This is a genomic window from Anaeromyxobacter oryzae (assembly GCF_023169945.1).
Classification (GTDB): Bacteria; Myxococcota; Myxococcia; order Myxococcales; family Anaeromyxobacteraceae; genus Anaeromyxobacter; species Anaeromyxobacter oryzae.
The window spans coordinates 5,554,456-5,777,368 of record NZ_AP025591.1 but is presented as its reverse complement, the minus strand read 5'-3'; the positions used below and the strand labels follow the sequence as shown (position 1 = coordinate 5,777,368).

The following is a 222,913-nucleotide window of genomic DNA, read 5'->3' as shown; positions in this document are numbered from 1 at the left end:
TCCGGCGTCGGGTAGTCCGGGACCGACATCTTCTCGGTGCGGTAGATGCCGCCGGGCCGCCACCACGCCCCGAGCAGCGCGGTGAGGATGGCCTGGGCGCGGGCGCGCTGCGTGTCGGCCTCGCCGTACCACGCGGTGTGACGGCCGGGGTGGACCGCGACCGCCGGCATCGCATTCACCATCAGGCGATAGGCGTCGACGATCCTGGCCGCGGGGACGCCAGCCCGCTCCGCCGCCCACTCCGGCGTGAACGGCGCGACGTGCGCGGCGAGCGCGTCGAGCCCGACGGTGTGGGCCTTCACGAACGCGGCGTCGTAGGTGCGCTCCTTCACGAGCAGGTGGAGCCACGCCAGGATCACGGCCGTGTCGTACCCGGGCCGGATCGGCAGCCAGACGTCGGCCTTGGACGCGACCGTGGAGAGGCGCGGGTCGAGGACCACGAGCGACGCGCCGCGCGCGCGCGCCTTCACGAATTCCTGCACCTGCGAGTTGTGCGCGTTCTCCCCGAGGTGCGAGCCGAAGAGCACCATGCACCGCGTGCGCTCGAGGTCGATGGGCTCGGGCGAGACGATCTTCTCGCCGAACGTGAGCTTGTAGCCGACGTTCCGCGCGCCCTTGCACTGTGCGTACGACGGTCCCGCGTAGTTCGGGGAGCCGTAGGCGACGAGCATCTGCCGGAGCAGGGGGCCGCCCGAGCCGTGGTAGAAGAGCGCCAGCGCCTCGGCGCCGTAGCGCGCCTTGATCCGCGAGAACCCGTCCGCGATCACGCCGTACGCCTCGCTCCACCCGGCGCGCCGGAACTTCCCCTCCCCGCGGCTCCCCGTCCGGATCATCGGGTACTTCAGCCGGTCCTCGTCGACGACGAAGCCCGCGCCCGCCTGGCCTCGGCCGCAGAGCTTCCCGTTCGCGTTCGGGTAGGCGGGGTGTCCCTTCAGCGCGAGGACGCGGTTCTTCCGGGCGCGGGCGACGACGCCGCAGTTCCAGAAGCACAGCTCGCAGTAGGTCGGCACCTCGCGATCCGGTGCGAGGCCGTCCTTCGCCTGCGCGAGCCCGAACGCCTCGGCGCGCTCCGGCGCCGCCGCCGCGCCGGCCGCGGCGCCCGCGGCCGCGAGCTTCAGGAACCCGCGCCGCGCGATCTTCACCCCGTCGTTCGCCATCGAAGCTCCCGGACCGTTCGCCGGCGATCGCGCCGGCCGTGCCGGTGGAGCCGCGAGCCCGCGCGGCGGTTCGAGAATTCGCGAAGCGGATCGCGGGCCTGTGGCGACGCGCACCGGTTGCGCGACGAGGCCGTCCGGAGGAGATCACGGACCGCGAGTCATATAGCGACATCTCTAGATTGGAATCGCGGCACGCGCGCGAAGGCGGACCGGATCGGTCCGGCTCGGCGCTCGCAACCGTTGCGCCCGGCGCCGCGAAAAGATCGCGTCGGGCCGCCGCCCCGGCTATGGCGTCGCGCCTGGACCTCCGTTCAGCCAGGCCCCGCCGTCGAGCCGGCGCGCTCGGCGCGCTCGGCGCTGGCGGTGAGCCTGCCGGTTCCTGGAGGAGCGGTTCGCCCGGGCGCTCGAGCCCTTCGCGGCCATCGCCTGCTCTGGCGGGCGATGAGCTCGCGCCGTTCGTGGATGGTGACCCCGCCGCACCCCCCTTCCCGAGCGGGTGACAAGCGGCCCGGCCCGCAGCTACAGGAAGCCGGTGGTGCAGCCACGGGCGACGACACGACCGGCCCCCCCGGTGGTTCCAGACGGGAGCCGCCGCCGGTCGGCGGCTCCCTCCCGCTGGTGGCGTCACCTCCCCTGGTCGGCTCCGCGGATCGTGATCGCGTACGCGGTCGTGGCGGTCCTCTGGATCGCCTTCTCCGATCACGCCCTCTCGCTGCTCGTGCCGGACCCCGTGCGCCGGGACGAGCTGCAGACCGTGAAGGGGGCGGCCTTCGTGGTGATCACCTCGATCCTGATCTACGAGCTGATCCGCCGGAGCGAGGCCGGCCTGCGCACGCGGACGGCCGAGCTCCGCGCCACCGTGGACAGCATCGCGGACGGCGTGCTCGTCGTGGACGCACGGCTGCACGTCGTCGAGGCGAACCGTGCGATCGTGGAGCTGCTCGGGGTCGGCGCCAAGGACGAGCTGCTCGGGCCGCTGCAGGAGTGGGGGCGGCGGTTCGAGCTCCGCGACGTCGAGGGACGCATGATCCCGTTCGAGCGGTACGCCGCCCGGCGCGCCGTCGCGGGCGAGAGGGTCTCCGCGTACGACGCGAGGCTCCGGCGCGCGGACGGCCTCGAGGTCTTCGCCAGCGTCTCCGCCGCGCCGGTGGAGGGGACGGGGCTCGCCGTCGTGGTCCTCCGCGACATCTCCGCCGCCCGCCGGCTGGACGAGGTCCGCGACGAGTTCCTCGAGACCGCGGCGCACGAGCTGAAGACGCCGCTCGCCGTGATCAAGGCGTACGCCCAGCTCGTGCAGAAGCGCGATCCGGCGGACAGCCAGCCGCTGGTCGCGATCCAGCGCCAGGTCGACCGGCTCGATCGCCTCGTGCAGCACCTCCTCGACACCTCGCGGCTGCGGCTCGAGGTCGAGGGCCGGCGCGAGCGGCTCGATCTCGGCGCGCTCGCCAGCGACGTGGTCGAGCGCATCCGGCACGGCGCGCCCCGCCACACCATCACGGTCGAGGCGCCGGCGCCGGCGCCGGTGGAGGCCGACGCCCAGCGGCTCGCGCGCGTCGTCGCGGGGCTCGTGGACAACGCGGTCCGGTTCTCTCCCGACGGCGGCCCCGTCGCCGTGCGGGTCGAGGCCCGAGCCGGCGAGGCGGTGCTGTCCGTGACCGACCGCGGCGTCGGGATCCCCCCGGAGCGCCAGGCCCGGGTGTTCGAGCGCTACTACCACGCCCACGCCGAGCGCCCCGACGACACGGCGGGCCTCGGGCTCGGGCTCGAGGTGAGCCGCGTCATCGTGGAGCGGCACGGCGGGCGGATGGCGTTCGAGAGCGCCCCGGGCCGGGGGTCGACCTTCTTCCTCGTGTTGCCGCTCGCGGCGGAGGCCCGCGCGTGAACGCTCCCGTCCTGGTGGTCGAGGACGACCCCGACCTCCTCGCCCTGCTCGAGATGGTCGTCGCGGACGCCGGCCACCGCGTCCGCACCGCCTCGAACGGCCTCGAGGCGCTGGCCCGCGTGGCGGAGGAGCGCCCGGGCGTCATCCTCCTCGACATGCGGATGCCGGTCATGAACGGGTGGGAGTTCGCGCGCGAGCTCCGGGCGCGCCACGGCCGATGCTGCGCGATCGTCGTCCTGACCGCGGCGGAGAACGCCCAGCAGCGCGCCGCCGAGATCGGCGCCGACGGCTGGCTCGCGAAGCCGTTCGACCTCGACGACGTGCTGGCAGCGATCGCGCACCACCTCGCGGACCGCGACGGCGGCGCCCCCGCCGCGCACTGACGGTGCCGGAGCGCCGTCCCGACCCGCACGCCGCGGAGCGCCGGCGCCGGTGCGCCGCTACGACGTCCGGTCGTCGATCCAGCGCTCGACGCGCGGGGGCTCGTACCGGTCGAACGCGTCGAGGAGCGCCCCGAAGTCCGGCGCCACGTGGATGACGCGGCGATGCTCCGAGCGCACGAAGCCCTCGGCCACCGCGTGATCCAGGAACGCGATGAGGGGCGCGTAGTAGCCCTCGACGTCGAGGAGCCCGCACGGCTTGGCGTGCAGCCCGAGCTGCGCCCAGGTGAGGATCTCGGCGAGCTCCTCGAGCGTGCCGAGGCCGCCCGGCAGCGCGACGAACGCGTCGGCCAGCTCGGCCATCCGCGCCTTGCGCTCGTGCATCGAGCCGACCACGTGCAGGCTCGTGAGCCGGTCGTGCGCGAGCTCGCGGAGCTGCAGCGCGCGGGGGATGACGCCGATGACCTCGCCGCCCGCCTCGAGCGCGCCGTCCGCCACCGCGCCCATGAGACCGACGGAGCCGCCGCCGTACACGAGCCCGAGCCCCCGCCCCGCGAGCGCCTGCCCGGCGCGGCGGGCGGCATCGAGGTGGACGGGGTTTCGGCCGGGGCTCGCCCCGCAGAAGACGCAGACCCTCTTCATGGCGCCGAGAGCCTAAGGCATGCTCCGCGGCCGGCGAAGCGGAATCCGGATGGGCCGTCGCCGGGGTGGAAGCTCCGACGCAGCGTGTGGGCGAATGGCCGTGGAGGCAAGAGCCGTCGTGCGCCCCGGGCGCGTCTCCCGCGCCGGGGCGCTGTGGAGGAGCGTCATCGGCAAGAAGGCGCTGATGGCGGTGACGGGCGCGATCCTGTTCCTGTACGTCTTCTTCCACCTGCTCGGGAACCTGCAGATCTTCACCGGGCCGGAGCAGATCAACCGCTACGCCGCCCTCCTGCGCGTCTCCCCGCAGCTCCTCTGGACCGCCCGCGTGATCCTGCTCGTGGCGGTCTGCGTGCACGCGGTGGCGGGCGCGCAGCTCTTCCTGCTCGCGCGGGAGGCTCGCCCGGTGGCGTACCAGGACTTCCGGCCGATCGTCTCCTCGACCGCATCCCGCACCATGATCTGGAGCGGGCTCCTGATCCTGGCGTTCGTCGTCTACCACGTCCTCGATCTCACGGTCGGCGTGGTGAACCCGAGCTTCCAGGAAGGCGACGTCTACCACAACGTGCTCGCGACCTTCGGGCGCGCCGTGGGCGTGATCGCCTACGTGGTCGCGATGGTCGCCCTCGGGTTCCATCTCTGGCACGGGCTCTGGTCGATGTTCCAGTCCCTCGGCTTCGCCAACCGCCGAGCCGCGCCCACCATCCAGCGGTTCGCCGTGACGATGGCGGTCATCCTCACGCTCGGCTTCTCCGCGATCCCGATGGCGGTGCTCGTCGGGATCCTACGGCCCTGACATGGCCCTCGACGCCCGGATCCCCGAAGGCCCCATCGAGAAGAAGTGGGAGCGGCGGAAGTACGAGATGAAGCTCGTGAACCCCGCGAACAAGCGGAGGCACCGGCTCATCGTGGTCGGCACCGGCCTCGCGGGCGGCGCAGCCGCAGCGTCGCTCGGCGAGCTCGGGTACGAGGTGCTCTCGTTCTGCTTCCAGGACAGCCCGCGGCGCGCCCACTCCATCGCCGCGCAGGGCGGCATCAACGCGGCGAAGAACTACCAGAACGACGGCGACTCGGTGCTCCGCCTGTTCTACGACACGGTCAAGGGCGGCGACTTCCGGTCTCGCGAGGCGAACGTCTACCGGCTCGCCGAGCTGTCGGTGAACATCATCGACCAGTGCGCCGCGCAGGGCGTGCCGTTCGCCCGCGAGTACGGCGGCGAGCTCGCGAACCGGTCCTTCGGCGGCGCGCTCGTCTCGCGGACGTTCTACGCCCGCGGCCAGACCGGGCAGCAGCTCCTGCTCGGCGCGTACCAGGCCCTCCAGCGGCAGGTGGCGGCCGGCACCGTGAGGCAGTTCCCGCGCACCGAGATGCTCGAGCTCGTCGTCGTCGACGGGCGCGCCCGCGGCATCGTGGTGCGGGATCTCGTGACCGGCCGGATCTCGTCCTACGCCGCGGACGCGGTGGTCCTCTGCACCGGCGGCTACGGGAACGTGTTCTACCTCTCGACCAACGCCCGCGGCTGCAACTGCACCGCGATCTGGCGCGCCTACCGGAAGGGCGCGTACTTCGCGAACCCCTGCTACACGCAGATCCACCCGACGTGCATCCCGCGGTCCGGCGAGTACCAGTCGAAGCTCACGCTCATGAGCGAGTCGCTCCGGAACGACGGCCGCGTCTGGGTCCCGAAGCGCAAGGGCGACGCGCGGTCCCCGGACCAGATCCCGGACGCCGAGCGCGACTACTACCTCGAGCGGATCTACCCGACCTACGGCAACCTCGCCCCGCGCGACATCGCCTCGCGCGCCGCGAAGAACGTCTGCGACGAGGGACGGGGGGTCGGACCGGGCGGGCTCGGCGTGTACCTCGACTTCCGCGACGCCTTCGCCCGGCTCGGCCGGAAGGTCCTCGACGAGCGGTACGGGAACCTCTTCGAGATGTACGAGCGGATCACCGGTGACGATCCGCACGACGTGCCGATGCGGATCTACCCCGCCGTCCACTACACGATGGGCGGGCTCTGGGTGGACTACGACCTCATGACCACGATCCCCGGCCTGTTCGTCGGGGGCGAGGCGAACTTCTCCGACCACGGGGCGAACCGCCTCGGCGCGAGCGCGCTCATGCAGGGCCTCGCCGACGGCTACTTCATCCTCCCCTACACGGTGGGCGACTACATCGCCCACGGCGGCCTCGCGAAGGTCGACACGAGCCACGCGGCCTTCCGGGACGCGGAGCGCGAGGTCGCGGCGCGCACGGACCGGTTCCTCTCGATCCGCGGGACGAAGCCCGTCGATCACTTCCACCGCGAGCTCGGGGCCCTGCTCTGGAACGACTGCGGGATGGCCAGGACCAAGGCGAGCCTGGAGCACGCGCTCCGGGAGATCCCGCCCATCCGCGAGGCGTTCTACCGAGATCTCCGCGTCACGGGCTCCGGCGAGGAGCTCAACAACGAGCTCGAGCGCGCCGGGCGTGTCGCCGACTACTTCGAGCTCGCGGAGCTCCTGTGCTTCGACGCGCTCCACCGGAACGAGTCCGCCGGCGGCCACTTCCGCGTCGAGTACCAGACGCCCGACGGCGAGGCGCGGCGGAACGACGACGAGTTCGCCTACGTGGCGGCGTGGGAGTGGAAGGGGCCGGACACCGCGCCGGCGCTCCACAAGGAGCCGCTCGAGTTCCAGTACGTCCCGCTGCAGCAGCGCAGCTACAAGTGACGGAGGCGTCGTGCGCATCGTCCTCGAGATCTGGCGGCAGCGGGGCGCGCGCGAAGGCGGGCGGTTCGTCCGGTACGAGGTGCCGGACGTGAACGAGCACATGTCGTTCCTCGAGATGCTCGACGTGCTGAACGGCCGGCTCGTCGAGAAGGGCGAGGACCCGGTGGCGTTCGACTCCGACTGCCGCGAGGGCATCTGCGGCACGTGCGGGTTCCTCGTGAACGGCGAGGCGCACGGGCCGCTGCGCAACGCGACCATCTGTCAGACGCACATGCGCCACTTCTCCGACGGCGACACGCTGCGCCTCGAGCCGTGGCGCGCCGCCGCCTTCCCGGTCATCAAGGACCTGGTCGTCGACCGGAGCGCCCTCGACCGGATCATCGCGGCGGGCGGGTACGTCTCGGTGCGCGCGGGCAGCGCTCCGGAGGCGAACGCGATCCTCGTCCCGAAGACGGAGGCGGACCGGGCGATGGAGGCCGCGGCGTGCATCGGCTGCGGCGCCTGCGTCGCGGCGTGCCCGAACGCGTCGGCCGCCCTCTTCACCGGCGCCAAGATCTCCCACCTCGGCACCCTCCCCCAGGGCCAGCCGGAGCGCCCGCTCCGCGTCCTCTCCATGACCACGCAGGCCCGCGAGGAGCGCTTCGGCCACTGCACCACCATCGGCGAGTGTGCCGCCGTCTGCCCGGCCGGCATCCAGCTCGAGGTGATCGCGCGGATGAACCGGGACTTCATCAAGGCGACGCTCGGCTACCGCGAGGACGCCGAGCCCGTCGCGGTCGTCCCCCGGACCTCCGCCCTGCGGGGCCACGAGGCCGAGCCCGGCCGCGGCCAGGACCGCTCCGTCCGCCCCGACCAGCCGGCGCAGCCGAACCGCACGGGGTCGTAGGGCGGATCAGGCGAGCTCGGGCTCGTACAGCACCGGCTGGACGGCCCGCGCCTCGCTGGGGAACCACGGGTCCCACGGGAAGCGCCCGTCGGCGTCCGCCCAGACGCACTGCAGCGCCGGGAACCGCGCGCCGTCGTGGTACCACAGCGCGTAGCCGAGCCACGCCGGGTAGACCCGCGGCGGGATGGTCCGGAACGCGGCGACGCGACCGTCGGCGATGTCCTCCGCCACGTCTCCGTGCTGGAACCGCTCGCCCGCGCGCACGCGCCCCGCGATCCGGTCCACCGTCTCCGCGAGCGCCTCGCGCGAGAGGCCGAGCACCGCGATCTCCGGGTGATCGAAGCCGTGGAACAGGCCGACGGAGAAGGCGTGCCCGGGCCGGTCCGGGCGCGCCTCGTAGACCAGCGTGTGCCAGCCGCGCTCGGCGACGTCGGCGAGGAGGCGGAGGTCGGGCGTCTCGAGCGCCTCGCCGGGCCGCGGCGGGAACCGCGGATCGAGCCCCGGCCACCGGCGCGAAGGGCGCCGCGGGAAGAGCACCGGGCCGGCCTCGGTGTGCCACCGGGCGGCCACGTTTCGCCGCTCCAGCACGGACCCGCGCGGGTGGAGCACGATCTCGACGGCCGTCGGGTCGCGGCGGACGAGCTCCTCGAGCGGGACCGCGCGGACGTCTCCGGGATCGTGCTCCCGCATGCCGCAGCGGAACCGCCACTCGGGCGCCTCCGGATCTTCCCCACGCGCCGCACGCAGGATCGGCGCGCAGCCCTCGGCCACGTGCCGGCAGCACTCCGCGAGGAGCGGCTCCATACCCGGAGAGCAGAGCACGGTCGGAGCGGGTTGTCACCGGCCCGGGCCGGGGGGCCGGCCTCCAGGGGCCCGGGCGAACGGAAGAGGACCTCACGCGGCGCCGTAGACGATGCGCGGCGCCCGGGTGGCGGTGAGGTCGCGGTACAGGGCGTCGTAGCTGAGGCGCATCTGGTCGAGGCTGAACTCGCGCTCCACGATCTTCCGCCCGCGCTCGCCCATCCTGCGGCGCAGGGCGGGGTCCCGGAGGACGTCGAGGATGCGCCGCGCGAGCGCCGCGGGCGCGCCGGGCGGGACGAGGTAGCCGGAGTGGCCGTCGCGGACCATCTCCGGCGAGCCGCCGACCGCGGTCGCGACGACCGGCAGCCGCATCGCCATCGCCTCGAGGATGGCGTTCGAGATGCCCTCCGCGTAGCTCGCGGAGACGCTCAGCGCGGCGCGGGCGAGGATCGCGGGCCCGTCGCGTCGATGGCCGAGGAAGTGGCAGCGGGCCGCGATCCCGAGCTGCCGCGCCTGGCGCTCGAGCGCCGGGCGCCTCAAGCCGTCGCCGACGAGCACCAGGTGAGCGTCCGGCCGCTCGCGCAGCACCTCGTGCATGGCGACGAGGAGGTCGCCCTGCCCCTTCACCGGGTGGTGCATGTTGGCGATGCAGACGATCCCGCCGGGATCCGGCGGCGGCGCGTCGGGAGGCTCCGTCGCGATGCGGTCGAGCTCCTCCAGATCGACCCCGTTCCGCACCACCACGACGCGGTCCGGCTCGACGCCCTCGCGGATGCAGAGGTCGCGGATGCACACGGCGTTCACGAGGACCCGGTCGGCCCGGCGCGACGCGGCGGCGAGCAGCGGCCGGCGGTAGCCGACGAGGTGGTGTCCGAGGTCGACGCGGGTCACGACGACGGGGACGGCGGCGAGCCTCGCGACGATCGTCCCGAGGACGTTCGTGTAGACGTCCTGCGCGTGGACCAGCGCGATCCTCTCCGACTGGACGAACCGGACGATGCGCGCGAGCTGCCAGGCCGTGTTCGGACGGAGCATCCGGTTGCCCACGTCGAAGACGACCGGGCGGACCCCGGCGGCGGCCAGGTCGGGCAGGTGCTCGCCGTCCATGTGCAGGACCGCGACGATGGGCTCGTACCGGGCGCGGTCCACGGTGCGGACGTGCAGGACCGTCTGGCGCTCCTGTCCGCCCAGCCGGAAGCGGTTCTGGAAGATCAGCACCTTCACCGGCGCGCTCATCGCCGCGCTCCTCCGGCGACGCGCGGCGCGGTCACGAAGGCTCCTCCGCGGCGGCGGCGCGGACGCGCGCGATGCGGATCACCGCCGCCGCGCAGGCGAAGAGGACGTACAGGAACCACGACAGCGAGTAGCCGTTCACCATCTCGCAGAGCAGGTACCCCGCGAGCGCGGCGAAGATCGCCCGCGCCTCCGCGCCGACCAGGCCGTCGCGGCCGGCGCGCCACGAGCGCCAGAGCAGCCACGCGCAGAACGTCGCGAACAGCGCGAAGGCCATGACGCCCAGCTCGCCGACGATCTCGAGGAGGATGTTGTGCGCCACGTACCGGTGGCCGCCCGCCTCGAGCGGCGCGTACGGACCCCACGCGTCGATGAAGGCGCCCGCCCCGACGCCCGCGAGCGGCCGATCCTCGACGACGCGCCCCAGCACCATCCAGGCGTGCCGCCGCCCCGCCACCGACGCGTCCTCCTCGTACGCGGCGATGGTCCGGGACCGCGCCCAGAACGTGCTCGGGGCGAGGACCGCGAGGCCGACCGCGATGGTCACGGCGACCAGGGCGCCGCGCAGCGCCACGCCGCGGCCGCGGAGCAGGAACAGCAGCCCCGCGAGGGCCGCAGCGACCGAGCCGGACCGTGAGTGCGTGAGGACGATCGCGGTGATCTGCGCCACGACGATCCCCGCGAAGAGGAGCCGGTGCGCGCGGCGGCGGGCCGTGAACGCCCCGTACATCGCGAACGGCAGGACCGCGACGAGGCTCATCGCGAGCCGGTTCGGGTCACCGTACAGGCCGCGCCAGTGGGTCCGGAAGCCCTCCACGAGGTGGTCGTCCGTCTTCCAGATCCACACGCCGCCCAGCGCCGGCCCGAGCGAGGCGAGCGCAGCGACCAGCATGAAGCGACGGAGCCGCGCGCGCGTGTCGAGCCCGTTCTGCACCGACACGAAGACGATCGCCATCTTCATGCCCTCGACCGCCGCGTGCGCCGTGTCGGCGCGCGAGAGCGTCCACGCGAGCGAGAGCGGGATGAACGAGAGGTAGGCGAGGAGCGCGAGCGACCCCGGGCCGCCGATCCGGATCCGCTCGCCGGAGGTCACCCGGTGGAGGAGCACCGCCCCGGCCGCGACGCCCATCGAGACGAAGCCGAGGCGGAGCCGCTCGAAGACCGGCCACCAGTACATCGGGTTCGAGTACAGGAGCGCGACGAACGCCACCGCCGCGCCGTACGCGAGATCGCGCCACCGCCCGCTGGCCCGCGCCAGGGCCGCGTCGCGCGCGACGAGCGTGTCGTCGAGGGCCGCCGCCGATGCTTCCATCCCGCCTCCGCCGCCGCTTCGCGGTTCCCGTTCGCCGTGAGCCTGTCGAAGGGCGCCCCCGCTCGTGGCTCGACAGGCTCACCACGAGCCGCTCCTGCCGTCAGACCGTCGCGACCCGCTGCGCGGGCGCCCTGCGCACCTCGACGGCCGCGACGTGCGCCCTGATCTCGTCGACCTTCGCCTCCCACCCCTCGCCACGCACGAGCGCCGAGCGAGCCGCGTCCGGACCGCCGGACCGGAGCGCCTTCCCGACCTCCGCCACGAATTCCTCCGCGGTGCGCGTCACGGTGCAACCGGGGATCTGCCGCAGCTCCGGCAGGTCGGTGCAGACGTTCGGCAGGCCCGCGGCGACGTACTCCCTCGCCTTGAGCGGGTTCGCCGCGAGCGCGAGCTCGTTCCGCCGGAACGGCGTGAGCGCGACGTCGAACCCGCGGCACCACGCGGGCAGCTCCGCGTACGGGCGGCGCCCGAGGAGGAAGACGTTCGCCGCGCCGTCCAGCGCGCGGAGGTCGGTGATGACCTTCCCGAGGAGCACGACCGAGGCGTGCGGGTAGGCGTCCGCGACGCGCCGGACGAGCTCGAGGTCGATCCAGTCCGCCAGGAGCCCGAAGAACCCGATGACCGGCCGCGGGAGCCGCGCCAGCGGCTCGGGGATCCGGAGGCCGGGATCGAGGGCGCGCGCGAAGTGGGCGTGGTCGACGCCGTGGCGGACCAGCACGGTGTGCGGGTTCACCTCGCGCTTCGCCGCGAGGAGCTTCTCCGAGGACGCGATCACGAGGTCGGCGCGCCGGAGCAGCCGCCGCTCGAGCTCCGCCACGTGGCTCGACGCGTCGCTGAACGCCGAGAACTCGTCGACCACGTGATAGACGACGAGCGACTCCCCGAGGGTTCCGGCCACCGCCGCCGCGCTCGGGAGGAAGCTCCAGGAGATCGGATCCCGCATCCCGAGCCGGCGCATCGCGTTCAGCACCTGCAGCCGGAGGAGGTGGCGGTTGGCCGCCCGGGCGAGCTCGCTGCCGTACGCGGGGACGTAGAGCGGCGGCAGGACGTGCAGGTTCGGCTCGGGCTGGAACGTGCCGCGCGCCACGTCCTTGAGCTTCTTCCAGACCCGCGCGGCGTCGGACGCCGTCGCCCGCGGCCCGCGGTTCCCGATGGAGTTCACCCACAGCACGCGGTTCTCCCGGGAGAGGATCCGCATGATGTGGGTCTTGGACAGGGGGTCCCCGTCCCAGTCGTTGGAGAAGCAGACGATGTCCCGCCCCTGGAGCGCCCGCACGGCCACAAGGTGGGTGCGGCGCCGGCGCTCCGGCCACCGTCCGGTGGGGGCGGGGCGCCGCCGGCGGCCGCGCCCCGCTCGCCCCCATCAGCTCGCGGCCTGGGCGTCCGCCCCGTCCGGCCCGGCCCCGCGCGGCGCGCCGTCGTCGCCGACGCCCTCGTCCCCGAGGGCGTCGGCCCGCTCGCCCGGGACGGAGTGCGCGAGCCCGAGCGCCGTGAAGACGCCCTCGAGGTTGCACGTGGCGAGCGCCGGGCTGTAGCCGCGCGGCCCGGCCGTCGTGTTCTCCCAGACCATCTTGCGCCGCAGCGTGAGCGGGTCGCCGCCGCGGACGTTCTCGCAGTCCTCGGTCGTCAGAGCCGCCTGGAAGCCGAGCTCGCCCACGGCGCGGCGGACCGCCGGCGTGTGAAAGCCGTTCGGGTACGCGAAGAACCTCGGCGGGCGCCCCACGCGGTCCGCGATGTCGTCACGGCAGCCGGCGATCTCGCGGCGCGCCCCGGCGAGCGAGAGGTTCGGCAGCACGGCGTGCCACACCGTGTGGCCGCCGATCTCGAACCCCGCCGCCGCGAGCGCCCGGACCTCGTCCCAGTCCATGATCCGGGTCGCCGGCGGCAGGTCGGCGTCGCCGAGCCCCACCCGCGCCGAGAGCGCGTCGGCGACGACGACCAGATCGGCATGGCGCAGGCGGGAGATGAGCCGGTCGAGCGTCGCGGCCGGGCCGCGCTCGGCGCACGCGGAGAGGAGGGCCTGGGCGCCGCGCTCGAGCCCCGCGCGATCGGGCGGGATCCCGCGGTCCTGCAGCTCGGTCAGGCACGCGAAGATGCGGTCGTGCGGGAGCCGGCGCCCGGTCCCGACATAGCCCGTGGAGAGGAACGCGGCCGCCGGGATCCCGAGCTTCTCGATGATGGGGAGCGCGACGCCGTGCACGTCGGCGTAGCCGTCGTCGAAGGTGATCGCCACGGCGTCCTTGCGCGACGGGGCGCCCGGCGGCTCGGAGAGGATCCGGCACGCGTCGGAGAGCGACACGAGCTCCCGCGTCCGCGCCAGCTGCTCGAGCTGGAGCTTCAGCGTCGAGGTGGAGATGAGGAGTGACGCGAGCCCCTCCTCCGCGTCGGCGCGGTAGTCGTGCGTCACGCGGTGGTACGAGACCACCAGCACCCGCGCGCCGCCCGCCTCCCGCCGGCGCAGCGCCCCGAGGACGCGCGGCGCACCGCACGCCGTGAGCGCCCGCGCCAGCATCACCTTCAGCGCCCGCCGCGCGATCCAGCGGGGGCTCCCGTCCGCGCGCTCCGGCATCCGCGGCTACGCCCTCCCCTCTGCGGCGGCGGGCGCCGCTGCGCCGGCCTCGAGACCCCGCCGCGCGCGCTGGAGCGCCGCCCAGGCGCGCTCCGGCGCGAGGGCGCGCGCGGCGCCCCGCGCCGCCCGCCACGCGCCGTCCGCCGCGACCGCCGCGCTCGCGCGGAAGGAGGGCGCCCGGACCCGCACCGCGCAGAGCTCCCGCCGATCCGCGGACCAGTCGAGCTTGTACGGCTCCTCGCCCCGGAGGAAGTCGTAGTACCTGAGCCCGCGGGCGTAGGCGTCCTCGATGGTGCGGCCGACGAGGACCATCCCCGGGCTCCGGACCGACCACTCCGGATCGTAGCCCGACTGGTAGTAGTGGAAGGTGCCCCCCGCCTCGACCCCGTACACCGCCGCGATGGACCGGTCGCCCACGAGCAGGCGGTACAGCCGCAGCCAGCCGCGCGCGGCGAGGCGCGGGACGGCGTCCCGGTGGAAGTCCTCCACCGATCCCGGCGGGATGCCGTAGCTCCCGCCCTCCGCGGCCCAGCGCAGCCGGTGGAGGCGGAGGAAGTCCTCGAGCGCGGGGCCGGCCTCGTCCGGCGCGGCGGCGACCTCGATCCGGAACCCCGGCTGCTTCGCGAGCCAGCGGACGCGGCGGCCGTAGGTCTCGCGGCGGCGCATCCTCCGCACGTGCGCCTCGAACGTGCCGCGCACCGCGAACCCCGGGCACGCGAACCGGCGCCGCGCCTCGACGTCGACGCCGCCGGGCGCGAGCACCTGCCGGAGCACCGCCGCCGTGGGCGAGCCGAACGGGAGGTCCTCGAGGTCGAGCAGGTCCCACCCGCCGGCGGCGAGCGCGCCCGCGATGGCGGCGCGCGCGGCGGAGCCCGCGCCGGCGCGCGCCAGCAGATCGAGCCCGTCCGCGCCGGTGATCCCGTTGCCGAGGAGCTGCCAGCGGCGGACGCCGGGGAGCGCCGGCCGTGACGCGAGGAGCAGCAGGCCCTCGAGGCGGCCCGCCCCGTCGCGCGCCTCGAGGATCCAGAGCGCGCGCCTTCCGCCGAAGCGGCGCCACCACGGCAGCAGCCACTCCGGCGCGAGGAACGGGCTCGGGACCCCCGCGGCGTCCACCAGCGCGGACCACTCCGGCGCGAGCGCCTCGAGGCGGGCCGGGTCGTGGCTCTGGTGCACCGCGAGTGCCGTCGCGGCGGGGGCTCCGCTCACGTGAGCGCCTCCTTCACGCACCGCGCGATGAACGCCATGTCCTCCGGCGAGAGGTCCTGGTGGACCGGCAGCTCGAGCACGCGGCGCCGGAGCGCCGCCACCTCCGGGAACGCGTCGGCCGCGCAGAGCGGGTGGCCGTTCCGCCAGAAGTCGACGGTCTCGATGCCGCGCGCGGCGAGCCGCGCCTTCACCGCGGCCTTGTCGTCGCAGAGGAGCGGGTAGAACAGCGGCGACACGCCGGCCGGGACCTCCGCGAACAGCGGCGGGACGCGATCGCGGAGCCGCCCGAGCAGCAGGAAGTAGTTCCGCCGCCGCGCCGCGACGATCGCCGCCGCGTCCACGCGGCGCGCGATCGCCTCGGAGAGCCCGCTCATCCCGAGGTGCACCGCGCCGGGGTCGAACGTGCTCGTGCCGGTCGAGACGGGCTTCAGGCCGGAGGCGCCGCGGAGCGCCCGGTACGTGCCGCGCACGACCGCCCGGATCGCCTCTCCCGCCTCGCCGAGCCGGAACGCGGCGTTCGCCACGAGCGCTCCCGCGGCGTGGGACAGCGTCGAGACGAGCGGCGCCGCCACGGGGCGCGGGGGCGCGCTCGCGAGGCCCGTCGCGTTCACGACGAGCGCCCCGCCGTTCGGGACCGGGAGCGCCTTGTAGAAGCAGAAGATGCCGAGGTCGCCCGTCGAGCCGAGCGGCCGCGTCCCCTCCGCGGAGAGGAGCGCGAGCGCGCAGTCCTCGATGACCGGCAGCCCGGCCCGGGTGGCGACGGCGCGCACGTCGTCCATCGGCTGCGGGAAGCCGGCGTAGTGGATGACGTAGACGGCGCCGGTCCTCGGGCCGATCTTCGCGACGAGGTCCTCGAGATCGAGGCGCATGCGCGCGTCGACCCGTACGAAGCGCGGCACGGCGCCGGCCGCCACGAGCGCGGCGATCTCCACCCCGTGGTGATAGGCGGGGACGAGCACCTCCCGGCCGGCGAGCCCGAGCAGCCGCACGCCGTGGAAGACGGCGTTTCTCGCGAAGTAGAAGCGGGTCGTGCCCGGCGCGCCCAGCGGGAACGGTGGGGGGCGCTCGGCGGCCAGCGGAGAGAGCAGCCCCGGCCAGAGCGTCGGCAGCGCCGGGATGAACCGCCGCCGCCGCTCGTCCGGCGCCGGCCAGCTGCGCACCGCGATCGCCCGCGTCATCGCCGCCATGCGAGGACCTCCTTCACGACCGGGCGCACCCGGTGCTTCAAGGTGTGCATCGCGCGACCCGCCAGAGAGGGCCGGTACACGTACAGCCAATCGTGGGGCCTGTGCCGGGGCTCCCAGTCGCGCTTCCACTCCATGTCCGGCCCCAGGAAGTCCAGCTCGCGGAGGCCGCGCGCCTCGCACTCGGCGAGCACCTCGCGGTGGAGCAGCTGCCCCGGCGACACGGCGCCGAGCTCCTCGTCGTAGGCCGTCTTCGGCAGGTAGTAGACGCCCCGGTGCACGAGGCCGAGATGGATCGCGACGGCGCGACCCTCGAGCAGCAGCGCGCGGATCGCCAGCGCACCCCGGGCTGCGGCGTCCCGCGCGACGCGCGTGTAGAAGGCCACGAGCCGCGGGTCGCCGGAGATGGCCGTGCCCTTCTCGCCCTTCCAGCCGGCGGCCTCGAGCGCGAAGAACTCGCCGAGGGCGCCGTCGAGATCGCCCTGCCCGTCCTCGCGCCGGAGCGCGACCGCCCCGAGCTCGCCCAGCCGCCTCGCCCTGCGGCGGAGGTTCGCGCGGAACTTGGAGGACGTGCGGGCCTCGGCGCCGTCGCCACCGAGCGTCACGTAGGGCGTGCGGAGCGACTCCCAGCGGCCGGCGAGGTGCCGGTCGGCGCGGGCGAGGGCCTCCACCAGCGTCGAGGTCGGCCCGTCCCGGACGAGATCCCGGAGGAGGAGCACGTCCCAGCGGACCCGGTCCCGCAGGTGAGCCCAGAGCGCGGCCGCGGCGCCCGACGCGTCGGGGCCGAGCGCCCATTCGACCCGACACGAATGATCGTTCGCCGGGGCGGCGAGGCGCACCAGGCCGCGCGCCCGCTCCTCGAGGAGCGGCGCGAAGCCCGCCGCGGTGCCGTGCCCGTCGCGCGCCACGAGGACGCGGAGGCGTCCGTCCGGCGCGAACGCGTCGAGCCACGCCGCGATCCACTCGTGCCGCACGAACGGCAGGTCCACGGGGCCGCGGGCGACGAGCGCGTTCCACTCGTCGCGGAGCGCATCGAACGCCGGCCGGCCCTCGAGCGCCTCGACCCGGTACGGCAGGCGCGACGGCGCAGGTACGGCGAAGAGCGTCTCAGCGGTCCCGAGCACGATAGTGGATCTCCTCAGCGCGCCCGGGCGATCCCGAGGAGCGCTCGCGCGAGCTTCTGAGGGTCGTGGCGTCCGAGGTCCCCGGCCGCCAGCAGGTCGGTGACGACCGGCACCGCGCCGAGCGCGTCGATCGCACCCCGGTCCACCTCGACGGGCCGGGCGCCGCGCGCGGCGAGCGCCGCGACGAGCCCGGGCGGCAGCGGCGGGCGGTGAACCAGCGCGACGTCGATCACGTCGCCGAGCTGCCGCTGGACGGCGCGGACGTGGTCCGCGGCGGTGAAGCCGTCGGTCTCACCGGGTTGCGTGAAGAGGTTCACCACGAGCACGCGGGTGGCGCGCGTCGTCCGGAGCGCACCGGCGACGCCCCGGCCGAGGAGGCTCGCGAGGACGCTCGACCAGAGGCTGCCCGGCCCGAGGACGACGAGATCGGCGTCCCGGATCGCGTCGAGCGCCTCGGGCGGCGCCGGCGCCGGCCGCGCGAGCCGGAGCGCCGCGACCTCGCCCCGCGCCGCCGCGAGCGCGCACTCGCCCCGCACGACGCGTCCGTCCGCGAGGTCCGCCACGAGCTCCACCGGGCCCTCTGCCGCCGGCAGCACGCGCCCGCGCGCCTCCAGCAGCTCCGCGGCCGCCGCCGTCGCGCGGGAGAGATCGCCGAGCTGCTGCGTGAGCGCGGCGAGGATCACGTTGCCGACGGTGTGCCCGGCGAGCGGGCCGTCGCCGTCGAACCGGTGCTGGAACAGCGCGGCGAGCGGGTTCGACCCGGCGGCGAGCGCCACGAGGCAGTTGCGCGCGTCACCGACCGCCGGGATCCCGTAGCGCCGCCGCAGCTCGCCGGAGCTGCCCCCGTCGTCCGCCGTGGTCACGAGCGCCGTGACCGCCACCGGCCGGCCCTCCTCCGGCTCCACGCCGGGCGCGAGGCCGGCGAGCACCCGCGGCAGCCCGGTGCCGCCGCCGGTCGCGACGACGCGCAGCGGCCGCACCGCCGGCGCGGGCCCGACCGGGAACGAGAGCTCCTCGAAGGTCCTCATCGCGCCCCCTTCCCGAGCAGCACCACCTTCGCGGTCGCGAGGAGGCAGACCAGGTCGAGGAACAGCGACGCGTTCTTGATGTAATAGAGGTCGTACTCGAGCTTCTTCGCCTGCTCCTCCATCGTCGAGCCGTACCCGTACCGCAGCTGGGCCCAGCCGGTGATCCCGGGCTTCACGAGCTCGCGGAGCGCGAACAGCGGCCAGCGCCCCTTCAGCTCGGACAGGAAGACGCCGCGCTCCGGCCTGGGACCGACGAAGCTCATGTCCCCGCGCAGCACGTTCCAGAGCTGGGGCAGCTCGTCGAGGCGCGCCTTCCGGAGGAAGCGCCCGACGGGCAGGACGCGCGGATCGCGGTCGGTCGCCCACGCGGCGCCGAGCTGCTCGGCGTCGCGGCGCATCGTCCGGAACTTCCAGATCCGGTAGGCCGTGCCGGCGCGCCCGGTCCGCTCCTGGGAGTAGAGGATGGGCCGGCCGTCGGAGAGCCAGATGGCGGCGGCCACGAGCGCCATCACCGGGACGCCGACGAGGAGCCCCGCCGCGGAGACGAGGAGATCCAGGGTTCGCTTCCCGGTCCGCGTCGCCCGCGAGACCCGGAAGCCCTCGTCGAAGATGAGCGCCGACGGCCGGACGAGCGAGAGCGGGATGCGCTGGAGCGCGGCCTCGGCGAAGCCCACGTCGTCCACCACCCGGTGCCCCCCGGTGCGCAGCGCGAGGAGGGCGTCGACCGGGAGCCCCTCGCGGCGGTCCTCCATCGCGACGACGATGACCTGCGCGCGGACGCCGCGCGCGATCTCGCCGATCGCGCCGGTGCGGAGCAGCTCCGGCGCGACCACCGGGATCGTCCGGCTCCCCTCCGACGGGACGAACCCGACGACCTCCCAGAGGCCGTCCGCCTCCCGCTCCACGGCGCGGGCGAGGTCGCGCGCGCGAGGCCCGACGCCGAGGAACAGGACCCGCGTCGGCGCTCCCACGACCGCCGGCATGAGCACCCGCGCCGCGATCACGCCGAGCGCGCCGCCCGCCGCCGCGAGCACGAGGGACCGGTGCAGCATCCACCCGGGCAGCACGAGCTGCAGCGCGAGGTCCGCGACGCCGAGGGCGATCACCGCGACGCCGAGGGCGCGCAGCAGCCGCCGCCCGTCGGCGCGGTCGCGCACGGCCGCGTGCAGGTCGTAGAGATCCCCGAGGTACAGCGCGCCGGCGAAGAAGAGCGAGGCGAGCCCCGCGCGCAGGATCGCCGGCATGACCGGCGCCGCCGCGCCGCTCGCCTGGGCCGCCACGGGGCCGAGCGACGCGCCCGCGAGGAGCGCCACCACGAGGACGGTCTCCTCCGCGAGGAAGTACACCGCCTTCCGCGGAGAGAACCAGTGATTGAAGACCCGGACCAAGACTCCCCCTCCCCGAACCGCCCGCCTCGAGCCGCCCCCCGGCTCGCGCCCTCACAAACCTGGGACGTGCTCGCGCCACGTACATCACCCGCGCGAATCCCCATCCTCTCGGCTCGCTCCGCCCGGGCCCGCAGGAGCCGTTCGCGGTGAGCCCGTCGAGCCACGAAGTGCGCGGCGGGGCGCCCTTCGGCGAGCTCGGGGCGAACGGGTGTCGCCTCGAGACGACACGGCCCCACGCGGCGTGCGCCGCGCGGGGCCGTCGGGGAAGCGCCCGTGCCCGCCCTACCGCCCCCGCGGCCCCCCGGAGCGATGGCGCGCGACGAGGCGCATCGCCAGGACGATCCAGCCGGCGACGCCCGCGGCGACGGCGAACCCCGCCGCGAAGGCGAGCGTGGCGGTCGGGTCGGCCGCGTGCGGCAGCGTGACGACGACGGCGACCACGGCGTCACCCCGCGCTGCGGCGCGAGCCCGGCACGGGGACGGCGTCCGCCGAGTCCGCGTGGAGCCAGCGGCCCTGGCCCGCGGACGCGGGGTCCACGTCGTTCAGCACGACGCCCGCGGCCCGCTCGCCCAGGGCCTCGAGCGCGAGCCGCACGACGTTCCGCGGCGTGACGCCGGCGCGGATCACGAGGATCACCGCGTCCGCCGCCGCCGCGAGCCGGTCGCCGTCGGCGAAGGCGAGCGCCGGCGGGGCGTCGAGCACGACGTGTTCGTACGCCGCGCGGAGCTGCTCGACGATCGCGGGCACCCGCGGGCTCCGGAGCGACGCCGCGGGGTCGCGCGCGTCGCCGGCGCAGAGGACGGCGAGGCCGCCCACGCGGACGACCGCCTGCCCCAGCTCCGCGGTGCCGTCGAGGACGTCGGCGAGGCCAGCGCGGGGCGCGAGCCCGAGCAGCGCGGCGAGCGTGGGGCGCCGCAGGTCGGCCTCGACCAGGATGACCGTCTTGCTCTCCTGCGCCGCCGTGAGGGCGAGGTTCGCCGCGGTCGTGGTCCGCCCCTCTCCGCGTCCGGCGGAGGTGATCGCGACGACCCGCGCCGGCCGCCGGGAGGCGACCCGCAGGAGCCGCTGGAACAGCACGCGGTACTGCACCGCGGCCTGGGACTCGGGCGCGGCGAGGGCGACGAGCCGGCTCTCCGGCGCGGCCGCGGGGTGGGACGCCTGCAGGGTCTCGGCTGGGATCATGTTCGCTCTCCTGTCGCTGTCACGCGCCGTGGGTCCGCCGCGGACCGATCCGCGGGATGGCCGCGAGCACCGGGACGCCCAGCGCACCGGCGTCCTCCGGGCCCCGCATCGAGCCGTCGAGCCACTCGGCCGCTCCCGCCGCGCCGAGCCCCGCCGCCGTCGCGGCGAGCAACGCGAGCATGAGCAGGCGGCCGCGATCCGGCGCGGACGGCCGGTTCGGCGTCACCGGCGCCTCGACCGTCCGGAAGAGCCGGTCGCCGTCGACGGTGAGGAGCTGCTCGGCGGCCGCGGCGTCGGCGCGCCGGGACACCGTCGACACGTACTTCGCCTTCAGGACGTCGTAGTCGCGGGACAGCGCGGCGAGCTCCTGTCCCCATCGCGGAGCCGCCTCGACGCGCTTCTGGTACGACGCGAGCTCCTTCGAGAGGTCCCCCACGACGGACTCGTGGCTGCCGATCTCGGCGTCGATGCGGCCGAGGTGCTCCTGGAGTCGCTCCTTCCGGTAGCGGCCCAGCTCGTCGTCACGCCGCGCGAGCGCCTCGTCGTACTCGCGCCGGGCGCGCTTCACGTCCGGGTGGTCCGGCGAGTAGGCCGCCTCGGCGGCCTGGAGCTTGCGCTCCGCGAGGTCGAGAGCCGCCTCGGACATGCCGGGCACGCTCGGCGCCTCCGGGATCGCGGCCAGGAGCTCGGTCTTTCGACGGCGCGCGTCGGTGATCGCGGCGAGGTGCATCTCGATGAGCGACTGCGCGCGCGCCGCCGCGCGGGCGTTCGTGTCGACCATCTCCGGCAGCTCCGGCGCGTGCTGCAGCTTGAAGGCGAGGATCCGGTCCTCGTACGCGGCGAGGTCCTTCGACATCCCGGTCGCCTGCGCGTCGAGGGTCTCGCGGAGCGAGCGCGCCTGGCTCCTCAGCACGTCGCGCGTCATCTCCTCGTAGTACCGGGGCAGGAGGTCGGCGGCCTTCGTCACCTTCTGCGCGTCGGGGCCGCGCACCTCGACCACGAAGAGCAGCGCCGGCGGCCCGCCGGGCACCTCGCCCTCGAGCCGGACCTCGATCTTCTGCCGGAGCTTCTCGATGGCCTCCTCGCCGTGCACGTCCGGGAAGAAGTCCGTCTCCTTCACGACGCGCTCGAGCACCGGCCGGGCCAGGATGCCGTGCTTCAGGGTCCGCATCCGGTCCTCGAACGGCGTGACGCCCTGGGCCGGGAAGAAGTCGGCCGGCAGCCGCCGCGGCTCGATCTGCACCGTGGACGACGCCGTGTACTCGGCCGGCGTGAGCAGGGCGAGCGCGAGCCCGACGACGAGGACGATCGCGCCGATGAGGAGCGCCGTCCCCTTCCGCCGTCGCAAGGCCGCGAGCACGTCCTGCAGGGTGTAGGTCCGTTCCATTTCTCGTGCTCCCGTCTACCGGGGCTCCCAGCTCCACCCGAGCCGGAGCCCCACCGTGGTCCGCTCCAGCGCGGGGGACTGGTTGTCGAGCCGGTCGTAGTGGCTCACGTGCAGCGCCAGCCGGAGGCTCTGGGCCACGCGCCAGCCCAGCTCTCCGGACGCGGCGTACCCCAGGGTGGCATTCGCGCCGGTCGGGGCCTGCCCCGACCGCCAGATGCCGCCATCGCCGCGCAGGTCGAAGGTGCGCGTCCTGCCGAGCCGGCGCACGAACCCGACCTCGATGGAGTCCACGAGGCCGGGGCGCGCGGTCGATCCGATGCCGAGCCCGTGGACCGCGCTGGTCCGGAGATCCCACTCGCGGTTCGAGAGCTCGAGCTCCCCGCCGAGCTCCGGGACGAGGGCGTGCCCGTCCGGGCCGGTCCAGAACGCGGGGCCGGCGTAGACGTTCGCGAGCACGTGCCGCGTGATGCGGTAGCGCGCGCGGCCGCGGAGCCCGTGCGAGAAGGCGATGGCGTTGCCCTTCGGGTCGAATCCCTGGAAGAAGCCGAGCGCGTACGCGGCGCCGACCGAGAGGCGCCGCGTCAGCCGGTAGAGCGCCTCGGCGCCGGGCGCGTGCATCGCGCCGCCGGTCCGATCCTGGAACACGACCGTGCTCTCCGTGAACGTCACGGCGCCGTCGATCCGCTCCGCGACCCGGTACTCGGCGCGGCCGCGCCCGTTGATGGTCCAGGCGGCCTGCTCGCCGGACCGGAAGATGCCCATCTGCGCCAGGCCCACCGGGTCGTACGCGTAGCCTCCGCGGAGGACGCCGCCGAGCTCGAGCCGCCGCGTCGGCGTCGCCTTGAGCTCCAGGAGGCCGCGGTGGTTCCAGATGCCCTGGGGCGCGGCGCGGTCGTACACGAGGTAGTCGCCGAGGTAGAGCCCGTCGAAGTCCCAGAGGGGATCGCGAACGCGCAGGCCCAGCTCGGGCGAGACGCGCTCCATCCGGTCGCTGCGGCCGTCGTACAGCGGGTTGGAGTCGTAGCCGCCCTCGAGGGTGAGGCGGGCGATGGGTTCCGTCTCCGTGCTCGCCGCCGCCCGCGCCGGACCGATCAGGACGAGCGCGCACGCCGCCGCCGCCGCGATCCCGATCCGAGCCAGCGCACCCATCGCCCGCCCTCGCCTCCGCGCTCCGTGGAGCTGCCCCGTCCCGCTACGGCACGTAGAGGACGTCGCCGCCCCTGAGCCAGAGCGCACCCGCCGCCTCCCCCTTCACGAGATCGTCGTACGAGAGCCGGACGCGATCGGTCTTCCCGTCCTTCTGCTGACGGGTCCAGTAGACGTCGTCGCCGCCGAACTCGGTCCTCCCTCCCGCGAGGGCGATGGCCTGCACCACCGTCATCGGGCCGCGCAGCGCGAACCCGCCCGGCTTGGTCACCTCGCCGAGCACGAAGATCCGCGAGCCGTTGATCTCCCGGACCAGGACCGCGACCGCCGCGTCCTGGATGTACGGCGCGAGCGCCTTCGTGAGCCCGGACTGGAGCTCCGCCGGCGTCTTGCCCGCCGCCTCCACCTCGCCCGCGAGGGGCAGCGAGATCCGGCCGTCCGGCCGCACCGGCACGACGCGCGTCAGCTCCGGCTCGTGCCAGACGACCACCTCGAGCACGTCCTCGCGCCCGATGTGGTACTCCCCGAGGTCAGGGCGCTCGCCGGCCTTCTCGGAGAGCCCCCTGGACCCCGCGCACGCCGCGAGCAGGCCGGCCATAGACAACGCCCAGTACCCACGCACCATTCGACGCCTCCGCGGGCCGCTCGCCCGTCCGTTCGACGCGACGCCTTCGAGCACTTCGCGTGCCACCGCGGGCCGCGCGCCCCGACCGCCCGCCCGTTCGTCGCCCCGGCGCAGCTACGGCGCGCCGCGGCGGGCGGTCTCGCGCGCGCCGCGGGGAGAGGCGCTCGCCCGTCCGTGAACGTCGGGTGCGACCTCGCGGAAGACCTTTTCCCTCCGCGTGGAAGCGACGTTCCCGCGTTGCCGCGGCTCACCGCGCGCATGACGTTGCAGGAGGACGGCGCGCGGAGGGCTGCTGGGACGGGCGGCCGCGCGCCCGTGCGGAGGGCGTGGATGCTCAGGGCGGCGGCGTGGACGGTCGGCCTCTTCGGGGCCGGAATGATCATCTGTCGGCTCTTCCCGCTGTACTGGACCGAGCCTGTCGTGCTGTTCGGGCTCGGCATCGCGTTCCTCGCGGTGAGCGCCAGGACCGGCGTGCGCCCGCGGAGGCCGCGCGCGGTCGCTGCGAAGGAGGCTGCGGCGTAGGGCGGCCCGGCTCTCGAGGAGGCCTCGATCACGTGCCCGTGAACGTGCCCGGCTTCTCCGTCACGGGTCCGGGCACGCCCACGGAACGTGAACGGATGACGGGCGCAAGCGGCGCTCGCGCCCTTCAGTCCCCGATCACCGCCGCATCCCGCGGATCCACGATCCCGCAGTCCTTGATCTTGTAGAGCAGCGCCTTGTAGCTGATCTGCAGGCGCTTCGCGGCCTTCCGCTTGTTCCAGCCGGTCCGCATCAGGGCCCGCAGGATCGCCTCGCGCTCCGCGATGCGCGCGGCGCGGCGGGCGACGTCCTTGAGCGGCGCGTCCTCCGGGAGCGTCGCGTGCAGCGCCGCGTCCGGCCGCACGACGTTGGCCGCGCCGTTCGTCGCGGCGGGCGTCGCGGCGCCGGGGACGGCGGCGGCCGTGTTCGGCGGGCCGAGCTCGCCGAGCACCATCGCCGGATCGCGCAGCACCACGAGGCGCCGGACCAGGTTCTCCAGCTCGCGGACGTTCCCGGGCCAGTCGTAGGCGTGGAAGCGATCCATCACCTCGGGCGGGATCGCCTCGAGGCCTCCCCGGTACCGGGCCCGGTACTTCTCCACGAAGTGACGCACGAGCGGCCCGATCTCCTCCTTGCGCTCGCGGAGCGGCGGGACGCGCACGGTGACGACGTTGAGCCGGTAGAAGAGGTCCTCGCGGAAGGCGCCCTGCCGGATGGCCGCCTCGAGGTTCCGGTTCGTCGCGACGACGACGCGCGCGTCCACGCGGACGGACCGCTTGCCGCCCACCCGGTAGAACTCCTCGTCCTGCAGGACCTGCAGCAGCTTCGCCTGGAGCCGCGGGTCCATCTCGCCGATCTCGTCGAGGAAGATCGTGCCCTGGTGCGCGAGCTCGAACTTGCCGGGCTTCTCGGCGTGCGCGCCGGTGAACGCGCCCTTCTCGTGCCCGAACAGCTCGCTCTCGAGCAGCTCGCCCGGGAGCGCGGCGCAGTTGATCTTCACGAACGGGCGCGCGGCACGCCGGCTCGTCGCGTGGATCCGGCGCGCGATCACGTCCTTGCCCACGCCGCTCTCGCCGACGAGCAGCACCGGGACGTCCGTGTCGGCGATCCGCTCGACGAGCTCCCGGACGCGGTGCATCGCGCCGGAGAGGACGGGCAGCGCAGCGACGGGGTCGACCTCGGCGTCGGGCTGCGGCCGGGAGGCGGCGACGTCCGGGGCGCGCCGCGCCGGCCCGTCGAGGGCGCGGCGGAGCACGAGGTCCAGCTCGCCCGGGTCGAACGGCTTCGGCAGATAGTCGGTCGCGCCGAGCTTCATGGCGCGGACGACGTCCTCCGCCTGGGAGAGCGCGGAGAGCACGATCACCGGCACGCGCGGATCGCGCTCGCGGATCCGGCGGAGCACCTCGAAGCCGTCGGGCTCCGGCATCACCAGATCGAGCAGGACCGCGTCCGCGCCGGACGCCTCGAGCGAGGCGAGCGCCTCGGCCCCGCCGGCGGCGGCGCGGACCCGGTACCCCGCCGCCTCGAGGAAGGCGGAGAGGGCGGTCCGGGCAGCGTCGTCGTCCTCGATGACCAGCACGCTACAGTCGTGGTCCATCGCTTTTCCGTTCGTGGGACGGGACGTTGCCCCGCCGAGAACTTGGAACGACCACCGCGCGCCGGCACCGGCCCGAACGCGGCAGCGGGCGGACGAGCAGCCGGGCGGGTGTCCTCGGCTCGCGCTCGGGGCGCTTCCGTGCCATATCCCCCGCGTGCGCCTCTCGCGTCCGCGCGTCCTCGTCCGGGCCGCCCTCCTCCTCGTCGGCGGCGTCTTCATGCTCGTGAAGGCCCTCGAGGCGCGCCGCGCCGCGGCCGACGCCGGATCCGGCGCGCTGCTGCTCCAGCGCGTCGCGCTCGTCGAGGCGCTCGTGGGGATCCTGGCGCTGGGGGCGTCGGCGATGGCGGTGCTCGCGCTCCGGGGGCGCAAGCGGACGCACTCGCTCCGGCTGCGCGACCTCGATCCGCCGCGCCGGTGAAGGAGCCACCCCGGTCAGGGAGCCGGCCCCGCCGGGACGCGCCGGCCCCCGCGCGCGGTGCGAGGCTCTCGCGAGGAGGTCCTCGCATGCGCGTCCTCGTCGCCGTCGCCGCGGTATTCGCGCTCACGGCCTGCCCGCACCGGCCGCAACCCCCACCCGAGCAGAAGGCCGGCCTCACCGCCCCCGCCGTCGCGCCCGCACCCGCGCCGGGCCTGGTGGACGGGGCGACCGCGAAGCGGCTCGTCGCCGGAGGGGCGCGCCTCGTCGACGTCCGCACGCCGCAGGAGTACGCCGAGGGCCACCCGGCCGGCGCCGTGAACATCCCGTACGACGAGATCGCGCGGCGCGCCGCCGAGCTCGGCGGGCCCGACACGGGCGTGGTCGTCTACTGCGGCACGGGCCGCCGGAGCGGGATCGCCGCGCACACGCTCCGCGACCTCGGGTACACGAGCGTCTACGACATGCAGCGTGTGACGGCCTGGCCGGAGGACGGCGGCGCCGGGCCCCTGGCTCAGTAGATCCGCGCGACCTCGGCGCCGGAGTAGTACGCGCGCAGGATCTCGCGGTAGCCCTGCCCTGCCGCGGCGCGGCCGACGGCACCCCACTGGCACATGCCGGCGCCGTGCCCCCATCCGCCGCCGCGCAGCACGAACGCGTCGCCGTCCCGGTCCACGACGAACATCGCCGAGGGGAGGTTGCGGAGCAGCCGCCGGATCCGGAGCTCGCCCGCGACCTCCGCGGCGCCCGCGTCCCCCTCGACGACGAGCAGGCGCGCGCGGCCGGAGACGCCGCGGGATCGGACGGACAGCGCGCGCACCCGACCGACGCCGAGCGGCGCCACGAGCGCGTCCAGCTCGGCGGGCTCGAAGCGCCGCTCCCACCGGAAGTTCCGCGCCGCGGCAGGCTTCCGGCAGTACGCCGGCCCCGGATCGGCGAGGAAGGCCCGCAACCGCGCCTCGTCCTCGAGCCCGCCCTGGAACCGCCGCGCCTGCTCCGGCGGGAGGTCCGGGCGCCCTCGCAGGCTCGCCGACGGCGCGTTGCCCCACACCTTGTCGTTGTCCTCGCCGTGCCCACCGCACGTCGCGGAGTACACGGCGTCGACGAGGGTCCGGTCCGCCTTCCCGAAGAGCGCCTCACCGCGCGTCGCGCGGACCGCCTCGTCGGTGCGAGCCGTGCGGGCGCCGTCGCCGCGGTACGCCTGGCAGTGGACCTCGGCGCAGAGCATGAACGGATCCGTGAGGTGGCGCGCGCCGATCTGCGCGAGGACGTTCGAGCGCGCGGTCACCGCCTGCGCCTCGAGCGCCTGGAGCGGCGAGGACGCCGGCATCTCGCTCGGGACGAGGCCGCGCAGCAGCTCCTCGAGGGGCACCCCGTGGACGGCCGCGAGGGCGCCGCCGGCGTCGAGGGTCACGTACAGCCGGCCGACGTAGGCTCGGTCCTCGCGGGCGCGCACGGCCGGCCCGCGCTCGTGCTCCACCCCCTCCACGACGAACCCGGCGTCGTCCTGCACGAGCACGGTGAGCGCCGCGTCCGCGGCGCCGAGCGGCGCGCCGCCGTCGCCGAGAAGCTCGAGCCGGCCGCCCGGGCGGCCGACGATCTCGGAGTGCAGGAGGGCGAACGCGCCGGTGCGCGCGCGGACGTCCTCGACGGCGGCGCGCGCCGCCGCCTCGGTGCCGTCCGACTCGGCGAGGAGCAGCTCGCGCCGCCCGTCCACGACGCGCCCGGCGATCCCGTACACGCCGCCGATGACGCGCGTCGTGACCCGGACGCCGCGCGCCTCGTAGCTCGCGCGCTGGGCGTCGAGCCGCCCGCGCTCGGCGATGGGCGCCTCCGCGAGGAGCGCGTGCCACGCGATGACCGCGGGCACCGCGTCGCGCGCCCGCACCCGCAGCCGCGCGCCCGCCGGCACCTCGATGGCGGAGCCGCCCCGAAGGAGCACGCGCGCGGGGCCCCGCGGCCGGAACGCGATCTCGCGCTGGCCCTCCATGAGGCGGATCGCGACGAGCGGCTCGCCGCCCGCGGCGAACTCGAGCCGGTGCCCCCAGAGCAGCTCCATGGGGTCGGACAGATCGGCGAACGGCGGAGGCGGAGGAAGGTCGGGCGCGGGGAGCGGCGGGGGGAGCTCTGCCCCGATCGCCGTCGGTGCCGACGGCGTGCCCGTGACCGTGCCCGTGCCCGTGAACGTGCCCGGCTTCTCCGTGCCCGTGTCCCGAGTCCCGTGGCCCGTGGGCCCTGGCCCGCCAGCCGTGCCCGCCGCACCGTCGGTCGCGTTCGGGTTCGCGTTCGGGTTCGCGTTCGGGGTCGTTTCCTGGGAGTCCCTCTCCCCGGGGCCGCTCGCCGTCGCCGTCGCGTTCGCAGTCGCCGCGTTCCCGGTCGCGCCCGTCCCGGCGCGGTCCGGCCCGCGGCCGGTCGCACAGGCGACGACGAGCAGGATCGCCGCGAGACGCGCGCTGCTCACGGCGAGAGGCGCCGCTCCTTCTCCGCCGCGAGCGTCTCGAGCTCCGCCGCCGCCGCGCGCTGGGCCGGCGTCGCGGCAGGGTCGCGAAGCGCCTCCGCGGCGCGGAGCAGGCGATCGCGCTCGCCCTCCTCGCGGGCGCGCAGCGCCGTCACCATCGAGGCGACCTCCTCGCCGAGGTCGACGAGCAGATCGCGGGCGCGGAGCGGGCGGGGCGTCGAGAGGTCTCCGTCGGCGACGCGCCGGCACGCGCGCCCGAGCGCGTACGCCGGCCCGGCGATCCGGTGCGTGATCACCACCGCCGCCGCGAGCAGGCAGACGAGGACGAAGGCGAGGGCGATCGCGACGAGCACGATCCGCACTCGGTCCTCGCCGGCGAGCGCAGGGCCGACCGACGCGTCGAGCTCCGTCGCGGACAGCTCGAGGATGGCGCTCGTCTCGCGCCACGCGCGCCAGAGGAGGTACCCGAGCCCGATGGAGAGGACGGCCGCGACGGCGAGCAGGTAGCTCGCGAGCCGGAGCTGGAGCCCGGTGTCGAGGAGGTAGTTCCGGACGCGCCGCGAGGAGCGGCCCGGCGCGGCCGCGCCGTCGGGCGGCGCCGGGGTCGCGGGCGCGTGGGTCGGGGCGGCGGTTCCGGGCTCCATGGTGGGTCCGTTCTACCTCTCCCCGAGGCGCGCGGCGAGATCCTCGCTGAGCGTCCGGGCGGCGGCGTCGAGCGCACGCACGGCGTACGCGATGCGCTTGTCGGGCGAGAGCCGCCCCGAGGCGGACAGGCGGGCGCCACCCTGCACCATCGCCGCCATCCGGCCGCCGGCCTCCACCGCGACGAGGGTCGCGGAGACGGCGACGATCGTCTTTCCACCGGCGTCGGAGACGTCGACGCGCAGGACCGACGGCTTCAGCCGGAGGCCGCCCGAGGCGGCGACGGTGAACCCGGCGGCGCGCAGGTGCTTGCCGAGGGCGTCCCGGAGCGCGGTGCGCGCCTCGCGGCCGCCCTCGCCCGCCGCATCCTCGAGGGAGACGACACGGGCGCCGGCTGCGGCGGCCGGGAGCGCCTCGAGCGCGCGGGCGGCGGCGGCGCGGACCGAGTCGTCCGGATCGGCGTCGCGCGCGCCCTCGAGCGCCGGGCGCGCCGCGGGGTCGCCGATCCGGCCGAGCGCCGCGGCCGCGGCGATGCGGACCGCGCTCGCCTCGTCGTTCGCGAGCGCGCCGCGGAGCGCGGGCACCGCCGCCGTGACGCGCCCTTGCCCGAGGACGAGGGCGGCCTGCACGCGGACCTTGAGCGACGGGTCCTCGTGCAGCGCGCGGATGGCGCGATCCGCCTGGGGGTCGGCGCGAGCGATCGAGGTGAGCGTGGCGAGGAGGAGCGCGACGAGCGGACGGCGCATGTGCCCGGCAGCTTACGACGCGACCCGCCCGTGCGGGTTGGTTCGCGTCACTCCTCCTCGCGCCTACCTCCGCACCCCCACGCCCACCGCACCGCCGGCGAGGCGGCGGAAGGCGCGGTGAAGGCGCTCCGTCACCGGCCCGGGCCGCCCCGCGCCGACGGCGCGCTCGCCGAGGCGCGTCACGGGCACGATCTCCCGCATCGTCGAGGTGATGAACACCTCCTCGGCGCGCTCGAGGTCCTCGGGCCGCACGGAGGTCTCGTCCACGGCGACCCCCTCGGCCCGGGCGATCCGCAGCACCACCCCGCGCGTCACGCCCTCCAGGATCCCGGCCGCGAGCGGCGGCGTCCGCAGCCGCCCGCCGAGGACGGCGAAGACGTTCGACGACGATCCCTCCGTCACGAAGCCGCGGTCGTCGAGCAGGAGCGCCTCGTGGGCGCCGCGCGCGCGCGCCTCCCTCACGGCGAGGACGTGGTTCAGGTGCGCGCCGGTCTTCGCGGACGGGTCCACCACCGCCGGCGCCTCGTGCCGCACGCCGACCACGACCACCTTCACGCCGTCCGCGTAGGCGCGCGCCGGCGGCCCCTGCAGCGGCTGGACGATGACGACGGCGGTCGGATCGACGGCGAGCGCCGGGTCGAGGCCGATCTCGCCCGCGCCGCGCGTCATCACGACGCGCGCGTACCACTCGCCCACGTTCCAGGGCGCCGCGCCGGGATCGGACGGCGGATCCCCGCCCGCCGCGCGCGCCGCGTCGAGGGTGCGCCCGAGCTCGCGCGCCGTCCGATCCGCATCCCATGGCAGCGCGAGCCCGATCCGCTCCGCCGAGTGCGCGAGCCGCGCGAGGTGGTGGTCGAGCTCGAACGGCGCGCCGCCGTACGTGCGGATCACCTCGTAGACGCTGTCGCCGTACAGGAACCCGCGATCGAAGACCGAGACCCGCGCCTCCGCGGGCGGGACGATCGCGCCGTCGACGTTCACCAGGGTCGCCATGCCCCATCCTTAGCGCCCGGCGGGCGTGCCGTGCGCCGCGTCGTCCGATGCCCGCCCGCGGCCGGCCGTCAATCGCCCCGGGGGCGCGCCGGACCCGGCCGCGCACCCGGGCTGGGGATCCCTGGACCCGTCCGGAGATCCCCGAGTGATCCCGGCCGTTTTCTTGACCGGAGATCTCCGGGTGATATCTCCCGACATCGATGGAACCGTCCGTCGAGTGCACGCACTGCAAGGTGGTGATGACCAGCTGGTCGGCCCCCGGGAGCCCGATCCGCTACTACCAGTGCCCGTTCTGCGCCCGCACCCACTCGTCGCTGTACGGCGAGGTGTTCCGGCGCCGCGCGGGGGCCCGCGTGCTCGACGGCGCGCCGGCACCCGCGACCGCATCGCGCGCGTCCGGCATCCCGATGGCCTCGCCCGAGGACATCCGCTGGGCCGGCGTGAAGCAGACGGCGGCGCGCTGGTTCGCCCGGCTCGAGGCCGACCAGCGCCGCAACGGCGGTGGAGCCCGCCCCGCACGCCCGCCCCGCGTGGCCCACGCGCCGCGCGCGCCCATCGCGGACGACGTGCCCGAGATCGATCCCGACGAGGTGATCGAGATCGCCGCGCCTCGCCGCGCGCGCGGCCGATGAGGCTCACCGGCCGCTGCCGCGCGCTGCGCGGGCTCGCGTGTCTCCCGCCGTGGACGGTGAACGCGGGCCTCGTCGCCGGCGACGCGCGGACGCTCGTCGTCGACACCGGCGCGAATGCCGCCGCGGCCGAGACGATCCTCGGCTACGCCGAGGCCCTCCGGCCCGGCAACGCGCTCGTCGGGGTCGTCACCGAGCCGCACCTCGACCACATGCTCGGCGTCGCGACGCTCCGCGCGCGGGGGATCCCCGTTCACGGCCACCCGCGCGCATCGCGCGCGCCGGCGGACCTCGACGCGGAGATCGCCGAGTACGCCACGTCGATCGTCGATCCCGCCCGCCGCGACGCGGGCGAGGCCGCGGTGTTCTTCGCGGGGACGCGGCTCGAGGACCCGGACCGGCCGCTCGCGGGCGAGACGGCACTCGACCTCGGCGGCGTCTCCGTCGAGCTCCTCTTCACGCCCGGCCACACGCCCGCGAACCTCTGCGTCTGGGTCCCGGCGGAGGGCGTCCTCTTCTCGGGCGACACGGTCGTCGAGGGCTATCTCCCGAACCTCGAGGCGGGCGGCCCCGCGGAGTGGTCCGAGTGGCTCCGCTCCCTCGACCGGATCGCGGCGCTCGCGCCGCCGATCCTCGTGCCCGGCCACGGCGGCGTGCTCCGCGGACCGGCGGTGCAGGCCGGCATCGCCCGCGTCCGCGTGATCCTCGAGCGGGCGCTCGCGACGGGGCGTCCGCCGACGGGCCCTCGAGCCGCGCCCCGGTAGTCGCGACGCACGGAAGGCGGCGGGCGCCGGTGGCGCGGCGGCGGAAAATCGGTAGTGTACGCGTGCCGGCGTCGCCGGCCTGCGGAGATGCAGCGGGGCGCTAGCTCAACTGGCAGAGCAGCGGCCTTTTAAGCCGTTGGTTCCGGGTTCGAGTCCCGGGCGCCCCAACCTCCAGCTACCTGACTTCGTTGTGCTGCTCCGCGGGGGACGGCGCCGTCTCCCCCACGTCTCCCCGCGCCTGCTCGTCGTCGCGCCGGTCGTCTAGGAGCCGGATCGCGGCGTCCTTGGCGGCCGGGGACAGGTGCATGTACCGCAGCGTCGTCGCGAGATGCTGGTGGCCCGCCAGTTCCTGGATCGCCTTCGCCGGCGCTCCGCGCATGGAGAGGTGCGAGCAGAAGGTGTGACGCAGGATGTGAAACGCTCCCGTCGCCTCCAGCCCGGCCTGCCGCTGCGCCCGCTCCATCCAGAGGTGAACGGCCTTCTTGCCGATGGACGTACCGTCCTCGTGGCAGAGGACGCGCGGGCCTCGCAGGTGTCGGTGCGCCTGCAACGCGGCGCCAAGCTTGCTCGTCATCGGCACTCGTCGGGACCGGCCGCCCTTGGGGTCGTGACGTGGCCATCCCACTCGCTCCGCTGGACGTGGACACTGCGCCTCTTGAAGTCGAGGTCAGGCCACTCCACTAGCGGCCCGGTGCGCCCGCTGCTCGTCGCCATCTTCGGGTGGGTCGCGGAGCAGGAAAGAGCCCAGCTGATCGAGAGGGTCCACGCTGGCCTGGAGCGCGCCCGCCGCGAGGGGAAGGTCTGGGCCGCCCCCGGACCTCCATCGTGCTCCTGCGGGCCGCCGCGGAGCTCGTGGGGCACGGGACGAGCGTCGCCGCAGCCGCCAAGGCCAAGGGCGTCAGCCGGGCCGCCCTGTACCGACACCTGTCCGAAAACTCCATCGCGCGGCTCGGGGAAAACTAGCCTCTTGCCGCGCGCCCCGACCCGGTCGCCGCGTCGTCTCAGAAGCACTTGGTTCTGAGACTCGGCCTGCTCACGTCGGGTACAGTACCGTCGTGCCCCGCTCTCCTCTTCGGGAACTGATCTGGCTCGCAGCTGGGCTGACGATCATGGTTGGCTGGAGGTTTGGGCTTCACGGCGCCGGCATGGCCGTTCCGCTGTTGGCTGCCGTGGCCGCGTCGCTGCTGATGGCATCGTGGCTGCGACGGTGGGCAACTCACGCCCTCCCGCGCGCGACCGACGCGGCGTTCCTCTCGTCGTTCCAGTGCCCCGACGACCGCGTGAAGGAAGTGATCACAGCTCGGGCGGACATCGCGCGGGTGGTAGGCATCCCGGCCAGCCGGCTCCTTCCAGATGCGCTCCTTGGCGAGCTGACTGCTGCAACGACATGGTTCGGCTCGGGCGCGTTGGCGCTCGACGAGCTGCAACATCGGATCAACGATCGTACGGGCCGCGATGCCCGCGACGTGGCACTGATGACCGTTCGCCAGGTGGTCATGCTCCTAACAGACCTGGACGCGTAACCTCCCCGGCCTTTCGCCGCTTGGGTCCCATCCGCCAGTTCGTCTTGTTGGTCGTCGCCGGGCACGTAGGACACCCCCCGGGCTTTCGCCGTGATGGGACTCCTAGACGGTGGACCTGCGAGCCCGTCGCCGGAACGGCAGGGCGCCCCGCGGCCTGATCGCGCGCGGGCCCATCCGACAGTTATTCTTCTCGGTCATCGCCGGGCACGCCCACAACCCGGTGACTTCGCCGCGATGTGACTGCTGGGCCGGTGTACCTGCGCGCCCGTCGCCGGTCTGGAACGCCCGCGCCGCGCGGCACGTAGGAAGAACACTTCCTGACCAGTCCCGGGTCCTGCTCATCTGGACGGCGTTCGCGGTTGATTCGCGGCGACCATCTTTTCTGGCCGGCTACGAGATGAACTGGAGGAACGACCGCGCGATCCTGCGCACGACGCGGATCCGGTCGAACTGGAGCGCGACCTCGTGGTCCATCCGCACCAGCGGGTACTCGCCCCCGCGCCCGCGCTCGTTCATGTCCAGGCAGACGGGGTCGTAGAACGCACCGTCCACCGACATCCCGATCTGCACGTATCCTGCCTGCAGCAAGACCGTCGCGAGGGTGCGATCCGCGAAGATGCGGCGCGCCAGCTCGTCCTCGCCGGTGGGCTCGCCCTCGTTCGCGAAGAGGTGCGCCGGGCCGAGGTCGAAGGCGGCGAACGCATACCTCGTCACGAGCGAACGGAAGGAGGGCGGGAAGGGCCGCGGAAGCCGCACCTCCAACTCGCCAATCCACGGCGCCGCCGAGATGGGCCGGATCGCAACCGAGAGGGCGTTCATGCGCGCCACGAACGTGTCGATGGCCTCGTCGGTGCTTGGGCCGGTTGCCATCTCGCGAGGCTACCAGCACCGGCCCCTCGCCCGCCTTCTTCTCGCAGGGGCCCACCTCGACGGTGTCCTCGCAGTCCGTCGCCGGGCTACACCAGCGGCCCCGTGCGCCCGTCGTCGCCATCTTCGGGTGGGTGGTGGAGCAGGGCGGACGAGGCTGATCGAGCGGACCAACGCCCGCTGGAGCGGGCGAGACGCGAGGGGAAGCGGCTGGGGCGTCCGAGGGCGTTCGCGCTCAAGGTGGCCGCCGCCGTCGAGCGGGTCCGCGCCGGAACGTCCATCCGCGAGGCCGCGGACGCTGTCGGCGTAAACAGAGAGACCGTGCGGCGCGCCGTCCTCGCCGGGTGACAGAAGAAGACCCTCTCGCCGAACGGCGCGACGCGCGCGCCGGCGGACAGCCGCCACCGTGACAGCGAAGCGGTCGCCATCGTGTCGCGTCCGGGCCGGCGCGCTACGATGATGGGGTGACCCGTCCCGAGCAGCGCGAAACCGAGCGCCGGCACATCGAGGAGTTCCTGCGCCTCGCCGGCATCACCGCGACCTCGTTCGACCAGCCCGACCCGCCCGACGCGATCCTCACCATCGATGGACGCCGCGTTGCCGTCGAGCACTGTGAACTGTTCGAGCGAGACCTCGCGGAGAACAGATCCAACGTTCTCGCGCTTGAGGGCCTTCTGACCAAGGAGCTGAAAGCCAGCGGATTGTGCCTCCTCGTTGGCATCGGCGCTAATGCGGCTTCGCCGGCTTTCCGGAGGCTCCGCACGGTCGAGCGGCTCGCGAAGCGCCTCGCCGCGCTCGCGCTGGCGCACAAGGACGACACGCCGTTCCGGCCGGGCATCCCCTGGATCGAGGCTCAAGGGTTCCCCGAGATCGTCATGATCTCGGTCCAACGCAGTGATGAGCCGTTGGCCATCGTGAGCCCGTCGTTCTGGGGCCCGGGGACCGAGTCGATTGGAGACGCCGTGATGCGCAAGGAGGCGAAGCTCGGCCGTTACCGGGCGCTCGTCGATGACGCGTGGCTGCTCCTCGTCACCGGGGTGAACTGGACGCAGGCAACAGACTCTGTGATCACCAGCGGCCTGCAGGTCGAGTCCGGGTTCGACGCCGTCTACTTGCTCGATTTGCGGGAGAGCGTAGTGCAGACGCTGAAGAGGAGTTGTCTACGCCCGGAGTGACCCCCCGGGCTTTAGCGCGATGGGACTCCTAGACGGTGGACCTGCGAGCCCGTCGCCGGGAACGCAGCGGCATCCCCCGGCCTGATGGCGCTCGGGTCCCATCCGTTAGCTCTTCTTGTCGGTCGTCGTCGGGCGCGGGGAACGGCCCCCGGGCCCCGTGGCCGCGCGAAGGTACGGCGGAGTCAGCGGCGCGGCGCGGTGATCGCCTTCAGGATCTCCTCCTGAGCAGCGACGACGCCTGCGATCGTTTCCTTCTGCGTGATCGCCGGGGGGTACCAGTGCGCGAAGTAGATGATGAGCGTCGTCGGATCGGCGAGCTCGCGCTGGACGCGCACCGAAGCGGCTCCGGTCGGCGCGACGGTGACCTCGACCTCATCGCGGTACCGGCAGGTCACGAAGCCGCAAGGGACACGGTCCGGGCGCACGAGCTTTTCGGTCCGAAGGAGGCCGCGCTCCCGGTCGACGTTCGTCACCTCGAACCCCCGGCGTTCCAGCTCGGACTTGGCGAGGCCCCAGATCTCGTCGCGCCGACTCGCCTCGTACGCTGCGCGTGCCGGCTCGATCTTGGCGCGGAACGGCATCGCACACCCCGCGAGGCAGAGGACGGCGAGAAAAGAAACCAGGCGCATGCACGACTCCGTGAGGTGGACGCGCAGACTACCACGCGCAGTCAAGCGGCGGGCCGCGAACGCGGGATGATGCACAACCTCTCGAATCGGCGCGCACCCGTCTCCCCCACGTCTCCCCGCGCTCGGTCGAGAACCGTGGAGAGCCGTTGGGTCGCGTGGACTCGCTCATCTACCGGGAACCGCTGGGACGCAGGGCTTCGAGCGAATTTGGCGTGCGCCGTCAGCCACTCAGGTTACCTGCATCCAGCGGGTTCGAGTCCCGGGCGCCCCGACCGCCCGAGCCGGCGCGCGAGGCGCGCGGTCGCCACGTTACCAGAGCACGCTCCGAGGACCGCGCGAGCGAGGTCAGGGAGCAAAATTTCTCCACCGCAACATCACCTTGAAGGACAGCCAGATCAACAGCAGTTCTCGGTGCGCGAGCAGCGTGCCACCGACAACACCCAGCGTCACCAGCCACCTGTGCCGCCCGTGCTCAACTACGACCCACGCGGCCAACACGAGCATCAAGGCGAAGAGCGACCACCGCGCCTCATCCCACCAGGTCGTTGGGCATGGCTGGTAGTACGCCACCCGCGACGCGGCATAGGCCAGCGCGAACGAGGCCCACGACAACACCTTGGTTGTCCGACCGCGGCGGTCAGATGCCGGTGGTGCTTGATCGACTTCAGCGTCCCCCATGATTCGGCGGAGATTACCGTCGGTGAGCATGCGCCACAACCTGACGCGGTTCGCCGAGACCTCCCGAGGGTAGGTCGAGGCGTGTAATAGAACGTCGGGGCGACGCACTTCCCGAGCATCACTTCTCGCTCGACGGCGCAGCTACGACGAAACGTGGCTTCCTGGGCTGGCTTCGGTCGAAAGACTCGAAGTGCTCGTGTCCGAAGCGGTCACCGTGGACCTCGAGTTCCTCAGCAGCGTGAAGCAGGAACTTCGCAAGGCGTCGCAACGTCGCGGGGTCTGGCGGCGACGGTGACCTCCTCCAAGGTCATCGGGAAGTCCGCTTCAGATCCCTCTTGGTAGCCGTACAGCGTCATTGCGCACCGGGTCGTCCTGCTCGGTGACGGATCACGCAGCAGCCTTCCCTTCACTTTCCTGATCGACTTCACCACGACCTTCCCCTCCGTGAACGTTTCTGGTTCCGTCTCGACCTGCTCACGAAGAGCCGCGAGAACAAGGCGCTCAAAGCCCTCGGCGCGGTGACGATCGTGCAGGTGTGGTTCGTCTTCGGAAGCTACTTGTGGGGCGAGATGCTGCTGGGCTTTCCGGCGCTGAAGAGGGAGGCGATCCTCGCGCTCGGCGCGGTGCTACTCGTCGCGAACTACGTCGTCCTACGACGGCGCGGCTGGGAGGAGTTCGAGAAGAGATTCGCGCTGTGCTCCGCGCGTTCGCGGCTGGGATGGTTGGCCGTCGCGGGCACCGCCAGCGTCGCGGCATTCTCGGTCTTTCTTGGCGCAGGCACCGCGGCCCGCTCCGGGCGCTGAAACCGTGCCGCGCGCTCGTCGGGTGAGCGCCGCTTCAGGAGTCACCGTCATCTTGGAGACGAGCCGCGGCATTCTCCGAGACGCTGGTTCCCTCACCGAGAACCCCGCGATCTCCACCCCGAGGGCAGCGCGTCGCCGCCACGACGGTTTGAACATCGCCCTCGCCCCCGTAACCGGTCGGTCCGACCCCGCCGCCTCACCTGTCGACGCCGATCCTCGCGAGCTCGGTCGCGAGGACATCCACGAACGCGCGCACCTTCGGAAGGACGTGGCGCGACTGGAGCGAGAGCACGTGGATCGGGAGCTCGTCGCACGCGGCGTCGGCGAGCACCTCCACGAGCTGCCCGCCGGCGCGGGCCCGCGCCATCGTGAAGTCGCACATCCAGGCGAGCCCGGCGCCGTCGATGGCCAGGTCGATCAGGGCCTCGGCGCTGTTCACCACGATGCGCCGGCTCGGCGAGAGCTCACGGACCTTCGTTCCGTCCCGCAATCGCCAGGGGAGGAGCCGGCCGTGCAGGGCGAGCCCGAGTCGCTCGTGCGCTGCGAGCGCATTCACGCTGCGTGGCGTACCCCTGCGCCGCAGGTAGCTGGGCGCTCCGCACACGCTCATCCGGGTCCGCCCCAGCCGCCGCGCGATGAGGCCCGAGTCCTCGAGCGCCCCGAGGCGCAGGGCGAGGTCGATCCCGTCCGAGACGAGGTCGGACGGATGATCACGTAGCGTGAGCTCCACCTGCACGTCGGCGTAGCGCGAGGTGTAGCGCACGAGGGCCGGCAGGATCACGTGGCGGCCGAGGATCGAGGGCGCCTCCACCCGCAGGAGGCCTGCGGGACGCTCCCGCAGGCGCGACATGGCCTCCTGAGCGTCCTTGAGCTCGCGGAGCGCGCCGCGGGAGCGCTCGAAGAAGGCGCGCCCGTCCTCCGACAGCCGGACCGCCCGCGTGGTCCGGTTGAAGAGGCGCACCCCGAGCTCCTCCTCGAGCTGGGCGACGCGCCGGCTGAGCGCGGACGGGCTGAGCCGCAGCCGCTCGGCGGCGAGCGTGAAGCTCCCGAGCTCGGCGGCCTCCACGAACGCCTCGATGTTCCCCAGCCGATCCATCGCGCCTCCTTCGCGCCGCACGGATGATGCGTGCGTGCGACGCACAAGTCATGTGCATCCTAGGCTCTGGCTTGCGCGATCCGCACGACATACCTCACTGCCATCCCCGTCGCGGAGCGCATGGCGCGCGGCCGCGCACGGGAGAGAGAGGTGCAACCACCATGTCCGCCCCCGTCGCTCCGAACCCCCACGCGCGAGCGCTCCTGTCCGGCGCGCTCGCCACCCTCGGCCTCACCGCGGCGCACCACGCCTATGGCGCCGTGCGGTACGCCACGCCCTGGCGGCTGCACGGGGCGATCGTCGCCCTCGGGATCGGTCTCGTCATGGCGGGCGTGTCATCCGTATATCGGAGGCACCTCGACACGCCGCTCGGCCGCCTCGCCGGCTGGGCGCTCGCGATCATGGTCCTCGTCTTCCCGGTGCTGGTCATCGGCCTGTTCGAGAGTCTCTACAACCACGTCGCGAAGGACGTGCTGTTCTTCTCCGGCGCGCCGCGCGACCTCCTCGCTCGGATGTTTCCGCCTCCGACCTACGAGATGCCGAACGACGCCTGGTTCGAGCTCACCGGCGTCCTGCAGGTGGTCCCGGCCGCGCTCGCCTGCGGCGCGTTGCTCCGGTTCGTGCGGGCGCTGCGCGCGGCGGGAAGGATGGTTCGCCCACTCCGTGCCGGAGCGACCGGATGAAGGGACGGACCACGCGCACCGACGCGCTGGGGTCGGCGAGCAGGGGTTACGCCTCGCGCGCAGGCGGGAGGTTCGCGCCCGGGCGCGGACGGTGCATCTCGGCGGGAGGGTCGTCTCGTCAGGACGCTCGTTCTCGCCTCTTTCGCACGGCCGGTCGCCGCCGCGTCGTCGCGCCTCGGCGCGACGCGCCGGAGTCGTGCGCAGGATAGGAGGAGACACAGAGCGCGACTCCTGCCTTCGCGAGCACAGCGAGATCGTCAGGCGAAAACCTCGTGCTGAGGACGAACCATCGGGCATCGGGCATCACCCCGATGTCGAGCTCCGAGGTCGCGCCCGCCTTCCTGGCCTTGCGCAGGGCGGGCGTCATCGTGCGGATCTTCTCGATGCAACGTCGCACGACGGTCGAGCACTTCGCGCCGCTGCCGAGGTCGACCGCGAACCCAGATTTCGAGCGCGTGCGGCCACGCAGGAACGGGTCGCCAGCCCGCCAGACGTCGTAGGGCTTCACCTCGGGATGCGCCGCGAGCAGCGCGTGCGGGTCGAACGTGGGTGACCCGACACGCAGGACCGGGACGAACACCGTCGTGTCCTTCATGGCGCGATCATCTCCGAGGACCGCCCGACGTGCCAGGTGCATGTACCCGCGAGGCCCTTCAGAACGTCCTAGCGCCGCCGCGCGGGACGAGGCGCCGCTCCGGTTCCGGCTGCCGGGCGCCACCGGGAGCACCGTGACGGAGGTCTTCTCGCCCTGACCGCGTGGCGCCGGGGCGCACACGCCGAGCGTCCCGGCGCCCCCAGCACCGCGGCCTGCACGTCCCCGACTCCAACCTCGAGCCACGCCAGGGCGTCGCGGATCAGAGGCACTCACCGATGACGCCGCACATGACCGCGAGTGCGGCGAGTATCGCGTACACCGTTCCGATGGCGCCCGCGGCGAGCGCGACGCCGACCCGGAGCCGCGGTCCACGCCGGCGGAGCAAGACGAGGGCACCCAGCGCCGCCGAGGCCGGAAGCCCGAGCCCGACGATCTCGCCGACGGCGGGCTCGGCTACCGACCGCAGCAGCGGCCCCCCAGCTTTCGCGACCGCGAGCGTCAGCGTGAACGCGACCGCGACGGCGAGCAGTCCGGCGAGGGGAGCACGCGGGAAGCGCGCCTGCAGCGCCGCCCCGCCCACGCTGACGACGACCACCGACGCGAGGGCGGCTAGGAGGGCTGCCGTGGAGGGAAAGAACATCGCACCCGGATCATACAGTGCCGTGGGCGGGCATGGGGGTTTCCCCGCGGGTGCGTGTTCACCCGCAGAGCATGCCGTGTGTACCTGCTACGGTTTGCGCTCCGAGGGGGACCGATGAACCGACTCGTGACGATCGCGGCGGCGCTGCTCGTGGGCGCATGCGGCGGAACTTCGAATGATCCGGTCGACCCGCCGCCCATCGATCCGCCGGCGAACATCCATGCTCCGCCGGTGGACCCGACGCCGGTGAGTCCGGTCGAGGCAGGCTGGACGATCCAGGGCTCCACGATCACGTGCCCGGGTGCCGACTACTCGGGCCGCGACGAGGCGCAGTGGCTCTGCCGGTGGAAGTGCGGCGTCCTCGCGCCGGCGACGGAGCCGCAGCTCGTGCTCGTGTACTTCTGCGACTATGGCGGAGTCTGGGACGTGTGCATGTCCGGTGGGTATCAGACGACGTGCTGCCTCCCTCCCGCGCCGTAGCGGTTCGGCCCGCCCCCACGATCGCTGTCCCCTGCTGGCGCGGTCGGGCACAATCGCGGGGTGGACGACGTGATCCGCTACCGCTGCGAGCTGACGTCGGAGCTCCTCGACCGCGCCGAACCCGAGCTCGACGCGGCCCTGTGGACCTTCAACGAGCGGGTGTACGAGGCGACGCGGCGGCGCATCCCGCGGCGGGCGCTCCGGATCGCGGGGATGGCGCTCGCCGCCGCCGGGATCCTCCGCGCCTGGGCGCTCATCGTCCTCACGCCCGAGTGCTCCCGGAGATCGCTGGCGCTGCCCTACGCGTCCCTCCCGCTGTTCGTCATCCTGGGCACCGTCTTCGCGTTCGAGCGGTCCTTCACGGTGAGGCTCCGCGCCCGGATGCGCGCGGTGACGGCGCGGCGCGCCCACCGGCTCCTCGAGGCCGTGCGCCGGCATGCGCCGTACGAGACCGAGTACGTCTTTTCCGGCACGCGCCTCGAGGCTCACGCCTCGAAGCTCGCGCTCCACCGCGTGACCGAGCTCGGCTCCATCCAGGAGGCGATCGCCGGCGACCGGCTCGCGTGCCTCTTCACGCGGCGGTGGCCGGGCCGCCTCCGGCGCGTCGTATGGCTCCCGGATCCCGCCGCGCGGACCGCGGTGCTCGCGGCCCTCCGCCGGGCAGGCGTCGCGGTCACCGAGCTTCGATCGTGACACACGCGGCGGATACCCCCCAGCACGAGCGCGTGAGGTCGTGCCCGCGACCGTCTCGGCACGCGTCCCGCCCGGCAGCCAGCGCCCAGCCCCGCTTCGCGATAGGAACGGACCATGCCCGCTCCGAACATCCGGAACAGACACGAGGCCGCCGTCCGCGGGATGGCGCTCGGCTACCCCGAGGCGCACGAGGACTTCCCCTGGGACCACCGCGCGATCAAGGTCCGCGGCAAGACGTTCGTGTTCCTGAGCAACGGCGAGCCGGGGCTGAGCGTCTCGGTGAAGCTCCCTGCGAGCGCAGAGGGCGTGCTCCAGCTCCCGTACTGCGAGCCCACGCACTATGGCCTCGGCCGGAGCGGCTGGGTGACGGCGACGTTCGGGCCGCGGGACGCGGTCCCGATGGACGCGATCCGCTCGTGGATCGACGAGAGCTACCGGGCGGTCGCGCCGAAGCGGCTCGTGGCCACGCTGGCCCCGGCTGGCGCGGCCGCTCCCGCGAGGAAGCGGCTCCGACCGTCGCGGCGTCCCTCACGGCCGGGTCGTCGGGCGGAGTGAGGCTGCGGACGGTCGCCGCCCTACTTCTCGCCGCGAGACGGGTCCTCGTCGAGCTCGGCCTTCCTGGTGCCGGCGCTCCGCTCGGCGACCTCCCCGGCCTCCTTCTGCGCTTCCCGCGGCGGCAGCCGCTCGAGCGGCGGCGCCTGCCGCGCCGTCTCGTCGTCCGCGCCGCCCGGCGTCGGGCCCGGCCCTCCCGCGACCCCCTGCGTCGGCCCGAGGTCCTCGCTCGGCGGTCCACCGTATGGCATGCGCCACCTCCGGACGACAATCTCGGGAGCCCCGGCCCGCCCCGGAACCCCGGCGCGGCTCAATCCATCCGCACGTCCAGCACGACCGGCCGGTGGTCCGAGGCGACCGAGACGTCGGCGCCCCCGGTGACCTCGACCGAGAGCACCGCGCCGGCGGACGCCCGGGGCACGGCCAGGTGGTCGAGCACCTCCCGCCGCCCGCCGTCCGCCCAGGTCCACGTCGCGTCCAGCGGACCGGCCGCCGCGGGCTCGACCCACGCGCCGTCCCCGAGCAGCGGCGCGAGCGCGGCGCTCCCGGAGCCGTCGTTCAGGTCGCCGCCCGCGAGGACCTTCGCGCCGCTCGCAGCCGCGGCGTCCGCGAGCTCCCGGAGGCGCGCCGCCTGCGCCGCGCGCCGCGTGCCGTCGTCGGAGAGCGCGGAGCTGAAGTGGCTCGCCACGACGACGAGCCGGCGACCGCCGCCCGCGTCGACGTGCGCCTCGACGCAGTCGCGCGGCCAGAGGGGGCGCCCGTCGCCGTCGCGATCTGCCTGGTGGGAGACGTAGGCGAGGACGGCACGCCGGGAGAGCAGCGCGACGTCGATGCCCCGCGGATCGGCGCCCTCGACCAGCCGCGCCTCCGGGTAGCCGGCGCGGGCGGCGAGCGCCGCGAGGATCGCCGCGTTCTCGACCTCCTGCAGGACGACCACGTCGGCGTCCACCCGGCGCAGCACCGCCGCGACGCGCTCGAGCTTCGTCTCGACCTCCGCAGGAGACGGCACGAGATCGCGCTCGCCGGGAGGGACGACGCGGTCCTCCGCGTCGAACAGGTCGTGCACGTTCCAGGTCGCGACGCGGAGCACGGGCGGGGACGCCGGGGCGAGGTCGGCGCCGCTGCCCGCCGGAGGCCCGCCGCAGGAGAGGAGCGTCAGCAGCGCGAGGACACAGCGGGCGCGCGAGCATCGGTCCATGGGCCGCGCTCCATGCAACGGCGGCGCCGCCGCTCCGGGCAGGAACGGGAGGGAGGGTCGGGTACGCGCCGCGGACGCCGCGTGCGTCCAGCGGCCCGGGCGACGTCGCTCGACGCGACGTCGCCGGGGGCGGTATCCTCCGCGGCGTTCGGGCGGGCTCACCTTTGCTACGGAAAACCATGCGCAGGCTCGTCATCGTCGGAGCGGGTGCGATCTTCCTCTTCTCGGGCGTCTGCATCCTGATCATCGCGATCGCGACCGACCCGGACCGGAGCGCCGCGCCCGTCGCGCCGGTGAGGACGCGCGCAGCCGTGAGCGACGGTCCGCTCCAGCACGCGCCGCCCGACGTCGCCACCTCCGGCGGGCTCGCCCCGATCCCCACGTACCCGGTCCCGGCCGCGTACCCGCCCCCCGCGGCGCCGCCGGACGCGGCGAGCCCGGCGGACGGCTCGCCGCTCCCGGCCTACCAGGCGGAGCGGGCCGTCGATCCGGCCACCTACCGCGACCGCCGCCGCGCCGAGATGCTCGACTCGCTGAACCGCCGGCGCGCGCGGCAGCGAACCCCGGACGACGAGTAGCGCGCCGGAGCGCCCGCTGGCGCCCTTCGACTCCGGGCGGCTGCGCCGCCCTACGCTCAGGGCGAACGGAACTCCGCTGCCCGCCGCACCTGCGGAGCGAGCGGAACTCCGCTGCCCGCCGCGCCTGCGGAGCGAGCGGAACTCCGCTGCCCGCCGCGCCTGCGGAGCGAGCGGACCCGCTACCGGGCCGCGCGCCGCGGCTTCGCCCCGCCCGCGTAGAGCCCCTCGCGAAGCGTCCCCAGCATCCCCGCCTCCATCGACCGCGGGTCGACCGGCTGCAGCCGCCGCTCCATGGCGCGGGTGAGGATCTTCCGGTGGGGCAGCGCGTCGAGCCGGTCCGAGATGAACGGCAGCGGCGCGTCGTCGAAGCGCCACCCGAGCCGGTCGAAGCGGCGCAGATCGAGGAGCCCGGAGAACGCGCGGAGCGTCTTCTCGCCGGCCGCGTTGAAGTACAGCTCGAAGTACGAGAGCACCAGCTCGCGGAGCGTCCGGTAGACGGGCTCCCGGAAGCGCAGCCCGACGAAGTTCGACTTAGCGATCGCGCCGAAGTAGCCATCCACCCGGTACACCGCGAGCACGTGGTCGTCGTCGCGGACGGCCCACATGTCGAGGAGCAGCGGCGGGTGCCCCAGCTCCGCGAGCGCCGCCGCCGCGAAGATCGCGCCGTCGTAGCAGTGCGCGCGGCCCTCAACGAGGACCTTGCGGGGGCAGGCCGCGCGGTCCTCGGCCCGGTACTGCAGGCCGTCGAGGTACGCCTGGATCCGGGCGGGCGTGGAGAGGCGGCGGAGGACGGCGCGCTCGGCGCGGGTCCAGGCCGCGGCGGGGCTCGCGGAGGGGCTCATGCCGCCATCTTCGCCTCCGCGGCCGTCCGGCGGGAAGCCCTCGCTACAGGCTCAGGACGAGGGACACGAAGCCGGTCACGCCGTACGGGGTCGACCCCGCGCCCTCGCCGAGCCCGACCGCCGCGCGCGACAGCAGCGACAGCCGGAGCCCGAGGCGGCGCGTGAGGTCGGCGGCGGCGCTCGCGTAGATCCCGACCTCGTCGCGGTCGATGCCGGCGCCCTGGTCGTGCGCCCAGCTCACGCGCGCAAGGAGACGGACGGGGTCCCAGGGCCGGGCGACGAGCTGCGCGTACGCGCTCCGCCCGTTGAGCCACCCGGTCTCCTCGAGGTAGCCCAGGGTGAGCCCGCCGCGCGACCCGAGCAGCCGGGGCAGCCCGACCTCGGGACCGAACCAGGCCCGGTCGAGCCCGGTGGAGAGGTCCTTCGCGAGGCCCCCGGTGGCGCCCACGCGTACCGCGCGGCCGATGTCGAGGTACGCGAACGCGTCCGCCGCCCGCGATCGCCCGGGGAACGCCGGCGGGTCGAACGGCTGCGGCCAGTCGAGCCGCGCCTCGCGGTACGCGCCGCCGAGGACGAGCCCCTGCACCGGCCGGAGCGTCACGTCCACGCGGCCGGCGTCGAGCCCGCCGCTCGCGGTGCCGCCGGTGCCGAGGTGCCCCTCGGCGGAGACGTCGGCGAGGCGCAGGAAGAGGCGGCCGGTGAGCGACGCCTCGTAGCGGGTGCCGAGCTCGGGCGAGTGCACCACCGCGACGCGCCCCTCCTGCCGGAACGACGCGCCGTGGCCGAGGAGGCCGTCGAGGATCCAGTAGCCGCCGCCCGTGGACCGGCTCGACGTCGGCGCGGTGGTGACCGGATCCGGCACGAGCCCGCCGAACAGCCCGAGCTCCGTCCGCAGGTCGCCGGTCCGGCGGCGCACGCCGGCGAGGGCGCCGTCGAACAGCGTCGCGCCCGGGATCGACCACGGCAGGACGCGCCCCGCCGAGAGCACGAGCGCGTCGCCCGGGGTCGCCGTGAGCTGCGCCTGCCAGAGGTAGAGCTGGGTGGCGTCGTTCGGCCGGAAGCGCGGCGTCCCGCTGCGTAGCCAGCGCTCCGCGCGCGCGTCGACGTCGAGCGTGAGGCCGTCCGCGACCTCCGCGCCGCGGATCACGACGTCGAGGGACTCGCGGTGCGAGGACGCCGCGTCGGAGGCGACCCAGGACGCGTGGGTGAGCGCGGCCTCCACGGTGCGGCTCCGCGGGACGGCGGCCGCCTCCGTCGCGGGCGCCCGGTACTGCACGAGGGACGCTTGCGGCGCGGAGGTGAGGGCCGCGAGCCGGCGAGCCACCTCGGCGTCGTCGGGCGGGGGCGGCAGCACCTTCGGGGCCGGAGCGGCGGCCGCGGCGGGCGGCGCCGGCTCGAACCGGAAGACGTCGCCCGGCCGCGCCGGCGCGCCGGAGCAGACGGCCTGGTGGGGCGCGACCACCTCCACGCGGCAGCGCCCCACGACGGCGCCCCCGCGCCGGAGCTCCAGCTCCGAGCCCTCGGGGAGCCCGTCGTCGGCGCCGACGTCGAGGTAGACCTTCTTCGCCGTGACGTAGGCGACGCCGCCCGTCCCGCGCGGCCGCTCGGCGCGGACCGGCGGTGCGGCGCCGAGCGGCGTGGCCGGATCCGCGCCGAGCGCGGCGGCGAGGACGAGGGCGGACAGCACTAGTTGCCTCCCGTGCCGTTCGGGTGGCACGTCACGCAGCCGGGCGTCGAGGACCAGCTCGCCGCCCACGGCTTGTCGGTCCGGAAGCCGGAGTGGCACGTCGTGCACCCGGCGCTCCGGTGGCGCGAGTTGCCGAGAGGGCCGCTCTCGCCGCCCGGGTGGCTCGCCCCGCGGTCCACCTGCGAGTCGGCGTGGCACTTCACGCACGCCGCGCTCGTCGCGCCATAGTCGACGACCGGCACCGTGGCGCTCGTGTGCTTCGTCGCGAGGGCGGGATCCTTCTGGAGGTGGCACGCCGCGCACGCGAGCGTCGCGGGATCCTTCCGGTTCGCGGGGTCGGTGTGGCACTGGCTGCAGAGCACGCCGGCGTGCGCGCCCGACGCGATGGGGAAGAACGGGACGTGGTTCACGCCGGTCCCGTCCCGGTGGCAGCGGTAGCAGCCGGCGCTCGTGAGCTCGAAGCCCGCGACGCCGGCGTGGGTCGCGGTGAGCGCCGTCTGGTCCGCGTGCGCCCCGGTGTGGCAGTGCAGGCAGTCGAACTGCGCGAAAGAGGTCGCCTGGGGGTCGTGGCAGTCGCCGCAGGTGGTCCCCGAGTGGACCGACGCGGCGTTCGCCGGGAAGTACAGCGAAGCGTGCGCGTCGGGCGAGGGCATCGTGATGGCCGGCGCGTTCGAGGAGCCGCCGCACGCGGCGGCGAGGAGCACGGTGAGCGGGAGGACGCGTCTCATGGGGCCCTCGAGAAGCGGTGGCACTCGTAGCACTTGCGGTTGATGGGCGCGTATCCGGGGACCCCGGAGTGCTCGCCGGCGGGGTTGCCGTGGCAGCGCATGCAGTCGGCGGTGTCGGTCGCGCAGGTGAACGGCTGGGTGTAGTCGACGGGCGGGATCGAGCGGTGGCAGTCGAGGCAGCGGACGCCCCCGTGCGGCCCGGAGCGCAGCGAGAAGCAGGCCTCGTGCGCGGGCAGCCCCGCCGGCGAGAACCGCCACGCCCCGTGGCAGGTCCGGCACTCCTGCGGGAACCCCACCGCGGCGTGGTCCACGGCCGCCCCGCCCGCGCCCGCGCGCTGCCAGTCGGCCTCGTGGCAGCCGATGCAGCGCGGCGTCGGACGCTGGAAGCCACGATCGCGCCGGTCACCGTGGCACTCCGTGCACGGGATGAACGCGTGGCGGCCGGTGAGCGGGAAGTTCGTCCGACGGTGGGCGTCGGCGCCGAACGTGGGCGTCGCCCAGGCGGTCGGGTCGTGGCAGTCGCCGCATCGCTGCCCGAGCCGGCCCTGGTGGACGTCGCGGTGGCAGGCCGCGCAGGCGCGCGGCACCGGCTCGGCGAACGTGCCCGTCGCGTGGCACGCCCTGCACTGCGCGTCTACGTGGCGCCCCTCGAGCGGGAAGCCGGTCCGGTCGTGGGCGAACTTCACGTCCTTCCAGCCCTCGGCCGTGTGGCACGCGGCGCAGCGGGTGTCGCCGCCGTGATCCGGCACCAGCGCACGCGGGGCGAGGTCGGGCGCGGCGCCCTTCGACTTCGCGCCCGCGTTCGCGGGCGCTACGCTCAGGGCGAACGGGAGAGCGACCGGCTGCCCGGCGGGCGCTGCGGCGAGGAGGAGCGCGAGCGCGAGCGTCGTCACGGCACGTACCCCCGGAACGCCCCCTGGTGGAAGTCGGCGTGGCACCCCTCGCAGGCCGTCGGCACGCCGCGGTAGCGGCGCACCTCGGCGCCCGCGACGGAGACGACGCCGTGGCACCTCGCGCACTCGACCTTCCGGTGCTTCCCGGTGAGCGCGTACTCGGTGAACGGCTTCTCGTGGCGGAACCGGAGCGGCTCCTTCCACGCGGAGGTCTCGTGGCACCGCGCGCAGTCCGTCCCCTGCCCCTTCGCCGCGAGCTGGCCGGCGTGCACGTCGGCGTGACACCCGGCGCACGCGAGCGGGAGCGGGCGGTAGCGGACGACGCCCTTCGCGTCCGGGCGGTGGCAGCTCGCGCAGGCCGCCTTCTCGTGCTTGCCGGTGAGCGGGAACCGCGCGTCCTTCTGGTGGTCGAACCGGACCTTCCGGAAGGAGTCGAGGCCGTGGCACGCGGCGCAGCCCCCGTCCTTCGCGCGCGCGTCGAGCTGGCCGGCGTGCGGGTCGCGATGGCAGGTGCGGCAGTCGCCCGCGCGCGGCACGTCCAGCAGCGCCAGGCTCACCTGGAGCGGCCGGCGCTTGCGCTGGAGCTCCGCCTTCACGGCCGCGGGCACCCGGAACGCGAGCCGGGGGTCCTTCGGATGGCACAGCGCGCACGCGACCGCCCGGTGCGCGCCCTCGAGCCGGTACGGGAGCGCGTCGTGGTCCGCGAGCTCGAACCGGACCGGCATCCAGCCCTGGACCGTGTGGCAGCGATCGCAGGCGTCCGGCGCGGCGCGGGCGCCGGAGGTGGCGCCGGCCGCGGCCGGGGTCGGAGCGAGCCGGACCGCGGCCGCGACGGCCTGGAGCTGCCCGACGTGGGCATCCAGGTGGCAGTCCGTGCAGCGGTCGAACGGGATGCCCTTGTACTGGGCGGCCTTCATCCCGGGGAACGGGCCGTGGCACGCCTCGCACTTCGCCTCGACGTGCGCGCCGCGGAGCGGGTAGCGCGTCCTCTCGTGGAACGCCTTCTGCGCGCCGGCGCCGGTGACCTTCCGCCAGTCGGAGGTGTCGTGACAGCTCCGGCAGCTCGGCCCGAACCGGGCCTGGTGCGGGTCCTTGTGGCAATCGAGGCAGCTCTCGAACGGCAGCGGCCGGTACCTCACGAACGCCGCGGCGCTGACCGGCGCCGTCATCGCGGGTCCGGCGGTGCGCGCGGGCTCCTCCTGGCCCTTGTGGCACTTCGCGCACTCGAGCTTCGCGTGCTTCCCGGTGAGCGGGTACCGGCTCTGGGCGTGGTCGAACCTCCTCGCCGGCTTCCAGCCGTCCTCGCCGTGGCACCGCTGGCAGTCCGTCCCGAGCTGGCCGCGGTGCTCGTCGAAGTGGCACGCCGCGCACGCCTGCGGCGCGCCGAGCAGCGTCTCGCGCCCGGGCTGCCTCGCGAGGACGTCCCGGACCGCCGGGTCGGCGACGAGGCGCGGGTCGTGGCAGCGCGCGCAGTCCACCCGCGCGTGCTTGCCCCGGAGGTCGAAGCCGGCCTTCGCGTGGTCGAAGCCCCTCTTCCCACCCTTGCCCCAGTCGATCTCCGGGAACGCGCGGCCCTGGTGCTCGTGGTGGCACCTCCAGCAGTCGCGGTCGCCGGCCGGCATGCGGCCGTGGAACCCGCGCCCCTGACGGACGCGGCCCTCGAGCTCCGTGTGACAGGCCAGGCAGCGCTCCTGCGAGAGCTGCTGGCCGGCGACGTGACACCTCGTGCAGTTCTGGAGGCCCTCGAGCTTCGCGTGGGGACGGGAGAGGTCGCCGGGGGAGAACACGTCGGCGCGGGCCGGCGCCGCTGCGAGCGCCGCGGCCGCGAGGGCGAGGGTCAGGCCGGGGAGCTGGGAGGTCGGTTTCACCGGTGGAGGAGCCCGTAGCCGAGGTAGAGCGAGAGCCCGATGTGGGCGGCGATGGCGAGCACGAGGAAGACCGCGAGGGAGGCGTGGAACACGCGCCAGCCGCGGAGGAGGCGCTTCAGCGAGGCGTAGAACCGGATCTGCCAGCGGAGCCGCGCGAGCCGGACCACCGCCTCGCGGAACCGGGCGAAGTGGCCGGGATCGCGGAAGCGCCGCCGCACGCGGGCGAGGCGCACGCGGAACACGAGTGCCTGCGCCGGGACGGCGAGGAAGAGGAGCAGGAGCGAGCCCCCGCGCACCGGCGCCGCGGCGCGGTCGAGCAGCGCGCGGGCAGGGCCGCCGGCCTCCTCGAGCAGCGGCCCCATCTCGGCGCGGAGCCGCTCGAACCGCCCGAGGAGCTCGGCGAGCTCCACGGACTTCCCGCCGTCCGACGGCACCATCCCGTAGATGTACCGGCCGACGATCCCGGTGCTCACCACGACGGCGAGCGCGGCCGACGTCCCGGTGGCGAGCAGGTTGTTGGACTGGAACGCGGCGTGGAAGACGATGACGAGCGGGCTCATGAACCCCACGAACACGTGGAAGTCGAGCCAGCTGCGGATGCTGCCGAGCGCGGCGAGCCGCTTCCAGCGCTTGCGCGCCGCGTAGAGGAAGTTGGACAGCATGAACGCCGTCGCGGCCATGCCGATGGAGTGGCCGAACGTGCCGGCGGGCTTCATGCTCGGGTGGAGTGGCGACCGGAGGCGCTCGACCCGGGAGAGCGGATAGTAGTCGCGCCCCTTCCACGCGAGCGCGGCGAGGATCGCGATCCCGGCGAGCGCGTACAGGGTCCTGACGACTCGGCGGCGGATCCGGTCCGACCGTTCCCTCCTCGCGGCCGCGCGCCGGCGCTGCTCGCGATACCCGTCGCCCGTCCCGTCGACGTGGACCTCACCGGGCGCCTCGCCGTGGTAGCGGCGCAGGGACACGCCGGCCTTCGCGAGGAGCTCGAGCGGCAGCTCGCCACCGGCGTTCACGATGACGAAGTCGTTCTCGAGGGTCGCGGCCTGGCCAGCCACGTCCAGCAGGACCTCGCGGGCGCGGATCTCCGTCACCGTCGATCGCAGGAGCGCGCGGATGCGCCCCGCCTGGACGAGCCCCTCCAGCCGCCTCCGGTTCGCCTCGCGGCAGCGCGCGAGCGCGTCGCCCCGGTACGAGAGCGTCACCTCGGCGGTCGACTCCTCGGCGAGCTGGATCGCCGCCTCGAGCGCGGAGTCGCCGCCGCCGACCACGAGCACCCGGGCGCCGTCGTACTGATCGGGATCGGTGAGCCCGTAGAGGACCTTCTCCGTCTCCTCGCCGGGCACCCCGAGGCGGCGCGGCGTCCCGCGGCGACCGATGGCGAGCACGACCTTGGACGCGGCGATCGCGCCGGCCTCCGTCCTCACCGTGAACCGACCGTCGTCGCCTTCGATGCCGGTGACCTTCACCCCCTGCTCGACGTGGATGCCCGTCTTGCGCAGGATGCGGTGCCAGGACGCGAGGAGCTCCTCCTTCGTGATGAGCCGCTGGCCGAACCGCCCGACCAGCGGGAGCTCCACGGTCTCCGTCATCGCGATCTTCCGGCGCGGGTAGTGCGCGACGGAGCCGCCGATCGTGCCCTGCTCGACGAGCCGGAACGGGACGCCGCGCGCCTTCAGGCCCAGCGCGGTCGCGATCCCGGCCGGCCCCGCGCCGACGACGACGACCTCCGGCCCGCCCCTCGGCACGATCTCCGCGATCCGCTCGGCGACCTGCAGGCCCTGGCCGATGGCATTCTTGATGAGCCCCATCCCGCCGAGCTCGCCGACGACGTGGACGCCGGGCCGGGAGGACTCGAAGTGGCCGTCCACCTCGGGGAGATCCACGCCGCGCTCGGCAGTCCCGAAGACGAGCCGGATCGCGCCCACCGGGCACTCGGCGGCGCACCGGCCGTGGCCGATGCAGTGGTCCGCGTGGACGAGGCTCGCAGCGCCGTCCACCACGCCGAGGATGTCGCCCTCGGGACACGCCTTCAGGCAGGAGAGGCTGCCGATGCAGACGTTCGGGTCGATGACCGGGTGGAGCGAGCGCGCCAGGTGCTCGCCGCGCCCGGCCTTCTCGTCGAGCGCCGCGCGATCGCGCCGCTGCCGCAGCCAGCGCCGTCCGAGATGGCCTCCCGCGAGCAGCCCGACGCACGCGAACGACCCTGAGACGATCCACAGCGACGCGAAGTCCATGTCCACAGAATCCCGGTTCCCGACTGCGTGGAGAGCGGCGGCACGGTGCTTCCGCCTCACCCGTTCGGCAAGCCCCGCTCGCGGACGACCCCGCGTCGCTCCTCCGACCGTCGGTGAAGCAAGCAGCACTCGCCCCGGCGTTCATGCTGGCCGGAGGCGCACGCTCGGTGTCGTTCACCCTGCGTCTTCATTCCACCGCCTCGGGCACGGCTCCGCCCTGCCCGGCGCCGCGCCGGGGACCGCCCTCGCTCGCTCGATCCCCGCGGGACCCGGCCTGGCTGGAGGCCGGGGCCCGCGGCGCGGTGGGCCGGCGACGCTCCTTGCGGCGCCAACGACCCGCCTCCGGGACCCGCTGTGCAGCTCGACTCGACCCTGCCGCCACCCGCCGCCGTCCGCGCTCCCGCGATGACCTTCGGGGGTGCGGCAGGGCGTGCGCTGTGGCCGGGACTGGGACCGCGGCTAAGCTGGAGCGCTCACCGCCCTCTAGGGCCCTGCCTCGATCGGAGATCCCATGCGCCTCGCAGCCGCCGTGCTCGCCGGGACGATCGGCGGCGCGCCCGGTGTGGAGTAGTCGAGCCCCAGGATCGAGGGACTCGCGGGTCTCGTCGATCGTCACCAATTCGGGGCGGGTCCCCAGGATCGAGCGCACGCCGCGCGAGGAAGGAACGGAGCCGCGCCATGGCAGCCGAGAGCCGAACCCCGTCGATCCCCGCGGAGGCGCCGCTGCCGGAGGGCGAGGAGCACGCGCCGCCGGGGACGCGGGCGATGGCGCTCGTGCGGTGGTCGCTCGTCGGGCTCATGGCCGTCGCCGCCGCCGGAGCGTGGCTCCACCACGCGTCCTCGGGCGGCCTGCTCTCGGCCGCCGAGGAGCGGTTCCACTGCCCGATGCACCCGTCCATCGTGACGACCCACCGGGGCGAGTGCCCGATCTGCGGCATGGATCTCGTCCCGGTCGGCGGCGCCGCCGCGAGGACCGCGGCGCCCGCGCCGGCCGCGACGCCCGACGCCGGCCACCCGGCGGCGGCCGGCCCGCTCTACACCTGCCCCATGCACCCGGCCTTCGTCACCGCCGACGCGAAGGCGCGCTGCCCGGACTGCGGCATGAAGCTCGTCCCGAAGGAGCCCGCGACCGCCGCCGGCGAGGGGGTCCCCGGGCTCGCCGAGGTCGAGCTGACGGTGGACCGGATCCAGCTCATCGGCATGAAGACCGCGGCCGCGCGGCGCGAGCCGCTCGCGTCGTCGCTGCGCACCGTGGGCTTCGTCACCCCGACCGAGAACGGGCTCGTGAGCGTCAACACCCGGTTCTCGGGCTGGGTCGAGTCGCTCGGCGTGAGCGAGACCGGCGTCCTCGTGCAGAAGGGGACGGTCCTCGCGACCGTCTACAGCCCGGAGATGCTGAACGCGCAGCAGGTCTTCCTGAACGCCATCAAGTGGTCCGAGCGCCGCGCCCCGCCCCCGCCGCCGGGCGGCGCGGCCGCGCCGGCGCAGTCGGCGACGTCGCAGCCGGTGACCGACCTCGAGCGCGACGCGCGACAGCGCCTCGAGCTGCTCGGCGTCTCGGCGGAGGACATCGAGCTCATCGCGCAGTCCGGGCAGGTCCTCCGCGCGATCAACGTGCGCGCGCCGGTCCGCGGCCACGTCGCGCGGAGGAGCGTCCTCCGCGGAGTGTACGTGCAGCCCGGCACGGAGCTCTTCCAGATCACGGACCTGTCCACGGTGTGGGTGCTCGCCGACGTGTACGAGTCGGAGCTCGGCCGCGTGAAGGTGGGGCAGAGGGCGACGCTCGCGCTCGCCGCGTGGCCCGGCGAGAGGTTCGAGGGGCGCGTCACGTTCATCTATCCGGCGGTGAGCACCGGCAGCCGGACGCTCCAGGCGCGCGTCGAGATCCGGAACCCCCAGCTGAAGCTCCGCCCGGGCATGTACGGCGACGTCGTCCTCGAGACGGGCGGTGGCGAGGCGGTGGTGGTGCCCCGCGACGCGGTCGTGGACACGGGGGACGTCCAGTACGTCTTCGTGGACCGCGGCCAGGGGCGCTTCGCGCCTCGCAAGGTGCGGCCCGGCGCCGCGGCGGAGGGGAAGGTCGCGATCCTCGAGGGGCTCGCCGAGGGCGAGCGCGTGGTGACGACGGCGAACTTCCTCCTCGACTCCGAGAGCCGGCTCCGGGCCGCGCTCGAGGGCGGCGGCGAGAGCGCCGCGCCCGCCGCGACCGGCCCGCGGAACTAGGAGCGCCATGGTCGCCCGGATCATCGAGTTCTGCGCGCGGAACCGGCTGGTCGTGCTGCTCGGCGTCGCCGCCGCGGCCACCGCGTCGATCTGGTCGATCCGGAACGCGAAGCTCGACGCGATCCCGGACCTCTCGGACCCCCAGGTCATCGTCTACACGGAGTGGATGGGGCGGAGCCCCACGCTCGTCGAGGACCAGGTCACCTACCCGATCGTCTCCGCGCTCGTGTCCGCGCCGAAGGTCGCCGACGTGCGCGGCTACTCGATGTTCGGGATGTCCTTCGTCTACGTGATCTTCGACGAGGGCACCGACGTGTACTGGGCGCGGAGCCGCGTCCTCGAGTACCTCTCGTCGCTGGCGCCGCGCCTGCCGCAGGGCGTCTCGCCCTCGCTGGGCCCGGACGCCACCGGCGTCGGCTGGACCTTCCAGTACACCCTGGTCGACGACTCCGGCCGGCACGGGCTCGACGAGCTGCGGACGTTCCAGGACTTCACGCTCCGCTACGCGCTCGGCAGCGTCCCCGGCGTCGCAGAGGTGGCGAGCGTCGGCGGGTACCAGAAGCAGTACCAGGTGACGGTCGACCCCAACAAGCTGCGCGCCTACGGCGTCTCGCTGCAGGAGGTGATGGCGGCGATCCGCGACTCGAACGGCGACGTGGGCGGGCGCGTGCTCGAGATGAGCGGGCGCGAGTACTACGTCCGCGGGCGCGGGTACGTGCAGGACCTCCCCGACGTCGAGCAGGTGGCCGTGAAGGCGGCCGGACCGGGCGGTGTGCCGGTGCTGGTGCGTGACGTGGCCCAGGTCCGCTTCGGCCCGGACATCCGCCGCGGCCTCCTCGAGTGGAACGGCGAGGGCGAGGCGGTGGGCGGCATCGTGGTGATGCGCTACGGCGAGAACGCGCTCGACGTCGTGAAGCGGGTCAAGGCGAAGCTCGAGGAGCTCAGGCCCGGGCTCCCGGACGGCGTGCGCGTCGAGATCGCCTACGATCGCTCGGAGCTCATCGGCCGCGCCATCGGGACCCTGCGCCGGGCGCTCGTCGAGGAGGCGGTCGTCGTCGCGCTGGTCATCCTCCTCTTCCTCCTCCACGGACGCTCCGCGCTGCTGCCGGTGCTCTCCCTGCCGGTCGCCGTCGCCGTGAGCTTCATCCCGATGTCGCTGCTCGACATCCCGGCGACGATCATGAGCCTCGGCGGCATCGCCATCGCGATCGGCGCCACCGTGGACGCCGAGATCGTGATGATCGAGGCGTCGCACAAGAAGCTCGAGCACGCGCCGCCCGGCGCGGACCGCCGCGCGCTCCTCGCCGAGGCGGCGCGGGAGGTGACGCCGGCGATCTTCTTCTCGCTCCTCGTCATCGCCGTCGCCTTCCTCCCCGTCTTCACGCTGACCGGGCAGGCCGGGCGGCTCTTCCGGCCGCTCGCGTGGACGAAGACCTTCGTGATGCTGTCGGCGGCGCTCCTCTCCATCACCTTCGCGCCCGCGCTCCGCGACCTCCTCATCCGCGGCCGGATCAGGCCCGAGTCGGAGCACCCGGTCTCGCGCTTCATCATCCGCTGGTACCGACCGTTCGTGTTCGTCGCGCTGCGGCGCCCGAAGTCCACGATCGCCATCGGCCTGCTCGCGATCCTCTCCGCGGTCCCCCTCGCGCTGCGGCTCGGCGAGGAGTTCATGCCGCCCCTCAACGAGGGCGACGTCCTCTACATGCCGACCACCCTCCCCGGCATCTCCATCGAGGAGGCGAAGCGACAGCTCCAGGCGCAGGACCGCGTGTTCCGGTCCTTCCCCGAGGTCGCGAGCGTGTTCGGGAAGACCGGACGCGCCGAGACGGCCACCGATCCGGCCCCGCTCACGATGGTCGAGACCACCGTCCGCCTGAAGCCGGTGGAGCAGTGGCGGACGGTGCCCGCCGCGCGGTGGTGGTCGTCGTGGGCGCCCGGCTTCCTCCGGCCCGCGCTGCGGCTCGTCTGGCCCGACCGGCGGCGCATCTCCTGGGACGAGCTCGTCGACGAGATGAACCGCGCGATGCAGTTCCCGGGCTGGACGAACGCGTACACCATGCCGATCAAGGCGCGCGTCGACATGCTCTCCACCGGCGTCCGGACTCCGCTCGGGATCAAGGTCCTCGGGACGTCGCTCGCCGAGATCGAGAAGGTCGGCGTCGCGCTCGAGAAGGTGATCCAGCCGATCCCGGGCACGCGGAGCGTCTTCTACGAGCGGAACACCGGCGGCCTGTACCTGGACATCGTCCCGCGCCGCGAGGCGCTCGGGCGCTACGGCCTCACCGTGGGCGACGTGAACCGCGTCATCGAGGCGGCGATCGGCGGGACGCCGATCAGCGTGACCGTGGAGGGCCGGAACCGCTTCACCGTGAACGTCCGGTACCCGCAGGACCTCCGGAGCGACCTCGAGCGGCTGCGGCGCCTCCTCGTGCCGCTCGGCGGCCGCGGGGGAGCGGGCGGGATGGGGCTCGACGTCCGCGCGCTCCCGGAGGTGCGGCTCGCGCAGTCGATGGGCGGCGGCATGGGCGGCGGCGACGCGACGCCCGCGCGCCGGCCCGCGCCGCGCGCCGCGAGCGACGGGCCCGCGCTCGGCTGGGTCGACGGCCCGAGCCAGGAGGCGCTCACGGGACCCGCCGACCTCGCCGCGCCGGGCACGCGCAACGCGACCTTCGTGCCGCTCGGGCAGCTCGCCGACATCCGCATCGCGGGCGGGCCGCCCATGATCCGCGACGAGAACGGGCTGCTCGCCGGGTACGTCTACGTCGACATCGACGGCGCCCGGCGCGACGTCGGCGGCTACGTCGAGGAGGCGAAGGCGAAGGTGAAGGCGGCGCAGGCGGCTGGCACGATCCGGATGCCGGAGGGCTACGTCCTCGAGTGGACCGGCCAGTACGAGCTGCTCGAGCAGATGGAGAGCCGCATGCGCATCGTGCTGCCGCTCACGATCCTGCTCATCGTGTTCCTGCTGTGGGTGCACTTCCGGAACTTCACGGAGGTGCTGATCGTCCTGCTCTCGATCCCGTTCGCGCTGGTCGGCAGCGTGTGGCTGCTGTGGCTCCTCGACTATCACCTCTCGACCGCGGTCTGGGTCGGCCTCATCGCGCTCGTCGGCCTCGCGGCTCAGACCGGCGTGGTGATGATCGTCTACATCGACAACGCGTACGAGCGGCGGAAGCGCGCCGGGAAGATCCGCGGCCTCGACGACATCATCTGGGCCCACATGGAGGGCACGGTGATGCGGGTCCGGCCGAAGCTGATGACGGTCGCGACGATGCTCGCGGGGCTCGTCCCGCTCCTCTGGGCGACCGGCTCCGGCGCCGACGTGATGAAGCGAATCGCGGCGCCGATGGTGGGCGGTCTCTTCACGAGCGCGTTCCTCACGCTCGAGATCATCCCGGTGATCTACACCTACTGGCGGCAGGAGCAGGTCCTCTGGGAGCGGCTCGCCGCGCTCGACCCGGCCCGGCTCCGCGGCCTCGCGGTCGCGGCGGCCTGGCACAAGGGCGCGTGGGCGGCGGCGCTCGCGGTCGCCGTCGCGGCCGAGCCGCTCGAGGGGCACCGCTGGCCGGTCGCCCTCGCCGCAGCGGCCGTCGCGGTCGCCGTCGTCGCGAGCGGGATCGTTTACCTTCGCCGCCGCCCCGCCGCGCGCCGGCTCGTGTGGCCCGGCGCGGCGCCCGACACGGCCGCGCCGCTCGCCCGCATCGCGTGACGCCGCCGTCCCGGGAGGCCGCCGCGCGGTCCCGGCGGCGCAGCGTCCGCTTGACAGGACGGCCGTCCGCTCGTACAACGGCATCCGCTATAACGGACAGGGGCGCCCGCGGCGCCCCCGGGAGCGCGCATGCGGATCGCGGACGACATCACGAAGCTCATCGGGAACACGCCGCTCGTGCGGCTCAACCGGATCATGGAGGGCGCGCGGGCGACCGTCGTCGCGAAGCTCGAGAGCTTCAACCCGGCCTCGAGCGTGAAGGACCGCATCGGCGTCGCGATGATCGAGGCCGCGGAGCGCGACGGGAGGATCAAGCCGGACACGATCCTGCTCGAGCCGACCTCCGGCAACACCGGTATCGGCCTCGCGTTCGCCGCCGCCGCGAAGGGGTACCGGCTCGTCCTCACGATGCCCGAGACCATGAGCGTCGAGCGCCGCAAGCTCCTCGCCGCATTCGGCGCGAAGCTCGTCCTCACGCCGGGCGCCGAGGGCATGAAGGGCGCCATCGCGAAGGCGGAGGCGCTCGCCGCCGAGGACCCGCGGTACCTGGTCCTCCAGCAGTTCGAGAATCCGGCGAACCCGGAGGTCCACCGCCGCACGACCGCCGAGGAGATCTGGCGGGACACCGACGGCAAGGTGGACATCGTCGTCGGCGGCACCGGCACGGGCGGGACCATCACCGGCTGCGCCCAGGTGCTGAAGGCGCGCAAGCCCTCGATCCGCATCGTCGCCGCCGAGCCCGCGGACTCGCCGGTCATCTCCGGCGGCAAGCCAGGCGCGCACAAGATCCAGGGCTGGGGGCCGGGCTTCGTCCCGAAGGTCCTCGATGCCTCCCTGCTCGACGAGGTCGTCCGTGTCGGCAACGCGGACGCCGGCGACCTCGCCCGGAGGCTCACCCGCGAGGAGGGCATCCTTTCCGGCATCTCGTGCGGGGGTGCCGCGTGGGCGGCGCGCGAGGTCGCCCGCCGTCCGGAGAACGCCGGGAAGCTCGTCGTCGTGGTGCTGCCCGATACGGGCGAGCGCTACCTCTCCACGTGGCTCTTCGAGGAAGGGACCGCGGCCTAGCGAGTACGCCCGTCCATGGTACGTGTGTGGGGCCGCCCCCCGAGGGCAGCGCCGCCCCCGTTGCGGGCTGCCCGGCGGCTCCCTAGCTTCGCCTCCTCGCAGTAGTCATCTGTAGATCGAGGAGGCGGCGTCATGACCGAGGCGTCGCGCGCAGAGTTGCGCGACGAGCTGCTGTCGCGGATCCCGCGGTGGTACACGCCGTGGCTGCACCTCGCGTTCCCTGCGATCGTCGGCCTCGCCATCGCGGTGTTCGCGCTCTCGCGCATCGGCGACCTCCGGGCGTGGCAGCTGGCGCTCGTACCGCTGTTCCTCGTCTTCGGGAACGCCGTCGAGTGGCACGCGCACCGGGGCCTGCTGCACCGCCGGACGCGCTTCATCGAGGTGCTCTACGTCCGGCACACGCCGCAGCACCACGCCGTCTACGTCGCGGACGACATGGCGATCCGCTCGGCGCGCGAGCTCAAGCTGATCCTTCTGCCCGCGTACGGCGTGCTCGCCATCCTGGCGCTCACCTCACCGATCACGATCGCGCTCGTCCGCCTCGGCCAGCCGAACCTCGGCGCGCTGTGGGTCGCGAGCGTCGTTGGATACGTGCTCGGCTACGAGTGGCTGCACCTGGCCTACCACCTGCCGGAGCACAGCGTGATCGGGCGGCTCCGGCTCGTCCGGAAGCTCCGGCGCCATCACCAGCTCCACCACGCGCCTCACCTGATGCAGCGCTGGAACTTCAACGTGACGGTGCCGCTGTGGGATGTGGTGCGCGGAACGGTGTACCGGCCGCATCCCGTCGCGCCGATCCCGCGCGCCGTGCGCCGGTCGCCGTGAGCGGCAGCGAGGCTCGGCCTGCCCGACCGCTCGCGCCCCTTTACACGCGCCTGGAGGTCGGGTACTAGACCGCCCGACCCCATCGTCTAGAGGCCCAGGACACGGCCCTTTCAAGGCTGTAACCGGGGTTCGAATCCCCGTGGGGTCACTTCTTACACCCGCGACACGACTTGGGTTTTACGGGGGCACAGCAGCCTGTGCCCTCGTTGTGCCCGGGTCGGTCGTCGGGCTGGCATCCAATGACCGGATCGCCGCCTCCTTCGCGCCGGGCGACAGGTGCATGTACCGCATCGTCACCGTCAACGTGGTGTGGCCCGCTAGCTCCTGAATCGTCCGCGCGGTCACCGCCTTCATCGCGAGGTGCGAGCAGAACGTGTGTCGGAGCGAATGAAGGCCGCCGCGCTTCTCTAGCCCCGCGGCTGCGGTCGCGTTCCTCATCCACTCCCAGAGCATCGTCGCGTTCACCGTTCGCCCCTCGTCGTTGTAGAGCACCTGGGGACGGAGGCTCCGCACCCCCCGGAGAACGGCGTCGAGCCGAGCCGCTGCGATGTCTAGGGCGGCATTCACCAGCACCGAACCGGATGTCGGCGGCAATGGTTTCCGCTGCGACGCGTGGTTTTCTAGCTCGTCGCCAAGTGCGCTCTACGTGTACCGCTCGCAGCGGCGTCGTGGTTGCCCGACTAAAGGTCGAGGTGCCGCCCAGCTAAGCCGTTCTGTGCAGAATCGAGGACGGCTGCATCGGCTGGTGGTAGCGCGCTCCCCCGGCGCCTTCGCCCGTACCGCAAGGCGGCTATCGCGCCGAGGGCGACGACGTTAACCCCGACCACCCAGCCCTCTGCCGGGCGGCTTCCGACGAAGAATGCAACGTTGTCTGCCGAGGGCAAACGTTTCCCCGGCCCTGTACACGACCGCCGGGCCGACGTCGATCCCTAGTGCGAGTTCGTACACGACCGCAGGGGTTAGAATGTGTAGGACTTGAGCCCCGTGCAGCCCGATCGCGAGCGGTATCCATCTCGGCGGGTTCCGGAGCAGCATCGCTCCTGAGACGGCTTGGACCGCCGCAATCACGGCAAGTATCGCCAAGCCGATCGGAATAGTCGCGAGCCGCAGGGCCGTGGCACCGACCAGCAGCAGGGAAATCACCGCTGCAACCGTCTGGTACACGGCGACCGCCCGGAACGTGTATCGCAACGGTCCCCCTTCGTGGCGTCTGCCGGGAAGCTCGCCCCGACAACTTGCCTAGAATCATACGACGCGGGACCGTAAGGCTGTTCGCGAAGGTCCTCGGGGTGACCAAGGCGAGGCTCGACCGCTACTGCCGAGGCGAGCGGACCCCGACCCTCGGCGCCGCGCTCGCCATCGAGAAGGTGACCGCGGGCGCGATTTGATCGCGCCCGTCATCGAGCGGTGGAGGCGGTCGAGCGCGAGTAACCCCCCGGAAATGGACGTGTTGTGGTCGGCACGGCATCATCGAGTACGGGAGGTCGATACGTGTCGAAGATCGTCGTCCTGATCGCATCCACTGACCTGCACGCCATCAGGGTCTTGCGCGACGCGACCGGCGCAGCTTGGGGCGACATCACGGCTCGGGTGAAGTCGAAGCGTCCAGCGGCGGAGTTCACTCTCTTCCTGAACGATCATGAAGAGGTCGCGGCACGGCTTCTGGAGCTGATCTCTCAGCTGAGCGCTTGTGGCATTGCGGCTCAGTTCTTCGAACTCTCGCCGGAAGAGACGTTCGAGACCGCAACGGATATCGAGGCTTGCAGCATGACAGCGGACGTCGTTGAGAACGCGTTGAGACTCCACGAGGAGGGCCTCGAGCGACTGAAGAGAGAGGACGATCGGTAACGCCCGGCCAAGGTGTTTTGACGATGCAGCCGCGCGGCGGCCGCGAGCTTGCCATCTCCCCCTTCGTGTTCGGGTTCGCCGCTGACCTGCTCAGGCCGACGGCTCGGGTCTCGGTGGCGTCCAGTTGTGCAGTTCGCCGAGCGTGGAGGCGTCGACCTGGACGCCGGCACGCCGGTACGCCTTCGCCTGCCGGTACAGAGGCAGGGAGTCGGCGCACTTCGAGACGACGATCTGCCCCATGAAGGTCGGGCAGGAGCGTGCCTTGTCGTAGACCTTCGCCGGCGGGCCGTAACCGCCCGGGCACGCACGTGTTGACGCCGGTCCTGGAGTGCGGGACTTCGAGGAGGCCGCGGGGTACCGTTGTGGCCATGGGCCATGCCGACCGCCTGCTCATGCGCGTCGTCCTTGAGGACGCTGACTTGATCGGCCTCGAGGTGTCGTTCTCCTCGCACGGCTGGCAGGCAGCGACGATGGCTTATACCCAGATCGACTCCCTCTCTGCGTTCGCAGAACGCCTGAGGGTTTTCGCGGCAGCGTTCCGCGGCGACGCCATTTTCGAAGCCGGCGCAGACGATGCGCGCGAACTCGGCTTCGTTCGGATGCGGTTCTCAGCCGCGGATGCGCGGGGGCATATCGCCTGCACGCTGACGCTCAAGACGGGTCCGGAGAGAATCGTTCCGGTGGAAGCGGGTGCACGAGTGTCTATCGAGCTCCAGACGGAGACGGCGCTCTTGGATCAGTTCTTGGGCGAGCTCGAGCGCTTGGTCCGACGACGCGAGGACGCCGCACTCCTGCTGACATGAGACGCGAAACGGGCACGGGACGTCACGATGTATTCGCGTGTGGCGGCGACTTCCAGCAGTGCGGCAGCAGCTCGTCGATCCGCGAGGCGGGATGCGTCTGCACGCGGATGAGCACGTCGGCGAGGTAGTCGACCGGGTTCACGCCGTTAGCCTCGCAGGTGGCGATGAGCGAGTAGAGCCCGGCGAGGTTCTCGCCGGCTTCGTTCGTGCCGACGAAGAGGAAGTTCTTTCGCCCGAGTGCAGCGACGCGGAGCGCGCGCTCGGAGGCGTTGTTGTCGATGGGCAGGTGAGGGTCCGAGACGAAGAGTGTCAGCGCGTCCCACTGGCCGAGCGCGTAGTTGATCGCCTCTCCCATCGGCCCCTTCGGCTGGTGCCGTGGTTGCTCGGCATCGAGCCACGCCTTGAAGTCGTCCATCACCGCGCGGCTCGCGGTCTGGCGCATCTCCAGGTGCTCGGGAGTACCGAGGAGGTCGGCGTCGAGCGCGGCGCGCTCGATCTTGTAGACCTCGAGGATGAAGTCCATCGCCTGCTTCGCGGCGTCGGGCGCGACGGACTGGGCATCGAAGAACGTTCGCCGGACGTGCGCGAGGCAGCCGGCGCGGACCCGCCGGCCGGGCAGGGTCACGCGGTCATAGCCCTTGTACGCGTCGGCGACGAGCTTGCCGGCGGTGCCCTCCAGCACGCGCCCTGGCGTCTCGCTCGAACGGCTCGGTTGAGAAGACGTACGCGATCATCTCGCGGTCATCCTCGTCCTTCGCGATGAAGCTCCAGAGCCACGAGCGACGCGTCCTTCCCTTCGCCTGAACCCGGTGCGACGTCTCGTCCGCGAGGACGATCTCCTTCTCCGCGACGACCGAGAGGCTCCGACCGCTGCGCCAGGGGGCCGCGCGGCCGACCCGCGTAGGCCGGCGGCTATCCCGAACACGAACGTAAGCTCGCGAAGCGGACCTTCCGGATGCCTCCGGGATCACCGCGTGCTCCACGACACCTCGCTCCGGCGGAAGAAAACGGGCGCATCGTTGACCGGGCGGTTACGGGCCGGTGGACCTGCGAGCCCGTCGCCGGGCTAGCCGGACGCGGCGGGCGAGCGCAAACGCGTCAACGCGCAATCGTCGGTCCAGTACTATCCGTTCATGCCGCTCCCTGTCCGCGTCATCGGTCGAATTGATCTCGCTGAGAAGGTCCAGAATGCCGTCCAGGCTGCTGGTTTCGACTCGGAGGTTGTCACGGCTGGCCCGATGTCGGTCTTCCATGGGACGCCCCAGGCAGAAGGCGTCGACGTGGTCGTGGCGACCAGCGTCTCCGACCCGCTGCTCTGGAGGGTCGCCAAGGGACGACATCCCTTGCGCCCGATGGTCGCGGTGGGAGAGCGACGGCGCGAAGGCGTGCTCCGGGGGGCGATGCTCCACCGGAACGGCCCCGACGCCTACGTCACATGGCCCGCGACGCCCGAGGATCTGGGCGTCGCAATCCAGCGAGCCGAGTCGTCCGCATCGCGTCAGCGGTCCTGGAGCGCCGCGGACCTGCGGGCCGCGCTCATCGTGCCAGGGTTGCTGCTGGGGAGGGCCACCGGTGGGCTGGGCGCCATCGTCGCAGGCGTTTGTCTGCTCCTCGGCGTTTCCTACGCGTGGAGCCGGCGTTGGCAGCTGATCGGCGGCGTCCTTCTAACCATTGTCGGGGTTGGGAGCGTCACCCTTCACCTGATGCAATGGGCCCGGTGAACGCCGGACGCGCTGAAGAACGAGATCGGCCCTTGAGCGGGTGACTCCGAGGGCAGATGCAGGCCCCCCGCTTTCGTCTCCCCACGTCTCCCCGCGCCGGGTCGAGAAGGGTGGACGGCTGTGGACTCGCGTAGAACTCCGGGCTCGTCATGGAACCGCTGGGGCGCGGGGCTTTCGAGCGAACTGGCGTGCGCCGGCGCCCTGTTAGCTGTTGCCCGTTCGCGGGGTTCGAATCCCCGTGGGGTCACCACGACTACGCGTCGTGCCGGGCGGTTTTCCCTCCGCCCGCTGCCACCGCGCTGCCATCCCCGAGCGCCCGGATCACCTCCGGCGGCGCGCTACTTCCCTCCCTTCATCCGCTTCATCGCCTCCTCCATCTGCTTCCGCTGCTCGGGCGACATGTTCTTCATCGCCTCCTCCATCCTCTTCGCCATCTCTGGGCTCATCCCGGGGGCCGTCTCCGCCTTCGTGTAGCCGGCGGGGATCTCGAACTTCGAGGCGGGGACCTTCTCGCGCTTCGCCGAGACGAGCTCCATCCTGAACGCGTCGGTGCCGTCCTTCGTCCTGGACACCCAGCGGATCGGCAGTCCCTTGACGCCTGCGTCGGCGAGCGCCTTGAAGAGCCCGTGGCGCCCTCCGCTCTCCCGCTCCTGGAACGCGCGGAACCACGCCTCGCTGACGATGAGGTCCTCCGCGACGCACACCTCGGACTCGCGCCCGGACTCGGTCGAGACCGCGACGCTCTCGCACGGGTGGCCCGCGACGGTGGCCTTGCCCAGCCGCCGGACCGTGTACTTCTCGTCGTCCTGCGACGCGCCCGGCTCGGCGTCGTGGACGTAGTACGTCCTCCGCGCGTCGTCGAGCATGTAGCTCCGATTCGGCTCGGCCATCTTCAGGATGATCGTCCGCTGCTGCTTCGGGACCCCCGCCTGCTCGGCGCGCGCGGACGACACCTCCGTCTCGCTGCGGATCCCGGCGCTCGAGATCCACGTCCGGACCGTGCCGGTCGCCTGAGCCGCGCCGACCGTGATCCTCGACTCGAGCACACCCTCGAACTCCGCACGCGCGACGCCCGGGAGCGCGAGCGCTGCGACCACCGCCACCACTGCGCCTCTCATCGGATCCTCCCCTCCGTGCGCCCGACCGCTCCGGGCGGCCGAAGCTGCCCGGCCTTTATCGGCGGGCCAGGGCCGCGGCAGCGACCCGGATCAAGCGAACGTCCCGGACGGGCTGCAGCGGGTACGCCCTTTCTCGCGCGGGCCCGAGGGGTGACCTGCCAACCCTTCGCTCGTGGCCCCGAAGGCGTGTTGTTGCACCGCACCACGCGGGCTAGGAGCGCGGGGAGAAAGGGAGGAGATGGCCATGAAGAAGCTAGCGTTCGCAGCACTCGTGCTCGCGATGACCGGCCCGGCGTTCGCGCAGGCCGACAAGCCGCAGGCGTCCGCCGAGAACCCGATGGCGCGTTGGAAGCCACCGAAGGTGACGAACGAGCAGAAGGACCGCAAGGAGATCCAGGCGGTCTTGAAGCAGCTCGAAGCCGCCGGGAAGAAGGGCGACATCGACGCGGCCGCGGCGCTCCTGGACTTCCCGGTGCTCATGGTCACCGACGACTCCAAGGGCCAGGCGATGGCAGACTCCTGGACGAAGGAGAAGTGGGTCGAGCAGATGGGGCCCGTCTACAAGCAGCCCATGCCGGCGGTCACGAACAAGCCGACCATCACCTTGCTCTCCGATTCGCTCGCGATCGTCACGAACCAGTGGTCGACGACGATGGGCAAGCAGAAGGTCTCCGCTCGCGACGCGCTGCAGCTGGTCCGGGTCGACGGGAAGTGGCGGATCAAGTCGATGATCGAGGGCGGCTGGGGAGACATGATGGGCCCCGCGTCCGCTGCCTCGACCGGCGGCGCGTCGCCCACGGGCACCGGCGCGAGCAGCACCGGCTCCTCGACCGAGACGGGGGCGGCCGCGGGCACCGGCGCCTCGACGGAGACGGGGACGCCCTCCGGGACCGGCTCCTCGGCGGAGACGGGAAAGCCCTCCGGCACCGGCCCGTCGACGGAGACGGGCGCGGCGACCGGCACCGGGTCCTCGACTGGGGCCGGCTCGACCGAAACGGCGCCCCCCGCCCCGTCCGCTCCATCCCCGGGCGCTCCTCCGGAGAAGAAGTAGGCTCGAACCAGCGCGACGCCCGGCAGCTTGCCGGCGCGACCGGGAGGAGGACCCGGCGGCGACGGCGGATCCTGGATGAGTGCATCCGGACAGGAGCCGCCGCGTCGCTCGGCCTGGGTACACGCTGGAATTCGCACCGGCGGCTGAACGCGGCTACGCTTCCCGTCCGTGGACGAGCCGAGAACACGACCGCTCCGTGACCTCGTGCTGTTCGTGACCTACGCCGTGCTCGGCGGGATCGCGCTCGTCGCCTTCCTGCTCCTCGTCCTGCCGAAACCTTGAGCCTTCCAGCGCGGTGACCCCGGCGCACGCCGGGGGCGCGCCTCGCCCGACGGTCCACCCCACGCAGGCCTCGTCCGCTCCGGCCACACCGGTAAGCGATCCGGCGTGCGCGCGTCCACGAGGACGGAGCTTCTCCCGCTGTTCCTGCAGCTGTGCCGGGCCCGCGCGTTCGAGGACGCCCTCGCCGCCCTCTGGCGCGAGGGGCGCATCTCGGGCGAGCTGCACCTCGGGCTCGGCGAGGAGGCGGTCGCGGCGGGAGTCGCGGGGCACCTCCGCCCCGGGGACGCGCTGGCCCTGGACCACCGCGGGACGCCGTTCCTCACGGTCATCGGCGTCGACCTCGTGGCCGTGCTGAAGGAGCTGCTCGGACGTCCCGACGGCCTCTGCGGCGGTCGCGCGGGCCACATGCACCTCATGTCGCGGGCGCACCTCGCGGCCGCCTCGGGCATCGTCGGCGCCGCCGCCCCGCTCGGCGCGGGGTTCGCCCTCGCCGCGCGGACGCTGCGGAGCGGGTCCGTGGCGGTCGCGACGTTCGGCGACGGCGCGATGAACCAGGGCATGGTGCTCGAGACGCTGAACCTCGCCGCGGCGTGGGCGCTGCCGCTCGTCCTCGTCTGCAAGGACAACGGGTGGGCCATCACGACGCGGTCCGCCGCGGTCACCGGCGGCGAGCTGCGGGCGCGGGCGGCGGCGTTCGGGCTCCCCGTCGCCGACGTCGACGGCGGCGACGTCGAGGCGGTGGAGCGCGCCGCGGGCGACGCGCTCGAGCGGGCGCGGCACGGGAAGGGCCCGACGTTCCTGCTCGCGCGCGTCACCCGGCTGGAGGGACACTTCGCGGGCGACGCGCTGGTGCGGACCGCGCGCGCGCCGGCCGGAGAGGGCCGGGCGGTCCTGTCCAACGTCGTCGCGGGCGCGCTCCACCGCGGCGGCGCCGGAGCCGGCGCCCGGGTCGCGAGCGTGCTGCACCTCATGGACCTGCTCCGGCGCGCGCGCGCCGAGCGCCGCGACGGCCGGGACGATCCCGTCGAGCGGGCCCGGCGACGGCTGCCGGCGGAAGCGGCGGCGGACGCCGAGGCGCGGGCGCTCGCCGAGATCCGCGAGGCGGTGTCGGCGGCGGGAGGGGCGTGATGGCCCGCCTGAGGTTCGGGGAGGCGATCGACGCGGCGGTCGCGGCGGAGATGGCGCGCGACCCGCGCGTGGTGGTGATCGGGGAGGACGTCCACCTGCTCCGCGCGCCGCTCTACGCCCGGTTCGGCGCGGAGCGCGTCCTCGCGGCGCCGATCAGCGAGGCGGCGTTCGTCGGCGCCGCGGTCGGCGCCGCGATGGCAGGGCTCCGGCCCGTCGTGGAGCTGATGCTCGTCGACTTCCTCGGATCCTGCCTCGACGCCGTGCTGAACCAGATGGCGAAGATCGAGGCCTTCTCCGGCGGCGGCTGGACCTGCCCGCTCGTGGTCCGCGCGACCTGCGGCGGCGGCTACGGGGACGGCGGCCAGCACGAGCAGGCGCTCTGGGGCCTCCTGTCCGGCATCCCCGGCCTCACGGTCGTGGTCCCGTCCACACCGGCCGACGCCGCGGGGCTCCTCACGGCGGCGATCCGCCACGACGGGCCGGTCTTCTTCCTCGAGCACAAGCTGCTCTCCGAGTCCTGGCTCGAGTACCTGGGCCGCGGCGGTCGCGACACGGTGACGTTCGACGTCCCGGCGGACGGCGCCGAGGGCGAGGTCGACCCGGGCATCGCGATCCCCATCGGCCGCGCCGCGATCCGCCGCACCGGCGGCGATCTCACCATCGTCTCGCTCGCCGTGGGCGTGCACCGCGCGCTGGCCGCCGCCGACGTCCTCGCGAAGGACGGCCTCGCCTGCGAGGTCCTGGATCTGCGGACCACGCGGCCCCTGGATCGGGCCGCGGTCGCCGCGTCCGTCGCGCGCACGGGGCGCCTCCTCGTCGTCGACGAGGACTACCGCGAGGCCGGGCTGTCCGGAGAGCTCGCCGCCGTGGCGCTCGAGGCCGGCCTCGCGCCGCGGTTCGGCCGCGTCTGCGTCGAGGACACCCTGCCCTACGCGCGACCGCTCGAGGACGCGGCGCTCCCGGGCGTGGCCCGCATCGTGGCGGCGGCGCGGCGGCTCGTGGCCTGACGGTCGGGGCGGCCGGACGCGGCGCGCGCCTCAGTGCCGGCGGGCTTCGTCGATCGCGTTCTGGCGCGCCGAGGCGCGGGCTCGGATCTTCCGGAACTCCGCCTCGAGCTCCTCGAGCTCGTCGTCCGTCGCGTGCTCCAGGTCCGCGAACGTGTTCCTGGCGCGCCGCTGGGCGCGGACGAGCTCGTCGAGCTTCAGGTGCAGCGCCCGCGTCTCCCGGGTCTGCGTCGCCTGGATGAGGAAGACCATGAGGAACGTGACGACGGTCGTCCCGGTGTTGATGACGAGCTGCCAGCTGTCGCTGAACCGGAACAGCGGCCCGGAGACGCCCCAGACGACCACGACCATCAGCGCCAGGAGGAACGCGTGCGGCGTCCCCGTCACGTCGGAGACCGCGTAGGCGAAGCGCTGGAAACGATCCTTCACCTCGGGATCTTAAGCACCGGGGAGCGATCGCCGCGTGGGATGCCGGCGCCTTCGCCCGCCGGCCCGCCCGGCCGACGCGCGGCCGGGCGAGCGCTCACCGCCCGATGGGCGAGACGGGCGCGTTCCAGGCGTCGATCCGCCACCGCAGCAGCAGCTCGACGTGCCCCCACCCGCCGCGGGCGGCGTCGACCGGGTTCGCGAGCTGCGGCGGCGTGTAGTCGAGGTGGATGCCGGTCCCGGCCAGCAGCCACCCCGCCGTCGCGAGCGGCGCGAGCGGCTCGAGGCGTGCGCGGTCGAGCAGCCTCAGGGCCGGCTCGGCGCGCTTGTCGGTCACCGGCGCCCGAAGGTCGAACCCGGGCACCGCCACGCGCGGCTGGCAGACGTCCGCGAGACACGGCGGGGGCACGGAGCGCTCCGGGGACCGCAGGAACGACGCATCCAGGGCGGCCGGAGCGACGTCGGACAGCGCAGGCCGGATCGCGAGCCGCAGGTCCGCCGGAGGCGCGGGGACCGCGTCCGCCGGTTCGCCGCCCGCCGGCGGCGCGACCGCGAGCAGGGCCAGGATGGGGAGCCAGCCGGTCACGTCCGAGGCACACTAGTGCATCGGCGGATGGCGGTTCAACGCCCGGCTTGGCGGAGGGACGCCCGCTCGGAAGGCGCAGGCCGTCAGCGGCGGTATCCGTACCCGCCCCGGTCCACCGCCGCGACCTTCCCGTTCTCGAGCGTCACGATCGAGATGAACCGCTGCGGCCCCGCGTCGTAGGTCCAGACCTCCACCTCGACCGTGACGAACGCGGTGGCGGTCCCGCCCGAGGGCCCGTCGATCGGCACCGGCCGCTTCTCGCGGCGCGTGTCCTTCGTGGTGGGCTCGCCGCACCGGGCGAGCACGTCGAGCTTCAGGTCGCCGGGCCGGACCCGCGACGTGTCACAGAAGCCCGGCGCGGTGCGCGTGGTCCCCACGCGCGCGGGCTCGTACCCGTACCCACCTCGCTCGATCAGCATGACCTTGCCGGCCTCGAGCGTGACCGTCATGAGGAAGCGACCCGGGCCGAAGTTGTAGGTCCACTGCTCGACGATCGCCGAGACCGAGGCTCCGGTGACCGCGGGCGGCTGCCCCGAGACCACGATGGCCGACGTGGACGCCGGGCGCGCCTCGCGGAGCGCCGGCTCACCGCACTTCCCGAGCAGGTCGACCCTGGTGTCGCCGACCGCGACGATTCCGCCGTCGCACGAGAGAGAGGACTCGGACGCGACGGCACGCTGCGGCCCCAGGATGGCGCACAGCGCGACGATGGAGCCGGCCAGGACGAGCGTGCGAGTGCGGGCGAGCATGATTCCTCCTGCGCGTCCACACGGACGCGCGTCCTCACGCTAGCACGGACGGCGAACTTCGGCCCGCGTCAGCGGGGCGCGGACGACGCCCGGACGAGCCGCTCCACGGAGTACGTCTTCCACCCGTCGCCCGTGTCGGATTCCCACGTCGCGACGAGGGCGTCCGGCCCGTCGCGCGTGATCGTCTCCCGGACCGGCGTGGCTCGCCCGCCCGCGCGCGCGACGCCCTCGAGGACGAGCTGGTCGCCGCGCCAGCCGCTCGAGAAGAGCGTCGCCCAGGTCCCCTGGTTGTCGAACACGACGCGGAGGATCCGGCCCGTCTCCGGATCGCGCCCCCAGAGGTCGCGCACCTCGAGGCCGAGGTCGGGCGCGTTCGCCTCGCCGGCGAGCCACGCGCCGCCGAGCACCGGGGCGAGGCGGTAACGGAACGTGAAAGTCTTCCCCGTCGACGGCTCGCGGGAGGTCGCGGTCCAGTCGCCCGCGAGGTCCCGCACCGCCGAGACGCCGGGCGGCAGGGCGGCGACCCCGGGGGGCGCCGGCGGCCGCGGATCGCGCGCAGGGGTGCCGCCGGCGTGCGCGCAGGCGAGCGCGCCGGCGGCGAGGAGAGCGGCGCCGAGACGCATGGTCCCCGGATATCGGGACCACCGCGCGCCGGCGCGGTCCTTCCGGGCGCGACACGGCTCCGGCGGACCGGGCGGGGGGCCGGAGGCGGAAATCCGGGCGCGCCGCTCCGGTCGGCGTTGCGCCGACCGCACCGGCCGCCATGTTCGAGGGAGGCGCTGCGGGCTCGACGACGGCGGGCGACCGGCCCACCGCCCGCCCGGACGGCGCACGAGAGGAACGCGCGTGACCGACATCCCCTGGAAGAAGATCTGCTGCCCCGTCGACCTGTCCGAGGAGTCGCGCGCCGCTCTCCGCGTCGCCGCGGATCTCTCACGGCGCTTCGGCGCGGAGCTCACGCTCGTCCACGTGGACGAGGGCGGTGCCGCCGGGAACGGCGAGCTGGCGCGCTGGAAGCGCGAGGCCGAGACCACCGGCGCCGCGCGCGTCGCCGCGGAGGAGACGACGGGAGACCCCCAGACCGCGATCGCGGATTACGCGAACGCGCGAGGGTTCGACCTCGTCGTCATGGGGACGCACGGCCGGACCGGTCGCGCGCACGCGCTCGTCGGCTCGGTCGCGGAGAGCACGGTTCGCCAGGCGCGCTGCCCGGTGATGGTCGTGCACGCCGAGTGGGGCGGGCTGCCCCGCTAGCGCCCCGGGCGCCTCAGAACCGCCACGGCTCGCTCGCGCGGAGCGCGGCCACGATGGCGCGCGTCGAGGTCGAGCGGTTCAGCGTGTAGAAGTGCACGCCGGGCGCGCCGCGCCGGACGAGATCGGCGGACTGGATCGTCGCGTACGCGACGCCCAGCTCCCGGGCGGCGTCCGGATCGTTCCGGCGCACCTCCATCGCGGCCCGGAGCGCGGGCGGGATGGCGGCGCCGCACATCGCCGTGAACCGCTCGACCTGCTCCACGTTCGTGAACGGCATGAGGCCGGGCAGGATCGGGACGCCGATGCCGGCCGCCCGGGCGCGGTCGACGAAGCGGAAGTAGTGGACGTTGTCGAAGAAGAGCTGGGTGACGAGGAAGTCCGCGCCGGCGTCGACCTTCACCTTCAGGTTACGCACGTCCTGGCCGAGGTCACGGGTCTCGGGGTGACCCTCCGGGTAGGCGGCGGCGCCGACGCAGAAGCGCCAGCGCTTGGGCTCGGACCGGATGAACGCGACGAGCTCGCTCGCGTACCGGAAGCCGTCCGGGTGCGGCACGAACCCGGGCTGGCCGCGCGGCGGATCCCCGCGGAGGGCGAGGACGTTCTGCACGCCGGCCGCGGCGACCTCGTCGAGCACGGACGCGATGTCGTCCCGGGACGCCCCCACGCAGGTCACGTGGGCCATCGCCTCGACCTCGCTCTCGCGCTTCAGCCGCTTCACGAGCTCGACCGTCTTGGCCCGGGTGGAGCCGCCGGCGCCGTAGGTCACCGACACGTAGGCCGGCCCGAGCGGGCGCAGCGCCTCCACGGTCTCGAACAGCGCGCGCTCGCCGTCCTCCGTCTTGGGCGGGAAGAACTCGAACGAGAAGATGGGCTCGCCCCGCTCGCGGGCGAAGCGCAGGAGATCGATGATCCGCACGACGGCCGAGACTATCCCCTCCCCGCCCCCGCGCGCCAGTTCCCGCGGCGGTCCCGGCGCGCCGCGCCCCGGAGGGCGCGCGGTTGACACGGCGGCAGGGCCGGGTGAATCACTACGGCGCATGGCGACACACCGCTACATCACCCCCGAGGGCTTCCGCCGGATCGCCGCGGAGCACGCGCGGATCTGGACGGTGGAGCGCCCCCGGATCGTGGCGGAGGTCGAGGCCGCCGCGGCCCTGGGCGACCGGAGCGAGAACGCCGAGTACATCTACGGGAAGCGGAAGCTGCGCGAGCTCGACCGTCGCCTGCGCTTTCTCTCGGAGCGGATGGACGCGCTCACGGTCGTGGATCCGAAGCCTCACCCGGCGGGCCGCGCCTTCTTCGGCGCGTGGGTGACGGTCGAGGTCGACGAGGGCGACGCGCGCACGTACCGCCTCGTCGGCCCGGACGAGTTCGACGTGGAGAAGGGGCTCATCAGCGTGGACGCGCCGCTCGGCCGCGCGCTCCTCGGGAAGCGCGAGGGGGACACGGTGACCGTGCAGAGGCCCGCCGGAGCGGTCGAGCTCACCATCGTCGAGATCACCTGGGAGGCGCCGTGAGCGTCGCCGACCGCGCCGCGCTCCGCGCCCGGATCGAGCGCTTCGCGCGCGAGCACCCGGGCTCGATCCTGTTCGACGGCGAGCGCCTCCTCGACGTCGCCTCGGGGAAGACGCTGCCCCTCGATCTCGGCCGCGTGTCCGGCATCGAGGAGCGCCGCGATCAGGACACGGGCCGGCCCTACCTCGCGCTCGCGCGCGAGGACGGCATCGAGGTCGCGCTCGCGGACCAGGGGATCGCCTTTCCGCCCGTCACCGCGGGGACCGGACCGCTCGACGGCCTGCCGCGGGCCGTGTGCCTGCGCGACCTCCAGGGCGCCGAGGGTCGGCTCACGCACTTCCTCCTCGAGCACCCCGGCGAGAAGCCCGAGCGGCTGCACGTCTCGACGTTCCTGTTCTGCCTCGCGGTCGTCGATGGCGCGCGGGCGGCGGGGTTCGACGTGTCGCGCGAGGAGCGGCGGCTCGAGGCCATCCTCAACGAGCTCGAGGCGCGCCGGCGCGGATAGCAGGCGGGCTGCACTCCCCCTCCAGGACACACGCCCCAACCTTGTGCGCGTGGACCGCGCGCACCGCACGCGGCGCGCCCGCCGGGCCGCCCGTCTCGCAGATGCCGCCGCGCTCGCGATGCGCGGCGTGCTCCGCCCGCTCGCGCGCCAGGGGCGGTTCGCCCAGGCCCCGGCGCGCGGCCGCCGCCTGATCGTCATCCAGCTCGACGGCGTCTCCCGGGCCCGCCTCGAGCGCGCGCTCGCGGACGGCCTCATGCCGGCGCTCGCCGCCCGGCTCGCGGCCGGAGGGCACGTGCTCTCCTCCTGCCGCAGCGGGGCGCCGGCGTCGACGCCGGCGTTCCAGGCCGGCCTCTTCTACGGCGTGTCCCCGAGCGTCCCGGGGTTCGTCTGGTTCGACCGGCGGACCGGCCGCGAGATCCGGATGGACCGCACCGCCGACGCGGCGGCGATGGAGGAGCGGCTGGCGCGTCGCTCGCCGGGCCTGTTCCGCGGCGGCACCACCTACTTCTCGATCTTCTCGGGCGGCGCCGCCCGTCCCCGCTTCTGCCTGTCGGGGCTCGCGGGCGACGGGGACCCGGAGCTCGCCTGGCTCGGCGACCGGCTCGGCACCCTGGACGTGGTCGCGTCCGCCGTCACGCACGGCGTCACCCTCGCGCGCGCGGCGCTGCGCTTCGCCGGGGAGGCCGGCGCCGCGATCGTCGACGGGGTGCGCTGGGCGGCGGCGCTCGGGCGCCTGAAGCACGAGCCGCGCTTCCTCGTGCACCGGCTCCTGCTCGCGGCGCTGCTGCGGGAGCTGGCGCTGCAGGGGATCCTGCTCGACGTCTCCCGCGGCATCCCGGCGATCTACGCGGACTTCCTCTCGTTCGACGAGCACGCGCACCGGCGCGGACCGGACTCGCGCGGCGCGCTCCGGAACCTGGCGGCGGCGGACGCCGCCCTCGCCGCGATCTTCTCCGCAGCGGACGCCGTCCCGGAGCTCGCGTACGACGTGTACGTCCTGTCGGACCACGGCCACGTCCCGACGCGGCCGTTCGAGGCGCTCGCCGGGATGCCCCTCCCCGAGTTCGTCGCCCGGGCCGCCCGCGGGGAGCAGGTGCCGCGGAGCGCCCACCGCGCGTCGCCGAACCGCGGCCTCCTCGGCGGGAGGGCGCTCGGCGGCGAGGGCGGCGGGGGCGTCGCGACGGCCGAGGCCGGCGACCTCGCCCACGTGTACTTCCTCAGCGAGGACGGGCCGCTGCCGCTCGACGCCGTCCGCGCGCGGTACTGGCGCGTGCTCGCCGCGCTCGCCGCGAACCCCGCGATCGGGATCGTCGCCGCGCGCGGCGGCCGCCGCGGGTTCGCCCTCGTCCGCGGGGCGGTGCTCGATCTCGCCGATCCGCTGGACGTGGCCCGGCTGCCGCACCCGGACCCGCCGCTCCTCGCGACGTACCTCGCCGATCTGGTCTCGGTGCGCGAGTCGGGGGACCTCGTCGTGCTCGGGTGGCGCGGCCCGGGGCGCGAGGTCGTCGCGTACGCCTGGGAGTTCGGCTCGCACGGGGGCGTCGCGCCCGAGGAGCTGCAGAGCTTCGTCGTCCACCCGGCCGCGTGCCGGTTCCCCTTCGAGCGCGTCGTCCGCCCGTCCGAGCTGCACCGCTTCTTCGAGCGCGCCTACCGCGGGCGCGCGGTGCTGCCCCTGCGCGCCGTCGACGGGGAGGACGCCGACCGCGAGGCCCCGTCGCCATGAGCCTCCGCGTGATGAGCTGGAACGTGCACGGGCTCCGCGGCGCCGACGGCCGCGTCGACGCGGAGCGGATCGCGCGCGTCATCCAGGAGGTCGGGCCCGACGTGGCGGGCCTCCAGGAGGTCGGCGCGCCGGCCGCGGGCGCCGGCCCCGAGACGGCCGCGGCGACGCTCGCGCGGCTCACCGGGCTCGAGGGCGCCTTCGGCCGGACGATGGAGCACGCGCGCGGCTTCGCGTACGGGAACGCGATCCTGTCGCGCCACCCGATCGTCGCGACCCGCACCTACGACCTGTCCGTCCCCGGTCGCGAGCCGCGCGGCTGCCTGCGGGCCGACGTGGAGCTCCCGGACGCGCTCCTCCACGTCTTCGCCGCGCACCTCGGCCTCCACTGGCGGGAGCGGCGCCGGCAGGTCGCGGCGCTCCTGTCCGCGGACATCCTGCGCGACGCGGCGCTCGCGCACCCGGTCGTGCTCGTCGGCGACTTCAACTCGCTCTCGAACCGCTCCGCGGTCCCGCGCTGGCTCCGGCGCGAGCTCACGGACTGCGCGCTCGCCGCCGGCGACGAGGCGCCCACCTTCCCCGCGCGCTTTCCCCTGCTGCGCCTCGACCACGCCTACGTCGGCGGCGCGCTCCGCGTCGTCGGGTGCGACGTCGTCCGGACGCCGCTCGCCCGCCGGGCGTCCGACCACCTGCCGCTCGTCGTGGAGGTGGAGCTCACGCCCGCCGCGCGGCGCCCGCCCGCTCCGCGGCCGCTCGAGGCGCCGGGCGTGTCCACGACGGTGGGCGCAGCACCGGCCCGCCCGCCGGGGTCTCGATCGCGCCCCGGCTGATGCGCAGCGTAACGGCTGGCGCGAGATCGCGACCGGGCGGAGGGAACATCACATGGCGATGAGCTGGAAGGCGATGAAGGCGATGGTGGATCGCGACGACCTCTTGAAGCGCGTCGGGCTCGAGACGCACACGCCGACGAGCGACTTCTTCACGGGCCTCGGCCTGTTCTCCATCGGCGTCCTCGTGGGCGCTGGCCTCGGCCTCCTGTTCGCGCCGAAGCGCGGCGAGGACATGCGGGCGATGATGACGGAGGCGTGGCGGACGCGGGCCGCGGGCCGCTCGACGGGCCCGGACTACCAGGCGATGGGGGCGGAGACCGCGATGCCGTCCACGTCGACCGTCGGGCACTAGGAGGCGTCGCGATCGGGCGCGGCGGGCGCCTCCTCTGCCGCGAGGGCCGCGAGCCGCGCCCAGAGCGCGTCGGAGCCGGTCCCCTCGATGGCCGAGAACGGCACCGCCTCGCCGCGCCCGAGGCCGAGCGATCGCTCGACGGCCTGGAGCGCGGCGGCCCGCCGGGCCTTCGGCAGCTTGTCCATCTTGGTCGCGGCCACGACGAGGCGGCGCCCGGCCGACTGGAGGAACGCCGCGGCGTCCTCGTCGCCCTCCGTCGGCGGGTGGCGCGCGTCGACGATGAGCACGACCGCGCGGAGCACGTCGCGCTCGCGCAGGTAGTCCTCGATCATCGCCGCCCAGCGGTCGCGCTCGGCCTTCGAGACCTTCGCGTACCCGTAGCCGGGCAGATCGCAGAGCCGGAGCGGCCGCGGCCGCGCGGCGGGCGTCGGCCGGAACGACACGTCGAAGAACTGCAGCGCGCGCGTGCGACCCGGAGTCGCCGAGACGCGCGCGAGCCCCTTCCGCCGCGTGAGGGCGTTCAGCATCGACGACTTCCCCACGTTCGAACGGCCGACGAACGCGACCTCGGGGACCGGGCCGCGCGGCCACTCGTCGGGGCGCGTCGCGGTCTTGTGGAACTCTGCGGAGACGACCTGGATGGCCACGGGGCTCCTATCGGCCGGCGGGGTGCGCGGGCCGTGCGGGGACGGGAGGCGGCTTCGCTTCGCCCTGGCGGTGCGCCGGCCGTGGCGGCTCCGCCGCGGGCTCCCGGCCGTGGGCGATGAGCGGGAGCTTCCGAGCGTAGTCGAACTTCTCGAGGCTCGGGGTCGAATCGGTGTGGCAGGCGAGGCAGCGCTTCTCGCCGGGGTCCGCGAGCCCCACCGCGCGCGAGAGCTCCGGGTCCCGCATCACGTACCGCGCGGCGTACATGCGCCCCGGGCCGTGGCAGCTCTCGCACGACACGCCGGAGAGGCCGTCGTCCAGGTCCGGCGCGTGGCAGGACAGGCACCGCGGATCCTTGCGGCTCCGCTCGGGCAGGCTCTCGAGCGCGCGCGCGTGCGGCGACGCGTGCCAGGCGTCGAACGCCGACGGGTGGCAGGCGCGGCAGGTCTCCGGACCCACCTTGTCGCCCGCGGCGCGCGCGGCAGCGGAGGCGAGGACGGCGGCGACGGCCAGGGCTCGGACGAGGGATCGGCTCACGGGGCCCGGAGTATAATGCGCCATGCGCCTTCGAACGCTCGCTTTGGTGACCGTCCTCGCGCTCGCGCCCGTCCGCGGCCTCGCCCGGCCGTGGAAGGGCATCACCCCGGGGCAGTCCACGCAGGCGGACGTGGTCGAGAAGTTCGGGGAGCCGAGCACGAAGGCGAAGCGGGGTGCCCGCGTCGTGCTCGCGTACGCCGGCGAGCAGGCCCTCGAGGGGACGAAGCAGGCCCAGTTCCACGTCGACGGCGACGGGACGGTGCAGGAGATCACCGTCTTCATCACCGAGCCGCTCGACGCGGAGACCATCGAGGGCACCTACGGGAAGCCGCCGCAGAAGACCTTCGTCGAGGACACGTTCCAGAAGGTGTGGATCTACCCGCAGCAGGGCGTGACCGTGTACTTCGCGAAGGAGGGCCACGTCGCGGCCTTGTCGTACACGGCCGGCACGCGGCCGAGGAAGACCGCCGCCGCCGAGCCGGGCCATGCCGCCGCCGCCGCTCCCGCCGCGGCGGCCGACCCCGCCGACCGGACCACGCCCCAGCCCGCCGCGCGGTGATCGGCCATGCGCGTCGTCGGCCTGACCGGCGGGATCGCCTCGGGGAAGAGCACTTTCGCGGCCCTCCTCCGCGCGCGGGGCCTGCCCGTGGTCGACGCCGACGCGCTCGCGCGGGAGGTCGTGACGGCGGGTTCGCCCGCCCTCGCCCGGATCGCGGCCGAGTTCGGGCCCGCCGTGCTCGCGCCGGACGGCACGCTCGACCGGCGGCGTCTCGCCGCGCGCGTGTTCGCCGACCCGGAGGCCCGCCGCCGGCTCGAGGCCATCACCCACCCCGCCATCCGCCAGGCGATGGTCGCGGAGACGCTCCGGCTCGCCGCCGAGGGCCACGAGCTCGTGTTCTACGACGCGCCGCTCCTGTTCGAGGTCGGCCTCGACACGGCGCTCGACTCGGTGGTCGTGGTGTTCGCGCCGCGGGAGGTCCAGCGCGAGCGGCTGGTCCGGCGCGACGGCCTCGCGCCCGAGGACGCGGACGCGCGGCTCGCCGCCCAGCTTCCCCTCGACGAGAAGGCGGCCCGGGCCGATTTCGTGGTCGAGAACACCGGCGCTCCCGAGGCGCTGGCCGGAAAGGCGGATCGTCTCGTCGCGGACCTCCGAGCGGGCCGCGGACGCAGGCTTCCCAACGCGGCCCCCGTGCGCTATTGACCCCGACGATGGGGGCGAGCGCGAACGGGCGGGTGCACTTCGTCACCGGCTATCCCGGGTTCATCGGGAAGCGCCTCGTGCGGCGCCTCGTCGAGGACGCGGCGCGCGACGGCGGCCGGCTGTTCCTCCTCGTGCAGCAGAAGAACGCCTCCGCCGCCGCGGAGGACCTCGGCGCGCTCGGCGCCGAGCACGCCGAGATCGTCGAGGGCGACGTCGAGCAGATGCACCTGGGGCTCGCAGGCCGCGAGTGGAAGGCGCTCGCCCGCGACGTCACGGACGTGTGGCACCTCGCGGGCCGGACCGGCCTCGGCGCGACGCTCGCGGAGCTGCGGAGCGTGAACGTCGAGGGGACGCGGAACGTCGTCGAGCTCGCGGCCGCCGCCCGCAGCCTCTCGCGCCTGAACCACTTCTCGACGGCGTACGTCTCCGGGGACCGGGTCGGCGTGATCCTCGAGGACGAGCTCGCGATGGGGCAGCGGTTCCACAACCGCTACGAGGAGACGAAGTACCAGGCCGAGCTCCTCGTCCGGCGGGCGCAGGCGGACCTGCCCGCGACGATCTACCGCCCGAGCATCGTCGTCGGCGACTCGCGGACCGGCGAGATCGACCGGTTCGAGGGGCCCTACGCCCTCGCGATCCTGCTCGTCGCCTCGCCCCTCGCGGTCCCGCTCCCGCTGCCGGGCGACGCCCTCGCGCCGCTGAACGTGGTGCCGGTCAACTTCGTCGTGGACGCGGTGGTCTCGATCGCGGCGAACCCCGCGGGCGCGGGGCGCACCGTCCACGTCGTCGATCCCTCGCCGCTCTCCGCGCGCCGCGTGTACGAGATGATCGCCGCCCACGCCGGCAAGAAGCTGCCCGCGGTGTCCGTGCCGGCGCGCGCGTTCCAGGCGCTCCTGCAGCTCCCGCTCCTGGAGCGGCTCTCGAGGGTCCACGGCCCCGCCATCGAGTACGTGAACCACCTCGCGATCTACAACTGCCGCAACCTCCTCGAGCTGCTCGACGGCACGGGCATCCACTGCCCGCCCATCACGAGCTACCTGGACCGGCTCATCGAGTTCGTCCAGGGGACCTTCGCGAAGCGGCGCGAGGCCGAGCTGGCGCAGCTCGCCGGCGACGCCGACGACCCGCTCGACCCGCGCCCGGGCGGCGCGTGACGCCGCGCGTCGTGCTGCGCGCCCCCGACGCCGACGTCCTCGCCGGGCCCCTGCCCGCGCGCCGGTGTTGTGCTACGTACAACACATGAAACGGCTCCAGGACTTCACCCCGGGCGACACCTTCGAGTCCGTCCGCGAGGTCGATCCCTACCGGCCCATCTACTACGCGGCCGCGTCCGGCGACTTCAACCCGATCCACATCGACGCGCAGGTCGGCCGCGCCGCCGGCTACTCCGGCGTGATCCTCCAGGGGATGTGCACGTTCTCCTGGCTCTCCGACGCGTGCGTCGCGTACCTCGACGATCCCGGGCGGCTCCGGCGCATCCGCGCGCGCTTCACCAAGCCGGTCCAGGTGGGCGACGTCCTCACCTTCCGCGGCCGCTGCCTCGAGGTCGAGGGTCCGCGGGTGAAGGTGGAGGTCTCCGCGACGAACCAGCGGGGAGAGGAAGTGCTGAAGGGCGCGGTGGCCGAGGGCCACGTGGCGGAGGGGTGACCGTGGCGATCGATCGCAAGCACCTGGGCCGCCGCTACGGGCCGTACCGCTTCGCCGTGGGCCTCGAGCACGTGAAGGACTTCGTCGCGGCGACCGGCGGTGGCGTCCCCGGCCGCGTCTTCTCCGCGGACCCCGCGAGCTACCACCCCTGGACCTTCGACGAGGCCGCCGCGGCCGCCTCGCCGCACGGCGGGATCGTCGCGCCCCCGACGTTCGCGACGGCGTTCGCGATCCAGCCCTTCGCGACGGCCTGCTCCGACCCCGCCCTCGAGGTGAACGTCCTCCGGCTCGTCCACGGCGAGCAGGCGTTCGAGTTCGGGGACCCCGTCCGCCCGGGCGACGTCCTCCAGACCACCGGCGAGATCACCCGGATCCAGGAGCGCGGACCGCTGGAGTTCCTCGAGGTGACCACCGAGACCCGCAATCAGCACGGCGCCATCGTGGTGCGCGGCGTCTGGACCGCGATCATCCGGAACTGACGCGCGGCCGGATGCGACGACGCCCCGCCCGCGGCGGACCGCGGCGCGGGGCGTCCGTCTCTCTCGTTCCGTCCCTACGGGATCATCGACCCCATCGACTGGCGGTGGGCGTCGCTGTCCTCGTCGTGGATGAGCCCGAGCACGCGGCCCTCCAGGTCCTTCGTCATCGGCAGGTTGTGCGCCTGCTGGGCGTGACGGCCGGCCTGGTCGAGGATCTCCCGGTCGGAGCTCCCGCGGGCCACGAAGTCGCACTTCATCCCTGCATCACGACAGTGGAAGTCTTTCATCCCATCACCTCCTCGCGCCCTGGCCTAACCGGACGGGGGCGACCGCGGCCACCGGATCGCACCGCCGTGGCGGGGCCCTGCGCAGCGGGGAGCGGCCCGGGCGGCGGGCGACCGTCCGGGGCGCGGGCGGGCACGGAGCGGCGCGGCGGCCCGGCTCAGGTCGTGATCACGCCGTCGGCGATGAGGTTCGCCAGGATCCGCGCGGTGTCGAGCCGCGGGAGCCCGGAGAGCGCGAACAGCGCCTCGTAGTCCACCGAGCCGTCGATCTGCGCGAGCAGGAAGCCGGCGCGGTGGTCGAGGTTCAGCCACATGATCTCCTCCGGCTTGATGGCGAGCCGGGGGATGCCGCCCATGGGGCCGAGCTTCGACTCGTACATCGAGATGAGCGTCGCCTCGTTCTGGCGGAGGTAGTCGCGCGCCTCGCCGTGGTCGGGATCCACCTGCAGGATCTTCTCGATCAGCTCGAGGGATCCCGAGAAGTCGCCGAGCGCGAACAGCTCGCGGGCCGCCTGCATCCAGACCTCGACGTCGCTCCGCGCCGGCACCGCGCGCGCGGCCGCGCCGGGCTTCTCGGGCACGAGCGGACGGATGTCGGACTTCTCCGCGACGGCCTCGAGGTCGAGGCCGCCGTCGGCCTCGAGCACGAACGTCGCGCCGGCGGCCGGCCCCTCGTCCCAGGGGGACGGCGCGAAGTCGTCGAGCGGGACGTCGAGCTCGATCGCTGCGGCCGCCGGCGCCGGCAGCGGCACGGCGCCGGCCGCCCGGGCCGGCAGCGGGATCGCCCCGGCCGCGGCGCGCGGCGCCGGGAGCGGGACGGACGCGCCGGGAGATCCCGGCCCCCCGCCGTGGATGAGGACGAGGTACGAGCGCGCCCGCGGGTTCCCGGGGTCCACCTCGAGGACCTCCTGGAACGAGCGGAGCGCCTCCCCGACGCGACCGGCGACGTAGGCCTTGATCCCGCGGTCGATGAGCTCGGCGACGTCGCGCATGCTCACCTCCCCTCCGGCCCGGGCGGCCGCGGCGCGGAGGCGAGCCCGCGGAAGAGCTGGAGGGTGCGGTCGAGGCTCTCCTCCTCGGAGGCGATCGCGGCGGCGTCCCGCGCCGCGATCGCCTGGCGAACGCGGGCGAGGACGCCCTCCGCCTTCTGCACGGCGTCCTTGCCGAACCTCGTGCGCTCCAGCGCGTCCTGCACCGCCGGGCCGAGCGACTCGATCTCCTTCACGACGGCGAGGGCGCGGTCGCGCCGCTCCTCGAACTCGCGGGAGGTCTGCTTCTTCTCGAGGAAGTCGTCGATCTGCTCGTCGAGGATCCGGCGCAGCTCGTCCTCGGTGAGGCCGGACGTCGCCGTGACGGTGATCGACTGCTGCTGCCCGGTGGCCACGTCGCGGGCGGCGACGCCGACGATCCCGTCGGCGCTGATGTCGAACGTGACCTCGATCTCGACCTCGCCCCGGCGCGCGGGGCGGATGCCGTCGAGGACGAACTCGCCGAGCAGCTCGTTGTCGATGGCGCGCTCGGACGCGCCCTGCAGCACCGCGATGCGGACCGAGGTCTGGTTGTCCTGCACCGTGGTGAAGAGGTGCGTCTGGCTCGTCGGCACCGTCGTGTTCCTGGGGATGACGGTCTGGAAGTACCCGCCCACCACGAGGATGCCGAGGTTCTGCGGCGTGACGTCGAGGAGGAGCACCTCGCTCCCGGACGGCTGCGGCGCGGTGAGCGCGTGCGCCTGGATCGCGGCGCCGAGCGCGACGACCTCCTCCGGGTGGACGCCGCGGCACGGCTCGCGGCCGAAGAAGTCCTTCACCGCCTTCTGCACGCGCGGCATCCGCGTCATGCCGCCGACGAGGATGACCTCCCCCACCTGCGCCGGCCGCACGCCCGCGTCCCTGAGCGTCCGCTCGGTGACGGCGATGCATCGCTCGACGAGGTCCTTCGTGAGCTCCTCGAGCTTCTCGCGGGTGAGCTGCTTGTCGAGGTGCAGCGCGCCCTTGCCGTCCCCGCCGCCGACCAGGAACGGCAGGTGGATGGACGTGGCGGGCGTGCTGGACAGCTCGATCTTGGCCCGCTCGGCGGCGTCTTTGAGCCGCTGGAGCGCCATCTTGTCCCGGCGCAGGTCGATGCCCCCGTTCTCCTTCGCGAACGTGAACGTGAGCCAGTCCATCACCCGGCGATCGAAGTCCTCGCCGCCGAGGTAGGTGTCGCCGCCGACCGCCACCACGTCGTAGACGCTCTTCCCGATGTCGAGGATCGAGACGTCGAACGTGCCGCCGCCCAGGTCGAAGACGACGACCTTCCGCTCCATCTGCTTCCCGAACCCGTAGGCGAGCGCGGCGCTCGTCGGCTCGTTGATGATGCGGAGGACCTCGAGACCGGCGATCCGGCCCGCGTCCTTGGTCGCGTGGCGCTGGCCGTCGTTGAAGTACGCCGGGACGGTGACGACCGCCCGCGTGACGGGCCTGCCGAACCAGGCCTCCGCGTCCGCCTTCAGCTCCGCGAGCACCAGCGCGGAGATCTCCTGGATCGACAGCGCCCGTCCGCCGATCTCCACCCGGACGTCGTTCCCGTCCGGCCCGGGACGCAGCGCGTACGGCAGGACGCCGCGCGCGTCCTCGACCTCCTTCGAGCCCCAGCGGCGGCCGATGAGCCGCTTCGCGGCGAAGACCGTGTTCTCGGCGTTGGTGATCGCCTGCCGCTTCGCGAGCGCGCCGACGAGCCGCTTGCCGTTCTTCGCCACCGCGACGATCGACGGGGTGAGCAGCTGGCCGCCCCGGCCCGGCACCACCCGGGGGAGGCCGTCGCGCACCGTGGCCACCACCGAGTTGGTGGTGCCGAGGTCGATGCCGATGACGGGATCGAGATCGCTCATCCGAGGAAGCTCCAGCGCAGCTTCTTGAGGCGCTCGCGCGCGGTCTCGAGCTTGGGGTCGAGCTCCACCGCCCGCTCGAGGGCCCTCCGCGCCTCCTTCTTGTCGCCGGTCGCCTCGAGCACGAGCCCGAGCGCCTCGTGCGCGCTGCCCACGCCCGGCCCGGCCCGCACCGCCTGCTCCGCCAGCTCCCGGGCGGACGCCGCGTCGCCGAGGGCGAGCGCCGCCCTCGCGCCGCCGGCGGCGGCCCGCACGTGACGCGGGTCCGCCTCGAGCGCCTCGCGGTACGCGGCGAGCGCGGCGGAGGGGCTCCCCATGGCGTCCGCCTGGATGCCCTTCTCGAACAGCTCGCTGGCCCGCTGCTGGGAGGCGCGGCGCTTCGCCTCGGTGGCGAGGGCGGCGATCTCCGCGCTCTGCGCGTCGAGCCCCTGGGCGAGGAGGAGATCGTTCGCGGCCGTCGAGAACCGGCCCTGCGCCATCGACTCCTTCCCGCGCTTCACGAGCTCCGCGATCCGCGCCGCCCGGGCGAGGAGCGGGTTCTGCCGCGCGAGCCGGGCGCGCCGCTCGTCGCTCCGCCGCTCGTCCTCGATCTTGCGCGCCTCGATCTGCGCCCGCGCCTCCGCCGGCGCCGTCGCGCGGACGTACGCCGCGCGCCGCGCGGGATCCACGAGCACGTCGCGCGCCTCCGTGACGCGGCGGAACACGCGCTCGAGGCGGCCCCGGTACGTCCCGAGCCGCTTCCCGGCGTACCGGTCCGGGTGGAAGATCTTCACCAGGTCGAGGTGTGCCGCCTTCGCGGCCTCCGGGGACGCGTTCCACGGGAGCCCGAGGACCTCCCAGTGGCTCAGGGCGAGCCGGGCCTCGGCAAACAGGATGGCCTTGCGGCGATCGACGTCGACCTCGACGTCCTCGGCGAGGTCCGCCGGGTTGAAGACGAACCCCCTGTACCGATCCGCCGTCACCGGCCCCCCCCGGAAAAAGCCCGCGTCCGACCCAGCTTAGCGACCGGTCGTCGCCGCGGTCAACGGACCGCCGGACATCGACGGGTGCCTACCATGAGCCCGGGACACGCGCGCCGTCGCGCCTGCCTCAGCGGTTCGCGAGCAGGAGCTCGAGGAGCGCCTTCTGCGCGTGCAGCCGGTTCTCCGCCTCGTCGAAGATCGCCGACTGCGGACCCTCCAGCACGCCCTCGGTGATCTCCTCGCCGCGGTGGGCGGGGAGGCAGTGGAGCGCGATGGCGTTCGGGCGCGCCTTCGCCATGAGCGCCTCGTCCACGATGAACCCGGCGAAGCGGCGCTTGCGCTCCTCCGCCTCCGCCTCCTGCCCCATGCTCGCCCAGACGTCGGTGTTCACGACGTGCGCCCCGGTGGCCGCCTCCGCCGGAGTGCGCACGACGCGCGCGCGGCTCCCGGCCCTGGCGAGGAGCGCGGGATCGGGATCGTAGTTCGCGGGGCACGCGAGGCGCAGCTCGAACCCGAGCAGCACGCACGCCTCGAGCCAGCTGTTCGCCATGTTGTTCCCGTCGCCGATCCACGCCACGACGAGCCCTGGCTTCACGAGCGCGTCCGCGCCGAACCGCTCGGTGATCGTGAGCAGGTCCGCGAGGAGCTGGCACGGGTGCGACGAGTCGGTGAGCGCGTTCACGACGGGCACGTCGGCGAAGCGCGCCATCTCCTCGAGCTTCGTGTGCTCGAAGGTCCGCACGACGAGGCAGTCGACGTACCGCGCGAGGACGCGGGCGGTGTCGCGGATGGGCTCGCCGCGGCCGAGCTGCGTGTCGCGGGGCGACAGCATCAGCGCGTTGCCGCCGAGCTGGTAGGCGGCGACCTCGAACGAGACGCGGGTCCGGGTGGACGCCTTCTCGAAGACGAGGCCGACGGTCTGGCGCTCGAGCGGGCGCGGGCCGTTCTTGCCGAGGAGCTTCCACTCCGCGGCGCGCTCGAGGAGGTCGAGCAGCTCGGAGCGATCGAGATCGGTGAGGCGGAGGAAGTCGCGCTTCTGCCGGGTGTCCGTCATGGTCTAGGCCTTCGCGGGCGCGGCCGCGAGGGCGGCGCCGAGCCGCTCGACGGCGAGGTCCGCCTCCGCGGCGGTGAGGGTGAGCGGCGGGGCGAGCCGGAGCACGTCGTCGCCGATGGCGTTCACGAGGAGGCCGCGGGCGCGCGCCGCCTTCATCACCTCGCCGGCGGCGACGCCCTTCACGACGACGCCGAGGAGCATGCCCTGCCCGCGGATCCGGTCGACGCGCCCGCCCGCGCGGAGCTTCTCCAGCCCGGCGACGAGCCGCGCGGAGACCTCCCGCGAACGCTCGAGCACGCCCTCGCGCAGCTCCTTCAGGACCGCGAGCGCGACGGCGCAGGCGAGCGGGTTGCCGCCGAACGTGGAGCCGTGGCTCCCCGGCGTGAGGTGCGCCCCGACCTCCTCCGTCGCGAGCAGCGCGCCGATCGGGAAGCCACCGCCGAGCGCCTTCGCCGACGACATGAGGTCCGGCGTCACGCCGGCCCACTCGTGCGCCCACGTCTTCCCGGTCCGGCCGATGCCGGTCTGGACCTCGTCGAGCAGGAGCAGCGCGCCCCGCTTCCGCGTGAGCTCGCGGGCGGCCTTCAGGTAGCCCTCGGGCGCGGGGACGACGCCCGACTCCCCGAGGATCGGCTCCACGATGAACGCCGCGGTGCGGTCGCCGACGGCCGCCTCGAGCGCGGCGACGTCGCCGAACGGCACGTGGCGGACGCCGGGGACCACCGGCTCGAACCCGTGCCGGTACTTCTCCTGCCCGCCGACGGTGACCGTGAAGAGCGTCCGGCCGTGGAACGAGTCGTGGCAGGCGACGATCTCGTTCCGCTCCGGGTGGCCGCGGTCGGAGTGATACTTGCGGGCGAGCTTCAGCATCGCCTCGTTCGCCTCCGCGCCCGAGTTGCAGAAGAAGGCGCGGCGCGCCCACGGCGTCACGGCGAGCAGGGCCTCCGCGAGCTCGACCTGGCGCGGGATGAAGTAGTGGTTCGAGACGTGCCAGACGGTCCGCGCCTGCGCCTCGAGGGCCGCGACGAGCGCGGGGTGGCAGTGCCCCAGCACGTTCACGGCGACGCCGCCGAGGAAGTCCAGGTACTCCTTCCCGTCGGCGTCCCACACGCGCACGCCCTCGCCGCGAACGAGCGCGATGGACTGGCGATAGTTCGGGGTGAGGACCTTCTGCGCGCGCTGCGCGACGGACTCGTTGCCGGTCATTCAGGGCTTATATCAGCCGAACGCCGCGGCTTTCCAGAGCCTTTCTCGCCGGGCGGCCCTACAGAATGTACCTCGACAGGTCCTCGTCCTCCGCGATGCCCTGCAGGCGCTCCTTCACGTACGCGGCATCGATGACGATCCGCTGGCCGCGGAGCCCGTCGGCATCGAACGAGATCTGGTCGAGGAGCCGCTCCATCACCGTGTGCAGCCGCCGGGCGCCGATGTTCTCCATGCGCTCGTTCACGTCGGCCGCGATGCCGGCGATCTCGTCCACGGCGTCGTCGCGGAACTGGACGTCGACGCCCTCGGTGGCGAGCAGCGCCGTGTACTGCCGGACGAGGCTGTTCCGCGGCTCCTTCAGGATGCGGACGAGGTCCTCCCGCCGCAGCGGCTCGAGCTCGACGCGGATCGGGAACCGGCCCTGCAGCTCGGGGATGAGGTCGGACACCTTCGCCACGTGGAACGCCCCCGCGGCGATGAAGAGCATGTGGTCGGTCTTCACGGTGCCGTACTTGGTGTTGACGTTCGAGCCCTCCACGATGGGCAGCAGGTCGCGCTGCACGCCGCCCCTCGAGACGTCGGGGCCGCGCACGCCGGACGTGTCGCCGCCCGCGATCTTGTCGATCTCGTCGATGAACACGATGCCCGCGTTCTGCGCGCGCTCCAGCGCCTCGCGCGTCACGCGCTCCATGTCCACGAGCCGCGCCGCCTCCTCCTGCGTGAGGAGCTCGAGCGCCTCCTTCACCTTGACCTTCCGCTTCCGCTTCTTCGCGCCGCCCCCGAGCATCGAGACGAGCGGGTTGTTGCCCAGGTTCTGCATCATGTCCTGGAGCCCCTGGGCCATGTCCTCCATGCCCGGGCCCATGAACGGCATCGCCGGCATCGCCGGCTTCTCCTGGAGCTCGACCTCGACCAGGTCGTCGTCGAGCGTCCCGGCGCGGAGCTGGGCGCGCGCCTTCTCGCGAGAGCCCGCGGGCGAGGGTGCGTGCTCCGCCTCGGGCTCCCCGCGGACGCGCGCCGCGACGCTCCGGAACCCCATCCCGAGCCCGCCGCCGTACCCGAGCGCGTCGAGCACGCGCTCCTCCGCCGTCTCCCGCGCACGCTCGCGGAGCTTCACCATCTCCTCTTCCTTCACGAGCTTCACCGCGGCCTCGACGAGGTCCCGGATCATCGAGTCGACGTCGCGGCCGACGTAGCCCACCTCCGTGAACTTGGAGGCCTCGACCTTCACGAACGGCGCACCGGCGAGGCGCGCGAGCCGCCGCGCGATCTCGGTCTTGCCGACGCCGGTCGGGCCGATCATCACGATGTTCTTCGGGAGGATCTCGTCGCGCAGCTCCGGCGTCACCTTCTGCCGGCGCCAGCGGTTGCGGAGCGCGATGGCGACGGCTCGCTTCGCCTGCGCCTGGCCGACCACGTACCGGTCGAGCTCGGCCACGATCTCCTTCGGCGCGAGCTCCTGGGGAGGCTTGATCGGCATCTAGAGCTCCTCGATCGTCAGGTTCGCGTTCGTGTAGATGCAGATCTCCGCCGCGAGCTTCATCGCCTCCTCGGCGACGTGCCGCGCGTCGAGCGGGGAGTGGGCGAGGAGCGCGCGCGCCGCGGCGAGCGCGTACGGTCCGCCCGACCCGATGGCCGCCACCGCCCCGCCGGTCACCGCGTCCGGCTCGATGACGTCGCCCGCGCCGGAGAGGACGAGGACGTGCTCCCGGTCCGCGACGACGAGCAGCGCCTCGAGCCTCCGCAGGAGGCGATCGGTGCGCCACTGCTTCGCGAGCTCCACCGCGGCGCGCGGCAGCGAGCGCGCGTGCTCCTTCAGCTTCTTCTCGAACAGCTCGAAGAGCTGGAACGCGTCGGCGGTCGCGCCGGCGAAGCCGGCCAGCACGTTGCCCTCCGCGAGCCGCCGCACCTTCCGGGCGCTCGCCTTCATCACCGTCTTGTCGAGCGTCACCTGGCCGTCGCTCGCCATCACCACCCGCCCCTCGCGGCGAACGCAGAGGACGGTCGTTCCGTGCATCGGGCGCATGGCGATGTCGTAGCGCGGCGCGGCGGGAGGGGCAATGCGCGCGCGTGCGCGGCGGCGCGGGCGCGGCCCCTTGCGAGCCGCGAGGCTCTACCCCTTCGCGCCGCCACGGCGGGGCGCGGCGGCCGCTCGCGCCCGCGGGTGGGCCGCGTCGTACACCGCCGCGAGCCGCTTCCAGTCGAGGTGCGTGTACCGCTGCGTCGTCGAGAGCGACGCGTGGCCGAGCAGCTCCTGGATGCCGCGGAGGTCGGCGCCGTTCCCGAGCAGGTGGGTCGCGAAGCAGTGGCGGAGGACGTGCGGGTGAACGTGCCGCGGCAGCCCGGTCGCGAGCACCCATCGATCGAGGCGGCGCGCGACCGAGCGGCTGGTGAGCCGACCGCCGCGCCAGTTCAGGAAGAGCGCGCCCTCGTGGCCGGCGTGCCCGGGCTGCGCGGCGAGCACCGGCCGGCCGCCGTCGAGCCAGCGCTCCACCGCCTCCGCCGCGGTCCGGCCGAAGGGCACGATCCGCTCCTTGTTCCGCTTGCCGAGGACGCGCACGAGGCGCTGCGGGAGATCGACGTCGGCGACGTCGAGCCCGGTGAGCTCCGAGACGCGGAGCCCGCTCCCGTAGAGCAGCTCGAGGAACGCGCGGTCGCGGAGCTCGAGGGGCGCCGTGAGGTGCGCCGGCGCCTCGACGAGGGCGGCGACCTCCTCCTCCGGCAGCACCTCCGGGAGTCGCTTCGGCCGCTTCGGGCTCGCCACGGCCCGCGCCGGGTTTCCGGGCGCGAGCCCCTCGCGGACGAGGAACCGGTACAGCGACCGGAGCGCGGAGAGCTTGCGGGCGAGGCTCGTCGCGCCGGCCTCGCCGGCCTGGCGCGCGAGGAAGCCGCGGACGAGCGCGGGCGAGGCCGGGACGACCGGCTGCCCCGCCTCGGCGAGGTACGCGGACCACTGCCCGAGGTCGACGAGGTACGCCCTCACCGTGTGGGCCGACGCGCGCCGCTCGGTCTCGAGGTACGCGACGAAGCGCCGGAGCTCGACGGGGAGCGCGTCGCGGTCGGGAGGCACGCGACGAGCCTACCGCGCGGCGCGGCGGCGGCGAGTTTCCGGCCGGCGTCGCGCGGCCCCGCGGCGGGGCGCCGGGGCGGGCAGCCGATCCCAGGCGCGCGCACCGCCGAGGAGCCCGGCGACGTTCGCGACCACGTGCACGTTCCGCGGCAGCGCCACCCCGAGCTTCTTGGCGTTGCCGCCGCCGACCCAGATCGCCCGCGGGTTGAAGGTCGCCTGGACCTGATCGAGCACGTCCGCCACGCGGCGGCTCCACTTCTTCCTGCCGATCTGCTCGAGGGCGGCGGCGCCCACGAGCTGCTCGTAGGTGCGGCGGCCGCGCAGCGGATGGTGCCCGAGCTCGATGTTCGGGACGTAGGCACCGTCCACGAAGAGGGAGAACCCCATCCCGGTGCCGAGCGTCACGCAGGCCTCGACGCCCCTCCCCTCCACCGCGCCGAAGCCCTGCATCCCGGCGTCGTTCAGCACCCGGACCGGTCGCCCGGTGAGCCGCTCGACGCGGGCGCCCAGGTCGACCCCAGCCCACGACGGGTGGAGGTTCGGCGCGGAGCGGACGACGCCGCCTTCCACCACGCCGGGGAAGCCCACCGCGACGCGGTCGAACGGCCCCTCCGCTGCGATGAGCGTCCGGAGCGCGCCGAGGACCGCCGCCGGCGTCGCCGGCCGCGGGGTCGGGACGCGGACGCGCTCCGAGACCGGCGTCCCGCGGGTGGAGACCCGCATCGCCTTGACGCCGCTCCCACCGATGTCGACGCAGAGGGTCAGCAGCCCCCGCGCCCTCGCGCGCCTCGCCACGACACCGAGAGTAGCCGCCGCGCCGCGCGGGAACGGCGCTCCGCGGGGGCGCCCCCCGCGCGGGGGCGCTCACCGACCGTCAACGGATGGTGGCGGCGCCGCCTCCGCCCGACGCTCCGGGAGGGCGGCGACGTACACGCCCGCCCGCGCGGGATCGACGACGGCGTAGGCGATGCGCCGGCCGTCGGGGCCGAGGAGCTGCGCGGACCCGGCGAGCACGCGGGTGTCCACCCGGACGAGCGCACCGTGATCCCACACCCCGAGGTCGAGCGCGTCCCCGTCGCCGCGCTTCCAGGCGAGCACGACGCGCTCCGGATCGCGCGGATCGAGATCGAAGCTGCGCGGCCCCTGCGCGATCACCTGGGGCTTCGCTCCCGCCGGGAGCCCGCCCGCCGGAATCCGCTCGACGTCGCACGCGTCGGCGTTCTCCGTGCAGCGGGTCCGGTAGTAGAGCCAGCGGGCGTCCGGGGAGAAGGCGAACCCGAAGACGCCGGCGGAGACCAGGTCGGCGCGCGGCGGCCCCGGAGCGTCGAGGTGCGCGAGCCGGAGGTCCACGGAGTAGCCACCGCGCGTGGTGTGCTGCAGGAACGCGACGTGCCGTCCGTCGGACGAGATCGCCACGTCGGACACGTGGGCGCCGAACGTGCGCGGCGCGAGGTCCGGCCCGCCGGCGCCGACGGTGCCGGAGCGGACGCGGGGATCGTAGCCCTCGAGCCAGACGAGCCGGGCCGCCGCGGTCGCCCAGCCGAACTCCCCGACGTCCTTGCCGAGGAGGCGGTCCGCGCCGCGCCCGTCGCGGACGTGCAGGTCGCCCTGCTTGCCGGGCAGCGCGTCCGAGACGTACGCGAGGGCGTCGCCCTCCGGCGCGAACGCGAAGGCGCGGACGCCGCGGGCGACGGCCGCGGCGCGTGCGTCCAGCCGGGCCGTGGAGACGCGCAGCTCGGCGCCGTCGCGCTGGACGACGGTGAACGCGAACCGGTCCCCGCGCCGCGCGTACCCGTAGTCGGCGACCGGCGCCGCGACGGCGCGCGCGCGGCCGCTCGCCGGGACCGCGAGGAGCTCGCCGCCCGCGGCCGCGCGGCGCCGGACCAGCACGGCCACCGGGCTTCCGCCGGCTCCGCGCGGCGAGGCGAGGGGCGCGAGCTCGAAGGACGCGGCGCCGGTCGTGCCCGGGACGACCCGCGGCGGGGCGTCGGCCGTCGCGACGGACAGCTCGCCGGCGGCGACGAACGCGAGCTCGCCGCCCGCCCCGAAGGCGTAGAAGCTGACCCCGCCGGCGATCTCGCGCGCCGCCGCGCCCGGGCGCCACTCGACGAGCGTGCCGCTCCCGCTCGGATAGTCGTACTGCGCGAGCGCGGCGAGCCGGTCGGCCCACGCGACGCCCTGAGGCAGGGTCGTGACCGCCCCGGCGACGCGCACGCGCGCCCCGCCCGCCGACGGGACGACCTCGAGGTCGCAGCTGCCCGTGCCGGGCGGCAGGAACGGCGCCGCCGCCTCGCCGCACCGGTCGAGCACCGCGAGCCACGCCCCGTCGGGCGATGCGTGCAGGGCGCGCACCTTCCCTTCGAGGACGCGCCGGCCGAGCCCCGCCGGGTGGCCCTGCTCGGTGCTGCGCTGGGACGTGCACGCGGCCAGCGCGAAGGCGAGGATGGCCGCCGGGAACCACGCGACGGCGCGGAGGGATGGTGCGGCGCGCTCCCCTGTCCTCACGGCGTGAGCCACGGCTCGAGCTCCTTCCGGGCGCGCTCGACGTGCGCGTCCTTGCGGGCGGCCTTCCCGCGGTGCCGGCCCGTCAGCTCCGGAAAGAGGGCGAACACCACGTTCGTCGGCTGGTAATCGTACCCCGCCGGATGCGCGGCGCCGGTGAGATGTCGATGGAGGGCCCCCATCGCGGTCGCGGCCGGCGGCGGCCGGAAGTCGCGGCCGGCGAGCCGATCGAGCATCGCGCGCGCGGCGAGGTGGCCGCAGGCGGTGGACTCGACGTAGCCCTCCACGCCCGTGATCTGGCCCGCGAAGAACAGGTGCGGGCGCTCGCGCGACGACAGGTCCGGAGCGAGCACGCGGGGCGCCTCGAGGAACGTGTTGCGGTGGATCTGACCGAGGCGGACGAACTCGGCGCCGGCGAGTCCGGGCAGGTGCGCCCTGAAGATCCGCTTCTGCTCGGGCCAGGTGAGGCGGGTCTGGAACCCGACGAGGTTCCACGCGGTACCGGCGGTGTCCTCGCAGCGGAGCTGCACCACCGCGAACGGGCGCCGGCCGGTGCGTGGGTCCTCGAGGCCGACCGGCTTCATCGGCCCGTACGCGAGCACGTCGGGGCCGCGCTCCGCCATCACCTCGATCGGGAGGCAGCCCTCGAAGTAGCGCGGCTCCTCGAACGCGTGCGGCTTCACCTTCTCGCCGGCGAGGAGCGCCGCGACGAACGCGCGGTACTGCGGCTCGTCGAGCGGCAGGTTCAGGTAGTCGTCCCCGCTCCCCTTCCCGTAGCGCGATCGCGCGTACGCGATGGTCATGTCGATCGACTCCGCGGCGATGATCGGCGCGATCGCGTCGTAGAAGTGGAGGCGCCCGCCCGCGAGCGCGGAGATCTCGGCGGCGAGCGCCTCGCCCGTGAGCGGACCGGTCGCGACGAGCGCGAGCCCCGGCGGCGGCGGGAGCGCCGTGGCCTCCTCCCGGCGGAGCCGGATCCGCGGGTGACTGGCGAGGCGCTCGGTGACGAGCGCGCTGAACCGCTCCCGGTCCACGGCGAGCGCATCCCCGGCGGGCACGCGCGTCGCGTCCGCGGCCGCGAGCACGACGCTCCCCAGCCGGCGGAGCTCCTCGTGCAGGAGCCCGACCGCGTTCTGCGGATTGTCCGAGCGGAGCGAGTTCGAGCAGACCAGCTCCGCGAGACCGTCGAGGACGTGCGCCGGCGAGCGGCGCGCCGGCTTCATCTCGACGAGCTCCACGTCGAGGCCGGCCTCGGCGAGCAGCCAGGCGGCCTCGCTCCCCGCCAGCCCGCCACCGATGACCGACACGTGCCCCGTCCGCATGCGACTCCTCGCCTCCCCGTCGAGCCTGGCAGCCAGGCTGCCCGGCCCTTACCGTTCGGGTGGATCTCCGACGTCCTGGCCGCTCCGTGCCGGGGTGCGCATCTTCGTCTGCGAGCGCGACCCGGGCCCGGCGGACGGCGGCGGCACGGGATGGGCGTGGCCGGGCGCGCTCCATCTATCGTCCCGGCGAAAGGAACGCAACGTGAGCGACCAGGACCTCCAGGCACTGAGGGCCGAGCTGCAGCGCCGCCGCCGCACGATCCTGGAGACCACCCGGCGCGCCGACGCCGAGCTCGATGCGCTCCGCTCCGCCGAGCGGGACCCCGAGTTCGAGGAGGGCGCCCAGACCGAGCACGAGGCCTACACGCTCGCGCGCCTCACCGAGAACCAGCGCCGCGAGATCTCGCAGATCGACGCGGCGATCGCCCGCGTGGACGCGGGCGAGTACGGCGTGTGCCGTGACTGCGAGCAGGAGATCGATCCCCGCCGGCTGGCCGCGCTGCCGTACGCGCTCCTCTGCACGGAGTGCGCGCAGCGGCGCGAGCGCGGATCCCTCCTCGCGCAGGAGCCGCCGACGCTCTAGCCGGCGCTCCCCCTACTCGTTCTTCAGCACGAGGAAGTTGTAGTCGCCGAGCTCGGCCTGCCCGGCGGTGTACAGGACCTCCATGATCGTCCGGTAGGCGATGTGCTTGTCGGCGACGAGGCTCACCCGGCCCTCGAAGCGGGCGCTCGTGTTGTACCGGGCGATGTACTTCTGCTTGTCGACCTCCTTCTTGAGCGCGTCGTAGAGCGCCGCGACGTAGAAGGAGTCCGCCTTGCCGCCCTTCGCGCTCGCCGGGATCGCGCCGTTCTCCACGGCGACGACGTGCCGGTCGTTCACCGAGACGTCCTTCTGCGAGACCGTGATGGTGATGGCCTCGGTCGGCTTCTCCTGCGTGGTGGACGCCGGCAGCGTGAGCGCGTGCGGGTCCATGTTCACGCTGAGCGTGGACGCCTGGTACGACTTGAGAAGGAAGACGAGGAGGATCGTCATCATGTCCATCATGGCGACGATGTTGAGCTCCTTGATCTCCCCGGCGGCCTCGCGGGCCTTCCGGCGCGCGCGCCGGTACGCGCGCTGCTCCTTCTCCTTCTCGAGCACGGCGCGGGTGGGCGCGGGCTTCTGCGCGGCGGAGGTCATGGGCGTCACCCGATGAGCGAGAGCGACACGGCGGGGAAGAGCTTCTCGTGCGTCGGCTTCCCGTCCGCGCCCGGGACCTTGCGGTCGCGGCACGCGTCCATCGTCTGGATGAGCGTGTCGTACTCGACGCCGGGATCCGCGGAGAGGATGACCGTCTGCTCCTTCGGGAACTTCTCCTTGATGCGCGCGAGCGCGTCGGTCAGCCCGGCGAAGTCGTATTTCCCCTCGCGCTTCGCGATCGTCGGAGGCCGCTGCGCGTCCGGCGTCGCCGCGTCCTGCCCGAGCACGCCACCCGCGCCGGCGATGTAGAAGCCGTCGCGGCCGATGGCGACCGTGAGGAGCAGCTTCGGCTGCTCCGCGGCCTCGCCGGCGACCGCGCCCTCCGCGATCTTCGGGGCGGAGACGTTCAGGACGCCGAACGCGAGGAGCCCCGTCATGCTGAGCAGCATGAACATGACGAGGTTCACGACCACGTCGAGGTACGGGACGATGTTCAGCTCGCCCGTGTCTTCTTCCACGTGCACCCGGCGCCGCATGGCTCCCTCGCGCTCGAACGGGGACGCCGGCTACCCGACCGCGGACTCGACGCTCGCCTCGCCCGCGCCGCGGCGGGACAGCAGGTTCTCGAGGCGGAGCGCGTTGTACTCGACGTCCTCGACCATCGCCTTCGCCTTCGACGTGAGGAGCAGGTGGGCGATGATGCAGGTCACCGCGATGGTGAGGCCGAACGCCGTGTTGTTCATGGCCTCCGCGATGCCCTTCGAGAGCATCTGCTGCTTCAGCTCGGGGCTCGCGGCGCCCAGCGACTTGAACGTGCCGATGAGGCCGGTGATGGTGCCGATGAGGCCGAGGAGCGTCGCGACGTTCGCGAGCGACCAGAGCGCCGCGATGCGGCGCGTGACGAGGGGGGAGACCTCGAGCACCGCCTCCTCGAGGGCGCGGCTGACCTCCTGATCCCCGCGGTTCGCGCGGGTGAGGCCGGCGCGGATCACGCGGGAGAGCGCCGCCTTCGGCGCGGCGCCGCAGAGCTTCACCGCGCGATCGACGTTGCCGGAGAGGACGAGCTTCTGGATCTGCTCCATGAACGGCCCGGCGTTCAGGTTCAACCGGAAGGCGAGCACGATCATCCGCTCCACGATGATCGCCACCGCGACGATCGAGGTCACGATGTTGACCTTCATGAACGGGCCGCCGTCTTCGATGAACTGGGCCAGGGACTGGAGCATCTCGATCCTCTGCGCTGGGTGGGGAAAGCGCACCCACTGTGCGCTTCATCCGCGAATGGACAGCGTTTTTCGATAGCAGGGCCCCGCACAGGGTGTCAAGCGAGCGGCCGCTCGCAGACGCCTCGAGCATGTGCTGGAAATGGCGACGGCGCCCGCGAGGGCGCCGTCTCCGAGTCGTCCTGCGATCCGTGGCGAGGCGTGCGGCGCTAGACCTTCTCGAGCGTCGGCGCCGGCGCCGCCTCGCCCTCGGGGCGCGGCTCCGCCTCGCGGCGGTAGCCGCACTCCTTGTTCGGGCAGGCGACGAACGGCCCCGTCTTCTTCGAGTACTTGTCCAGGAGGTACGCGCTCCCGCACTGCGGGCACGCCTCGTTCCGCGGCCGATCCCAGCTCACGAAGTCGCACTTCGGGTACGACGAGCAGCCGTAGAAGGTCTTGCCGCGCCGGGAGCGCTTCTCCGTGATGTAGCCGCCGCAGCCCTTCGGGCACGACACGCCGATCGACACCGGCTTCGTGCCCTTGCACTCGGGGTAGCGGGTGCAGGCGAGGAACTTCCCGAACCGGCCGCGCTTCATCACCATCGGCGCGCCGCACTCCGGGCACTTGTCCTCGACGGGGACGTCCTCCTCCTTCTCCGGGACGATGTTCCCGTCCTCGCGCCGGAAGTTCATCGTGTTCCGGCACTCGGGGTATCCGGGGCAGGCGAGGAACTCGCCGTTCCGGCCCCACTTGATGACCATCTTCCGCTCGCCGCACTTCTCGCACGTGATGTCGGTCTCGATGGCCTGCGCCTTCACGTTGCGCATGGCCTCCTCGGCCTTGGCGAGGTCCTCCTTGAACTTGTCGTAGAAGTCCGTGAGGACCGCCTGCCACCCGGCGTCCCCCTCCTCGATCTCGTCCAGCTTCTCCTCCATCCCCGCGGTGAACGCGATGTCCATCTCGCGGGGGAAGGCGCGGACGAGCTCGTCGGTCACGAGCACGCCGAGGTGCGTCGGCTTGAACTGCTTCTCGAGCTTCTCGACGTAGCCCTTCTCCTGGATCGTATCGAGGATGGCCGCGTACGTGGACGGGCGCCCGATGCCGCGCTCCTCCATCTCCTTCACGAGGGACGACTCGTTGAAGCGCGGCGGCGGCTGCGTGAAGTGCTGCTCGGGGACGAGCTTCACGAGGCGCAGCTCCATCCCCTGCTCGAGCGGCGGGAGCTGGCGATCCTCGGACCGCGCCTCCTTCTCGCCGTTCTCGCCGCCCTTCTCCTCCTCGGCGCCGGCCTCCTCCTCGGGCGGCTTCGCGCCGTACACGGCGAGGTAGCCGGGGAACTTGAGGATCGAGCCCGTCGCGCGGAACGTCGCGCGGGCCGCGGTGATGTCCGCGGTGGTCTGGTCGTAGACCGCCGGCACCATCTGGCAGGCGACGAACCGGTTCCAGATGAGCTCGTAGAGCCGGTACATGTCGCGCTCGTTCATCTGGTCGAAGAACGGCGCCACGCGGTCCGGCGTCCAGTCGAGGGAGGTCGGGCGCACCGCCTCGTGCGCCTCCTGCGCCGACTTCGCCTTCGTCTTGTAGAAGTTCGGCGTCTCCGGGAGGTGGTCCTTCCCGAACGCCGACTCGATGTGCTTGCGGACCGCGTCCACCGCCTCGGTGGAGAGCCGGACGGAGTCGGTGCGCATGTACGTGATGAGGCCGACCGCGCCCTCCTCGCCCAGCTCCACGCCCTCGTAGAGGCGCTGCGCCAGGGTCATCGTCTTCTTCGGGCTGAAGCCGAGCCGGTTCGCCGCCTCCTGCTGCAGCTTCGCGGTGGTGAAGGGCGGCGGCGGATTCCGGCGGCGCTCCTTCTTCTCCACGGACGCGACGACGTACCGCGCGCCCTCGAGGTCCTTCACGAGGGCGCCCGTCTGCGCGCCGTCCTTCAGGTCGGCCTTCTGGCCGTCGACCTTCGAGAGCTTGGCGCGGAACTCCGGCGGCAGCTTCGCGGCCAGGTCCGCGTCCAGCGACCAGTACTCGACCGGGACGAACGCCTCGATCTCGCGCTCGCGCTCGACGACGAGGCGCACCGCGACGGACTGGACCCGGCCCGCGGAGAGGCCGCGGCGGACCTTCTTCCAGAGGATCGGGCTGATCTGGTACCCGACCAGCCGGTCGAGGATCCGGCGGGCCTGCTGGGCGTCGAACTTCTTGCGATCGAGGTCGAGCGGGCTCGCGATCGCCTTCTGGATCGCGCCCTTCGTGATCTCGTTGAAGAGGACGCGGCGGACGCGCCCGTCGCCGCCTTCGGCGCCGAGCTCCTCCGCGATGTGCCAGGCGATCGCCTCTCCCTCGCGATCGGGGTCGGTCGCGAGGAAGACGTGCTCGGCGGTCCGCGCGGCGCGCTTGATGTCCGAGAGGACCTTCGCCTTCCCCTTGATGGCCTCGTACTCGGGGAGGAAGCCCTTCGCGACGTCGACGCCGATCTTGGACTTCGGCAGGTCCTTCACGTGCCCGACGGACGCCTTCACGTCGTAGCCGCGGCCCAGGTACTTCTTGATCGTCTTCGCCTTCGCGGGCGACTCGACCACCACGAGGCTGCCGCTCAGGGTGACCTTCCGGGATCCCCGCTTCGGGCTCTTCGGCGCGGCGGCGTCCGCCTCGGCGCCGCCTGCCTCGAGGGCCTCGACGTCGATCGCGGCCACGTCGGCCTCGACCGGGGCGGCCTTCGCGCGGCGCGCCTTCGGCGCGGCCACCGCCCTCGCCTTCTTCGCGCCCTCGCGTGCCACCGTCCTCGGCTCCTTCGGCATCCTCTAGATCCCCTCTCCGTTGCGGCGCAGAAAGTAATGGCCTGGCCGCTGCTCGCACAACCCTTCCAGCTCGAGCGTGAGGAGGCCCGCCAGGGCGGCCCCCGCTCGCACCCCTGCCTCCCGCGCGAGGTCGTCCGCGTGCCGCGGCTTCCGCCCGAGCGCCGCCAGCAGCGCCGAGGCGTGGCCGTCCAGCGTCGGCAGCGGTCGCTGCACGGGCGCGGGCGTCGCCACGCCGAGCTCCGCGAGGACGTCCGCGGCGGAGGCGACCGGGCGGGCGCCCGAGCGCAGCAGCGCGTGCGGCCCGGCCGAGAGGTCGTCGCGGACGTCTCCGGGCACCGCAAGGACGGGGACGCCGATCCCGCGGGCGCGGTCCGCCGTGATGAGCGCCCCGCTCCGCACGCCCGCGCGCACCACCACTACGGCGTCCGAGAGCGCGGCGATGATCCGGTTCCGGGCGGGGAAGTTCCCCGGCCAGCCGCGCGTCCCGTCGGGCTGCTCGGAGACGAGCGCGCCGCCCGACGCGACGATCTCCTCGAAGAGCGACCGGTGCTCCGCGGGGTAGCAGCGATCGATCCCGGTGCCGAGGACGGCGATCGTGTGTCCGCCGGCGTCGAGCGCCCCGCGGTGCGCGGCGGCGTCGACGCCGCGGGCACCGCCGGAGACGATCGAGACGCCGGCGCGGGCGAGCCCGGCCGCGAGCTCCCGGGCCAGCGAGGCGCCGTAATCGTCGGTCCAGCGTGCGCCGACGAGGGCGACGTGCCGGACGTCGCCGAGCGCGCCGCGCACGCGGAGCTCGGCCGGGCGGTCGGGGAGGCGCGCGAGCCCCGCGGGGTATAGGCCGTCGTCCGGCCGGATCGTGCGCGCCGACTCCATGGAGCGGGGCCATATACCCGCGGGGTCTCACACCGTCAAGCGAGGCACCCGGACGCGCATGCATGGAACGTGCACGCCGAGCCTCCGCCGCAGCGCGATCCGCGCCGGGCGCCTGCGTGGCTGGCGGCCCGCCTCCAGGGCGGCGCGGAGCTAGTCGCCGCCCGCCCCGGCGACCGCCGAGCGCATCTCGACGTGGTCGCCGATGAGCAGCTCGGAGAGGCTCCGGGTCACGAGCGCGGCCGAGGCGTGCTCGCGCGCGTCGATGACGAGGAGGTCACCGACCGTCTCCTTGGGGAGCGACGGGTCGTTCGGGACGGTGTTGGGGTGACGGCCGGAGAGGTCGCCGGAGCGGACCACGTTGAAGACGTTCCCCTCCTCGACGCCGTCGGCGGTGCCCCGGTCGATGAAGACGACCTGGTGCTCCGCGAACTGCGTGAGGACGTCGACCGGGGACGCGATGATGAGGCCCTCCAGGTCGCGACCGTTCGGCTTCCGCGCGACCGGACGGAAGAACCTCTCGGTCCACGGGCCGAGCATCGCGCCGCGCTCGATGGGATCGTTCGCTGCCGTGATGACGAGCGTGACGGCCTTGTCGTCCACCGCGACGACCTTGGCGGCGCCGAGGATCACCGACTGGTACCCGAACAGCTCCTTCGTGACGGGGTGCTGGATGGTGCGCTCGGTCTTGTAGATGACGTACGTCTCGCCCTTCTGGACCGGCGCGGCCTGCTTGAACGTCGCGTACGCCCGGTCGAGGGTCGTGAGCATCAGCTTCTCGTCGAACGCCGCCTTGATCGCGCCGGACTCGTCGAGCTCGCGCGGGGTCACGAAGGTGTCGTGCCGGGCCATGAGCTGCTTCGGCGGCACGTAGCCGATCTTGAACGGCCCCGCGACCGCCACGCCGTCCGGCTCCACCGGCTTGATGGGCGCGTTGATGTCCGCGCGGGAGAATGACTCCAGCGCCGGAGCGGTCCGCGGCTCCTCCTCCTCCGGCTCGGCCTCCGCGACGGGCGCGGCGGCGTCGACGGGCTGGACGCGCCCGGGCGCCTCCTCCGCGGACGGATAGAACTTCAGGACGTTGCCCGGTGAGATCCAGTGCGGGTTCGTGATGTCCGGGTTGTAGGACCAGATCTTCGGCCAGTACCAGGGGTTGTTGAGGAACCGGCCGGAGAGATCCCACAGCGTGTCGCCGGGGCGGACGGTGTACGTGTCGGGCGGCGGGACCGTCCCGCGCCCCTGATCGGCGGACGCCGCGCCGCCCTCGAGGGGCGCGACGGCGAGGCCGGGCTCGCCCGCCGGCGCGGCGGCGCGAGTGGCCGGCGCGCTCGTCCGGACCTGACCCTCGCCCTGCGAGAGCTGCGCGTCCGCCGCGCGCTCGATGCGGGCGTTCCCGGCGTCCGAGGTTCGGCCCGCACCGCGCGCGGCGTCGAGCGCGCCGAGCTGCGCGTGGGCGGCCGCGGGCGCGAGGGCGAGGACGGCGAGGATGTGCCTGCGGATCATGGAGCGCTCCTTGCCGGGCCGGCGCCCGGCGCGTTCGCGCCGGCGTGCCCGGAGATGGTTGCGAGCCGCGCGCCGGCGCGGGTTGCGGCCGGCGTGCTCGGATATTCCGTGACGACGCGCTGGAGCAGGCGGCGCTCCGCGTCCCCGGCGCCGCGGCGGCCCTCGCAGGCCGCGAGCCGCTCGAGGGCGTCGCTCATCGCGTCGCCGGCGGGGTACTCCTCCGAGACGCGCCGCGCGAGGCTGCACGCGGCGTCGTCCTTGCCGGAGTCCGCGTACGCGTCGGCCGCCTCCAGGAGCGCGTTGTCGGCGGCGCCGTGGCGAGGGTAGCGCGCCGCGAACCCCTCGAGCGCGTGGGCGCGCTCGAGGCCGGCGAGGCGGCGGGCGGCCCGGAGCTCGGTGTCGGCCTCGGCGGCGAGCTCTCGACGGCTCGGTCGCGCGAGGGCCTCGAGCTTCCTCGCGTCCGGCTCGGAGATCGATACCGCGGTCGGGACCGGCGGCGCGGCGCGGGCGGCGCGCGGCGCGCCGGCGGGCGGCGCGATCTTCACGACGGCGAGATCGGGCGGGACGACGGACCCGTAGGGCGCCGCGGCGGCCGGCTCGACGGCACGGGGCTCGGCGACCGCGCCGCGCGTCAGCCTCGCCGTCACGAGATCCATGCGCGCGGAGAGCGCGTCGACCTTGCGGGCGAGGTTCTCGTTCTCGCGACGAGCCTCGCGGAGCTCGGCCCGGAGCGCGTCGACGTCCTGTTGCCGCACGGCCCCGCTCCCCGCGCAGCCGGCGAGGACGAGGAGCGCCGCACAGGCGTCTCGCGCGAAGGTGGTCAAAACCTGGAAAATTCTAGGTGAGACCGGGTTTTCGTCAAGGAAGGGCCCGGCCGGCGGTCAGGTCGTGTGGGGCGATGAACGCCATCTGCCGGCCGGTCCGGCCGGCGTCCCGGCGGTGCGAGAAGAACGTGTCGCGCTCGCACGCAGTGCACCGGTCCATGGAGTCGATGCGCTCCGGCGCGACCCCCGCGGCCTCGAGGATCCGCCGGTTCGACGCCCAGAGGTCGAGCCGCGGCGCCGGTCCCTCCCGCACGACGGGGCCGAGCGCGGCGCGGAAGCGGTCGGCGAGATCGGGCGAGACCTCGTAGCAGCAGGGCCCGATGGACGGCCCGATCGCGGCGAGCAGCCGCCCCGGCGGAGCGCCGGAGATCCGCGCGAGCGCCCGGACCGCCTCGGCCGCCACGCCCGCGATCGTCCCGCGCCAGCCGGCGTGCACCGCGCACACCGCCCCGGAGCCCGGATCGGCGATCAGCACCGGAACACAGTCCGCGACCGACACGCAGGCGGCGATCCCCGCCTCCGTCGAGACCACCGCGTCCGCCTCCTCCGCGGGGACGCTCGCGACGTCGAGGTGGACCACCCGCGCGCCGTGCACCTGCCGGACCCGGGCGAAGAGGAGCCTCGTCGCGGCCTCGAGGCGGCGCCAGTTCTCCGCGACCCGGACCGGGTCGTCGCCGACGGAGCCGCCGAGGTTCAGCGCGTCCCACGGTGGCGGCGAGACCCCGCCCCGCCGCGTCGTGAAGCCGTGCGGGAACGCGGCGAGGAGCTTCGAGCGGACGAGGTCCATCGGGCGCCGAATGTAGCACGCGCCCGCGGAGCCGGACCGGACCGCTCCTTGATCGAGAGGTCGCCGGGGACTACGCTCTACGGCTCCCCCATGCTCTCCTCGGTCCGCCGCTCGCTCGGTCGCAAGCTCATGCTGGCGGTCGGGGTGCCGTCGGTCGCCTTCGCGCTCGTGCTGCTGATGTGGCTCCGGTCGCGGACCGAGGCGCTCCAACCGGAGCTGGACGCGTCGTACCGGCTCGCCATCGGGGCGGTCATCGCGCTCGCGGCGGGCGGAGCCGCGATCCACGCGCTCGCGATGCGCTTCCTCGTCGAGCAGCCGCTCCAGCGGCTCGCCGCCGGCCTTCGCCGCGCGCGCGAGGGCGACTTCCTCCACCGGGTGCCCGTGGAGAGCGACGACGAGCTCGGCGTCCTGGCGGAGAACTTCAACACGACGCTCGCGGCGGTGACGGACCTCCACGCGCGCCGCATCGAGGACGCCGCCTCGATGGAGTCGATGCAGCGCGAGCTCGCCCTGAAGGCGCAGCTCGAGGCCCGCGTGAAGGAGCTGACGCTCCTCTTCGACCTCTCGCGGCGCCTCGTCTCGACGCTCGAGCTGGACCGGCTCCTCGGCATCGTCACCGAGCTCGTCGGGCGCGGCCTCGGCGATCACGCGTTCGCGCTCTTCCTCGCCGAGGAGGGCACGGGCGACCTCGTCGTCCGGAGCGTCTCCGGCCTCGACGCGGCGGTCGTCGGCACGCGCGTCCGCAGCGGCGAGGGGCCGGCCGGGTGGGCCGCGCGCGAGCGGGCCACGGTGCTCGTCGGCGACACCACGACGGATCCCCGCCGCCCGGTCCTCCCATGGCACGGCGGCGACGCCGCGGGCGCGATCCTCTCCGTGCCGCTCCTCCACCAGGACGCGTGCACCGGGGTCCTCGCCTTCTTCCGCCCCGCCCGCGACGCGTTCCCGGCCGACGAGGTGCGCCTGCTCGAATCGGTCGCCGGCCAGGCGGCGATCGCCATCGAGAACGCGCGCCTGCACCAGAAGATGGTGCGGCTGTCGCAGACCGACGCCCTCACCGGCGTGCACAACCGCCGGAGCCTCTTCGCGCGGCTCGAGCTCGAGGCCGAGCGGTGCGAGCGGTTCGAGCACCACATGGCGATCGCGCTCGTCGACGTGGACCGGTTCCGCGCCTACAACGAGGCGCACGGGCACGCGGCGGGCGACGCGATCCTCCGGCGCGTCGGCGCGCTCCTGCAGGGCGCCGTCCGCAAGGTCGATCTCGTCGCCCGGTACGGCGGCGAGGAGTTCGCGGTCCTGCTCCCGCGCGCCAACCGGGCGGCGGCGCTCGCCGCGGCGGAGAAGCTGCGCGGCACGGTGCGCGAGGCGGCGTTGCCGGACGGCGCCGGCCACGTGACGATCTCGGTCGGCGTGGGCGTCTGGCCGGACGACGCGCGCGAGCTCGCAGCGCTCATGGACGCCGCGGACGCGGCGCTCTACGCGGCGAAGCGCGCCGGGCGCGATGCCGTCCGGGCGCACGAGCCGGGGATGCGCGAGCACCCGGGGCGCAAGCGCGACGTCGCGACGACGGCGGACGCAGAGGCGGCGGGGAATTGATCCCGGAGCGCGGTGAGCGCACCGCGCCCCCTGCCCCGCCCCGCTTCACAGCGCGTCCACGCCCTCGTCCTCGTCGGGCGCCGCGCCGCTCCCGACGCCCTCGAGCGGGCGCGACGCATACGCCGGCAGCACGTCGTCGGTGAACGACCGTACGAGGGAGGCGAGCCCGCAGCTCGCGAGGTCCACCGGGGTCGCAGCGGCGAGGACGCAGCGACGCTCCTTGTCGGTCGCCACGCGGCAGGAAGCGACGTACGGGTCGCGGTGCGCCTCCGCCCACGCGCTCGCCGCCGCACGCGCGCGCTCCTGCGCCGCCTCGGTACGCGCACCGGGGATCGCGCTCGTGAGGTAGCGATCGAGGTCCGCGAGGTATCTCTCGAGCCCGGCCCGGAGAGTCCCATCGACGTGCTCCCAGGATTCGTCGCAGGTTTGCGCTTCCGGGCGCTGCGCGCGGGCGCACCCCGCCGCGAGTCCGACGAGGAGCAGGACGTGGACGGGCCGCATGGACGTCAGGTCCTACCGCCCCGCCGCGTCTGGAAGCCCCCCGGAGCGGGCTCGGCTACTTCACCTCGTCCTCGACCGCGTCAGGCGTCCGGGGGGCGTCCGCCGCGGGTCCCGCGGACGCGGGGGCGAGCGCCCCCACCGCGGCCGCGACGGCGCGCGAGCCCTTCACGCGCGACAGCTCCATCTCGAGCGCCTTCTCGCGCCGCGCCCGCTCCTGGAGCGCCGCCTGCAGCCGCTGCATTTCCTGGTGCCGCAGCTGATCGCGCCGGGCGAGCTCGTCGCGGAAGCGCGCCTGGGCCTCCTCGACCGCGCGCGCGCCGCGCCCCTCCGCCTCGCGCCGCTCCGCAGCGACCCGGTCCAGCCGCCGGGCGGCGTCGGCGGCGCGCGCCTCCGCGGCGGCCGCCCGCGCCGACAGCTCCTTCTCCGCGCGCGCGCGCGCCTGGCCCGCGAGGGCGAGCGCCGCCTCGAGCTCGATCACGCGCGCCCGCGCGGCGTGCGCGACGCTCGCGTCGCGCGCCGCCTGCTCCGCCTTGGCGCCCAGCTCGGCCGCGCGCGCCTCGGCGCGGGCCGCGCGCGCCGCGAGCTCGGTCTCCACGCGCTGCCGGTCGCGATGGGCGGCCGCGAGCGACTGCTCGAGCTCCTCGACCTTCGCGTCGGCGCGCTCCACGCGCGCGAGGAGCCCGGTCCGCTCCGTCGCGGTCTCCTCGAGGCGCTGGCTCAGCTCGGCCATCGACCGCTCCGACGCCTCGCGCGCCTCGGCGAGCGACGCGAGCCGCTCCTCCGCCTCCGCCACGCGCTTGCGGGCCTCCTCGATGCGCGCCGACGCCGCCTCCGCACCCGCCTGCTCGCGGCGCTCCGCCGCGCGGAGCGCCTCGGCGCGGGCGGCGAGCTCCTTCTGCAGCGCCTCCTCGCGCCGGGCCCGCTCCGCCGCGAGCTCCTCGAACCGGGCGTGCAGCGCCTCCGCGGCCTCCGTCTTCTTCGCGAGCTCCGCGAGCAGCTCCTCCTCGCGGCGCCCGTGCTCGGCCACGAACGCCGCGAGCCGCGCCCGCGCGCGCTCGTCGTCCTCGGCGCGCGCGGCCGCCTCGCGGGTCAGCTCCGCCTCGAGCCGCGCGCGCTCCGCCTCCGCGGCGTCGCCGCGGGTGGCCGCCGCCCGGACCTCGTCCCGGAGCGCCTGCTCCTCCGCCTCGCGCGTCCCGAGCTCCGCGGCGAGCGCCTCGCGCTGCGCGCGCGCCTCGTCCCGGTCGCGCGCCGCCTCCGCGAGCGCGGCCGCCGCGGCGCTCGACGCCGCCTCCGCGTCCTCGCGCGCCGCCTCGAGCGCCGCCTCGCGTCCGGTCCACGCCTCGCGCGCCCCCGCGAGCTCCGCCGCCCGCGCCTCGGCCTGCTGCCGCGCCGCCGCGAGCGCTGCGTCGAGCTCGCTGCCGCGGGACTCGAGCGCCGAGACCTTGCGCTCCATCTCCCGCGAGAGCGCGTCGAGCGCATCGCGGGCCTCGCGCCGCTCGCTCTCGAGCTCCGCGATCCGTGCCGCGGCCTCGTCGGCGCGCGCGGCGGCGGCCCGGGCCTGCTCCTCGTGCCGGAGCGCCGCCTCTGCGCGCGCCGCCAGCTCGAGCGAGAGCTCGCCCTCGCGCCGCCGGGCCTGCCGCCGGAGCTCCTCGCGCTCCGCCTCGGCGCGCGCCGCCGTCGCGCGGAGCGCGTCGAGCTCCTCCGCGGCCGCGGCCGCCCGCGCCTCGCCGTCCGCGCGCGCCGTGACGAGGTCCGCCTCGAGCGCCGCCGACCGCTCGCGCGCCGCCGCGAGCTCCGCCCCCCGCGCCTCGGCGTCGGCCCGCGCCGCCGCCTCGACCTCCGCGAGGCGCCCGGTGAGGCGCGCGACCTCGGCGCGCGCCGCCTCCATCGTGTCCGCGGACGCGCGCTCCCGCGCCTCGGCGTCGGCGAGCTGGACCTCCAGCGCCGCCCGCGCCTCGCGCACCGCGTCCGCCTCCGCCGCCGCCTGCCGCGCGGCCGCCGTGGAGGCGTCCCGCTCGCCCGTCCGGGCCGCGAGCTCGAGCTCGCGCTCCGCGAGGGCCGCGCGCAGCGCGTCCCGCTCGCGGCCGGCGCCCTCCGCGAGCGCGCGCTGCCGGTCCGCGTCGCTCCGCAGCTCGTCGCGCTCGGACACCAGCACCTCGGCGCGCGCCTCCCACTCGGAGCGGGCCGCGTCGAGCGCCCGCTCGGCGCGCGCGCCGGCCGCGCGGGCGGTCTCCGCCGCCCGCTCCGCCTCGGCGCGCGCGGCGTCCGCCCGGGCCCGCTCGGCCTCGAGCGCCTCCGCGCGGCGCGCCGCCTCCTGCGCCGCCGCGGCGGCGCTCGCCTCCGCGTCGGCGCGCTCCGCCTCGAGCCCGGCGCGCACCTCCGCGAGCTCGGTGCGCGCCTCCTCCTCGCGCTCGGACATCTCGCGCGCGAGGCCCTCGATCTCGCCCTCGAGCGACCCGATCTGCTGCAGGTGATCCTGGATCTCGCGGCCGAGGTCGTCCTCCCGGCCGCGCGCGCTCTCGCGGAACTGCCGGTACTCCTCGTCGAGGAGCCGCAGCCGTTGCTCGCGATCGCGGATCGCGTCCTCGCGATCGTCGATGCGGGCCTGGAGCGCCGACGCGGCCTCGCGCGCGCTCTCCGCGGCCCGCTCTCGCTCGCGCTCGGACTCCTCGAGCGCCGAGGCGAGCTCCGCGGCCCGCGCCTCGCTCGCCGCGCGCGCCCGCTCCGCCTCTTCCCGGACCGTCTCCAGCTCCGCCTCGAGCCCGGCGGCCCGCGCCCCCGACTCCGCGAGCCGCGCCTCGAGCCCGTGGACGCGGGCCTCCGCCTCGTGGCGTGCGGCGGCGAGCTCGGCCTCGACGCTCCGGCGTGCCGCCGACTCCGCCTCGAGCCGGGCGTCGGCCTCGCGCTGCGCCTCCTCGCCGGCCTCCCGCGCCGCCGTGAGGGCCGCCTCCGCGGCGGTGACCTCCTCCGCGCGGCGGCCGATCTCCTCCTGCAGCTCGCGCTCCCGCGCCTCCATCCGCGCGGCGTCGGCGCGCGCCTGGCGGTCGAGCCGCGCGATCTCCTCCTGCGCCCGGTCGAGCGCGACCTTCCGGTGCGCGAGGTCGTCGTCGCGCCGCCGGACCTCGCGCTCGAGCTCGTGGATGCGCCGCTCGTTCGCGGCGACCACCTCGATGAGCTCCTTCTCCTGGCTGAACTTCTCGAGCAGGAGGCCGTCGACGGAGGCGCCGTACTCGCGCTCCTTCTGCAGGAAGGCCTCGCGGGCGTCGGCGAGCCGCCGGAGCAGATCGTCGACCTGCAGCTTGAGCGACTGCACCTCCACGTCCTTCTCGTGGATGCGCTCGTCGACGGACGCGAGCTCGCGCTCGCGCACCTCCCACACCTCCGCGAGGCGCGCGAGCTGCGCCTCGCGCCACTTGAGGTCCTCGCGCAGGAGCTGCGCGCGCCCCTCCGGCGTCTGCAGGAGGTCGCGACGCGGCGGCGGGCGACGCCGGTGCGCCTCCGCCGCGAGCTCGTCACGGTGCTCCGCGACCGACTGGAAGACGCGGTCGACGAACAGCCGGTCCTCGTCGGTCACGATCGATCGATGCGCGCGCCGCGGCATGGGCGGAGGCGTAGCCGCCTCGGCCTCGCCGGGCGCGATCGGAGGCACGTCCGCGCCGGCCGGCTCCACGCCGGGGGCGGCGTCGGCAGCGGCGGAAGCGTCCGCACCGGCGGGGGCGTCGCCCCCGTGCGCCGCGGCGGCGGGCACGGCGCCGTCGCCCTCGCCGCCGCGCTCGCCCTCGATGCCCTCGTCCGGCTCGACCTCCTCCACGTCGGCGTCGTCCGCGACCTCGACCGGCTCGGCCGCGGCGAGGAGGTGGCGCGCGAGCTGCCGGAGCGCGTCGGTGTCGAGGGGCATCGCCAGGTAGCCGTTCGCGGCCCACGGCGTGCGCGCGTGCTCCGCGAGCGACTCCGGCGGGGTCTCGGACGAGTACAGCACGAGGGGGATCGTCGCCGTGAACCGATCGTGGCGCAGCCGCGCGCAGAGCGAGAAGCCCGAGAGGTCCGGGAGCTCCGCGCGCATCACGCACAGGTCGGGGCGCCGCGCGGCGATCTCACGCTCCGCCTCGGCCGCGCTCGCGGCGACCCGCGTGGCGTGGCCGTCGTCGCGAAACAGCGATGCGAGGGACAGCGCGAACGCGTTGTCCGGCTCCACGATGAGGACGCGCTTCGATTCCATGTGGGATGCGGGAGACGCCCGCCCGGGCTACCGAGTCTATCCCCGGCGTCGCCGCCAATCTAGGCATGCGGCGACCGCGGCGACCTGCCGCCGCGCGTCCGCCGCACAGACGCGCACCGGGTGCGCAGCCGGCCGGGGCGGGGCGGAGGGTTGCGAGCCGGGGGTGGCGGGCCGAACGTGTCGGCGCTCCGTTCCACCCGGAGCAGAACCCGTGCATGGTCCTCCTCCCGCTCCTCCTCGTCGCAGCCGCCGCAGGCCCGGAGGGGCCCGCGCTCGACGCGCAGTCGCCGCCCGAGAACCTCCTGCGCGGACCCGCACGGTGCGTGCTCCACTACCTCGACGCGGTCCGGCTCGCCGGCCCGCGCGCGCCCGACGTCCGCCCGGACCGTGCGGTGCCCGCGCGCGAGCGGGACTACGAGGCCGCGAGGCGCCTGACCGCGCCGCGCGCGCTCGACGAGATCGCTCGCAGGGCGGCGCGCGGCGAGGGCCACCCGCTCGCGCCCTGGCAGCAGGCGGCCCGGGGCGGCATCCTCGAGTCCTTCCAGCTGCTCGCCGTCCGGCGCGCGCCGCGGGGGACCGCAGTCGTGACGGTCCGCGAGAGCACGTGGGTGCCGGCGGGCGACGGGGCGCTCGCCCGGTCCGTCTCGGAGTACCTCGTGGCGCGCGTGGAGGGAGCCTGGCGCGTCGTCGATCGCCGCACGGACGCTGCATTCGAGGACGCGGACGTCGCGGCCGGGTACGCCGGCTGGTTCGACGATCCCGCCGCGCCGGGCCTCCGGCCAGCCACCGCGGCTCGGGACGCCCCACTGCCTTCGCGCGCGACGTCGCGCAGACCCGCCGACCCCCGCTAAGATCGGATCGTGGACCCCGTCCGGCCCGGCGCCGCCCCCTCCGCCCCGGGGCGGCGTCGCACGATCGTCGTGGGCGACGTGCACGGCTGCCTCGAGGAGCTCGAGGCGCTGCTCGTCGCCGCGCGCTGGAACCCGGGCGTGGACCGGCTCGTCCTGCTCGGCGATCTCCTCGACCGCGGACCGGATCCGGTCGGCGTCGTGCGCCGTGCGCGGGAGCTCCGCGCGGAGTGCGTCCTCGGCAACCACGAGGAGAAGCACCTCCGGTTCGCGGCGCACGAGGCGCGCCGGCGGGTGGACCCCGGCCACCGCAACCCGGTCCGCATGTCGCCGGATCGCGCCGCCGAGCACGCGCAGCTCTCGCGCGACGATCTCGCCTGGCTCGCGGCGCTGCCCCGGGTCATCCCGCTCGGCGGCCGCTGGCTCGCGGTCCACGGCGGGCTCCTGCCCGGCCGGCGCGTGTCGGCGCAGCCGCCGGACTGGCTCGTGCGGCTGCGGTACCTCGACGTCCGCGGGAAGCCGGTGCACCGCACGCGCGGCGAGGCCGGCGAGGCCGGCGTGCGCCGGTGGACGGAGGTCTGGACCGGCCCGCAGTCGATCGTCTACGGCCACCACGCGCGCGAGGGGGTCGTCGTGGACACTCCGCGCCCCGGCGTGTCGTGCGTCGGGATCGACACGGGCTGCGTCTACGGCGGGAAGCTCACCGCGTTCATCCTGCCCACGCAGGAGATCGTGCAGGTCCCCGCGCGCGCGGCCCGGGCGGAGCCGGGGGACGTGGAGGACTGAGTCTCCGTTACCGTTCCCCGTTTCCGTTCTCCGTTACCGTTACCGCCCCCGTTGTCGTGTCCCGCCTCCCGTGTCCCGTGGCCCGTGAGCCGTTCCCGGACAACCGACGGTGAACGCGCGAGGACGATCGGGGACGGGAACGGATGGCGGGCCAGGGGACACGGGACACGGGGAACGGAGACGGTAACGGCAACGGTAACGTAAACGGCAACGGGTTGGTCCCGTCATCCCACCTGCGCCGCCGCGAGGATCTCGCCCTTCCGCTCCCTCGCCCGCGCCACGTCCGCCTCGTACTTCAGGACGAGGCTCAGCGTGTCGTCGAGCAGCGCCGGGTCCAGCCGGTCGGCGTTCAGGATCGCGAGCGCGCGGATCCAGTCCAGCGTCTCGGAGATGGACGGCGGCTTGCGGAGATCGAGCGTCCGGAGCTTCGCCACCGCGGCCACCACGGCGCGCGCGAGGGCCTCGGACGCGTCCGGCACCCGCGCGCGGACGATGGCGAGCTCGCGCTCGCGGGTCGGGAAGTCGACGTGGAGGTGCAGGCACCGGCGCTTCAGCGCGTCCGAGAGGTCGCGAGCCGCGTTGGACGTGAGGACGACGCGCGGCACCTGCCGCGCCCGGATCGTCCCGATCTCGGGCACCGTCACGGCCCAGTCCGAGAGGACCTCGAGGAGGAACGCCTCGAACTCCGGGTCCGCCTTGTCGATCTCGTCCACGAGGAGCAGCGCCGGGACCTCGCTCGTGAGGGCCTTCAGCACCGGCCGCGCCACGAGGAACCGCTCGCTGAAGAAGACGTTCCCCTCGCCCGCGATGCGCTCCGCCGCGTCCGCCAAGCTCCCGGCGCCCTCGACGGTCGCGCCGATCCGGTCCTTCAGGAGCTGGGTGTAGAGGAGCTGCTTCGCGTACTCCCACTCGTAGAGCGCCTTCGACTCGTCGAGCCCCTCGTAGCACTGCAGCCGGACGAGCGCGCGGCCGCTCGCCCGCGCGAAGGCGTGTGCGAGCTCGGTCTTGCCGACGCCCGCGGGGCCCTCGACCAGGATCGGCTTCTCGAGACGGTCGGCCAGGAAGACCGCCGTCGCGATCTCCCGCGACGGGAGGTACCCCGCCGCCGCGAGCTTCTCCGCAGTCTCGTCGAGGCTCGTGAACATCGGCTCCCCGCCGCCGCCGTGGGCCGCGCGACGGGTTGAAGGGTAACGCCGCCGCGAGGGACCGGCGAGGCGAACGCGTCCCACCGGCCGCCCTTCGCCGGCACGAGCGCGGCGGCGCTCGGGTGCCCCTGCACCCCGGCGTCCGGCCGGACCTGCGGTTTTACAGGCACGTCCCGGCGCGGGGGGCCGCAACCTCGCGATTTCACTGACCGGCGGTCACGCGCGGTGACGGCACGGGGCTTGAAGAGAAGGAACCCGAGTCCCGCCGGAGGCCGGCCAAGGACCCTGCCATGACGAATCTCCAGCCCAAACGCTCGGTACGCAGGGCCCACCTCCCGTTTCACGTCCAAGTCGATGCGAGGCCGGAAGCTCGACTCCTCCCACCGCCGCAAGCTCCTCACGAGGAGACCGGCGGAGTGTCCTAGGGGCGCCGCGAGCGCCAGAGCTCGAGAGGCCGGGAGGGTCACTTCCCGGCCTTTCGCTTCTTCAGGCGTCAGATCTCGATCCGCACGCGCAGCGGCCCGCCCTGGACGTCGAGCACCTCCGCGAACGTGCTGGTCGGGCCACGGGTGAACTTGATCGTCGCGCGCGCGGCCCCCACCCGGACGCCATCGAGCGTGATGTTGTGGAGCCAGGGGGGGAGCCAGGGCTGCACGACGTGCAGCGTGTGGGCGGGCGCGTCCGCGAACAGCCCGAGCACGGCCCGGAGCAGGAGGAACCATCCCGCCGACGACCACGCCTGCGGCGAGCACGCGACCGGGTAGTGCACCGGGAACGACCCGGCGGGGCGCGAGAGCCCGCAGAAGAGCTCCGGGAGCCGGTGCTGCCGGAAGTGCTGCGCGACGTCCCACATCGCGCAGAGCACCTGGCCCGCCTCGCGCGTCATCCCGTACGCCGACATCCCCATCGCGCAGAGCGCGTTGTCGTGTGGCCAGACCGTGCCGTCGTGGTAGCTGAGCGGGTTGTAGGCGGGCTGCCCCGCGGCGAGCGTGCGGATGCCCCACCCGCTCCACATGCCGCCACCGAGGAGCGACGTCGCGACCTGGCGGGCGCGCTCCGGGCTCACCGCCCCCGAGAACAGGAGGTGGCCCGGGTTGGAGGTCACCGCGTCGACGACCCGCTTCTCCCGGTCGAGCGCGATCGCGTAGGTGCCCTTCTCCTCCATCCAGAAGCGCGCCTCGACCGCCTCCGCGTGCGCCCGCGCGGCCGCGCGGAGCGCCTTCGCCTCCGAGCGGCGCCCGAGCCGCTCGAGGAGGTCCGCCATCCGCCGTCGGGCGTCGATCGCGTAGCCCTGCACCTCGACCAGCGCGATGGGCGGCTCGGCGGACGTCCCGTCCGCGAAGGGCACGCCGTCGTGGCTGTCCTTCCAGCCCTGGTTCCGGAGGCCCTTCGCGGTGCGGCGGTGGTACTCGACGAGCCCGTCCGCGTCGCGGTCCGCCCACTTCTCGAGCCAGTCGAGCGCGCGCTCCGCGGCGGGCAGGAGCTCGAGCAGCGTGTCGCGGTCGTCCGTCCAGCGGTCGTACTCGGAGAGCAGCACCAGGAACAGCGGCGTCGCGTCGGCCGAGCCGTAGTACGGCGTGTGCGGCACCTCCCCGGCGGCCGCCATCTCGCCGAACCGGATCTCGTGCGGGATCTTCCCGGGCTCCTCGTCGCGGGACGGATCGTCCCGCTCGCCCTGGAGACGCGCCAGGAACCGGAGCGCGTCGCGCGCGACCTCCGGCGCGGCGAGGAGCGACTCGAAGCCGGCGATGAGCGCGTCCCGGCCGAACGGGCACGTGTACCAGGGGATGCCGGCGGAGATGACCGGCGCGCCGAAGTGGTAGACGGTGAGCGCCTTCAGATCGGCGACGGCCTGCTCGAGCGCGAGCGTGAAGAGGTCGTTCGACGCGACGAACCGCGTCGCGTTTCGCGCGAAGCTCTCGTACGCCTCATGGGTCGCGGCGGCGCGGTCCCCGAACGAGCGGGGCGCGCCGCGCGGCACCGGCCGCTCCTCGTCGAGCCCGCGGATCTTCCCCGGCGTACCGCGCTCGATGCCCGCGGCGACCACGAACGTCGCCTCGACGTGCTCGGCGGGCTCGAGGTGCAGCGCGACGCGCGCGCCCCGGCCTCCGAGGTGCACCACGCGCGCCGGGCCCTTGCCGTTCGCCACCGCGCCGTCCACCCGGATCTCGGTGGCGTAGCGCCGCCCGTCGCGGCCGTCGTACCGGAGCACCACCCGGTCCCGCTCGACCTTCGGCGGGTGGTACGTCCCGCGCTCCTTCCGCCGCGCCCCGCGGATCTCGAAGACGTCGGCGAAGTCCGCGGCCCAGCCGAGCTCGATCCAGCCGTCCATCGGCTTGCCCTGGAAGTTCGTGAGGACGATGCGATCGACGAGCACGTCGTCGATGAGCATGTCGCGCCGCAGGTGGACGTAGTTGACCGGCTCGCGGCCGAGGAGATCGCCCTCGTGCAGGCTCGTCACCGTGAAGTCGATCTGGGCCACGTAGTCCGGCGAGAGCTGCGACGCCAGGCAGAGCGGCGGGCCTCCCGCGATGCCGAGCTTCCAGGCGGAGAGATGGCGCGTGTCGGTGAGGAACAGCCCGAGGTCGCGGGCGCCGGCCGGGGCGACGTCCCCCAGCCGGTTCGCGACGAGGAAGAGGTTCCCGCGCTTCAGGACGAGCTTGTCGACCCCGGTCGCCTCGGGCTGGACGGACGGATCGGAGTAGCCGAGCAGGTCCTCGGGGCGCGCGATCACTGCGCGAGCGTCGTCCATCCTCCCTCCTCGGCCTCGGCGTCGATCTCCCGGCGGCGGCCGGCGATCGCGGCGCGGTACACCGCGACGTAGTCCCGCGCCATGCGGTCCGCCGAGAAACGCGCCCGCGCCCGCGCCTGGATCTCCCGGCGGTCGAGCGCGCTGGCGCGCCGCAGCGCGGCTGCCATCTCCGGGACGCCGCGCACGAGGAATCCCGTCACTCCGTCCTCCACGATCTCGGGAGCTGCACCGAGCGGGAAGGTGATCACCGGGCAGCCGGCCAGCATGGCCTCGACGAGGACGAGGCCGAACGGCTCCTCCCACCGGAGCGGCACGAGCAGGGCGCGGCTCCGCGCGAAGAGCCGGCGCTTCTGCGCCAGGTCCGCCTCCCGGACCCACCGCACGTGCGCCGCGCGGAGCGCCGGCTGGAGGACGTCCGCCTCCCAGTCCTCGGGGCACGGATCGCCCCGGTGCGGCTTGCCGGCCATGACGAGCGGCATGCCGGCGCGCCGGGCGGCCTCGACGGCCAGCTCCGGCCCCTTGCACCACGAGAGCCGGCCGAGGAAGAACGCGGCGTCTCCGCCGGGACCGACGACGGGATAGAGCTCGGGATCGAGGCCGTGGTGGACGACGTGGTGGGGCGCCGGCGACGCGAGCTCGGCCTGCCGCGCCGAGATCGCGACGTGCCGCACCGAGCGCACGCGCTCGTAGAATCGCGACAGCACCGGCTCCACCGAGTGGTGCAACGTGTACACGACGGGCGCGGGGAGCACGTCGGCGAAGGCGAGGAGCGCCGGGACGTGCGCGTGCACGACGTCGAAGGCGCCGCGCGAGATCTCGTCCGCCGCGAACCGCGCGTGCAGCAGCTCGGCGTAGGGATCCGGCGGCCAGACCGCCGTCGGGAAGGTCGCCCGGAGGTCGCTCGCGCGCGAGTCGCCGGTGGCGAACACCGTCACCGCGTGGCCGGCGCGCTCGAGCGAGCGGGAGAGCGAGTGCACGACCAGCTCGGTGCCGCCATAGGCAGGGGGCGGCACCGACACGAAAGGTGTCGACACGAGGGCGATGCGCACGTTTACAAGGTAGGTGCAGGGCGCCGTCCGTGCGAGGGTGTGCGGCGCGCGCGGACGGAGGGTGGAACGGGCGGGCGCCGGGCCGCGCGGCGGCCCTCGGCGAGCCGGTCCGGGGCGCGACGGCGCGGCCGCGGAGAGGAGGTGGAGGGTGGCGCTCATCGGCAGGGAGGACGCGGACCGGATCCGCGGAGAGCTCGAGGGGTCCCTCGGCGGTGACGTGAAGCTCACGCTCGTGGGGCCGAGTGCGCTCGCCCCGCCGGCGCGCGACTGGACCCCGCAGATCCGGGCGTTGCTCGAGGAGGTCACCGCGCTCTCTCCGCGGCTGTCGTTCGAGTACCTCGACCTGCCGACGCCGGAGCAGCGGGCTTCGCTCGGCCTCGCGCCGGACGACGCCGGCCCGCTCACGATCCTGTCCGGCGCGGCGAGGGGCCGGGTCCGCTACCTCGGCGCGCCCGCCGGCCACGAGTTCCCGAACCTCGTGCACGGACTGGTGGACGTCTCCCGCGGCACGACGGAGCTGTCCGAGGTCTCGCGCGCCGCCCTCGCGCGCATCGAGCGGCCGGTGCACATCAAGGTCTTCTTCACGCCCACCTGACCCTACTGCCCCATGGCGGCCGGTCTGGCCCATGCCATCGCGGTGGAGAGCGCGCACGTCGTCGCCGACGCCATCGAGGCCCAGGAGTTCCCGGACCTCGCCGCGCGCTACGGCGTGATGGGCGTCCCTAAGACGATCGTGAACGACGCGGTGGAGTTCGTCGGGGCGGTCCCCGAGGACGAGTTCGTGGCGCACGTGCTCCGCGGCGCGGGCGTCCCGGCGTGAGGAGGCGCGACGCCCGCGGCCCCACCGCCGAAACGATCGGGTACACTGCCGCCCCATGGAAGGCCAGGGCCCGCTCAGCGAGGAGATGTTCCACTCGTTCCTGCAGCTCGCCGTGAAGCGCCAGGCGAGCGACGTCCACTTCGAGGTGGGGTACCCGCCGACGTACCGCGTCTTCGGCGAGCTGCTCGCCGCGAAGTACCCGCCCCTCAGCCACGCCGACACCGAGGCGATCGCCAACTTCGTGCTCCAGGCCCCCGGGTCGGGCTTCACGCCCCTCGACTTCCGCGAGGTGGACCGGAGCTACTCGCTCCCGGGCGTGTCCCGGTTCCGCGCCTCGATCTTCAAGCAGCGCGGGAGCTGGGGCGCGGTGATGCGGACCATCCCCTTCCAGATCCCCGAGTTCGAGTCGCTGAACCTTCCGGCCGTCGTGAAGACCATCGCCGACGCGCGGCGCGGGCTGGTCTGCGTGACGGGCGCGACGGGCAACGGCAAGTCGACGACGATCGCGAGCATCATCAACTACATCATCCAGCAGGAGCGGCTGCACGTCGTCACCGTCGAGGACCCCATCGAGTTCATCTTCGCCGGCGGGAAGGGGCTCGTGATCCAGCGCGAGGTCGGGTCGGACACCGCGAGCTACACCGACGCGCTCCGCGCCGCCCTCCGCCAGGACCCAGACATCATCATGGTCGGCGAGCTGCGCGACCGCGAGGCGGCCGACATCTGCCTGAAGGCGGCCGAGACCGGGCACCTCGTCATCACCTCGCTCCACACGCCCGACGTCCCGCGGGCCGTCGGCCGCATCGTCGGGCTCTTCCCGGCGGACGAGCAGGACGGCGTGCGCGCGCGACTCGCCGACAACCTCCAGGCGGTGATCGCGCTCCGGCTCCTCATGCGCGCCGACGCGACCGGGCTCATCCCCGCCGTCGAGGCGCTCCTCGCGACGACGACCGTCCGCGAGATGATCCGCGACGGCTCCAAGGTGAACGACCTGCGGACCTACATGGACCAGGCGGGCGCCGACCTCGGGATGCACAGCTTCGACCAGTACCTGTACCGGCTGCACGAGGCGAAGCGCATCGGCCTCGACACCGCCCTCGCCAACGCGACCAACCGCGCCGACCTCGAGCGCAGGATCATGATGGAGACGGGAGGCCGCCCCGCGTGAACCCGGCCGGCGCCGCAGCGGCGTCGCGCGTTCTGGTGGTTGGCTCGGACGCCGACGTCTCGATCGCGCTCCTGCTCCATCTGGAGCGGGCGGGCCACGCCGTGTACTGCGTGCCCGGCCCCGGAGATCTGGACGCCTTCGTCCGCGCCGCCGCCCCGCACGTGATCTGCCTGCTCCTGCCCGCCGCGCCGGACGGCACCTGGGGCTCGGCCCTGACGACCGCCGCGAGCGCCGCCAAGGTGGGCGTGCGCGTCGTGATGGTGGCGCCTTCCCGCGAGATCGTCGAGCCGCTCGCCGCGGTCGCCGGCGCAGAGAGCGCCCTGGCTCGCGCCGAGGTCCTCGCGACGCCGCTCGTCGTCCTCGACCGGCGCCTCGGCGGGCCCCTCGCGGCCGGCCCCGCGGCGATCGTGCCGCCGCCCCCCGGCGTCGCCGGCGTCCGCCCGGGCACCGCGGCGGGGCCTCCGGCCGCCGCGAGCAGGCCCGCCGCCGAGCCGCCCGCCCCCGCCCGCCCCCGCGCGTCGGTGGACCTCATGGCGCTCATCGACGAGGAGCTGGTCGACGAGCCGAGGCAGCGGCCGGTCCTCACCCGCGTCGAGGTGAACGTCAGCCTCGTCTCGGAGCACAACTTCTACGTCGGCGCCACGAGGCGGGTGGACTCCGGCGGCGTCTTCATCGCGACGGCCCTGCCGCCGCCGACCGGGACGCGGCTCCAGGTCCGCCTCGGCCTCGCCGACGGCCGCAAGATCGATCTCGAGGGCGAGGTCTCCTTCATCCGGGAGAAGAGCGCGACGACCGGTCGTCAGCCTTCCGGGTGCGGGGTGAAGCTCCTCAACGTGCCCGGCTGGGCCGTGGATGCCATCGATCGGTTCGTGCTCGCGCGCCAGCCGATCGTGTACACCCCGCCCTGAGGGGCTCCGGCTTCCCACGGGGCGCCCCGGCGGGTGGCGCGCGCGATGCCGCCGCCTCCCCGTTTCTGCGCAGCGGCTCCCGGGCGCGCCCGAACGCCCGCCCCCGGCCTGCCACCGCCCGGCCGCGCGCCCGGCTCGTATGCTGTCGGCGGGAGAAGCCGCGATGCGTGGCGCACGCCGGCTCGGGTTCGTCGCGGCGGTTGCCGCCGGGATGGGGTTGCCGGCGCGGGCCGCCGGTCCGTGCCTCCTCGAGGCTCGCGGCTTCTCCCGTCAGCGCTGCGTCACCGCCGAGTGCCTGAGCTGCCACGACGGCAGCGCCGCGCCCATCCGGACCGGTCACCCCGTCGACGTCGCGTACGGCGCCTCGTGGCTCGCGCGGCGTGCCGCGCTGCGCGCGGCGCCCGCCCCCGGGCTCGTGCTCACGGACGGCCGCCTCACCTGCGCCACCTGCCATGACGGCGGCTCCCGGGAGCCCCACCACCTCGCGTCGCCGCCCGGCGCCGCGGGCCTGTGCGGCGGCTGCCACGCGAAGTGAGGCGCCGCCGCCGGACTAGTCGTCGACGACCCGGTCCGTCCGGCGGACGCCGAGGAGGTACGGCTGGATGAAGCCGTCGAGGTCGCCGTCGAGGACGTCGTCGACCTTCCCCGTCTCCACGCCGGTCCGGAGATCCTTCACGAGCCGGTACGGCTGGAGCACGTAGCTCCGGATCTGCGACCCGAAGTCGATGTCCTTCTTCTGCGCCTCGACGGCGTCGCGCGCGGCCTGCCGCTTCCGCTCCTCGAAGTCGTAGAGGCGCGAGCGCAGGATCTTCCAGGCGACGCTCCGGTTCTTCTGCTGGCTGCGCTCGTTCTGGACCGCGACCACGATGCCGGTCGGCAGGTGGGTCATGCGGACCGCCGAGTCGGTCTTGTTCACCTTCTGGCCGCCGGCGCCGGAAGACCGGTAGGTGTCGATCCGGACGTCCGCCTCCTTGATGTCGATGACGATGTCGTCCTCGACCTCCGGCGTCACGTCCACCGCGGCGAAGCTCGTCTGCCGCCGCGCGTTCTGGTCGAAGGGGCTGATCCGGACGAGGCGGTGCACGCCTCTCTCGGCCTTGAGGAAGCCGTACGCGTAGTCGCCGCGCGCGATGAACGACGCGGAGCTGATCCCCGCCTCCTCGCCGGCGACGAGGTCGGCGGGCTCGACCTCCCAGCCCTTCCGCTCGCAGTACCGCGAGTACATCCGGTAGAGCATCGCGGCCCAGTCCATCGCCTCGACGCCGCCGGCGCCGCTCTTCACCTCGACGATGGCGCCGGCGCGGTCGTGCGGGCCGGCGAGCATCTTCTGGAACTCGAGCGCCTCGAGGTCCTCGTCCACGCCCTGGGCGGCCTGCGCCGCCTCGGCGCGCGTCCCCTCGTCGCGCGCCTCCTCGGCGAGCTCGTGGAGCGCCTGCGCGTCGTCCAGCGACCGGCGCACCTTCTCGTAGGCCTGGGTGACCTGCTCGAGCTGCGCCTTCTCCTTCAGCAGCGCCTGCGCCTTCGCGGCGTCGGTCCAGAACGCCGCGTCCTCGGACATCTTGGCGATCTCCGAGACGCGGAGCTGCTTGCGCTCGACGTCAAAGCGACCCCCGGAGCGCCTCCAGGCGGCGGGACAGCTCGGTCAGGTGCTCGGTGGTCGGTGCGGCCATGGCTCGGGTCACTCCCCTCGGGGCCCCGCCGCCGCGGGCCGCCGGCGGAAGGTCGCCGCGAGGGCGACCGCCGCGAGCGCCGCGCACGCGTAGGCGAAGAGGTCGCCGATGCTAGTGTAGAGGGTCCGCCCTCGCAACCGCGGCACGTCGGCCAGGAGGAGGCGCGCCGGCTCCGCCGGATCCGGCGCGAGGTCCGGGTCGACCGGGCCGACCTCGATCGCACCAGGCGCCACCTCGCCCGTCGGGAGGATCACCGCCGAGACGCCCGCGTACGCCGGCCGGACCACCGCCTTGCCCGCCTCGATGGCGCGCAGCCGGACGATGGCGAGGAACTGGTACGGGCCGGACGAGTAGCCGTACCAGGCATCGTTCGTCGGGTTCACCAGGATCTCGGGCTCCGGGGCGCCTCGCGCGAACGCACCGGTGATCTCGGGGAAGATGGCGTCGTAGCAGATCAGGGGCGCGAGCCGGACCGGGTCGCCGGCCGGCGCCGCGGCCGGCGGGTCGGCGAGGGCGGCGCCGCCCGGAGCACCCGAGGCGGGGACCGCGGCGGCCGCCGCGGCCGGCGACGGCGCGGCGGAGAGCGGGAACGAGAGCACCGCGAGGTCCCGCCCCGGCGCCACCGGCGCGAAGCTCGGGACGAGGTGCCCCACGAACGGGAGCACCGCGTGAACCCAGCCCGGCACGTACTCGCCGAACGGGACGAGGTGATGCTTCTGGTAGCGCCCGAGCACGTCGAGGGTGGGCGAGACCAGGAAGGTCGCGTTCCCGACGCGCGGCGCGCGTGCGCCGGGCCGCTTCGGGTCGCCGTCGCGGAGCCACTCGAGGGTCGACGCGCCGACGAGGACGTGCGCGTGACCGAGCACGGGCATGCCGCTCCCCGCGATCCCGAAGGTGTCGATGCCGGGCGGCACGTAGAGCGGGTACGCCGCCTCGGGCCAGACCACGAGATCCGCGCCGCGCCGGTCCGCGTCGATCGTCTCCGGGACGAGCCGCTCGAGGATGTAGTCGCGGTTGTCTCGCGCCTTGTTCTTCACCGACTGGTCCACGTTCGGCTGGACGACGCCGACCCGGACGCTCGGCGCCGCCGCCATGCGGGCGCGGGCGGCGCGGAGGTGGAGCGCGCCGCCGGCGACCACCGCGACGAGGAGCGCCGCGGTCGCCGCGAGCGGCCGCAGCGGGAGCGCCCGCCCCTCGCGCCGCGCGGCCACGGCCTCGGCGAGGACCGCGTTCACGAGCACCACGAGCGCGGCGATCCCGTACGGGCCGACCGCCGCGGCGAGCTGCGCCACGGGGAGCGTGCGCGCCTGCGTGTAGCCGAGGTTCGCCCACGGGAAGCCCGACGCGAGGTAGTTCCGCGAGAGCTCGAGCGCCGTCCACACGACCGGCAGGTGCGCCCAGAGCGGCCACCCGAGCCGGGCCCGGACCCGCCAGGAGATCCAGAACGCCGTCGCCCAGTGGACCGCCATGTACAGGACGAGGAGCGTGAGCGCGAAGATCGAGAACGGGAGCGACAGCCCGCCGAACGCGGTCATCGCGTGCGACACCCAGTAGATGGCGCAGAAGAAGTAGGCGAGACCGGCGACGAGCCCGAGCGCGAAGGCGCGGCGCGCGCGGGGGGCGGCGCGCAGGGCGAGGAACGCCGGCACGAGCGCGACCCAGGCGACCACCTCGAGGCGCCCCGCCGGGTCGACCTGCCGGATGGAGACGAACGGCACGACGAGCGGGAGCGAGAGCGCCATCGCGGCGCCGGACGCGACGGCGAGGAGGAACGGAGCGGCGCGCTTCATGGGTGACGGGAGAGGTTTGTAGCGCGGCGCGTGCGGCGCGCCGCCGGCCTCAGCGGGCCTTCTCGAAGAACGCGCCCTCGGCGCCGCCCTCCTGGACGTCGACATCGCCTCCGGCGGGCGCTGCGGGGGTCGCGCCGGCGGGCTGCGCCGCGTCGTACGCGGCGGCCGCGGCGAGGTAGTAGGCGACCGCCTCGCGGACGAGGTGGCCGACCGGGCGGCCGAGACGCGTGGCCGTGCCGGACACGGCGTCGGCGAGATCCGCGGGCATCCGGACCGTGACCACGCGCGCCTGGGCGAGCGCCGCCTCCAGCCGCTCGAGCGCCTGGCTCGGCCGCGAGACGCGGAAGTCGCCGGCCTCGATCATCTCCTTGATCCGGCGCGCGAGGTCGTCGCGCGTGTACCACGCGCCGTCGAGCCAGACCGACTCGGAGTCGAGATCGATGTCGGCGAACGGGTCCATCTTTCCTCGACCGCGCCGGCGCCTCGCCGGCTCTCCCGGAGCGCCGCGCCCACGAGCCCCTCCGCTCGCGCCAGCTCGGCCTCCTTCGATGCCATCACCCGGGCGTCCTCGGCGCGCTCGTGATCGTAGCCGAGCAGGTGGAGGATGCCGTGCGCGAGGTAGCGATCCAGCTCGGCTCCGGTGGATCGCCGCTCGGCGCGGGCACGCCGGGTTGCGGTGTCGAGCGAGATTACCACGTCGCCGAGGAGGGACCCAGAACCCGGCGGCTCCGATATCGGGAACGAGAGGACGTCGGTCGCGCGGTCCTTCCCGCGCCAGGCGCGGTTCAGCGAGCGGATCCGGCGGTCCGTGACCACGAGGATCGACAGCTCGGCGTCCGGCCGGTCGAGGGCGGCGAGGTAGGTGCCCGCCCGTGCGCGGAGGCGGCGGGCGGCCGACGCTCCGCCCGGGTGCTCCGAGGAGACGCGGACGATCACGGCTTCGCCACCAGCTGGACCGTTGGACGCTGCGCGTCGTCCCGCGGCCGGCCCGGGTACTCGGGGCGCGTGTGGTAGATGGCCTCCAGCGCACGCACCATCGCGGCGGCGATGGCGTTCAGGTCCCGGAGCGTGAGCTCGCACTCGTCGAGCTGCCCCTCGCTGAAGATCTCGTTGATGCGCTTCGCCACGAGCCCGCGGATCGCGCCGCCGGTGGGATCGATGAGGGCGCGCGACGAGGCCTCGCACGCGTCCGCGATCATGACGAGCGCCGCCTCGCGCGTCTGCGGCTTCGGCCCCGGGTACCGGAAGAGCCCCTCGTCGAGGACCGCGGCGCGGCCCCCCTCGTCCGAGGCGCGCTGCTGCGCCTTCGCCCAGAAGTAGGCGACGAGCCGCGTCCCGTGGTGCTGCGGGATCGCGTCCTGGACCGGGCGCGGCAGGCGCCAGTGGCGTGCGAGCTCGAGGCCGTCGGTCACGTGACGCTTCACGATGAGCGCGCTCATCGAGGGCGCGAGGGTGTCGTGGCGATTCTCGCCGCCGCGCTGGTTCTCGGCGAAGTAGAGCGGGTTCCGGATCTTCCCGAGGTCGTGGTAGTAGGCGCAGACCCTCGCGAGGAGCGGGTTCGCGCCGATGGCCTGCGCCCCGGCCTCGACCAGGGAGCCCATCAGGATCGAGTGGTGGTACGTCCCGGGCGCCTGGACGATGAGCTCCTTCAGCGCCGGGTGGTTCAGGTTCGCGAGCTCGAGCAGCTTCACGTCGGTCACGTACCCGAACACGCCCTCGACGAGCGGCAGGGATCCGACCACCACCACGGGGAGCAGCACCGCCCCGCCGAGGAGCGCGGCGACGGCGGCCGTGCCGATCTCGAGCGCGCCGCGGCCGGCGTAGAGCCCGAGCGCGGCCACGACCGCCGCGCCGACCGCGCCGACCGCGAGGCCGGCGCGGAAGAAGCTCGTCCGGTCGCGCCCGCCCTGGATGACCCCGGCGGCGGCGACCGACCCGAGCGTGGCGAACAGCGCGAACCCGATGGACTGGCCGGCGAGCAGCCCGGCCGTGAGGCCGGAGGCGATCGCGAGCAGGAGGGCGGCCTCGGCCGAGAGCACCTGCCGGACGATCATCGCCCCGGCCGCGAACGGCACGAGGTACGAGAGCGCCGGCGGGGGCAGCGAGGGCACGCGCTCGTGCAGCGCGTCGGCGATGGTGAGGCCGATCGCGCCCATCCCGAGCGTCGCCACCAGCACGACCGCGAGCAGGAGCGCGTCGCGGCGCGCCGGCCGGAACCGCGGCACGTTCCGCCGCGCGAACCGCCAGAGCACGGCGACCGCGAGCGCCACGAGGAGGCCGCCGCCGAGGCGGAGGTGGGCGAGATCCTCGCCCTTGCGCTGCGCGCGGATGCCGTCGAACACGACGAGGTGCCGCTTCTCGACGCGCTCGCCGTCGCCGATGATCTTCTCGCCCCGCTTCACGGGGATCCCGACCGGCTTCACCCGCGCCGCCGCGTCGGCGCGCCGCCGCTCGGTCTCGGCCTGGTCGTGCGAGAGGGTCGGCCGGACCATCGCGGTCGCGAGCCGGACCACCGCGGCCCGGAGCGGCGCCGGGGCCCGCTCGAGACGCGCCGCCGCGGTGCGGACGACCTCGTCGCGCGCCGTCGCCACGTCGCGCACGAGGGCGCGATCCGCGAGCACGCGCTCGCCCTGGAGCGCGCCGCTGCGGAAGGTCCGGACCGCGAAGCCCTGCTCCCGGTCGGCGGGGAGGAGCTTCAGGTCCTCGACGATCATGCCGGACAGCCCGCGCTGCGCGAGCGCCGCGAGCTCCCGCTCGACGTCCTCGGAGAAGCGGGCGGCGGCGAGCGCGGCGAGATCCTCGTCGCGGACCACGACCTGCAGCCGGGAGACGAAGCCGGCGCGCTGGGCGGTGTAGCGCCGGTCCAGCTCCGAGACGTCCCGCGCGTCCCGCACGTCGCGACCTGCCTGGCGGAACGCCTGCTCCTCGTCCCGCATGAGGTCGAACGCGGCGTGGATGCGGGCGACGGCCTCGTCGGCGGCGCCGTCCTCGAGGTCGTACACCGGGCGGACCGAGGCGGCCTCGTCGGCGCGCCGCCGGGCGGTCGCCTCCTCGTCCACGATGTCGTAGTCGCGATCCGCCTTGATGGTGGCGGGCGCGGGCGTCCCGAGGGCCTCGGGACCGGGGAGCCGGTGGACGGCCCCCGGGGCGAGGAGCCACCCGCACGCGGCGGCGACGGCGGCGACCAGGGCGATCCGGAGGACCCGGCCCGGCCAGTCGACGTGGGGGGCCGGCGCCGCTTCGGGCGGTGGAGGAGGTGGGGGGCTGTCGGATGGTCCGGACACGGCGAGCCAGGGTGGCACCGGGATCACTCGCTGGCAACGGAGATCCGGCGCAAACCCTGGAACAAGCGACGGACCCAGGACCCTCCCGCGGGGCCCCGGGGGTGACCTGGACGCTCTACTCCGCCTCGTCTGGCGCCGAGGGGGGGGCCTGGCGGGCGCGCTCCTTCTCGGCCTTCGCCGCGTCCGCGCGGGCGCGCCGCTCCACGTCGTACGCGTCGTAGGCGCGGACGACCTCCTGCACGAGCGGGTGCCGGACGACGTCGATCTCGCCGAAGAAGCAGAAGGACACGCCCTCGATGCCGCGGAGCACCTTCTGGACCTCGATGAGCCCGGAGCCGCGGCCGGTCGGCAGGTCGACCTGGGTGACGTCCCCCGTGATCACCGCCTTCGAGCCGTACCCGAGCCGCGTGAGGAACATCTTCATCTGCTCCTCGGTGGTGTTCTGCGCCTCGTCGAGGATGATGAAGGCGTCGTTCAGCGTGCGCCCGCGCATGAACGCGAGCGGCGCCACCTCCACCGTGCCGCGCTCGATGAACGCCGTCGCCTTCTCGTAGTCCACCATGTCGAACAGCGCGTCGTGCAGCGGGCGGAGGTACGGGTTCACCTTCTCGGCGATGTCGCCGGGGAGGAAGCCGAGCTTCTCGCCGGCCTCGACCGCGGGCCGCGTGAGCACGATCCGCTTCACCTTGCGCTCGACGAGGAACGACACGGCCATCGCCATGGCGAGGTACGTCTTGCCGGTGCCCGCCGGCCCCACGCCGAAGACGATGTCGTCGTCGCGGATCGCCTGGATGTAGCGCTTCTGCGCGAGCCCCTTCGGCGTGATGATCCGGTGACGCGAGGACACGAACACCGTGTCGCCGAAGATCTCCTTGAGCGGTACGCCCTGCCCCGCGAGCTTGGTCGCCTGGTCGACGTCCTCGAGGTAGAGCGGGTAGCCCTGCTCGACCAGCTCGTAGAGCTCCTTCACGAGCGACTCGGCCATCCGGATCCGGGCCTCCTCCGCGGCGGCGATGACGATCTGCCCGCCGCGGAGCCCCAGCTGGACCCCGAGCCGCTTCTCGATGAGCTTGAGGTGCTCGCTGTGCGCGCCGCAGAGGGCGCGAACCTTGTCGTTGTCCGGGAACTCGAGCCGCGCCGACTTGAGGGGTTCCGCCGCGATCTGGCCCAACCGCTCCTCCTTCGGTTCCGGGCCCTCGCCTGGCGCGACGCGCCCGCCGCCGCCGAGTGCCCTCGAACGGGACCATAACCCGCCGCGCGGGCCCCGGCATGGCGGCGATGGTGCGCGGGGCGATCGCCCCGCCCCCTCACTCGACCGGCGGCAGCAGCACGGGCCGGCCCTCCGGGCGGCGCCGGTAGTAGTACTCGCCCGACCACGGGTACCGGAGATCGCGAGGTTTCGCGAGGTCGGCGTCGACCAGCGCGCCGAGCCGCTCCGGGTACTCGCCGCGCTCGAGCCGGTACACCTCGAGCGCGCCCCGCAGCCGCTCCATCTGGTACCGGGCGAGGAACCGCTGGGCGGCGTTGTCCCGCACCGCCGCGCCGCCGGGCGGCTCGCCCCACGCGAGCCCCCGCTCGTCGACCCAGTACGCGATCCCGGCGAGCGCCGCGGCGATCGCGACGGTGGCGAGGACCCGCGCGGCCCCGGCCTTGATGCGCGCCTGCCAGTCGTGCGCGTACGCGCCGACCGCCGCGGCGGCCCGGCTCGCCGGGACGATCGCCTCGAGGTATCCCAGGTTCACGAGGTTCGCGAGCGCCTTGCAGGTCTCGAACTCCCCCAGCCGCGAGAGGTCGACGATCTTCTCGACGGTGCGGCCCGCGGTGGCGAGCGCGTGCACCCGGCGCTCGTTCGTGCCGAGCGTCGCGAACTCGCCCTTGCGCACCTCCGGCTCGGCGGCGTCGAAGCCGTCGAAGGCCGCGTCCACGTCGCCCGCCTTCCTCGCGCGGGACACGGGCCGCTCGCGCTGCTCCGGCTCGAGGACCTTCAGGCGCTCGAACGTCACCGCGGTCGACGGGATCCGCCGCCGGATCATCGGCCACTCGTCGACGCGCCGGAAGCCCTCCATCAGCACCGACTCGGCGCGGAGGGGCGCGACCGTCTCGCGGTCCCACTCCACGTCTCCCGCCTCGAACGCGTACGTCCCGCTCTTCCAGTGGAAGAGCCGGTAGATCGTCTCGGTCGTCTGGAGCGCGGTCATCTCCCGGAGGTCGTCCTTCGTGACGAAGGCGAGCTCGACGAGGATGTCTCCCAGCCGGCGGAGCGTCCGCTTCTGGACGTCGAGCGCGTACTCGAGCTCCTCGCGGCCGATGATCTCGGCGCGCACGAGCATCGCGCCGAGCCGCTCCCGCGTCTTCCGGCCCGAGGACTCCGCCCGGACGACGTTCCCGTCGGCGAGGGCGATGTGGATCTCGTCGTCCCTGGCCTCGAGGTGGAGCACCCCGCTCTTCGCCTGCTGCCCGATGAGCTGGAGGATCTCGGCGATCCCGAAGTCCTTGAGCGTGCCCGTGAGCGCCATGGCTCCCTAGCTCCGGGTCCGGCGGAAGGCGTCCCGGACCGCGAGCGCCCAGAGCGCGAGGCCCGTGGGCACCGCGACGGCGAGCTTGCCGAAGAGGACGTACGGCGAGGGGTGCGGCGGCGGGGCGATCCCGCGCCAGAACCACACGAGGAACCCGAGGAACAGCACCGCGAGGAGCAGCAGCGCACCGAGCGCCGTCGCGCCCTGCCAGACCTGGCCGGCGCCGGCGCCGACGAGCGCCAGGGTCCGGGCCGCGCCCCGGGTGAACCGGGCGTGGCGCCGGACCTGCGCCTCCTTGCGCAGCCGGTCGCGGGCGTCGACGACGCCCTTGCGCTCGAACACGTTCACGCACTGCCCGCAGCGCGCGCCCGCGGCGGCGTCGCACCGGCGGCACGCGGCCCCGCCGCACCGCTCGCACGCGCGGGCGGGGGCGAGCCGCGACACGGCGAGGCCGAGGAGCCAGAGCGCCGCCAGGGCGGCCGCGGCGCCCCACGGCCAGAGCGCGCGCCAGAGCGCGCGCGGGAGGACGCCGAGCAGCCGCGCCTCGACCCAGCCGCGGACCGCCTCGGGGCTGCCGTCCACCGCGAGCGCGGCGATCTTCGCGGGCGGCACGGGCACGTCGACGAGGTACCGGTTCGCCCCGAAGTCCTCGTCCGAGCCATGGGCCCGCAGGAACGCGCTCGCCTCGTTCTCGGCGCGCTCGCGGTTCAGGCTGCTCTTCGCCATCTCGGAGGTGCGGAGGTACAGCTTCGAGAGGTTGTAGTGCGCCGCACCGAGGACGACGAGATCGCCCGCGGCGCGGTCCTGCGCCGCGAGGTAGGCGGCCTTCGCTCCCTCGAGATCGCCCTTCAGGAAGAGGACGTTCCCGACGTTCACGTCGAGCTCGGGCGCGCGCGGGTCGGCCGCGCCGGCGGCGTGATAGAGCCGGAGCGCGCCCTCGAGATCGCCCCGGCGCTTCGCGTGCCTTCCCAGCGCGGCGAGCAGCGGGGCCGGGCCGCCGTCCCGCGCCGCGCGCGCCGCGAGCTCCGCCGCGTCCTCGTCGGAGAGCGCGCCGTGCTCGGCCTCGTGCACGAGCTCGGCGGTCGAGCCGGTCCAGGCCGTGATCCGCGCGGCCGCGCCCGCCGCCCACGGCAGGGCGAGGAGCGCGGCGAGGGCGGCCGTCGCGACCAGCCGCTCCCGCACCGACAGGTACGCCCAGGCCACGATCGCCGCGATCGCGAGCGTCGCGAACGGCCCCAGGCCGAAGACCACCGGCATCGCGAGCAGGACCAGCGCGAGGAAGCCGGTCTGGATGGAGGCGGTCCCGCGGAGGAGCGGCAGGTGGTGGAAGTCGTGCAGGAAGAGGCGGAGGTTCCGGAGCAGGAGCAGCAGCAGGACCGCCGCGGAGGCCGTGAACACCGCGGCGAGGGCGGCGCTGAACAGGTCGCCCTCGAACGCGCGGAGCGTGTGCGGCTCGCGGCCGGCGGCCGCGATCGCGTCGCGGACGGCGGCGAGCACCGGGCCCGGGCTCGCGGGCGCGGTGGCGAGCAGCGCGCGCGCGCGGGCGAGGTGCGCGTCCGGGTGGTCCGGCGCGAGCGCGACCGCGACGTCGGCGCGGGCGAGGGCCTCGGCGGGCAGGTTCGAGGCGAGGGCGCGGTGGACCTCGCGGACCTCCGCGGCGGAGAAGGCGACGAGGTTCTCGACGTCGAGCTCGCGCTTCGTGTCGAGGAGCGCCTGCTGCGCGGCCTGGGCCCGGGCCGGATCGCCCTCGCGGAGGGCGGCCCGCCGCTCCGCCCAGAGCGCCACCAGCCTGGGCCAGCTCGTCCGCACCGGCTCGATGGAGCGGGCGGGCTCGGCCGGCGCGGTGGGCGCGGCCGGCGGAGCCGCGGCGGGCGCCTCGGACGTCGCGGCCGCGGGCGCGGGCGCGGCGGCGTCGGCGGGCGCGCCGGCGCCGCCCGGCGTGGACGCGCTCGTGGGCGGTTGCGGGCGGGGCGCGGGGACCGGGGGGCGATCCGCGGAGTCGTCGGCGGGCTCGTCGCCCTCCTCGACGAGCCTCGGGGCGGCGACCTGCGCCCGCGCGGGCGCCGCGGCCACGGCCGCGACGGCGAGGAGGAGCAGGGCGGCGAGGTGGGTCTTTCCGCGGGCGGCCACGCGAGAACGGGATGCTAGCACGGGCGCTCCCGCGCTAAGAAGGCGGGATGTCACGCAACGCAGACGCCATCGAACGACTGCTCGGCATCATGGAGCGCCTCCGCGGCCCCGACGGCTGCCCGTGGGATCGCGAGCAGACGCTCCGCTCGATCCGGCCCTACGTGCTCGAGGAGACCTACGAGGTCCTCGAGGCCATCGACTCGGGCGACGCTGGCGAGCACCGCGAGGAGCTCGGCGACCTCCTCCTCCAGATCGTGTTCCAGGCCCAGCTCCGGCGCGAGGAGGGGGCGTTCGACTTCGCGGACGTCGCCGAGGCGATCTCGTCGAAGCTCGTGTACCGGCATCCGCACGTGTTCGGGGACGCGGACGTGAAGGACGCCGAGGGCGTGCTGCGGCAGTGGGCGGCGCTGAAGCGCGAGGAGAAGAAGGCGAAGGGCGGCGGCCACAGCGTGCTCGAGGGCGTGCCGAGGGAGATGCCGGCGCTCGCCCGCGCCGACCGGCTCACGGAGAAGGCGAGCCGCATCGGCTTCGACTGGCCGGACGCGGGGGGCGCCCGCGCGAAGGTGACGGAGGAGCTCGCGGAGCTGGACGAGGCGCTCGCGAGCGGCGACCGCGACGCGCTCGAGCACGAGCTCGGCGACGCGCTGTTCGCCCTCGCGAACGTCGGCCGGAAGCTCGGCATCCCGCCGGAGGAGGCGCTCCGGGGAGCGATCGCCCGCTTCATCTCCCGGTTCACCCACGTGGAGCGCGAGCTCGCGAGGCGCGGGGTCCCGCACGGCGGCGCGAGCCTCGACGAGATGGACGCGATCTGGGACGAGGCGAAGGCGATCGAGCGGGGTCAAGGGAAAAGCAGCGCCCCGACCCCCCCGGAACGCTCTCCACAGAGTTTGGGGAAAGAGCGTGGATAACTCTGTGGGAAGGGCCTCCTGCCCCCCGAAATTCACGGTTCCGACGCGTTCGGGCGCGTTCCGCACAGGCCACGATCCCGTGCGATTCCGGAGCGTTGGGCGGCGATATCCACGGACTTCTCCACAATCTTGGGCGAAGACCCCCAGCCCGGACTCCCTGGGCATCCAGACTGTGGGTAACTCCGCGGAGCCGGTGGCCTTCCCGGCCGCGCGGCATGCGGGCGCGCGAAGCACCCCCTCGGCGGGTCGCTGATTATCAGGCCTGCGCGAAGGGGGTGCTCAGCAAAGCGGCGTCTCCCTAGGGCGTGCGCAGCGGCCGCTCACGAAAGCCGCTCGCCGCAACGGTTCGCGAGGCAGGGTCCGCGCGGCGGCCCCGCGGCACGGAGCGCGCCACCGCGAGACGTCCCGCGAGATCGGGACAGCATCGGAGACCACCAACCGAGCCATAACCCCTTGACGCGGCTTGCGATGGGCGGTAGATAGCGCGCCCTCGAACCGACGGAGAGTCACTTGGCGAACACTGCATCGTCCGAGAAGCGCAACCGGCAGACCCAGAAGCGTCGGGCCCGCAACGTCCAGGTCCGCACCGGCGTGAAGTCCGCCGTGAAGAAGGTCCGCGAGCTCGTCGCCAAGGGTGACGCCGCGGGCGCGAAGGAGGCCCTCAAGGCCGCCGAGAAGGCGATCGGGAAGGCCGCCTCGAAGGGCGTCGTCCACAAGAACGCCGCGTCCCGGAAGATCTCCCGGCTCGCGCGCTCCGTCGCGAAGCCCGCGCCGGCCGCCGCACAGTAGCCGTCACGGCTCCCGTCGCGCTCGCCGCGGGGTGGCTCGCCCACCGCCGCGGCGTCGTCGTCTTCGCCGACGGTCCGTTCGCTACTCCAGCGCGCGCAGGAGCTCGCGCGCGGCGTCGGCCGCGAGCCGCCGCAGCTCCAGCGACCGCCGGCCCTCCGTCTCGAGCGCATCCGCACCGGCGAGGTGGTCGCCGTCCCGCCGGATCGTCCGCTCCGCCTTCGTCTCCCCGCCCACGACGAGCCGCCCCCGGACCTCGAGCGCGACGTGCAGCGTGGTCGCGCCCGCCGTCGATGGGGCGCCCTCGAGCGCCCGCACCTCACCCTCGAGCCAGGCCGGCGCATCCGCGCCCGCCGCGGCGCCGCGGCGGGCGAGCTCGTCGCGGAGGGCGGCGGTGACGGCCGCCCCGAGCTCGGGATCGGCGGAGCGGTTCTCGAAGGTCCGGACGTGGAGCCGGTCCACGCCGCCGGCGGCGACGTACCGCTGCGTGAAGCGGTACCCGCAACCGGCGAGCGCCACGACGGCGGCGAGCGCGGCGGCGCCGGCGCGGAGGGCGGACCGCGCCCGCGGCGCCGGTCCACGTGCTCGGCGGGTCCCGGGCATCCCCTACCCCACCACGAAGTTCACGAGGCGCTTCGGCACGAAGACCACCTTCCGGATCGTCTTGCCGGCGAGGTGCGTCTTCACCTTCTCGTCGGCCTCCGCCAGCGCCCGGACGTCGGCCTCCCCGGCGCTGATCGCCGCCTGGACCTCGCCGCGCAGCTTCCCGTTCACCTGGACGGCGATCGTCACCGTGTCGGCCGCGACGAGCGCCGGGTCGAAGGCCGGCCACGGCTCGGCGGCGAGCAGCCGGTCGCGGGCCGCCGGTCCGAGCACCTCGTGCCACAGCTCCTCGGCCGCGTGCGGCGCGAACGGCGAGAGCAGGGTCGCCACCGCGACGAGGGCCTCGCGCACCGCGGCGCGATCGGCGTCGCTCCTCGGCTCGAGCTGGTAGAGCGCGTTCACGAGCTCCATCAGCGCCGCGATGCCGGTGTTGAACTTGAGCTCCTTCTCGAACGCGTCGGTGACGCGCTGGATGGTCCGGTGGGTGCGCCGGCGCAGCTCGAGGAAGTCGCCGCTCGCCTGCGCGAGCGCGGCCTCCGGCGCCGCGAACGACTCCTGCCGCGCGTGGAAGATCCGCCACACGCGGGCGAGGAAGCGGAAGAGCCCGTCCACCTGCTCGTCGGACCAGTCGATGTCCTTCTCGGGCGGGGCCGCGAACAGGATGAAGAGCCGGAGCGTGTCGGCCCCGTACTTCCTCACCATCGGGCCGGGGGCGACGACGTTGCCCCAGCGCTTCGACATCTTCCGGCCGTCCGGGCCGTTCACGATGCCTTGGGTGACGAGCCGCCGCGCGGGCTCGTCCTCGAACACGAGGCCGAGCTGCCTCATCACGCGGTGCCAGAACCGGAAGTAGAGCAGGTGCATCACCGCGTGCTCGGGGCCGCCGACGTAGACGTCCACCGGCAGCCACCGGCGCGCCGCCTCGGGATCGAACGGGCGGGTCGCGTCCTTCGGCGACAGGTACCTGGCGTAGTACCAGGAGGAGTCGACGAAGGTGTCCATCGTCTCGACCTCGCGCCGCGCCGGCTTCCCGCACACGGGACAGGTCGTGTTCACGAACTCCGGCACCTTCGCGAGCGGGGGCTCGCCCGTGCCGGTGATGATCGCCTGCGGCGGCAGCACCACGGGCAGGTCCTTCTCCGGGACCGGCACCGCGCCGTGCTCCTCGCAGTAGATGATCGGGATGGGGGTGCCCCAGTAGCGCTGCCGCGAGAAGCCCCAGTCGCGGAGGTGCCACCGCACGGTGGGCTGGCCGAACCCCTTCTCCTTCGCGTGCGCGCTCATCCGGCGGCGCGCCTCCGCGGAGGGGAGGCCGCTGAACGGGCCGGAGGCGTCGAGCACGCCGTCCTCCGTCGTCGCGGCGGCGAGGGCGTCGGGCCCCGGGATCCGATCGCCCGTGGACGGCTGGATCACCACGCGGATCGGCAGCCCGTACTTCTTCGCGAACTCGAAGTCGCGCTGGTCGTGGGCGGGCACGCTCATCACCGCGCCGGTGCCGTACTCGGCGAGCACGAAGTTGGCGATCCAGACCGGGACCGCCTCGCCGGTGTACGGGTTCACCGCGTGCGCCCCGGTGAAGACGCCCTCCTTCGGCGCGCTCTCGCCCGTGCGCTCCGCGGCGTCGGTCTTCCGCATCCGCGCGACGAAGGCGTCGACCTCCGCCTTGCGCGCCGGGGCGGTGACCTTCGCGACGAGCGGGTGCTCCGGCGCGAGGACCACGTAGGTGCAGCCGTAGATCGTGTCGACGCGGGTGGTGAAGACCTTGATCGCGTCACCGGAGCCCTGGACGGCGAAGTCGACCTCGGCGCCCTCGCTCCTGCCGATCCAGTTCCGCTGCATCGTGGTGATGCGGTCGGGCCACTCCTTCAGCCCGTCCAGGCCGTCGAGGAGGTCCTGGGCGAAGGCGGTGATGCGGAACGCCCACTCCGGGATGACCTTCTCCACGACCGGCGACTCGCACCGCTCGCAGCGGTCGTCGACGACCTGCTCGTTCGCGATGACGGTCTGGCAGCCGGTGCACCAGTTGGCCTTGCCCTGGCGGCGGTAGACGATGCCGCGCTCGAGCATCTTCACGAAGAACCACTGGTTCCAGCGGTAGTACTCGGGGTCGGCGGTGACGACCTCGCGGTCCCAGTCGAAGCCGTATCCGAGGCTCTTCATCTCGGCGCGGAACGCGACGATGTTCTCGCGGGTGCGCTCCGCCGGGTGACGGCCGTCCTTGATGGCGGCGTTCTCGGCGGGGAGCCCCAGCGCGTCGAAGCCGATGGGGTGGAGGACGTCGTACCCGCGCATGCGGAGGTACCGCGCGAGGGCGTCGCCGATCGTGTAGACGCGGCCGTGGCCCATGTGCATGGCGCCGGACGGATACGGGAACATCTCGAGGACGTACCGCTTCTCGGCGCCCGGCCGCCGGCCGGCCTGGAAGATGCCCGCCGAGGCCCACCGCTCCTGCCAGCGCGCCTCGATCGAATGTGGCTCGTAACGCTCGTTCATCGACATATGGGACCGCGGATATTACCGGACGATCCCCGGTTCGTCTGCCTTTCCAAGAGCCTCCGGCCCTGCGCCCGCTCGCCCTTCCGGGTAAGCTCGACGGCGCATGCCGGACACGGTCACGGTCGACCTCGCGGACGTGCGGGCCCGGGCCCGCGCGGCGTTCGTCGGCCTCGCCGTCGGCGACGCGCTCGGCGCGCCGGTCGAGTTCATGACCGCCGCCGAGATCCGCGCGAAGCACCGTGTCCACCGCGAGATGACGGGTGGCGGGTGGCTCCACCTCCGGCCCGGGTGCTTCACCGACGACACCGAGATGTCCCGCTGCATCGCGCGGGCGGTCGACGCGGCGGGCGGGTTCGACCTGCGCGGGATCGCGGACGCGCTGTCCGCGTGGATGCGCGGGCGGCCGGTGGACGTGGGCAGCACCGTGAGGAAGGGGCTGCGGAGCTACATCCTCGACGGCCAGCTCGAGACCCCGCCCAACGAGTGGGACGCCGGGAACGGCGCGGCGATGCGGACGCTGCCGGTGGCGCTGCTCGCGCTCGGCGACGAGGCGCTCCTCGACCGGTGCCAGGTCGCCCAGGCGCACCTCACGCACAACCACCCGTTCTCGGACGCGGCGTGCGCGACGCTCGGGCGGATGGCGCAGCTCGCGGTGCTCGGTCTCTCGATGGTCCGGCTGCGCCGCGAGGCGGACCTGCTCGTCGAGCGGTTCCCGGCGTTCCGGTTCGAGCCGTACCGCGGGCTGGCGACCGGGTACGTCGTCGACACGCTCCAGACCGTGCTCCACCACCTGTTCACGACGCGGTCGTTCGAGGACTGCCTCGTCGCGACGGTGAACCAGGGCGGCGACGCCGACACGACCGGCGCGATCGCGGGCGCCGTCGCCGGCGCCTACTACGGGCTCGACGGCATCCCGCGGCGCTGGCTGCGGAGGATGGACACCGCCGCGCTCGCGGAGCTGGAGCGGCTCGCCGTGAGGCTCGTCGACCTCTCCCCGCTCGCGCGCGCGCGCTGAGCCGCGCCGCTCTCGCCCCGGCGCGCACATCTGGCCACGCGCCGGCGACGCACCCGTTGCGTGCGCGGCCCGAGCACCCGACGCAGACGGCGCAGCGCTTGCGTCGCGATCACGATCGGGCTGGCGCTGTGCGCGGCACGTCGCCGCATGGAACGATCTAGCGATCTTGCTACTTCGCAACATCCTAGAGTCATCGCACGCGCGGACCCGTTCCGCGGGGGAGCTTCGCGGTGACGCTCGGCTCCCGGTCCACCACGCGACCCGGTTCCCGCCCCCCGGCGCGCCGCGGTCCACCACAGGGAGACGCCATGAAGAGCAGCCTCGTCCGACTCACCGTCGTCGCGGCGCTCGCGCTCGCCGCGACGAGCGCCCGCGCCACGAACGGCATGCGCATGATCGGCTTCGGCCCGGTCCAGGACGCGATGGGCGGCGCGAGCGTCGCGGCGCCGCTCGACGCCGCGACCATCGTCACCAACCCGGCGGGCCTCTCCGCGCTGCAGCGCCGGACCGATCTCTCGGGCAGCTTCTTCAACCCCTCGGTGAAGTACGACGCGAGCGGCGCCGCCTCCGGGAGCTCGATGAGCTCGGACCGCGGCGCCTCCTACATCCCGACGCTCGGCCTCGTGCTGCCGTCCACCGACGAGCTCACCGTCGGCCTCGCGGCCGTGGGCGTGTCGGGCATGGGCGTCGACTACCCCGCCGACCTCTACGGCGGGAAGACCTTCACCTCCTACATGAACATGCGGATCGCGCCGGCCGCGTCCTACCGGCTCGCGAAGGGGCTCTCCGTCGGCGCCTCGGTGAACCTCATGTACGCGACGATGAAGTACGAGGTCGCCGGCGGGATGGGCATGCTCCCCCGCGCCACGCAGGGCGCGTTCGGCTACGGCGCCACGGTGGGCCTCGCCTACTCGCCGGTCGACGCCGTGACCCTCGGCCTCGCGTACGAGACGAAGAGCTCGTTCCAGAGCTTCGAGTGGAACATCCCGTCGCACAGCATCTTCGACCCGGGGTCGGGCACGATGGTGACGGTCCCCGGCGGCAAGGAGAAGCTCGACTTCGACCAGCCGCAGATGGTGACGCTCGGTGCCGCGGTGCGGCCCTTCGAGATGCTGCTCGTCGCCGCCGACGTGGAGTGGATCGACTGGTCCCAGACCAACGGCGCGAACAAGCCCGAGTTCACGACGAACCCGCAGGTCACCGGCGCCCAGGCGTGGAACATGAGCTGGACCGACCAGTGGGTCCTCAAGGTCGGCGCCGAGGTCGCGGCCACGCAGTCGCTCAAGCTCCGCGCCGGGTACAACTACGGGAAGATGCCGCTCGACAAGTCGCGCGCGTTCGAGAACATCGCGTTCCCGGCCGTCGCCGAGCACCACTTCACCGCCGGCGCGGGCTACGCGTTCGGAGACCTCACGGTGAACGTCGCGGCGATGTACGTGCCGACCGCGAAGCTCTCCGGGTCGAACCCCGCCCAGGGGATCTCCGCGTACACGACCGAGATGTCCCAGGTCGCGTTCGACCTCGGCGTCGCCTACCGCTTCTAGCGATCGCCGTCACGGCCTCGTCGACGAGGGCGCCCGGCTCCGTGCCGCGGCGCCCTCGTCGCGTCTCGTCATCCCGCGAGCCGCGTCACCCGGTACTCGCCGCCCACGACCAGCCACTCGCGCTCGCCGCGGAGCAGGCTGTCGGGGAGCAGGCCCGAGAAGAAGAAGACCTTCGCGAGCGGCACGCGCGCCTGCCACACCGCGTAGCCGAACTCCCACGCCCGCTCGGCGTCGTCGGTGAAGGACGAGAGGTTGTTGAGGCGCACCACGAGGTCGCGCCGCCCTTCCCGCTCGAGCACGGCGTCCTCCTCCTCCCCGTGCACGCCGCGCCAGAGCGTGCGCCAGCGCTCGCCCGGGAAGCGCCGCGCCAGCTCGTACTGGGTGAACTCGTAAACGAGGTCGAGCTGCGACAGGATCGCGCTGGTCCGCGCGCTCCCCCGGGTCCGGTCGGCCGCGTACCGCTGGTACGCCTCGTCCTCGACGCCGGCGATCCGCGCGTGGTGGAACGTCGGCGTGATCCCGAACCGGCTCTCGACCCATCCCTTCAGCACCGCGCCCTCGATCGAGGACGCGTCGACGCCCCACCCGCGCAGGAACCGGACGTAGCTGTTCCGCAGGGCGCGGCGCGCGCCGTCGGTGGCCTGCGCCTGCCAGTGGTGGAGCTGGAACCGGACCGACACCCAGTCGTGGAACACCCGGGCCCTTTCCTCCGGCGCCGCCAGCGCGTCGAGCCGCTCGAAGAGGCCGCGGTTCGCCTGCCGGACGCCCTGCAGCTCCACGGGACGCGGATCGTCGTTGAAGTGGCGCGACGCGAGCACCCAGGGCGGGTGGTTCGCGAGGTTCAGGGAGGGGCCGGGCATGCGCGAGGGGGCCGCGTCCCCGAGGCGGGCGGAGGCGGGCTGGGCTATATTCCCCGCGCCGCCAGTCCACTTTCAAGTCAGGCACCCGGGGGAACCGCCGACATGCGCCCGACCGTCTACATCGCCGACATCGCCCAGCACGAGGGGAAGGAGATCACGCTCCACGGCTGGCTCTACAACCGCCGCTCCTCCGGCAAGCTCCACTTCCTCCAGGTCCGCGACGGCACGGGCACGATCCAGTGCGTCGTCTTCAAGGGCAACGTGGCGCCCGAGGTCTTCCACGAGGCCGACCACCTGCCGCAGGAGTCGAGCCTCACCGTCACCGGGCTCGTGAAGAAGGACGAGCGCTCGCCCATCGGGTTCGAGCTGGACGTGAAGAGCCTCGCGCCCGTCGCGAAGCCCGCCCGCGAGTACCCCATCGGTCACAAGGAGCACGGCGTCGCGTTCCTCATGGAGCAGCGGCACCTCTGGCTCCGCTCGCAGCGCCAGCAGGTGATCCTCCGCGTCCGGCACACGGTCGAGAAGGCGATCCGCGACTTCTTCGACGAGCGCGGGTTCACGCTCGTCGACGCCCCCATCTTCACGCCGAGCGCGTGCGAGGGCACGTCCACGCTGTTCGAGGTCCCCTACTTCGACCTCGGGAAGGCGTACCTCACCCAGTCCGGCCAGCTCTACATGGAGGCCGCGGCGATGGCGCTCGGGAAGGTCTACTGCTTCGGCCCGACCTTCCGCGCCGAGAAGTCGAAGACGCGCCGCCACCTCACCGAGTTCTGGATGGTCGAGCCCGAGGTCGCCTACATGGACCTCGACGGCGACATGGAGCTCATGGAGCAGTTCGTCTCGTACGTCGTCCAGACGGCGCTCGCGAAGCACCGCAAGGAGCTCGTCTCCGTCCTCGAGCGCGACGTCTCGAAGCTCGAGGCCGTGAAGCCCCCCTTCCCCCGCATCACCTACACCGAGGCGGTCGACGTCATCCAGAAGGCCGGCCACCCGATGAAGTGGGGCGACGACATCGGCGGCGACGAGGAGACCGTCGTCGCGAAGCAGTTCGACCGCCCGGTGATGGTCCACCGCTACCCGGCGGAGATGAAGGCCTTCTACTTCAAGAAGGACCCGGCCGACCCGAAGGTCGCGCTCGGCTGCGACGTGCTCGCGCCGGAGGGCTACGGCGAGATCATCGGCGGCGGCCAGCGCGAGGACGACCTGCCGACGCTCGAGGCGGCGATCGAGCACCACCAGCTCCCGAAGGAGGCGTTCGAGTGGTACCTCGACGTCCGCCGGTACGGGTCGGTGCCGCACGCGGGGTTCGGGATGGGGGTCGAGCGTTGCGTCGCGTGGATCTGCGGGCTGCACCACGTCCGCGAGACCATCCCGTTCGCGCGGATGATGGAGCGGATCACGCCGTGAGCCTCCTCGCGCGCTTCGCGCGCGAAGGCTCACTGCAAGATCGAACGGGGCGTGCCGCCCCGCCCCGGCGAGCAGAGCTCGCCGGGGGCCCACCCCTGCTTCCTCATGATTCGTCACAACTCGTCGACGGCGGGCGCCTCACGCCCGAGCGGGCTCGGTCGGCGGACGTGAAGAGGGCTGAGAAGAAGAGGGGACGGCCGAGGCGGGGGCCGCGCTGGGGAAACGTCGGCCGTGTGGATCGGCCTCCAAGAAGCCTGCGTCGCAGCGACCGCAGAGGTCGCGGCGGAGCGCGGGGGGCGCGAGCGCTTTCAGGGGAACCCAACCGATCGCGTCGGGCGGTTGACACGTCTCCGGCGCTTTCGCGGATCGCGCGTCGCGCCCACGCGAGGACGCCTCTCCCGCAGCGCTCCGCGCGCGTTGCGCGTCGCGAGCGGCGTCCGAACCCCGGCGCGAGGCGGCTCGCCAATTCTCGCGCCAGTGCTCGAATCCGAGCGTTTCCGGAGGGTGAGAATACGCGTGAGACGATGCCCGCATGAACGCCCGCGACTCCTCGATCCGCCTCTCCGAGCTCCTCCGCCGCGAGCACCACGCGATGGCGGCCTTCCTCGTCGCCCTGGCCGACTTCGACGCGAAGCGGCTATGGGCCGAGCTCGGCTACCCCAGCCTCTTCACCTACCTGAACCGGGAGCTCGGGCTGTCGAAGAGCGCGGCCTTCTACCGGAAGACCGCCGCCGAGCTCATCCAGCGCTTCCCCGAGCTGGTCGAGCCGCTCGAGGACGGCAAGCTGTGCCTCTCCACCGTCGGTGAGCTCGCCCAGGTGCTCACGCCGGAGAACCGGTACGAGGTGATCCCCCGGTTCCTCCACCTCTCGAAGCAGGAGGCGCGGTCGGTCGTCGCTGAGCTGAAGCCGGTGGAGCGGCCTCCGCGCCGGGAGGTCGTGACGACCGTTCGCGTCGCGGCGCCGCCGCCGGCTCGCGACCCCGAACCCGCCGCAGCGCTCGAGCTCGGCGCGCGGGCGACCGCCTGTGTCATTGCGCCCGGTTCGCCGGCAGAACTCGTCGATGCCAAAGTAGCCACACGAACCGTGAACGACCCGATTTCCCGGACGACGCCGCCGACCTTCGAGCCGCTCACCGCCGACCTCCGCCGGATGCACCTCACCATCACGAAGCGGTTCGAGGCGAAGGTTGCCGACGCCAGGGACGCGCTCTCTCACTCGCATCCGGGGGCGAGCACCGAGGTGATCCTCGAGGCCGCGCTCGATCTCCTGCTCGACCGGGCCAAGAAGCGGAAGGGCCTGGTCGAGAAGCCCCGGCGCGCGCGGCGGCCGTCCAAGCCGGACCACCTCCCGGCGCAGGTGAAGCGGGCGGTCTGGGTCCGGGACGGCGGCTGCTGCCAATGGGCTCTCGAGAACGGCGGCGTCTGCGGCTCGCGCCACCGTCTCCAGTACGATCACATCCAGCCGAAGGCCCTGGGCGGCCCATCGACGATCGAGAACGTTCGCCTCCTCTGCGCTCGCCACAACTTGCTCGCCGCTCGGAAGATCTTCGGCGATGCATGGATGGACAGGTACGCGCCGGCCCGCAAGGCGACCGCGGTGACGGGACGCCGCGACGCCGGCTCGGCGGGTGCGCGCTTCGACGTTCCCGCCTCGGCTCTGACCGGCCCACCCTGAACCATCGGCGCGCGCGGAAGTGCCACCCGGATCCTCCGGCCGGCCGGGCTCATCGCCGTCGTCGCGACGCAGGCTTCTTGCAGGCCGATCCCCGCGGCGACGTCTCGTCCCCGCGGCGCCGCCCCGGCCGTCCCCCTTCCTCTCTGCCCCTTCCCCGCTTGGCCAACGGTCGCGCAGGTCCCCGCGGTCACGAGGTCGACGCCGGGCCGCGTACGAAGTGTGGCGAATCACCACCCCTGCTTCGCGGGGCCCTCGCCGCGCTTCGCGCGGCGGTCCCGCGCTGAGGGGCTTCGCCCCTCCCCGCTGCGCGGGGCCCCCTCCCCGTCGGACCTCGACCTCGCGCGCTTCGCGCGCGACGGCTCACGGCCCCGCGGCGTCCAGGATGACCCGCGCCAGCTTCGGATAGTCGTGGTCGAAGTGGTGCTCGCCCGGGAGGACGACCCGCTTCACGAACGGCAGATCCACGATCCGCGGGCACAGGCTGTCCTTCTCGCTCGCGCCCTGCACGCACAGCATCGGGATCTTCCCGCCCGAGCCCCGGACCGCCTTCTCGGTGGATGTGGCGTCGCTCCGCTTTAAGCTCGCGAACAGATCGATGACGTGGACCTCGAACTCCGCGTAGGTCCCCGGCGCGAGCATGGCGACGAGGACGAGCGACGCCCGCGCGTCCTCCGGCATCCTCGACGGCAGGAACGGCACGATGTCGGCGCCGCGCGAGTAGCCGATCAGGATCGCGTCGGGGCGACGCCAGACGGCCCGGTAGTGCTGGATGATCCGGCCGACGTCCCTCGCCGCCTCGTCCTGCTTGCGGTGCTTCCAGAAGTAGCGCAGCGAGTCCAGGCCGACGACCGATACGCCCGCCTCGGACAGCGTGCGCGCGACGTCCTTGTCGAGCCCGACCCAGCCGCCGTCGCCGGTGAGCATCACCGCGAACCTGTTGCCGTCCTTCGCCGCCGGGACCTCGACGACCGGCAGGTCGCTCACGTCCGGCGCGCCCTCCGGCACGGCGTGCGGGGGCGGCGGCGGGGACGCGGAGGGCTCCATCCGGTCCGCCGCGCGCGCGACCGCGTCCGCGAACGGCGCCGCCGGATCCGTCGAGTGGCCGACGCCGTCGAGGCGCTCCCAGGACGCGCCGGGCACGGCGTGCGCGAACGCCTCCGCCGCGGCCACGGGGCAGGTCCGATCGTCAGCGCCGCTCACGACCGCGACGGCCGCCCCGATCCTCGCCGGCGGGACGACGTCGCCGCCCTCGGCCGCGCGCGGCGCGGGCCCGCTCCCCTTGCACAGCCTCGGGAGCGGGAGCGACGGGCACATCGAGACGAGCACCGCGCCGCGGAAGGTGCCGGGCGGCGCCTCGGCCACCGCCGCCCAGGCGACGGACGCGCCCAGCGAGTGGCCGACCAGGACCGGGTGCTCGTAGCTCGGGAGCGAAAGCACCTTCTCCGCCCCCTGCGCGACCTCCTCGAGGACGCCCGCCGGGTAGAAGCACCGGTCCTTGCGGACGCGCTCGCCCCACCTCGGCGTGTCCACCCCGAGCACGAGCATGCCGCGCTCGGCGAGGCCGCGCGCGAGGCCCTCCGCGTCGCCGTCCCACCCGCCCACGCCGGTGAGGAAGACGACGACGTGCTTCGGCCTCCCCGCGGGCGCGCGCACCGCGACCTTGCCGAACCCGGGCACGTCGACGGATTCCGGGGCGCTGGCGGGCGGCGGCGCGGACGCGAGCGCGGCGAGGATCAGGAGCGGAGCGGCGTTCACCGGGCCACCACGCCTTTCAGGCCGCGCGAGACGAGCGCGGCCACGTTGGTGAGGATGGCCGCCAGCCGGAGCCCGCCCGGCGCGGCGAGCCACCGCGGGCGCCAGTCCGGCGCGAACTTCTCCTTGTACTGGCGGAGTCCCTGGAAGTTGTAGAAGTTCTCGCCGTGCCGGAAGAGGCGCGCGCCGAAGCGCGTCCAGAGCGGCGCGAGCGCTCGCTCCTCGAATCCGGAGAACGGGGCCATCCCCAGGTTGAACTGCCGGTACCCCTCGGCGCGGCCCCAGAGCATGAGCGAGACGAAGAGGTAATCCATCGTCGTCTTCGGCGCCTCCGGCACGTACCGCATCAGGTCGACCGAGAGCTCGACCCGCGCGGCGCTCGTCCAGACGTTCGCGAACGCGACCGGCGCGCCGTTCACCCGCGCGACGGCGACGGGGCCCTCGCGGAGGTACCGCTCGTCGAAGTACCCGAGCGAGAAGCCCTTCTCACGGGTCTTCTTCTCCTCGAGCCACGTGTCGGAGATGCGCCGGAGGTCCGGCAGGAGCGCCGGGACGCCCGCCGCCGGGACCACCTCGAACACGAGGCCGTCGCGCTCGCCGCGGTTGTACGCCTGCCGGAGCGCGCGCCGCTCGCCGCCCTCCAGCGAGAACCGCTCGAGCGGCACGAGCGCCTCCTCGCCCAGCTTCAGGAGCGACAGCCCGAGATCCAGGTACCGCGGCAGCGCCGCGGGGCCGACCTGGTAGAAGCAGGTCCACCCACCGTGCTGGTCCGAGAGCTCGCGGAAGCGCCAGGCGAGCTCGGTCGCGGCCGGCTCGGGGCCCACGGGGTCTCCCATGGCGACCCAGCTCCGCCCCTCGACGCCGTACATCAGGAAGGCCTCTCCACCGGGATCGAGGAGGATCGGCTTGTCCCCGACCAGCGCGAGGTGCGCCGAGGAGTCCGGCGAGCGATCCACGACGGGGCGGATGCGGGTGAGGTCCGCCTCGCACGGGCGCGGCCGGACCGGCGGCGACGGGCGGAGGAGCTTGGCGGCGGCGAACAGTGCGATGAGCACGCAGCCGGCGAACGAGGCGCGGAGGAACCGCGGCGCGTCGGCGTGGAACCCGAAGTGGAACCACAGGTCGTTGGAGTACTCCACGTGGCGATAGGCGAGGAACCCGACGCCCACGGACGCGGCCACGAGGACCAGCCCCGCCGCGAACCAGGACAGCGCGAGCCGGCCCTCGAGCAGCGAGCTCTTCCGGTAGAACTGCCGCCGGAAAGGCAGCAGGAGGGCGGCGAGCACGAGGAGCAGCGTCGCCTCCTCGTAGTCGAGCCCCTTCACGAGCGAGACGACGGCGCCCGCGACGAGGAGCCCGAGGGACACGAGCCACGCGCCGTCGAGCCGGCGGAGCAGGCCGCGAGCGAGCAGCAGGAGCGCGGTCCCGATGAGGCTCCCGAGCAGGTGCGAGGCCTCGAGCACGGGGAGCGGGACGACGCGCCGTAGCACGTGGAGGCGCTCCCCCACGGTCGGCGTCGCGCCCGAGACGAGGAGGACCGTGCCCGCGAGCAGCGCCGCGCCCGCCGCGAGCCACGGGACGATGGGCGCGAAGGAGGCGTGCGCGCCCCGGATCACGCGCCGGACCGCCGCGCGGGAGGCGATGAGCTCGTGCGCGACGAGCAGGGTGAACGCGAGCAGGAAGGGGGCCAGGTAGTAGACGAGCCGGTACGCCACGAGGCTCGACAGCACCGCGGGCGCGGGCACCGCCGGGGTGAGCGCGGCGAGCACGAGCGCCTCGAACACGCCGATGCCGCCCGGCACCTGGGAGGCGAGCCCGGCGACCTGCGCCGCGACGAACAGCCCGAGCAGGTGCGCGAACCCGAGCGGCGACGCGGCCGGGAGCAGCAGGTCCAGCACGAGCGCCGCGAGCGCCCAGTCCAGCGCCGAGACGACGACCTGGGCGACCGCGAGCCGGAGGGTCGGGACCGGGAACGAGATGCCCTTCACCGAGATCGTCCGCCCGCCGCGCGCGGCGAGCGTCAGGTACCCCGCCGCGAGGAGGAGCGCGAGGAGGCCGAGGCCCCGCGCCGCCCATCCGGGAAGCGGCACCGGCACCCCGGACAGGAGCGCGATGCCGGCGATGGGCAGGAGCCCGGCCCAGAGCTGGCCCGCCGTGAAGGCGACGACCCGGGCGATCTCCTCCGCGGACAGGCCCCACTGGGAGTAGAGCCGGTACCTGACGGAGCCCGACGAGAGCAGCGCGAACCCGACGTTGTTCCCGAACGCGTATGCGACGAACGACGTGAAGACCACGCGCGGGTACGGCAGGGAGCGCCCCGCGTACCGGAGCGCCAGCAGGTCGTAGCCGGACAGGAGGAGGTAGTCGAGGACCGTCACCGCAGCGGCGAGCCAGACGGCGGCGCGAGGGAGCGCGTCGAGCTCGCGCTCCACCTGCCGCAGCGTCGTGCCCTGCAGCTCGACGTGGAGCGTCCAGGCCGCCGCCGCGAGGAGGGCGACGGGGATGGCGACCAGGAGCACGCGCCGGACCCACATGCGCGGATCACACCCCGGAACGGGGGGCGGGTCCACGTCCGGAACGGGGCGTCGTTCACGACGCGTGCGTGATCAGGAGAGGCGCAGGAGCGCGCGGACGGCGTCCACCACCTGCTGGCCCTGGACCGGCTTCACGAGGTACGCGCTCGCGCCGAGGCTCAGCGCGCGCCGGCGGTCCTCCTCCGCGCTCTCCGTCGTGATCACGACCACGGGCACGCGCTGGTGCGGCCCGCCCCCGCGGAGGAGGGACAGGAGCTTCAGGCCGTCGAGCACCGGCATGTTGATGTCGGTGAGGACGATATCGAAGGTGTCGGCGCCCAGCTTGCGCCAGGCGTCCGCGCCGTCCGCGGCCTCCGTCGTCGAGAGGCCCGCCACGCGCTGGAGCGCGGAGCAGAGCTGCCTCCGCAGCACGGGGCTGTCGTCGACGACGAGGGCGTGCAGGTGAGACATGGCGCTCAGGGCTCCCGGGCGAACCGGACGATGGCGGCCGCGAGGGCGTCGAGGCGGAGGACCGCATCCACGGCGCCGGTCTCGGCGGCCGCCTGCGGCATCCCGTATACCACGGCGGAGTCCGACGACTCGGCCAGCGTGAGGCCGCCGGCGCGCCTCACCTCGACGATGCCGTCGCGCCCGTCGTGGCCCATGCCGGTGAGCACGGCCGCGCACGCGCGCGGGCCGAGCACCCGGGCGCCGGACCCGAACAGCCGGTCGATGGACGGGCAGCAGCGCGCCACCGGGCCCGGCGCATCGCGCGGCAGGACCGCCGCCCGCAGCGCGCCCGTGCCGTCCCGCCGGACCTCCAGGTGATGCCCGCCCGGCGCGACCAGGACCCGGCCGGCGGCCACGAGATCGCCGTCCGCGGCCTCCTGCGCGCTGAAGGGCGTGTGCCGCCCGAGGCGCTCGGCGAACGCCGCGGTGAACCGCTCCGGCATGTGCTGGGCGATCACGAACCCGAGCGACAGGTCCGCGGGGATCCCGGCGAGGAGCTGCAGGATCGCCTGCGGTCCGCCCGTCGACGCGCCGACCAGCGCGACCCTCCGCGGCTCGGCGCGCCCGGCGCCCGCCCGCGCCACCGGGGCGCCCGCCACCTGGGAGAGGTTCTCGAGCCGGAGCGCGCGGACCGTCTCGCACTTCTCCAGGAGCTCCTCGCGGATCGCGGCGACCCCACCGCCTTCCGGCTTCGCCACGAAGTCGAGCGCGCCGAGCTCCAGCGCCTTGAAGACGTCGCTCCGGCCCGCCTGCGCCGACACGACGATGGCCGGCGTCGGCCGCTGCGCCATGAGGAGGCGGAGGAACGTGAAGCCGTCCATCCGCGGCATCTGCAGGTCGAGGACGACGAAGTCCGGGCGGAGCCGGAGCGCCTCGCGGAGCGCCTCCTCCCCATCCCGCGCCGCGCCCACCACGATCACCCCGGGCGCCCCCGCGAGGATCCGCGTCAGCTCCGCGCGGCTCGCGCCGGAGTCGTCGACGACTAGCGCGCGCAGCGTGCGCGGCTCGTGGCCGGCTCTCCCCGTCACGTCCCCTCCCCTGCGGGCAACGTGGCGGGCCGCCGGTACACGAGGTCCGACTCGAGGTGCACGATCTCGAAGTCCGCGGTGACGTTGAGCAGCGACTCCGAGTGTCCGAGCAGGAGCCAGCCGCCCGGGCGGAGCCGCTCGTGGAAGCGTCGCAGCACCCGGCGCCGGGCGGCGAGGTCGAAGTAGATCATGACGTTCCGGCAGAACACGACGTCCACCCCCGGGACCGTCGCGAGCGCGCCGGGGTCGAGGAGGTTCTCGCGGTGGAAGCGCACCGACCGGCGCACCGCGTCGTCGACCACCCACTTGCCCCCGCGGAGCTGGAACCATCGGCGGAGCGGCTCGACCTCCGGGTTCCGGAACGCGTGCTCGCCGTACGCCCCCGCGCGCGCGTGGGCGACGCAGCGCCGGGAGATGTCGCAGCCGACGATGTCCACGTCCCAGCCGTCGAAGAGCCCGGCCTCGCGAACGAGCATCGCGACCGTGTAGACCTCCTCGCCGGTCGCGCACCCCGCGGACAGGATCCGCAGCCGCCGCTCCCGCGCCCTGGCGCACGCGAGCGCCGGGAGGATGTCGCGCGAGAAGGTCCGGAGCTGGTTGGGCTCCCGGTAGAAGTAGGTCTCGTTCGTGGTGAGGACGTCGGTCGCCTCGTCCAGCTCCGCCTCCCGCCCGGGGTCGAACCGCAGGTGGCGGTGGTAGGCCGAGAAGTCCTTCAGGCCGAGCGCCTGGACGCGCGGCCCGAGCCGCCGCTCCAGCAGGTACCGGCTGTCGTCGCGGAACCAGAGCCCGCAGTGCGCGTGGACGAGGTCGCGGAGGAGCCGGAACTCCTCCTCCGTCATGCCGGGGCCGCTCGGGTCGACGCGCCACATGCGCGGCTACCGGGGGGCGAGCGCCGCGGCGGCGTCGGCGAACGCGCGGGCGACGAGCGGGTCGGGATCGTCGGCGGCGCGCCGCGCCGCCTCCCCGGCGAGCGCGGGATCTCCGCGCGCCGCCATCGCGGCGGCGGCGGCGCGGCGGACGTCCCAGCGCGGGCTCGCCGCGGCCTCGAGGAGCAGGCGCGCGGCGGCGGGTCCGGGGAGGCCCGCTGCGACCGCGACGGCCTCCTTCACCACCTCGGGATCCGCGTGCGCCGCGGCGCGGGTGACGACGTCGAGCGGAGGCGAGCCGATGACGGCGAGGGCGTGGAGCGCGGCGACCACGATCACCGGCGGCGCGTCCGGCGCCTCGAGCAGCGCGGCGAGGGCGGGCGCCTCGTCCGCGCGCCGCGTCGCGCCGAGCGCCTCGGCGGCGCCGGCGCGAACGGTGGGCTCCGGGTCGTGGAGCGTCGCCCGGAGCGCGGCCAGCGCCTCGGCGCAGACCGGGTGCTCGCCGCTCCTGGGGTCGCCGTCGCGCGCGGCTGCGTTCGCGGTCGCGAGCGCCACGAAGGCGCGCGCCGCCGCCGCCCGGACCGGCCACGCAGGATCGGTGAGGGCGGCGATGAGCTCGGGCACGTGGCAGCCGCGGGCGAGGCCGCGCTCCGCGAGGGCCGCGACGGCGCCGGCGGCCGCGACCCGCCGCACCACCGCGTCGCTGCGGAGCCCCGCCGCGATCCGGGGGACGTCCTCCGCGCCGCCGAGCGCGCCGAGGACGCGGTAGAGCGCCGCCGACGGGCTCGCGCCCGCGCGGTCGCGGACCGCCGCGAGCGCCGCGCGATGCGCCGCCGGCGAGACGCGGCCGATCTCCACGAGCGCGTTGGCGGCCCGGGACGACGTCCCGGGCGAGTCGTCGCCGAGCAGCCCCGCGAGCGGCGCCACCGCCCGGGCCTCGCCGAGGCGCCCGAGCGCGGAGATCGCCTCGCCCTGCACCAGGGCGTCGGGATCGCTCGCGTCGCGGATGACGCTCTCCAGCGCCGCCGGGCTCCCCATGCGCGCCAGCGCCGCGAGCGCGGAGCTCCGCCCAAAGGGGCCCTGCTCCTGGATCGCCTCCGCGATCGCGGCCTTCAGCTCGCGCCCGGGCGCCAGCCGCGCGATCGCGTCGTCGACGAGCGGCCGGAGCCGGTCGTCCTCCGCGAGCCGGAGCAGCGCGGCGACGTGCCGCGGCGCCGCGATCCAGCCGAGCACCGTGATCGCCCCCACCACGACGAACGGCTCCTCGCTGCCGAGCGAGGCCGCGCACGCGTCGGCGACCCCGGGGTCTCGCTCGGCGGCCGCGCGGGCCTCCACCTCGACCGGCCCGAGCTCCTCGCGCGGTCGCCGCGCCCGCTGCTGGCCGATGCCGGCGAGGGCCGCCTCCCGCGCGCCGCGCGTCCGCTCGGAGACGCCGCGCGCGAGCACGAGGAGCGCGGCGGGATCGTCGCTCGCGCCGAGCAGGCGGTACACGGGGCGGCGCAGCGCCCGGTCCTCGAGGAGCGGCGCGAGGCCGTCGACCGGCGGGCACGCCCGGAGCGCGGCGAGCGCACCGAGCGCCGCGAGCCGGAGCGTCGCGTCCTCGGCCTCGAGCGCGGCGACGAGCGCCGGCATCGCCGCGGGCGCGCCGATCCTCCCGAGCGCCTCGGCCGCCGTCGAGCGCACGTTCGCGTCCGCGTCCGCGAGCGCGTCCGCGAGCGCGGCCACCGCGCGCCGGTCGCCGATGTCGCCGAGCACGCCCGCGGCCGCCAGCCGGTGATCAGGGTCGGCGGCGTGGAGCGTCGAGATCAGCGGGTCGAGGGCGCGCGGCCCGAGCCGCGCCAGCGCGTTCGCGGCGGCGTCGCGGGCGCCGATGGTCTCGCCGGCGGTCAGGAGGCCGACGAGGGGCGAGAGGAGCGGCGCCACGTCCGCGGCGGCGGCGAGCCGCTCGGTGGCGGCCAGGCGCACGCGCCAGCTCGCGTCGCCGAGCAGCGCGAGCAGGACGTGGCGATCCTCGGCGTCGGCGGCATCGAGCTCGGCGGCGGCGCGGTAGCGCGCCTCCTCGTCGGCGGCGTGCGCCCGGACGCGGCGCGCCGCGGCCACCTCGGGGGATGAGAGGTTCATGCTCGCCTCGAGGCCTCGGCCTGGGCCCGCGCCGCGTCCGCCTCGCCGGGCGCGGAGGGGTCGAGCAGCGCCTTCACGTTGAGGAGCAGCCGCAGCCGGCTCGACCCGCCGCGCCGGCCGGCGGCCGCGGGCGCGCTCTCTCCCCCGCACGCGCCGAGGAAGAACCGGGGCGCCCGCGGGTCGCCGAGCGGCGGCGTGGCGCGGACGTCGCCGCGGGGCACGCGGAGCACCTCGCAGACCTCGTCGACGACGAGGCCGAGGCGGCGCCCCGCGACGTTGACGATCACGTACCGCGACCGGCGGGTCGGCGGATCCGCGGGTAGCCCGAAGCGCTTCCGCACGTCCACCACCGGGATCACCTCACCGCGGAGGCGGAACACGCCCTCGACGAACGCGGGCGCGCGCGGGACCGGCGTGAGCGGCAGCGGGTGGATGATCTCCCGGACCCGCATGATGTCGACCGCGTAGTCCTCGCCGCCGACGCGGAAGGTGCAGAGCTGGACGAGGGCGTCGGCCGCCTCGTCGGCGCCGTCGGCCGGCGCGAGCGGGCAGATCGGCTTCATGGCCCCCCCGGGAGGCTCGCCCGCGCCGGGGCGGCCGCGCGCCGGAGCAGCGCCCCGAGGTCGAGGACCGTGAACAGGCGGTCGCGCTCGCGGCCGATGCCGGCGAGACAGTCGGAGCTCGCGCCGGCGATCCCCTGCGGACACGGCTCGATCGACCCCGGCCTGAGCCGCACGACGCTCGCGACCCGATCGACGAGGAGGCCGCAGGGGCCCTGCCCGGCGTCGACGAGGACGATGCGGCCGGCCCCCTCCGCGAGCGCGACGGGAGGCAGGCGCAGGCGGCGCCGCGGATCGAGCACCGGGATGACCTCGCCGCGCACGGTGACGACGCCGAGGATGTCCGCGGGCGCCCGGGGTACCTCCGTGATCGGCGGAGACCGGAGCACCTCCCGGACCTCGCCGATGGCGACCGCGTACTCCTCGTCGCCGAGCAGGAACGTGAGGTACTCCTCGAGCGCCACCGGTGCGTCGTCCGGCGCGGGCGCGCCGCCGCCGCCGAGATCGGGCAGCTCCGGCGCCTCCTCGTCGGGCCGGTAGAAGAAGTCGTCGAGCGGGGACGCGGCGCGCGGGGTCACTCGGCTGCGGTGGTCGCCTTCCGCCTGCGCGTCAGGTGCGTCCGCCCGCGCCGCGGGCGCGAGCGTCTCGGGCGTCGGCGCGACGCCGGGGCTCGGCGCCGCCGCGAGCGCCCCGGGATCGAGCGGGACCGGAGGCGCGCCATCGCCGGGGCGCCACGTCGTGAACCGCCCGTCGTTCGCGGCGGGAAGCGCCTGCAGGAGCGCGACGAGCGCGTCGTCCGCGGCGCCGCGGCCCGCGTCGGGCGGCGGCGGGGCGGCACCCGGCGACGCGACGGACGGCGCGCCGGCCGCGGCGGCGCGCGCCGCAGCCCGCTCCTTGGCCTTCTTCCGGATCTCCAGGAAGTCCATCGCCGTCGGGTGCGAGTCTACCGCGCCCGCGGAGCAGTTCCCATGTAGGCGGCGAGGTCCGCCGCGGCCGCCTCCACCACGTCCGCCGTGAGCGTGCCGGCCTCGCGGGCGAAGCCCTCGAGCAGCGCGCTCGCGGCGAGCTGGTTCACGCGCCGCGGCACGCCGCCGGAGAGGCGGTGAACGGCGGCGACGGCGCCGTCGTCGAAGAGCGGCGCCGTCCGCCCCGCGACCGCGAGGCGGTGGGCGAGGTACCGCCCCGTCTCTCCGGCGTCGAGGGCGCCGACGTGGTACGCGACGCCGACGCGCTGCGCGAAGGCCTCGCCGCCACGGTCGTGCAGGCGGTCCCGGAGCTCGGGCTGGCCGACGAGGACGAGCCCGACGAGCGCGCGGTCGTCCGCGGCCAGGTTCGTCAGGAGGCGCAGCTCGTCGAACGCGGCCCGGCCGGCGAGCAGCTGCGCCTCGTCGACGACGACGACCGCGAACCGGCCCTCGCCGTCCAGCCGCGCGACGTGCTCGGCGAGCGCGGAGAACACGTCCGTCTTGCGCCGGCCCGGCGCGAGACCGAACCCCTCCGCGATCGCGGAGAGGAGCTGCGCCGCCGGCAGCGCGGGGTTGACGACGAAGCTGAACCGGCACCGGTCCGCGAACGCATCCACGAGCGCCCGCGAGAGCGTCGTCTTCCCGGCGCCGATCTCGCCGGTCAGGACCGCGATCTCGCGCTCGTCGAGCGCGTGGGACAGGCGCGCGAGCGCCTCGGCGTGCTGCCGGGAGGGGAACAGGAACGCCGGGTCCGGCGTCTTCGAGAAGGGCTTCTGCGCGAGGCCGTAGTGCTCGAGGTACATCGCTCTCCCGCGGGTGGCGCGCCGTCAGGCCCGCGCCGCCGGAGCGGCGGGGCCCGCGTCGCGGAGCCCGTCGCCCTCCACCACGTCCTCGATGATGGCGCCCACGTCGAGCACGAGCACCGTGCGGCGGTTGCCGAGATCCGTCGCCCCGGCGATCCCGCGGATGCCGTGCAGGACGGGGCCGAGCGGCTTCACCACGATGTCCTGCTGGCCCACGAGCTCGTCGACCGCGACGCCGAGGCGCTCCTGGGCGAGCCCCACGACCACGACGAAGAAGGCGTCGGGAGTGCGCGCGCCCGGGAGCGCGAAGAAGCGGCCGAGGCGCACCAGCGGCAGGGTCGAGCCGCGCAGCGAGATCACCTCCCGCGTGGAGAGCGTGCGCACCTCGCTCGCGCGCACCTCCAGGATCTCGAGCACGCTGTTCAGCGGCACCGCGTACGTCCGGCCCGCGACGGCGACGATGAGCGCGCGGACGATCGCGAGCGTCACCGGCAGCGTGATCTCGAACCGGGTGCCCCGCCCCCTCTCCGTCTGGATCTCGATGATCCCCGAGAGCGCCGCGATGTTGTTCTTCACGACGTCCATGCCCACGCCGCGGCCGGACAGGTTCGTGACCTGCCGGGCCGTGGAGAAGCCCGGGACGAAGATGAGGTTCGTCACCTCGCGGCGGGACAGCTCCCGGACGGCGTCGGCGGTCGCGAGGCCGCGCTGCACCGCGACCTCCCGGATCCGGTCCTCGTCCATGCCCCCGCCGTCGTCCTCGACCACGATCGACACGTGGTTGCCCTTCTGCGACGCGGCGAGCCGGACGGTCCCGGCCCGCCGCTTCCCGGCGCGCTCCCGCACGTCGGGCGGCTCGACGCCGTGGTCGATGGCGTTCCGGATGAGGTGCATCAGCGGATCCGAGAGGTCCTCGACGATGAGCTTGTCGAGCTCCACGTCGCCGCCGGTCACCTCGAAGTCGACCTCCTTCCCGACCTCGCGGGCGATCTTGCGCACCATCCGCGCGAGCTTGTCGAACACCTGCTCGAGCGGGACCATCCGGACCTCCAGGATCCCCGCCTGCAGCTCCTCGAGCCTCCGCTCCAGCGCGCGGTTCGCCCGCTGGAGCTCGGCGCCGAGCGCCGGGTCGCCACCCTCGGCCTTGTGCCGCTCCGCGAGCGAGAGGAGCGTGGACTTCACGAGCACGAGCTCGCCGACCACGTTCATGAGCCGGTCGAGCTTGCGGATGTCGACGCGGACCGCCTGCGACGCGGAGCGGAGCGAGGCGCCCTCGTCCGCTGGCGCCTCCGGGGCGGGCGACACCGGCGAGAGGCCGCCGACCGAGGCCGCCCAGTGGGGCCTCGCGTCCGAAGCGGGCCCGGCATCCGCCCCGTCGCGGCGCGCGACCGGCTCCAGGCCGGCGCCTGCGCCGGCCTCGTGGCGGATCGCGTCGGCGGGCTCCCTGGACGCGAACAGCAGCTCGAACGCGATCGTCTGCGGGTCGCGGGCGTCGGACGACGGCAACGTCGACACGACCTCGCCGACCCTCTTGAGTCGCGCGTTCAGCGCGGAGAGCTCGCGATCGAACGCGCCGAGGTCGAACGCGATCTTGATGCGCCAGAGCGCGAGCCCCCTCTGCACGCTCGTCCGGAGCCGGTGCTCCTCGTACTCGGTGAGGACGGCCCGCACGGCCGGGGCGAGCGCCAGCGTCTCGAGCGGATCGCCCGCGACGACCGCCGGGGCCCGCTCGCGCGCCCGGAGCCGGTCGGTGAGCCGGTCCGCCGCGTCGGTGGTCCGGGGCGCGGCGCCGGCCGCCTCCTCGGCGATGATGCGAGAGAAGACCTCGGGCGCCTCGAGGAGCAGGTCGAGGGCGCCGCGTTCCAGCGTGCGGCGTCCGAGCCGTGCGTCGTCGAGGACGTCCTCGAGGGCGTGGGCGAGGCGCGCCATGCGCTCCACGCCGAACATGGACGAGATGCCCTTCAGCGAGTGCGCGGCCCGGAAGACCGCGTTGAGCAGGTCGGGATCCGGCTCGTCGAGGCCGGACCGGTCGAGCCGCATCAGGTCGCGCCCGAGCAGGTCGATCGTCTCCTGCGCCTCGGAGACGAACTCGGTGAGGGCCTTGTCGGTGCGATCGACCATGCCGGGCAGGTGCAGCGGCGCGGGTCGGGCCCGTCGACGTCGGCGGGCCGGAGCGAGCGGCGGCGGGACCGCGTCCCGGCGCGACAGCCGGGTCAGCGTATCACGGCGCCGATGTGCGGCAAGGCGCGGGCGCGCGGCGGCATCTCGACGCGCGAGGGCGGCGCCACGACGTCCACCTGGACGCCGAGGGCGGCGCGCGCGGCGGTGAGCTCGCGCTGGAGCACGCGCGCCTCACCGAGCAGCACCTGCCGCCGCACCGGCCGGACCAGGCTCCCCTCGAGCCACAGCCGGCACGCGGTGGAGAGGTCGCCGGCGTAGGGCGGGAACGCCGTGGCGAAGGCGTCGCTCCCGGCCTTCGCCATGGCCTCGCAGGCCGTCCGGGACGCGCGGAGGAACGCGTCGGGTGCGAGCGGGACCCCGGGCGGCAGCCCGAAGCAGAAGATGCGGGCGGGGTGCATCCGGCCGCCGGAAGGGATGAGCAGCGCCTCGTCGAGGCTCGCCCCGAACACGCCAGAGCGGATCGCGCGGGAGATGCCCCCGCACATCCGCCAGTCGGCGAACCCGGCGAGCCCCTGCAGCGGCCGCTCCGGGCCGACGAACACGGCGAGCGCGTCGACGTCGAGCGCGTCGAGCGCCGGGAGCCCCAGGTCCGCCACCTCGATCTTGAGCGCCACGCGTCGTTGCTCCTCGCTGCCCCTCACTTCGTCCCGCGGCGGCGCTCGGCGGGCAGCCCCGACGCCACCTTGTCGAGCACGCCGTTCACGAACGCCCCCGAGCTCTCGGATCCGTACTTCTTGCCGAGCTCGATGGCCTCGTCGATCGCCACCTTCACCGGCACGTCGGTCTCGAGCAGCTCGTAGACCGCGAGCCGCAGGACGTTCCGGTCGACCTTCGCCATGCGATCGAGCCGCCAGTTGGTCGACACCTGCTCGATCGTGGCGTCGACGGCCCGCCGGTGCGCGGCCACCCCGCGCACGAGCGCCTCGGCCACGTCCATGACCTCCCGCTCCACCGGCTCGAAGCTCTTCCAGAACCGCGAGAGCGCGTCGTCGATGCCCTCGGCGGCGACGTCGATCTGGTACAGCGCCTGGAGAGCGCGCTCGCGGGCCTTGGTCCGGCGCGACGTCACGCTCATTCCGCCCGCCGTGGCGACGGAAGCTTCCCCGCCTCGCGCAGCACGTTCGCCTGCTCGATCGCGGCGAGGGCGGCCTCCGCCCCCTTGTTCCCCGCCTTCACGCCAGCGCGCTCGAGCGCCTGCTCCATCGTGTCGGTGGTGAGCACGCCCATCGTGACGGCGCACCCCGCCTCCATGGCGACCTGCGCGACGCCCTTGGTGGCCTCGCCCGCCACGTACTCGAAGTGCGGAGTGCCGCCGCGGATCACCGCGCCGAGCGCCACGACCGCGTCGTAGCGACCGCTCGCCGCGACGCGGCGGAGCAGGGCGGGCAGCTCGAACGTGCCGGGGCAGCGGAACACGTCGATGTCGGCGTCCTTCACGCCGTGCCGGCGGAGCGTGTCCGCGGCGCCCATCAGGAGCTGCTCGGTGATGAGCGAGTTGAACCGCGCCACCACGAGCGCGGTCTTGAGCCCGGTTGCGACGAGGGAGCCCTCGTAGACGTTCATCGCTTCGTCCTTTCCTTGGCGGTCCGCCCCCGCGCCGCGGGCTTCTTCGCGCGCGCCCGCCGGGAGATGCGGGCCGGCGCGGCGGGCTCGAGGGTGAGGAGGTGGCCGAGCTTGTCGCGCTTGGTGACGAGATAGGCGCGGTTCCGCTGCGTCGCCGGCATCTCGATCGGCACGCGCTCCACGACCTCGAGGCCGTAGCCCTCGAGCCCGATGATCTTCTTCGGGTTGTTGGTGAGCAGCCGCATCTTCCGCACGCCGAGGTCGCGGAGGATCTGCGCGCCGATGCCGTAGTCGCGCAGGTCGGGCTTGAACCCCAGGCGGACGTTCGCCTCGGCGGTGTCGTAGCCCTCGTCCTGCAGGTTGTACGCCTTGAGCTTGTTGACGAGCCCGATCCCCCGCCCCTCCTGGTCGAGGTAGAGGAGGACGCCCTTCCCCGCCCGGGCGATCTGCCGGAGCGCGGCGTGGAGCTGCGGGCCGCAGTCGCACCGCTCGCTCGCGAACACGTCGCCGGTGAGGCACTTCGAGTGGACGCGGACGAGGACCGCCTCGCCCTCGCGCCACTTCCCCTTCACGAGCGCCACGTGCTGGTGCTGGTCGACGTCGTTCTCGTACGCGACGGCCCGGAACTCGCCGTACACGGTCGGGAGCGGCGCCTCGGCGCCGCGGCGCACGAGCGTGTCCTTCAGCATCCGGTAGCAGATGAGGTCCGCCACCGACACGATCGGCAGGTCGTGCTCCGCCGAGAGCTTCTCGAGCTCGGGCATGCGGGCCATCGTCCCGTCGTCGTTCATGACCTCGCAGATCACGCCCGCGGGCTTCAGCCCCGCGAGGCGGGCGAGGTCGACCGAGCCCTCCGTCTGCCCGGCGCGGACGAGCACGCCGCCCTTGCGGGCGCGGAGCGGGAACACGTGGCCGGGGCGCGCCAGGTCGTCCGGCCGCGTGTCGTCCTTCACCGCGGTGAGGATCGTGTGCGCGCGGTCCTTGGCGCTGATGCCGGTCGTGACGCCCTCGCGCGCCTCGATGGACACCGTGAACGCGGTCCCGAACCCCGACGTGTTCGAGCCCTCGTCGACCATCAGCGGCAGCCGCAGCTGCCGGACCTTCTCCTCGGTCAGCGAGAGGCACACGAGCCCGCGGCCGTACTTCGCCATGAAGTTCACCGCGGCCGGCGTCACCTTCTCCGCGGCCATGGCGAGGTCGCCCTCGTTCTCGCGATCCTCGTCGTCGGTGAGGATCACCATCTTGCCGGCGCGGTAGTACGCCAGCGCCTTCTCGACCCGCTCGACGGCGTGCCGTGCGTGGTCCTTCAAGCCGCGCCTCCCGTCCCGTAGCCCCAGCGCGCGAGATCCTCGCCCGCCGGCCCATCGAACTCCCGGAGCCGCGCCACGTGCCGCGCCACCACGTCGGCCTCGAGGTTCACCTTCGTGCCCGCCGTCGCCTCGCCCAGCGTGGTCCGAGCCAGCGTCTCCGGGATGAGCGCGACGTCGAGCTCGGTCCGGGTCACCCGCGCGACCGTGAGCGAGACGCCGTCGATGGCGATCGACCCCTTCTCCGCGACGAGCGGCGCGATCGCCGGTGGGAGCGACACCGTGAGCCGCGCGCCCTGGCCCTCCGGGACGCGCCGGATGACCTCGCCCACCGCGTCCACGTGGCCCGCGACGAGGTGTCCGCCCAGGCGGTCGCCGAGCGCCAGGGCCCGCTCGAGGTTCACCTTCGTGCCGGCGCGCCACGCTCCGAGCGTCGTCCGCGCGAGCGTCTCCGGGACCGCGTCGAACGAGACGAGGCCGCCGCCGCGCTCGACCACCGTCAGGCACGCGCCCGAGCAGGCGATGCTCTCGCCCAGGGCGAGCGCGTCGACCGGGAGCCGGCCGGGGCGGAGCGTCAGGCGGGCGCCTCCCTGCCGTGGGGCGATGCGCTCGACCACCCCGATGTCGGAGACGAGACCCGTGAACATTTCGGCGGAATCCTAGCCTCGTCCGCGGTTTTTCGCCAACGCGGCGCGCCGGCGCTCGGCCGCGGGCACGCCGGTCACGAGGACGTCCTCTCCGACGCGCTCCACGTGCACGTCGGCGAGCCGGAGCGCGTCCGCCATCCGGGCGGGGCCGCGGCTCGCGACGAGCGACAGGCCGTCGCCGCCGGCGATCTTCGGCGCGACGAAGACCGCGATCCGGTCGACGAGGCCCTCCTCGAGGAAGCGCGCGTGGACGCACGCGCCGCCCTCGACGAGCAGGTGGGTGACGCCGCGGGCGGCGAGCTTCGCGAGCAGGTCGCGGAGGTCGACGCCGCCGCGCCGCGCGCGGCGGCAGCGGAGCAGCTCGACGCCCGGACCGAGCCGCCGGCTCCGCTCCGACGCGTGCGCCACGATCGTGGGCGCGGCGGAGCGGGCGTGGAACAGCTTGAGGCGCGCCGGCAGCGAGAGGTCGGTGTCGAGGACCACGCGGATGGCGTCGCGGCCGCGGCCGCCGGGGAGCCGCGTGGTCAGCTCCGGGTCGTCGGCGCGCGCGGTTCCGGCGCCGATCAGGACCGCGTCGACGCGATCGCGGAGCCGGTGCACCCAGGCCCGCGCGGCCTCGCCGGTGACCCAGCGCGCGTCGCCGGTCCGGGTCGCGATCTTGCCGTCGAGCGTCACCGCCGCCTTGAGCGTCACGTGCGGCCGACGCTCGGTGATCCAGGTGAACCAGTGCGCGTTGAGCCGGTCGCAGTCGCCGCGGAGCACGTCCTTCACCACCGCGACCCCGCCGCGCTCGAGCCGCGCCATCCCCTTCCCGTTCACGAGCGGGTTCGGGTCGCGGGAGCCGACGAACACGCGCCGGACGCCCGCCTCCAGGATCGCGCGCGAGCAGGGCGGCGTCTTGCCCTGGTGATCGCAGGGCTCGAGCGTGGTGTAGAGGTCGGCGCCGCGGGCGCGGGCGCCGGCGGCGCGCAGGGCGACGACCTCGGCGTGAGGCCCGCCGGCGCGGGCGTGGTGCCCGCGCGCGACGATGCGGCCGTTCTTCACGAGCAGCGCCCCGACGGCGGGGTTCGGGCTCGTGCGCCCGAGGCCCTTCTCCGCCTCCCGCAGCGCGCGCCGCATGAAGAACTCGGCGACGGCGCGGTCGAAGAGGGCGTCGCGCGCGCGGCTCCGGCGGGCGGGCGCGGGCCGCGACCGGCGACCCCGGACGACGATGCGGGTCACGCCCCGCCCTCCCCGCCCGGCTTGCGCTGCAGCCCCTCGAGCTCGGTCATGAACTCGCCCACGTCGCGGAAGGCGCGGTAGACCGACGCGAAGCGGACGTACGCGACCTCGTCGAGGGACCGGAGCCGCTGCATGACGAGCTCCCCGATCGCCGCCGTCCGGATCTCGCGCTCGCCGAGCTCCGCCATCTGCCGCTCCACCGCCGAGACGAGCGCCTCGACCTGCTCGGCCGAGACGGGCCGCTTCTGGCAAGCGGTGGCGACGCCCTCCACGATCTTGCGCCGGTCGAACGCCTCGCGGCGCCCGTCCTTCTTGACGACGTACGGCAGGATCTCCTCGATCCGCTCGTACGTCGTGAAGCGGCGCGCGCAGCCCGCGCACTCGCGCCGGCGGCGCGTGGCCTGCCCGTCCTGCGTCTCGCGGGAGTCGACGACCCGGTCCTCGAGGTGGCCGCAGAACGGGCAGCGCATCGGGCTACTGTCGATCCGCGTACATCGGGAAGTGCGCGCAGAGGTCCTTCACCTCGCCGCGCACCTTCGCGAGGGACGACTCGTCCGTCGGAGCGTCGAGGACGCGCCCGATGAGGCGGGCGACGGTCGTCATCTCCTTCGGCCCCATGCCGCGGGTGGTGAGCGCCGGCGTGCCGACGCGGATCCCGGAGGTCGTCATCGGCTTCTCCGGATCCCACGGGATCATGTTCTTGTTGACGGTGATCCCGGCCTTCCCGAGCGCCTCCTCGGCGATCTTGCCCGTGAGCTTCTTCGGCCGGAGGTCGAGCAGCATGAGGTGGTTGTCGGTGCCGCCGGAGACGAGCCGGAGGCCCGCCACCTTGAGACCCTCGGCGAGCACCTGGGCGTTCTCCACGATGCGCCGCTGGTAGGCCTTGAACTCCGGCCGGAGGGCCTCCCCGAACGCCACGGCCTTCGCGGCGATGACGTGCTCGAGCGGGCCGCCCTGGATGCCCGGGAAGATCTGCGAGTTGAGCGTCCTCGCGTGCGCCTCGCGGGTGAGGATCATGCCGCCGCGCGGGCCGCGGAGCGTCTTGTGGGTCGTCGTCGTGACGATCTCGGAGTACGGCACCGGGGACGGGTGGCAGCCCGCGGCGACGAGGCCGGCGATGTGGGCCATGTCCACCACCATCGCGGCGCCGACCTCGCGGGCGATCTCCGCGAACTTCTCGAAGTGCAGGGTGCGCGGGTAGGCGCTCGCGCCGACGACGAGGATCTTCGGCCGGTGCTCGCGCGCGAGCCGGGCCACCTCGTCCATGTCGATGGTCTCGTCGCTCTGCTTGAGGCCGTAGGGGACGATCTTGAACAGCTTCCCGGAGAAGTTCACCGGCGACCCGTGCGTCAGGTGGCCGCCGAAGTTGAGGCTCATCGCCAGGATGGTGTCGCCGGGCTGGGCGAGCGCGAAGTAGGCCGCCATGTTCGCCTGCGACCCGGAGTGCGGCTGGACGTTCGCGTGCTCGGCCCCGAAGAGCTGCTTCGCCCGGTCGATGGCGAGCTGCTCGACCTGATCCACCACCTCGCAGCCGCCGTAGTAGCGCTTCCCGGGGTAGCCCTCGGCGTACTTGTTCGTGAGGGTCGACCCGAGCGCCTCGAGGACGGCGGGCGAGACGAAGTTCTCGCTGGCGATGAGCTCGAGCCCCTCCGCCTGGCGGCGGGTCTCCTCGCGGATCAGCTTCGCGATCTGGGGGTCGGCCTCGGCGAGGCGCTGCGTCGGCATCATCGGGATCTCTCCAGGGAAAAACGTTGGGAGCGCGTTCATACCGCGCCGGTGTGGGTGAGGCAACGGGCACGCGGCGCCGCGCCTCGCCGCCGGTCACCGCTCGAGGTCCTTCATCTTCTGCACGCGCCGCTCGTGCCGGCCGCCCTCGAACGGCGTCTCGAGGAACGCCTTCACGATCGCGCTGCCGACGCCGAGCCCGAGCACCCGCTCCCCGATGCACAGGACGTTCGCGTCGTTGTGCGCGCGGGCCATGCGGGCGTCGAACTCCGTCCCGCAGTGGGCGGCGCGCACGCCCTTCACCTTGTTCGCGGCGATGGACATCCCGATCCCGGTCCCGCACACGAGGATCCCGAGCCGGGCGCGGCCCTGGACCACCGCCTCGCCGACCGCGCGCGCGTAGTCGGGATAGTCGACGCTGTCGCCCGAGAACGGGCCGAGGTCCTCGACCTCGAAGCCCGCCGCCTTCGCCACCTTCACGGCCTCCGCCCGGAGCGACAGCCCGGCGTGGTCGGAGCCCGCGATCACGCGATCCGCCATCCTCGATCCTCCTCGTGGGGGCCGCGATTCTTCCACACCACGACCCGAAAGACACGGGCTGACCCCCGGCCGGACGCCGATCGGGAACTCGACGGGGCGCCCCCTCGGCCCGCCCCCATCTGCCCAGGTGGCCGGCGTCACCGGACTCCGGTCTCCGGGGGTGAGAACCACTGACCGGCGCGCGGTGGGGATGCCGGGCACCTCTCAGGAGGCAATCATGACGTGGAGTCGAACGTTGGCAGTCCTCACCGCAGCTGGGCTGGCAGCGGGCTGCAGCCGCGCGTCGAAGGGGCTCTCGGTCCGTGCCAACGCCGCGGCGGATCAGACCACCGCGACCTCGCTCACGCTGAACGGCGGCACGATCGTGGTCGACCGCGTGCGGCTCGTCGTCCGGAAGGTCGAGGTCGAGGGAAAGCCCAGCGACGGCTGCGCCCAGGGCACGACGCCGACCACGCCGACCACGCCGACCACGCCCACGACCCCGGCGGCCGGGGCCACGACGACGCCGGCGATCACGGTCCAGGACGATCACGGCGGGACCTCCGGCGGCAGCGGCAGCGGCGACGGCCAGGACGGCGAGCAGGAAGCGGACCACGACGGTGAGTGCGAGCTCGAGTTCGGGCCGTTCGCGGTGGATCTCTCCGGCGCGGCGCTCGCGTCGGGCATCCACTGGCAGTTCGACGTGCCGGTGCCGGCCGGGACGTACCAGGAGGTCACGTTCAAGATCGACACGGTGCCCGCGGAGAAGGCCGGCACGGACCAGGTCCTGAAGGACATGGCCGCCCTGCACGCAGCCATCGCCATCGACGGGACGATCGACGGCGCGCCGTTCCACTTCACGACGCCCATGAACGTCGACAGCAAGCACGAGGGCGCGATCACCGTCGATCCGGCCACCGGCGCCGGCCTGACCCTCGACGTCGACCCGACCCTCTGGTTCACCGCCGCGGACGGGAAGACGCGCCTCGACCCGAACGCCACGACCGACCAGGGCGCGATCCTCGCGAACATCCGCGCCTCGCTGCGGCTCCACCACGACGACGACGGGGACGGCTGCGACGACGACGGCGGGACGTGCGGCGACGGCCACGACGGCGGCTCCGGCGGCCACTGACGGGCGTCGCTCCCTGGAACCTTCGCCGCGGCCGGAAGACCCCCTCCACGCCACGGCGCGCGCCGCCCCGTCCCCGTTTCCCGGGGCGGCGCACCTCACCCTCGAAGCACGAGCGCCGCCCGCGATCCCGCGGGCGGCGCCGTTCTCTCCGGGAGCGCTGCGAAGGCGCGCTAGACGCGCTTGAACAGCACGACCGCGTTCGTCCCGCCGAACCCGAACGAGTTCGACATCGCGTAGTCGACGCGGACCTCGCGCGCGGTGTTCGGGATGACGTCCAGGTTGCACTGGGGATCCTGCTCGTCGACGTTGATCGTCGGCGGGAGGACGCCCTTCGCGATGGCAAGGACCGTGATCACCGCCTCCGCGCCGCCGGCGGCGCCGAGGAGATGGCCGATCATCGACTTGGTCGACGAGACCATGAGCTTCTTGTCGGTGGCATGCGCGCCGAACACGCGGGTGATGCCCTGGCACTCGGCGACGTCGCCCGCCGGCGTCGAGGTGCCGTGCGTGTTGATGTAGCCGACCTGCTCCGGCGCGATGGCCGCCTCCTTGATCGCCATCCGCATGGCGCGGGCGCCGCCCTCCCCGCCCTCGGACGGCGAGGTGATGTGGTACGCGTCCGCCGACGCGCCGTACCCCACGACCTCGGCGTAGATCTTCGCGCCGCGCTTCCGCGCGTGCTCGTACTCCTCGAGCACGAGGATGCCGGAGCCCTCGCCGGCGACGAAGCCGTCGCGGTTCTTGTCGAACGGGCGGCTCGCCTTCTCCGGCGCGTCGTTCCGCTCCGAGAGGGCGCGGGCCGCGCAGAACCCGCCGATGCCGAGCGGCGTGATGGTCGCCTCGCAGCCGCCCGTGACCATCACGTCGGCCATGCCGCGCTCGATGTAGATGAACGCGTCGCCGATGGAGTGGTTGCCGGTGGCGCAGGCGGACACCGGCGAGAAGTTCGGCCCCTTCAGGCCGTACTTGATGCTGATCTGGCCCGGGGCGAGGTTGATGATGAGGGAAGGGATGAAGAACGGCCCGATCTTCCGGACGCCCTTCTCGAGGAAGACCTTGTGCTCCTCCTCTATGGTCCCGAGGCCGCCGATGCCGGCGCCGACGATGCAGCCGACGCGCTCGGCGTCGACCTTCGACATGTCGATCCCGGAGTCCTTCAGGGCCATGTCCGCCGCGGCGAGCGCGAACTGGATGAACCGGTCGTTCCGGCGCGCCTCCTTGCGGTCCATGAACTGCGACGGGTCGAAGCCCTTCACCTCACCCGCGATCCGGGTCGGGTACGTCGACGCGTCGAACAGCGTGATCGGCCCGATGCCGCTCTTGCCCGCCACGAGCGCGCTCCAGGAGGCCTCGACCCCGATGCCCACCGGCGACACGAACCCGAGCCCGGTGACGACCACACGACGCCTGCTCATCACGACACCTCTTCCCATCGGAAAAAATGGAGCTTCGGCGGCGAGGCCCCCCGGCCTCGCCCCCGCGCGCGGCCCAAGCGGCGCCGAGCGTTACTTCTTGTGCGTGGTGATGTAGTTCACCGCGTCCTGGACGGTCTTGATGTTCTCGGCTTCCTCGTCCGGGATCTCGACCTCGAACTCCTCCTCCATCGCCATGACGAGCTCGACGATGTCGAGGGAGTCCGCGCCGAGGTCCTCGATGAAGGACGAGGTGATCTTGATCTCGTCCTCGCCGACGCCCAGCTGGTCCGCGATGATGTTCTTCACCTTCTGCTCGATGTTGGCCGACATGACTGTCCTCCTCCGTGGTGCGTGTGAGCAGCCGCGACGCGGCTACATGTACATGCCGCCGTTGACGCGGAGGGTCTCCCCGGTCACGTACGACGCCTGATCGCTCGCGAGGAACGCCACCGCGTTCGCCACGTCCTCCGCGCTGCCGAGCCGCGCGAGCGGGATCAACTCCTTCATCTTCGTCTTGGCGGCCTCGGGGAGGCCGGCCGTCATGTCCGTGTCGATGTACCCCGGCGCGACCGCGTTCACGCGCACGTTGCGCGACGCGAGCTCCCGGGCGACCGACTTCGTGAGCCCGATGAGCCCCGCCTTCGTGGCGGAGTACGCGGCCTGGCCCGCGTTCCCCATCTCGCCGACGACCGAGGTGAGGTTCACGATGGCGCCGCCGCGGGCCTTCATCATGGGCCGGGTCACCGCCCGGATGAGGTTGAAGGCGCCGGTGAGGTTCACCTGGAGCTGCCGGTTCCAGTCCTCGTCCTTCACCCGCATCACGAGCTGATCGACCGCGATGCCGGCGTTGTTCACGAGGATGTGCAGCCCGCCGAGATCCGCGACGACCGACTCGACCGCCGCCGCGCACGCCGCGGGATCCGCCACGTCGAACTTGTAGAGCTTGGCCTTCGGCGCGCCCGCCTGCTGCACCAGGGCGAGCGCCTCGGCGGCGGCGGCGTCGTTGCCGGCGTAGTTGAGCGCGACGCTCGCGCCGCCCTTCGCGAGCGCGACGGCGATGGCCCGGCCGATCCCGCGCGACGCGCCGGTGACGAGGGCGACCTTCCCCTTGAAGTCGTACATCGAGTCGCTCCTTTACGCGTTGAGGGCGGCGAGGGTCTTCTCGAGGGACGCCCGGTCCTCGACGTTGAACGTCTCGACGGACTTGTCGATGCGCTTGGCCAGCCCGGAGAGCACCTTCCCGGGCCCGACCTCGACGACGCGCGTCACGCCCTGGCGCACGAGCTCCTCGACGCACTCGATCCAGCGCACGGGCGCCGTCACCTGCTCGACGAGGAGCGGGACGATCCGGGCGGGGTCCTGGTTCGGCTTCGCCTCGACGTTCGTGACGACCGGCCGGAGCGGCGCGCGCCACGCGATGCCGCGGAGCACCGGTTCGAGCCGCGCCCGCACCGGCGCCATGAGCGCGCAGTGGAAGGGGGCGGACACGGGGAGCGGCAGGACGCGCTTCGCGCCCGCCTCCTTGAGCCGCGCGCCCGCCTTCTCCACGGCGCCCGCCGCGCCGGCGATCACGGTCTGGCCGGGCTCGTTGTAGTTGGCGGGCGAGACGACCTCGCCGCTCTCCGCGGCCACCGCCGCGCAGATCTCCGCGACCTTCGCCGGGGCGAGCCCGAGGACGGCGCTCATGGCGCCCCTGCCCTGGGGAACCGCCTCCTGCATGAAGCTGCCGCGGGCGCGGACCGCCTTCGCCGCCTCCGCCGCGCCGCAGGCGCCCACCGCGACGAGGGCCGAGTACTCGCCGAGCGAGTGCCCCGCGACGAGATCCGGGACGATGCCCGAGTTGGCGAGGACCGCCGCCGCGGCGGCCGAGACCGTGAGGATCGACGGCTGCGTGTTGGCGGTGAGCTTCAGGTAGTCCTCGGGTCCGCCGAAGCAGCGCTCCGACAGCTTCTCGCCGAGCGCGGCGTCGACCTCCTCGAAGACCGCGCGGGCCTCGGGGAAGGAGTCGAAGAGCTCCTTCCCCATGCCGACGGCCTGGGAGCCCTGGCCGGGGAACACGAACGCGAGCTTGCCCATGTCGAGGTCCTCCGGGTCGTCCGCTACCAGCGGACGACGCTCGCGCCCCAGGCCATTCCGCCGCCGATCGCCATCATCAGGATCACGTCGCCCGGCTGGAACCAGCCGGCGCGGTTCGCCTCGTCGAGCGTCATCGGGACGCTCGCGGCGGAGGTGTTCCCGTACTTCTCGAGGTTCATCCAGCACTTCGAGGCCGGGATCTCCAGGCGATCGAGCGTCGCGTCGAGGATCCGCTTGTTGGCCTGGTGGGCGATCACGTACTTCACGTCGCCCGTCGTGAGCTTCTCGGCCGTCAGCACCTCGCGGCAGCTCTCCTCGAGCGCGCGGACGGCGACCTTGAAGACCTCGCGACCGTTCATCTTCACGTAGTGCGACTTGGAGTCGAGCACCTTCTGCGAGAACGGCTCCTTCGACCCGCCACCCGGCTGGAGCAGGATGGGCACCAGCGCGCCGTCGGTGTGCAGGCGCGTCGTGAGCACGCCGCGGCGCGGATCGTCCGTGGGCGTGAGGACCATGGCGCCGGCGCCGTCGCCGAACAGGATGCAGGTGTTCCGATCCGTCCAGTCGGTGATGCGCGAGAGCGTGTCGGCCCCGATGACGAGCGCGTTCCTGGTCGCGCCGGACGCGACGAACCGATCAGCGGCGGCGAGCGCGTAGAGCGAGCCGGCGCACGCGGCGGACACGTCGAACGCGAAGGCCTTCTTGTTGCCGAGCTTGCCCTGGATGACGGCGGCGGCCGACGGAAACGGGTAGTCCGGCGTGATCGTCCCGACGATGATCGCCTCGACGTCCTTCGGGTCCAGCTTCGCCGCCTCGAGCGCGCGAAGCGAGGCCTTCACGGCGAGATCGCTCGTCGCCTCGTCCTCGCCGGCCAGGTGGCGCGAGCGGATGCCCGTCCGCTCCACGATCCACTGGTCGTTGGTGTCGACGAGCTTCTCGAGCTCCGAGTTGGGGACGACCCTGGCGGGCGCGAAGGACCCGGTGCCGGCGATGAGCGAGCGCATTCTCGTTTTCCCTCTGGTCAGGCTTCGTGCGGCGCGGTGCGCCGCTGGGGTTCGGCCTCGCCGTTCGCGGAGCCAGGCTCCGCCGCGGCGAGGAGCGCCTCGGTGGGCGCGACGGCGTTCGCGATCTCGTCGGTGAAGTGCGTCCGGGCGGCCTCGCGGGCGCGGCGGATCGCGTTCTCGATCGCGAGGGCATCGGAGCGGCCGTGACTGATGAAGCCCACGCCGTTGACGCCCACGAGCGGCGCGCCCCCCACCTCGCGCCAGTCGATGCGCTTCTTCATGCCCTCGAGCGCCTGCTTCGCGAGGAGCCCGCCGATCTTGGAGACCGTCGTGCTCATGAGGGCACGCTTCAGGTACTCGCCGACGACCTTCGCCGTCCCCTCCATCGTCTTCAGGGCGACGTTGCCCGTGAAGCCGTCGGTGACGATGACGTCGAACTCGCCGGTGAGGAGATCGCGCCCCTCGCAGTAGCCGACGAAGTGGATCGGCGCCTTGCGGAGGGCGGCGGCGGCGGCGCGGGTGAGGTCGGTGCCCTTCGAGTCCTCCTCGCCGTTCGCGAGCACCGCGACCCGCGGCTTCGCGACGCCGATCACGCGGCGGGCGTAGACGTCGCCCATCAGCGCGAACTGCACGAGGTGGCTCGGCCTGCAGTCGACCACCGCGCCCATGTCGAGGAGGAGCGGCGAGCCCTTCAGCGCCGGCAGCACGGAGATGATGGCCGGCCGCTCGACGCCGTCCGGGCGGCCGAGGACGAAGATCGCCCCGGCCATCACGGCGCCGGAGTTGCCGGCGGACACCATCGCGCTCGCCCGCTTCGACTTGACGAGCTCGAAGCAGACGCGGATGGAGTTGTCCTTCTTGCGGCGCATCGCCTGGCCGGGGTGGTCGTGCATCTCGACCACCTCGGACGCGTGGTGCACCTCGATCGGCAGGTCCTTGCCCGCCCGGTGTCGCGAGAGCTCCTCGCGCACGCGCGGCTCGGGGCCGACCAGCACGACGGCCAGCCCCTTACGCGCTGCGTTAATGGCACCCTGCACGATCGCGCCGGGGGCGTGATCTCCCCCCATCGCATCGACGGCGACGGGCGCGATCTTCTCGACCATCGGGGCTTACGTCGCCTCGGTGATCTGCTCGCCCTTGTACGTGCCGCAGGACGGGCACGCGCGGTGCGGGAGCACGGGCTCCTTGCACTTCGGGCACTTCACGACGTTGAGCGGCTTGAGCTTGAAGTTCGCGGCGCGACGGCGGTCGCGGCGCATGCTGCTCGTCCTCTTCTTCGGAACGCCCACGGTGCTTCTCCTTCTCGGTTCGGCGCGTCGCGGCTGGTCACAGCTTCACGTTCTTGAGACTCGCCCAGCGCGGGTCCGGAACGTGGCGATCGCAGCCGCACTCGCGATCGTTGAGGTTGGCCCCACACACGGGGCAGAGTCCCTTGCAGTCTTCCTTGCAGACCGGGTAGCTCGGCAGCGCGAGGAGGAGCTGCTCGCGCACGATCGGGTCGAGGTCGATCACCTTGCCCGCGTAGACGTCCTCCTCCGCCTCTCCCGGCTCGAAGCTCCCTCCGACCGGCGCGCCGCCCTTCTCCTTGTCGCTGCGGGGCTCGTCCACGTACTCGTCCGCGGGCACGAGCGTCAACTCGAAATCAACCGGCACGTCCAGCGAGACCGGCGAGAGGCAGCGGCCGCAGGGCACGGTGAGCTCCGCCTTCCCGTGCGCGTCGACCCGGACGCGTCGCTCGATCTTGTCGAGCTTGGCGTCGAGGTGCGTTGCCCCCCGCGCCCGGTAGCCCGCCGGGTCGCCAGCGACCATCTCGTCGATCGCCTCGCGGGTCACGTCCCAGCTCCGCCGGAGTCCGGCCTCCTTGATTTCATCAATGTTGACGCGCATTTATACTGCTTCCCGAGGCCCAAAAAGGGCCTCATTATAGGGGTCGATCAGGGGAAGTCAAGGCGCGCCCCCAGGGCCCGGACCGCGGCTCGCAACCCCTTGGCAGACAAGGGGGATCGTCTTAACCCGCACGGGACGGCGCGCCACGCTCGCGCGGGCGATCCGCTCGACCCGTGAATCGACCTACGGCTTCACGAGCCCGCGCGCGACCGCGAGGAGCGCCGCCTCCGCCTTCGTCGAGACGTCCATCTTCTCGTAGATCCGCTTCACGTAGGTCTGGACGGTGCCCTCGGCGATACCGAGCGCCTGGGCGACGTCCGCGTACGTGTGACCGTGCACGAGGAGCTGGAGCACCTCGAGCTCGCGCTTCGAGAGCGCCGGGCCGTCCTTCGCCTTCTGGTCCGGCGGATCGCCCCGGAGCTCCTGGAGGAGGACCTTCGCGGCGCGGGGGCTGATCGGCGCGGCGTCGCCCGAGATCACGTCGTCGACGGCCTTCGTGATGTCGGAGGCGTGGAAGGGCTTCAGGATGTAGCCCTGCGCGCCCGCCCGCATCGCGCCCAGCACGCGCGCCGGGATGTCGACCGCGGTGAGCGCGATGCACGCCGTCTTCGGCAGCTCGTGCCGGATGGTCGCGATCACGTCCTCGCCGCTCATCTTCGGGAGCCCGAGGTCGACGAGCGCGACGTCCGGCCGCTCGCGGCGAGCGAGCGCCACGCCGTCCTCGCCCGTGGCGGCGGTCCCGCAGACCTCGTAGCCGTGCGATGTGAGGACCTGCGCGATCAACTTCGAGACCGCCTCGTCGTCCTCGACCGCGATCGCCCGGATTGCCATTCGTGCCCCTTGCACCTTCACAGCGCCGGAAAACGGCACGGTTCGGGAGCCCATGAGTAACAGCCCGGGGTGTCCAGGGTCAAGGATCGGGGTCCCACGCGAACGGGACTTAGCGGACAGTCGCACCCACCCCACCGCACAGCCGAACCGATTGACACTCAACGAGAAAAACCGAAACCTGCGCTCACACCATTCGTCCTGGGTCCCGAGGAGACCTCCCATGCCGAGAACGAGCGCCGGACCCATCCGGCGGAGCCTTTCCCTGCCCGCCGTCGTCCTGACGCTCCTGGCCGCGCTCGCGGCCTGCTCCAAGAGCGGCGGCGGAACGACCGATCCGTCCTGCAAGCCGCTCACGGCGGCGTGCAGCGCTCCCTCGGACTGCTGCTCGGGGACGTGCACCGCGGGTGTCTGCGCGGACGCCGTGCAGTGCGCGCCGCTCGCGTCCGCGTGCAACGCCGCCGCGGACTGCTGCTCCGGCGCGTGCTCGTCGAACGTCTGCGTCGCGCCGCAGGGCCAGTGCAAGGCGCTCGACGCGGCGTGCACCTCGGCGTCCGAGTGCTGCACCGGCGCATGCACCGCGCAGAAGTGCGCGGTGCCGACGACCTGCGGCGAGCTCGCCGATCCGTGCGCGGCGAACGAGGCGTGCTGCTCGGGCCGCTGCGACGGGACGAAGTGCGTCTCCGCCGATTACTGCAAGCCCGTCGACGCGGTCTGCTCCACGACGCTGCCCACGGCGTGCTGCACCGGCTCCTGCACGCCCGACACGGCCGGCAGCACCAGCGGGCACTGCGCGGTCGCCGCGTGCAAGACCGTCTCGACGCAGTGCTCCGCGGACTCCGACTGCTGCTCGGGCATCTGCTCCGGCACCGCCACCGCATCCGGGAGCTGCCTGGCCGTGCCGACGGGCGCGAGCGGGTTCACCTGCAACACGCTCGGCGAGAGCTGCGCGGCGGGCACGGACTGCTGCTCGTCGAACTGCAAGGGCGGAGTCTGCGTGCAGGCCTACGCGTGCCAGGCGTACGGCGACGTCTGCTACGACGCGAAGTCGTGCTGCTCCGGCCTGTGCGATCTCTCGGCGGGCACGCCGGGCCGCTGCATCGACGCGCCCGGCGGGTGCGTCCAGGGCGGGAACCCCTGCTCCAGCGGCTCGACCTGCTGCTCGCGCATCTGCAAGGACATGGGGACGGGCGTGACGGTCTGCGCCCCCGCCGGCGGCTGCCGGATGACGGACGAGTACTGTGACTCGAGCGCGGCGTGCTGCGGCGGGAGCGGCGGGTACGGCGTGTACTGCGACGTGATCGGCAAGACGTCGCCGGACACCGGCTCGCACGACGACTTCCGCTGCAGCAAGGGGCAGTCCTGCAACCCGCCGGGGAACATCTGCGGCGTCACGACGGACGTGAACGCCTCGCAGAACTGCTGCATCCCGGGCGACTTCAACGGGAGCGGCAAGGCCGTCTGCAAGCCCGACTCGAACGGCGTCTACCGCTGCTACGGCTCGCCCCCGGGCGGCGGCACCGGGACGAGCTGCCCGACCGGCTATGACGGCTCGAACCCGGCGTGCTGCATCGCGACCGGCCAGATCTGCGAGTTCAAGGATCAGTGCTGCGACGGCGAGCCGTGCGTGCCGGACGCGACCGGAGTCCTGCGCTGCACCGCGGGCGCGGCGTGCAAGCCGACGGGGTCCACCTGCGCCGGCTCCACGGACACGACCTGCTGCGACGGGCCCTGCACGAACATCGTGGAGCAGGGCTGGAAGTGCCAGTCGAAGCCGCCGCCCAGCTCGTGCCACGCGAACGGCGACCCCTGCACCTCGAGCGGCGACTGCTGCTCGGGCACCTGCGACGCCGGGACGTGCCGGGCGCCGTGCCTCGGCATGGAGGGCGCCTGCACGACGACCGCGGACTGCTGCAGCGGGTTCACGTGCCTGATCCCCCCGGGCTCGACGAGCGGCACCTGCGAGAGCGCGGGGCCGGCGCCGTCCTGCGCGCAGACCGGCGGCGCGTGCTCGGCCACGACGCCGTGCTGCGACTCGGCAGAGAGCTGCGTGAGCGGGACCTGCGCCGCGGCCTCCACCTGCGGGGGCACCTCGCACGCGTGCGCCGCGGACGGCGACTGCTGCGGCGGGCTGCTGTGCCTCTCGACCGCGGACGTCGGCGGCACGCTGAAGTACACGGCCTGCGCCCCCGGCGCGATCTGCTCGTGCGACACGCCGCCGCCCGCGTACTGCGTCGACCCGGGCCTGGCCTGCTCGCCGAACCAGCCGTGCTGCACCGGCGCCGGCTACTGCGCGAGCACGGCGACGCGCGCCGTCTGCGACGGCACGACGCCGTGCACCTGCTACACGTCGGGGTAGCGTGACGGAGCGCGGCGCCGCTCCGGCGCCGCGCTTCCCCGAAAGCAAACGGGCCGGCCGATCGACTCGGCCGGCCCGTCCCGTCTCTGCGGGAAGCGTTCGCCCCGCCTAAGACTCCGACTCTTCGCGCGCGCCGAGCTCGTCGTGCTCGCCGACGCCCTGCAGGTCGAGCACGATCGCGAGCAGGTACAGCGCGAGCGAGCTCGTCCCGAACAGCTGGCCGAGGCTCATCGCCATCACCAGCAGGAGCGGGCTCGGGAAGAGGATCGAGACGACCATCAGCCCGAGCGACACGAGCGTCAGGACCGCGGAGATGAGGACGAGGCGACGGATGGTGAGCTTGGAGATCCCGAACACGGCCTACTCCTTGTTCGCCGGGGTGGTCGTGGCCGCCTCGGCGGTCGGCGGACCGCCGGAGCCACCGTGCGTGAACGAGCGCGGGTGCACGTTCTTGCCGCCGTGGCACTCGACGCACTTGAGCTGGCCGGACCGGATGTCCTCGATCATGCCCTGGTGATCCTCGACCGCCGTCCAGCGCGGCGCCTGCGTCGAGTGGCAGCGGGTGCACATCCCGTTCTGGAACTGCTTGTACATGTGGATGCGCGGGCCCTTCTCACCGTACTTCCCCGAGTTCGCGTACTCGGTGATGTAGTAGTAGAGGTGCCTGAGCCCGTTCAGCTTCGTCGTCATCGTGCCGAACATCTGGTAGTCGGCGTGGCACGTGTAGCAGCTCTCCTCGCCGAACGCGTGGTTGCGGCTGTGGATCGCGGCGAGGCTCTTCGAGCTCGGGTCCTCGGCGTCCTGCGTGTACGGCAGCATCACGTGGCAGGAGCCGCAGAACTTCCGGTTCAGCGTGTACTCGAACCCGGCGATGTTTCCGGTGAGCGCCACGCCGAGCGGCATCACGCCGAGCCCGAACAGCAGCATGACCTTCGTCAACCGGCCGAGCGGCGGGCGGCGGACGAGATACCAGACGAGGATGAGGATCGAGATGGCCGCGGCGGTGAGCGCCGTGACCTTCAGCAGCTGCTCTATCGTGTTGATCGGGGGCACGGTCGGCCTGACTACCATGCGCCCCGGATTCCCTTCAATACCTTACTGCGGCGGGTCGCCGCAGACGGACCTGATCGGGATCATCTCCACGTGAAGAAGCGGTCCAGACACTCCGGGCGGAGACCGGCCGCGCCAGGCGGGCGACCGGCGGGTCTGGCGAGCGGATTTCCGCGAAGCTGCTTGCGTTTCCGGATGGGGTGCACTAGATACGCCGCCGTCGAGCGCGATTAGCTCAGCTGGATAGAGCGTCGGCCTCCGGAGCCGAAGGCCACAGGTTCGAATCCTGTATCGCGCGCACGGAAGGGCCCGACGTGACGGCGGTTTCCGCCAGAGCGTCGGGCCCTTCGCTTTTCACCCCCGGGTGATCACGCCTCGAGGGCGGCGGCGGGTCGGGGGCGTGGTCGAGACCTCGAGCTCGAACTCCCAGGTCGACACCAGCTTCCCACGCGTTCCGACCGCATCCGCCGGGGGCGCCGGGAGCGTCTGGGCGGCCGGTCGGGCCGCTGCGACGGCGGCGCGATCGAGCTCGGCGTCCCTCGACGCCCGCTGCCAGACCCGACCGTACGCGCGCCGGCGGCGCTACCCGGCGCTGCCAGGCCACGCTCCGATGGCGCGGGCAGGGCGGATGGCGCGGGCGGCGCGGGCGCGGGGCGCAACTCCACGGTGAGTGGAACGACCTCTCCGGGCGGCCGCGAGACGCCGAGCTCGGCGGGGAGCAGCGCGAGCACGAGCACGTGCAGCGCGAGGCTGACCGCGAGCGCCACGGCGAACGCCCGGGATCGGCTGCGCGACCGCGGTGCACGGGGTGCCCACACGCGCGCGTCATCATAACGGTGAGCGAACGAGCGTGGGCTCGCGAGCCGAGCGCGACCCCTGTCGCCGGCGTCGCAGCCGCGGCCCCCCGAGGCGGGATGCCGCGGACCGCGCGGGCTCTCGACACGCGCCGCCGGCGCGTGGACGCTCGTGCCCATGTTGCCGAACGCGCCCGTCGTACCGGCGGCCGCCGCGCGCTCCGAGCCGTCCGGGACCGTCGCGCGGATCGTCCTGGCGGGCGCGGCCGTGCGGCTCGTCCTCGCGGCGGTCGTGCCGCTCTCTGTCGACGAGGCGTACTACTCCGACTGGGCGAGACACCTCCAGCCCGGCTACCTCGACCACCCGCCGCTCGTCGCGTGGCTGATGGCGGGCGGCCTCCGGCTCCTCGGTCACTCGGCGCTCGCGGCCCGCGTACCCGCCGTGGCCCTGCAGGCGGCGACGACGCTGCTCGCCGCCTCTCTCGCGCGTGCGCGAGGCGGGGAGCGCGCCGCGGTCGCGGCGGCGCTCGTCCTCCAGGCGGCGCCGCTGTTCTCCCTCGGCGCCACGCTCATGACGCCCGACGCCCCGCTCGCCTTCGCATGGGCCGGGACGCTCTGGGCGCTCGAGCGCGCGCTCCGTCGCGACCGCCGGTGGTTCGTCGCGGCGGGGCTGTTCCTCGGCGTCGGAGCGCTCTCCAAGCTCACCGCCGGGCTCCTCGGCGTCGCGGTCCTCGCCGCGCTCGTCGCGACGCGCGACGGCCGGCGCGCGCTCGCCACGCCGTGGCCCTGGGCGGGCGGCGCCCTGGCGCTCGCCGTGGCGTCCCCGATGCTCCTCTGGAACGCCGCTCACGGGTGGGTCACCTTCGCGTTCCAGGCGTCGCACGGGGCACGCGGGCGGAGCTTCTCCCTGGCGAGGCTCGCCGGCTCGGTCGGAGCGCAGGCGGCCTACGTGTCGCCCGTGCTCCTCGCCCTCTCGTCCGTCGCCGGGCTCGACGCCCTCCGCCGCCGGACCGACGCCGTGGAGGCGGCCCTCGCCTTCTCGGCGCTCCCCGTCGTCGCGTTCTTCACCGTCGCGGCGGCGTTCACGCCCGGCGCCCTCCCCCACTGGCCGGCCCCGGGCTGGCTGTCGGCCACGATACTCCTCGCCTCCTCGGGGGCGCGGCGGCTCCGGGTGGGCCTCGGCATCGCGTTCGGCTGCTCCGCGGCCGTCGCCGTCGCGGCGCTCGCGGCGTTCGCGCTCCCACCCCGGCTCGCGGCTCCGCTCGACGAGCTCCGGGGCTGGGGCGAGGGAGCGGCGGCGGCGCGGGCCGCCGCGGGCACCGACCGGCTCGCGGTGACGCACTGGATCGCGCTCGGGCAGCTCGGCTGGGCGGACGGCGCGTCGCCGGCGTACCTCGGCGACCGTGTGAGCGGCCCGACGTACTACGACCCGGCCCCGCTCGCCCGGCGCGCGCCGCTCCTCGTCGTGATCGTGGAGGGGCTCGGACCGCAGCGCGACGCGCTGGAGCGCCGGCTCGGGCCGCTCGAGCCGGCCGGCGACTTCACGGCGCGCGCGGGCGAACGGGCCATCCGGCGCTATCTCTTCTTCCGGTACCGTCCGCCGCCCTAGCCCCACCCCGAGCGGGGCGCGTCCCGGGCGCGGTGGGGTGAGGAATGGCGGCCGGGCCCGCGCCGTCGCACGATCGTCACCCGCCCCCGTCATGCTCGACCGCGGAACGCGAACACCAGGACGCCGCTGCCATGGACTCGCCGGACCTGCCAGTCGTCACGCCGCAGCCCGTCGCCACGCCCTCGGTGCGCCCGGCGCCCGCGGCGCCCGTGCCGCCCGTGCCCCCCGACGAGCCGGACCTGTCGGACCCCCGGCTCTACGTCAACCGCGAGCTCTCGCTGCTCCAGTTCCAGTGGCGCGTCCTCGACGAGGCGCGCGACCCCGCGAACCCGCTCCTCGAGCGCGTGAAGTTCCTCGCCATCGTCGCCGCGAACCTCGACGAGTTCTTCATGATCCGGGTCGCCGGCCTCGAGCAGCAGATCGCGGCGGGCGTGCCCGAGCCGAGCATCGACGGGCTCACCCCGGCGGAGCAGCTCACCGCGGTCCGGCGGGAGGCGCTCCGGCTGCAGCAGGAGCTCGCGCGGTGCCTGCACGAGGAGCTCGTCCCGCCGCTCGCCGCGGCGGGGATCCACCTCGTCGACTGGCCTCAGCTCACGGAGAAGCAGCTCGCGGCCGCGCGAGTCTGGTTCGACGAGATGGTCTTCCCGGTCCTGACGCCGCTCGCGTTCGACCCGGGCCGCCCCTTCCCCCACATCTCGAACCTCAGCCTGAACCTCGCGGTGCTGGTGCGGGACGGCGGCGTGGAGCGGTTCGCGCGGATCAAGGTCCCGGACACGCTGCCCCGGCTCGTGCCCATCGGCCGCGGCGCGCGCGCCGAGGACGGCGCCGCCCACCCGCACGCGTACGTCTGGCTCGAGCAGCTCGTCGCCGCCAACGTGGACCGCCTCTTCCCGGGCCTCGAGATCGCGGGCGTGCATCCGTTCCACGTGACGCGCGACGCGGAGATGCTGATCCAGGAGATGGAGGCCGCGGACCTGCTCGCCAGCGTGGAGCGCGGCGTCCGGGAGCGGCGGTTCGGCTCCGTCGTCCGGCTCGTCGTCACGCCCGGGATCCCCGACGCCGTCCGCGGGCTGCTCGTCGAGAACCTCGAGGTCGACCCGCGGGACGTCTACGACGTCGAGGCGCCGCTCGCGCTGTCCGGCCTCTCCGCGCTGGCGGGGCTCGACCGCCCCGATCTCAAGTTCCCCGCGTTCGTGCCCGCGAAGCCCGGGCGCCTCTCCGACCAGGAGGAGGAGGAGGACGTGTTCGCGGCCATCCGCCGGCACGACGTCCTCGTCCACCACCCGTTCCACTCCTTCGCCCCCGTCGTGGAGTTCCTGCGCGCGGCCGCGCGCGACCCGCACGTCCTCGCCATCAAGCAGACGCTCTACCGGGTCGGCCGCAACTCGCCCGTGGTGGACGCCCTCCTCCGCGCCAGGCAGAACGGGAAAGAGGTGGCCGTCCTCGTGGAGCTGAAGGCCCGCTTCGACGAGGAGAGCAACATCGGGTGGGCGAAGGCGCTCGAGGCGGAGGGCGTCCACGTCATCTACGGCCTCCTCGGGCTCAAGACGCACTCCAAGATCGCGCTCGTGGTCCGGAGCGAGGGCGACCGGCGCGCGCTCTACGTCCACCTCTCCACCGGCAACTACAACGCGGTCACGGCCACGGCATACACCGACCTCGGGTTCTTCACCGCCGATCCCGACATCGGGAAGGACGCGACGCAGCTGTTCAACTACCTCACCGGCTACTCGCGCGCGGCCACCTTCCGCAAGCTCCTCGTCGCGCCGATCGACCTCCGCGAGAAGCTGCTCGCGCTCATCGAGCGCGAGATCGACCACGCCCGCGCCGGACGCGGCGGGCGCCTCGTCTTCAAGGTGAACGCGCTCGTCGAGCGGGAGATGATCGCGGTGCTCGTCCGCGCGGCGCGAGCCGGCGTGGACATCGACCTCCTCGTACGCGGCGTGTGCTGCCTCCGGCCCGGGATTCCCGGCGTCACCGACCGCATCCGCGTGACGAGCATCGTCGGCCGCTTCCTCGAGCACAGCCGGATCTTCTGGTTCCGGAACGCCGGGGCGGAGCAGGTGTACCTCGGGAGCGCCGACCTCATGCACCGGAACCTCGCCCGCCGCGTGGAGGTGCTCTTCCCGGTGGCGGATCCGGTGCTCGTCCGGTACCTGCGGGACGACGTGCTCGAGACGTACCTGCGGGACAACGTCCGGGCGCGCCGGATGCGGCCCGACGGCAGCTACGAGCGGCTCTCCCCGCGCCCGGGCGAGCCCGCCGTGGACAGCCAGGCCGAGCTGATCGCGCGCCGGGGCGAGCGGCGCGGGATCTGACCCCTCCGGCGTCCGCCGCTCACCCGGCATCGCGACCGCGGCGCATCCGGTGCGCGGGCGGCCCTGCGCCTCACGCCAAGGGCGAGACCACCCCGAGCGTCGCGGGACCGCGAGCGCCCGGCTAACCACAGAAGCATGGACACCGAGCTTCGCGAGGAGCTGTTCGTGTGCGCGCTCGAGGCGCGATCGCGCCGGCTCGTCGCGCACGTCCGCGCGTGGGACGCGGACGAGGCGCTCGAGCTGTTCGTGGCGGAGCTGACGGCGGACGGGGTCGACGAGCCGGGCGAGGTCGCCGTCGCGCCGCTGCACGGGGCGGCGGCGTGCACCGCCCGGTTCCGGCCGCCGCGCCGCCGCTGAGCGCCGGCGCGGTCCAGGGCGGACCGCGCCGGTGCTAGCCGATCTTCTGGTACTTCGCGCCGGGGGTGTTGCAGATGGGGCACCGCTCCGGCGGCGGCCCGAACTCGACGTCGCCGCAGACGGGGCACAGGTACACGTCCATCTGCGAGAGGTCCTGGCCGGCCTTCATCGCCTCGAGCGCCTGTCGGAAGAGCCGCGCGTGGACCTGCTCGGCGCGGTTCGCCCAGTCGAGCAGCGTCTTCGCGCGGTGATCCTCGCGGCGCGCCTCCTCGACCATGGGCGGATACATCTCCGTGTACTCGTAGGTCTCGCCGGCGACCGCGGCCTCGAGGTTCTGGAGCGTCGTCCCGACGCCGCCCATGTTCGCGAGGTGGCCGAGGGCGTGGATCGTCTCGGCCTCGGCGGCGGCGCGGAAGAGCCTCGCGATCTGCGAGAGCCCCTCCTTCTCCGCCTGGCGCGCGAAGGCGAGGTACTTGCGGTTGGCCTGGCTCTCGCCGGCGAAGGCGACCTTCAGGTTCTCCTGGGTGGACACGTCGTCTCCTGGGAAGGGTGGGCCTGCGTGCCTTCCGCGTAGCACGGAACGGCGGCGGCGGGCTGTGCCTCGTTCGTCCCCGTCGGGCGGGTCCGGCGTGACGCGGCGACGAGCGCCGCCGCGAGCGGGAACGCGACGAGCGCCGCCGGCCAGCGCACGAGCGCCCCGAGCAGCCGCCCGGCGCTCGCCGCCCTCAGGACGGCTTCTGCGCGCCGCCCTCGCGTGGCGCGACGGGCTCGTCCGTGTTCCCGACGTCGCGGGCGCGCTCGGGCGCGCCCGGCGCCGGGCGCGTCCGAGCGCCCTTCCGCTCCGCGGCGATCCGCTCGCCGATGGTCGTCTCGAGCTCGTCCGGCAGCCCGTGCGAGATCGTCCGCGGATACGACTTCCGTCCCTGCTCGGCCATATGCCCCTCCGTCCGGCTCACGGCGGGCCGCGCTGCCGCCACCCGCCCTTGCCCGGCGCCGCCGAGGGCCAACCGGCGGCACGGCTCAACGTGCGCACCGCGCCGGGTGTGCGGGAGGCGAGAGGCCCGCGGCGCTCACTTCGGCGCCGAGGCGCCCTGCGCGTCGCGACGAGCGATCGATCGGCCAGCCGTGCAAGAGCGCCCGCACCTCGCCCGCGGCGTCGTCGAGGACGTGGTGCGCGCGACGAGGTGGCCGACCGCGAGCCTGCGCCCCCTTTCCGTGGCGCCGCGGGTGACGTGCCGCCCGGCGACGGCGCCGCCGCGCGGCGGGCGGGCCCCCGGAGAGCGCGCGGACGCCGGACACCCCGTCCGCGGCGCCGCCGGTTCGCGCACGCCCGCGCCGGTTTTCCGGTAACCTCTCCCCGATCGCACACCCACGAGGAGCACACCATGCCGGTCAGCAAGAAGCGCAAGAAGGACGGGAAGCCGGTCCACATGACGCACGCGCCCGCGGTCCACGGCGAGGAGCACGCGCACGGTCCGGACGCGAAGCCGGAGCCGGGGCCGGTCGTGGCGCGGAAGAGCGGGAAGCCGTCGAACCCGTTCGTCGCCCAGGCGCAGTCGAAGCGCGGGGCGCAGCGCGGCCGGTAGCGCTGGTGGCGGCGACGGCCCGAGCCCGGCGCTGGTGCGTGTACCTGCTCCGGTGCCGGGACGGGTCGCTGTACGCGGGCGCCACGAACGACCTCGCCGCCCGCGTCGCCCGGCACGCGGCGGGACGCGGCGCGCGCTACACACGCTCGCGGCTTCCGGTCGTGCTCGTCTGGACGGCGACCGCCCGCGGTCGAGGCGCGGCGCTCCGGCGCGAGGCCGCCCTGAAGCGGCTCACCCGTGCGGAGAAGCTCGCGCTCGTGGCGGGCGCGGCCGGCCGCGTGTCCCGCGCCGCGGCGCCGCGACGGTAGGAGCGCGCATGGATCTCGAGCTCTCGGGGAAGGTCGCGATCGTCACCGGCGGGAGCCGCGGCATCGGCCTGGCCATCGCGAAGGCGCTCGCGCGCGAAGGCGCCCGGGTGGCGATCGGCGCCCGCGGCGCGCCCGGGCTCGCCGCGGCGCAGGCGGCGCTCGAGGCGGCCGGGCCCGGGCCCCATCTCGCCGTCGCCGCCGATCTCGGTACGGCCGAGGGCATCGAGGCGCTCGTGGGCGGCGCCGTCGGCGCACTCGGCGGCGTCGACGTGCTCGTCAACAACGTGGGCGGCTCGGGCGCGCGCACGCTCGCGGCGGCGGACGAGGCCGACTTCCGCGCGGTGCTGGAGCGGAACCTCGCGCCCGCGCTCCGCGCCAGCCTCCGCGTCCTCCCGGAGCTGCGCCGTCGCGGCGGCGGCGCCATCGTGATGGTGACGTCCATCTGGGGCCGCGAGGCGGGCGGCGGGCCGTCGTACAACGTCGCGAAGGCGGCGGAGCAGAGCCTCGCGAAGGCGCTCGGGCGGGAGCTCGCGCCCGAGAGGATCCGGGTGAACGCCGTCGCGCCCGGCTCGATCAAGTTCCCCGGCGGCGGCTGGGAGCGCCGCGAGCAGGCGGACCCGCAGGGCATCGCGGAGTTCGTCCGGCGCGAGATCCCCAGCGGCCGCTTCGGCACGCCCGAGGAGGTCGCGGACGTCGTCGCGTTCCTGTGCTCGCCGCGCGCGAGCTGGGTGACCGGAGCGTGCTGGGTCGTCGACGGCGGGCAGAGCCGGGCATTCTGACGGGGGCTGCGCCCCCGCCCCGCCGGCGAAGCCGTCGGGGCCCCACCCCTGCTACGCGGGTCCCTGGCCCGCTTCGCTCCTCGCTCCGCTCGGTGCTCGCGGGCCGTTCCCGCGGGCGCGGTTGCACCGCGCACTTTCGGAATCGCCGGTCACGACATCCGCACGATGGCCGCCGCCGCGACGGTGAAGTGGCCGGCGGCGGCGGCGATCACGAGCGCGTGGAAGACCTCGTGGTACCCGAAGACCGCGGGGTACGGGTTCGGCCGGCGGCGCGCGTACACGAACGCGCCGGCGGTGTACGCGAGCCCGCCGAGCGCGAGGAGCAGCACGTACTGCGCCCCGAGCGTCTTCCACAGCGGCGGGAACAGCGACACGCCGAGCCACCCGACGAGCACGTGCAGCGCCACGCCGACCTTCTTGGGCGCGCGGACCCAGAGTGTCACCTTCAGGACCCCGAGGAGTGCGCCCCCCCAGACCAGCGTGAGGGAGCGCGACCGGACCGGGTCCGGCAGCAGCAGCGCGAGCGGGGTGCAGGTGCCCGCGATCAGGAGGTAGATGGCGCTGTGATCCAGGGCGCGGATGACCCGGCGCGCCCGGCGCGACCACTCGCGGCGGTGGTAGAGCGCGCTCACGAAGAAGAGCGTGAACAGGGAGCCGCCGTACACCATCGCGGCGACACGGGCGCGATCGGAGCGCGCGATCGTCACGAGGGCGATCCACGCGACCAGGGCCGCCGCCGCGGCGAACGCGTGGCTCACGCCGCGCAGGCGCGGGCGCGGCGGCGCGGCCAGGCGCCGCGCTCCGGACGGAGGTGACTTCCCGGGAGAGGTCCTGAAGGTGTCGGTCACCACGCCCTTCACGGTGCGCATCGATGCGCGGCCGGCGTCGCCCCGGCGTGGGATCTCTTGGGGGCGACATCCCGCCCGTGTCGCGCCACGCCCGGTATCGCTCCCAGCGTGGGGCGCGCGGTCCGGCGCGCGCCGGGCAGTGCACAGCTTGTCGCGGAGGACGAGGAGGGCGGGCGATGGCGGAACGAGCGGACTTCAGCGCACGGTGGATCGCGAAGCGGGCCGTGAAGGCCGCGCTCGCAGGAGCACTCACCGCGGCGGGGATCCATCACGCGGTGCGCCTCGTCCGGCGCCGGCAGGCCGGGGGCTCGCGGGTGCTCATCCTCTCCTATCACCGCGTCACCCCGGACTTCGCGGCGACGGCCCGGGAGTCGCTCGCCAGCCTGCTCGTCTCGACGGACACCCTCCGCCGGCAGCTCGAGCTGGTGGGGCGCCGGAACGACATCGTCTCCCTCGAGGAGGCGCGCCGCGTGCTCGCGGAGCCCCCCGGCCGGCGCCGCCGGCGCGACGTCGTGGCGGTGACGCTCGACGACGGCTACGCCGACAACGCCGAGCACGCGCTGCCGATCCTCGCGGCGCTGAAGGTCCCCGCGACGGTCTTCATCCCCACCGGCTACATCGGCACGGAGCGGCGCCTACCTCACGACCGGCTCCACGCGGCCCTCACCGAGCTCGGGCGCCGGGGCGTCCCGTTCGAGCGCGCCGGCCTCCCCTCGCCCGTGCAGGCCCTGCTCACGGCCTGCGCGGAGAGCGGGCCCGCCGCGACGCTCGACCGGCTCATCTCGCGGCTCCCGCACGACCGGCTCGTCGCGCTCGCCGACGCGCTGGAGGCCCGGCTCGGGAGGACGGAGCGCGATCTCCCCGCCGGCACGCGGCTCATGACCTGGGACGAGGTCCGCGCGCTCGACGCCGCGGGCATCGACGTGGGCGGCCACACGGTCAACCACGCCGTGCTCTCGAACCTGCCGCTCGCGGAGGCCAGGCGGGAGCTCGGGGCGTGCCGCGATCACGTCCTGGAGCACCTCGGGAAGCCGCCGCGGCACTTCGCGTACCCGAACGGCTACTACACGCCCGCGGTCCAGAGGGAGGTCGGCGCGGCGGGGTTCGAGGCGGCGGTCACGATCGAGGACGAGGAGAACCGGCGCGGCCAGCCGGCCTACGGCCTCAAGCGGAAGGTGCTCTGGGAGAACTCGACGCTCGGCCCCGTGAGCTGGAGCGGCGTCGTCGCCACGTGCAACGTGGAGGGCGTCTTCGCCTCGCTGGGCCTCGCGCGCCCCGTGCCCGGCGTCCGGCCGGACCCGCTGCCGGAGCCGGGCGTCCGGACCGCGCCGGAGGCCGACGCGGGACACCGGGCGGCGAGCTGACCGGGAGCACCGGGGCGACACGACCATGCGCATCGCGCTCGTCGGGAACTGGCCGAGGCCGTACGGAGGGGTGGCGGTCCACGTCGCCGCCCTCGCGCGCGCCGCGCGGGCCCGCGGCGTCGACGTCACCGTCCTCGACATCGGCCGGGGCGACCACGCGGCCGGGTTCGTCCGGCCGGCCCGCGGCCCCGTCCGCTACGCGACGGCGCTCTCGGGGGCCGCCGCGGAGGGCCGGCTGCTTCACGTCCACACGAACGGCGCGAACGTGAAGAGCTGGGTGGTGGCGCTCGCGGCGGGGCGGGCCCGGAGGCCGGGCGCGCCGCGCGCCGTGCTCACGCTGCACTCCGGCTCCGCGCCCGCGTTCCTCCGGCGGAGCGCGGCGAACCGGGCGCTCGCGGTCGCGGCCTGCGCGGGCTTCGGCACGATCGTGGCGGTGAACGAGGAGATCGCGGCGCTCGTGGCGGCCGCGGGCGTGCCCCGCCGGAAGGTGACGATCCTCGCCCCGTTCTCGCCGCTCCTCCTCGAGGCGCGCGCCGCCCCCCCGGCGCTCGCGGCCTTCCGGGCCGCGCACGGTCCGCTCGTCGCCGCGGCGCTCTCGCCCGGCCCGATCTACGGCGCGGACCTGCTCCTGCCCGCCTTCGAGGCGCTCCGCGCGCGCGTCCCCTCCGCCGGCCTGGTGGTGTTCGGCGAGGGGACCGGCGGGCACGCGTTCCGGCGCCCCGGCGTCCTCGGGCTCGGCGAGATCGACCACGGCGCGGCGCTGGCGGTCATGGAGGCCGCGGAGGTCTTCGCGCGGCCGACCCGGGCCGACGGGGACGCGGTGAGCGTGCGCGAGGCCCTCGCGCTCGGCTGCCGCGTCGTCGCGAGCACGGTGGGCCACCGGCCCGACGGCTGCCTGCTGTTCCCGGCCGGGGACCGGAGCGCGCTGGCGGCGCGCCTCGCCGATGCCGTCGCGGCGCCGCGCCCCGCGCGCGCCCCGCTGGCGGGCGCGCTCGATCCCTTCGACGCCCTGTTCGCGATCTACCGCGCGCACCACGCGCGCGCGTCCGCGGCCGCCGCCGCGCGCTCCGAGGACGTCGCGCCGTGAGCGCGTGACCCGCCTATGCGCTGGCCTCGTCCGCGGCGCGTGGCGATCTCGAAGGGGCGAGCGGCGTCCGGCGCGGGGCCGGGGGAAGGGACGATGAGGAACGGGAGCGGGAGCGGGCCGCGGGGGGCACCGGCGACGCCGGCGCAGGACGCCGCCGGTCCGCGCGTGGCGGTGGTCGGCTGCGGCCAGATCGCGGACGCGCACATCACCCAGGCGCGCCGCGCCGGCGCCGTCGTGGCCGCCGTCTGCGACGCGAGCTCGCACATGGCGGAGCAGGCGGCCGCGCGCCACGGCGTACCGACCTGGTTCACGGAGCTCGACGCCCTGCTCGAGGAGGCGCGGCCCGACGTCGTCCACGTGACCACGCCGCCGGCGAGCCACCTGGCCCTGGCGCGGCGGGCGCTCGCGGCCGGCGCCCACGTGTACGTCGAGAAGCCGATGACGGTCGACGCCCGCGAGGCGGACGAGCTCGCGGAGGCGGCCCGCGCATCAGGACGCCTCGTCTGCGTCGGCCACAACCTCGTGTTCGATCCGGTGGTGCGACGGCTCCGCGCCCTCCTCCAGGCCGGCGCTCTCGGCGAGGTCGTCCACGTCGACGCGATGATGGGCTACAACCTCGCCGGCCCGTTCGGCGCGGTGCTGATGTCGGACCCGGACCACTGGATCCACCGCCTCCCCGGCGGGCTCGCGCAGAACAACCTCTCCCACCCGCTCTCCCTGGTGCTCCCGTTGCTCGGCGGCGGCGTCCCGGAGGTGCGCGCGACGGGGCAGCGCCTCCGCTCCCAGCGCTTCGGCGACGCTCGCGATCTGTTCCACGACGAGCTGCGGATCCTGCTCGAGGGGGCGCGCGCGACGGCGGCGATCCACTTCTCCTGCCGCGCCCGGCCGGTGCAGCTCGCGCTGTCGGTGTACGGCACGGAGCGCGCCGCGTTCGTCTCGCTCGACGCCCGCACGCTCCGCGTCGTCGACGGCTCCTCGATGCCCGGACCGTTCCAGAAGGTGGACTGGGCGCGGCGCGACGCCGTCGCCGCCGGCCGCGAGCTGCTCCGGCGCGCCGCCGACCTCCTGTCCGCGCGGCTCCACTACTTCGAGGGCATGAAGGAGCTGTTCGAGGCCTTCTACGCGGCGGCGCGCGGCGCCGGCGAGCCTCCCATCCCGCTCGGAGAGGCGCGGGTCGTGGCGCAGGTCATGGACCGGATCTTCGCGGAGTGCGGGCGCGCGACGGGCGCGCCGGCGCGGGAGGCGCGCGCATGAGGGTGATCACCGGAGCGGCCGGCTTCCTCGGCCGGGAGCTGGTCCGGGCGCTGGCGCGCCAGGGCGCGGAGCGGGTCCGCTGCCTCGTGCGGCCCGGCACCTCGCCCGACCGGCTCGCCCTCGCCGACGCGGCGGCGTCCGGCACGCAGCTCGAGATCGTCCCGTGCCGGCTCGAGGACCCGGCGGCGCTGCGCGCTGCGCTCCGCGGCGCGCGCATCGTGTACCACGCCGCGGCGGGCAAGAAGGGCGCGCCCGCCTCCCTCGTCCAGGCGACGGTCGTGGCGTCCGAGCACGTCTACCGCGCCGCGATCGCCGAGGACGTGCACCGGCTGGTGCTCGTGTCCTCCTTCGGCACCATGGGCGTCGCGGAGCTGCGGCGCGGCGCCGTCGTCGACGAGGACGTCCCGCTCGAGCGCCGGCCGGAGGCGCGGGATCCGTACTCCTTCGCGAAGCACCGCCAGGAGGCGCTCGCGTGGCGCTACGCGCGCGAGGAGGGCCTCCCCCTCGCCGTCGTCCGGCCCGGCTTCATCTTCGGCCCGGGGCAGGACATCCTCGGGAGCCGCATCGGCCTCCGGCTGTTCGGCCTCTTCCTGCACCTCGGCGGCCGCAACCAGGTCCCGCTCACGTTCGTCGAGAACTGCGCCGACGCGGTGGCCCTCGCGGGCACCGCGGCGGGAGCGGAGGGCCGCGCCCTCAACCTCGTCGACGACGACCTGCCCACGAGCGCGGAGCTTCTCCGGCGCTACACGCACGAGGTCGAGCGGCTGCGCGTCGTCCCGGTCCCGTACCGCGCGCTGCGGCTCCTGTCGCGGCTCAACGCCTGGTACAGCGACCGCACCGACGGCCACCTCCCCGCCGTCTTCACGCCGTACAAGGTCGACTCGCTCTGGAAGCCGCAGCGCTACTCGAACGCTCGCGCGAAGGCGGTGCTCGGGTGGCGCCCGCGGGTCGGGATGGCGGAGGCCCTAGATCGGACGTTCGCGGCGCTCGCCCTCGCGCCGCAGCCCGGCGTCGACGTCGCGCCGGCGCGGCTCCCGTGGCGGGGCGGCACGCCGGCCGCCCGCGAGGCGGAGGCGCACGCGTGACCGGGCCGCGCAAGATCCTGGTGTTCCAGAACCGGTTCCTCATCGGCGGCCAGGAGCGCCAGACGGTCCTGAACGTCCGGACGATGGACCGCGAGCGCTTCCAGCCGCTCGTGGCCGTCCTGAAGCTCGAGGGCGAGCACCTCGCGGACCTCGCGGCGGCGGGCGTGCGCCCGTTCCTCGTGGACGTCGGCACGCGGATGCTCCGGCCGAACACGGCCTGGCAGATCCGGAAGCTCGCGCAGCGCATCCGGGCCGAGCGGATCGCGCTCGTGCACGCGCAGGACATCTACACGAACGTGCTCGGGACGGTCGCCGCCCGGCTGGCCGGCGTCCCCGTCATCGTCACGCGGGTCGACCTCGGTCACCACATCGTCGGCTACCGGCGCCCGCTGACGCGCCTCGCCTCGCTGCAGGCGGACCGGGTCCTCGTGAACGCGCTCTGCATCCGCGATCTCGTGATCCGCGAGGGGGTCGATCCGGACCGCGTGGCGGTGGTGCGGAACGGGGTCGATCTCGCCGCGATCGAGCGCGTCGTGGCGGAGGCGGACTCCCCCGACCTGCCCCGCGGCCCGCTCGTCACGTGCGTGGCGACGATGCACCATCCGGTGAAGGGTCAGATCGAGCTGCTCGCCGCCTTCCGCGAGGTCCTGCGCGAGCGGCCGGACGCGCGGCTCGCGCTCGTGGGCGACGGGGTCCGGCGCCCGCTCCTCGAGAGGCTCGCGGGACAGCTCGGGATCGCCTCGCGCGTGCACTTCCTCGGGTTCCGGCTCGACGCGCCGGCGGTCCTGGCGCGGTCCGCGCTCGCGGTGTCCGCGAGCCACGCGGAGGGCATCTCGAACGCGATCCTGGAGGCGATGGCCATCCGGCTCCCCGTGGTCGCCACCGCGGTCGGCGGGACGCCGGAGATCGTGCGGGACGGCGTGAACGGCTGGCTCGTGCCACCCGGCGCGCCGGGGGCGCTCGCCCGCCGGATCGCGGACGCGCTCGCCGCCTCCCCCGCCGTGCGGCGGCGAATGGGCGAGCGGGGCCGGAAGATCGTCGAGGACGAGTTCGACGTCCGCCAGATGCGGATCGGTTACGACGCGCTGTACGACGACCTCACCGGCTGGGAGCTGCCGCGGCTCGTGGCCGGGATGGGCGCGGGCGCGTAGCGCAGATCACGCGTTCGCGGCGGCGTCGAGCCGGCATGCGCTCACCGCCACGGGCCGGAGCGACGCCTGCTGGAGCGCCACGAAGGCAGCGCGGCACAGGTCCTCGGTCCGATCGGTCGGCGCCGCGAGGGCGGACGCCGGGAACACGCGGCTCGCGGTGAGCCCCTGCGACGGATCCTCGAGCGCGGCGAGCCCGAGCTGCGCGAGGACCGTGAACGCCGCGCGGTAGCTCTGCGCGCCGGCGCCGTGGAGCGCGAACCGAACGATCGTGCCCATCGAGTTCCAGATGCGTGGCCTCCGCCTTACGCGGTAGTGCCCACGACGGGGAGAACCGGCGCGACCCACCCCGGCGAGGTGCGGCCCGGTGCGCGCCGGCGCGCACGAGCGTACGTCTCGCTCGCTGAACCGTTGCCGTAGCCGTAGCCGTTACCGTTACCGTTGCCGTTACCGTCCCCGTTCACCGTGACCCGCCTCCCGTGGCCCGTGGCCCGTGCCCCTGACTCGCCACCGCCCCTGTCCGTCGGCGAAACGCGAGCGGCCCCCCTCACCCCGGCCCTTGTATGTCGGGGAGAGTCATGGGAAACCGCTTGGCTGCACGGCAGATCGATCGGCCCTTGGTGGCGAACACCGCGGGAGAGCATGAGATCGCCGTGCAGCCATCTCACTCCCGAGCCCGAACGGTTGCCAGAGCCAAGAGCTCGAATCCTGCAAGGACGGGCCGACGGAGTGGTCAACCGGGACGGGTGCTCATGGGCGAAGCGTTCGTCGGCATCGACGTGTCGAAGGCGCGGCTCGACGTGGCGGTGCGGCCTTCTGGCGAAGTGTGGGCGGTCACGAACGACGAGGCGGGCTTCGCGACGCTCGTCGAGAGGCTGAAGCCGCTCGAGCCGAAGCTCGTGATCGTCGAGGCGACGGGCGGGTACCAGGCGCCGCTCGTGGCAGCGCTCACGGTGGCTGGCATCGCCGTGGCGGTCGTGAACCCGCGCCAGGTGCGGGACTTCGGTCGCGCCACGGGCCAGCTCGCCAAGACCGACGTGCTCGACGCCGAGGTGATCGCGCGGTTCGGCGAGGCCCTCAGGCCAGAGCCGCGGCCGATGCCCGACGAGGAAACGCAGGCGCTGCAGGCGGTCGTGCTCCGGCGCCGGCAGCTCGTCGACATGATCACTGCGGAGTCGAACCGCCTCGCGACCGCGCTCCCGGTCGTTCGTGGCGACATCGAGGAGCACATCACCTGGCTGCGCCGGCGCCTGAAGGACGTCGACGACGACCTGTACGGCTCGATCAAGAAGAGTCCGCTCTGGCGTGTGAAGGAGCAGATCCTGCGCTCTGCGCCCGGGATCGGCCGCGTGAGCACCTGCGCCCTCGTCGCCCAGGTCCCCGAGCTCGGACGCCTCAACGGTCGCAAGATCTCGGCGCTCGTCGGGGTCGCGCCATTCAACCGGGACAGCGGCACACTCCGCGGAAGGCGCGCGATCTGGGGCGGGCGCGGAGCCGTGCGCCACACGCTCTACATGGCCACGCTCACCGCGATCCGGTGCAGTCCGACGATCCGGGCCTTCTACGACCGCCTCCTCGCGGCCGGAAAGCCGGCAAAGGTCGCCCACGTCGCCTGCATGCGGAAGCTGCTCGTTCGCCTGAACGCGATGATGCGCGACGGCGCGCCCTGGACGGAGGACGCGCCAGTCACCGTTGCGGCTTGACGTTCAACACGGTTGCTCTCCCCCCGCTTCGCTTCGCTGCGCGGAGGGAGAGGGAGGACATCTCCATCACTCCGACGTGGTTCGTGCCCCTGCCCGTGAACGTGCCGGCTTGTCGTGCCCGTCACCCGCGCCCCGTTACCGTTACCGTTACCGTTACCGTTACCGTTACCGTTACCGTTGCCGTTACCGTCCCCGTTCACCGTGACCCGTGGCCCGTGGCCCCTGACCCGCCACCGCCCCTGTCCGTCGGCGAAACGCGAGCGGCCCCCCTCACCCCGGCCCTCTCCCCCCGCTTCGCTTCGCTGCGCGGAGGGAGAGGGAGGACATCTCCATCGTCCGACGTGGTTCGTGCCCGTGCCCGTGAACGTGCCCGGCTTCTCGTACCCGTCACCCGCGCCCCGCGTCCCGTGACCGGCACCCGTGCCCGTCTCCGCCGACGGCCCCTCACCCCGCCACTGCCCGTCTCCGCGGGCGGCCCCCCTCACCCCGCCACTGCCCGTCTCCGCCGGCGGCCCTCACCCCGCCACTGCCCGTCTCCGCCGGCGCCCCCTCACCCCGCCACTGCCCGTCTCCGCCGGCGCCCCCTCACCCCGCCACTGCCCGTCTCCGCCGGCGCAGCCCCCCTCACCCCACCCCTGCCCGTCTCCGCCCGCGAACGCCTTTCCCCCGCGGCCGTGGCGTGGACGCCGCCCGCGGGCGCTGCGACACTCTCCCCCGATGGACGCCGCCCGGGAATCCCACGAGCTCGCCCTCCTCCTCGCCGGCCGGTGCCGGCGCTGTGCGGAGCGGGTGCCCGGAGGGACCGCGCTCCGCGGAGCGCCGTGCCCGCGCTGCGCGGCGCCGACCGCCCGGACCGAGGAAGACCGCCTGGCGGTCGCGACGCTGCTCGCGGCGCGCACGCGCGTGCACCTCGACGCAGCCATCATCGTCGTGCTCGGGGCGACGTTCGCGACGAGCTTCTTCCCGGTCGCGGCGTCGCTCGTCCTCGCCGCAGGCTTCCTGTGGGTCGGCGCGAAGGTGGTCCGGCCCGCGCTCCGGCTCCTCTCGCCCCGGCGGCGCGTCGTCTCCGCCTGGACCATCCGGCTGGCGGGCGGCGCGTGGTTCGCCGCGTCCGCGCTGGTGATGGAGGTGCTGACGCTGGTCCCGGCGTTCGGCTCCATCGGGAAGGCGGCGATCTCCGCGGCCCAGCTCGCGATCGCCGGCGTCTTCGCGCGCGGCTACCTCGCGTCCCAGGCGCGGCGCGAGGCGAACGGCCTCCCGGTCCGGACCGGCGAGTGGGTCGCGGTGGCCGGGGCCGGGCTCGCGCTCGTCCTCTTCCTCGCCCTCGCCTTCCTCGCCGTCGCCTGGGTGCTCGCGAAGATCGCCGGCCTCGCAGCCGCGCTCCGGTAGGAGGACCTCCTGGACCCGACGCCCATCCTCCGGCTCCTCGGCCTCGGCGCGGCCTCCGGCACCCGCGGCGCGCTCACGCTTCTCGGCGTCGGCCTCACAGCACGGCTCCTCGACCTGCCGCTCGGCGCGGGGTGGACCTTCCTCGAGCGCCCCGCCGTCCTCGGCGCCCTGGCGGCGCTCGCGCTCGCGGAGGCCATCCTCGAGCGCGACGACGACCTGCAGGATCTCGCCGCGCTCGCGCTCGCCGGCGTCCGCGCGGCGAGCGGCGGCGTCGCCGCGGCCGCGAGCGCCGACCGGCTGCCCCCGTGGCTCGCCGGCGCGCTCGGCGTCGCGCTGGCGCTCGGCACGGACCTGGCCCGCCGCCGCCTCCACGCCGCGCTGAAGCTCGTCCGGACGGAGGTCGCCGATCCGCGCCGCTGGCTCGTGCGCCTCGAGAACGGCGGCGCGCTCGGCGTCGCGGTCGCCGCGCTCGCGGCGCCCGTCGTCGCGCTCGGCGCCGTCGTGGTCGCGGCGACCGTCGCGGTCGCGGTGAATCGGGCCGCTCATGCGGCCGAGGCGTTGCGCCGGCGGCCGTGTCCGGCGTGCGGCGCGGCGATCCGGGTGGAGGCGTCCGGGTGCCCGCGGTGCGGGGCGAACGTCCCGGTGGAGCGAAGGATCGGGGGCGGCGCGGGTGGGGTCCTGCGGGGGCGGTGAGCCTCACGCCACCACCCCCGGCGCGCGCGGGAGCGTGAAGGCGAACGTCGTGTGCTCGCCGAGCTCCGACTCCACCCAGATCCGGCCCCCCTGCGACTCGACGAGCCCCTTCGCGATGTAGAGGCCGAGGCCGAGCCCAGGGGCCCTCCCGGTGCGTGCCGCCCGCGTCCGGTAGTGGCGCGAGAACACGCGCCGCAGGTCGCACGCCGGGATGCCGGCGCCCGCGTTCGTCACCGAGAGAGTGATCTCGCGCCGGCCACCGCGCGCCTCGAGCACGATCTCGCTGCCCGGCGGTGAGTACTTGCCGGCGTTCGAGAGCAGGTTCGTGAGCACCTGCTCGACGCGGACGGGGTCGGCGACGACCGGCGGCAGCGGCCCCGGGGCGACGAGCCGGATGGTGCGATTGCCCAGGGCGTCCGCCGGCGCCCACTCGATCAGCCGGATCAGCGTGGGGCCGAGATCCATCCGCTCCGGCGAGATCGAGAGGCGCCGCGCCTCGAGCCGGGAGGCGTCGAGCAGGTCGGTCACGATCTTGTTCATCGTGCGCACGCCCGCGCGGACCGCGTGCAGGATGTGCGCCTCGTGCTCGGAGCCATGCGCGTCGGGCCCGAGCCGCTCGAGCAGCGCGGCCCCCATGTCCACGGTGGCGAGCGGCGTCCTGAGCTCGTGCGCGACGAGCGGGATGAGCCCGTCGTTCAGGTGCTCGATGTCGTCGCGGCGGTGCTCGGCGGTCGTGCGGACGAACACCTCCGAGAGGAGGAGCCCTGCGGCGGCGATCGACGCTGCCCGGAAGATCTCGACCGGGACGTGAGTCACTGCCGTGAACGAGGCGAGATTCACGATCCTGGCGACGCCGACGTTCGAGGCGGGGACGACGACGCCCGTGAACAGGCCGTACGCCGCGACCGCGACGATGGCGGCGGCGACGTAGCGCCCGGACGGCCACTCCGTCGTCCGGATGCGACGTCGCAGGCGGTCCAGGCCGACGAGCGCCGCGGCGCAGGCAGGGACGCCGAGGAGGTAGCGGGTGGCCGCCTCCGCCGTCGCGGTAGCGGGTGGATCGAGGGGCCCACCGCGGCGGTGGAGCGCGAGCGCTCCCCAGATCGCCCACGCGGCGAGCGCCGCTCCCGGCACGCTGGCCCCGACGAGCCGGCGCCCTGCGCGGGCTCGACCCGTCGCGAGCAGGACCCCGGACGCCCCGAGGAGCGCGAACGAGGTGGCGAGGAGCGCGAGCCGGGCGGCCGCGAGCGCCCCGAGGAAGACGCCGCGCTCGCGCTGCTCGAGGTACACCGCGAGCTGCGCCCAGTCGCCCGCCCCGTGCACGAGCGCGAACGCCGTCAACGCCCAGAGCGCGGAGATGGGCAGCGGCTCGGCCGGTGAGGCGGCGCGCGCCTGAACGCCGAGCGCGAAGCCCGTCGCGACGAAGGCGCCGCCGTACACGAGCAGCACGTACTCCAAGGCTGGTCCCCCCCGGGCCTCCTTCGTTCCTAGCGTCCGTGTCCCGCCGCCGCCCACGCATCGTCGGCGCCGGCCAGGGTCACCGGCGCGGCCCGGACAGCGGCGGCGCGGCGCCGCGATCAGGGCGCGGCGTCGATCCCCTCGACGAGCGCCGGCAGGGGCGCGCCGTCGGCGACGTGGCGCATCGAGACCGAGTTCATGCAGTACCGGAGCCCCGTCGGCGGCGGGCCGTCGGGGAAGACGTGCCCGAGGTGTCCGTCGCAGCGCGCGCAGCGGACCTCCGAGCGCCGCATCCCGTGGGAGCGGTCCTCGACCGTCGTCACCGCGTCCGGCGACACCGGGCGCGTGAAGGACGGCCACCCCGTGCCGGACTCGAACTTCTCGCCGGAGCGGAACAGCGGGTTCCCGCAGGCCGCGCAGACGTACGTGCCCGCATCGTGGGTCCCGACGAAGCAGCCGGTCCACGGGCGCTCCGTCCCGTGGCCGCGCAGGACCTCGTACTCCTCCGGGGTGAGGCGGCGCCGCCACTCGGCGTCGGACAGGTGGATCTTGCCGGACATGGTGCCTCCTGACCGCCCGCCCGGCGCTCTCGCCGGGCCGCCGCTTTCATGTAGTGTGGACCCCCGGAGACGCGCATGACCGACCTCGTCCTGACCCTCATCGGCCCCGACCGCCCCGGCATCGTCGAGGCGCTCGCCGAGCCCATCGCGGCCCACGGCGGCAACTGGCTCGAGAGCCGGATGGCGCACCTGGCCGGGAAGTTCGCCGGCATCCTCCGCATCGAGGTGCCCCCGTCGAACGTGACGGCGCTCGTCCAGGCGCTCGACGCGCTCGAGCAGCGCGGCCTGCGCGTGGTGGTGGAGCCGAGCACCCCGGCGGCCGCCGAGGCGCCGCGGCGGATCATGGAGCTCGACCTCGTGGGCCTCGACCGGCCCGGCATCGTCCGGGAGATCTCGCGGACGCTCGTGGCCCACGGCGTGAACATCGAGGAGCTGGTCACGGACCGGACGACCGCCCCGATGACCGCGGAGCCGCTGTTCCGCGCGCGGGCGCGCGTCCAGCTCCCCGCCAGCGCGGACGTCGCGTCGCTCCGCGGCCGCCTCGAGCGGCTCGCCGGCGATCTCATGGTCGAGGTGAAGCTCGTCGAGCCCGAGGCCTGACCGGCGTCGCCGCCGGGGCGGCGGCGGTCCGCGCCCTCTTCCCCGGCGCCGTCACGGCGCGGCCGCGGCCGGGCGGCGCGAGCTCCCGCGCCATCTCCACCACCGTCTCCCGGAACCCGAGCCCGGCGAACACCCGCCGCGCCCGCTCGTTCCGCGCCGCCACGTGGAGCACGACCCTCGGCGCGCCCCGCTCGGCCAGCTTCTCGACGAGCACCTCGACGAGGCGCGCGCCGAGCCCGGCCCGGCGGGCCGCCGGCTCGACCCAGAGGTCGACGCCCACGCCGCTCCGCTCGCGGAGGGTGTTCCAGTCCCGCGGCTCGATCCGGCCGTAGGCATACCCGACGATCCGGCCCCGCCGCTCCGCCGCGAGCACGACCGCGCGCCGGCTCGCCCGCTCCTTCCCGAGCCACCACGCGTAGGCGGGCTCGATGGGCTCGTCCGGCAGGAAGAAGCGGTCGGGGTCGAGGTCGTGGTGCAGGCGCGCGAGCCGCGCGCCGAGCCGCGCGAGCGCGGGGAGATCGTCCGGGCGCGCCTCGCGGATCGTCGCGGCGGCGCGCGCGGTGCGGGGCCGGGCGGGAGCCATCCCGGCAGCTTCGCCCGGGGCGGGCCGCCGGGGAAGGCCCTCCACGGTCAGGGCAGCGAGCGGAACGACCCGAAGAACGCCTTCTGGTCGGCCTCGGACGGCGCCGCGCCGTCCGCCGCGACCATGAGGCCGTGCAGCCGGTTCTTCGCGACGACGAACCGGATCTCGATTCGGGAGTCGCCCTGCGCGGAAGTGAGGGCGCGCCCGGGGAGGCCGCCGATCGTGGCCGGCTCGTCGCGCTGGATGGACGGCCCGAAGGCGTCGACGAGCCGCGTGACCTGCTCGTCGAGCACCGCCTTCACGTCCTCGCCCTTCGCGGTGACCGTGATCGCGATGAAGGAGCACCCGCCCTTGGCGCCCTTCAGGCGATAGCCGGTGAACGTCCCGTCCTCGTTCGTCTCCCGCTCCGGCTCGCCCGGGAACGCGATGGCGAACCCGGCGTCCTTCGCCACGAACTCCTTGAAGCCCGTGGCCGGCGTCGCCGGCGGGAGCGGCCGCGCCGGGGCGGCCGGCTCCGCCGCGGCCGGGGGCGCGTCCAGTTCGGCGACGGCGTGGAACGAGCCGAAGAAGGCCCGCGCGTCGGCCTCCGGGATCGCGGCGCCCCTCGGCACCCGGAGCAGGAGCAGGTAGTGCCGCCCGAAGACGACGGCGCGGCGCGCGGTGATCGCCGAGTCCGGCGTCTCGACGTCGAAGCCGCGCGCCGGCTTGCCGTCGAGCGTCGCCTGGTACTCCCGCGTGACCTTGCTGCCCTCCTCCTGCGTGACGAGCCCGAAGATCCCGTCCGCGAGCTCCTGCCCCTCCTCGCCGGCCGACACCATGAACACCGCCACGCTCGCGAGGTCGCCGTCGCGGTCGAGCATGTAGCCGCCGAGGAGCGCGCCGGCCCGGTTCTCGAGCTGGTGCTGCGGCTCGCCCGGGAACCACGCGGTGAACCCGGCGTCCTTCGCGACGACCTCCTTCCACCCGTCGGGCGGCTTCGCGCCGGCGGTGGGCGCGGCGGCGGCCTTCTTCGGCGCGCCCTTCGCGGCCGCGGGCGCGGCGGCCTTCGCCGCGGCTGCAGGCTTCGTTGCGGCGGGGCCGCTCGCGTGGCCGGCGGCGGGCACCGCGGCGGCGAGGACGACGACGAGGGCGAGGCGCTTCATGGTGGTCCTCGGGCCGAGAGGGGGCGGCGCCGCCGGTCTGCCGGCGGCGGCCGCGGACCGGCGCCTACGGGAGCGTGCGGAACGACTCGAAGAAGCCCTTCACCTCGGCGCCGGCGAGCGCCGTCGCGCCCTTCCCCATCGCCATGATCTGGTACACGCGCCCCTTCCCGAGCACGATGCGCATCGCCATTCGGCCGTCGCCGTCGTCGGCGCTGACCTCGACGTGGCGCGCGGGGAAGCCGCCGACCGTGAGCTTCTCCTCCTTCGTGATCTTCATGCCGGGCTGCTTCGACATGGCGGCGGACATCTGGTCGAGCGTCTCCGGCGGGAGGTCGCCCTCGACGCCCTGGAAGGTCATGCAGAGCACGCCGTAGCTCGTTCCCGCGGTGCCGGCGTCGACGCCGTAGGTGCGGATGGTGACCGGGCCCTGCGACGTCTCGGAGCGCTCCGGGTCGGCGGGGAGCTTCACGGCGAAGCCGGACTCCTTGACCTCGTACTCCTTCCACGCCGCGGGCTTCGCGGGCGCGGCCTTCGGCTCCGCCGGCCGGGGGGCGTCCTTGGCCTCTGCGGGCTTCGCGGCGGCCTCCTTGGCCTCCGCCGGCTTCGTGGCGGCGGCCTTGGAGGACGCGGGCTTCGGCTCGGCGGCGCCGGCCTGCGTCGCGAGGGTGAGCGGCAGCGCGAGCGCGAGCGCGCGGGCGAGAGAGATCATCGTCGGGGTCCCCTTTGGGCGCGAGATGCGCGACGGGCAGTGTGCCACGCGCCGCCGTGTGTGCAGAAGTGGCTAACGGCGCCAAAAGGCGGAGGGCCCCGCGGCAGCGCCGGGGGCCCTCCTGGAGACGACGCGACGGCTGGAGCCCGGCTACATCAGGCCCGGCTTGCCCGCCTTCCAGCGCTCGTACTCGGTGAGGAGCAGCTCGACGTGCTCCTTCTCCTCGGCCGCGAGCTCCTTGTAGAGCTGGCGCTCCACGGAGCCCTCCGGCGTCTGCGCGACGCGCTTGGTGAAGAACTCCACCGCGCGCTGCTCGAACGCGATCGCGATGCGGAACAGGTTCGCCGGATCCTCGGGCTTGTTCGCGATGCCTGCGTACACCGCGGCGCGGTCCACCTTGAAGGTGTCGGAGACGGGCGGCATCTCGGCGTGGTAGCGCCGGGAGAGCGTCGCCATGTGCTCCTTCTCCATCTCGGAGAACTTCAGGAACAGCGCCTTCAGCGCCGGATCCGACGACTCCTTCGCGGCGCGGTTGTAGAAGGCCTGGCCGCCGAGCTCGATCTCGAACGCGATGCGGATCGCGTCGAGCGCCGCGGCGCCCTCGACGCTGCGGCCGTCGAGGACCTGGAGCTTGCCGCCGCACGACGGGCACATGCCGTACGGGAAGGCGAAGCCCTCGCTCACCTTGGCGCAGTCGTCACACCGCCAGCTGAGCTGGGCGGTCGCGCAGCAGACGTACTCCTCGTCGCCCTCGATGGGCCGGTGGCACTTCGGGCAGACCTTGCCGGGCGCCTCCGAGCCCACCGCCGTCGCCCCGGAGAACTTCGCGGGCGCGATCGCGGCGAGCTGCGCGGGCGGCTGGAACGCCGCCACCTCCTCCTTGGTGATCGGCCACTTCTTGCCGTTCTTGAGGTAGGTCGCGATGGAGCGGGCGGCGCGGCGGCCGGCGCCCATCGCGAGGATGACGGTCGCGCCGCCGGTCACGATGTCACCGCCCGCGAACACGCCCGGGAGGCTCGTGGCCTGGGTCGACTCGAGCTTGCCGTCGTCGGCCGCGATGTTGCCCCACTTGTTCAGCTCGAGGCCCGGCGTCGACTGCGTGATGATCGGGTTCGCCTTGGTGCCGAGCGCGTAGATCACCGTGTCGCACTCGAGCTCCTTGAAGCGGCCCGTGGACATGGGCTTGCGGCGGCCCTTCTCGTCCGGCGCGCCGAGCTCCATCTCCTCGACCTTCATGCCCTGCACGTTGCCGTCGGCGTCGACGCGGATCTCCACCGGCGTGTGGAGGAAGAAGAAGTCGATCCCCTCCTCCTTGGCGTGCCGGAGCTCCTCGATGCGGGCCGGCGCCTCCGCCTCGCTGCGGCGGTAGACGCAGCGGACCGTCGGCGCGCCGAGACGCTTCGCGACGCGGAGGCAGTCCATCGCCGTGTTGCCGGCGCCGATGACCACCACGCTCTTGCCGAGCGAGATGGGCGTGTCGAGGTACGGGAACTTGTCGCCGCCCATCAGGTTCACGCGGGTGAGGAACTCGTTCGCGGAGTACACCTGGCCCGCGAACTCGCCGGGGATCCCGAGGAACGCCGGGGCGCCGGCGCCGACGGCGAGGAACACCGCGTCGTAGCCCTTGTCCTTGATGAGCCCCGGGACGGTGAAGGTCTTCCCGATGACCTTGTTGGTCTCGATCTTCACGCCGACGTCGACGAGCCGCTGGACCTCGCGGCTGATGATGTCGCGCGGGAGGCGGAAGGACGGGATGCCGTACTGGAGCACGCCGCCCACCACGTGGAGGGCCTCGTACACCGTGACGTCACAGCCGAACTTCACGAGGTCGGCGGCGGCGGCGAGACCGGCGGGGCCGGAGCCGCACACGGCGACCTTGCCGAGCTTCTTCTCGAAGCGGGGCGGGACGACCGGCTTCGGCTTCGCGTTGTCACCGACGAAGCGCTCGAGGCGGCCGATGCCGACCGACTCGACCTTCTTCGCGATCACGCACTGCGCCTCGCACTGCGTCTCCTGCGGGCAGACGCGGCCGCAGATCGACGGGAAGATGGAGGCCTCGTTGATCACCTCGAGGGCGCCCTCGAGGTCGCGCACCACCACGTGCCGGATGAACCGCGGGATGTCGATCTGCACCGGGCAGCCGGAGATGCAGGTCGGCTTCGCGCACTGGATGCAGCGCTCCGCCTCGCCGAGGGCGTCCTGGAGCGAGTAGCCCAGGTTCACCTCCTTGAAGTTGCGGGCGCGCTCGACGTGATCCCGCTCCGGCATCTTCGCCTGGTGCGGGGAGAGCTCCTTGATCTTGCGGTAGTTGCGCTTCTCCTCCTCGAAGAGCTGCTTCTCGAGGTTGCAGACATGCGCGTAGTCCTCGTTCGCGCGCGTCTCCTGCGCCTTGAACCGCCGCTGCCGGGCGATGAGCTCCTTGAAGTCGACCTTGTGGCCGTCGAAGTCGGGGCCGTCCACGCAGGCGAAGTTGACCTTGCCGTCCACCGTCACGCGGCAGGAGCCGCACATGCCGGTGCCGTCCACCATGATCGCGTTCAGCGAGACCATGGTCTTCACGCCGAACGGGCGGGTGGTCTCGACGCACGCGTTCATCATCGGGAGCGGGCCGATGGCGATGACGAGATCCGGCTTGTCCTTCTCGCAGATCTCCTTCAGCGCCTGCGTCACGAAGCCCGGCTTCCCGTAGGAGCCGTCGTCGGTGCAGACGATGAGGTCGTCGCAGTGCTTCTTGAACTTGTCCTCCCAGAACACGAGCTGCTTGCTCCGGAAGCCGATGATGCCGGTGGTGCGGTTCCCCGCCTCCTTGAAGGCGCGGAGCTGCGGGTACACCGGCGCGACGCCGAGGCCACCGCCGACGAGCACCACGTGCCCGACCTTCCCGATGTGCTGGGGGAGGCCGAGGGGACCCACGAAGTCCGCGAACGTGTCGCCGGTCTTGTAGTCGGTCATCATCTCGCGCGTCGTCTTTCCGAGCGCCTGGATGACCATCGTGATGGTGCCCTTCTTGCGGTCGAAATCGGCGACCGTGAGCGGGATGCGCTCGGCACCTTCGTGCAGCCGGAGCATGACGAAGTGCCCGGGCTGAGCGGATGCGGCGACGTCGGGGGCGTCGACCTCCCAGAGGAAGGTCGTATCGGAGAAGGCTTCGCGGCGAACGATGGGATACATCGGGGAGCAAACCCTCCGGAATGGGAGTGGGAGGAGGTGAGCCGACGGCCCGCGCGTCGTATCAGTCTCGGCCGGGACACGTCAAGCAAGAGCCATGAATTTTTTGGGAAAATTCAGGATGGCTCCGGTCCACTTTGACGTGGCCGGCGGCGCGCGTCGCGCCGTCCTCGCGGGGGATCTCAGCGGCTCCCCGGCAGCCGGTCCTTGAACGCGAGCTTGCCGATCGCTCCGGCGATCTCCGGGTCTCCGGGCGCGAGGGCGAGCGCCCGCCGGAGCAGCGCGAGCGCGCCGTTCACGCGGCCCGCGGCGATCTCCGCGTGGGCGAGCTCGAAGCACTCCTGGGCCGCGGACGGGCGCGGGCCCGTCGGCGCGCGCCAGCCGACGCCGGCGCCGCTGTAGTCCGGGGCGGGCGGGTGGGCGGGCGCCGCCCACGACGCGCCCCCGTCGATCCCGCGGGCGACGGAACGCGACTCGAACGGCAGCGGCGTGTACGTCCGGCGGAGGTCGCCCGGCGCGGGTGTCGGGGCCCGGGGCGGGGCCGCGACGGGGATCGGCGTGGGGGCGGGCCGCGGCGCCGGACGGGCCGCCGTGGGCGCCACGGCCCGCAGCGGCGGCGGCGTCGGCGCCGCGCGCAGCGCCTCGACGGCGAAGGTCCCCTCCAGGTCGGCGAGGATCCGCTTCCAGGACTCGGGGTGCACCGACCCGCCGCGCGCGAGCGTCAGGTGCTGGTGGGCGAGGAGCGAGAACAGGGCGCGCTGCTTCGGAGGCCAGTCGTCCCGCAGGCGAGCCATGAGCTCGCCGACCGACGTCCCGCTCCCGATGGCGCGGAGGATCGCCGCCTCGTGGCGATCGAAGTCCACCACGAAGCGCGGCGGCGGACCGAGGTAGACCATCGCGTCGACGGAGATCCGCGGAGGGATGCGCCGCACGGCCGCGAGCCCCGGAAAGGCGGCGACGAGCCGGTCGAACCAGCGCCCGCTGTCGTCGAGCGCCTCGTCGTCGAACGCGACCCCCAGCCGCCATGGCGCCTGCGCGCTCGCCCACGCGATCCGGCCGGAGATCCGCAGCGCGTCCGGCACGCGCGAGTTCGAGATGGTCAGCTTCACCGGGTCGCCCTTCTTCACCGCGCGCGGCGAGACGAGCTGGCACCCGTGCGACCCGATGTCCTCCGTCTCCGCCTCGAAGACCCCGGCCGGACAGATGACCTTGGTCGTGCACCGCGCAGGCGCGCGCGGACCCCGGCGCGGGTTCTCGATGTAGGCGACGGCCGTCATGAGCGGCAATTGTAGTACTTCGTGAACCGGGACACCGACACATGCCCCGGGTACACTGAAACGCGCACATGCAGCCCGAGCCCGCACCCGCCGCGCCGTCCCCGCCCGCGCGCGCGCCGCGGCCCACGCCGGTGAGCTGGGCGCTGCTCGCCGCCAACATCGCGGTTTTCATCTGGGTCTCGTCGCACGGCTCGACGACGGACGTGGCGACGCTGATCCGGTACGGCGCGCTCGAGCGCAACGCGGTCTGGTCGGGGCAGTGGTGGCGCCTCGTCACCGCCGCCTTCCTGCACGTCGGCGTGTTCCACCTCACCGCGAACATGGTCTTCGGCATCCCGTGGTGCCGGCAGATCGAGCGGGTCTTCGGGCCCGCCCGGTTCGCGACGCTGTACTTCGGCAGCGCCATCGCGGGGTCCGCGGCCTCGCTCCTCGGACCCGCCACCGTCTCGGCCGGCGCGTCGGGCGCGCTGTTCGGCGTCATCGGCGCGGCGCTCGCGCTGCACCGGCGCGCCCTCGGGAGCTGGGGCGAGTTCTTCCGGAACCGCGGGTCGCAGCAGGTGCTGCTCAACCTCGCCGTGCTCGCGGTCGTCGGGAAGTTCGTGCCGATCGATCAGTTCGCGCACCTCGGCGGCTTCCTCACCGGCGCCGCGTGGGGCTGGATCGCAACGCGGCCCTGGCCGCGGCGGACCTGGCCGTGGATCGCGCTCGCCGGCGCCGTCGCGATCGTGGTGGCGCTCGCGCTGTACCCGCGGTGGCGGGCCACGGTGCGCGCGCAGGAGGAGATCGCGAATGCGCTGCAGCGGCGAGACGTGCCGTCAGCCCGAGCCCTCCTCGACGCGGCGCGCGGCGACAAGCTCGACACGCCCGGGCTGGACTTCCAGGAAGCACAGATCCGCGCGCTCGAGGGGGATCTCGAGGGCGCCCTCGCGAAGCTCGAGCCCCTCGAGAAGGCGACGGAGGGCGAGGGCCGGTCCGAGGTGAGCCGCCTGCTGGCCGAGGTCGAGCGCGTCCTCGGGACGCGGCTGGTCCTGGGCGCAGGCTTGCCCGCCGATCCCGGCCGCGGCCGGAAGCTCCTCGACGACGCCTGCCAGCGAGGCAACGCGAAGGCGTGCAGCACGGCGAGGGAGCTCGCGCCGGTGGCGCCGTGAGCTCGAGCGCGCTCCCCCACCGCCCGGCGGGGCCGCCAGCGTGAGCGACGGTTCGCCGACCTCCCCGCGCGGGTGGCGGCGAGCGAGCCGCGCGGCGGACGCCTCGGCGCGGCGCTAGCACTCCGCCATGCGCGCGATGGTGATCGGCCGCTTCGGCGGCCCCGACGTGTTCGAGCCCCGGGACATCCCCCGACCGGTGCCCGGGCCGGGCGAGCTGCTCGTCCGCGTGGTCGCGTCCGGCACGAACCCCGTGGACGCGAAGCTCCGGCACGACGGGTCCTGGGCCCGGCTCACGCCGCCCGTGGTGCTCGGCTACGATGCCTCGGGGGTCGTCGAGGCGGTCGGCCCGGGCGTGAAGGCGTTCGGCGCGGGCGACGAGGTGTATTACACGCCGGAGATCTTCGGGAACGCGCTCGGGACGTACGCCGAGTACAACGTCGTCCCGGCGGCGATCGTCGCGCGGAAGCCGGCGCGCCTGACGCACGTCGAGGCCGCCGCGATGCCGCTCGCGGCGGGCACCGCGTACGACGCCATCGTGCGCCGGCTCGCCGTCCGCCCCGGCGAGACCGTGCTCGTCCACGGCGGCGCGGGCGGCGTCGGGTCCTTCGCGGTGCAGCTCGCGCGCGCGAGCGGCGCGCGGGTCATCGCGACCGCCGGCCCCGAGAACCAGGCAACGCTCCGGAGCGTCGGCGCGGACGTCTGCGTCGACTACCGCCGCGAGGATCCGGCGGAGGTCGCGCTCCGCGAGACCGGCGGCGCCGGCGTGGACGCGGTGTTCTCGACCGCCGGCGGCGAGACCATCGCGCGGAGCCTGGCCGCGACGCGCCCGGGCGGGCGGCTCGCGACGATCCTCGGCGTCTCGGGCGAGCTCTCGCCGCTGTACCCGCGGAACCTGACGCTCCACGGCGTGTTCCTCACGCGCGAGGGCGCGCGCCTCGTCGAGCTCGCGCGGCTCGTGGACCAGGGGAAGCTCGTGCCGCTCGTGGATCAGGTGCTGCCGCTCGATCGCGTCTCGGACGCCCACCGGCGGCTCGACTCCGGCCACGGCCGCGGGAAGATCGTCCTGCAGGTCGGCTGAGCGCCGGCGATCACGCGGCGGCGGCGACCGTCGCGGCCCGGAGCAGCGCGTCCAGGGCGCGCTCGATCGGGAACGGCTTGCGGAGGTGCTCGCGGACGCCGCGCGGCGGCGCGTTGTGCGACGCCGTCATGCTCACCACGGGCACCCCCTCGCTCGGCGTGCCCCGCAGCCGCTCGAGGAGCTCCGGCCCGGAGAGGCGCGGCAGGCAGAGATCGAGGAGGATCACGGCAGGCGGGCCACGGCGCGCGATGCGCTCGAGCGCGTCCTGCCCGTCCACGGCGAGCTCCACCTCGCCGAGGACCGAGAGCGTCTCCCCGAGCAGCTCGCGGATGTCCGCCTCGTCCTCGACGACCAGGATCCGACCCTGGAGCTCGCTCATTCCCTCGCCTCCGGACCTCGAGCCAGATTGCGCGCCGGGGAATACCGCCTCAGCGCGCCGTCGCACAAGGCGTGGAGGGTGCCCAGATGGAGCGAATGCGCGGATCCACTGGGGTTCCACGCACTGTCCACAGCGGGACGCCCGGCCCATGTGGAGATCTCGTCCCATCCGTGGCCGAGGGCGAGGTGCGCCGCGGACCCACACGCTGGACGAGCGCCCGCCCCCTCGCGCGTCGCCTCTGGTCGCCCGGGGGCGACGCGCGCGGGGCGTCCGCAGCGCGATTCACGGAACGTCACGCGGGCGACGCCGGCGTCAGCCGTCGGCCACGGCGTCGTAGCCTCGACCGACGAGCTGCAGGAGGCAGAAGCCGTGTCCGAACGGGTCCGCGAGGACCGCCATCCGGCCCCACGCATGCTCGGAGGGCGGTTCCTCGAGGCGCGCACCCGCCGCGACCGCCCGCGCCAGCGCCGCGTCGAGATCGTCGGCGACGAAGTCGAGGTGGATCGGCGTCCAGTGGCGATCGTACCCGCGTCGGGAGCCGGCGCCGGGGAACGGGACCGTCCCGGCGGGCTTCGCGAGGAGGTAGATCGGGGCATCCGCGCCGAGCAGCTCGACTCCTGCGGCCCCGAAGCGGCGCCCGACGCGGAGCCCGAGGGCGGCGACGTAGAACGCGGTGGCTCGGCCGAGGTCGTCGACGTCGACGTTCACGAGGAGGCGCATGCCCGCTTCCTGGGCGGGGCGGGCCACGCCCCGCAACCACCTCCGGGGTTCGCGGGACGCTCCCGTTCCGACCCGCCGCCGCGGGACTTGCCTCGCTCGCGCCTGTGGGAGATCGTGGGCCTGCATGGTCGATGAACGCCCCACGTCGACGGACTGGACCCGGGAGCTGGTGCTGGACAACCAGGACATGGACCGGCAGCACGCGGTCCTGTTCGCCCGGCTCACGGCGGTGTCCGAGCTGCTCGACGGCGGACCGCGACCCGAGCTCGAGCGGGCCGTCGCGGCGCTCGCCGACGACCTCATGGCCCACCTCGCCTCCGAGGAGGCGCTGATGGAGGAGACGCTCTACCCGGAGCGCGCGCGCCACAAGTCTGCGCACGAGCTGTTCGTGGCCGACTTCCTCCAGATGCGCGAGGAGCTCCGCGAGAAGGGGCCGACGCCGCCCGTCACCGAGTGGCTGCGGATCCGCATCCCGGAGTGGCTCCGGTTCCACGTCCGCGTGAACGACGCTCCGTTCGCCGCGTACCTCGCCCGCCGGCGCCCGCAGCCGGGCGACGCGCGCCAGCGCAAGGGAGACGGCCGGCGCCTGTCGTGACCGCGCACGTCCTCGTCCTGCGCGCGCCGGGGTTCGGCTGAGGCCCGGTGGCGGGCCTCGGCTGAGGCACCGCCCTCGCGCCCGTGATGGCGCGGCTCGCGGCGATCGACGGGGTGGCCGAGGCGCGCGTGGACGCGACCGGGCGCCACTTCCTCGTCGTGGTCGCGCCGGGCGCCGGGGACGCCGAGGTGGAGCGGCGCGCGATCGAGGCGCTCGGCGGCCGCGCGGCCCGGCTCGACGACGCCGCGGCGCGGGCGCAGCTCGCGGCGCGACCGCGAGGCGATCCGTGGTTCTCCGCCGCCGAGACGCTCGCGCTCTGCTACGTCGAGGCGCGTGTGCTCGCGGCCCGCGCCGGGAGCGCGGCGGCCGCCGCGGCGGGGCTCGGCGCGGACGACGAGGCGCGCGTCGCGGAGGTCGCGCGCGTGGCGCTCTTCGCGGTGATGGAGCGGGTGCACGCCGAGGGCGGCCGGCCGTCGTCGGGCTGGTTCGCCGGCGCCTGGCCGGGGATCGCCCGCGAGGTGGCGGCCGCGTGCAGGACCTTCCTCCCCCCGGCGGTCGCCGACGCGGTCGCGTCCGCGCTCGCGCGGCAGCACGCGGCATGCTGAGCCCGGGACGGGCTCACCACCCACGGTCGTCGCCGGTCAGAGGTGCGCCGGCGCCGCCGGCACGGCCGGCAGCAGCTCCTCCACCTCGCGGCGCAGGAGCCAGTCGTCCGGGAACGCGGCGGCGGCGTCGCGGATCGCGAGGAGCCGCTCCGGCGTCGCCTCGCCCGCCTCGCGCAGCCGACGCAGCTCGGCGTAGAGCGCGGCGAGGCGGGGCGGCAGCGCGGCGGCCTTCCGGGCCCGGGCCCGGGCCTCGCCCTCGCCCGCGGTGAACGAGGACAGCTCGCCGAACCAGCGATCCCACGCGCCGGGATCCGCCGGGCCGCCGGCCACGGAGCGCAGGTCCTCGGACGCGAAGAGGAGGGCCCACGACGGCAGCTCCATCGGCCGGCCTCCGCGGACGCCGCGCAGGTGGACGACCTCGCCGCCGCCCACCGCGAAGCCGGAGAGGACGACGTCGCCGGGGAGCGCCACCTCGAACGCGCCGCGCTCCGGGATGGCCGCGCGCCCGAAGGCCACCACCACCTCGCCCGGCCAGGGCCGCCCCTCGGCCCGCCCGCCGCGGGAGACGAGCACCGGTCCCTCCAGCCGCACGAGGGCGGTCGCGAGCCCCGGCGCGACGGGCTCCCCCGGGAAGCGCTCCACGACCTTGCCGGACAGCTCCCGGCCGCCGGAGAGGACGAGGTGGTTCACCGTCCGGGCGCGGCGCGCCTCGTCCAGGCCATGGTCGCCGCCGCGGCGCCACGACAGCGTCGCCGTGAACGCGTCGAGCACCTCGAAGAGCTGATCGAAGTCCCGCGCCACGAAGAGCTGCGGCTGCATCCGGGTGATGTCGTAGGCGACGTCGGCGCAGGCCGCGGTGAGCGGCAGCTTCCGCACCGCGGGCGTGAGGCAGTGGACCGCCTCGCCGATGGACGAGAGGAGCCCGGCGCCGTACAGCCTCGGCGCCTCCGGCGTGCCGACGAGGCCGTACTCCGCCGTCCACCAGTAGAGCCGGCTCGCCCGCGTGGACTCCGACGCGTAGCGCACGCTCGCCGCGGCGGCGGCGAGCCGCTCCTCCGCGAGGCGACCCTCGGCCTCGGACGCGGCCGGGTCCTCCTTCACCACCGAGAGGTTCCGGATCGCCTCGAAGACGGCCTGGTCCTCCGCCGACGCGATGGCGCGGAACCCCACCTCGCCGGCGCGGCGGAGGTACCCGGCGTAGGTCGGATCCGCGATGAAGGGCGCGTGCCCGGCGCTCTCGTGCACGATGTCCGGCGCGGGCGTGTACTCGATGTGCTCGTGGGTCCGGATGTCCGCGGCGATGGCGAGGACGCGCCGGCTCTGGAGCTCGGTGAAGACGGCCGGCGGGATGAACCCGCGGACCGCCACCGCCGACCACCCCACCCGCTCGAGCTTCCGGTTCATCTCGTCGAGGCTCGGGATCCGCTCGACGTCGATGCCCGTCGCCTCGAGGCCGGCGAGGTAGCGCGGGTGCGCCACGTCGCGGAGGTGCGCCGTCAGGCGGCGGAGGACGTGCCTCCAGACCGCGTGATCGCGCGGCGTGTAGGCGGCGTAGTCCTGCCCGACGACGTACCGCCGGAGGTGTGGCGGGAGCCCCGCGATCGCGCGCTCGGTCGGGGTCATCGGACCGCTCCTTTCCGGAGGAAATGTGGTGCCGGTCCGGCGGGCGGGCAGGCGCCGGCGACCACCTCGGCTCCTAACGCGCGCTCGTCCGCCCGGCTCGGTTCAGGTGGTCTCGACGCGGCCCGACGCGACGCGCCAGCGGGCCGTCGTGCAGCGCTCCGCGAAGGCGTCGTCGTGCGTCACGACGAGGAGCGCGCCGGGATACGCGGCGAGCGCCGCCTCGAGCCGCTCCACGGTCGGGAGATCGAGGTGGTTCGTCGGCTCGTCCAGGACGAGCGCCCAGGCGTGGCGGCCGAGCCCGAGCGCGAGGAGGAGCTTGCGCGTCTCCCCGGGCGACGGCGCGCCCGAGGCGAGGAGCCGGGCGGGATCGCTCCCGAGCGCGGCGACGAGCGCGAGCACCCGCCCCTTCACGTCCGGGGCGAGGGCGCGGACCGCGTCGAGGAGCCGCGCGCCGGCGTCCGCCGGGAGCTCCTGCGGGAGGTGCAGCACGCGGTCCGGCGGAAGCGTCGAGGCCGCGAGCAGGGCCTCGACGAGCGTGGTCTTCCCGGCACCGTTCGGGCCGGCGATCCGGATCCGGTCCTCGCGGCCCAGCCGCACCCGGACGTCGCGGAGGACGGTCACGGAGCCGGCGCGGACCTCGGCGGCCTCGAGGGACAGGAGCACCGGCCGCGGCGCCCGCTCCCACCCGAGCGCCACGGCGCGGCCGACCTCGGGGTCTGCGGGCGCGTCCGCGATCGCGTCCCGCGCGCGCTCGGCCGCGCCGCGCAGCCGGCCGACGTCGCCGCCGAGCCGCGCCTCGGCCCACGCGCGGAGCGTCTTCGCGCCGAGCGTGCGGCCGTCGCGATCCTTGGGATCGCGGCGGCGGCCGCTCATCGCGCGCTCCGCGGCCTCGCGGGCCCGCCGCGCGTCGGCGAGCCGGGCCGCAGCGGCGCGCGCCTCGGCCTGCGCTTCCGCGCGGCGGCTCCAGGCCTCACGCGCCTCGGCCTCCCACTGCGCGCGGGCCGCGCCGTACGCCGCCTCGTAGAGGCGGGCCTCGCCGCGCCGGAGCCGGACGGTGCGCGGCGCGAGCGCCTCGAGGAGCGCGCGATCGTGGGAGACGATCACGCCGATGCCCCGGAACCTCCGGAGCGCTCCCGCGAGCAGGCCGCGCGCCTCCTCGTCGACGTGGTTCGTCGGCTCGTCCACGAGGAGGACGTCGGGCTCCTCCGCGAGCGCGGCGCCGACCTGCCACCGCTTCCGCTCGCCGGGCGAGAGCGTCTCCCAGCGCGGGAGCGCGCCGGCGTCCAGCGCGAGCGCGCCGCGGAGGCGCCGCGCCAGCCCGTCGTCGCGAGCGGCGAGCGCCGCGGGCCCCTCGCCCGGCGCGTCGACGCGCTGCGGGCAGAGGACGACGCGGGCGCCGCCCGGGTCGACGCGGACGCGCCCGCGCTGCGGGGCGAGGTGGCCCGCGACGAGGGCGAGCAGCGTGGACTTCCCGGCGCCGTTCTCCCCGACGAGCGCGGTCCAGCCCGGCGGGAAGTGGAGGTCGACGTCGGCGAGGATCGGGGCCGCGTCCGCGTGGGCGAACGTGACCCGCTCGAGGCGGATCGAGGGCATGCGTGCTCCGGGGCGATCGGCGGCCCCGCGCGAGGTCGCGGCGGGGCCGGCGTGAGGTGCGGCGGGTTCGGATCGCTCGGATCAGGCGCGCATCGGAGCGCCGGGGTGACGGCGCAGCGCCCTTCTATCGCGGCGCATCGCGAGCCGCAACGGCGCCGCGCCTCACCCGCGCACGGCCCGTGGTCCCGCCAGGAGGCGCACCGGGAAGAGGAGGATCGCGCGCAGGAGCGCCAGGACGCCGTCCACCGCGATGCCGAGCACGCGGAACGGGAGCAGGAGCAGCCAGACCAGCGGGTAGGCGAACAGCACCAGGACTGCGACCGGCCAGCAGACGACCAGGAGCAGCACCCACAGGATGAAGGCGACCATGCTCTCCCCTACGGAGAGCGGTCGGGATAAATTTCGGCGGCTAGCCGTGCGGTCGAGCTTGCCCCCGCCGGGGGGCGTCGTTAGACACCCCGGAGCCCGCATGAGCACGACTCCCATCAAGGTCCTGGTGGTCGACGACAACGCCGCGCTGCGGGAGAACCTGGCCGAGTGCCTGGAGGTCGAGGGGTACGCCGTTTCCGTCGCGAGCGACGGCACGACCGCGCTGGCGCTGCTGGAGCAGGAGCCGCTGCCGAGCGTGGTGCTGCTCGACCTGATGATGCCCGGGATGGACGGCCGGGCGCTCGCGGCGGCGATCCGCGGCAACCCGCGGCTCGGCGGCGTCCGGCTGGTCCTCACCACCGGCCATCCGAACGCCAAGGCGCGCGCCGGGATCGCTGCGGACGCGGTGCTCGCGAAGCCGTTCGGGGTGAAGGAGCTGCTCGCGGCGATCACGCAGGTGGTCGCCTGAGGGCTCCGCCGGGCCCCGGGCACGGCGCGCGGTCACGCGCTCGAGCGTGGCCGGCCGCACCCGGGGTCGAGGCTCACGCCGCCCGGAGCGGACGCGCTTCCGGCGCGGCGACCGCCGCTCTCTCGACCTGCTGATTCGCCTCCCACCGCGCGTGCAGCGCCGGCTCGAAGCGCGTGTACTCGCAGCGGCCGCAGCGCCAGACGTGCGTCGGCAGGTGGGACGCTCCGGACTGATCGAGCTGCCCGTCGGAACGGACGAGCACGCCATCGCGGCACATCGGGCACGGGACGTCGGACATCGCGACTCCTCCCCCACGGGCGACACCTGGAGCCCCTGCTTCGGACGTGCCGCATTCAGGCGTCGCGCAACTCCGCGAAACGGCGTGCGCCGGCGCGTGCCTACCGCGCACGGGGTGCGCAGCCGAGCGCGCACCGCGAACGTTTTCACGCGGAGCGGACACGCACCGACACCGGAGGAGCCGGTGCGCGGCGGGCCGGCCGGGCGCCGCGGCTCAGGTCCGCCCCGGCCCGGGTGGCGCGGCGGGAGCGAGGCGCTCGAAGCGATCGTCGGCGGGCGCGCCCGCCTCGAGCGAGCGCCAGAGCCACTCGAGCACGCCCTCGGCGGAGAAGCGCCCGGCGATCGCGGCGGCGCGGAGCCGGACGCCGCGCTGCGCCTCCGGCGTGGAGAGCTCGGCGACGGCCGCCCGGAACGCGGCCGGATCGTAGGGGACCACGGCGCCCAGGCCGTGCGCGGAGACGAAGCGCGCCGCGGCGGTCCGGGGACTCCCGAGGACGACCACCGGCGCGTGCGCCGCGGCCACGGCGAAGACGATCCGGCTCGGGAGGCTGAACCGCGAGATGCCGGGGCGGTCGTCGGCCTCGTCGAGCGTGCCCGAGGGCACGACGACGTAGGGCGCCGCCCGCAGCCGCTCGACGAAGACCGGCTCGGGCAGCGCGCCGACCGCCTCCACGCCGTCCGCGGCCAGCGCCTCGCGATCGAACCCCGCCCAGAAGGTCGAGAGGCCCGCCGGGCTCGACCAGTCGAGCCGGATCCCGGTGCCGCGGACGGTGCGGCGCAGGTCCTGGTACCAGCGCGCTCCCCAGATGTTGCCGATCACCATCGGGCGGCCCGTGGCGGGGACGTCCTCGCCGCCCGGCGGGCGGACGCGGTCGGCGGCGACGAGCGGAGGGGCGAACCAGACCGGGCGGCGGTACTTCTCCGCGTACGCGTCCCGCAGCTCGGGCGAGATGGCGAACGCGACGGCGCTCTTCGCGAGCAGCTCCGCGACGAGGTCGTCGGGGATGGACGGCTCGAGGAGGTTCTGATCGTCCATGATCCACGTGACGAGCGGCGCCGCGTGCGCGTCGTGGAGCGCGAGCGCGGTGAGGACGTCGTCCGGGTAGTACGGCACGCACAGGACGCGGCGGACCTCGACGCCGCGGAGCGCGCGGGCGACGCGGCGCCGGACGGCGGCGCGGGACCGTCCGCGACGGTGGCTCACCCGCACCGCGAGGGCGCCGAAGTCCTGGCGGCCGTCGTAGTCGTCGCGGGACCGGATCGTGACGACGCCGGTGCCGTCGCCGAAGAGCGTCCGGAGCAGCACGCCGACGCCGTGGCGCTCGTTCACCTCGACGTGGGTGACGATGGCGTCGAGCGGGCGGGGGGGGCCGCGCGAGAGGCCGAGGAGCCTCGCGAGGCGCGCACGGATCGCGTCGATGGGCGGACGTTCGTTCATGCGCTCGGGAGGGCGCGACGCTAGCAGCGCACGGGTGCGGGCTCAAGCGCCGGGCGAGGAACTCCGGGCTATACTCCGCGGCCATGCGAGGACGACCCCCGAGCTCGGCACCGAGCGTCACGACCATGGCATCCGCGGAGCGGCCGTGACGGACCCGCGCGTCGAGGGCCGCTCATGCTGGTGCGGGCGCGGCGAGCTGGCGCCGTACTCCGAGACCTACCGGCTGTGCCGCGGCTGCAAGACCCTGGTCGCGACGCGCATCTCGGCCGGGCAGACGCGGGTCAGCGACGAGGAGAAGGATCTCTACGGCCTCAACTACTTCGTCGACCACGCCCGCGCGCTCGGGCATCCGGACGTCTTCCAGCGCACCCGCCTCGACCTCTCCGAGCGGTGCGTCTACTGGCTCGAGGCGCTCCTCCGGCGCCGGCCCCCGCCGGCCCGCACCCTCGAGCTCGGGGCGGCGAGCGGCGCGTTCGTCGCGCTGCTCGCGACGGCGGGGTACGACGCCACCGGCCTCGACCTCAGCCCGGCGGTGACGGAGCTCGCCCGGACGACCTTCGACGTCCCGATCCTCACCGGGCCCCTGGAGGAGCAGCGGCTCGCGCCGGGCAGCCTGGACGTCCTGATCCTGATGGACGTCCTCGAGCACCTCCCGGACCCCGAGCGCACGCTCGCGGAGGCGGCCCGGGTGCTGAGGCCGGACGGGCTGCTCCTCGTGCAGACGCCGCGGTTCGAGCCGGACCTGTCGTTCGAACAGATGCGGGAGAGGCAGCCCGCGTTCGTCGACCAGCTCAAGCCGGACGAGCACCTGTTCCTGCTGAGCCGCGAGTCGGCGACCGAGCTCATGGCGAGGGCCGGCTTCGCGCACGTGCTCTTCGAGCCGGCGATCTTCTCCGAGTACGACATGTTCTTCGTGGCGTCGCGCGCGCCGATCCCGGAGGTGCCGGAGGACGCCTGGCGCGGGGCGCTGCGGCGCTCCCGCCCCGGTCGCGTCGTGGAGGCGCTCGTCGACGCGTTCGACGCGGCCCACACGCAGGCCCCCTCGACGCCCGATCACGTCGTGCTCGCGCGGAAGCTCGAGGCGGCGCAGCAGGAGCGGGATTTCTGGAAGCGGTACGCCGGCGAGATCGACGCCGACCGGAACTCGTGGGTCGGGCACGCGAAGCACTGGAAGGCCCGCGCCGAGGCGCTCGCGCCGCTCGAGCCCGAGGTCCTCGCGCTCCGCTGGATCGCGGCGCACCCGGCCGTCCTGACCGCGGCGAGACCGGCGGCGACCCCCGGAGACCTGCCGCTCGTGTCGATCGTCACCCCGACGCTCAACCAGGGCCGGACCATCCGGGAGACGCTCGAGTCCGTGGCGGCCCAGACGTACCCGCGCATCGAGCACATCGTGGTGGACGGCGCCTCCACGGACGAGACGCTGCGGATCCTGGAGAGCGCGCCCGGGGTGAGATGGATCAGCGAGAAGGACCGCGGCCAGGCGGACGCCATCAACAAGGGCCTCCGGATGGCGAAGGGCGAGATCGTCGCCTACGTCAACTCCGACGACCTGCTCTACCCGGACGCCGTGTCGATCGCGGTCGAGGCGTTCCTCGCGGAGCCAGACGTCGACTTCCTCTACGGTGACGGCACCGTGATCGACGAGGGCGGGAAGCCGCTCTGGGAGTGGCTGTCGCGGCCGGAGGACTGGCGGCTCCTCACCGGGTACTTCTTCCTCTGGAACGACTTCACGAACTGGATCATGCAGCCCGCGTCGTTCTGGCGGCGGTCGCTCGGCGAGCGCGTCGGGCTCTTCGACGAGGGGTTCCACTTCGCGATGGACGTGGAGTTCTGGATCCGCGTGGGGAGCTCCGGCGCTCGGATGAAGCACGTCCCGCAGCGGCTCGCGAAGTTCCGCATGGCCGACGGGACGAAGACGCTCTCGTCGCCGACGGCGTTCTGGGCCGATCACCTCGAGCTGTTCCGTCGTCACCACGGCGCCGCGCACATGAGGCGCTACGTGGAGCAGTACCTGTTCCAGGAGATGGCGAAGACGGGCTGCACGATCGACGAGGCGCGCGCGCGGTACGAGCGCATCGCCGCGAAGCGGTGGAGCGGGATCCCGGAGGGCGCCGCGCTCCTCGAGCTCGGGACCGCCGCGGTCCCGGGCGCGCTCGTGCGGCTCGCCGACGACGCGTGGAACACGGGCGATGCACGGCGCGCCCGCGCGGTGTTCCGGGAAGCGCTGGCGCGATCCCGGTCCGCGCTCCTCCACCCGCGCGCGCTGGTGCTCCTCGCGAAGCTCCTCTCCGGCCCGCTCGCGCCCCGCGTGCGGCGGCTCTGGTCGCGGGGGATCGAGCGCTACCGCGATCGCAGGTACCAGTACCGCTACCGGGAGGCCGCGCGCCGCGAGGCGCTCGAGGCCTAGGGGCCTCCGCGCCGGGCGCGCTCCCCGCCACGGGCGACGCGCTCGTACACGGCCGCCGTGCCCTGCGCCATCCGCTCGACGGTGAACAGCGCGGCCCGCGGCCGGAGCGTCGCCCGGAGCCGGGCGCGCAGCCCCGCGTCCTTCCACATCCGCCGCAGCGCGGCCGCGATGTCCTCGACGCTCTCGGGATCGAACATGAGGCCCTCGTCCCCGATGACCTCGGGCAGGCTCGTCGCGCGCGCGCACGCGACCGGGCAGCCCGCCGCCATCGCCTCCACGACCGGGATGCCGAAGCCCTCGAACAGCGACGGGAACATCATGAACTCGGCGCGGCCCAGCAGCAGCCGGATCCGCTCGCGCGGCACGTATCCCAGGCTGATGACCTGGTCCTGCAGCCGGAGGCGCTCGATCTCGCCGCGGATCGGCGCGGCGTCCGCCGCGTCCATGCCGGTGAGGACGAGCGGCAGATCGAAGCCGTCCGACGCCCTCAGGCGCGCCATCGCCTGGAGCAGGCGGGCGTGGTTCTTGTGCGGCCAGAATGCCGCCGGGTAGTAGAAGAACCGCGGGGGGAGCCCTTCCCCTCCGTCCGTCCCGGGGTCGACGGGCGCAGAGACGTCGTCCCCGACGGCGGTGTGCACCGTCGTGATCTTCTCCGGCGGGACGCCGTACCTCTCGACCAGGCTCCTCGCGGTGTACCCGGAGATGGCGATGAGGTGCGCCGCCTTGCGCGCCGCCGGCCGGTAGTTCTCCGCGCGCCACTCGAGCTCGGCCGCCGTGAAGAACTCCGGGTGATACTCCTGCTGGAGGTCGTGGAACGTCACGACGGTACGGCCCGGGTAACCGATCGGCACGATGAAGTTCTGCGGGAAGTGGAGCACGTCGAGGCGCGCGCCCTTCATGAGGGCGTTCAGGCCGCGGGCGTAGGCCCAGAAGATCATGCCCGGGACGAGACGATCCGCCGCCTTCACGAGCCGCGGGATGTGCACGCCGACGAAGACGAGCTCGCACCGCTCCGAGCGGAGGTCCTCGAAGAGCGGCGCGGTGAGGTAGTTCACGAAGAGGACGTACCGCTGCCCGTTGTCGAGCCGGCAGAGGCCGCGGACGAGCGTCTCGACGTAGGTCTGGACGCCGCCGCTCTTTCCCGGGACGAACTGCGTGAGGTTGATCCCGACCCTCACCGCGGCGCGCCTCCGCGGAGCACGTCGCGGCACGTCGCCACGATGCCCGCCGACAGCGCGGCTTCCCCGAGCTGCTCGAGGAGCTTCGGGTCGTTCCAGGGCGCGAGCGACAGGCGCCCGAGGGCCTTGAAGGCGCGGCGCCAGCGGTTGCGCCGGTGCCACGCGAGCATGCCGTCGAGGCGGTCCGCCGTGAGGGCGCCGCGCTTGCTCTCCACGTCCACGAGGCTGATGCCCTCGCGGTAGCAGCGCGTCAGGTAGAAGCGGCGCTTCATCCGCGCGCGCGGCACGCGATGGTGCACCACCGCGTCCGGCTGGTAGAAGATCCGGAACCCGGCGCCGAGCGCGTTCCACGCGAAGAGCGAGTCCTCCCCGGAGATCGGCCGCCCGGGCCGCGGGCCGGCCTGCTCGTCGAACCCGCCGAGCCGCTCGACGACCGCGCGGCGAACGACGAGGTTGCCGGTCATCGGCAGGCTGCCCTCCGGGAAGGGCGAGAGCGGCTTGCCGGGGTCGAAGACGCCGACGAGGTAGGCGCGGGATTCGGGGAACCACGGCGGGCGCGGCCCCTCCCAAAGCGGCAGGATCTTGCCGCCGACGAGGTCGGCGTCGGTCGTCTCGAACGCCCTCACCATCGCCTCGATCCAGGTCGGCTCCGGGACCGCGTCGTCCTCGGTGAAGGCGACGAGCGATCCCTTCGACGCCCGGAGGCCGAGGTTCCGCGCGAGGCTGACGCCCGCGACGGCACTGTGCAGGTAGCGATAGGCGAAGCCGCGCGGCGTCCGCGCCGCGACGATCTCTCGCGTCCGTTCGTCCGGGCTCTGGTCGACCGTGATCACCTCGAGCGGCGCGTAGGTCTGCCGCTCCAGCCCGTCGAGGCAGGAAGGCAGGACGTCCGCGCGGCGGTACGTCGGGATGATGACCGTCACACTCGGCTTCATGCGTTCGAGCCCCCCGCTCTCGCCGGCGTTGATCTCCGCGCGGCGACGAGCGAAGGTTACTCGATGAGTGCGCGTTTGCTAAGCACGTGCGCACGCCTCCGATGAGAATCGCCTTCTGCGGCCACTCCCACCACCGGACGACCGGCTCGTCGGAGTTCCTCCGCGACCTGCTTCGCGCGCGGGCCGACCTCGTCGACTTCTGGTTCGAGGGGTGGTTGACGGGCCGGCCGTTCGACGCGGCGCCGCTCGCGTCAGGCGACTTCGACGCGGTGGTCGTCTGGCAGGTGGAGCCGGTCGCCCGCGACCTCGCGGCGGCGGGGGCCCGGAACGTCACCTTCTTCCCGATGTACGACGGCTGCCACGCGAAGCCCGACTCGTTCTGGCGCTCCCTCGACGGCATCAAGGTCGTGTGCTTCAGCAGCACCCTGCACGCCCGGGTGCAGCGGCTCGGCGCCCGCAGCCGGCTCGCGCGCTACGCCCCGGACCCCTCCCGGCTGGGCCGCGCGAGCCCCGGCCCGGAGCTGGCCGGCTGGTTCTGGCAGCGCCAGCAGGACGTGACCTGGGCGACGATCCGCCCGCTCCTCGGCGAGACGCGGTTCAGTCGATTCACGCTCCACCGGGCGCTGGATCCGTCCCACGGCGAGCTGGTCGCGCCGTCCGCCGCGGACGCCTCCCGCTACGCGCTCCGCGCGACGGACTGGTTCGCCACGCGGGAGGAGGCGCTCGCCGACCTCCGCCGGCACAACGTCTACTTCGCGCCGCGGCTCCGGGAAGGCATCGGGTTGTCGTTCCTCGAGGCCCTCGCGATGGGGTTCCTCGTGGTGGCGCCGGATCACCCGACGATGAACGAGTACATCGTCTCGGGCGTGAACGGGCTGCTGTACGATCCCGCGGCCCCGGCGCCGCTCGACCTGTCCCGCCACATGGAGCTCGGCGAGCGGGCTCGCCGCTCCGCGGAGCACGCCTGGAGGAGGTGGGCGCGGTGCACGCCCGCGCTGCTCGACTTCATCGAGACGCCGACCGAGGACGTACCGCTCGTGGCGCCGCTCGACGCGTTCGACCCGCTCGCGCTCCCGCGGGCGCCGCGCGCGAGCGCGCCCGGCGCGACACGGACGCGCCGCGCCCCCCTGGCCGGCCCGGCCCCGGCCTCCGTCGAGGGCGGGCGCCGCCTCGTGCCCGGCGCGGGGGGCGAGCCCGAGCCGCTCGTCACCGTCGCCGTGGTGACGCGCGACGATGCGGCGATCCTGCCAGCGACCCTCGACAGCGTCCTGCACCAGGACCTCGCGCGCCGCGAGCTCGTCGTGCTCGACCGCGGCTCCCGGGACGGCACGCTGGAGCTGCTCCGCGCCCGCGGCGACGCGATCGATCTCTGGCGCAGCCTCCCGGACGACGGCGCCTGGGCTGCGCGGAACGCCGCCGCGGCGGCGGCCCGCGGCCGGTGGGTGCTCTTCCTCGACGCGGGCGACGGGCTCGCGGCGAGCGACGCCCTCTCCCGCGCGGTCGAGGACGCGCCCGCCGACGCGGACGCGATCATCGGCCACCACGTCGAGCGCCACGCCTGCGGCGGCGAGGAGCTGCGCCTCGCCCGCGATCTCGCGGAGTGCTGGTCGCTGCTCGGCGCGGGCCGTACCGACCTCCGCTGGCTCCTCGGCGTCCCCGCGCGCCAGGCGACGCTCCTCCGCACGGAGTGGCTCCGCGCGAACCCGTACCGTTCGGACCTCGGGTCCGCGGCGCACGACGAGGTCCTCGACCGGCTCGCGGCCTCGGGCGCGCGGGTGCACCATGCGCTCTCCCTGGTGGCGGTCCGAGCCGACGCGGCGTCGCGCCGGGATCGCGCGCGGAGCCTCGCGGACCGGCGCCGCGTCGCGCTGGCGGGCTCCGCGCGGCCGGACGCGGTCGCCGCGGGGTTCGCCGGGATCCGCGCCGAGCTGGCGCGCGAGGAGCTCCCGCGGCTCGGGACGGCGGCGGTGCTGCTCCGCCTCGGCCGCGTCCCGGGCGCGCGGAAGGAGCTCAGCGCGCGGCTGAGGCGGTTCCGGGCCGGGCGTCGCCGCGTGTAAGATGCGCTCCCGCCCTCCCGTCATGCGCACCTCCATCGTCGTCCTCACCTATGAGCGTCCCGACGCGCTCGCCCTCGCGCTCCGCGGCCTCGCCCGGCAGAGCGTGGCGCCGGACGAGGTGATCATCACGGACGACGGCTCGTCCCCGGCGACCCGCGCCTGCGTCGTGCGCGAGGCGCGCGGGTTCCCCTGCCCCGTCGTGTTCCTCACGCACGACCGCGGCGGCCCCCGGATGTCCCGCGCCCGGAACCGCGGGATCGCCGCGGCGCGGGGCGACTACGTGATCTTCCTGGACGGCGACCAGGTGCCGTCCCGCCACTTCGTCGCCGACCACCGCGCCTTCGCGCGCCCCGGCACCTTCGTCCAGGGCTCGCGCGCGCTCGCGTCCGCGGAGACCACCGCGCGGCTCCTCGCCGGCGGCGACCTCGACGTGTCCCCCCTCGAGCCGGGGCTGGGCCGGCGGCGCCACGCACTGCGGGCGCCGGCGCTCTGGTGGCTCTTCGCGCGTCGCCACCGCAGCCGGCGCGGCCTCAAGAGCTGCAACTTCGCCTTCTGGCGCGACGACCTCGTCCGGCTGAACGGCTTCGACGAGGAGATGACCGGCTGGGGGCTCGAGGACGGCGAGCTCGCCCAGCGCGGGTACCACCTCGGCCTCTGGCGCCGCGACCTGCGCCTCGGCGGCGGGGTGCTCCACCTCTGGCACGGGCCGCCGGGCGTCCTCCGGGACGACAACCCGAACTGGCTGATCTACGACGCCACGATCGCGTCGCGCCGCGTCCGCTGCACACGCGGGCTCGACGCCCACCTCGCCGAGCTCGCCGGGCCGCTGCCGGACCTCCGCGAGGAGGCCGATCAGGCCGCCTCGCCGCGCTGACGCGCCTCCCCCTCGAAGATCCGCCACAGGCGCGCGTACTCGCCGCCGCGATCGAGCAGCTCGTCGTGGCGGCCGATCTCGGCGATGCGGCCGTCCACGAGCACGACGATCTTGTCGGCGTGCCGGATCGTCGAGAGCCGGTGGGCGATGACGAGCGTGGTGCGGTGCCGGCCGCCCTCGAGCTCCATGAGCGCCTCGAGCGCGCGCTGCACCTCGCGCTCGCTCTCGGCGTCGAGGGCGCTCGTCGCCTCGTCGAGGACGAGGATGGGGGCATCCTTGAGGAACGCGCGAGCGATGGCGATGCGCTGGCGCTGCCCGCCGGAGAGGAGCACCGCGCGCTCGCCGACCCGGGTGTCGTAGCCCTGGGGCAGCTGCGAGATGAACTCGTGCGCCTGCGCCATGCGCGCGGCCCGCTCCACCTCCTCCTGCGAGAGCTCGGGGCGGCCGTAGGCGATGTTCGCGCGGACCGTGTCGTTGAAGAGCACCGTCTCCTGCGTCACGATGGCGAGCTGCGACCTCAGGCTCGCCAGGGTCGCGTCGCGGACGTTCATGCCGTCGATGGTGATCCGGCCGGAGGTCGGGTCCCAGAAGCGCGGGAGCAGGTTGGAGATGGTGGTCTTGCCGCCGCCCGACGGGCCGACGAGCGCGACCACCTCGCCCTTCGCGATGGTGAGGTCGAGGTCCTGCAGCACCGGGCGGTCGCCGTACGAGAAGCCGACGCCCTCGAACCGGATCGCCTCGCGGAACGGCGGGAGCTCCGCCTTGCCGTCGTCGCGGACCGAGGACTCCGCGTCGAGGATCTCGAAGACGCGGGCGCCGGACGCGGCGCCGATCATCGCGAGCTGCCCGACGCGCCCGAGCTGCTTGACCGGCTGGTACAGCAGGAGCACCGCGGCGACGAACGAGAAGAACTTCCCGGCGTCGAGCTGCCCGCCGAGGATCTTGCCGCCCACCCACCAGATCGTGAAGGCCATGCCCGCGGCGGCCATCACCTCCATGAGCGGCGACGAGAACGCGCGGAGCGCGGTGATCCGCCGCTCGAAGCGCATCAGGTTGCTGTTGGCCTTCGCGAACCGCTGCTGCTCCCAGCGCTCCATCCCGAAGGCCTGCACCACCCGGATCCCGGCCAGCGCCTCGAGCGCGATCTCCGAGATGAGGCCGAGACTCGCCATGGAGTCGCCGGTCGAGGTGCGCATCCGCTTCGCGATCCGGACCACCGGGAAGAGCGTGAGCGGCACCGCGCCGAACACCATGATCGAGAGCTTCCAGTCGAGGAGGAAGCAGTTCGCGAGCATCACGATGACGGTGATGCCGTCGCGCAGGTACGTGGACACCGCGTCCGTCACCGCGAGCTGCACCATCTGGACGTCGGTGGAGAACCGCGAGAGCAGGTCGCCGGAGTGGTGCCGGGAGTGGAACGCCGGCGGGAGCCCCACGAGGCGGTTGAAGAGCGCGCGGCGGAGGTCGGCGACCATCCGCTGCGAGATGACGCCCATGAGGAAGAACTGGCCGAAGTAGGCGAGCCCCTTCACGAGCGCGACGCCGAAGATGACGAACGGCAGGATCGCGAGGAGCTGGTGCCGGTCCACCGTCGCGAGCTTCCCCGCGAGGTCGAACCGCTGCGGCAGCATCCGCGCGACGGTCTGCATCGACGAGGTGCGGCCGGTGAAGAGGAAGTCGAGCGCCGGGCCGAGCAGGTTCACGTACGCGGACGTCGCGCTCGCGAGCACGATCATGCAGAGCAGCGCGACGACGAAGTGCCAGCGGTACGGCCAGCCGAAGCGGAAGAGGCGGAGGTAGGTTTTCACGCGGGGGTCCCATTTACCGCGACGGCGGCGGCGGCGCGAGATCCGCCGGCGCCGGGGCGCGCCAGGGGCGCGGCGCGGCCTGGCCACGCTTGTAGGCCCATCGCGCGATCTTCTTCAAGACGACGACCCCGGGCACGAGCCGGCGCGGCCGGAGCCGCCGGGTGGCGGCGCGACGGTACGCGGCCGGATCGACCGGCGGGGCCGGAGCGAGCACGTCCGGCGCCGCGCACGCCTCCGAGGGCACGTCGCGCAGCTCGGGGTGCTTCTCCCACAGGAGCGGATCGGCCTCCCCGTAGCGCCGGAACTGCCGCGCGAAGGCC

The 222,913-nt window shown here is 74.2% G+C and carries 215 protein-coding genes, 3 tRNA genes and 2 pseudogenes (2 of these 220 running past the window's edge); 83 read left to right on the top strand and 137 right to left on the bottom strand.

All coding sequences use genetic code 11. The features are described from left to right. Positions 1-1,157, bottom strand: partial view of a molybdopterin-containing oxidoreductase family protein gene (locus tag AMOR_RS25265; protein WP_248355295.1) — the 5' portion only. Its footprint begins 1,066 nt before the window's first position; 1,157 of the gene's 2,223 nt are visible here — the first part of the coding sequence; the start codon lies at positions 1,155-1,157; its stop codon lies beyond the left edge, outside the window. 652 nt (positions 1,158-1,809) lie between these two features. Between AMOR_RS25265 and AMOR_RS25260 the strand changes: the two genes are divergently transcribed. Both AMOR_RS25260 and AMOR_RS25255 read left to right on the top strand, forming a co-directional pair. Beyond that, a complete protein-coding gene (locus AMOR_RS25260) occupies positions 1,810-3,039 on the top strand; it encodes a sensor histidine kinase (RefSeq protein ID WP_248355294.1) in 1,230 nt (409 codons plus the stop codon). Beyond that, the gene (locus AMOR_RS25255; RefSeq protein WP_248355292.1) at positions 3,036-3,422 is read left to right on the top strand and encodes a response regulator; all 387 of its coding nucleotides are present in this window, start codon (positions 3,036-3,038) and stop codon (positions 3,420-3,422) included. The genes AMOR_RS25260 and AMOR_RS25255 overlap by 4 nt, the downstream gene beginning before the upstream one ends. 57 nt (positions 3,423-3,479) lie before the next feature. On the opposite strand, the gene AMOR_RS25250 is transcribed toward AMOR_RS25255, so the two are convergent. After that, positions 3,480-4,061, bottom strand: coding sequence for an LOG family protein (locus tag AMOR_RS25250; RefSeq protein WP_248355291.1), 582 nt, complete (start codon positions 4,059-4,061; stop codon positions 3,480-3,482). Between the two features lie 118 nt (positions 4,062-4,179). On the opposite strand from AMOR_RS25250, the gene AMOR_RS25245 reads away from it, so the two are divergent. The 3 genes from AMOR_RS25245 to AMOR_RS25235 are packed head-to-tail and all read left to right on the top strand — an operon-like array spanning position 4,180 to position 7,655. After that, positions 4,180-4,854 carry a succinate dehydrogenase cytochrome b subunit gene (locus AMOR_RS25245; RefSeq protein WP_248355290.1) on the top strand — a complete coding sequence of 225 codons (675 nt, stop codon included), beginning with the start codon at positions 4,180-4,182 and terminating at the stop codon, positions 4,852-4,854. Between the two features lies 1 nt (position 4,855). After that, complete coding sequence (locus AMOR_RS25240; protein ID WP_248355288.1) at positions 4,856-6,769, top strand: fumarate reductase/succinate dehydrogenase flavoprotein subunit; 1,914 nt, start codon at positions 4,856-4,858, stop codon at positions 6,767-6,769. 10 nt (positions 6,770-6,779) lie between these two features. Beyond that, entirely contained in the window at positions 6,780-7,655 is an 876-nt protein-coding gene (locus tag AMOR_RS25235) for a succinate dehydrogenase/fumarate reductase iron-sulfur subunit (RefSeq protein ID WP_248355286.1), read from the top strand. A gap of 6 nt (positions 7,656-7,661) precedes the next feature. Here the strand turns inward: AMOR_RS25235 and AMOR_RS25230 are convergent, their stop codons facing one another. The 15 genes from AMOR_RS25230 to AMOR_RS25160 form a co-directional block, all read right to left on the bottom strand. Further along, the gene (locus tag AMOR_RS25230; protein ID WP_248355284.1) at positions 7,662-8,459 is read right to left on the bottom strand and encodes a DUF4262 domain-containing protein; all 798 of its coding nucleotides are present in this window, start codon (positions 8,457-8,459) and stop codon (positions 7,662-7,664) included. A gap of 90 nt (positions 8,460-8,549) precedes the next feature. Then, positions 8,550-9,692, bottom strand: a complete 1,143-nt coding sequence (locus AMOR_RS25225; protein ID WP_248355283.1) for a glycosyltransferase — start codon at positions 9,690-9,692, stop codon at positions 8,550-8,552. Positions 9,693-9,723: 31 nt separating this feature from the next. Next, positions 9,724-11,001, bottom strand: coding sequence for an O-antigen ligase family protein (locus tag AMOR_RS25220; RefSeq protein ID WP_248355281.1), 1,278 nt, complete (start codon positions 10,999-11,001; stop codon positions 9,724-9,726). A 100-nt stretch (positions 11,002-11,101) separates the two neighbouring features. Then, entirely contained in the window at positions 11,102-12,277 is a 1,176-nt protein-coding gene (locus AMOR_RS25215; protein ID WP_248355279.1) for a glycosyltransferase, read from the bottom strand. An 87-nt stretch (positions 12,278-12,364) separates the two neighbouring features. Beyond that, the gene (locus AMOR_RS25210; RefSeq protein WP_248355278.1) at positions 12,365-13,570 is read right to left on the bottom strand and encodes a polysaccharide deacetylase family protein; all 1,206 of its coding nucleotides are present in this window, start codon (positions 13,568-13,570) and stop codon (positions 12,365-12,367) included. A 6-nt stretch (positions 13,571-13,576) separates the two neighbouring features. Next, on the bottom strand, positions 13,577-14,776 hold the full coding sequence (locus tag AMOR_RS25205) for a GNAT family N-acetyltransferase (RefSeq protein ID WP_248355277.1): 1,200 nt from the start codon (positions 14,774-14,776) through the stop codon (positions 13,577-13,579). Then, the gene (locus tag AMOR_RS25200) at positions 14,773-15,963 is read right to left on the bottom strand and encodes a DegT/DnrJ/EryC1/StrS family aminotransferase (RefSeq protein ID WP_248355275.1); all 1,191 of its coding nucleotides are present in this window, start codon (positions 15,961-15,963) and stop codon (positions 14,773-14,775) included. Before AMOR_RS25200 ends, AMOR_RS25205 begins: the two co-directional genes overlap by 4 nt. Next, positions 15,951-17,084, bottom strand: a complete 1,134-nt coding sequence (locus tag AMOR_RS25195; protein ID WP_248355273.1) for a GNAT family N-acetyltransferase — start codon at positions 17,082-17,084, stop codon at positions 15,951-15,953. Before AMOR_RS25195 ends, AMOR_RS25200 begins: the two co-directional genes overlap by 13 nt. Positions 17,085-17,098: 14 nt before the next feature. Next, positions 17,099-18,112 carry a gluconeogenesis factor YvcK family protein gene (locus AMOR_RS25190; RefSeq protein WP_248355271.1) on the bottom strand — a complete coding sequence of 338 codons (1,014 nt, stop codon included), beginning with the start codon at positions 18,110-18,112 and terminating at the stop codon, positions 17,099-17,101. Further along, positions 18,109-19,500: a sugar transferase gene (locus AMOR_RS25185; RefSeq protein WP_248355269.1), complete on the bottom strand. Its 1,392-nt coding sequence runs from the start codon at positions 19,498-19,500 to the stop codon at positions 18,109-18,111. The genes AMOR_RS25190 and AMOR_RS25185 overlap by 4 nt, the downstream gene beginning before the upstream one ends. Before the next feature lie 282 nt (positions 19,501-19,782). Continuing rightward, positions 19,783-19,941, bottom strand: a complete 159-nt coding sequence (locus tag AMOR_RS25180; protein ID WP_248355267.1) for a hypothetical protein — start codon at positions 19,939-19,941, stop codon at positions 19,783-19,785. A gap of 4 nt (positions 19,942-19,945) precedes the next feature. Then, positions 19,946-20,683, bottom strand: coding sequence for a CpsD/CapB family tyrosine-protein kinase (locus AMOR_RS25175; RefSeq protein ID WP_248355265.1), 738 nt, complete (start codon positions 20,681-20,683; stop codon positions 19,946-19,948). A gap of 19 nt (positions 20,684-20,702) precedes the next feature. Continuing rightward, the gene (locus AMOR_RS25170; RefSeq protein WP_248355263.1) at positions 20,703-22,070 is read right to left on the bottom strand and encodes a GumC family protein; all 1,368 of its coding nucleotides are present in this window, start codon (positions 22,068-22,070) and stop codon (positions 20,703-20,705) included. 15 nt (positions 22,071-22,085) lie between these two features. Beyond that, positions 22,086-23,219, bottom strand: a complete 1,134-nt coding sequence (locus AMOR_RS25165; RefSeq protein ID WP_248355261.1) for a hypothetical protein — start codon at positions 23,217-23,219, stop codon at positions 22,086-22,088. Positions 23,220-23,262: 43 nt separating this feature from the next. Then, positions 23,263-23,814, bottom strand: coding sequence for a polysaccharide biosynthesis/export family protein (locus AMOR_RS25160; RefSeq protein ID WP_248355259.1), 552 nt, complete (start codon positions 23,812-23,814; stop codon positions 23,263-23,265). A gap of 357 nt (positions 23,815-24,171) precedes the next feature. Between AMOR_RS25160 and AMOR_RS25155 the strand changes: the two genes are divergently transcribed. Continuing rightward, positions 24,172-24,363, top strand: a complete 192-nt coding sequence (locus tag AMOR_RS25155; RefSeq protein WP_248355257.1) for a hypothetical protein — start codon at positions 24,172-24,174, stop codon at positions 24,361-24,363. A gap of 124 nt (positions 24,364-24,487) precedes the next feature. On the opposite strand, the gene AMOR_RS25150 is transcribed toward AMOR_RS25155, so the two are convergent. Further along, on the bottom strand, positions 24,488-25,957 hold the full coding sequence (locus tag AMOR_RS25150) for a sigma-54-dependent transcriptional regulator (protein WP_248355256.1): 1,470 nt from the start codon (positions 25,955-25,957) through the stop codon (positions 24,488-24,490). A gap of 154 nt (positions 25,958-26,111) precedes the next feature. On the opposite strand from AMOR_RS25150, the gene AMOR_RS25145 reads away from it, so the two are divergent. Both AMOR_RS25145 and AMOR_RS25140 read left to right on the top strand, forming a co-directional pair. After that, positions 26,112-26,375 (top strand): hypothetical protein, encoded by a 264-nt coding sequence (locus AMOR_RS25145; protein ID WP_248355255.1) that lies wholly within the window; start codon positions 26,112-26,114, stop codon positions 26,373-26,375. 86 nt (positions 26,376-26,461) lie between these two features. Continuing rightward, on the top strand, positions 26,462-26,893 hold the full coding sequence (locus tag AMOR_RS25140) for a rhodanese-like domain-containing protein (RefSeq protein ID WP_248355254.1): 432 nt from the start codon (positions 26,462-26,464) through the stop codon (positions 26,891-26,893). On the opposite strand, the gene AMOR_RS25135 is transcribed toward AMOR_RS25140, so the two are convergent. The 4 genes from AMOR_RS25135 to AMOR_RS25120 form a co-directional block, all read right to left on the bottom strand. Continuing rightward, positions 26,887-28,833 carry a SpoIID/LytB domain-containing protein gene (locus AMOR_RS25135; protein WP_248355252.1) on the bottom strand — a complete coding sequence of 649 codons (1,947 nt, stop codon included), beginning with the start codon at positions 28,831-28,833 and terminating at the stop codon, positions 26,887-26,889. The genes AMOR_RS25140 and AMOR_RS25135 overlap by 7 nt on opposite strands. Continuing rightward, positions 28,830-29,474 (bottom strand): hypothetical protein, encoded by a 645-nt coding sequence (locus AMOR_RS25130; protein ID WP_248355250.1) that lies wholly within the window; start codon positions 29,472-29,474, stop codon positions 28,830-28,832. Before AMOR_RS25130 ends, AMOR_RS25135 begins: the two co-directional genes overlap by 4 nt. Before the next feature lie 12 nt (positions 29,475-29,486). Then, positions 29,487-30,218, bottom strand: coding sequence for a HEAT repeat domain-containing protein (locus AMOR_RS25125; protein WP_248355248.1), 732 nt, complete (start codon positions 30,216-30,218; stop codon positions 29,487-29,489). 63 nt (positions 30,219-30,281) lie between these two features. Then, positions 30,282-31,211, bottom strand: a complete 930-nt coding sequence (locus AMOR_RS25120; protein WP_248355246.1) for an aminotransferase class IV — start codon at positions 31,209-31,211, stop codon at positions 30,282-30,284. A 200-nt stretch (positions 31,212-31,411) separates the two neighbouring features. Between AMOR_RS25120 and AMOR_RS25115 the strand changes: the two genes are divergently transcribed. From AMOR_RS25115 to AMOR_RS25105, 3 genes are all read left to right on the top strand, one after another. Beyond that, positions 31,412-31,843 (top strand): hypothetical protein, encoded by a 432-nt coding sequence (locus AMOR_RS25115; RefSeq protein ID WP_248355244.1) that lies wholly within the window; start codon positions 31,412-31,414, stop codon positions 31,841-31,843. Further along, a complete protein-coding gene (locus tag AMOR_RS25110) occupies positions 31,840-32,604 on the top strand; it encodes an MBL fold metallo-hydrolase (protein ID WP_248355242.1) in 765 nt (254 codons plus the stop codon). Before AMOR_RS25115 ends, AMOR_RS25110 begins: the two co-directional genes overlap by 4 nt. A gap of 94 nt (positions 32,605-32,698) precedes the next feature. Continuing rightward, positions 32,699-32,771: transfer RNA gene (locus AMOR_RS25105), tRNA-Lys, on the top strand. 8 nt (positions 32,772-32,779) lie between these two features. Here AMOR_RS25105 and AMOR_RS25100 read toward each other — a convergent pair. Then, complete coding sequence (locus tag AMOR_RS25100) at positions 32,780-33,178, bottom strand: tyrosine-type recombinase/integrase (RefSeq protein WP_248355240.1); 399 nt, start codon at positions 33,176-33,178, stop codon at positions 32,780-32,782. Here AMOR_RS25100 and AMOR_RS29895 point away from each other — a divergent pair. Then, complete coding sequence (locus AMOR_RS29895; RefSeq protein ID WP_404800915.1) at positions 33,074-33,625, top strand: recombinase family protein; 552 nt, start codon at positions 33,074-33,076, stop codon at positions 33,623-33,625. The genes AMOR_RS25100 and AMOR_RS29895 overlap by 105 nt on opposite strands. A 34-nt stretch (positions 33,626-33,659) precedes the next feature. After that, positions 33,660-34,127: a hypothetical protein gene (locus AMOR_RS25095; protein ID WP_248355238.1), complete on the top strand. Its 468-nt coding sequence runs from the start codon at positions 33,660-33,662 to the stop codon at positions 34,125-34,127. A gap of 390 nt (positions 34,128-34,517) precedes the next feature. Here AMOR_RS25095 and AMOR_RS25090 read toward each other — a convergent pair whose 3' ends face one another. After that, entirely contained in the window at positions 34,518-34,997 is a 480-nt protein-coding gene (locus AMOR_RS25090) for a hypothetical protein (protein ID WP_248355236.1), read from the bottom strand. A 461-nt stretch (positions 34,998-35,458) separates the two neighbouring features. On the opposite strand from AMOR_RS25090, the gene AMOR_RS25085 reads away from it, so the two are divergent. After that, on the top strand, positions 35,459-36,169 hold the full coding sequence (locus AMOR_RS25085; RefSeq protein WP_248355234.1) for a hypothetical protein: 711 nt from the start codon (positions 35,459-35,461) through the stop codon (positions 36,167-36,169). 182 nt (positions 36,170-36,351) lie between these two features. On the opposite strand, the gene AMOR_RS25080 is transcribed toward AMOR_RS25085, so the two are convergent. From AMOR_RS25080 to AMOR_RS29935, 3 genes are all read right to left on the bottom strand, one after another. Continuing rightward, on the bottom strand, positions 36,352-36,873 hold the full coding sequence (locus tag AMOR_RS25080; protein ID WP_248355232.1) for a hypothetical protein: 522 nt from the start codon (positions 36,871-36,873) through the stop codon (positions 36,352-36,354). Between the two features lie 270 nt (positions 36,874-37,143). Continuing rightward, positions 37,144-37,506, bottom strand: coding sequence for a hypothetical protein (locus tag AMOR_RS25075; RefSeq protein ID WP_248355230.1), 363 nt, complete (start codon positions 37,504-37,506; stop codon positions 37,144-37,146). 88 nt (positions 37,507-37,594) lie between these two features. Further along, a complete protein-coding gene (locus tag AMOR_RS29935; protein ID WP_449658175.1) occupies positions 37,595-37,744 on the bottom strand; it encodes a hypothetical protein in 150 nt (49 codons plus the stop codon). A 250-nt stretch (positions 37,745-37,994) separates the two neighbouring features. On the opposite strand from AMOR_RS29935, the gene AMOR_RS25070 reads away from it, so the two are divergent. Next, positions 37,995-38,279, top strand: a complete 285-nt coding sequence (locus tag AMOR_RS25070; RefSeq protein WP_248355228.1) for a hypothetical protein — start codon at positions 37,995-37,997, stop codon at positions 38,277-38,279. A 196-nt stretch (positions 38,280-38,475) separates the two neighbouring features. Here the strand turns inward: AMOR_RS25070 and AMOR_RS25065 are convergent, their stop codons facing one another. Continuing rightward, on the bottom strand, positions 38,476-39,375 hold the full coding sequence (locus tag AMOR_RS25065) for a LysR family transcriptional regulator (RefSeq protein WP_248355226.1): 900 nt from the start codon (positions 39,373-39,375) through the stop codon (positions 38,476-38,478). A 161-nt stretch (positions 39,376-39,536) separates the two neighbouring features. On the opposite strand from AMOR_RS25065, the gene AMOR_RS25060 reads away from it, so the two are divergent. After that, complete coding sequence (locus tag AMOR_RS25060) at positions 39,537-40,058, top strand: hypothetical protein (RefSeq protein WP_248355224.1); 522 nt, start codon at positions 39,537-39,539, stop codon at positions 40,056-40,058. A gap of 118 nt (positions 40,059-40,176) precedes the next feature. On the opposite strand, the gene AMOR_RS25055 is transcribed toward AMOR_RS25060, so the two are convergent. After that, a complete protein-coding gene (locus AMOR_RS25055; RefSeq protein WP_248355222.1) occupies positions 40,177-40,653 on the bottom strand; it encodes a hypothetical protein in 477 nt (158 codons plus the stop codon). A 259-nt stretch (positions 40,654-40,912) separates the two neighbouring features. Beyond that, positions 40,913-41,293 carry a hypothetical protein gene (locus tag AMOR_RS25050; RefSeq protein WP_248355221.1) on the bottom strand — a complete coding sequence of 127 codons (381 nt, stop codon included), beginning with the start codon at positions 41,291-41,293 and terminating at the stop codon, positions 40,913-40,915. Positions 41,294-41,407: 114 nt separating this feature from the next. On the opposite strand from AMOR_RS25050, the gene AMOR_RS25045 reads away from it, so the two are divergent. The 3 genes from AMOR_RS25045 to AMOR_RS25035 all read left to right on the top strand — a co-directional run bounded on the left by AMOR_RS25045 (position 41,408) and on the right by AMOR_RS25035 (position 43,021). Next, on the top strand, positions 41,408-41,773 hold the full coding sequence (locus tag AMOR_RS25045) for a hypothetical protein (protein ID WP_248355220.1): 366 nt from the start codon (positions 41,408-41,410) through the stop codon (positions 41,771-41,773). A gap of 60 nt (positions 41,774-41,833) precedes the next feature. Further along, on the top strand, positions 41,834-42,466 hold the full coding sequence (locus AMOR_RS25040) for a hypothetical protein (RefSeq protein ID WP_248355219.1): 633 nt from the start codon (positions 41,834-41,836) through the stop codon (positions 42,464-42,466). A 114-nt stretch (positions 42,467-42,580) separates the two neighbouring features. Further along, positions 42,581-43,021, top strand: coding sequence for an MmcQ/YjbR family DNA-binding protein (locus tag AMOR_RS25035; RefSeq protein ID WP_248355217.1), 441 nt, complete (start codon positions 42,581-42,583; stop codon positions 43,019-43,021). Positions 43,022-43,041: 20 nt separating this feature from the next. Here the strand turns inward: AMOR_RS25035 and AMOR_RS25030 are convergent, their stop codons facing one another. Together AMOR_RS25030 and AMOR_RS25025 are read right to left on the bottom strand one after the other, a co-directional pair. After that, positions 43,042-43,269 (bottom strand): hypothetical protein, encoded by a 228-nt coding sequence (locus AMOR_RS25030; RefSeq protein WP_248355216.1) that lies wholly within the window; start codon positions 43,267-43,269, stop codon positions 43,042-43,044. Between the two features lie 59 nt (positions 43,270-43,328). Continuing rightward, entirely contained in the window at positions 43,329-44,216 is an 888-nt protein-coding gene (locus AMOR_RS25025; RefSeq protein WP_248355214.1) for an endonuclease/exonuclease/phosphatase family protein, read from the bottom strand. Positions 44,217-44,395: 179 nt separating this feature from the next. Between AMOR_RS25025 and AMOR_RS25020 the strand changes: the two genes are divergently transcribed. Next, positions 44,396-44,794 (top strand): hypothetical protein, encoded by a 399-nt coding sequence (locus AMOR_RS25020; protein WP_248355212.1) that lies wholly within the window; start codon positions 44,396-44,398, stop codon positions 44,792-44,794. A 179-nt stretch (positions 44,795-44,973) separates the two neighbouring features. Here AMOR_RS25020 and AMOR_RS25015 read toward each other — a convergent pair whose 3' ends face one another. The 6 genes from AMOR_RS25015 to AMOR_RS24990 are packed head-to-tail and all read right to left on the bottom strand — an operon-like array spanning position 44,974 to position 53,046. Then, positions 44,974-45,636 carry a hypothetical protein gene (locus AMOR_RS25015; RefSeq protein ID WP_248355210.1) on the bottom strand — a complete coding sequence of 221 codons (663 nt, stop codon included), beginning with the start codon at positions 45,634-45,636 and terminating at the stop codon, positions 44,974-44,976. 43 nt (positions 45,637-45,679) lie between these two features. After that, positions 45,680-47,323 carry a hypothetical protein gene (locus AMOR_RS25010; protein ID WP_248355208.1) on the bottom strand — a complete coding sequence of 548 codons (1,644 nt, stop codon included), beginning with the start codon at positions 47,321-47,323 and terminating at the stop codon, positions 45,680-45,682. Next, complete coding sequence (locus AMOR_RS25005; RefSeq protein ID WP_248355207.1) at positions 47,323-48,051, bottom strand: cytochrome c3 family protein; 729 nt, start codon at positions 48,049-48,051, stop codon at positions 47,323-47,325. The genes AMOR_RS25010 and AMOR_RS25005 overlap by 1 nt, the downstream gene beginning before the upstream one ends. Next, a complete protein-coding gene (locus tag AMOR_RS25000) occupies positions 48,048-48,944 on the bottom strand; it encodes a cytochrome c3 family protein (protein WP_248355205.1) in 897 nt (298 codons plus the stop codon). The genes AMOR_RS25005 and AMOR_RS25000 overlap by 4 nt, the downstream gene beginning before the upstream one ends. Further along, positions 48,941-50,812 carry a hypothetical protein gene (locus AMOR_RS24995; RefSeq protein ID WP_248355203.1) on the bottom strand — a complete coding sequence of 624 codons (1,872 nt, stop codon included), beginning with the start codon at positions 50,810-50,812 and terminating at the stop codon, positions 48,941-48,943. Before AMOR_RS24995 ends, AMOR_RS25000 begins: the two co-directional genes overlap by 4 nt. Then, entirely contained in the window at positions 50,809-53,046 is a 2,238-nt protein-coding gene (locus tag AMOR_RS24990) for an NAD(P)-binding domain-containing protein (RefSeq protein ID WP_248355201.1), read from the bottom strand. Before AMOR_RS24990 ends, AMOR_RS24995 begins: the two co-directional genes overlap by 4 nt. Positions 53,047-53,724: 678 nt before the next feature. Between AMOR_RS24990 and AMOR_RS24985 the strand changes: the two genes are divergently transcribed. The 5 genes from AMOR_RS24985 to AMOR_RS24965 all read left to right on the top strand — a co-directional run bounded on the left by AMOR_RS24985 (position 53,725) and on the right by AMOR_RS24965 (position 61,016). After that, positions 53,725-55,269, top strand: coding sequence for an efflux RND transporter periplasmic adaptor subunit (locus tag AMOR_RS24985; protein ID WP_248355198.1), 1,545 nt, complete (start codon positions 53,725-53,727; stop codon positions 55,267-55,269). A 7-nt stretch (positions 55,270-55,276) separates the two neighbouring features. Continuing rightward, positions 55,277-58,978, top strand: a complete 3,702-nt coding sequence (locus AMOR_RS24980; RefSeq protein ID WP_248355196.1) for an efflux RND transporter permease subunit — start codon at positions 55,277-55,279, stop codon at positions 58,976-58,978. 129 nt (positions 58,979-59,107) lie between these two features. After that, positions 59,108-60,043 carry a cysteine synthase A gene (cysK, locus tag AMOR_RS24975; RefSeq protein ID WP_248355194.1) on the top strand — a complete coding sequence of 312 codons (936 nt, stop codon included), beginning with the start codon at positions 59,108-59,110 and terminating at the stop codon, positions 60,041-60,043. 132 nt (positions 60,044-60,175) lie between these two features. After that, the gene (locus AMOR_RS24970) at positions 60,176-60,868 is read left to right on the top strand and encodes a sterol desaturase family protein (RefSeq protein ID WP_248355192.1); all 693 of its coding nucleotides are present in this window, start codon (positions 60,176-60,178) and stop codon (positions 60,866-60,868) included. A 75-nt stretch (positions 60,869-60,943) separates the two neighbouring features. After that, positions 60,944-61,016: transfer RNA gene (locus tag AMOR_RS24965), tRNA-Glu, on the top strand. Between the two features lie 29 nt (positions 61,017-61,045). Here the strand turns inward: AMOR_RS24965 and AMOR_RS24960 are convergent. After that, the gene (locus AMOR_RS24960; protein WP_248355190.1) at positions 61,046-61,360 is read right to left on the bottom strand and encodes a tyrosine-type recombinase/integrase; all 315 of its coding nucleotides are present in this window, start codon (positions 61,358-61,360) and stop codon (positions 61,046-61,048) included. A 797-nt stretch (positions 61,361-62,157) separates the two neighbouring features. On the opposite strand from AMOR_RS24960, the gene AMOR_RS24955 reads away from it, so the two are divergent. Next, entirely contained in the window at positions 62,158-62,256 is a 99-nt protein-coding gene (locus tag AMOR_RS24955; RefSeq protein ID WP_248355188.1) for a hypothetical protein, read from the top strand. Positions 62,257-62,359: 103 nt separating this feature from the next. Next, a complete protein-coding gene (locus AMOR_RS24950; protein ID WP_248355187.1) occupies positions 62,360-62,716 on the top strand; it encodes a hypothetical protein in 357 nt (118 codons plus the stop codon). Positions 62,717-62,845: 129 nt separating this feature from the next. Here the strand turns inward: AMOR_RS24950 and AMOR_RS24945 are convergent. Further along, positions 62,846-63,001, bottom strand: a pseudogene (locus AMOR_RS24945) (IS66 family transposase); the annotation flags it as partial. Between the two features lie 83 nt (positions 63,002-63,084). Between AMOR_RS24945 and AMOR_RS24940 the strand changes: the two are divergent. Then, complete coding sequence (locus AMOR_RS24940) at positions 63,085-63,519, top strand: hypothetical protein (RefSeq protein WP_248355185.1); 435 nt, start codon at positions 63,085-63,087, stop codon at positions 63,517-63,519. 22 nt (positions 63,520-63,541) lie between these two features. Here AMOR_RS24940 and tnpC read toward each other — a convergent pair. Next, positions 63,542-64,538, bottom strand: a pseudogene (tnpC, locus tag AMOR_RS24935) (IS66 family transposase); the annotation flags it as partial. 114 nt (positions 64,539-64,652) lie between these two features. Here tnpC and AMOR_RS24930 point away from each other — a divergent pair. Further along, positions 64,653-65,240: a hypothetical protein gene (locus AMOR_RS24930; RefSeq protein ID WP_248355183.1), complete on the top strand. Its 588-nt coding sequence runs from the start codon at positions 64,653-64,655 to the stop codon at positions 65,238-65,240. A gap of 338 nt (positions 65,241-65,578) precedes the next feature. On the opposite strand, the gene AMOR_RS24925 is transcribed toward AMOR_RS24930, so the two are convergent. Further along, complete coding sequence (locus tag AMOR_RS24925; RefSeq protein WP_248355182.1) at positions 65,579-66,358, bottom strand: DUF4412 domain-containing protein; 780 nt, start codon at positions 66,356-66,358, stop codon at positions 65,579-65,581. Positions 66,359-66,602: 244 nt separating this feature from the next. On the opposite strand from AMOR_RS24925, the gene AMOR_RS24920 reads away from it, so the two are divergent. The 3 genes from AMOR_RS24920 (at position 66,603) to AMOR_RS24910 (ending at position 69,826) form a co-directional block, all read left to right on the top strand. After that, positions 66,603-67,409 carry a nuclear transport factor 2 family protein gene (locus AMOR_RS24920; RefSeq protein ID WP_248355180.1) on the top strand — a complete coding sequence of 269 codons (807 nt, stop codon included), beginning with the start codon at positions 66,603-66,605 and terminating at the stop codon, positions 67,407-67,409. 387 nt (positions 67,410-67,796) lie between these two features. Then, the gene (locus tag AMOR_RS24915) at positions 67,797-68,819 is read left to right on the top strand and encodes a thiamine pyrophosphate-dependent dehydrogenase E1 component subunit alpha (RefSeq protein ID WP_248355178.1); all 1,023 of its coding nucleotides are present in this window, start codon (positions 67,797-67,799) and stop codon (positions 68,817-68,819) included. Next, positions 68,819-69,826: an alpha-ketoacid dehydrogenase subunit beta gene (locus AMOR_RS24910; protein WP_248355176.1), complete on the top strand. Its 1,008-nt coding sequence runs from the start codon at positions 68,819-68,821 to the stop codon at positions 69,824-69,826. The genes AMOR_RS24915 and AMOR_RS24910 overlap by 1 nt, the downstream gene beginning before the upstream one ends. 30 nt (positions 69,827-69,856) lie before the next feature. Here AMOR_RS24910 and AMOR_RS24905 read toward each other — a convergent pair whose 3' ends face one another. The 4 genes from AMOR_RS24905 to AMOR_RS24890 form a co-directional block, all read right to left on the bottom strand. Next, positions 69,857-70,252: a low affinity iron permease family protein gene (locus AMOR_RS24905; protein ID WP_248355174.1), complete on the bottom strand. Its 396-nt coding sequence runs from the start codon at positions 70,250-70,252 to the stop codon at positions 69,857-69,859. A gap of 94 nt (positions 70,253-70,346) precedes the next feature. After that, positions 70,347-70,835 carry a hypothetical protein gene (locus AMOR_RS24900; protein ID WP_248355172.1) on the bottom strand — a complete coding sequence of 163 codons (489 nt, stop codon included), beginning with the start codon at positions 70,833-70,835 and terminating at the stop codon, positions 70,347-70,349. 83 nt (positions 70,836-70,918) lie between these two features. Next, positions 70,919-71,584 (bottom strand): DUF2845 domain-containing protein, encoded by a 666-nt coding sequence (locus tag AMOR_RS24895; RefSeq protein WP_248355171.1) that lies wholly within the window; start codon positions 71,582-71,584, stop codon positions 70,919-70,921. Positions 71,585-71,652: 68 nt separating this feature from the next. Further along, positions 71,653-72,207, bottom strand: coding sequence for a hypothetical protein (locus AMOR_RS24890; RefSeq protein WP_248355170.1), 555 nt, complete (start codon positions 72,205-72,207; stop codon positions 71,653-71,655). 223 nt (positions 72,208-72,430) lie between these two features. On the opposite strand from AMOR_RS24890, the gene AMOR_RS24885 reads away from it, so the two are divergent. Beyond that, entirely contained in the window at positions 72,431-72,838 is a 408-nt protein-coding gene (locus AMOR_RS24885; protein WP_248355169.1) for a universal stress protein, read from the top strand. A gap of 13 nt (positions 72,839-72,851) precedes the next feature. On the opposite strand, the gene metF is transcribed toward AMOR_RS24885, so the two are convergent. Then, a complete protein-coding gene (metF, locus tag AMOR_RS24880) occupies positions 72,852-73,754 on the bottom strand; it encodes a methylenetetrahydrofolate reductase [NAD(P)H] (protein ID WP_248355168.1) in 903 nt (300 codons plus the stop codon). A 121-nt stretch (positions 73,755-73,875) separates the two neighbouring features. Here metF and greB point away from each other — a divergent pair, with 121 nt between their 5' ends. From greB to AMOR_RS24855, 5 genes are read left to right on the top strand one after another with little or no spacing between them, the layout of a single operon-like run. Beyond that, positions 73,876-74,355, top strand: coding sequence for a transcription elongation factor GreB (gene greB, locus AMOR_RS24875; protein WP_248355167.1), 480 nt, complete (start codon positions 73,876-73,878; stop codon positions 74,353-74,355). Then, entirely contained in the window at positions 74,352-74,858 is a 507-nt protein-coding gene (locus AMOR_RS24870) for a hypothetical protein (RefSeq protein WP_248355165.1), read from the top strand. Before greB ends, AMOR_RS24870 begins: the two co-directional genes overlap by 4 nt. Positions 74,859-74,907: 49 nt before the next feature. Continuing rightward, positions 74,908-76,581 (top strand): gluzincin family metallopeptidase, encoded by a 1,674-nt coding sequence (locus AMOR_RS24865; protein WP_248355163.1) that lies wholly within the window; start codon positions 74,908-74,910, stop codon positions 76,579-76,581. Then, positions 76,578-77,408 (top strand): endonuclease/exonuclease/phosphatase family protein, encoded by an 831-nt coding sequence (locus tag AMOR_RS24860; RefSeq protein WP_248355162.1) that lies wholly within the window; start codon positions 76,578-76,580, stop codon positions 77,406-77,408. The genes AMOR_RS24865 and AMOR_RS24860 overlap by 4 nt, the downstream gene beginning before the upstream one ends. A gap of 52 nt (positions 77,409-77,460) precedes the next feature. Next, the gene (locus AMOR_RS24855) at positions 77,461-77,760 is read left to right on the top strand and encodes a YtxH domain-containing protein (protein ID WP_248355160.1); all 300 of its coding nucleotides are present in this window, start codon (positions 77,461-77,463) and stop codon (positions 77,758-77,760) included. Here the strand turns inward: AMOR_RS24855 and yihA are convergent. Both yihA and AMOR_RS24845 read right to left on the bottom strand, forming a co-directional pair. Beyond that, the gene (gene yihA, locus AMOR_RS24850; RefSeq protein ID WP_248355159.1) at positions 77,757-78,407 is read right to left on the bottom strand and encodes a ribosome biogenesis GTP-binding protein YihA/YsxC; all 651 of its coding nucleotides are present in this window, start codon (positions 78,405-78,407) and stop codon (positions 77,757-77,759) included. The two genes, AMOR_RS24855 and yihA, sit on opposite strands and share 4 nt — an antisense overlap. 7 nt (positions 78,408-78,414) lie before the next feature. Continuing rightward, positions 78,415-78,942: a cytochrome c family protein gene (locus AMOR_RS24845; protein ID WP_248355157.1), complete on the bottom strand. Its 528-nt coding sequence runs from the start codon at positions 78,940-78,942 to the stop codon at positions 78,415-78,417. 22 nt (positions 78,943-78,964) lie between these two features. Here AMOR_RS24845 and AMOR_RS24840 point away from each other — a divergent pair, with 22 nt between their 5' ends. The 5 genes from AMOR_RS24840 (at position 78,965) to AMOR_RS24820 (ending at position 82,269) form a co-directional block, all read left to right on the top strand. Continuing rightward, positions 78,965-79,501, top strand: a complete 537-nt coding sequence (locus tag AMOR_RS24840) for a hypothetical protein (RefSeq protein WP_248355155.1) — start codon at positions 78,965-78,967, stop codon at positions 79,499-79,501. Between the two features lie 6 nt (positions 79,502-79,507). Further along, entirely contained in the window at positions 79,508-80,143 is a 636-nt protein-coding gene (gene coaE, locus AMOR_RS24835; protein ID WP_248355153.1) for a dephospho-CoA kinase, read from the top strand. 8 nt (positions 80,144-80,151) lie between these two features. Beyond that, positions 80,152-81,297 carry an SDR family oxidoreductase gene (locus AMOR_RS24830; protein WP_248355151.1) on the top strand — a complete coding sequence of 382 codons (1,146 nt, stop codon included), beginning with the start codon at positions 80,152-80,154 and terminating at the stop codon, positions 81,295-81,297. 85 nt (positions 81,298-81,382) lie between these two features. Next, positions 81,383-81,790, top strand: a complete 408-nt coding sequence (locus AMOR_RS24825; RefSeq protein WP_248355150.1) for a MaoC family dehydratase — start codon at positions 81,383-81,385, stop codon at positions 81,788-81,790. 2 nt (positions 81,791-81,792) lie between these two features. Next, positions 81,793-82,269, top strand: a complete 477-nt coding sequence (locus tag AMOR_RS24820) for an FAS1-like dehydratase domain-containing protein (RefSeq protein WP_248355148.1) — start codon at positions 81,793-81,795, stop codon at positions 82,267-82,269. 74 nt (positions 82,270-82,343) lie between these two features. Here AMOR_RS24820 and AMOR_RS24815 read toward each other — a convergent pair whose 3' ends face one another. The 12 genes from AMOR_RS24815 to trmFO all read right to left on the bottom strand — a co-directional run bounded on the left by AMOR_RS24815 (position 82,344) and on the right by trmFO (position 95,535). Further along, positions 82,344-82,556, bottom strand: coding sequence for a DUF1059 domain-containing protein (locus AMOR_RS24815; RefSeq protein ID WP_248355146.1), 213 nt, complete (start codon positions 82,554-82,556; stop codon positions 82,344-82,346). A 155-nt stretch (positions 82,557-82,711) separates the two neighbouring features. Then, on the bottom strand, positions 82,712-83,545 hold the full coding sequence (locus AMOR_RS24810; protein ID WP_248355144.1) for a hypothetical protein: 834 nt from the start codon (positions 83,543-83,545) through the stop codon (positions 82,712-82,714). A gap of 2 nt (positions 83,546-83,547) precedes the next feature. Beyond that, positions 83,548-85,422, bottom strand: coding sequence for a molecular chaperone DnaK (dnaK, locus tag AMOR_RS24805; RefSeq protein ID WP_248355143.1), 1,875 nt, complete (start codon positions 85,420-85,422; stop codon positions 83,548-83,550). After that, complete coding sequence (locus AMOR_RS24800) at positions 85,419-86,381, bottom strand: tetratricopeptide repeat protein (protein ID WP_248355141.1); 963 nt, start codon at positions 86,379-86,381, stop codon at positions 85,419-85,421. The genes dnaK and AMOR_RS24800 overlap by 4 nt, the downstream gene beginning before the upstream one ends. Positions 86,382-86,508: 127 nt before the next feature. Next, positions 86,509-87,435, bottom strand: a complete 927-nt coding sequence (argF, locus tag AMOR_RS24795) for an ornithine carbamoyltransferase (protein WP_248355139.1) — start codon at positions 87,433-87,435, stop codon at positions 86,509-86,511. A gap of 3 nt (positions 87,436-87,438) precedes the next feature. Next, the gene (locus tag AMOR_RS24790; RefSeq protein ID WP_248355137.1) at positions 87,439-88,641 is read right to left on the bottom strand and encodes an acetylornithine transaminase; all 1,203 of its coding nucleotides are present in this window, start codon (positions 88,639-88,641) and stop codon (positions 87,439-87,441) included. 58 nt (positions 88,642-88,699) lie between these two features. Next, positions 88,700-90,121, bottom strand: a complete 1,422-nt coding sequence (gene hslU, locus AMOR_RS24785; protein ID WP_248355135.1) for an ATP-dependent protease ATPase subunit HslU — start codon at positions 90,119-90,121, stop codon at positions 88,700-88,702. Then, positions 90,122-90,667: an ATP-dependent protease subunit HslV gene (gene hslV, locus AMOR_RS24780; RefSeq protein ID WP_248355133.1), complete on the bottom strand. Its 546-nt coding sequence runs from the start codon at positions 90,665-90,667 to the stop codon at positions 90,122-90,124. It lies immediately after the preceding gene. Between the two features lie 87 nt (positions 90,668-90,754). Next, the gene (gene xerC / locus AMOR_RS24775) at positions 90,755-91,711 is read right to left on the bottom strand and encodes a tyrosine recombinase XerC (protein WP_248355132.1); all 957 of its coding nucleotides are present in this window, start codon (positions 91,709-91,711) and stop codon (positions 90,755-90,757) included. Positions 91,712-91,720: 9 nt separating this feature from the next. Further along, on the bottom strand, positions 91,721-92,506 hold the full coding sequence (locus tag AMOR_RS24770; protein ID WP_248355131.1) for an ROK family protein: 786 nt from the start codon (positions 92,504-92,506) through the stop codon (positions 91,721-91,723). Between the two features lie 69 nt (positions 92,507-92,575). After that, complete coding sequence (locus tag AMOR_RS24765; RefSeq protein WP_248355130.1) at positions 92,576-94,228, bottom strand: hypothetical protein; 1,653 nt, start codon at positions 94,226-94,228, stop codon at positions 92,576-92,578. Further along, positions 94,213-95,535: a methylenetetrahydrofolate--tRNA-(uracil(54)-C(5))-methyltransferase (FADH(2)-oxidizing) TrmFO gene (trmFO, locus tag AMOR_RS24760; RefSeq protein ID WP_248355129.1), complete on the bottom strand. Its 1,323-nt coding sequence runs from the start codon at positions 95,533-95,535 to the stop codon at positions 94,213-94,215. Before trmFO ends, AMOR_RS24765 begins: the two co-directional genes overlap by 16 nt. 202 nt (positions 95,536-95,737) lie before the next feature. On the opposite strand from trmFO, the gene AMOR_RS24755 reads away from it, so the two are divergent. Then, the gene (locus AMOR_RS24755; RefSeq protein WP_248355128.1) at positions 95,738-96,118 is read left to right on the top strand and encodes a TraR/DksA family transcriptional regulator; all 381 of its coding nucleotides are present in this window, start codon (positions 95,738-95,740) and stop codon (positions 96,116-96,118) included. Positions 96,119-96,130: 12 nt separating this feature from the next. Here the strand turns inward: AMOR_RS24755 and AMOR_RS24750 are convergent, their stop codons facing one another. The 8 genes from AMOR_RS24750 to pgeF all read right to left on the bottom strand — a co-directional run bounded on the left by AMOR_RS24750 (position 96,131) and on the right by pgeF (position 104,693). Continuing rightward, positions 96,131-96,715, bottom strand: coding sequence for an ExbD/TolR family protein (locus AMOR_RS24750; protein WP_248355127.1), 585 nt, complete (start codon positions 96,713-96,715; stop codon positions 96,131-96,133). A 5-nt stretch (positions 96,716-96,720) separates the two neighbouring features. Continuing rightward, a complete protein-coding gene (locus tag AMOR_RS24745) occupies positions 96,721-97,251 on the bottom strand; it encodes an ExbD/TolR family protein (protein WP_248355126.1) in 531 nt (176 codons plus the stop codon). 30 nt (positions 97,252-97,281) lie between these two features. After that, positions 97,282-97,941 carry a MotA/TolQ/ExbB proton channel family protein gene (locus AMOR_RS24740; RefSeq protein WP_248355125.1) on the bottom strand — a complete coding sequence of 220 codons (660 nt, stop codon included), beginning with the start codon at positions 97,939-97,941 and terminating at the stop codon, positions 97,282-97,284. A 206-nt stretch (positions 97,942-98,147) separates the two neighbouring features. Further along, positions 98,148-100,709, bottom strand: a complete 2,562-nt coding sequence (gene topA, locus AMOR_RS24735) for a type I DNA topoisomerase (RefSeq protein ID WP_248355124.1) — start codon at positions 100,707-100,709, stop codon at positions 98,148-98,150. Positions 100,710-100,712: 3 nt separating this feature from the next. Continuing rightward, complete coding sequence (gene dprA / locus AMOR_RS24730; RefSeq protein WP_248355123.1) at positions 100,713-101,582, bottom strand: DNA-processing protein DprA; 870 nt, start codon at positions 101,580-101,582, stop codon at positions 100,713-100,715. A 150-nt stretch (positions 101,583-101,732) separates the two neighbouring features. Beyond that, positions 101,733-103,082 carry a LysM peptidoglycan-binding domain-containing protein gene (locus AMOR_RS24725; protein WP_248355122.1) on the bottom strand — a complete coding sequence of 450 codons (1,350 nt, stop codon included), beginning with the start codon at positions 103,080-103,082 and terminating at the stop codon, positions 101,733-101,735. Next, positions 103,079-103,906: a tetratricopeptide repeat protein gene (locus AMOR_RS24720; RefSeq protein WP_248355121.1), complete on the bottom strand. Its 828-nt coding sequence runs from the start codon at positions 103,904-103,906 to the stop codon at positions 103,079-103,081. Before AMOR_RS24720 ends, AMOR_RS24725 begins: the two co-directional genes overlap by 4 nt. Before the next feature lie 34 nt (positions 103,907-103,940). Further along, positions 103,941-104,693: a peptidoglycan editing factor PgeF gene (gene pgeF, locus AMOR_RS24715; protein WP_248355120.1), complete on the bottom strand. Its 753-nt coding sequence runs from the start codon at positions 104,691-104,693 to the stop codon at positions 103,941-103,943. 90 nt (positions 104,694-104,783) lie between these two features. Here pgeF and AMOR_RS24710 point away from each other — a divergent pair, with 90 nt between their 5' ends. Further along, entirely contained in the window at positions 104,784-106,286 is a 1,503-nt protein-coding gene (locus AMOR_RS24710; protein ID WP_248355119.1) for a diguanylate cyclase, read from the top strand. A gap of 45 nt (positions 106,287-106,331) precedes the next feature. On the opposite strand, the gene AMOR_RS24705 is transcribed toward AMOR_RS24710, so the two are convergent. Next, positions 106,332-106,787, bottom strand: coding sequence for a hypothetical protein (locus AMOR_RS24705; protein WP_248355118.1), 456 nt, complete (start codon positions 106,785-106,787; stop codon positions 106,332-106,334). A 55-nt stretch (positions 106,788-106,842) separates the two neighbouring features. Continuing rightward, a complete protein-coding gene (locus AMOR_RS24700; RefSeq protein ID WP_248355117.1) occupies positions 106,843-111,006 on the bottom strand; it encodes a response regulator in 4,164 nt (1,387 codons plus the stop codon). Between the two features lie 215 nt (positions 111,007-111,221). On the opposite strand from AMOR_RS24700, the gene AMOR_RS24695 reads away from it, so the two are divergent. Then, entirely contained in the window at positions 111,222-111,857 is a 636-nt protein-coding gene (locus AMOR_RS24695; RefSeq protein WP_248355116.1) for a hypothetical protein, read from the top strand. 9 nt (positions 111,858-111,866) lie between these two features. Then, the gene (locus tag AMOR_RS24690) at positions 111,867-112,640 is read left to right on the top strand and encodes a metallophosphoesterase (protein ID WP_248355115.1); all 774 of its coding nucleotides are present in this window, start codon (positions 111,867-111,869) and stop codon (positions 112,638-112,640) included. A 224-nt stretch (positions 112,641-112,864) separates the two neighbouring features. Here the strand turns inward: AMOR_RS24690 and AMOR_RS24685 are convergent, their stop codons facing one another. The 3 genes from AMOR_RS24685 to AMOR_RS24675 all read right to left on the bottom strand — a co-directional run bounded on the left by AMOR_RS24685 (position 112,865) and on the right by AMOR_RS24675 (position 117,586). Next, entirely contained in the window at positions 112,865-113,785 is a 921-nt protein-coding gene (locus AMOR_RS24685) for an AAA family ATPase (RefSeq protein WP_248355114.1), read from the bottom strand. A gap of 493 nt (positions 113,786-114,278) precedes the next feature. Continuing rightward, entirely contained in the window at positions 114,279-116,537 is a 2,259-nt protein-coding gene (locus AMOR_RS24680; protein WP_248355113.1) for an amylo-alpha-1,6-glucosidase, read from the bottom strand. Then, positions 116,516-117,586, bottom strand: a complete 1,071-nt coding sequence (locus AMOR_RS24675; RefSeq protein ID WP_248355112.1) for a glycosyltransferase family 4 protein — start codon at positions 117,584-117,586, stop codon at positions 116,516-116,518. Before AMOR_RS24675 ends, AMOR_RS24680 begins: the two co-directional genes overlap by 22 nt. A 148-nt stretch (positions 117,587-117,734) precedes the next feature. Here AMOR_RS24675 and pdo point away from each other — a divergent pair, with 148 nt between their 5' ends. The 4 genes from pdo (at position 117,735) to AMOR_RS24650 (ending at position 121,017) form a co-directional block, all read left to right on the top strand. Then, entirely contained in the window at positions 117,735-118,406 is a 672-nt protein-coding gene (pdo, locus tag AMOR_RS24670; RefSeq protein ID WP_318653830.1) for a protein disulfide oxidoreductase, read from the top strand. Between the two features lie 55 nt (positions 118,407-118,461). After that, positions 118,462-119,574 (top strand): type IV pilus twitching motility protein PilT, encoded by a 1,113-nt coding sequence (locus AMOR_RS24660; protein ID WP_248355109.1) that lies wholly within the window; start codon positions 118,462-118,464, stop codon positions 119,572-119,574. Continuing rightward, the gene (locus AMOR_RS24655) at positions 119,571-120,482 is read left to right on the top strand and encodes a PilZ domain-containing protein (RefSeq protein WP_248355108.1); all 912 of its coding nucleotides are present in this window, start codon (positions 119,571-119,573) and stop codon (positions 120,480-120,482) included. Before AMOR_RS24660 ends, AMOR_RS24655 begins: the two co-directional genes overlap by 4 nt. A 163-nt stretch (positions 120,483-120,645) precedes the next feature. After that, positions 120,646-121,017, top strand: a complete 372-nt coding sequence (locus tag AMOR_RS24650) for a hypothetical protein (protein WP_248355107.1) — start codon at positions 120,646-120,648, stop codon at positions 121,015-121,017. 15 nt (positions 121,018-121,032) lie between these two features. Here the strand turns inward: AMOR_RS24650 and prfB are convergent. The 8 genes from prfB to AMOR_RS24610 form a co-directional block, all read right to left on the bottom strand. Then, positions 121,033-122,152, bottom strand: a protein-coding gene (prfB, locus tag AMOR_RS24645) for a peptide chain release factor 2 (RefSeq protein WP_248355106.1) whose coding sequence is annotated in 2 segments (ribosomal slippage) — positions 121,033-122,082 and positions 122,084-122,152 — 1,119 coding nt in all. Because the reading frame shifts where the segments join, the coding sequence is not laid out codon by codon here. 8 nt (positions 122,153-122,160) lie between these two features. After that, on the bottom strand, positions 122,161-123,942 hold the full coding sequence (gene lnt / locus AMOR_RS24640) for an apolipoprotein N-acyltransferase (protein WP_248355105.1): 1,782 nt from the start codon (positions 123,940-123,942) through the stop codon (positions 122,161-122,163). A gap of 49 nt (positions 123,943-123,991) precedes the next feature. Beyond that, positions 123,992-124,402: a hypothetical protein gene (locus tag AMOR_RS24635; protein ID WP_248355104.1), complete on the bottom strand. Its 411-nt coding sequence runs from the start codon at positions 124,400-124,402 to the stop codon at positions 123,992-123,994. Further along, on the bottom strand, positions 124,303-124,758 hold the full coding sequence (gene ybeY, locus AMOR_RS24630) for an rRNA maturation RNase YbeY (protein WP_248362607.1): 456 nt from the start codon (positions 124,756-124,758) through the stop codon (positions 124,303-124,305). The genes AMOR_RS24635 and ybeY overlap by 100 nt, the downstream gene beginning before the upstream one ends. Before the next feature lie 116 nt (positions 124,759-124,874). Further along, positions 124,875-127,226 (bottom strand): HD family phosphohydrolase, encoded by a 2,352-nt coding sequence (locus tag AMOR_RS24625; protein ID WP_248355103.1) that lies wholly within the window; start codon positions 127,224-127,226, stop codon positions 124,875-124,877. Between the two features lie 115 nt (positions 127,227-127,341). Then, positions 127,342-128,397, bottom strand: coding sequence for a PhoH family protein (locus AMOR_RS24620; protein WP_248355102.1), 1,056 nt, complete (start codon positions 128,395-128,397; stop codon positions 127,342-127,344). Between the two features lie 136 nt (positions 128,398-128,533). Next, the gene (locus AMOR_RS24615) at positions 128,534-129,742 is read right to left on the bottom strand and encodes a DUF4388 domain-containing protein (protein ID WP_248355101.1); all 1,209 of its coding nucleotides are present in this window, start codon (positions 129,740-129,742) and stop codon (positions 128,534-128,536) included. Between the two features lie 6 nt (positions 129,743-129,748). After that, positions 129,749-131,872, bottom strand: a complete 2,124-nt coding sequence (locus tag AMOR_RS24610; RefSeq protein ID WP_248355100.1) for a tetratricopeptide repeat protein — start codon at positions 131,870-131,872, stop codon at positions 129,749-129,751. A 47-nt stretch (positions 131,873-131,919) separates the two neighbouring features. Here AMOR_RS24610 and mazG point away from each other — a divergent pair, with 47 nt between their 5' ends. Next, positions 131,920-132,780, top strand: coding sequence for a nucleoside triphosphate pyrophosphohydrolase (gene mazG, locus AMOR_RS24605; protein WP_248355099.1), 861 nt, complete (start codon positions 131,920-131,922; stop codon positions 132,778-132,780). Between the two features lie 510 nt (positions 132,781-133,290). Further along, positions 133,291-133,569, top strand: a complete 279-nt coding sequence (gene rpsT, locus AMOR_RS24600; protein ID WP_248355098.1) for a 30S ribosomal protein S20 — start codon at positions 133,291-133,293, stop codon at positions 133,567-133,569. 81 nt (positions 133,570-133,650) lie between these two features. On the opposite strand, the gene lptE is transcribed toward rpsT, so the two are convergent. Both lptE and leuS read right to left on the bottom strand, forming a co-directional pair. Continuing rightward, positions 133,651-134,169 (bottom strand): LPS assembly lipoprotein LptE, encoded by a 519-nt coding sequence (lptE, locus tag AMOR_RS24595; protein ID WP_248355097.1) that lies wholly within the window; start codon positions 134,167-134,169, stop codon positions 133,651-133,653. A 3-nt stretch (positions 134,170-134,172) separates the two neighbouring features. Further along, positions 134,173-136,668, bottom strand: coding sequence for a leucine--tRNA ligase (leuS, locus tag AMOR_RS24590; RefSeq protein WP_248355096.1), 2,496 nt, complete (start codon positions 136,666-136,668; stop codon positions 134,173-134,175). A gap of 100 nt (positions 136,669-136,768) precedes the next feature. On the opposite strand from leuS, the gene draG reads away from it, so the two are divergent. Beyond that, positions 136,769-137,680: an ADP-ribosyl-[dinitrogen reductase] hydrolase gene (draG, locus tag AMOR_RS24585; protein ID WP_248355095.1), complete on the top strand. Its 912-nt coding sequence runs from the start codon at positions 136,769-136,771 to the stop codon at positions 137,678-137,680. Between the two features lie 308 nt (positions 137,681-137,988). Continuing rightward, positions 137,989-139,224, top strand: coding sequence for an OmpP1/FadL family transporter (locus AMOR_RS24580; protein ID WP_248355094.1), 1,236 nt, complete (start codon positions 137,989-137,991; stop codon positions 139,222-139,224). Between the two features lie 68 nt (positions 139,225-139,292). On the opposite strand, the gene AMOR_RS24575 is transcribed toward AMOR_RS24580, so the two are convergent. Then, on the bottom strand, positions 139,293-140,084 hold the full coding sequence (locus tag AMOR_RS24575) for an NAD(+)--dinitrogen-reductase ADP-D-ribosyltransferase (RefSeq protein ID WP_248355093.1): 792 nt from the start codon (positions 140,082-140,084) through the stop codon (positions 139,293-139,295). A gap of 102 nt (positions 140,085-140,186) precedes the next feature. On the opposite strand from AMOR_RS24575, the gene asnS reads away from it, so the two are divergent. Next, positions 140,187-141,491, top strand: coding sequence for an asparagine--tRNA ligase (gene asnS / locus AMOR_RS24570; RefSeq protein WP_248355092.1), 1,305 nt, complete (start codon positions 140,187-140,189; stop codon positions 141,489-141,491). A 532-nt stretch (positions 141,492-142,023) separates the two neighbouring features. Next, complete coding sequence (locus AMOR_RS24565; protein WP_248355091.1) at positions 142,024-143,166, top strand: HNH endonuclease; 1,143 nt, start codon at positions 142,024-142,026, stop codon at positions 143,164-143,166. Between the two features lie 360 nt (positions 143,167-143,526). Here AMOR_RS24565 and AMOR_RS24560 read toward each other — a convergent pair whose 3' ends face one another. The 19 genes from AMOR_RS24560 to rpiB all read right to left on the bottom strand — a co-directional run bounded on the left by AMOR_RS24560 (position 143,527) and on the right by rpiB (position 163,468). Further along, complete coding sequence (locus AMOR_RS24560) at positions 143,527-144,921, bottom strand: AcvB/VirJ family lysyl-phosphatidylglycerol hydrolase (protein ID WP_248355090.1); 1,395 nt, start codon at positions 144,919-144,921, stop codon at positions 143,527-143,529. Further along, positions 144,918-147,452 (bottom strand): bifunctional lysylphosphatidylglycerol flippase/synthetase MprF, encoded by a 2,535-nt coding sequence (gene mprF, locus AMOR_RS24555; RefSeq protein ID WP_248355089.1) that lies wholly within the window; start codon positions 147,450-147,452, stop codon positions 144,918-144,920. The genes AMOR_RS24560 and mprF overlap by 4 nt, the downstream gene beginning before the upstream one ends. Before the next feature lie 72 nt (positions 147,453-147,524). After that, positions 147,525-147,902, bottom strand: a complete 378-nt coding sequence (locus tag AMOR_RS24550; RefSeq protein WP_248355088.1) for a response regulator — start codon at positions 147,900-147,902, stop codon at positions 147,525-147,527. A gap of 5 nt (positions 147,903-147,907) precedes the next feature. After that, the gene (gene cheB, locus AMOR_RS24545; RefSeq protein WP_248355087.1) at positions 147,908-148,969 is read right to left on the bottom strand and encodes a chemotaxis-specific protein-glutamate methyltransferase CheB; all 1,062 of its coding nucleotides are present in this window, start codon (positions 148,967-148,969) and stop codon (positions 147,908-147,910) included. After that, on the bottom strand, positions 148,966-149,838 hold the full coding sequence (locus AMOR_RS24540; RefSeq protein ID WP_248355086.1) for a CheR family methyltransferase: 873 nt from the start codon (positions 149,836-149,838) through the stop codon (positions 148,966-148,968). The genes cheB and AMOR_RS24540 overlap by 4 nt, the downstream gene beginning before the upstream one ends. Positions 149,839-149,844: 6 nt before the next feature. After that, a complete protein-coding gene (locus AMOR_RS24535; RefSeq protein ID WP_248355085.1) occupies positions 149,845-151,956 on the bottom strand; it encodes a HEAT repeat domain-containing protein in 2,112 nt (703 codons plus the stop codon). Further along, complete coding sequence (locus tag AMOR_RS24530) at positions 151,953-152,519, bottom strand: chemotaxis protein CheW (protein WP_248355084.1); 567 nt, start codon at positions 152,517-152,519, stop codon at positions 151,953-151,955. Before AMOR_RS24530 ends, AMOR_RS24535 begins: the two co-directional genes overlap by 4 nt. After that, on the bottom strand, positions 152,516-153,442 hold the full coding sequence (locus AMOR_RS24525; RefSeq protein ID WP_248355083.1) for a chemotaxis protein CheW: 927 nt from the start codon (positions 153,440-153,442) through the stop codon (positions 152,516-152,518). The genes AMOR_RS24530 and AMOR_RS24525 overlap by 4 nt, the downstream gene beginning before the upstream one ends. Before the next feature lie 17 nt (positions 153,443-153,459). After that, entirely contained in the window at positions 153,460-154,284 is an 825-nt protein-coding gene (locus tag AMOR_RS24520) for an ExeA family protein (RefSeq protein WP_248355082.1), read from the bottom strand. Between the two features lie 24 nt (positions 154,285-154,308). Further along, entirely contained in the window at positions 154,309-156,405 is a 2,097-nt protein-coding gene (locus AMOR_RS24515; RefSeq protein ID WP_248355081.1) for a chemotaxis protein CheA, read from the bottom strand. Positions 156,406-156,497: 92 nt separating this feature from the next. Then, positions 156,498-157,079 carry a peptidase M17 gene (locus tag AMOR_RS24510; RefSeq protein ID WP_248355080.1) on the bottom strand — a complete coding sequence of 194 codons (582 nt, stop codon included), beginning with the start codon at positions 157,077-157,079 and terminating at the stop codon, positions 156,498-156,500. A gap of 23 nt (positions 157,080-157,102) precedes the next feature. Further along, on the bottom strand, positions 157,103-157,534 hold the full coding sequence (gene nusB / locus AMOR_RS24505) for a transcription antitermination factor NusB (protein ID WP_248362605.1): 432 nt from the start codon (positions 157,532-157,534) through the stop codon (positions 157,103-157,105). Positions 157,535-157,536: 2 nt separating this feature from the next. Then, positions 157,537-158,028 (bottom strand): 6,7-dimethyl-8-ribityllumazine synthase, encoded by a 492-nt coding sequence (gene ribH / locus AMOR_RS24500; RefSeq protein WP_248355079.1) that lies wholly within the window; start codon positions 158,026-158,028, stop codon positions 157,537-157,539. After that, a complete protein-coding gene (locus tag AMOR_RS24495; RefSeq protein ID WP_318653829.1) occupies positions 158,025-159,338 on the bottom strand; it encodes a bifunctional 3,4-dihydroxy-2-butanone-4-phosphate synthase/GTP cyclohydrolase II in 1,314 nt (437 codons plus the stop codon). Before AMOR_RS24495 ends, ribH begins: the two co-directional genes overlap by 4 nt. Beyond that, positions 159,335-159,982, bottom strand: coding sequence for a riboflavin synthase (locus AMOR_RS24490; RefSeq protein WP_248355078.1), 648 nt, complete (start codon positions 159,980-159,982; stop codon positions 159,335-159,337). The genes AMOR_RS24495 and AMOR_RS24490 overlap by 4 nt, the downstream gene beginning before the upstream one ends. 12 nt (positions 159,983-159,994) lie before the next feature. Next, positions 159,995-161,203, bottom strand: a complete 1,209-nt coding sequence (ribD, locus tag AMOR_RS24485; protein WP_248355077.1) for a bifunctional diaminohydroxyphosphoribosylaminopyrimidine deaminase/5-amino-6-(5-phosphoribosylamino)uracil reductase RibD — start codon at positions 161,201-161,203, stop codon at positions 159,995-159,997. Further along, entirely contained in the window at positions 161,200-161,673 is a 474-nt protein-coding gene (nrdR, locus tag AMOR_RS24480; RefSeq protein ID WP_248355076.1) for a transcriptional regulator NrdR, read from the bottom strand. The genes ribD and nrdR overlap by 4 nt, the downstream gene beginning before the upstream one ends. A gap of 4 nt (positions 161,674-161,677) precedes the next feature. Beyond that, positions 161,678-162,931: a serine hydroxymethyltransferase gene (gene glyA, locus AMOR_RS24475; protein WP_248355074.1), complete on the bottom strand. Its 1,254-nt coding sequence runs from the start codon at positions 162,929-162,931 to the stop codon at positions 161,678-161,680. Between the two features lie 93 nt (positions 162,932-163,024). Beyond that, on the bottom strand, positions 163,025-163,468 hold the full coding sequence (rpiB, locus tag AMOR_RS24470; protein WP_248355072.1) for a ribose 5-phosphate isomerase B: 444 nt from the start codon (positions 163,466-163,468) through the stop codon (positions 163,025-163,027). A 217-nt stretch (positions 163,469-163,685) separates the two neighbouring features. Between rpiB and AMOR_RS24465 the strand changes: the two genes are divergently transcribed. Further along, positions 163,686-164,582, top strand: a complete 897-nt coding sequence (locus tag AMOR_RS24465; RefSeq protein ID WP_248355070.1) for a hypothetical protein — start codon at positions 163,686-163,688, stop codon at positions 164,580-164,582. Between the two features lie 170 nt (positions 164,583-164,752). On the opposite strand, the gene fabF is transcribed toward AMOR_RS24465, so the two are convergent. From fabF to AMOR_RS24420, 9 genes are all read right to left on the bottom strand, one after another. Further along, a complete protein-coding gene (fabF, locus tag AMOR_RS24460; protein ID WP_248355068.1) occupies positions 164,753-165,997 on the bottom strand; it encodes a beta-ketoacyl-ACP synthase II in 1,245 nt (414 codons plus the stop codon). A gap of 90 nt (positions 165,998-166,087) precedes the next feature. Then, positions 166,088-166,327 carry an acyl carrier protein gene (acpP, locus tag AMOR_RS24455; RefSeq protein WP_242394749.1) on the bottom strand — a complete coding sequence of 80 codons (240 nt, stop codon included), beginning with the start codon at positions 166,325-166,327 and terminating at the stop codon, positions 166,088-166,090. A 42-nt stretch (positions 166,328-166,369) separates the two neighbouring features. Then, complete coding sequence (gene fabG, locus AMOR_RS24450) at positions 166,370-167,119, bottom strand: 3-oxoacyl-[acyl-carrier-protein] reductase (protein WP_248355066.1); 750 nt, start codon at positions 167,117-167,119, stop codon at positions 166,370-166,372. 12 nt (positions 167,120-167,131) lie between these two features. Further along, positions 167,132-168,073, bottom strand: a complete 942-nt coding sequence (fabD, locus tag AMOR_RS24445) for an ACP S-malonyltransferase (protein ID WP_248355064.1) — start codon at positions 168,071-168,073, stop codon at positions 167,132-167,134. A 23-nt stretch (positions 168,074-168,096) separates the two neighbouring features. Next, on the bottom strand, positions 168,097-169,077 hold the full coding sequence (locus AMOR_RS24440; protein WP_248355061.1) for a beta-ketoacyl-ACP synthase III: 981 nt from the start codon (positions 169,075-169,077) through the stop codon (positions 168,097-168,099). Between the two features lie 17 nt (positions 169,078-169,094). Next, positions 169,095-170,180, bottom strand: a complete 1,086-nt coding sequence (plsX, locus tag AMOR_RS24435) for a phosphate acyltransferase PlsX (RefSeq protein ID WP_248355059.1) — start codon at positions 170,178-170,180, stop codon at positions 169,095-169,097. A gap of 6 nt (positions 170,181-170,186) precedes the next feature. Further along, complete coding sequence (rpmF, locus tag AMOR_RS24430; RefSeq protein ID WP_242394754.1) at positions 170,187-170,366, bottom strand: 50S ribosomal protein L32; 180 nt, start codon at positions 170,364-170,366, stop codon at positions 170,187-170,189. Between the two features lie 37 nt (positions 170,367-170,403). Continuing rightward, entirely contained in the window at positions 170,404-170,964 is a 561-nt protein-coding gene (locus tag AMOR_RS24425; protein ID WP_248355057.1) for a YceD family protein, read from the bottom strand. Positions 170,965-171,147: 183 nt separating this feature from the next. Beyond that, positions 171,148-171,795 carry a response regulator gene (locus tag AMOR_RS24420; RefSeq protein WP_248355055.1) on the bottom strand — a complete coding sequence of 216 codons (648 nt, stop codon included), beginning with the start codon at positions 171,793-171,795 and terminating at the stop codon, positions 171,148-171,150. A 220-nt stretch (positions 171,796-172,015) separates the two neighbouring features. Between AMOR_RS24420 and AMOR_RS24415 the strand changes: the two genes are divergently transcribed. Further along, positions 172,016-174,151: a hypothetical protein gene (locus tag AMOR_RS24415; RefSeq protein WP_248355053.1), complete on the top strand. Its 2,136-nt coding sequence runs from the start codon at positions 172,016-172,018 to the stop codon at positions 174,149-174,151. Between the two features lie 108 nt (positions 174,152-174,259). On the opposite strand, the gene AMOR_RS24410 is transcribed toward AMOR_RS24415, so the two are convergent. Together AMOR_RS24410 and AMOR_RS24405 are read right to left on the bottom strand one after the other, a co-directional pair. After that, positions 174,260-174,508 (bottom strand): hypothetical protein, encoded by a 249-nt coding sequence (locus AMOR_RS24410; RefSeq protein WP_248355051.1) that lies wholly within the window; start codon positions 174,506-174,508, stop codon positions 174,260-174,262. 3 nt (positions 174,509-174,511) lie between these two features. Beyond that, the gene (locus AMOR_RS24405; RefSeq protein WP_248355049.1) at positions 174,512-175,222 is read right to left on the bottom strand and encodes a NapC/NirT family cytochrome c; all 711 of its coding nucleotides are present in this window, start codon (positions 175,220-175,222) and stop codon (positions 174,512-174,514) included. Between the two features lie 203 nt (positions 175,223-175,425). Between AMOR_RS24405 and AMOR_RS24400 the strand changes: the two genes are divergently transcribed. The 4 genes from AMOR_RS24400 to AMOR_RS24385 all read left to right on the top strand — a co-directional run bounded on the left by AMOR_RS24400 (position 175,426) and on the right by AMOR_RS24385 (position 180,279). Further along, a tRNA-Arg gene (locus AMOR_RS24400) sits at positions 175,426-175,499 on the top strand. A gap of 674 nt (positions 175,500-176,173) precedes the next feature. Further along, the gene (locus AMOR_RS24395; RefSeq protein ID WP_248355047.1) at positions 176,174-177,604 is read left to right on the top strand and encodes a glycosyltransferase family 39 protein; all 1,431 of its coding nucleotides are present in this window, start codon (positions 176,174-176,176) and stop codon (positions 177,602-177,604) included. A 131-nt stretch (positions 177,605-177,735) separates the two neighbouring features. Further along, on the top strand, positions 177,736-179,922 hold the full coding sequence (gene ppk1 / locus AMOR_RS24390; RefSeq protein WP_248355045.1) for a polyphosphate kinase 1: 2,187 nt from the start codon (positions 177,736-177,738) through the stop codon (positions 179,920-179,922). Between the two features lie 135 nt (positions 179,923-180,057). Continuing rightward, entirely contained in the window at positions 180,058-180,279 is a 222-nt protein-coding gene (locus AMOR_RS24385) for a hypothetical protein (RefSeq protein ID WP_248355043.1), read from the top strand. Positions 180,280-180,313: 34 nt separating this feature from the next. On the opposite strand, the gene AMOR_RS24380 is transcribed toward AMOR_RS24385, so the two are convergent. Continuing rightward, on the bottom strand, positions 180,314-180,811 hold the full coding sequence (locus AMOR_RS24380; RefSeq protein WP_248355042.1) for a rubrerythrin family protein: 498 nt from the start codon (positions 180,809-180,811) through the stop codon (positions 180,314-180,316). A gap of 193 nt (positions 180,812-181,004) precedes the next feature. Further along, a complete protein-coding gene (locus AMOR_RS24375) occupies positions 181,005-181,214 on the bottom strand; it encodes a hypothetical protein (RefSeq protein WP_248355040.1) in 210 nt (69 codons plus the stop codon). A 450-nt stretch (positions 181,215-181,664) separates the two neighbouring features. Here AMOR_RS24375 and AMOR_RS24370 point away from each other — a divergent pair, with 450 nt between their 5' ends. From AMOR_RS24370 to AMOR_RS24360, 3 genes are read left to right on the top strand one after another with little or no spacing between them, the layout of a single operon-like run. Further along, positions 181,665-181,865, top strand: coding sequence for a hypothetical protein (locus tag AMOR_RS24370; protein ID WP_248355038.1), 201 nt, complete (start codon positions 181,665-181,667; stop codon positions 181,863-181,865). A gap of 5 nt (positions 181,866-181,870) precedes the next feature. Beyond that, complete coding sequence (locus AMOR_RS24365; protein ID WP_248355036.1) at positions 181,871-182,173, top strand: GIY-YIG nuclease family protein; 303 nt, start codon at positions 181,871-181,873, stop codon at positions 182,171-182,173. Positions 182,174-182,181: 8 nt separating this feature from the next. Next, complete coding sequence (locus AMOR_RS24360) at positions 182,182-182,952, top strand: SDR family NAD(P)-dependent oxidoreductase (protein WP_248355034.1); 771 nt, start codon at positions 182,182-182,184, stop codon at positions 182,950-182,952. 149 nt (positions 182,953-183,101) lie between these two features. On the opposite strand, the gene trhA is transcribed toward AMOR_RS24360, so the two are convergent. Beyond that, positions 183,102-183,821 (bottom strand): PAQR family membrane homeostasis protein TrhA, encoded by a 720-nt coding sequence (trhA, locus tag AMOR_RS24355; RefSeq protein ID WP_248355032.1) that lies wholly within the window; start codon positions 183,819-183,821, stop codon positions 183,102-183,104. A gap of 155 nt (positions 183,822-183,976) precedes the next feature. Between trhA and AMOR_RS24350 the strand changes: the two genes are divergently transcribed. The 5 genes from AMOR_RS24350 to AMOR_RS24330 all read left to right on the top strand — a co-directional run bounded on the left by AMOR_RS24350 (position 183,977) and on the right by AMOR_RS24330 (position 189,741). Then, the gene (locus AMOR_RS24350) at positions 183,977-185,164 is read left to right on the top strand and encodes a polysaccharide deacetylase family protein (protein ID WP_248355030.1); all 1,188 of its coding nucleotides are present in this window, start codon (positions 183,977-183,979) and stop codon (positions 185,162-185,164) included. Positions 185,165-185,189: 25 nt separating this feature from the next. Continuing rightward, positions 185,190-186,251: a glycosyltransferase gene (locus AMOR_RS24345; protein ID WP_248355028.1), complete on the top strand. Its 1,062-nt coding sequence runs from the start codon at positions 185,190-185,192 to the stop codon at positions 186,249-186,251. A 93-nt stretch (positions 186,252-186,344) separates the two neighbouring features. Further along, positions 186,345-187,505 (top strand): Gfo/Idh/MocA family protein, encoded by a 1,161-nt coding sequence (locus tag AMOR_RS24340; RefSeq protein ID WP_248355026.1) that lies wholly within the window; start codon positions 186,345-186,347, stop codon positions 187,503-187,505. Beyond that, the gene (locus tag AMOR_RS24335; protein ID WP_248355024.1) at positions 187,502-188,590 is read left to right on the top strand and encodes an NAD-dependent epimerase/dehydratase family protein; all 1,089 of its coding nucleotides are present in this window, start codon (positions 187,502-187,504) and stop codon (positions 188,588-188,590) included. Before AMOR_RS24340 ends, AMOR_RS24335 begins: the two co-directional genes overlap by 4 nt. Beyond that, positions 188,587-189,741, top strand: a complete 1,155-nt coding sequence (locus AMOR_RS24330) for a glycosyltransferase (protein ID WP_248355022.1) — start codon at positions 188,587-188,589, stop codon at positions 189,739-189,741. The genes AMOR_RS24335 and AMOR_RS24330 overlap by 4 nt, the downstream gene beginning before the upstream one ends. Before the next feature lie 6 nt (positions 189,742-189,747). On the opposite strand, the gene AMOR_RS24325 is transcribed toward AMOR_RS24330, so the two are convergent. Beyond that, the gene (locus AMOR_RS24325) at positions 189,748-190,017 is read right to left on the bottom strand and encodes a hypothetical protein (RefSeq protein WP_248355020.1); all 270 of its coding nucleotides are present in this window, start codon (positions 190,015-190,017) and stop codon (positions 189,748-189,750) included. A 473-nt stretch (positions 190,018-190,490) separates the two neighbouring features. Between AMOR_RS24325 and AMOR_RS24320 the strand changes: the two genes are divergently transcribed. The 3 genes from AMOR_RS24320 (at position 190,491) to AMOR_RS24310 (ending at position 193,523) form a co-directional block, all read left to right on the top strand. Beyond that, positions 190,491-191,441, top strand: coding sequence for an IS110 family RNA-guided transposase (locus AMOR_RS24320; protein WP_248355018.1), 951 nt, complete (start codon positions 190,491-190,493; stop codon positions 191,439-191,441). 717 nt (positions 191,442-192,158) lie between these two features. Beyond that, positions 192,159-192,830, top strand: coding sequence for an RING finger protein (locus tag AMOR_RS24315; RefSeq protein WP_248355016.1), 672 nt, complete (start codon positions 192,159-192,161; stop codon positions 192,828-192,830). A 9-nt stretch (positions 192,831-192,839) separates the two neighbouring features. Further along, positions 192,840-193,523, top strand: coding sequence for a zinc ribbon domain-containing protein (locus AMOR_RS24310; RefSeq protein WP_318653877.1), 684 nt, complete (start codon positions 192,840-192,842; stop codon positions 193,521-193,523). A gap of 3 nt (positions 193,524-193,526) precedes the next feature. Here AMOR_RS24310 and AMOR_RS24305 read toward each other — a convergent pair whose 3' ends face one another. Next, entirely contained in the window at positions 193,527-194,972 is a 1,446-nt protein-coding gene (locus AMOR_RS24305; protein ID WP_248362599.1) for a sensor histidine kinase, read from the bottom strand. A 128-nt stretch (positions 194,973-195,100) separates the two neighbouring features. Continuing rightward, the gene (gene msrB / locus AMOR_RS24300; protein ID WP_248355014.1) at positions 195,101-195,541 is read right to left on the bottom strand and encodes a peptide-methionine (R)-S-oxide reductase MsrB; all 441 of its coding nucleotides are present in this window, start codon (positions 195,539-195,541) and stop codon (positions 195,101-195,103) included. Positions 195,542-195,616: 75 nt separating this feature from the next. On the opposite strand from msrB, the gene AMOR_RS24295 reads away from it, so the two are divergent. After that, positions 195,617-196,141: a glycine cleavage system protein R gene (locus tag AMOR_RS24295; RefSeq protein WP_248355012.1), complete on the top strand. Its 525-nt coding sequence runs from the start codon at positions 195,617-195,619 to the stop codon at positions 196,139-196,141. Here AMOR_RS24295 and AMOR_RS24290 read toward each other — a convergent pair. The 5 genes from AMOR_RS24290 to AMOR_RS24270 all read right to left on the bottom strand — a co-directional run bounded on the left by AMOR_RS24290 (position 196,104) and on the right by AMOR_RS24270 (position 203,020). Then, entirely contained in the window at positions 196,104-196,724 is a 621-nt protein-coding gene (locus AMOR_RS24290) for a GNAT family N-acetyltransferase (protein WP_318653828.1), read from the bottom strand. The genes AMOR_RS24295 and AMOR_RS24290 overlap by 38 nt on opposite strands. A 47-nt stretch (positions 196,725-196,771) precedes the next feature. Then, positions 196,772-197,866 (bottom strand): DcrB/PsbP domain-containing protein, encoded by a 1,095-nt coding sequence (locus tag AMOR_RS24285; RefSeq protein ID WP_248355010.1) that lies wholly within the window; start codon positions 197,864-197,866, stop codon positions 196,772-196,774. Positions 197,867-197,930: 64 nt separating this feature from the next. Beyond that, positions 197,931-198,575 carry a hypothetical protein gene (locus AMOR_RS24280; RefSeq protein WP_248355008.1) on the bottom strand — a complete coding sequence of 215 codons (645 nt, stop codon included), beginning with the start codon at positions 198,573-198,575 and terminating at the stop codon, positions 197,931-197,933. Positions 198,576-198,725: 150 nt separating this feature from the next. Further along, positions 198,726-201,746 carry an NADPH-dependent glutamate synthase gene (gene gltA, locus AMOR_RS24275; protein ID WP_248355006.1) on the bottom strand — a complete coding sequence of 1,007 codons (3,021 nt, stop codon included), beginning with the start codon at positions 201,744-201,746 and terminating at the stop codon, positions 198,726-198,728. Between the two features lie 179 nt (positions 201,747-201,925). Then, positions 201,926-203,020 carry a PilZ domain-containing protein gene (locus AMOR_RS24270; RefSeq protein WP_248355004.1) on the bottom strand — a complete coding sequence of 365 codons (1,095 nt, stop codon included), beginning with the start codon at positions 203,018-203,020 and terminating at the stop codon, positions 201,926-201,928. Between the two features lie 68 nt (positions 203,021-203,088). On the opposite strand from AMOR_RS24270, the gene AMOR_RS24265 reads away from it, so the two are divergent. Further along, complete coding sequence (locus tag AMOR_RS24265) at positions 203,089-204,168, top strand: rhomboid family protein (RefSeq protein ID WP_248355002.1); 1,080 nt, start codon at positions 203,089-203,091, stop codon at positions 204,166-204,168. Positions 204,169-204,295: 127 nt separating this feature from the next. Next, entirely contained in the window at positions 204,296-205,246 is a 951-nt protein-coding gene (locus tag AMOR_RS24260; RefSeq protein ID WP_248355000.1) for a zinc-dependent alcohol dehydrogenase family protein, read from the top strand. 10 nt (positions 205,247-205,256) lie between these two features. Here the strand turns inward: AMOR_RS24260 and AMOR_RS24255 are convergent, their stop codons facing one another. After that, entirely contained in the window at positions 205,257-205,625 is a 369-nt protein-coding gene (locus AMOR_RS24255; RefSeq protein ID WP_248354998.1) for a response regulator, read from the bottom strand. 312 nt (positions 205,626-205,937) lie between these two features. Continuing rightward, positions 205,938-206,372, bottom strand: coding sequence for a VOC family protein (locus AMOR_RS24250; protein WP_318653827.1), 435 nt, complete (start codon positions 206,370-206,372; stop codon positions 205,938-205,940). Positions 206,373-206,469: 97 nt separating this feature from the next. On the opposite strand from AMOR_RS24250, the gene AMOR_RS24245 reads away from it, so the two are divergent. Continuing rightward, positions 206,470-206,940: a bacteriohemerythrin gene (locus AMOR_RS24245; protein WP_248354996.1), complete on the top strand. Its 471-nt coding sequence runs from the start codon at positions 206,470-206,472 to the stop codon at positions 206,938-206,940. Positions 206,941-207,026: 86 nt separating this feature from the next. Beyond that, complete coding sequence (locus AMOR_RS24240) at positions 207,027-207,545, top strand: hypothetical protein (RefSeq protein ID WP_248354994.1); 519 nt, start codon at positions 207,027-207,029, stop codon at positions 207,543-207,545. Positions 207,546-207,581: 36 nt separating this feature from the next. On the opposite strand, the gene AMOR_RS24235 is transcribed toward AMOR_RS24240, so the two are convergent. From AMOR_RS24235 to AMOR_RS24225, 3 genes are all read right to left on the bottom strand, one after another. Next, positions 207,582-209,168: an aromatic amino acid hydroxylase gene (locus AMOR_RS24235; protein WP_248354992.1), complete on the bottom strand. Its 1,587-nt coding sequence runs from the start codon at positions 209,166-209,168 to the stop codon at positions 207,582-207,584. A gap of 102 nt (positions 209,169-209,270) precedes the next feature. Further along, on the bottom strand, positions 209,271-210,761 hold the full coding sequence (locus AMOR_RS24230; RefSeq protein WP_248354990.1) for an ATP-binding cassette domain-containing protein: 1,491 nt from the start codon (positions 210,759-210,761) through the stop codon (positions 209,271-209,273). A gap of 162 nt (positions 210,762-210,923) precedes the next feature. After that, entirely contained in the window at positions 210,924-211,130 is a 207-nt protein-coding gene (locus tag AMOR_RS24225) for a hypothetical protein (protein ID WP_248354988.1), read from the bottom strand. Between the two features lie 100 nt (positions 211,131-211,230). On the opposite strand from AMOR_RS24225, the gene AMOR_RS24220 reads away from it, so the two are divergent. Next, entirely contained in the window at positions 211,231-211,599 is a 369-nt protein-coding gene (locus AMOR_RS24220) for a response regulator (RefSeq protein WP_248354986.1), read from the top strand. A 73-nt stretch (positions 211,600-211,672) separates the two neighbouring features. Here AMOR_RS24220 and AMOR_RS24215 read toward each other — a convergent pair whose 3' ends face one another. Further along, the gene (locus AMOR_RS24215) at positions 211,673-211,897 is read right to left on the bottom strand and encodes a hypothetical protein (protein ID WP_248354984.1); all 225 of its coding nucleotides are present in this window, start codon (positions 211,895-211,897) and stop codon (positions 211,673-211,675) included. Between the two features lie 213 nt (positions 211,898-212,110). Then, a complete protein-coding gene (locus tag AMOR_RS24210; protein WP_248354982.1) occupies positions 212,111-213,334 on the bottom strand; it encodes a hypothetical protein in 1,224 nt (407 codons plus the stop codon). Between the two features lie 145 nt (positions 213,335-213,479). Between AMOR_RS24210 and AMOR_RS24205 the strand changes: the two genes are divergently transcribed. Continuing rightward, positions 213,480-215,741 (top strand): glycosyltransferase, encoded by a 2,262-nt coding sequence (locus tag AMOR_RS24205; protein WP_248354980.1) that lies wholly within the window; start codon positions 213,480-213,482, stop codon positions 215,739-215,741. Here AMOR_RS24205 and AMOR_RS24200 read toward each other — a convergent pair. Both AMOR_RS24200 and AMOR_RS24195 read right to left on the bottom strand, forming a co-directional pair. Then, positions 215,738-216,919: a glycosyltransferase family 4 protein gene (locus AMOR_RS24200; RefSeq protein ID WP_248354978.1), complete on the bottom strand. Its 1,182-nt coding sequence runs from the start codon at positions 216,917-216,919 to the stop codon at positions 215,738-215,740. The two genes, AMOR_RS24205 and AMOR_RS24200, sit on opposite strands and share 4 nt — an antisense overlap. Beyond that, positions 216,916-217,854, bottom strand: a complete 939-nt coding sequence (locus AMOR_RS24195) for a glycosyltransferase family 2 protein (RefSeq protein WP_248354976.1) — start codon at positions 217,852-217,854, stop codon at positions 216,916-216,918. Before AMOR_RS24195 ends, AMOR_RS24200 begins: the two co-directional genes overlap by 4 nt. A 101-nt stretch (positions 217,855-217,955) precedes the next feature. On the opposite strand from AMOR_RS24195, the gene AMOR_RS24190 reads away from it, so the two are divergent. Next, on the top strand, positions 217,956-219,911 hold the full coding sequence (locus AMOR_RS24190; protein WP_263009830.1) for a glycosyltransferase: 1,956 nt from the start codon (positions 217,956-217,958) through the stop codon (positions 219,909-219,911). Positions 219,912-219,933: 22 nt separating this feature from the next. Continuing rightward, positions 219,934-220,785: a glycosyltransferase gene (locus tag AMOR_RS24185; protein ID WP_248354974.1), complete on the top strand. Its 852-nt coding sequence runs from the start codon at positions 219,934-219,936 to the stop codon at positions 220,783-220,785. On the opposite strand, the gene AMOR_RS24180 is transcribed toward AMOR_RS24185, so the two are convergent. Continuing rightward, the gene (locus AMOR_RS24180) at positions 220,764-222,593 is read right to left on the bottom strand and encodes an ABC transporter ATP-binding protein (protein WP_248354972.1); all 1,830 of its coding nucleotides are present in this window, start codon (positions 222,591-222,593) and stop codon (positions 220,764-220,766) included. The genes AMOR_RS24185 and AMOR_RS24180 overlap by 22 nt on opposite strands. Before the next feature lie 13 nt (positions 222,594-222,606). Beyond that, positions 222,607-222,913, bottom strand: partial view of a glycosyltransferase family 2 protein gene (locus tag AMOR_RS24175; protein ID WP_248354970.1) — the end only. The gene runs 632 nt beyond the window's last position; the window shows 307 of its 939 coding nt (coding positions 633-939); its start codon lies beyond the right edge, outside the window; it ends in the stop codon at positions 222,607-222,609.

Bases quoted from the DNA above. Each gene is read 5' to 3' on its own strand.
- AMOR_RS25250 (WP_248355291.1), bottom strand. From the start codon at position 4,061: ATGAAGAGGGTCTGCGTCTTCTGCGGGGCGAGCCCCGGCCGAAACCCC.
- AMOR_RS25240 (WP_248355288.1), top strand. From the start codon at position 4,856: ATGGCCCTCGACGCCCGGATCCCCGAAGGCCCCATCGAGAAGAAGTGG.
- AMOR_RS25230 (WP_248355284.1), bottom strand. From the start codon at position 8,459: ATGGAGCCGCTCCTCGCGGAGTGCTGCCGGCACGTGGCCGAGGGCTGC.
- AMOR_RS25225 (WP_248355283.1), bottom strand. From the start codon at position 9,692: ATGAGCGCGCCGGTGAAGGTGCTGATCTTCCAGAACCGCTTCCGGCTG.
- AMOR_RS25220 (WP_248355281.1), bottom strand. From the start codon at position 11,001: ATGGAAGCATCGGCGGCGGCCCTCGACGACACGCTCGTCGCGCGCGAC.
- AMOR_RS25210 (WP_248355278.1), bottom strand. From the start codon at position 13,570: ATGCCGGAGCGCGCGGACGGGAGCCCCCGCTGGATCGCGCGGCGGGCG.
- AMOR_RS25200 (WP_248355275.1), bottom strand. From the start codon at position 15,963: ATGGCGGCGATGACGCGGGCGATCGCGGTGCGCAGCTGGCCGGCGCCG.
- AMOR_RS25190 (WP_248355271.1), bottom strand. From the start codon at position 18,112: ATGAGGACCTTCGAGGAGCTCTCGTTCCCGGTCGGGCCCGCGCCGGCG.
- AMOR_RS25175 (WP_248355265.1), bottom strand. From the start codon at position 20,683: ATGATCCCAGCCGAGACCCTGCAGGCGTCCCACCCCGCGGCCGCGCCG.
- AMOR_RS25170 (WP_248355263.1), bottom strand. From the start codon at position 22,070: ATGGAACGGACCTACACCCTGCAGGACGTGCTCGCGGCCTTGCGACGG.
- AMOR_RS25165 (WP_248355261.1), bottom strand. From the start codon at position 23,219: ATGGGTGCGCTGGCTCGGATCGGGATCGCGGCGGCGGCGGCGTGCGCG.
- AMOR_RS25160 (WP_248355259.1), bottom strand. From the start codon at position 23,814: ATGGCCGGCCTGCTCGCGGCGTGCGCGGGGTCCAGGGGGCTCTCCGAG.
- AMOR_RS25155 (WP_248355257.1), top strand. From the start codon at position 24,172: ATGCTCAGGGCGGCGGCGTGGACGGTCGGCCTCTTCGGGGCCGGAATG.
- AMOR_RS25150 (WP_248355256.1), bottom strand. From the start codon at position 25,957: ATGGACCACGACTGTAGCGTGCTGGTCATCGAGGACGACGACGCTGCC.
- AMOR_RS25140 (WP_248355254.1), top strand. From the start codon at position 26,462: ATGCGCGTCCTCGTCGCCGTCGCCGCGGTATTCGCGCTCACGGCCTGC.
- AMOR_RS25130 (WP_248355250.1), bottom strand. From the start codon at position 29,474: ATGGAGCCCGGAACCGCCGCCCCGACCCACGCGCCCGCGACCCCGGCG.
- AMOR_RS25125 (WP_248355248.1), bottom strand. From the start codon at position 30,218: ATGCGCCGTCCGCTCGTCGCGCTCCTCCTCGCCACGCTCACCTCGATC.
- AMOR_RS25120 (WP_248355246.1), bottom strand. From the start codon at position 31,211: ATGGCGACCCTGGTGAACGTCGACGGCGCGATCGTCCCGCCCGCGGAG.
- AMOR_RS25115 (WP_248355244.1), top strand. From the start codon at position 31,412: ATGGAACCGTCCGTCGAGTGCACGCACTGCAAGGTGGTGATGACCAGC.
- AMOR_RS25110 (WP_248355242.1), top strand. From the start codon at position 31,840: ATGAGGCTCACCGGCCGCTGCCGCGCGCTGCGCGGGCTCGCGTGTCTC.
- AMOR_RS25100 (WP_248355240.1), bottom strand. From the start codon at position 33,178: ATGACGAGCAAGCTTGGCGCCGCGTTGCAGGCGCACCGACACCTGCGA.
- AMOR_RS25090 (WP_248355236.1), bottom strand. From the start codon at position 34,997: ATGGCAACCGGCCCAAGCACCGACGAGGCCATCGACACGTTCGTGGCG.
- AMOR_RS25075 (WP_248355230.1), bottom strand. From the start codon at position 37,506: ATGCTCACCGACGGTAATCTCCGCCGAATCATGGGGGACGCTGAAGTC.
- AMOR_RS25065 (WP_248355226.1), bottom strand. From the start codon at position 39,375: ATGGATCGGCTGGGGAACATCGAGGCGTTCGTGGAGGCCGCCGAGCTC.
- AMOR_RS25060 (WP_248355224.1), top strand. From the start codon at position 39,537: ATGTCCGCCCCCGTCGCTCCGAACCCCCACGCGCGAGCGCTCCTGTCC.
- AMOR_RS25055 (WP_248355222.1), bottom strand. From the start codon at position 40,653: ATGAAGGACACGACGGTGTTCGTCCCGGTCCTGCGTGTCGGGTCACCC.
- AMOR_RS25050 (WP_248355221.1), bottom strand. From the start codon at position 41,293: ATGTTCTTTCCCTCCACGGCAGCCCTCCTAGCCGCCCTCGCGTCGGTG.
- AMOR_RS25045 (WP_248355220.1), top strand. From the start codon at position 41,408: ATGAACCGACTCGTGACGATCGCGGCGGCGCTGCTCGTGGGCGCATGC.
- AMOR_RS25035 (WP_248355217.1), top strand. From the start codon at position 42,581: ATGCCCGCTCCGAACATCCGGAACAGACACGAGGCCGCCGTCCGCGGG.
- AMOR_RS25030 (WP_248355216.1), bottom strand. From the start codon at position 43,269: ATGCCATACGGTGGACCGCCGAGCGAGGACCTCGGGCCGACGCAGGGG.
- AMOR_RS25025 (WP_248355214.1), bottom strand. From the start codon at position 44,216: ATGGACCGATGCTCGCGCGCCCGCTGTGTCCTCGCGCTGCTGACGCTC.
- AMOR_RS25020 (WP_248355212.1), top strand. From the start codon at position 44,396: ATGCGCAGGCTCGTCATCGTCGGAGCGGGTGCGATCTTCCTCTTCTCG.
- AMOR_RS25015 (WP_248355210.1), bottom strand. From the start codon at position 45,636: ATGAGCCCCTCCGCGAGCCCCGCCGCGGCCTGGACCCGCGCCGAGCGC.
- AMOR_RS25005 (WP_248355207.1), bottom strand. From the start codon at position 48,051: ATGAGACGCGTCCTCCCGCTCACCGTGCTCCTCGCCGCCGCGTGCGGC.
- AMOR_RS24990 (WP_248355201.1), bottom strand. From the start codon at position 53,046: ATGGACTTCGCGTCGCTGTGGATCGTCTCAGGGTCGTTCGCGTGCGTC.
- AMOR_RS24985 (WP_248355198.1), top strand. From the start codon at position 53,725: ATGGCAGCCGAGAGCCGAACCCCGTCGATCCCCGCGGAGGCGCCGCTG.
- AMOR_RS24980 (WP_248355196.1), top strand. From the start codon at position 55,277: ATGGTCGCCCGGATCATCGAGTTCTGCGCGCGGAACCGGCTGGTCGTG.
- cysK (WP_248355194.1), top strand. From the start codon at position 59,108: ATGCGGATCGCGGACGACATCACGAAGCTCATCGGGAACACGCCGCTC.
- AMOR_RS24970 (WP_248355192.1), top strand. From the start codon at position 60,176: ATGACCGAGGCGTCGCGCGCAGAGTTGCGCGACGAGCTGCTGTCGCGG.
- AMOR_RS24940 (WP_248355185.1), top strand. From the start codon at position 63,085: ATGGGCCATGCCGACCGCCTGCTCATGCGCGTCGTCCTTGAGGACGCT.
- AMOR_RS24930 (WP_248355183.1), top strand. From the start codon at position 64,653: ATGCCGCTCCCTGTCCGCGTCATCGGTCGAATTGATCTCGCTGAGAAG.
- AMOR_RS24925 (WP_248355182.1), bottom strand. From the start codon at position 66,358: ATGAGAGGCGCAGTGGTGGCGGTGGTCGCAGCGCTCGCGCTCCCGGGC.
- AMOR_RS24920 (WP_248355180.1), top strand. From the start codon at position 66,603: ATGAAGAAGCTAGCGTTCGCAGCACTCGTGCTCGCGATGACCGGCCCG.
- AMOR_RS24910 (WP_248355176.1), top strand. From the start codon at position 68,819: ATGGCCCGCCTGAGGTTCGGGGAGGCGATCGACGCGGCGGTCGCGGCG.
- AMOR_RS24895 (WP_248355171.1), bottom strand. From the start codon at position 71,584: ATGCTCGCCCGCACTCGCACGCTCGTCCTGGCCGGCTCCATCGTCGCG.
- AMOR_RS24890 (WP_248355170.1), bottom strand. From the start codon at position 72,207: ATGCGTCTCGGCGCCGCTCTCCTCGCCGCCGGCGCGCTCGCCTGCGCG.
- greB (WP_248355167.1), top strand. From the start codon at position 73,876: ATGGCGACACACCGCTACATCACCCCCGAGGGCTTCCGCCGGATCGCC.
- AMOR_RS24860 (WP_248355162.1), top strand. From the start codon at position 76,578: ATGAGCCTCCGCGTGATGAGCTGGAACGTGCACGGGCTCCGCGGCGCC.
- AMOR_RS24855 (WP_248355160.1), top strand. From the start codon at position 77,461: ATGGCGATGAGCTGGAAGGCGATGAAGGCGATGGTGGATCGCGACGAC.
- AMOR_RS24840 (WP_248355155.1), top strand. From the start codon at position 78,965: ATGCGCCTTCGAACGCTCGCTTTGGTGACCGTCCTCGCGCTCGCGCCC.
- coaE (WP_248355153.1), top strand. From the start codon at position 79,508: ATGCGCGTCGTCGGCCTGACCGGCGGGATCGCCTCGGGGAAGAGCACT.
- AMOR_RS24830 (WP_248355151.1), top strand. From the start codon at position 80,152: ATGGGGGCGAGCGCGAACGGGCGGGTGCACTTCGTCACCGGCTATCCC.
- AMOR_RS24825 (WP_248355150.1), top strand. From the start codon at position 81,383: ATGAAACGGCTCCAGGACTTCACCCCGGGCGACACCTTCGAGTCCGTC.
- AMOR_RS24815 (WP_248355146.1), bottom strand. From the start codon at position 82,556: ATGAAAGACTTCCACTGTCGTGATGCAGGGATGAAGTGCGACTTCGTG.
- AMOR_RS24810 (WP_248355144.1), bottom strand. From the start codon at position 83,545: ATGCGCGACGTCGCCGAGCTCATCGACCGCGGGATCAAGGCCTACGTC.
- dnaK (WP_248355143.1), bottom strand. From the start codon at position 85,422: ATGAGCGATCTCGATCCCGTCATCGGCATCGACCTCGGCACCACCAAC.
- argF (WP_248355139.1), bottom strand. From the start codon at position 87,435: ATGACGGACACCCGGCAGAAGCGCGACTTCCTCCGCCTCACCGATCTC.
- AMOR_RS24790 (WP_248355137.1), bottom strand. From the start codon at position 88,641: ATGACCGGCAACGAGTCCGTCGCGCAGCGCGCGCAGAAGGTCCTCACC.
- hslU (WP_248355135.1), bottom strand. From the start codon at position 90,121: ATGCCGATCAAGCCTCCCCAGGAGCTCGCGCCGAAGGAGATCGTGGCC.
- hslV (WP_248355133.1), bottom strand. From the start codon at position 90,667: ATGCGCCCGATGCACGGAACGACCGTCCTCTGCGTTCGCCGCGAGGGG.
- trmFO (WP_248355129.1), bottom strand. From the start codon at position 95,535: ATGCGGACGGGGCACGTGTCGGTCATCGGTGGCGGGCTGGCGGGGAGC.
- AMOR_RS24750 (WP_248355127.1), bottom strand. From the start codon at position 96,715: ATGACCTCCGCCGCGCAGAAGCCCGCGCCCACCCGCGCCGTGCTCGAG.
- AMOR_RS24745 (WP_248355126.1), bottom strand. From the start codon at position 97,251: ATGCGGCGCCGGGTGCACGTGGAAGAAGACACGGGCGAGCTGAACATC.
- AMOR_RS24740 (WP_248355125.1), bottom strand. From the start codon at position 97,941: ATGCTCCAGTCCCTGGCCCAGTTCATCGAAGACGGCGGCCCGTTCATG.
- topA (WP_248355124.1), bottom strand. From the start codon at position 100,709: ATGCCGAAGGAGCCGAGGACGGTGGCACGCGAGGGCGCGAAGAAGGCG.
- dprA (WP_248355123.1), bottom strand. From the start codon at position 101,582: ATGGAGTCGGCGCGCACGATCCGGCCGGACGACGGCCTATACCCCGCG.
- AMOR_RS24725 (WP_248355122.1), bottom strand. From the start codon at position 103,082: ATGATCCGCAGGCACATCCTCGCCGTCCTCGCCCTCGCGCCCGCGGCC.
- pgeF (WP_248355120.1), bottom strand. From the start codon at position 104,693: ATGGACCTCGTCCGCTCGAAGCTCCTCGCCGCGTTCCCGCACGGCTTC.
- AMOR_RS24710 (WP_248355119.1), top strand. From the start codon at position 104,784: ATGCTCTCCTCGGTCCGCCGCTCGCTCGGTCGCAAGCTCATGCTGGCG.
- AMOR_RS24705 (WP_248355118.1), bottom strand. From the start codon at position 106,787: ATGCGGCCCGTCCACGTCCTGCTCCTCGTCGGACTCGCGGCGGGGTGC.
- AMOR_RS24700 (WP_248355117.1), bottom strand. From the start codon at position 111,006: ATGGAATCGAAGCGCGTCCTCATCGTGGAGCCGGACAACGCGTTCGCG.
- AMOR_RS24695 (WP_248355116.1), top strand. From the start codon at position 111,222: ATGGTCCTCCTCCCGCTCCTCCTCGTCGCAGCCGCCGCAGGCCCGGAG.
- AMOR_RS24685 (WP_248355114.1), bottom strand. From the start codon at position 113,785: ATGTTCACGAGCCTCGACGAGACTGCGGAGAAGCTCGCGGCGGCGGGG.
- AMOR_RS24680 (WP_248355113.1), bottom strand. From the start codon at position 116,537: ATGGACGACGCTCGCGCAGTGATCGCGCGCCCCGAGGACCTGCTCGGC.
- AMOR_RS24660 (WP_248355109.1), top strand. From the start codon at position 118,462: ATGGAAGGCCAGGGCCCGCTCAGCGAGGAGATGTTCCACTCGTTCCTG.
- AMOR_RS24650 (WP_248355107.1), top strand. From the start codon at position 120,646: ATGCGTGGCGCACGCCGGCTCGGGTTCGTCGCGGCGGTTGCCGCCGGG.
- lnt (WP_248355105.1), bottom strand. From the start codon at position 123,942: ATGAAGCGCGCCGCTCCGTTCCTCCTCGCCGTCGCGTCCGGCGCCGCG.
- AMOR_RS24635 (WP_248355104.1), bottom strand. From the start codon at position 124,402: ATGGACCCGTTCGCCGACATCGATCTCGACTCCGAGTCGGTCTGGCTC.
- AMOR_RS24615 (WP_248355101.1), bottom strand. From the start codon at position 129,742: ATGGCGCTCACGGGCACGCTCAAGGACTTCGGGATCGCCGAGATCCTC.
- mazG (WP_248355099.1), top strand. From the start codon at position 131,920: ATGTCACGCAACGCAGACGCCATCGAACGACTGCTCGGCATCATGGAG.
- lptE (WP_248355097.1), bottom strand. From the start codon at position 134,169: ATGCCCGGGACCCGCCGAGCACGTGGACCGGCGCCGCGGGCGCGGTCC.
- leuS (WP_248355096.1), bottom strand. From the start codon at position 136,668: ATGTCGATGAACGAGCGTTACGAGCCACATTCGATCGAGGCGCGCTGG.
- draG (WP_248355095.1), top strand. From the start codon at position 136,769: ATGCCGGACACGGTCACGGTCGACCTCGCGGACGTGCGGGCCCGGGCC.
- AMOR_RS24580 (WP_248355094.1), top strand. From the start codon at position 137,989: ATGAAGAGCAGCCTCGTCCGACTCACCGTCGTCGCGGCGCTCGCGCTC.
- AMOR_RS24575 (WP_248355093.1), bottom strand. From the start codon at position 140,084: ATGCCCGGCCCCTCCCTGAACCTCGCGAACCACCCGCCCTGGGTGCTC.
- asnS (WP_248355092.1), top strand. From the start codon at position 140,187: ATGCGCCCGACCGTCTACATCGCCGACATCGCCCAGCACGAGGGGAAG.
- AMOR_RS24565 (WP_248355091.1), top strand. From the start codon at position 142,024: ATGAACGCCCGCGACTCCTCGATCCGCCTCTCCGAGCTCCTCCGCCGC.
- mprF (WP_248355089.1), bottom strand. From the start codon at position 147,452: ATGTGGGTCCGGCGCGTGCTCCTGGTCGCCATCCCCGTCGCCCTCCTC.
- AMOR_RS24550 (WP_248355088.1), bottom strand. From the start codon at position 147,902: ATGTCTCACCTGCACGCCCTCGTCGTCGACGACAGCCCCGTGCTGCGG.
- AMOR_RS24540 (WP_248355086.1), bottom strand. From the start codon at position 149,838: ATGTGGCGCGTCGACCCGAGCGGCCCCGGCATGACGGAGGAGGAGTTC.
- AMOR_RS24535 (WP_248355085.1), bottom strand. From the start codon at position 151,956: ATGAACCTCTCATCCCCCGAGGTGGCCGCGGCGCGCCGCGTCCGGGCG.
- AMOR_RS24530 (WP_248355084.1), bottom strand. From the start codon at position 152,519: ATGAAGCCGATCTGCCCGCTCGCGCCGGCCGACGGCGCCGACGAGGCG.
- AMOR_RS24525 (WP_248355083.1), bottom strand. From the start codon at position 153,442: ATGGACTTCCTGGAGATCCGGAAGAAGGCCAAGGAGCGGGCTGCGGCG.
- AMOR_RS24520 (WP_248355082.1), bottom strand. From the start codon at position 154,284: ATGTACCTCGAGCACTACGGCCTCGCGCAGAAGCCCTTCTCGAAGACG.
- AMOR_RS24515 (WP_248355081.1), bottom strand. From the start codon at position 156,405: ATGGTCGATCGCACCGACAAGGCCCTCACCGAGTTCGTCTCCGAGGCG.
- ribH (WP_248355079.1), bottom strand. From the start codon at position 158,028: ATGAACGTCTACGAGGGCTCCCTCGTCGCAACCGGGCTCAAGACCGCG.
- AMOR_RS24490 (WP_248355078.1), bottom strand. From the start codon at position 159,982: ATGTTCACGGGTCTCGTCTCCGACATCGGGGTGGTCGAGCGCATCGCC.
- nrdR (WP_248355076.1), bottom strand. From the start codon at position 161,673: ATGCGCTGCCCGTTCTGCGGCCACCTCGAGGACCGGGTCGTCGACTCC.
- glyA (WP_248355074.1), bottom strand. From the start codon at position 162,931: ATGATGCCGACGCAGCGCCTCGCCGAGGCCGACCCCCAGATCGCGAAG.
- rpiB (WP_248355072.1), bottom strand. From the start codon at position 163,468: ATGGCGGATCGCGTGATCGCGGGCTCCGACCACGCCGGGCTGTCGCTC.
- AMOR_RS24465 (WP_248355070.1), top strand. From the start codon at position 163,686: ATGACGTGGAGTCGAACGTTGGCAGTCCTCACCGCAGCTGGGCTGGCA.
- fabF (WP_248355068.1), bottom strand. From the start codon at position 165,997: ATGAGCAGGCGTCGTGTGGTCGTCACCGGGCTCGGGTTCGTGTCGCCG.
- acpP (WP_242394749.1), bottom strand. From the start codon at position 166,327: ATGTCGGCCAACATCGAGCAGAAGGTGAAGAACATCATCGCGGACCAG.
- fabG (WP_248355066.1), bottom strand. From the start codon at position 167,119: ATGTACGACTTCAAGGGGAAGGTCGCCCTCGTCACCGGCGCGTCGCGC.
- fabD (WP_248355064.1), bottom strand. From the start codon at position 168,073: ATGGGCAAGCTCGCGTTCGTGTTCCCCGGCCAGGGCTCCCAGGCCGTC.
- AMOR_RS24440 (WP_248355061.1), bottom strand. From the start codon at position 169,077: ATGCGCTCGCTCATCGCCGGCACCGGGTCCTTCGCGCCCGCCAGGGTC.
- plsX (WP_248355059.1), bottom strand. From the start codon at position 170,180: ATGGTCGAGAAGATCGCGCCCGTCGCCGTCGATGCGATGGGGGGAGAT.
- AMOR_RS24425 (WP_248355057.1), bottom strand. From the start codon at position 170,964: ATGCGCGTCAACATTGATGAAATCAAGGAGGCCGGACTCCGGCGGAGC.
- AMOR_RS24420 (WP_248355055.1), bottom strand. From the start codon at position 171,795: ATGGCAATCCGGGCGATCGCGGTCGAGGACGACGAGGCGGTCTCGAAG.
- AMOR_RS24415 (WP_248355053.1), top strand. From the start codon at position 172,016: ATGCCGAGAACGAGCGCCGGACCCATCCGGCGGAGCCTTTCCCTGCCC.
- AMOR_RS24405 (WP_248355049.1), bottom strand. From the start codon at position 175,222: ATGGTAGTCAGGCCGACCGTGCCCCCGATCAACACGATAGAGCAGCTG.
- AMOR_RS24395 (WP_248355047.1), top strand. From the start codon at position 176,174: ATGTTGCCGAACGCGCCCGTCGTACCGGCGGCCGCCGCGCGCTCCGAG.
- ppk1 (WP_248355045.1), top strand. From the start codon at position 177,736: ATGGACTCGCCGGACCTGCCAGTCGTCACGCCGCAGCCCGTCGCCACG.
- AMOR_RS24385 (WP_248355043.1), top strand. From the start codon at position 180,058: ATGGACACCGAGCTTCGCGAGGAGCTGTTCGTGTGCGCGCTCGAGGCG.
- AMOR_RS24375 (WP_248355040.1), bottom strand. From the start codon at position 181,214: ATGGCCGAGCAGGGACGGAAGTCGTATCCGCGGACGATCTCGCACGGG.
- AMOR_RS24370 (WP_248355038.1), top strand. From the start codon at position 181,665: ATGCCGGTCAGCAAGAAGCGCAAGAAGGACGGGAAGCCGGTCCACATG.
- AMOR_RS24360 (WP_248355034.1), top strand. From the start codon at position 182,182: ATGGATCTCGAGCTCTCGGGGAAGGTCGCGATCGTCACCGGCGGGAGC.
- trhA (WP_248355032.1), bottom strand. From the start codon at position 183,821: ATGCGCACCGTGAAGGGCGTGGTGACCGACACCTTCAGGACCTCTCCC.
- AMOR_RS24350 (WP_248355030.1), top strand. From the start codon at position 183,977: ATGGCGGAACGAGCGGACTTCAGCGCACGGTGGATCGCGAAGCGGGCC.
- AMOR_RS24345 (WP_248355028.1), top strand. From the start codon at position 185,190: ATGCGCATCGCGCTCGTCGGGAACTGGCCGAGGCCGTACGGAGGGGTG.
- AMOR_RS24340 (WP_248355026.1), top strand. From the start codon at position 186,345: ATGAGGAACGGGAGCGGGAGCGGGCCGCGGGGGGCACCGGCGACGCCG.
- AMOR_RS24335 (WP_248355024.1), top strand. From the start codon at position 187,502: ATGAGGGTGATCACCGGAGCGGCCGGCTTCCTCGGCCGGGAGCTGGTC.
- AMOR_RS24325 (WP_248355020.1), bottom strand. From the start codon at position 190,017: ATGGGCACGATCGTTCGGTTCGCGCTCCACGGCGCCGGCGCGCAGAGC.
- AMOR_RS24320 (WP_248355018.1), top strand. From the start codon at position 190,491: ATGGGCGAAGCGTTCGTCGGCATCGACGTGTCGAAGGCGCGGCTCGAC.
- AMOR_RS24315 (WP_248355016.1), top strand. From the start codon at position 192,159: ATGGACGCCGCCCGGGAATCCCACGAGCTCGCCCTCCTCCTCGCCGGC.
- msrB (WP_248355014.1), bottom strand. From the start codon at position 195,541: ATGTCCGGCAAGATCCACCTGTCCGACGCCGAGTGGCGGCGCCGCCTC.
- AMOR_RS24295 (WP_248355012.1), top strand. From the start codon at position 195,617: ATGACCGACCTCGTCCTGACCCTCATCGGCCCCGACCGCCCCGGCATC.
- AMOR_RS24290 (WP_318653828.1), bottom strand. From the start codon at position 196,724: ATGGCTCCCGCCCGGCCCCGCACCGCGCGCGCCGCCGCGACGATCCGC.
- AMOR_RS24285 (WP_248355010.1), bottom strand. From the start codon at position 197,866: ATGAAGCGCCTCGCCCTCGTCGTCGTCCTCGCCGCCGCGGTGCCCGCC.
- AMOR_RS24280 (WP_248355008.1), bottom strand. From the start codon at position 198,575: ATGATCTCTCTCGCCCGCGCGCTCGCGCTCGCGCTGCCGCTCACCCTC.
- gltA (WP_248355006.1), bottom strand. From the start codon at position 201,746: ATGTATCCCATCGTTCGCCGCGAAGCCTTCTCCGATACGACCTTCCTC.
- AMOR_RS24270 (WP_248355004.1), bottom strand. From the start codon at position 203,020: ATGACGGCCGTCGCCTACATCGAGAACCCGCGCCGGGGTCCGCGCGCG.
- AMOR_RS24265 (WP_248355002.1), top strand. From the start codon at position 203,089: ATGCAGCCCGAGCCCGCACCCGCCGCGCCGTCCCCGCCCGCGCGCGCG.
- AMOR_RS24260 (WP_248355000.1), top strand. From the start codon at position 204,296: ATGCGCGCGATGGTGATCGGCCGCTTCGGCGGCCCCGACGTGTTCGAG.
- AMOR_RS24255 (WP_248354998.1), bottom strand. From the start codon at position 205,625: ATGAGCGAGCTCCAGGGTCGGATCCTGGTCGTCGAGGACGAGGCGGAC.
- AMOR_RS24245 (WP_248354996.1), top strand. From the start codon at position 206,470: ATGGTCGATGAACGCCCCACGTCGACGGACTGGACCCGGGAGCTGGTG.
- AMOR_RS24240 (WP_248354994.1), top strand. From the start codon at position 207,027: ATGGCGCGGCTCGCGGCGATCGACGGGGTGGCCGAGGCGCGCGTGGAC.
- AMOR_RS24235 (WP_248354992.1), bottom strand. From the start codon at position 209,168: ATGACCCCGACCGAGCGCGCGATCGCGGGGCTCCCGCCACACCTCCGG.
- AMOR_RS24230 (WP_248354990.1), bottom strand. From the start codon at position 210,761: ATGCCCTCGATCCGCCTCGAGCGGGTCACGTTCGCCCACGCGGACGCG.
- AMOR_RS24225 (WP_248354988.1), bottom strand. From the start codon at position 211,130: ATGGTCGCCTTCATCCTGTGGGTGCTGCTCCTGGTCGTCTGCTGGCCG.
- AMOR_RS24220 (WP_248354986.1), top strand. From the start codon at position 211,231: ATGAGCACGACTCCCATCAAGGTCCTGGTGGTCGACGACAACGCCGCG.
- AMOR_RS24215 (WP_248354984.1), bottom strand. From the start codon at position 211,897: ATGTCCGACGTCCCGTGCCCGATGTGCCGCGATGGCGTGCTCGTCCGT.
- AMOR_RS24210 (WP_248354982.1), bottom strand. From the start codon at position 213,334: ATGAACGAACGTCCGCCCATCGACGCGATCCGTGCGCGCCTCGCGAGG.
- AMOR_RS24195 (WP_248354976.1), bottom strand. From the start codon at position 217,854: ATGAAGCCGAGTGTGACGGTCATCATCCCGACGTACCGCCGCGCGGAC.
- AMOR_RS24190 (WP_263009830.1), top strand. From the start codon at position 217,956: ATGAGAATCGCCTTCTGCGGCCACTCCCACCACCGGACGACCGGCTCG.
- AMOR_RS24185 (WP_248354974.1), top strand. From the start codon at position 219,934: ATGCGCACCTCCATCGTCGTCCTCACCTATGAGCGTCCCGACGCGCTC.